The organism is Phyllobacterium sp. 21LDTY02-6, assembly GCF_023554255.2.
Classification (GTDB): domain Bacteria; phylum Pseudomonadota; class Alphaproteobacteria; order Rhizobiales; family Rhizobiaceae; genus Phyllobacterium.
On the sequence record NZ_JAMJWD020000001.1, the window covers coordinates 905,497 to 1,134,053 of the forward strand.

The 228,557-nt window shown below is 61.3% G+C and carries 213 protein-coding genes, 2 tRNA genes and 1 pseudogene (2 of these 216 only partly in view); 136 read left to right on the top strand and 80 right to left on the bottom strand.

All coding sequences use genetic code 11. The features are described from left to right. The 3 genes in view from M8997_RS04420 to M8997_RS04430 are tightly spaced (at most 12 nt apart) and all read left to right on the top strand, a layout consistent with a single transcriptional unit that may run on beyond the window. Window positions 1-685, top strand: the final stretch of a protein-coding gene (locus M8997_RS04420) for a DUF4422 domain-containing protein (RefSeq protein ID WP_250014092.1). 1,175 nt of this gene lie to the left of the window's left edge; the window shows 685 of its 1,860 coding nt (coding positions 1,176-1,860); its start codon lies beyond the left edge, outside the window; it ends in the stop codon at window positions 683-685. Window positions 686-687: 2 nt separating this feature from the next. Continuing rightward, window positions 688-1,833 carry a UDP-galactopyranose mutase gene (glf, locus tag M8997_RS04425; protein ID WP_256473145.1) on the top strand — a complete coding sequence of 382 codons (1,146 nt, stop codon included), beginning with the start codon at window positions 688-690 and terminating at the stop codon, window positions 1,831-1,833. Between the two features lie 12 nt (window positions 1,834-1,845). Then, entirely contained in the window at window positions 1,846-2,838 is a 993-nt protein-coding gene (locus tag M8997_RS04430) for an NAD-dependent epimerase/dehydratase family protein (protein WP_250014093.1), read from the top strand. A 75-nt stretch (window positions 2,839-2,913) separates the two neighbouring features. On the opposite strand, the gene M8997_RS04435 is transcribed toward M8997_RS04430, so the two are convergent. Both M8997_RS04435 and M8997_RS04440 read right to left on the bottom strand, forming a co-directional pair. Continuing rightward, window positions 2,914-4,956, bottom strand: a complete 2,043-nt coding sequence (locus M8997_RS04435; RefSeq protein ID WP_250014094.1) for a hypothetical protein — start codon at window positions 4,954-4,956, stop codon at window positions 2,914-2,916. Beyond that, window positions 4,953-5,150, bottom strand: coding sequence for a hypothetical protein (locus tag M8997_RS04440; RefSeq protein ID WP_250014095.1), 198 nt, complete (start codon window positions 5,148-5,150; stop codon window positions 4,953-4,955). The genes M8997_RS04435 and M8997_RS04440 overlap by 4 nt, the downstream gene beginning before the upstream one ends. Before the next feature lie 47 nt (window positions 5,151-5,197). Between M8997_RS04440 and M8997_RS04445 the strand changes: the two genes are divergently transcribed. Then, complete coding sequence (locus M8997_RS04445) at window positions 5,198-6,214, top strand: glycosyltransferase (RefSeq protein WP_250014096.1); 1,017 nt, start codon at window positions 5,198-5,200, stop codon at window positions 6,212-6,214. A 91-nt stretch (window positions 6,215-6,305) separates the two neighbouring features. On the opposite strand, the gene M8997_RS04450 is transcribed toward M8997_RS04445, so the two are convergent. Both M8997_RS04450 and M8997_RS04455 read right to left on the bottom strand, forming a co-directional pair. Beyond that, window positions 6,306-7,709, bottom strand: a complete 1,404-nt coding sequence (locus M8997_RS04450) for a glucosyltransferase domain-containing protein (protein ID WP_250014098.1) — start codon at window positions 7,707-7,709, stop codon at window positions 6,306-6,308. Between the two features lie 787 nt (window positions 7,710-8,496). Then, the gene (locus M8997_RS04455) at window positions 8,497-9,246 is read right to left on the bottom strand and encodes an SDR family NAD(P)-dependent oxidoreductase (protein WP_250014100.1); all 750 of its coding nucleotides are present in this window, start codon (window positions 9,244-9,246) and stop codon (window positions 8,497-8,499) included. Between the two features lie 205 nt (window positions 9,247-9,451). On the opposite strand from M8997_RS04455, the gene M8997_RS04460 reads away from it, so the two are divergent. Beyond that, window positions 9,452-9,811, top strand: coding sequence for a helix-turn-helix domain-containing protein (locus tag M8997_RS04460; protein ID WP_250014102.1), 360 nt, complete (start codon window positions 9,452-9,454; stop codon window positions 9,809-9,811). A gap of 366 nt (window positions 9,812-10,177) precedes the next feature. Here M8997_RS04460 and M8997_RS04465 read toward each other — a convergent pair whose 3' ends face one another. Beyond that, window positions 10,178-13,969 (bottom strand): autotransporter outer membrane beta-barrel domain-containing protein, encoded by a 3,792-nt coding sequence (locus tag M8997_RS04465; protein WP_250014104.1) that lies wholly within the window; start codon window positions 13,967-13,969, stop codon window positions 10,178-10,180. 457 nt (window positions 13,970-14,426) lie between these two features. Between M8997_RS04465 and M8997_RS04470 the strand changes: the two genes are divergently transcribed. Beyond that, the gene (locus M8997_RS04470; RefSeq protein ID WP_250014106.1) at window positions 14,427-17,429 is read left to right on the top strand and encodes a glycosyltransferase; all 3,003 of its coding nucleotides are present in this window, start codon (window positions 14,427-14,429) and stop codon (window positions 17,427-17,429) included. Between the two features lie 35 nt (window positions 17,430-17,464). Here M8997_RS04470 and M8997_RS04475 read toward each other — a convergent pair whose 3' ends face one another. The 3 genes from M8997_RS04475 to M8997_RS04485 all read right to left on the bottom strand — a co-directional run bounded on the left by M8997_RS04475 (window position 17,465) and on the right by M8997_RS04485 (window position 18,726). Continuing rightward, window positions 17,465-17,887 carry a DUF1801 domain-containing protein gene (locus tag M8997_RS04475; RefSeq protein WP_250014109.1) on the bottom strand — a complete coding sequence of 141 codons (423 nt, stop codon included), beginning with the start codon at window positions 17,885-17,887 and terminating at the stop codon, window positions 17,465-17,467. A 290-nt stretch (window positions 17,888-18,177) separates the two neighbouring features. Further along, window positions 18,178-18,411 carry a hypothetical protein gene (locus tag M8997_RS04480; RefSeq protein WP_250014112.1) on the bottom strand — a complete coding sequence of 78 codons (234 nt, stop codon included), beginning with the start codon at window positions 18,409-18,411 and terminating at the stop codon, window positions 18,178-18,180. Between the two features lie 105 nt (window positions 18,412-18,516). Then, window positions 18,517-18,726 carry a cold-shock protein gene (locus M8997_RS04485; RefSeq protein ID WP_250014114.1) on the bottom strand — a complete coding sequence of 70 codons (210 nt, stop codon included), beginning with the start codon at window positions 18,724-18,726 and terminating at the stop codon, window positions 18,517-18,519. Window positions 18,727-19,048: 322 nt separating this feature from the next. Between M8997_RS04485 and M8997_RS04490 the strand changes: the two genes are divergently transcribed. Further along, entirely contained in the window at window positions 19,049-21,091 is a 2,043-nt protein-coding gene (locus M8997_RS04490) for an NADH:flavin oxidoreductase (protein ID WP_250014116.1), read from the top strand. 39 nt (window positions 21,092-21,130) lie between these two features. Here the strand turns inward: M8997_RS04490 and M8997_RS04495 are convergent, their stop codons facing one another. Next, window positions 21,131-22,132 (bottom strand): ABC transporter substrate-binding protein, encoded by a 1,002-nt coding sequence (locus M8997_RS04495; protein ID WP_250014119.1) that lies wholly within the window; start codon window positions 22,130-22,132, stop codon window positions 21,131-21,133. Window positions 22,133-22,455: 323 nt separating this feature from the next. On the opposite strand from M8997_RS04495, the gene M8997_RS04500 reads away from it, so the two are divergent. Next, a complete protein-coding gene (locus M8997_RS04500; protein WP_250014121.1) occupies window positions 22,456-23,880 on the top strand; it encodes an aldehyde dehydrogenase family protein in 1,425 nt (474 codons plus the stop codon). Window positions 23,881-23,910: 30 nt separating this feature from the next. On the opposite strand, the gene M8997_RS04505 is transcribed toward M8997_RS04500, so the two are convergent. Genes M8997_RS04505 through M8997_RS04520 form a run of 4 tightly spaced genes read right to left on the bottom strand, consistent with a single transcriptional unit; the run spans window position 23,911 to window position 28,230 of the window. After that, entirely contained in the window at window positions 23,911-25,524 is a 1,614-nt protein-coding gene (locus tag M8997_RS04505) for a 5-guanidino-2-oxopentanoate decarboxylase (RefSeq protein ID WP_250014123.1), read from the bottom strand. Then, entirely contained in the window at window positions 25,521-26,708 is a 1,188-nt protein-coding gene (locus M8997_RS04510) for a pyridoxal phosphate-dependent aminotransferase (RefSeq protein ID WP_250014399.1), read from the bottom strand. Before M8997_RS04510 ends, M8997_RS04505 begins: the two co-directional genes overlap by 4 nt. Next, window positions 26,708-27,361, bottom strand: a complete 654-nt coding sequence (locus M8997_RS04515; RefSeq protein WP_250014125.1) for a TetR family transcriptional regulator C-terminal domain-containing protein — start codon at window positions 27,359-27,361, stop codon at window positions 26,708-26,710. The genes M8997_RS04510 and M8997_RS04515 overlap by 1 nt, the downstream gene beginning before the upstream one ends. Next, on the bottom strand, window positions 27,358-28,230 hold the full coding sequence (locus tag M8997_RS04520; protein ID WP_250014127.1) for a dimethylarginine dimethylaminohydrolase family protein: 873 nt from the start codon (window positions 28,228-28,230) through the stop codon (window positions 27,358-27,360). Before M8997_RS04520 ends, M8997_RS04515 begins: the two co-directional genes overlap by 4 nt. Before the next feature lie 191 nt (window positions 28,231-28,421). Here M8997_RS04520 and M8997_RS04525 point away from each other — a divergent pair, with 191 nt between their 5' ends. From M8997_RS04525 to M8997_RS04565, 9 genes are all read left to right on the top strand, one after another. Beyond that, on the top strand, window positions 28,422-29,231 hold the full coding sequence (locus M8997_RS04525) for an ABC transporter ATP-binding protein (RefSeq protein ID WP_250014129.1): 810 nt from the start codon (window positions 28,422-28,424) through the stop codon (window positions 29,229-29,231). Window positions 29,232-29,284: 53 nt separating this feature from the next. Next, on the top strand, window positions 29,285-30,082 hold the full coding sequence (locus tag M8997_RS04530) for a transporter substrate-binding domain-containing protein (protein WP_250014131.1): 798 nt from the start codon (window positions 29,285-29,287) through the stop codon (window positions 30,080-30,082). A 96-nt stretch (window positions 30,083-30,178) separates the two neighbouring features. Next, on the top strand, window positions 30,179-30,901 hold the full coding sequence (locus M8997_RS04535) for an ABC transporter permease (RefSeq protein ID WP_371929510.1): 723 nt from the start codon (window positions 30,179-30,181) through the stop codon (window positions 30,899-30,901). 86 nt (window positions 30,902-30,987) lie between these two features. Further along, on the top strand, window positions 30,988-31,746 hold the full coding sequence (locus tag M8997_RS04540; RefSeq protein ID WP_250014401.1) for an ABC transporter permease: 759 nt from the start codon (window positions 30,988-30,990) through the stop codon (window positions 31,744-31,746). Window positions 31,747-31,926: 180 nt separating this feature from the next. Further along, window positions 31,927-33,930: a CocE/NonD family hydrolase gene (locus tag M8997_RS04545; RefSeq protein ID WP_250014134.1), complete on the top strand. Its 2,004-nt coding sequence runs from the start codon at window positions 31,927-31,929 to the stop codon at window positions 33,928-33,930. A gap of 110 nt (window positions 33,931-34,040) precedes the next feature. Beyond that, the gene (locus tag M8997_RS04550; protein ID WP_250014135.1) at window positions 34,041-35,630 is read left to right on the top strand and encodes an ABC transporter substrate-binding protein; all 1,590 of its coding nucleotides are present in this window, start codon (window positions 34,041-34,043) and stop codon (window positions 35,628-35,630) included. 13 nt (window positions 35,631-35,643) lie between these two features. Continuing rightward, window positions 35,644-36,603 carry an ABC transporter permease gene (locus tag M8997_RS04555; protein WP_250014136.1) on the top strand — a complete coding sequence of 320 codons (960 nt, stop codon included), beginning with the start codon at window positions 35,644-35,646 and terminating at the stop codon, window positions 36,601-36,603. Window positions 36,604-36,611: 8 nt separating this feature from the next. Further along, window positions 36,612-37,436, top strand: coding sequence for an ABC transporter permease (locus M8997_RS04560; RefSeq protein WP_250014137.1), 825 nt, complete (start codon window positions 36,612-36,614; stop codon window positions 37,434-37,436). Continuing rightward, window positions 37,436-39,097, top strand: a complete 1,662-nt coding sequence (locus M8997_RS04565; RefSeq protein WP_250014138.1) for an ABC transporter ATP-binding protein — start codon at window positions 37,436-37,438, stop codon at window positions 39,095-39,097. Before M8997_RS04560 ends, M8997_RS04565 begins: the two co-directional genes overlap by 1 nt. Window positions 39,098-39,110: 13 nt before the next feature. Here the strand turns inward: M8997_RS04565 and M8997_RS04570 are convergent, their stop codons facing one another. The 6 genes from M8997_RS04570 to M8997_RS04595 are packed head-to-tail and all read right to left on the bottom strand — an operon-like array spanning window position 39,111 to window position 46,069. Continuing rightward, window positions 39,111-40,061 carry an alpha/beta hydrolase gene (locus M8997_RS04570; protein WP_250014139.1) on the bottom strand — a complete coding sequence of 317 codons (951 nt, stop codon included), beginning with the start codon at window positions 40,059-40,061 and terminating at the stop codon, window positions 39,111-39,113. Next, on the bottom strand, window positions 40,058-40,840 hold the full coding sequence (locus tag M8997_RS04575) for a carnitinyl-CoA dehydratase (protein WP_250014140.1): 783 nt from the start codon (window positions 40,838-40,840) through the stop codon (window positions 40,058-40,060). Before M8997_RS04575 ends, M8997_RS04570 begins: the two co-directional genes overlap by 4 nt. Continuing rightward, complete coding sequence (locus tag M8997_RS04580; protein ID WP_250014142.1) at window positions 40,837-42,909, bottom strand: acetate--CoA ligase family protein; 2,073 nt, start codon at window positions 42,907-42,909, stop codon at window positions 40,837-40,839. Before M8997_RS04580 ends, M8997_RS04575 begins: the two co-directional genes overlap by 4 nt. A gap of 18 nt (window positions 42,910-42,927) precedes the next feature. Then, window positions 42,928-44,091 (bottom strand): acyl-CoA dehydrogenase family protein, encoded by a 1,164-nt coding sequence (locus tag M8997_RS04585; protein ID WP_250014144.1) that lies wholly within the window; start codon window positions 44,089-44,091, stop codon window positions 42,928-42,930. A gap of 3 nt (window positions 44,092-44,094) precedes the next feature. Further along, a complete protein-coding gene (locus M8997_RS04590) occupies window positions 44,095-45,159 on the bottom strand; it encodes a carnitine 3-dehydrogenase (RefSeq protein ID WP_250014146.1) in 1,065 nt (354 codons plus the stop codon). 4 nt (window positions 45,160-45,163) lie between these two features. After that, window positions 45,164-46,069, bottom strand: coding sequence for a 3-keto-5-aminohexanoate cleavage protein (locus M8997_RS04595; RefSeq protein WP_250014148.1), 906 nt, complete (start codon window positions 46,067-46,069; stop codon window positions 45,164-45,166). A gap of 75 nt (window positions 46,070-46,144) precedes the next feature. Here M8997_RS04595 and M8997_RS04600 point away from each other — a divergent pair, with 75 nt between their 5' ends. Next, window positions 46,145-47,128 carry a GlxA family transcriptional regulator gene (locus M8997_RS04600; protein ID WP_250014150.1) on the top strand — a complete coding sequence of 328 codons (984 nt, stop codon included), beginning with the start codon at window positions 46,145-46,147 and terminating at the stop codon, window positions 47,126-47,128. A gap of 89 nt (window positions 47,129-47,217) precedes the next feature. Beyond that, window positions 47,218-47,697, top strand: coding sequence for a thioesterase family protein (locus tag M8997_RS04605; RefSeq protein WP_250014152.1), 480 nt, complete (start codon window positions 47,218-47,220; stop codon window positions 47,695-47,697). Window positions 47,698-48,168: 471 nt separating this feature from the next. Here M8997_RS04605 and M8997_RS04610 read toward each other — a convergent pair whose 3' ends face one another. Continuing rightward, the gene (locus M8997_RS04610; RefSeq protein ID WP_250014153.1) at window positions 48,169-49,071 is read right to left on the bottom strand and encodes a LysR substrate-binding domain-containing protein; all 903 of its coding nucleotides are present in this window, start codon (window positions 49,069-49,071) and stop codon (window positions 48,169-48,171) included. A gap of 163 nt (window positions 49,072-49,234) precedes the next feature. Between M8997_RS04610 and M8997_RS04615 the strand changes: the two genes are divergently transcribed. Genes M8997_RS04615 through M8997_RS04625 form a run of 3 tightly spaced genes read left to right on the top strand, consistent with a single transcriptional unit; the run spans window position 49,235 to window position 55,395 of the window. After that, complete coding sequence (locus tag M8997_RS04615) at window positions 49,235-50,467, top strand: aromatic ring-hydroxylating dioxygenase subunit alpha (RefSeq protein ID WP_250014154.1); 1,233 nt, start codon at window positions 49,235-49,237, stop codon at window positions 50,465-50,467. A 39-nt stretch (window positions 50,468-50,506) separates the two neighbouring features. Next, window positions 50,507-52,954, top strand: a complete 2,448-nt coding sequence (locus tag M8997_RS04620; RefSeq protein WP_250014155.1) for an FAD-dependent oxidoreductase — start codon at window positions 50,507-50,509, stop codon at window positions 52,952-52,954. Then, on the top strand, window positions 52,951-55,395 hold the full coding sequence (locus M8997_RS04625; protein ID WP_250014156.1) for an FAD-dependent oxidoreductase: 2,445 nt from the start codon (window positions 52,951-52,953) through the stop codon (window positions 55,393-55,395). Before M8997_RS04620 ends, M8997_RS04625 begins: the two co-directional genes overlap by 4 nt. Window positions 55,396-55,736: 341 nt before the next feature. Here M8997_RS04625 and M8997_RS04630 read toward each other — a convergent pair whose 3' ends face one another. From M8997_RS04630 to M8997_RS04650, 5 genes are all read right to left on the bottom strand, one after another. Next, a complete protein-coding gene (locus tag M8997_RS04630) occupies window positions 55,737-56,084 on the bottom strand; it encodes an antibiotic biosynthesis monooxygenase (RefSeq protein ID WP_250014157.1) in 348 nt (115 codons plus the stop codon). After that, complete coding sequence (locus M8997_RS04635; protein ID WP_250014158.1) at window positions 56,081-56,407, bottom strand: NIPSNAP family protein; 327 nt, start codon at window positions 56,405-56,407, stop codon at window positions 56,081-56,083. Before M8997_RS04635 ends, M8997_RS04630 begins: the two co-directional genes overlap by 4 nt. 76 nt (window positions 56,408-56,483) lie before the next feature. Further along, the gene (locus M8997_RS04640; protein WP_250014159.1) at window positions 56,484-56,849 is read right to left on the bottom strand and encodes a DUF1850 domain-containing protein; all 366 of its coding nucleotides are present in this window, start codon (window positions 56,847-56,849) and stop codon (window positions 56,484-56,486) included. Window positions 56,850-56,958: 109 nt separating this feature from the next. Beyond that, entirely contained in the window at window positions 56,959-59,058 is a 2,100-nt protein-coding gene (locus tag M8997_RS04645; RefSeq protein WP_250014160.1) for a TRAP transporter permease, read from the bottom strand. A gap of 80 nt (window positions 59,059-59,138) precedes the next feature. Further along, window positions 59,139-60,098, bottom strand: coding sequence for a TAXI family TRAP transporter solute-binding subunit (locus M8997_RS04650; protein WP_250014163.1), 960 nt, complete (start codon window positions 60,096-60,098; stop codon window positions 59,139-59,141). A gap of 209 nt (window positions 60,099-60,307) precedes the next feature. On the opposite strand from M8997_RS04650, the gene M8997_RS04655 reads away from it, so the two are divergent. Next, a complete protein-coding gene (locus tag M8997_RS04655) occupies window positions 60,308-61,012 on the top strand; it encodes a helix-turn-helix transcriptional regulator (RefSeq protein WP_250014165.1) in 705 nt (234 codons plus the stop codon). Between the two features lie 13 nt (window positions 61,013-61,025). Here the strand turns inward: M8997_RS04655 and M8997_RS04660 are convergent, their stop codons facing one another. Continuing rightward, a complete protein-coding gene (locus M8997_RS04660; protein WP_250014168.1) occupies window positions 61,026-61,601 on the bottom strand; it encodes a TetR/AcrR family transcriptional regulator in 576 nt (191 codons plus the stop codon). Between the two features lie 144 nt (window positions 61,602-61,745). Between M8997_RS04660 and M8997_RS04665 the strand changes: the two genes are divergently transcribed. After that, window positions 61,746-62,501, top strand: coding sequence for an SDR family NAD(P)-dependent oxidoreductase (locus tag M8997_RS04665; RefSeq protein WP_250014169.1), 756 nt, complete (start codon window positions 61,746-61,748; stop codon window positions 62,499-62,501). Window positions 62,502-62,575: 74 nt separating this feature from the next. Here M8997_RS04665 and M8997_RS04670 read toward each other — a convergent pair whose 3' ends face one another. Further along, window positions 62,576-63,289 carry an SDR family oxidoreductase gene (locus M8997_RS04670; protein ID WP_250014170.1) on the bottom strand — a complete coding sequence of 238 codons (714 nt, stop codon included), beginning with the start codon at window positions 63,287-63,289 and terminating at the stop codon, window positions 62,576-62,578. Between the two features lie 171 nt (window positions 63,290-63,460). Here M8997_RS04670 and M8997_RS04675 point away from each other — a divergent pair, with 171 nt between their 5' ends. Continuing rightward, a complete protein-coding gene (locus M8997_RS04675) occupies window positions 63,461-64,120 on the top strand; it encodes an OmpA family protein (protein ID WP_250014171.1) in 660 nt (219 codons plus the stop codon). A gap of 56 nt (window positions 64,121-64,176) precedes the next feature. Here the strand turns inward: M8997_RS04675 and M8997_RS04680 are convergent, their stop codons facing one another. Both M8997_RS04680 and M8997_RS04685 read right to left on the bottom strand, forming a co-directional pair. Next, window positions 64,177-65,097, bottom strand: a complete 921-nt coding sequence (locus M8997_RS04680) for a pseudouridine-5'-phosphate glycosidase (protein WP_250014172.1) — start codon at window positions 65,095-65,097, stop codon at window positions 64,177-64,179. Window positions 65,098-65,105: 8 nt separating this feature from the next. Continuing rightward, window positions 65,106-66,056, bottom strand: a complete 951-nt coding sequence (locus M8997_RS04685; RefSeq protein ID WP_250014173.1) for a carbohydrate kinase family protein — start codon at window positions 66,054-66,056, stop codon at window positions 65,106-65,108. A gap of 302 nt (window positions 66,057-66,358) precedes the next feature. Between M8997_RS04685 and recA the strand changes: the two genes are divergently transcribed. Together recA and alaS are read left to right on the top strand one after the other, a co-directional pair. Next, window positions 66,359-67,450 carry a recombinase RecA gene (recA, locus tag M8997_RS04690; protein ID WP_250014174.1) on the top strand — a complete coding sequence of 364 codons (1,092 nt, stop codon included), beginning with the start codon at window positions 66,359-66,361 and terminating at the stop codon, window positions 67,448-67,450. A 355-nt stretch (window positions 67,451-67,805) separates the two neighbouring features. Next, a complete protein-coding gene (alaS, locus tag M8997_RS04695; RefSeq protein WP_250014176.1) occupies window positions 67,806-70,460 on the top strand; it encodes an alanine--tRNA ligase in 2,655 nt (884 codons plus the stop codon). 82 nt (window positions 70,461-70,542) lie between these two features. Here alaS and M8997_RS04700 read toward each other — a convergent pair whose 3' ends face one another. Then, on the bottom strand, window positions 70,543-71,763 hold the full coding sequence (locus M8997_RS04700; RefSeq protein ID WP_250014178.1) for a PLP-dependent aminotransferase family protein: 1,221 nt from the start codon (window positions 71,761-71,763) through the stop codon (window positions 70,543-70,545). A gap of 187 nt (window positions 71,764-71,950) precedes the next feature. Then, on the bottom strand, window positions 71,951-73,165 hold the full coding sequence (locus M8997_RS04705; protein ID WP_250014180.1) for an NADP-dependent isocitrate dehydrogenase: 1,215 nt from the start codon (window positions 73,163-73,165) through the stop codon (window positions 71,951-71,953). A gap of 185 nt (window positions 73,166-73,350) precedes the next feature. On the opposite strand from M8997_RS04705, the gene M8997_RS04710 reads away from it, so the two are divergent. Beyond that, window positions 73,351-74,190, top strand: a complete 840-nt coding sequence (locus M8997_RS04710; protein ID WP_250014181.1) for an RNA methyltransferase — start codon at window positions 73,351-73,353, stop codon at window positions 74,188-74,190. Window positions 74,191-74,257: 67 nt separating this feature from the next. Further along, window positions 74,258-75,046, top strand: a complete 789-nt coding sequence (gene murI / locus M8997_RS04715) for a glutamate racemase (RefSeq protein ID WP_250014404.1) — start codon at window positions 74,258-74,260, stop codon at window positions 75,044-75,046. On the opposite strand, the gene M8997_RS04720 is transcribed toward murI, so the two are convergent. From M8997_RS04720 to rocF, 3 genes are all read right to left on the bottom strand, one after another. Continuing rightward, a complete protein-coding gene (locus M8997_RS04720; RefSeq protein WP_250014182.1) occupies window positions 75,014-76,075 on the bottom strand; it encodes an LLM class flavin-dependent oxidoreductase in 1,062 nt (353 codons plus the stop codon). The genes murI and M8997_RS04720 overlap by 33 nt on opposite strands. A 114-nt stretch (window positions 76,076-76,189) precedes the next feature. Further along, window positions 76,190-77,401, bottom strand: a complete 1,212-nt coding sequence (gene rocD, locus M8997_RS04725; protein ID WP_250014183.1) for an ornithine--oxo-acid transaminase — start codon at window positions 77,399-77,401, stop codon at window positions 76,190-76,192. A 14-nt stretch (window positions 77,402-77,415) separates the two neighbouring features. Next, window positions 77,416-78,414 carry an arginase gene (gene rocF / locus M8997_RS04730; RefSeq protein WP_250014184.1) on the bottom strand — a complete coding sequence of 333 codons (999 nt, stop codon included), beginning with the start codon at window positions 78,412-78,414 and terminating at the stop codon, window positions 77,416-77,418. Between the two features lie 138 nt (window positions 78,415-78,552). Between rocF and M8997_RS04735 the strand changes: the two genes are divergently transcribed. From M8997_RS04735 to M8997_RS04760, 6 genes are all read left to right on the top strand, one after another. Next, window positions 78,553-78,978: an Lrp/AsnC family transcriptional regulator gene (locus M8997_RS04735; protein ID WP_250014185.1), complete on the top strand. Its 426-nt coding sequence runs from the start codon at window positions 78,553-78,555 to the stop codon at window positions 78,976-78,978. A 36-nt stretch (window positions 78,979-79,014) separates the two neighbouring features. After that, the gene (gene pabB / locus M8997_RS04740) at window positions 79,015-80,403 is read left to right on the top strand and encodes an aminodeoxychorismate synthase component I (RefSeq protein ID WP_250014186.1); all 1,389 of its coding nucleotides are present in this window, start codon (window positions 79,015-79,017) and stop codon (window positions 80,401-80,403) included. Then, window positions 80,400-80,996, top strand: coding sequence for an aminodeoxychorismate/anthranilate synthase component II (locus M8997_RS04745; RefSeq protein WP_250014187.1), 597 nt, complete (start codon window positions 80,400-80,402; stop codon window positions 80,994-80,996). Before pabB ends, M8997_RS04745 begins: the two co-directional genes overlap by 4 nt. Before the next feature lie 124 nt (window positions 80,997-81,120). Then, window positions 81,121-82,584 carry an aldehyde dehydrogenase family protein gene (locus tag M8997_RS04750; RefSeq protein ID WP_250014406.1) on the top strand — a complete coding sequence of 488 codons (1,464 nt, stop codon included), beginning with the start codon at window positions 81,121-81,123 and terminating at the stop codon, window positions 82,582-82,584. A gap of 126 nt (window positions 82,585-82,710) precedes the next feature. Then, window positions 82,711-84,129, top strand: a complete 1,419-nt coding sequence (gene mgtE / locus M8997_RS04755) for a magnesium transporter (protein WP_250014191.1) — start codon at window positions 82,711-82,713, stop codon at window positions 84,127-84,129. A gap of 113 nt (window positions 84,130-84,242) precedes the next feature. After that, window positions 84,243-84,629 carry a MerR family DNA-binding transcriptional regulator gene (locus M8997_RS04760; RefSeq protein ID WP_250014408.1) on the top strand — a complete coding sequence of 129 codons (387 nt, stop codon included), beginning with the start codon at window positions 84,243-84,245 and terminating at the stop codon, window positions 84,627-84,629. 9 nt (window positions 84,630-84,638) lie between these two features. Here M8997_RS04760 and M8997_RS04765 read toward each other — a convergent pair whose 3' ends face one another. Beyond that, window positions 84,639-85,610, bottom strand: coding sequence for a heparan-alpha-glucosaminide N-acetyltransferase (locus tag M8997_RS04765; RefSeq protein ID WP_250014193.1), 972 nt, complete (start codon window positions 85,608-85,610; stop codon window positions 84,639-84,641). A 255-nt stretch (window positions 85,611-85,865) separates the two neighbouring features. Between M8997_RS04765 and M8997_RS04770 the strand changes: the two genes are divergently transcribed. Next, window positions 85,866-87,065, top strand: a complete 1,200-nt coding sequence (locus tag M8997_RS04770) for an MFS transporter (protein WP_250014196.1) — start codon at window positions 85,866-85,868, stop codon at window positions 87,063-87,065. On the opposite strand, the gene M8997_RS04775 is transcribed toward M8997_RS04770, so the two are convergent. Beyond that, window positions 87,060-87,773 carry a DUF599 domain-containing protein gene (locus M8997_RS04775; protein WP_250014198.1) on the bottom strand — a complete coding sequence of 238 codons (714 nt, stop codon included), beginning with the start codon at window positions 87,771-87,773 and terminating at the stop codon, window positions 87,060-87,062. The genes M8997_RS04770 and M8997_RS04775 overlap by 6 nt on opposite strands. 204 nt (window positions 87,774-87,977) lie before the next feature. Between M8997_RS04775 and M8997_RS04780 the strand changes: the two genes are divergently transcribed. Then, window positions 87,978-89,378, top strand: a complete 1,401-nt coding sequence (locus M8997_RS04780; RefSeq protein WP_250014199.1) for an L-serine ammonia-lyase — start codon at window positions 87,978-87,980, stop codon at window positions 89,376-89,378. Window positions 89,379-89,437: 59 nt separating this feature from the next. Beyond that, a complete protein-coding gene (locus M8997_RS04785) occupies window positions 89,438-89,875 on the top strand; it encodes a DUF1489 family protein (protein ID WP_250014200.1) in 438 nt (145 codons plus the stop codon). 2 nt (window positions 89,876-89,877) lie between these two features. Here M8997_RS04785 and M8997_RS04790 read toward each other — a convergent pair whose 3' ends face one another. Both M8997_RS04790 and M8997_RS04795 read right to left on the bottom strand, forming a co-directional pair. After that, entirely contained in the window at window positions 89,878-90,138 is a 261-nt protein-coding gene (locus M8997_RS04790; protein ID WP_250014201.1) for a hypothetical protein, read from the bottom strand. 42 nt (window positions 90,139-90,180) lie between these two features. Continuing rightward, window positions 90,181-91,491, bottom strand: a complete 1,311-nt coding sequence (locus M8997_RS04795; protein WP_250014202.1) for a D-alanyl-D-alanine carboxypeptidase — start codon at window positions 91,489-91,491, stop codon at window positions 90,181-90,183. A gap of 294 nt (window positions 91,492-91,785) precedes the next feature. Between M8997_RS04795 and M8997_RS04800 the strand changes: the two genes are divergently transcribed. The 5 genes from M8997_RS04800 (at window position 91,786) to M8997_RS04820 (ending at window position 96,307) form a co-directional block, all read left to right on the top strand. Then, window positions 91,786-92,118 (top strand): phasin family protein, encoded by a 333-nt coding sequence (locus M8997_RS04800; protein ID WP_250014203.1) that lies wholly within the window; start codon window positions 91,786-91,788, stop codon window positions 92,116-92,118. A gap of 204 nt (window positions 92,119-92,322) precedes the next feature. Beyond that, complete coding sequence (clpS, locus tag M8997_RS04805) at window positions 92,323-92,676, top strand: ATP-dependent Clp protease adapter ClpS (protein ID WP_250014410.1); 354 nt, start codon at window positions 92,323-92,325, stop codon at window positions 92,674-92,676. 6 nt (window positions 92,677-92,682) lie between these two features. After that, window positions 92,683-95,154, top strand: a complete 2,472-nt coding sequence (gene clpA / locus M8997_RS04810) for an ATP-dependent Clp protease ATP-binding subunit ClpA (protein WP_250014204.1) — start codon at window positions 92,683-92,685, stop codon at window positions 95,152-95,154. Window positions 95,155-95,219: 65 nt separating this feature from the next. Continuing rightward, complete coding sequence (locus M8997_RS04815) at window positions 95,220-95,966, top strand: AzlC family ABC transporter permease (RefSeq protein ID WP_250014205.1); 747 nt, start codon at window positions 95,220-95,222, stop codon at window positions 95,964-95,966. Next, a complete protein-coding gene (locus tag M8997_RS04820) occupies window positions 95,963-96,307 on the top strand; it encodes an AzlD domain-containing protein (RefSeq protein ID WP_250014207.1) in 345 nt (114 codons plus the stop codon). Before M8997_RS04815 ends, M8997_RS04820 begins: the two co-directional genes overlap by 4 nt. 16 nt (window positions 96,308-96,323) lie before the next feature. Here M8997_RS04820 and M8997_RS04825 read toward each other — a convergent pair whose 3' ends face one another. From M8997_RS04825 to M8997_RS04840, 4 genes are all read right to left on the bottom strand, one after another. Beyond that, window positions 96,324-96,758 carry an HIT family protein gene (locus tag M8997_RS04825; RefSeq protein ID WP_250014210.1) on the bottom strand — a complete coding sequence of 145 codons (435 nt, stop codon included), beginning with the start codon at window positions 96,756-96,758 and terminating at the stop codon, window positions 96,324-96,326. 69 nt (window positions 96,759-96,827) lie between these two features. Then, window positions 96,828-98,012, bottom strand: a complete 1,185-nt coding sequence (locus tag M8997_RS04830; protein WP_250014211.1) for a GNAT family N-acetyltransferase — start codon at window positions 98,010-98,012, stop codon at window positions 96,828-96,830. An 84-nt stretch (window positions 98,013-98,096) separates the two neighbouring features. Beyond that, complete coding sequence (locus M8997_RS04835) at window positions 98,097-98,813, bottom strand: glycerophosphodiester phosphodiesterase (protein ID WP_250014212.1); 717 nt, start codon at window positions 98,811-98,813, stop codon at window positions 98,097-98,099. Window position 98,814: 1 nt separating this feature from the next. Next, on the bottom strand, window positions 98,815-99,279 hold the full coding sequence (locus M8997_RS04840) for a RidA family protein (RefSeq protein WP_250014213.1): 465 nt from the start codon (window positions 99,277-99,279) through the stop codon (window positions 98,815-98,817). A gap of 114 nt (window positions 99,280-99,393) precedes the next feature. On the opposite strand from M8997_RS04840, the gene M8997_RS04845 reads away from it, so the two are divergent. The 14 genes from M8997_RS04845 (at window position 99,394) to lpxB (ending at window position 113,495) form a co-directional block, all read left to right on the top strand. After that, complete coding sequence (locus tag M8997_RS04845) at window positions 99,394-100,212, top strand: cell envelope integrity EipB family protein (protein ID WP_250014214.1); 819 nt, start codon at window positions 99,394-99,396, stop codon at window positions 100,210-100,212. Between the two features lie 188 nt (window positions 100,213-100,400). After that, entirely contained in the window at window positions 100,401-101,195 is a 795-nt protein-coding gene (gene rpsB / locus M8997_RS04850; RefSeq protein ID WP_250014215.1) for a 30S ribosomal protein S2, read from the top strand. Window positions 101,196-101,310: 115 nt separating this feature from the next. Further along, on the top strand, window positions 101,311-102,234 hold the full coding sequence (gene tsf, locus M8997_RS04855) for a translation elongation factor Ts (protein ID WP_250014216.1): 924 nt from the start codon (window positions 101,311-101,313) through the stop codon (window positions 102,232-102,234). Window positions 102,235-102,321: 87 nt separating this feature from the next. Next, window positions 102,322-103,047, top strand: coding sequence for a UMP kinase (gene pyrH, locus M8997_RS04860; RefSeq protein ID WP_250014217.1), 726 nt, complete (start codon window positions 102,322-102,324; stop codon window positions 103,045-103,047). Between the two features lie 46 nt (window positions 103,048-103,093). Next, the gene (frr, locus tag M8997_RS04865; protein ID WP_250014220.1) at window positions 103,094-103,654 is read left to right on the top strand and encodes a ribosome recycling factor; all 561 of its coding nucleotides are present in this window, start codon (window positions 103,094-103,096) and stop codon (window positions 103,652-103,654) included. Window positions 103,655-103,685: 31 nt separating this feature from the next. Then, window positions 103,686-104,405 (top strand): isoprenyl transferase, encoded by a 720-nt coding sequence (locus M8997_RS04870; RefSeq protein WP_250014222.1) that lies wholly within the window; start codon window positions 103,686-103,688, stop codon window positions 104,403-104,405. A gap of 17 nt (window positions 104,406-104,422) precedes the next feature. Continuing rightward, entirely contained in the window at window positions 104,423-105,229 is an 807-nt protein-coding gene (locus tag M8997_RS04875; protein ID WP_250014224.1) for a phosphatidate cytidylyltransferase, read from the top strand. Between the two features lie 43 nt (window positions 105,230-105,272). Continuing rightward, complete coding sequence (gene rseP / locus M8997_RS04880; protein WP_250014226.1) at window positions 105,273-106,409, top strand: RIP metalloprotease RseP; 1,137 nt, start codon at window positions 105,273-105,275, stop codon at window positions 106,407-106,409. Between the two features lie 229 nt (window positions 106,410-106,638). Beyond that, complete coding sequence (bamA, locus tag M8997_RS04885; RefSeq protein ID WP_250014228.1) at window positions 106,639-109,020, top strand: outer membrane protein assembly factor BamA; 2,382 nt, start codon at window positions 106,639-106,641, stop codon at window positions 109,018-109,020. A gap of 47 nt (window positions 109,021-109,067) precedes the next feature. Further along, complete coding sequence (gene lpxD / locus M8997_RS04890) at window positions 109,068-110,123, top strand: UDP-3-O-(3-hydroxymyristoyl)glucosamine N-acyltransferase (RefSeq protein WP_250014230.1); 1,056 nt, start codon at window positions 109,068-109,070, stop codon at window positions 110,121-110,123. Next, on the top strand, window positions 110,116-110,601 hold the full coding sequence (fabZ, locus tag M8997_RS04895; RefSeq protein WP_250014233.1) for a 3-hydroxyacyl-ACP dehydratase FabZ: 486 nt from the start codon (window positions 110,116-110,118) through the stop codon (window positions 110,599-110,601). The genes lpxD and fabZ overlap by 8 nt, the downstream gene beginning before the upstream one ends. Next, window positions 110,601-111,431, top strand: a complete 831-nt coding sequence (lpxA, locus tag M8997_RS04900) for an acyl-ACP--UDP-N-acetylglucosamine O-acyltransferase (protein ID WP_250014235.1) — start codon at window positions 110,601-110,603, stop codon at window positions 111,429-111,431. The genes fabZ and lpxA overlap by 1 nt, the downstream gene beginning before the upstream one ends. Further along, the gene (locus M8997_RS04905; protein ID WP_250014237.1) at window positions 111,412-112,305 is read left to right on the top strand and encodes a UDP-2,3-diacylglucosamine diphosphatase LpxI domain-containing protein; all 894 of its coding nucleotides are present in this window, start codon (window positions 111,412-111,414) and stop codon (window positions 112,303-112,305) included. The genes lpxA and M8997_RS04905 overlap by 20 nt, the downstream gene beginning before the upstream one ends. Next, window positions 112,302-113,495 carry a lipid-A-disaccharide synthase gene (gene lpxB, locus M8997_RS04910; protein ID WP_250014239.1) on the top strand — a complete coding sequence of 398 codons (1,194 nt, stop codon included), beginning with the start codon at window positions 112,302-112,304 and terminating at the stop codon, window positions 113,493-113,495. The genes M8997_RS04905 and lpxB overlap by 4 nt, the downstream gene beginning before the upstream one ends. A 45-nt stretch (window positions 113,496-113,540) precedes the next feature. Here lpxB and gltA read toward each other — a convergent pair whose 3' ends face one another. Together gltA and gltX are read right to left on the bottom strand one after the other, a co-directional pair. After that, window positions 113,541-114,833 (bottom strand): citrate synthase, encoded by a 1,293-nt coding sequence (gene gltA / locus M8997_RS04915; protein ID WP_250014241.1) that lies wholly within the window; start codon window positions 114,831-114,833, stop codon window positions 113,541-113,543. 145 nt (window positions 114,834-114,978) lie between these two features. Continuing rightward, entirely contained in the window at window positions 114,979-116,406 is a 1,428-nt protein-coding gene (gltX, locus tag M8997_RS04920) for a glutamate--tRNA ligase (protein WP_250014243.1), read from the bottom strand. A 110-nt stretch (window positions 116,407-116,516) separates the two neighbouring features. On the opposite strand from gltX, the gene M8997_RS04925 reads away from it, so the two are divergent. Next, window positions 116,517-118,967, top strand: a complete 2,451-nt coding sequence (locus tag M8997_RS04925; protein ID WP_250014245.1) for a ComEC/Rec2 family competence protein — start codon at window positions 116,517-116,519, stop codon at window positions 118,965-118,967. Here M8997_RS04925 and lexA read toward each other — a convergent pair. Further along, the gene (lexA, locus tag M8997_RS04930; protein WP_250014247.1) at window positions 118,951-119,664 is read right to left on the bottom strand and encodes a transcriptional repressor LexA; all 714 of its coding nucleotides are present in this window, start codon (window positions 119,662-119,664) and stop codon (window positions 118,951-118,953) included. The genes M8997_RS04925 and lexA overlap by 17 nt on opposite strands. Before the next feature lie 195 nt (window positions 119,665-119,859). Continuing rightward, window positions 119,860-120,879 carry a substrate-binding domain-containing protein gene (locus M8997_RS04935; protein ID WP_250014250.1) on the bottom strand — a complete coding sequence of 340 codons (1,020 nt, stop codon included), beginning with the start codon at window positions 120,877-120,879 and terminating at the stop codon, window positions 119,860-119,862. A gap of 254 nt (window positions 120,880-121,133) precedes the next feature. On the opposite strand from M8997_RS04935, the gene M8997_RS04940 reads away from it, so the two are divergent. From M8997_RS04940 to M8997_RS04965, 6 genes are all read left to right on the top strand, one after another. Next, complete coding sequence (locus M8997_RS04940; RefSeq protein WP_250014252.1) at window positions 121,134-122,396, top strand: ABC transporter substrate-binding protein; 1,263 nt, start codon at window positions 121,134-121,136, stop codon at window positions 122,394-122,396. A 99-nt stretch (window positions 122,397-122,495) separates the two neighbouring features. Next, window positions 122,496-123,461, top strand: a complete 966-nt coding sequence (locus tag M8997_RS04945; protein ID WP_250014255.1) for a carbohydrate ABC transporter permease — start codon at window positions 122,496-122,498, stop codon at window positions 123,459-123,461. Next, complete coding sequence (locus tag M8997_RS04950) at window positions 123,461-124,288, top strand: carbohydrate ABC transporter permease (protein ID WP_250014257.1); 828 nt, start codon at window positions 123,461-123,463, stop codon at window positions 124,286-124,288. The genes M8997_RS04945 and M8997_RS04950 overlap by 1 nt, the downstream gene beginning before the upstream one ends. A gap of 10 nt (window positions 124,289-124,298) precedes the next feature. Continuing rightward, complete coding sequence (locus M8997_RS04955; RefSeq protein WP_250014260.1) at window positions 124,299-125,300, top strand: ABC transporter ATP-binding protein; 1,002 nt, start codon at window positions 124,299-124,301, stop codon at window positions 125,298-125,300. Window positions 125,301-125,343: 43 nt separating this feature from the next. After that, window positions 125,344-126,126 carry a ThuA domain-containing protein gene (locus M8997_RS04960; protein ID WP_250014261.1) on the top strand — a complete coding sequence of 261 codons (783 nt, stop codon included), beginning with the start codon at window positions 125,344-125,346 and terminating at the stop codon, window positions 126,124-126,126. 72 nt (window positions 126,127-126,198) lie between these two features. Next, window positions 126,199-127,278 carry a Gfo/Idh/MocA family protein gene (locus M8997_RS04965; protein WP_250014262.1) on the top strand — a complete coding sequence of 360 codons (1,080 nt, stop codon included), beginning with the start codon at window positions 126,199-126,201 and terminating at the stop codon, window positions 127,276-127,278. On the opposite strand, the gene glp is transcribed toward M8997_RS04965, so the two are convergent. Genes glp through M8997_RS04990 form a run of 5 tightly spaced genes read right to left on the bottom strand, consistent with a single transcriptional unit; the run spans window position 127,250 to window position 132,686 of the window. Next, on the bottom strand, window positions 127,250-128,470 hold the full coding sequence (gene glp / locus M8997_RS04970) for a gephyrin-like molybdotransferase Glp (protein WP_250014263.1): 1,221 nt from the start codon (window positions 128,468-128,470) through the stop codon (window positions 127,250-127,252). The two genes, M8997_RS04965 and glp, sit on opposite strands and share 29 nt — an antisense overlap. Further along, the gene (gene moaC, locus M8997_RS04975) at window positions 128,467-128,970 is read right to left on the bottom strand and encodes a cyclic pyranopterin monophosphate synthase MoaC (protein WP_250014264.1); all 504 of its coding nucleotides are present in this window, start codon (window positions 128,968-128,970) and stop codon (window positions 128,467-128,469) included. The genes glp and moaC overlap by 4 nt, the downstream gene beginning before the upstream one ends. After that, a complete protein-coding gene (gene trpC, locus M8997_RS04980; protein ID WP_250014265.1) occupies window positions 128,967-129,767 on the bottom strand; it encodes an indole-3-glycerol phosphate synthase TrpC in 801 nt (266 codons plus the stop codon). Before trpC ends, moaC begins: the two co-directional genes overlap by 4 nt. Window position 129,768: 1 nt before the next feature. Next, window positions 129,769-130,788 carry an anthranilate phosphoribosyltransferase gene (gene trpD / locus M8997_RS04985; RefSeq protein ID WP_250014266.1) on the bottom strand — a complete coding sequence of 340 codons (1,020 nt, stop codon included), beginning with the start codon at window positions 130,786-130,788 and terminating at the stop codon, window positions 129,769-129,771. Window positions 130,789-130,796: 8 nt separating this feature from the next. Next, window positions 130,797-132,686 (bottom strand): peptidyl-prolyl cis-trans isomerase, encoded by a 1,890-nt coding sequence (locus M8997_RS04990; RefSeq protein ID WP_250014268.1) that lies wholly within the window; start codon window positions 132,684-132,686, stop codon window positions 130,797-130,799. 155 nt (window positions 132,687-132,841) lie between these two features. Here M8997_RS04990 and tpiA point away from each other — a divergent pair, with 155 nt between their 5' ends. The 18 genes from tpiA (at window position 132,842) to M8997_RS05080 (ending at window position 149,039) form a co-directional block, all read left to right on the top strand. Next, complete coding sequence (gene tpiA, locus M8997_RS04995; RefSeq protein ID WP_250014269.1) at window positions 132,842-133,606, top strand: triose-phosphate isomerase; 765 nt, start codon at window positions 132,842-132,844, stop codon at window positions 133,604-133,606. Between the two features lie 87 nt (window positions 133,607-133,693). Further along, a complete protein-coding gene (gene secG, locus M8997_RS05000) occupies window positions 133,694-134,212 on the top strand; it encodes a preprotein translocase subunit SecG (protein WP_250014270.1) in 519 nt (172 codons plus the stop codon). Window positions 134,213-134,420: 208 nt separating this feature from the next. After that, the gene (locus M8997_RS05005; protein WP_250014271.1) at window positions 134,421-135,080 is read left to right on the top strand and encodes a L,D-transpeptidase; all 660 of its coding nucleotides are present in this window, start codon (window positions 134,421-134,423) and stop codon (window positions 135,078-135,080) included. Window positions 135,081-135,226: 146 nt separating this feature from the next. Further along, the gene (locus M8997_RS05010; protein ID WP_250014272.1) at window positions 135,227-136,855 is read left to right on the top strand and encodes a CTP synthase; all 1,629 of its coding nucleotides are present in this window, start codon (window positions 135,227-135,229) and stop codon (window positions 136,853-136,855) included. Between the two features lie 27 nt (window positions 136,856-136,882). Further along, on the top strand, window positions 136,883-137,779 hold the full coding sequence (locus M8997_RS05015) for a VOC family protein (protein ID WP_250014273.1): 897 nt from the start codon (window positions 136,883-136,885) through the stop codon (window positions 137,777-137,779). A gap of 1 nt (window position 137,780) precedes the next feature. Next, entirely contained in the window at window positions 137,781-138,611 is an 831-nt protein-coding gene (kdsA, locus tag M8997_RS05020; protein WP_250014275.1) for a 3-deoxy-8-phosphooctulonate synthase, read from the top strand. Between the two features lie 137 nt (window positions 138,612-138,748). After that, window positions 138,749-140,026, top strand: a complete 1,278-nt coding sequence (gene eno / locus M8997_RS05025) for a phosphopyruvate hydratase (RefSeq protein WP_250014277.1) — start codon at window positions 138,749-138,751, stop codon at window positions 140,024-140,026. A gap of 157 nt (window positions 140,027-140,183) precedes the next feature. Further along, entirely contained in the window at window positions 140,184-140,516 is a 333-nt protein-coding gene (locus M8997_RS05030) for a septum formation initiator family protein (RefSeq protein ID WP_250014412.1), read from the top strand. Between the two features lie 129 nt (window positions 140,517-140,645). Continuing rightward, window positions 140,646-141,677: a pyruvate dehydrogenase (acetyl-transferring) E1 component subunit alpha gene (gene pdhA, locus M8997_RS05035; protein ID WP_250014279.1), complete on the top strand. Its 1,032-nt coding sequence runs from the start codon at window positions 140,646-140,648 to the stop codon at window positions 141,675-141,677. Between the two features lie 12 nt (window positions 141,678-141,689). Then, window positions 141,690-143,096: a pyruvate dehydrogenase complex E1 component subunit beta gene (locus tag M8997_RS05040; protein WP_250014282.1), complete on the top strand. Its 1,407-nt coding sequence runs from the start codon at window positions 141,690-141,692 to the stop codon at window positions 143,094-143,096. Window positions 143,097-143,110: 14 nt separating this feature from the next. Next, on the top strand, window positions 143,111-144,478 hold the full coding sequence (locus M8997_RS05045; RefSeq protein WP_250014284.1) for a pyruvate dehydrogenase complex dihydrolipoamide acetyltransferase: 1,368 nt from the start codon (window positions 143,111-143,113) through the stop codon (window positions 144,476-144,478). A gap of 7 nt (window positions 144,479-144,485) precedes the next feature. After that, complete coding sequence (locus tag M8997_RS05050; protein WP_250014286.1) at window positions 144,486-145,130, top strand: SGNH/GDSL hydrolase family protein; 645 nt, start codon at window positions 144,486-144,488, stop codon at window positions 145,128-145,130. A 12-nt stretch (window positions 145,131-145,142) separates the two neighbouring features. After that, on the top strand, window positions 145,143-146,588 hold the full coding sequence (gene lpdA / locus M8997_RS05055) for a dihydrolipoyl dehydrogenase (protein WP_250014289.1): 1,446 nt from the start codon (window positions 145,143-145,145) through the stop codon (window positions 146,586-146,588). A 21-nt stretch (window positions 146,589-146,609) separates the two neighbouring features. Then, the gene (locus M8997_RS05060; protein WP_256473205.1) at window positions 146,610-146,876 is read left to right on the top strand and encodes a hypothetical protein; all 267 of its coding nucleotides are present in this window, start codon (window positions 146,610-146,612) and stop codon (window positions 146,874-146,876) included. Window positions 146,877-146,885: 9 nt separating this feature from the next. Further along, window positions 146,886-147,167: a GlsB/YeaQ/YmgE family stress response membrane protein gene (locus tag M8997_RS05065; RefSeq protein WP_250014291.1), complete on the top strand. Its 282-nt coding sequence runs from the start codon at window positions 146,886-146,888 to the stop codon at window positions 147,165-147,167. Window positions 147,168-147,176: 9 nt separating this feature from the next. After that, a complete protein-coding gene (gene lipA, locus M8997_RS05070) occupies window positions 147,177-148,142 on the top strand; it encodes a lipoyl synthase (RefSeq protein ID WP_250014294.1) in 966 nt (321 codons plus the stop codon). A 7-nt stretch (window positions 148,143-148,149) separates the two neighbouring features. After that, entirely contained in the window at window positions 148,150-148,614 is a 465-nt protein-coding gene (locus tag M8997_RS05075; RefSeq protein ID WP_250014296.1) for a type II toxin-antitoxin system RatA family toxin, read from the top strand. Between the two features lie 2 nt (window positions 148,615-148,616). Next, window positions 148,617-149,039 carry a GNAT family N-acetyltransferase gene (locus M8997_RS05080; RefSeq protein WP_250014298.1) on the top strand — a complete coding sequence of 141 codons (423 nt, stop codon included), beginning with the start codon at window positions 148,617-148,619 and terminating at the stop codon, window positions 149,037-149,039. Here the strand turns inward: M8997_RS05080 and M8997_RS05085 are convergent, their stop codons facing one another. Then, window positions 149,040-149,540, bottom strand: a complete 501-nt coding sequence (locus M8997_RS05085; RefSeq protein ID WP_250014300.1) for a CinA family protein — start codon at window positions 149,538-149,540, stop codon at window positions 149,040-149,042. Continuing rightward, entirely contained in the window at window positions 149,537-150,757 is a 1,221-nt protein-coding gene (locus M8997_RS05090; RefSeq protein WP_250014301.1) for a bifunctional 2-C-methyl-D-erythritol 4-phosphate cytidylyltransferase/2-C-methyl-D-erythritol 2,4-cyclodiphosphate synthase, read from the bottom strand. Before M8997_RS05090 ends, M8997_RS05085 begins: the two co-directional genes overlap by 4 nt. A gap of 175 nt (window positions 150,758-150,932) precedes the next feature. Between M8997_RS05090 and dusB the strand changes: the two genes are divergently transcribed. From dusB to ntrC, 3 genes are read left to right on the top strand one after another with little or no spacing between them, the layout of a single operon-like run. After that, a complete protein-coding gene (gene dusB / locus M8997_RS05095) occupies window positions 150,933-151,925 on the top strand; it encodes a tRNA dihydrouridine synthase DusB (RefSeq protein WP_371929492.1) in 993 nt (330 codons plus the stop codon). After that, on the top strand, window positions 151,922-153,079 hold the full coding sequence (locus M8997_RS05100) for a nitrogen regulation protein NR(II) (protein ID WP_250014302.1): 1,158 nt from the start codon (window positions 151,922-151,924) through the stop codon (window positions 153,077-153,079). Before dusB ends, M8997_RS05100 begins: the two co-directional genes overlap by 4 nt. Window positions 153,080-153,081: 2 nt before the next feature. Next, window positions 153,082-154,533, top strand: a complete 1,452-nt coding sequence (gene ntrC, locus M8997_RS05105) for a nitrogen regulation protein NR(I) (protein ID WP_250014303.1) — start codon at window positions 153,082-153,084, stop codon at window positions 154,531-154,533. A gap of 42 nt (window positions 154,534-154,575) precedes the next feature. Here ntrC and M8997_RS05110 read toward each other — a convergent pair whose 3' ends face one another. Both M8997_RS05110 and M8997_RS05115 read right to left on the bottom strand, forming a co-directional pair. Further along, window positions 154,576-155,085, bottom strand: a complete 510-nt coding sequence (locus M8997_RS05110) for a DUF1993 family protein (RefSeq protein WP_250014304.1) — start codon at window positions 155,083-155,085, stop codon at window positions 154,576-154,578. Between the two features lie 61 nt (window positions 155,086-155,146). Next, the gene (locus M8997_RS05115) at window positions 155,147-155,950 is read right to left on the bottom strand and encodes a GGDEF domain-containing protein (RefSeq protein WP_250014305.1); all 804 of its coding nucleotides are present in this window, start codon (window positions 155,948-155,950) and stop codon (window positions 155,147-155,149) included. Between the two features lie 191 nt (window positions 155,951-156,141). Here M8997_RS05115 and M8997_RS05120 point away from each other — a divergent pair, with 191 nt between their 5' ends. The 7 genes from M8997_RS05120 (at window position 156,142) to hflX (ending at window position 165,070) form a co-directional block, all read left to right on the top strand. Continuing rightward, entirely contained in the window at window positions 156,142-158,400 is a 2,259-nt protein-coding gene (locus M8997_RS05120) for a PAS domain-containing sensor histidine kinase (RefSeq protein WP_250014306.1), read from the top strand. After that, window positions 158,390-159,751, top strand: a complete 1,362-nt coding sequence (locus M8997_RS05125; protein ID WP_250014308.1) for a sigma-54 dependent transcriptional regulator — start codon at window positions 158,390-158,392, stop codon at window positions 159,749-159,751. Before M8997_RS05120 ends, M8997_RS05125 begins: the two co-directional genes overlap by 11 nt. 147 nt (window positions 159,752-159,898) lie before the next feature. Then, the gene (gene trkA / locus M8997_RS05130; protein ID WP_250014311.1) at window positions 159,899-161,275 is read left to right on the top strand and encodes a Trk system potassium transporter TrkA; all 1,377 of its coding nucleotides are present in this window, start codon (window positions 159,899-159,901) and stop codon (window positions 161,273-161,275) included. A gap of 45 nt (window positions 161,276-161,320) precedes the next feature. After that, window positions 161,321-162,421 (top strand): lactonase family protein, encoded by a 1,101-nt coding sequence (locus tag M8997_RS05135; protein WP_250014313.1) that lies wholly within the window; start codon window positions 161,321-161,323, stop codon window positions 162,419-162,421. Between the two features lie 11 nt (window positions 162,422-162,432). Continuing rightward, window positions 162,433-163,299 (top strand): D-amino-acid transaminase, encoded by an 867-nt coding sequence (locus M8997_RS05140; RefSeq protein ID WP_250014316.1) that lies wholly within the window; start codon window positions 162,433-162,435, stop codon window positions 163,297-163,299. Window positions 163,300-163,421: 122 nt separating this feature from the next. Beyond that, window positions 163,422-163,661, top strand: a complete 240-nt coding sequence (gene hfq, locus M8997_RS05145; protein ID WP_008129219.1) for an RNA chaperone Hfq — start codon at window positions 163,422-163,424, stop codon at window positions 163,659-163,661. An 8-nt stretch (window positions 163,662-163,669) separates the two neighbouring features. Further along, window positions 163,670-165,070 (top strand): GTPase HflX, encoded by a 1,401-nt coding sequence (gene hflX, locus M8997_RS05150; RefSeq protein ID WP_250014318.1) that lies wholly within the window; start codon window positions 163,670-163,672, stop codon window positions 165,068-165,070. Between the two features lie 4 nt (window positions 165,071-165,074). Here hflX and mazG read toward each other — a convergent pair whose 3' ends face one another. Further along, window positions 165,075-165,896 (bottom strand): nucleoside triphosphate pyrophosphohydrolase, encoded by an 822-nt coding sequence (gene mazG, locus M8997_RS05155; RefSeq protein ID WP_250014320.1) that lies wholly within the window; start codon window positions 165,894-165,896, stop codon window positions 165,075-165,077. Window positions 165,897-166,087: 191 nt separating this feature from the next. Here mazG and M8997_RS05160 point away from each other — a divergent pair, with 191 nt between their 5' ends. Further along, window positions 166,088-168,151 carry an ATP-dependent helicase gene (locus tag M8997_RS05160; protein ID WP_250014322.1) on the top strand — a complete coding sequence of 688 codons (2,064 nt, stop codon included), beginning with the start codon at window positions 166,088-166,090 and terminating at the stop codon, window positions 168,149-168,151. Between the two features lie 10 nt (window positions 168,152-168,161). Here M8997_RS05160 and M8997_RS05165 read toward each other — a convergent pair whose 3' ends face one another. Beyond that, window positions 168,162-168,494, bottom strand: coding sequence for a hypothetical protein (locus M8997_RS05165; RefSeq protein ID WP_250014325.1), 333 nt, complete (start codon window positions 168,492-168,494; stop codon window positions 168,162-168,164). A 197-nt stretch (window positions 168,495-168,691) separates the two neighbouring features. Here M8997_RS05165 and M8997_RS05170 point away from each other — a divergent pair, with 197 nt between their 5' ends. Beyond that, the gene (locus tag M8997_RS05170; protein ID WP_250014327.1) at window positions 168,692-169,282 is read left to right on the top strand and encodes a hypothetical protein; all 591 of its coding nucleotides are present in this window, start codon (window positions 168,692-168,694) and stop codon (window positions 169,280-169,282) included. 22 nt (window positions 169,283-169,304) lie between these two features. Here the strand turns inward: M8997_RS05170 and M8997_RS05175 are convergent, their stop codons facing one another. Continuing rightward, window positions 169,305-170,189, bottom strand: coding sequence for a LysR family transcriptional regulator (locus M8997_RS05175; RefSeq protein WP_250014329.1), 885 nt, complete (start codon window positions 170,187-170,189; stop codon window positions 169,305-169,307). Window positions 170,190-170,354: 165 nt separating this feature from the next. On the opposite strand from M8997_RS05175, the gene M8997_RS05180 reads away from it, so the two are divergent. Beyond that, the gene (locus tag M8997_RS05180; protein WP_250014331.1) at window positions 170,355-171,875 is read left to right on the top strand and encodes an MFS transporter; all 1,521 of its coding nucleotides are present in this window, start codon (window positions 170,355-170,357) and stop codon (window positions 171,873-171,875) included. Between the two features lie 128 nt (window positions 171,876-172,003). Beyond that, window positions 172,004-172,342: a hypothetical protein gene (locus tag M8997_RS05185; RefSeq protein WP_250014333.1), complete on the top strand. Its 339-nt coding sequence runs from the start codon at window positions 172,004-172,006 to the stop codon at window positions 172,340-172,342. Between the two features lie 245 nt (window positions 172,343-172,587). Here M8997_RS05185 and M8997_RS05190 read toward each other — a convergent pair whose 3' ends face one another. Beyond that, entirely contained in the window at window positions 172,588-172,893 is a 306-nt protein-coding gene (locus tag M8997_RS05190) for a hypothetical protein (RefSeq protein WP_250014335.1), read from the bottom strand. Window positions 172,894-173,078: 185 nt separating this feature from the next. Here M8997_RS05190 and M8997_RS05195 point away from each other — a divergent pair, with 185 nt between their 5' ends. Continuing rightward, window positions 173,079-174,944, top strand: coding sequence for a tetratricopeptide repeat protein (locus M8997_RS05195; protein ID WP_250014336.1), 1,866 nt, complete (start codon window positions 173,079-173,081; stop codon window positions 174,942-174,944). 70 nt (window positions 174,945-175,014) lie between these two features. On the opposite strand, the gene M8997_RS22135 is transcribed toward M8997_RS05195, so the two are convergent. Beyond that, a complete protein-coding gene (locus M8997_RS22135) occupies window positions 175,015-175,137 on the bottom strand; it encodes a hypothetical protein (RefSeq protein ID WP_256473149.1) in 123 nt (40 codons plus the stop codon). Here M8997_RS22135 and msuE point away from each other — a divergent pair. Genes msuE through M8997_RS05230 form a run of 7 tightly spaced genes read left to right on the top strand, consistent with a single transcriptional unit; the run spans window position 175,136 to window position 181,464 of the window. Next, the gene (gene msuE, locus M8997_RS05200; RefSeq protein ID WP_250014337.1) at window positions 175,136-175,699 is read left to right on the top strand and encodes an FMN reductase; all 564 of its coding nucleotides are present in this window, start codon (window positions 175,136-175,138) and stop codon (window positions 175,697-175,699) included. The two genes, M8997_RS22135 and msuE, sit on opposite strands and share 2 nt — an antisense overlap. Before the next feature lie 4 nt (window positions 175,700-175,703). After that, window positions 175,704-176,843 (top strand): acyl-CoA dehydrogenase family protein, encoded by a 1,140-nt coding sequence (locus tag M8997_RS05205; RefSeq protein ID WP_250014338.1) that lies wholly within the window; start codon window positions 175,704-175,706, stop codon window positions 176,841-176,843. A gap of 29 nt (window positions 176,844-176,872) precedes the next feature. Continuing rightward, window positions 176,873-178,000, top strand: a complete 1,128-nt coding sequence (locus tag M8997_RS05210; RefSeq protein ID WP_250014339.1) for an LLM class flavin-dependent oxidoreductase — start codon at window positions 176,873-176,875, stop codon at window positions 177,998-178,000. Window positions 178,001-178,050: 50 nt separating this feature from the next. After that, window positions 178,051-179,082: an ABC transporter substrate-binding protein gene (locus tag M8997_RS05215; protein WP_250014340.1), complete on the top strand. Its 1,032-nt coding sequence runs from the start codon at window positions 178,051-178,053 to the stop codon at window positions 179,080-179,082. Window positions 179,083-179,097: 15 nt separating this feature from the next. Then, a complete protein-coding gene (locus M8997_RS05220; RefSeq protein WP_250014341.1) occupies window positions 179,098-180,114 on the top strand; it encodes an ABC transporter permease in 1,017 nt (338 codons plus the stop codon). Continuing rightward, on the top strand, window positions 180,108-180,908 hold the full coding sequence (locus tag M8997_RS05225; protein WP_250014344.1) for an ABC transporter ATP-binding protein: 801 nt from the start codon (window positions 180,108-180,110) through the stop codon (window positions 180,906-180,908). The genes M8997_RS05220 and M8997_RS05225 overlap by 7 nt, the downstream gene beginning before the upstream one ends. A gap of 4 nt (window positions 180,909-180,912) precedes the next feature. Beyond that, window positions 180,913-181,464, top strand: a complete 552-nt coding sequence (locus M8997_RS05230) for a hypothetical protein (protein ID WP_250014346.1) — start codon at window positions 180,913-180,915, stop codon at window positions 181,462-181,464. Window positions 181,465-181,492: 28 nt separating this feature from the next. Here M8997_RS05230 and M8997_RS05235 read toward each other — a convergent pair whose 3' ends face one another. After that, a complete protein-coding gene (locus M8997_RS05235) occupies window positions 181,493-182,005 on the bottom strand; it encodes a cupin domain-containing protein (protein WP_250014420.1) in 513 nt (170 codons plus the stop codon). A 305-nt stretch (window positions 182,006-182,310) separates the two neighbouring features. After that, window positions 182,311-182,568 (bottom strand): GlsB/YeaQ/YmgE family stress response membrane protein, encoded by a 258-nt coding sequence (locus M8997_RS05240; protein WP_250014348.1) that lies wholly within the window; start codon window positions 182,566-182,568, stop codon window positions 182,311-182,313. A gap of 195 nt (window positions 182,569-182,763) precedes the next feature. On the opposite strand from M8997_RS05240, the gene M8997_RS05245 reads away from it, so the two are divergent. Further along, window positions 182,764-183,186 (top strand): YidB family protein, encoded by a 423-nt coding sequence (locus M8997_RS05245; RefSeq protein WP_323748418.1) that lies wholly within the window; start codon window positions 182,764-182,766, stop codon window positions 183,184-183,186. Between the two features lie 131 nt (window positions 183,187-183,317). Here M8997_RS05245 and M8997_RS05250 read toward each other — a convergent pair. Continuing rightward, a tRNA-Ser gene (locus M8997_RS05250) sits at window positions 183,318-183,407 on the bottom strand. A gap of 1,231 nt (window positions 183,408-184,638) precedes the next feature. Here M8997_RS05250 and M8997_RS05255 point away from each other — a divergent pair. From M8997_RS05255 to M8997_RS05300, 10 genes and pseudogenes are all read left to right on the top strand, one after another. Beyond that, window positions 184,639-185,442 carry a DUF3658 domain-containing protein gene (locus tag M8997_RS05255; RefSeq protein WP_250018762.1) on the top strand — a complete coding sequence of 268 codons (804 nt, stop codon included), beginning with the start codon at window positions 184,639-184,641 and terminating at the stop codon, window positions 185,440-185,442. 179 nt (window positions 185,443-185,621) lie between these two features. Then, a complete protein-coding gene (locus tag M8997_RS05260; RefSeq protein WP_250018761.1) occupies window positions 185,622-185,846 on the top strand; it encodes a Flp family type IVb pilin in 225 nt (74 codons plus the stop codon). Window positions 185,847-186,101: 255 nt separating this feature from the next. Next, a pseudogene (locus M8997_RS22230) lies at window positions 186,102-186,726 on the top strand (septal ring lytic transglycosylase RlpA family protein); the annotation flags it as partial. 621 nt (window positions 186,727-187,347) lie between these two features. Further along, the gene (locus M8997_RS05270) at window positions 187,348-188,550 is read left to right on the top strand and encodes a D-alanyl-D-alanine carboxypeptidase family protein (protein ID WP_250018759.1); all 1,203 of its coding nucleotides are present in this window, start codon (window positions 187,348-187,350) and stop codon (window positions 188,548-188,550) included. A gap of 93 nt (window positions 188,551-188,643) precedes the next feature. Beyond that, window positions 188,644-189,312 (top strand): dTMP kinase, encoded by a 669-nt coding sequence (gene tmk / locus M8997_RS05275; RefSeq protein ID WP_250018758.1) that lies wholly within the window; start codon window positions 188,644-188,646, stop codon window positions 189,310-189,312. Then, the gene (locus M8997_RS05280; RefSeq protein ID WP_250018757.1) at window positions 189,309-190,358 is read left to right on the top strand and encodes a DNA polymerase III subunit delta'; all 1,050 of its coding nucleotides are present in this window, start codon (window positions 189,309-189,311) and stop codon (window positions 190,356-190,358) included. The genes tmk and M8997_RS05280 overlap by 4 nt, the downstream gene beginning before the upstream one ends. A 99-nt stretch (window positions 190,359-190,457) precedes the next feature. Further along, complete coding sequence (gene metG, locus M8997_RS05285; protein ID WP_250018756.1) at window positions 190,458-192,005, top strand: methionine--tRNA ligase; 1,548 nt, start codon at window positions 190,458-190,460, stop codon at window positions 192,003-192,005. A gap of 2 nt (window positions 192,006-192,007) precedes the next feature. After that, window positions 192,008-192,796, top strand: a complete 789-nt coding sequence (locus M8997_RS05290; RefSeq protein WP_250018755.1) for a TatD family hydrolase — start codon at window positions 192,008-192,010, stop codon at window positions 192,794-192,796. Beyond that, window positions 192,789-193,598, top strand: a complete 810-nt coding sequence (locus M8997_RS05295; protein WP_250018754.1) for an MBL fold metallo-hydrolase — start codon at window positions 192,789-192,791, stop codon at window positions 193,596-193,598. Before M8997_RS05290 ends, M8997_RS05295 begins: the two co-directional genes overlap by 8 nt. After that, complete coding sequence (locus tag M8997_RS05300; RefSeq protein WP_250018753.1) at window positions 193,595-194,065, top strand: YbaK/EbsC family protein; 471 nt, start codon at window positions 193,595-193,597, stop codon at window positions 194,063-194,065. Before M8997_RS05295 ends, M8997_RS05300 begins: the two co-directional genes overlap by 4 nt. 170 nt (window positions 194,066-194,235) lie before the next feature. On the opposite strand, the gene M8997_RS05305 is transcribed toward M8997_RS05300, so the two are convergent. Continuing rightward, window positions 194,236-194,736, bottom strand: coding sequence for a GNAT family N-acetyltransferase (locus tag M8997_RS05305; RefSeq protein ID WP_250018781.1), 501 nt, complete (start codon window positions 194,734-194,736; stop codon window positions 194,236-194,238). Between the two features lie 105 nt (window positions 194,737-194,841). Here M8997_RS05305 and M8997_RS05310 point away from each other — a divergent pair, with 105 nt between their 5' ends. Both M8997_RS05310 and M8997_RS05315 read left to right on the top strand, forming a co-directional pair. Next, window positions 194,842-195,714, top strand: coding sequence for a lipid kinase (locus M8997_RS05310; RefSeq protein WP_250018752.1), 873 nt, complete (start codon window positions 194,842-194,844; stop codon window positions 195,712-195,714). Between the two features lie 105 nt (window positions 195,715-195,819). After that, window positions 195,820-196,527, top strand: a complete 708-nt coding sequence (locus tag M8997_RS05315; RefSeq protein ID WP_250018751.1) for a glutathione S-transferase N-terminal domain-containing protein — start codon at window positions 195,820-195,822, stop codon at window positions 196,525-196,527. Window positions 196,528-196,537: 10 nt separating this feature from the next. On the opposite strand, the gene M8997_RS05320 is transcribed toward M8997_RS05315, so the two are convergent. Then, the gene (locus M8997_RS05320) at window positions 196,538-196,867 is read right to left on the bottom strand and encodes a hypothetical protein (protein ID WP_250018750.1); all 330 of its coding nucleotides are present in this window, start codon (window positions 196,865-196,867) and stop codon (window positions 196,538-196,540) included. A gap of 227 nt (window positions 196,868-197,094) precedes the next feature. Here M8997_RS05320 and M8997_RS05325 point away from each other — a divergent pair, with 227 nt between their 5' ends. The 3 genes from M8997_RS05325 to M8997_RS05335 all read left to right on the top strand — a co-directional run bounded on the left by M8997_RS05325 (window position 197,095) and on the right by M8997_RS05335 (window position 197,955). Next, complete coding sequence (locus M8997_RS05325) at window positions 197,095-197,340, top strand: hypothetical protein (protein ID WP_250018749.1); 246 nt, start codon at window positions 197,095-197,097, stop codon at window positions 197,338-197,340. 125 nt (window positions 197,341-197,465) lie between these two features. Further along, window positions 197,466-197,609, top strand: a complete 144-nt coding sequence (locus tag M8997_RS05330; RefSeq protein WP_250018748.1) for a hypothetical protein — start codon at window positions 197,466-197,468, stop codon at window positions 197,607-197,609. A 166-nt stretch (window positions 197,610-197,775) separates the two neighbouring features. Continuing rightward, window positions 197,776-197,955, top strand: a complete 180-nt coding sequence (locus M8997_RS05335; protein ID WP_250018747.1) for a hypothetical protein — start codon at window positions 197,776-197,778, stop codon at window positions 197,953-197,955. A 222-nt stretch (window positions 197,956-198,177) separates the two neighbouring features. Here the strand turns inward: M8997_RS05335 and M8997_RS05340 are convergent, their stop codons facing one another. Next, window positions 198,178-198,627, bottom strand: coding sequence for a host attachment protein (locus tag M8997_RS05340; protein WP_250018746.1), 450 nt, complete (start codon window positions 198,625-198,627; stop codon window positions 198,178-198,180). A gap of 233 nt (window positions 198,628-198,860) precedes the next feature. Between M8997_RS05340 and M8997_RS05345 the strand changes: the two genes are divergently transcribed. The 7 genes from M8997_RS05345 (at window position 198,861) to bfr (ending at window position 202,246) form a co-directional block, all read left to right on the top strand. After that, window positions 198,861-199,223, top strand: coding sequence for a putative quinol monooxygenase (locus M8997_RS05345; protein ID WP_250018745.1), 363 nt, complete (start codon window positions 198,861-198,863; stop codon window positions 199,221-199,223). A gap of 127 nt (window positions 199,224-199,350) precedes the next feature. Further along, complete coding sequence (locus tag M8997_RS05350; protein ID WP_250018744.1) at window positions 199,351-199,560, top strand: hypothetical protein; 210 nt, start codon at window positions 199,351-199,353, stop codon at window positions 199,558-199,560. Between the two features lie 86 nt (window positions 199,561-199,646). Continuing rightward, complete coding sequence (locus M8997_RS05355; protein WP_250018743.1) at window positions 199,647-199,955, top strand: hypothetical protein; 309 nt, start codon at window positions 199,647-199,649, stop codon at window positions 199,953-199,955. A gap of 164 nt (window positions 199,956-200,119) precedes the next feature. Next, window positions 200,120-200,365 carry a hypothetical protein gene (locus M8997_RS05360; RefSeq protein ID WP_250018742.1) on the top strand — a complete coding sequence of 82 codons (246 nt, stop codon included), beginning with the start codon at window positions 200,120-200,122 and terminating at the stop codon, window positions 200,363-200,365. Window positions 200,366-200,476: 111 nt separating this feature from the next. Beyond that, on the top strand, window positions 200,477-200,938 hold the full coding sequence (gene rirA, locus M8997_RS05365; RefSeq protein WP_250018741.1) for an iron-responsive transcriptional regulator RirA: 462 nt from the start codon (window positions 200,477-200,479) through the stop codon (window positions 200,936-200,938). Between the two features lie 545 nt (window positions 200,939-201,483). Continuing rightward, complete coding sequence (locus M8997_RS05370) at window positions 201,484-201,795, top strand: (2Fe-2S)-binding protein (protein ID WP_250018780.1); 312 nt, start codon at window positions 201,484-201,486, stop codon at window positions 201,793-201,795. Then, the gene (gene bfr, locus M8997_RS05375) at window positions 201,761-202,246 is read left to right on the top strand and encodes a bacterioferritin (protein WP_250018740.1); all 486 of its coding nucleotides are present in this window, start codon (window positions 201,761-201,763) and stop codon (window positions 202,244-202,246) included. Before M8997_RS05370 ends, bfr begins: the two co-directional genes overlap by 35 nt. Window positions 202,247-202,354: 108 nt before the next feature. On the opposite strand, the gene M8997_RS05380 is transcribed toward bfr, so the two are convergent. From M8997_RS05380 to pcsA, 6 genes are all read right to left on the bottom strand, one after another. Beyond that, window positions 202,355-203,428, bottom strand: a complete 1,074-nt coding sequence (locus M8997_RS05380; RefSeq protein ID WP_250018739.1) for a BMP family ABC transporter substrate-binding protein — start codon at window positions 203,426-203,428, stop codon at window positions 202,355-202,357. Window positions 203,429-203,466: 38 nt separating this feature from the next. Continuing rightward, entirely contained in the window at window positions 203,467-204,381 is a 915-nt protein-coding gene (locus M8997_RS05385) for an ABC transporter permease (protein WP_256473198.1), read from the bottom strand. A gap of 5 nt (window positions 204,382-204,386) precedes the next feature. Then, window positions 204,387-205,478, bottom strand: coding sequence for an ABC transporter permease (locus M8997_RS05390; protein WP_250018778.1), 1,092 nt, complete (start codon window positions 205,476-205,478; stop codon window positions 204,387-204,389). Continuing rightward, window positions 205,478-207,055: an ABC transporter ATP-binding protein gene (locus tag M8997_RS05395; protein WP_250018738.1), complete on the bottom strand. Its 1,578-nt coding sequence runs from the start codon at window positions 207,053-207,055 to the stop codon at window positions 205,478-205,480. The genes M8997_RS05390 and M8997_RS05395 overlap by 1 nt, the downstream gene beginning before the upstream one ends. A gap of 114 nt (window positions 207,056-207,169) precedes the next feature. Beyond that, complete coding sequence (locus M8997_RS05400; protein WP_250018737.1) at window positions 207,170-208,147, bottom strand: quinone oxidoreductase; 978 nt, start codon at window positions 208,145-208,147, stop codon at window positions 207,170-207,172. After that, the gene (gene pcsA, locus M8997_RS05405) at window positions 208,147-208,899 is read right to left on the bottom strand and encodes a phosphatidylcholine synthase (RefSeq protein ID WP_250018736.1); all 753 of its coding nucleotides are present in this window, start codon (window positions 208,897-208,899) and stop codon (window positions 208,147-208,149) included. Before pcsA ends, M8997_RS05400 begins: the two co-directional genes overlap by 1 nt. A 155-nt stretch (window positions 208,900-209,054) precedes the next feature. Between pcsA and M8997_RS05410 the strand changes: the two genes are divergently transcribed. Continuing rightward, window positions 209,055-210,245 carry a UbiH/UbiF family hydroxylase gene (locus tag M8997_RS05410; protein ID WP_250018735.1) on the top strand — a complete coding sequence of 397 codons (1,191 nt, stop codon included), beginning with the start codon at window positions 209,055-209,057 and terminating at the stop codon, window positions 210,243-210,245. Here the strand turns inward: M8997_RS05410 and M8997_RS05415 are convergent. Together M8997_RS05415 and M8997_RS05420 are read right to left on the bottom strand one after the other, a co-directional pair. Next, window positions 210,238-211,584 carry an Nramp family divalent metal transporter gene (locus M8997_RS05415; RefSeq protein ID WP_250018734.1) on the bottom strand — a complete coding sequence of 449 codons (1,347 nt, stop codon included), beginning with the start codon at window positions 211,582-211,584 and terminating at the stop codon, window positions 210,238-210,240. The genes M8997_RS05410 and M8997_RS05415 overlap by 8 nt on opposite strands. A 75-nt stretch (window positions 211,585-211,659) precedes the next feature. Next, entirely contained in the window at window positions 211,660-212,604 is a 945-nt protein-coding gene (locus M8997_RS05420; RefSeq protein ID WP_250018733.1) for an AEC family transporter, read from the bottom strand. 74 nt (window positions 212,605-212,678) lie between these two features. Between M8997_RS05420 and hspQ the strand changes: the two genes are divergently transcribed. Next, window positions 212,679-213,017, top strand: coding sequence for a heat shock protein HspQ (gene hspQ, locus M8997_RS05425; protein WP_250018777.1), 339 nt, complete (start codon window positions 212,679-212,681; stop codon window positions 213,015-213,017). 71 nt (window positions 213,018-213,088) lie between these two features. Here the strand turns inward: hspQ and M8997_RS05430 are convergent, their stop codons facing one another. Continuing rightward, the gene (locus M8997_RS05430) at window positions 213,089-213,721 is read right to left on the bottom strand and encodes an invasion associated locus B family protein (RefSeq protein WP_250018732.1); all 633 of its coding nucleotides are present in this window, start codon (window positions 213,719-213,721) and stop codon (window positions 213,089-213,091) included. Window positions 213,722-214,091: 370 nt separating this feature from the next. Here M8997_RS05430 and M8997_RS05435 point away from each other — a divergent pair, with 370 nt between their 5' ends. Beyond that, window positions 214,092-215,816 carry an extracellular solute-binding protein gene (locus tag M8997_RS05435; RefSeq protein WP_267228620.1) on the top strand — a complete coding sequence of 575 codons (1,725 nt, stop codon included), beginning with the start codon at window positions 214,092-214,094 and terminating at the stop codon, window positions 215,814-215,816. Window positions 215,817-215,822: 6 nt separating this feature from the next. Further along, window positions 215,823-216,488 (top strand): DsbA family oxidoreductase, encoded by a 666-nt coding sequence (locus M8997_RS05440; RefSeq protein ID WP_250018776.1) that lies wholly within the window; start codon window positions 215,823-215,825, stop codon window positions 216,486-216,488. Window positions 216,489-216,508: 20 nt separating this feature from the next. On the opposite strand, the gene mfd is transcribed toward M8997_RS05440, so the two are convergent. Beyond that, window positions 216,509-220,006, bottom strand: a complete 3,498-nt coding sequence (gene mfd / locus M8997_RS05445) for a transcription-repair coupling factor (protein WP_250018730.1) — start codon at window positions 220,004-220,006, stop codon at window positions 216,509-216,511. A 6-nt stretch (window positions 220,007-220,012) separates the two neighbouring features. Continuing rightward, a complete protein-coding gene (locus M8997_RS05450) occupies window positions 220,013-220,300 on the bottom strand; it encodes a succinate dehydrogenase assembly factor 2 (protein WP_250018729.1) in 288 nt (95 codons plus the stop codon). A 107-nt stretch (window positions 220,301-220,407) separates the two neighbouring features. Here M8997_RS05450 and recG point away from each other — a divergent pair, with 107 nt between their 5' ends. Further along, a complete protein-coding gene (gene recG, locus M8997_RS05455; protein WP_250018728.1) occupies window positions 220,408-222,516 on the top strand; it encodes an ATP-dependent DNA helicase RecG in 2,109 nt (702 codons plus the stop codon). A gap of 6 nt (window positions 222,517-222,522) precedes the next feature. Here the strand turns inward: recG and glmS are convergent, their stop codons facing one another. The 3 genes from glmS to M8997_RS05470 all read right to left on the bottom strand — a co-directional run bounded on the left by glmS (window position 222,523) and on the right by M8997_RS05470 (window position 226,670). Continuing rightward, entirely contained in the window at window positions 222,523-224,346 is a 1,824-nt protein-coding gene (glmS, locus tag M8997_RS05460; RefSeq protein ID WP_250018727.1) for a glutamine--fructose-6-phosphate transaminase (isomerizing), read from the bottom strand. A 131-nt stretch (window positions 224,347-224,477) separates the two neighbouring features. After that, window positions 224,478-225,842, bottom strand: a complete 1,365-nt coding sequence (glmU, locus tag M8997_RS05465; RefSeq protein ID WP_250018726.1) for a bifunctional UDP-N-acetylglucosamine diphosphorylase/glucosamine-1-phosphate N-acetyltransferase GlmU — start codon at window positions 225,840-225,842, stop codon at window positions 224,478-224,480. Between the two features lie 81 nt (window positions 225,843-225,923). Further along, window positions 225,924-226,670: a cytochrome c biogenesis CcdA family protein gene (locus tag M8997_RS05470; RefSeq protein WP_250018725.1), complete on the bottom strand. Its 747-nt coding sequence runs from the start codon at window positions 226,668-226,670 to the stop codon at window positions 225,924-225,926. Window positions 226,671-226,910: 240 nt separating this feature from the next. Between M8997_RS05470 and M8997_RS05475 the strand changes: the two genes are divergently transcribed. The 4 genes from M8997_RS05475 to M8997_RS05490 form a co-directional block, all read left to right on the top strand. Then, window positions 226,911-226,986: transfer RNA gene (locus M8997_RS05475), tRNA-Lys, on the top strand. A 224-nt stretch (window positions 226,987-227,210) separates the two neighbouring features. Beyond that, the gene (locus tag M8997_RS05480) at window positions 227,211-227,465 is read left to right on the top strand and encodes a hypothetical protein (RefSeq protein ID WP_250018724.1); all 255 of its coding nucleotides are present in this window, start codon (window positions 227,211-227,213) and stop codon (window positions 227,463-227,465) included. A gap of 266 nt (window positions 227,466-227,731) precedes the next feature. Beyond that, window positions 227,732-228,442: an ImuA family protein gene (locus M8997_RS05485; protein WP_250018723.1), complete on the top strand. Its 711-nt coding sequence runs from the start codon at window positions 227,732-227,734 to the stop codon at window positions 228,440-228,442. A 13-nt stretch (window positions 228,443-228,455) separates the two neighbouring features. Continuing rightward, on the top strand, window positions 228,456-228,557 hold the 5' portion of the coding sequence (locus tag M8997_RS05490; RefSeq protein WP_250018775.1) for a DNA polymerase Y family protein. It continues 1,356 nt past the right edge of the window; only the first 102 of its 1,458 coding nucleotides appear in the window; it begins with the start codon at window positions 228,456-228,458; its stop codon lies beyond the right edge, outside the window.

Here is a 228,557-nt window from a genome sequence, read left to right on the forward strand (position 1 = left end):
GTTCGATCTCGATTTAGGCGACAATTATGTTGCTGCCGTTCGGGACCTCATTATGAGCAGTTTCGTATCAATGGGAGTACGCCCGTTGGCGGAAACGGGCAGCAAGTCAGCCAAGCACTATCTGTCAGAGAACCTTGGCATGGGTGAAAAATCTGGTGACTATTTCCAGGCCGGCACCCTTGTGCTCAACCTCAAGGCGATCCGCGACGCTGGTGTCACCGATAAAATGCTTAAAGATCTCGCGGAACGCCGGTTTTGGTTCCTGGACCAGGATGTTCTGAACAAGCATTTATTTGGTCGCGTGATGTTCATCTCCCCATCCTGGAACACTGTTATCATAGACCAGCGGCACCTGTCGTATCTCAGCAAAGTCGAGAACGATGCGTACAAGAAATCTCACGACGATCCGAAAATTGTACACTTCGCGGGTGTAGGAAAGCCCTGGATAGATTCACAGAATCCACTGAGCCATTATTATTGGAACTACCTGCGTCGGACGCCCTGGTATGAGAAGGTGCTGTTTGGGGTCCTGGATCACAAGGTGCGTCAAATTGAAGGTCAAGCGCTAGCGAACAAGAGGCGTAGCTTCCGTTGGAGAATTGCAAGCCGGGTTTGGCGATCGCTGCCCAATAGGGTAAGATTGCCGCTGTTTGCATATGCCGACCGCTTATCCGGCAGGTTATAGACATGAAACGAATACTGGTGGTTGGCGCAGGTTTTAGTGGCGCCGTAATTGCAAGACAGTTAGCCGAACAGAACTACGCGGTCGACGTTATAGAGTCGCGCGCGCATGTCGCGGGGAATTGTTATACGGAAACAGATCGGCGAACAGGAATTACAGTTCACCGCCATGGGCCACATATTTTTCACACAGATGATCAACATGTGTGGGAGTACGTCCAGAAGTTCGGTTCTTTTCAGCCCTATACCTGCCAGGTAAAAGCCACGACTGGCAACAGGGTCTACAGCCTGCCCATCAATCTACTGACCATAAACCAGTTTTTTGGACAGACATTCTCTCCTGCAGAGGCGGAGCGGTTCATCAAGTCAAAATCCGAGAACATTCCGGAAGTTGTTTCCTTTGAGGACCAGGCACTGAATTTCCTGGGGCGGGAACTGTATGAAGCCTTCTTCAAGGGCTATCCGATCAAGCAGTGGGGCATTCACCCCCGGGAACTGCCGGCATCAGTGTTGAAGCGACTTCCTGTGAGATTCGACTACAACGACAACTACTTCAATCACCGTTACCAGGGAATTCCTGAAACGGGATACACGGAGATAGTCGCGTCGATTTTACGCCATGCGAATATTTCAGTGACACTCGATCGCGCCTTCAGCGCAGGGGATAGAACGGAATACGATCACGTCTTCTATTCTGGAACGTTGGACAGTTGGTTTGGACATAAGCTCGGTCGTCTCGGCTATCGAACGCTTTCGTTTGAAGCGAGCCACCACAGCGGAGATTTTCAGGGGTGCGCAGTTATGAGTTACCCCGAAGAACAGGTGCCCTTTACCAGAATTACGGAACACAAACATTTTGCGCCATGGCAAAAGTTCGACGAAACCGTTGTGTTTCACGAGTACAGCAGCTTGAGCAAGCCAGGGGATACCCCATACTACCCGATACGACTTGTTAACGATAAAGCAATGTTGTCGGAGTACGTTGAACTGGCCAAGCGCGAAGATAACGTCACTTTTGTAGGTCGGTTGGGGACCTACAGATACCTCGACATGGACGTTACGATACGAGAGGCATTGGAATGCGCGGATCGGTTCTTGGAACTAAACAGATCGGATCGTCCAGTTCCTGCCTTCTTCCACCCACCTCTGTGAGAATCTGGATTCATGTCTGAAAGATGCCTTCTGATCGGTGGTGCTGGATTTATTGGGAGAGCGTTAGCCGATGCTCTGGTCAGAGACGGAAAAAATGTCAGAATCTTCACGCGAAATGTTTCTCCGGATCTTCGCAAGAGCTTCAGTGGTTGGTCGACTGGCAAAGTAGAGTTGTTACAAGGTGACTTTCTGGTCACCGACGACCTGCGGCGGGCACTCGACGGGTGCGACTCGATAGTTCACCTGGTCACGACTACGCTGCCGGCAACGTCCAATGCAGACAAGGTATTGGACATAGAGACGAACTTGCTTGCTACGGTTCGCCTGTTGGAAGTGGCGAGATCGTACGGACCCAAAAGAATTGTGTTTCTTTCATCGGGTGGGACGGTCTACGGCAATCCGTTATATATTCCAATAGATGAGGTTCATCCGACGAACCCGCTATCGTCTTATGGAATAGGCAAACTTGCCATCGAGAAATATCTCAATCTCTATAGTCATCTTTACGGCTTCGATGCCGTTTCTCTCAGGCTATCCAATCCATATGGACCGGGGCAGCGAGGCGATCGCCAACAAGGCGCCGTAGCCGTTTTTCTGGAGCGGGCCTTGACGGGCAAGTCGATCGACATTTGGGGAGATGGAAAGGTAGTCCGTGACTATGTTTATATCGACGATGCGGTAAATGCCATTTGTACTGCTTTGCAGTACAAAGGCACCCAGAATGTTTTTAACATAGGCTCGGGTGAAGGGCACGATCTGAACGAGATCGTCAACGTTCTTGGAAGGCTGTTGAATAGAAAATTGGCCGTATCCTACCATGACCCCAGGGCCGTGGACGTTAAAGCGAGCATACTCGATATCTCGTTAGCGCAAAAACATCTCGGCTGGACACCCAGGTTCACATTTGACGAAGGAATTTCCAGGTTCCTGCAATCGCGGGCGAAACAACTGGACTATCTCCTGCCGGTGCGGCTCGCATTGGATGCCGAGCACACTGATGAATGATCGCTACCCGGCTGCTGCATTGTCTGAACGGACAGGCCTCTGCCGGCAGGGTCAGTAAGTCCTATAGCAGAAGCATCATCGGCGTTTTTTTTCGGTTATAAACATTCCATCGCAGGCAGCGTCGCCGGCATTGTCGATCACAAGTTCGTACCTCGCACCATGAAACACAGACGTGTCGAACTCGACCGAACTGTCATCGGTAGCAATGCGGATTTGATGGCTGCTTTTGCCGTCAGAAAAAGAAACGAGGACACCGTTTGAGCCGGGGCAGGCGCCACCGAGCTTGAAGGTCAATACGCCTTGATAATTCCACAAAACGACGGTCGGAGATCGCGCTCCGGGGTGGGCAAAGACGACATTCGAGTGGGGGGAGTATTCAAACCTGCCCCATATATCGCCCAGCCGCAACTCCGAGCCCAGCAAGGCTGTCGTGATGCTCCCTTGATATTTCTCTGCCCATTCCGGGTAGGAAGCAAAAAATGCTTTGAGCAACAGATCGACATCATCTTGCGAGAACGGCCTGGTTTTCTCATAGATATAAGCCTCAACACCGTCCAGGACATATGTCTGGGGCAGGCGCCTGTAGGCTTTGCCGATGCCGGTTCCATCCATGATCATCGAGGCGGGCAGGGTGATGACCAACTGTCCCGTGTCCCGATGAGTCTGGATCGGATTGGTGAGGACGACATATTTTGCCAGCAATGCGGGCGCCGAAATACCATCGATCCGATCGATTTGGGAAACCTGGGCAGCGAACGGAGCGAGCCTCTCCTTTGAGAGGGTCATGAGCATTGAATCATTCAATCGCTCGCTTGAGGCAAATATGGCAAATCGAGACGAGCTGCTTTCTGTCAGGCGCAACAAATCGTTCGTCAGGGCTTGGTAAGCGTCGATATTTGCGACTTTGACCGGTGGCGCGGCAAAGGGAAGGATGTTCTTCAGGACAGATATGCCGGCCGCAGATGCAGCGAACGAGACCACGAAGACCGCGGCAATTGCCGTCCCCGCCACCGCTGCCACAACCGATGCGTATTTCCGATCAAACTGTGACCGTATGAATGCTATGCCGAACACGGCGAGATAGGTGAACCAGAACGCCACGGGCAGATAATGATGGTCGGCGAATACCTGGACCGAGGTGAAGAGCCCATAGGTCAATAACAGATTCAGCCATCCGAGCATGATGAACGGCACCGCCCGTGGATTCTGCAATGCACAGCCTAGAGAGAGCAGCGACAGGCCGATTGAAAGGATGCCGAAACGCTCAAGCAGCATGCTCAGATGACGCAAGGCGGACACCTGATAGGCGCTGTTGGCCACGGTGTAATCAGTCGAGAGCGCCGTCATCATCGCATCGCGCTGAAACAGATACATCAAGAGCAGAGCGGCGGATCCTGCAATGAAGTAATTGACGACCGTGACCGCCAGAGCCTTGCTCCACGCGACCCGGGCCCGAAACACCGACAGGTAAAAGCTCAAAACTGGAGCCGTAAAGCACAGGGCGAGAACTGAATAGGCATACCAACGCCGGAAGAGGAAAGGCAGCCATATGAGGATGCCCATGAGCAACGCTCGCTTCAAGTTAAGTCGCGTCCCCGTGTCCGGCTTGGCAGAATAGTATATCAACGCGCAAATGGGTATCAGGCCAATAACATCGGGGCCGCCGCGAACGATCGGGTCCCATATCGGCACATTCAAAACGATTGTGGCAAAGAGCAGCCAGGCGGGCAGTGTGGGCGTTGCGCTGTCACGACCAATTCGGCTCATGAGGTGAGCAAACAAGATGCTCAACGGCAAAAGGTAGGCCAAGCTGATCGCACTGATGTAAATCGTTCTGCCGCCGCCGGCCAGCAGATAGAGAGGGGCGATCGGTGCTACCGATGACGCATTGTACTCCGCTGTCATGACGCTGTGGGAGAGATAGGCGATGAACGGCCGGAAGCCCTTTTCGAGCAGGCCGCCGAGTGCATTAAACTCGACCCAATAACCTCGGGCATCCCAGGAGTAGACGTTGTTTTCGAGGCTGACGTAGAGCGCGCAAAAGATCGGGGCTGCCAGTGCGGCACACAGGATGACCGAGGCGTATTGTTTGGAAATCATCCGGGTCAGAGGCTTCATCCGGGAGTCCTTGCAATTCGTTGCGCCGCAAATACCCCAGGTCCCATCGCCAGCAGAGGCAAGAACCCCATCTTCGTCATCGCAAAGATAGCGATCAATGAAATCAATGTGGTTATTATCGCCACCATCAGGAAAAACTGGCCGAATTGTGCATCGATGTTCGCTATCTTGCGGATGATTAATTGCCACTGCATTTGACAGCTGATATCGAGCGGCTCAATAGAAAAGTTGTGGTGTTGCTATGATTTCGATTTCCGTGGTGGTTCCTGTTTACTCTGGCGAGGCCTATCTGGAGCGTCTCGTTGACGCGGTTGCCGAGATCAGAGCCAAATGGATCGCGGATGACGCACCGTTCAAACTGCTCGAGCTGGTGTTCGTGGATGACGGAGCCAGGGACAATTCCCCATCCATCATTGATGCTCTCGGTTCCGGCCGGGAATGGGTCAAGCCCCATCATTTTTCCCGAAACTTTGGTCAACATCCCGCGACAATCGCGGGAATACTGAAAACCGAAGGTGATTGGGTCGTGACGATGGATGAAGACATGCAGCATCCTCCGAGCAGGATCGAGCAGCTGCTAGCCAAAGCCGCCCTGACGCAAAGTGACGTTGTCTATGCCAATGCGTCGGAGGCCGTCCATGAAAGCGCTTCACGCGACCTCACGTCCCGCCTCTACAAGAAAACAATTCGATACTTGAGCGGCAATCAGAACGTGCATTTGTTCAACAGTTTCCGCCTCATCCGTGGCTCTGTCGCGAGAGCAGCGTCAGCGGCTTGCGGCCATAGTACCTACTTTGACATGGCCTTGTCATGGTACACGCAGCGCATCACGGCGGTGCATATGCCTCTTAAAGACGACCGCTACATCCAGACGGGCAAAAGCGGCTATAAGTTGAAAACGCTGCTCAGCCACGCCCGCAAGATGCTGATTACCGGGCAGATCAAAGCGCTGAGACTGGGAAGCCTGTTTGGAATTGGCGCCCTTGGCGTCAGCATTGTTGGAGCTGCTGCGGTTCTGGGCGAGAAGCTGTTCTATCCCGAGCGGGTGGCTGCGAGCGGATGGGCCTCGTTGGCTCTGCTGATCTTGTTTTTCAGCGGTGCCATCATTTTCCTCGTCGGCATCGCCCTGGAATACATTTCAGTGCTGGTTCTGCACGCCCACGGCAAGCCATTGTATTTCATAGTAGATCGTCAGGGCGACAAGGTATTGGCTGAATATTTCTCTTCCAGCGCGGCACGAGAAGATCAGCCCACTTGAAGGTGATCGTCTCGATCGTCTTCGCGGTTATTGGCTCACACGGTGGCAGTTTTCATGAAACGGACAGCCGTGGTGCGAGCCCTGTCTCATTCTAGAGGCATACCACCGTGTGTGGATCGGCTACGTTCAGATATCCTGATTCTGGCCATTTGGGAGCGGTTGCGCATTTTTCGACATCGGCATTTGCCGGGTTGACGATGTTCAGCCTGCGTCCCGTGGCATTGTAGACCAATCCTCTAAAGGACCAGGATGGCATGCCGCCGTCACCCCGGGAATCTACAAAGCTTATTGTCTTGTCCAGTGCTTGAGCCTTGTTCAAGTCCAGGAATATTTGCCCGGCAATCCAGAGGTTGGTTTTATCCGCTCGGTTTATGTGGGCTAGATATCCATTTGTGGCAATGATGGACGACAAGCAAATTGCAAGCAAGAGAGCAGTCACTTTGCCCAATACTCCACGGAGCGTGGGTTCAATGATCACGAGGACAAAGCAGAAGATAAAAGCAAATGAATATAGGTTCCGCGTGTCCGGTGCCCATGTCGCCAGGATTGCTACAGGCAGCAACACGCCGGCCAGGCTGGCTCCTGCGAATCCCAGCGCGGTGACGGTCGTGCGAGCCGAAACAAAGGTGCCGACAACGGTGCAAAACAGAAGGGTTGCACAGATTAATTTCGCCAAAACTGGCGGCAACGCGTACCAGCCTTTCCATATCAAGGTCGGCAGTAGATTGAGCACCTCGAAAAGCCGTGTCGGTATGTCTCTGGCAGATATGAGGCTAGCTCTAGAATCCCAGCCGCCGCCATCTGTGTCTTTCGTCAATACATACAGCACTAGATAAGAAACCAGGGCGCAAACGATTGGAAGAAACGAGCGTGTAATTCTGGTCGTCAGCGTATTATTCTCCGAGCATATGGCTGCATACAATGTCCACATGGCAGCCAATGGCAAAATGGTTTGATAGCAGCCAAACGATAGCGTCAGGAGCACGACTGTGAGTAGGAAATGGGAAGGACTACCGCTTTCTATATAGTGCTTGTGGCAATAAATAGCGCCAGCAATAAAACTAAAGCAAAATGCGATATTCAATGCGGATACTCTGTAGACAAAAAAAGTCCCTAAAAATGGATGTGATACAGCGACCGCCGCAACCATCGCAGTAAATATAAGGGGCGTTCGAGGGCTGGTGAATGATGAGAACAGCAGCGCAACCAGTATAGATAATGAAGAAAATAGAAATAAGTCTGCCATGAAACTTATATCCGGCAGCTTAACTCCTAAATATAGCAATATTTCCGATTGAACTGCTGCTATGAATCGACCCTGACCGAAAAAAAATGCAGCAGGTAGCGAAACATCGCTAGTCGCGTGGTCATCTGGCGTATTGATACCCAGCAGCAATGGTCCGCACGAAAGTAGAATTGAGAAAAATGCGAACAGAGCGGAAACAATAATACGCTCTTCGATATTCGCTGGTTCGCGAGATATATACTTCCACATTAGGCTTCCCTCGCAAAAGACGATCACTCGTCTCGCAGTTCTCGATATAAATATCAAGGGTGTTCAGACGCAACGCTCTCTTTTTCCATCGTAAACTTCGCTAATACCCGAAAAGGATTAATGCGGCTTACAATGCAGCGATCACAGCTGCGGTGAACGAGGTAGCGCAACCAGTCCAAGTCTCCGTTCGCCAGCGGCTGCAAAAAGCGCGCAGCAAGGCAATCGCCATGATTCTAACGGCAGTCTTGCTGCGTCGGATCGCAGTGTCGACGCAAGCCGGACACATGCCGTAATCCTGTTTCAGGCACTGGAAAACTATGGCGAGGCGATGGAGCTCAACCGCCGCTGAAAAGGATCAAATGGACATAGTCCCGCGCAACTCCCAATAGAAGCATTGATACAAGGATCAGAATACTCATCAAGATCATGTTGTTCAGGGTCATGCATGCCACTAGTAATCAGAATTTCTAAAGTCTAGATGATGGACTCGTTTGGAGATTTAGTCCAGTGCCTCCAATTGGGTCAGTATCCTTTCACATGACAAAAGAACAGCTTGGTGGCAAAATCCTGGTTTCGAAATGATGGCCTTTCAGCACACTCTGGCAAACTGCCATGCGAAAGCGCCATCGCACTTTAAAGGGTGCGGTTCCTGTCGAAAACAAGGTTTACCTTGCGGGCAATGACAATATTGCTGGCCAGGATGTCGCTTCTCACGACGCAACCCAATTGCACGCGCGGCTGCCGGGAACCATGCTCAAGAGAGCGCCAATGACACCTCGTATCCGGCCTAGATCTGGCCCTGGCCGCCATCCACGAACAACTCGCTGCCGGTGACATAGCTGCTTTCGCTCGATGCGAGGAACAGGGCTGCAGCGGCGACCTCGGCGGGATCGCCGATACGGCCCAGCGGCGTAACCTGCCGCGCATAGTGTTGGAACGCCTCGAATTCTTCTTCGGTCTTGGATAATCCCCGCGCGCCCGGCGTTGCGATTGGACCACAAGCAAGGACGTTGACCCGGATCTGCCGCGGCGATAGTTCGATGATCCAGTTGCGCGCGAAGCTCCGGATGGCCGCCTTGCTGGCTGAGTACACGCTGAAAGCCGGCGCGCCCTTATGCGCTACGGTCGAGCCGGTCAGAATGACCGACGCGCCGTCGCTGAGTAGGGGTAGCGCTTTCTGCACCGTGAACAGCGTACCCTTGACGTTGATCGCGAAGGTGCTGTCGAAATGCTCCTCGGTCATGCCGTCAAGAGCCCCACGCTCACCTCCACCCGCATTGGCGAAGAGCACATCGATCCGGCCAGCCTCTTCCCGAACGATGCGATAAAGCCGGTCGAGATCTGCGAGATTGGATATGTCTCCCTGCACGCCGCGCGCGTCGCCGCCGATCTCGGCAACGGCCGCGTCCAGTTCGGCCTGCCTCCGTCCCGTCAGAAACACCCGTGCGCCTTCGCGTGCAAACTGTTTGGCGGCAGCCAGACCGATTCCACTGTTGGCGCCTGTCACCACCGCGACTTTACCGGCGAGTTTATCCATCTTCGTCTCCTGTGATTATCCAGGCGCCTATATGGGACAAGACTTTCAAAAAGGGTAGAACGCACTAATTTGTAAGTATCAATTTTCCTCCACGGGGTGCTTTGAGGTAGCGCGCGTAGCTCCGCGACTGGAAAACACGATCGTTCTCTGCTAGTCGTCCTATCTCTACATACCTTTTAGTAAGTGTTCGAAAGGACGTAAGCAAATGCCGGCTGCACCCTACGCATGTGGAATTGACGGCGTCGTAGACCTGATCGGGGGGAAGTGGAAAATAGTGATACTCCACCGTTTGACTTCGACCGATGGTCGTTTGCGCTTCAGCGAACTGCGGAAGCAGGTCGGCAAGGTCAGCGAAAAGATGCTCAGCCAGCAGATCAAGGAGATGGTGGCGGACGGCCTGGTGAGGAGAATTGATTACAAGGTGGTTCCGCCTCACGTTGCCTATGAGTTGACCGCCTTCGGCAAAGACCTTTGCTCTGCGCTTTATCCGATTTGCGACTGGGGCGAGCGCAACCTTGGCGAGCTCACGGCAATCTCCCGCGCGCGGCAGGACCGGCAAGCATGATCGATGATCGAGCAAGATGGGTCAGCTGGCTTCGACGATATCGGAAGCCTGTTCGATCTCGCTCCATGAGCAGATGAAGGCGCCGCATCGGGCGCAATGAACCGGGGATTCCTGGCTCTCCTCAATTGGAATGAGATCATAGCGGAAACTGCACTCCGGGCACTCAAGCGGAGTCTGCAGTGGATACAACTCGATTGACATTCGGGAACATTGAAACTGTACCCGTGATCCGAGCGTGACATAAATCTCTCAGGTCCGCCCTCTCAGCCATGACCGCTTCGCATTCCCACGTCGATCGTGAGGCGGTCAGACCGGCATGTTGGCTGGCAGGCCATGCGCCTGAGCGCATGGCCCGAAGCCCTTATGCTACCACTTCACGCGCAGGCCGATATTGCCCTCGATGACCTCGCGGTTGCCGCCATCCACGTCGAAAGTGTAGTCCGCGACGGCATAGGCGCTCAACGTCTCGTTGAAATTGTGCACAATGCCCGCGCCGAGTTCGACCGCCGTGGTTTCGCCCCTCGTGGTGATCGCATCGCCGCCAAAGCGCACGCTGTCTTCCGTCTCGAACACGTGCCAGAGATTTGCCTTCAGATAGGGCTCCAGCACGCCGCCGGATACTTCGTAGCGGCCCTGCAGCCGTGCGCCGATCCGGCCCGTCCAGCCATCATCCGTATCGAAACCGATGGTGGAGAACGCGTCTTCCGTATCGTCGAGCGAGATGTGCTGGTAGATGATCTGCGCCTGTGGCTCCAGCGTCCAGTTCTGGCCGAGGGCGAAGGGATAGCCGGTCTCCAGCGACAAGGTAACGCCGCTGCCGTCGAGATCGATGCCGATCGCCCGGTCCGAACGGGCCGTGCCGTCGAACCAGCTTCCCATCACAACGGCATCGACATACCAGTTCTGCGGGCCGATATGGGTCCAGTAGGCACCGACGCTATGCGTGTCGGACTCGATCTTGCCGGTCTTCAGATTGTTCCATCCGAGCGCCTGGCCGCGAATATCGGCGTCGAGCGAGGCATAGCCGTAAAACAGCCCCAGCGTATCCTTGTGTCCGCCGTCGCTCTCGTGGCGCAGGATGTCCAGTCCGAGCTGGGCGCCCCAGATCGTGCCGTCAATATTGGGCGATACCGTGCCGCCCCAGCTCTGTTCGACGCTTTCGCCGAAGACGCGCGCCCATGCGGCGGAAGCGAGTTCGCCTGGCCTCAGCACGTCCTGTGCGCCGCGCCGTTCATGGAAGGTGCTCAATGTCGCCAGCTGCGTTTCACGCAAGGCGGGGATCGCCGCCGAATAGGTCGGCACCTCGACGCGGTAGAGCGGAACGATGTCGCCTTCCACAGGCGTCGCTCCCTCCGTCGGCGGGACGACGCCCGGTCCCGGGACCGGCGCCGGCGTGGTCGGTATGGCTGGCGTAGCCGGTGGCGGCGTCGCTGCCTCGGCCTCTGCGGGATCTGGTGGCGCGACAGGTGGCGTATCCGTGGGCAGCGCCGGCACGTTCTCGTCGGGTGACGGCGGTGGCGGTGCGGGGGACGGTGGCGGTGCGGACGGCTCCGGCTCTTCCGGCTCGACTCCCGTGCCCGGGTCGGTCGGTGCCGGTGCGGGTGTCGTCGAGCCATTGATGAGCGTGGAGCGCAGGTACCAGTTCTCGGCGCTGCCGCCGCTGACACCGCCCTTGAACAGGTAATATTCGTAGGCGCCGGCTGCCACGGCATTGCTGAGGGCAAAGGTGCCAGACCCGGTGTTTGCTCCGTTCAGCGCCTGGACGAGCATGATGCCGTCGGCCGTCGTCGCGGCGCCCGCCCCACCATCGTTCTGGACGCTGATGCCCGTCGTTCCGCCGGCGCTGCCGCCATCGATGACCAGCCTGTCGGAGGCCGAGCTGTCGTCGCCGAGAACCGTGTCGAGGAACAGCAGGCCGCCATTACCGGTATAATTGCCGGCTATGCGGAAGGTGTCGCCCGTGCCGGTGCCATTGGTCAGGTCGATGCGACCTGCATTGGTGACATTGGCGAGTTGTCCGGCCACGGCCGACACGACCGCGGAATTGGTGCCGCCACCGAAAAGCGTGCTGGTGGAATCGACGCTGAGGCCGCCCGTGCCAGTGCCGGCATCGCCGAGCGTCAGGGTGCCGTCGAAGGTCAATTCCGTGTCGTTGGTAGCGGCGATCGATTCCCAGTTCTGGAACCGGGCGACGCCGGAAGTGGATACATTCGAGAGCGTGAGGCTGTCGGTGCCTTCTCCGCCAGTAAATTGCGGGCTGGCGCCGAGATTGGCCGCCGTCAGATTAGAGAATATCGCAGTGTCGTTGTCGGGCCCAAGATCGACGGAGCCATAAACGATGCCGCCACTGTCCCAGCGGAACGTATCGCTGCCGAAGCTCATCAGCACATTGCCGCCGACACTGCCGCCGGTGATCGTGACGCTGTCGGTGCCGCCGCTAACGCTGATATTGCCGCCAATGACGCCATCCGAAAGGATGATCGTGTCATTGCCGAAGCCGGTAACGAGATTGCGGTCGATCGTGCCGCCGGACATGTCGAAAATATTGTCGTCGAGCTTCATGTTGACGCGGCCGATGCGCCCACCGGTCATCTTGGCGCGATCGCCATCGTCGAAGGCGTCGATGATGTGCCCGCCGGACATGAAGAAATCGTCGAGAGCGTCGCCCTGGTTGAGCGAGCCGATCGTCCCGCCGACCATCTGGAAATTATCGATGCCGCCGCCTTGCTGCAGATTGCCGGTCAGCGTGCCGCCATTGATCTGGGCGAGATCGTTTCCATCTCCCTGATCGACCGCGCCGGTAACCGTGCCGTTGTTCAGGATGAAGGTGTCATCGTCGTCGCCGAGATTTATGGCGCCCGTGAGGTTGGCATTGACAACCACGGTCTGCTTGCCGGTCTGCCCGGTGATGGTGGCTGGTCCTCCGGCTGGACCTGTGAGCGTGCCGTCGAGCTGCAGCGTCGTCGCATTGCCCATCACCACTGCGGCGGTATTGAGCAAGCCGCTGCTCGCCATGACGAGCGTCCCTTCATTGAGCCGGGTGTTCCCAGCGATATTCGTATTGCCGCTCAGCGTCAGCGTGCCCGCGCCGGTCTTTTCGATCGCGCCGCCACCGGCGATCGTCCCGGCATAGGTGCCATTGTCGGGCTGGGCGAAGCGCACGAGCCCATCATTTGTGACTGTCGGCGGCAGGCTTTGAGCGCGCGCCTCAAGCGTTCCGGCGGGCTGGACCAGAATCTGGCCCGTATAATTCGTGTTGTCGCCAGTGAGCACCAGCGTGCCCTCCCGGACGTCGGAAACCGTGACGCCAGTGATCGTGCCGCTGAGCGTCCACGTGCCGGGGTCGTTCTTGATAAGCGATTCGAAACCGACGAAATTGCCGGGCAGGGTCGCTTGCCCGCCGCCACTCAGGTATATCTGGTCATTGCCCGCGCCGCCGCTAAAATTACCGGTCACGCTCGATCCGGTATACAGGCGCAGAATGTCATTGCCCCCGGCGAGACTGATGCTGCCTCTGATCGCGCCCCTGTTGGTGAAATCGAGAGCACCGCTGCCGGAGCCGCCAATCACGGTGTTCGTGGTGCCATTGCCGGCCTCGATGATGCCGGTTTCATTGTTGACGACGGTATTCAGGCCGCTGGTGTTCTGCGACCAGATGGCCACGGAATTGTTGGCGTCGATAAGACCATTATTGGTAACGGTGTTGCCGGTGCCCTGAAAATTGATCGCCTCTGCGCTGCCCTGTGTTCCAAGCGCCAGCACCTGGCCGCCTTGATCGACAGTCAGATTTCCATTGTTGCGAAACTCGACGGTATTGCCACCGGTACCGAAGTTGCCGCCAGTCGTGGTCGCTTGAGCGCTGACCACGGCCGTATTTGCAACCGTGACATTGGCACCGTCACGCAAGCTGATCGCATTGGCGTTGCCAACCGCGATCTGACTGCCGGCACCGACGTTGACTGTCCGATTGTCAGCGGCAGCGACATTGCCTTCGCCCACGGTGGTCGTCCAGGGGTTCTGACCTGCCGTGTCGCACGTCGTCACCCCGCCCAATGTGGTGCAAGCGGCGAACGAGGGGTCGACAAGCCCAAGTGGCGTGAGCACGATTGCCGTAGTGGCAAGCAACCGGGCCGTTCTCGTTCTTGATATATTCAGCACTGCAATGTCCCCGTATCGCTATGTTACGCTCAAGGAACTCGCGACAGCACCGCAGCCGCCCGTGTGGGACGTGAAGCCATGTGTCGATCGTCGCCCCGGACTTGCGTGTTGAAAAGTAAACGCAAATCACCCGCAATAAGCCACAACCTACAGTTTCACGGCAACCAAGATTGCCCAATTTTTGACGCAATGTCGGAACTTTAGGCAGCTAGAGTGACCTCAATGCAACATAGGGCGTTGTTCTGCTCACAGATAGCAAGAACTGTGCGCTTGCAGCGCAAGAGCACTGTCGGGCGGGCCATCGATCGGCCGGGCAACCTGAATTTTTGCCGGCACGACATTCAATGTTCAATCCAATGTTTTAGATATTGAACGTGCACGCCGTGAACCGGGCGGAGACCTGAAACAGATTCCGGTCAGGGACTGCCGGTACATTGGGTCGGATGAAGGAGTGCTTGTGGTGAAGGTAAAGGCGAATAAAGCGGCATTCGAGATGCCCGACGCAGAACCGGTCCACGAATGGTCTGGCCTCCGGGACAGAGATGCTCCGTCAGTATGGATCGCAACGCCGGACCGGAATTTCGGCTGCGCCGGACGGTCTCGGATCATCAATGAAATATTCGACGATGGTCCTCATACGCAAGTCGTGTGGCAGCCGGACATCTATCATGAGGCAGCCAAGGTCTTCAAATTGCGCAAGCATGCACGGGTCATTGACCTTGGCTGTGGCAACGCGATGAAGCTCAAATCATGTTTTGAGAACATTGCTGCAGAGGTAGTAGCCGTTGATTTCAAAGCGTCACTTGGTTCAGCAAAAGCCAATTTTCCTGAAGCGACGCTCGTGGATTGCGATCTGACGGATTGGGACGAAACGAGACGTACGGCAGCAAACCTTTCAGGAAGCCAGCCGGCTACTATAATTTGCAGCGATGTTATCGAACATTTGCCGGATCCTCGTCCACTTCTGGCATTGGCGCGATCGCTTCTGGCCGGAAACCCGGAAAGCAGGATATTCTTCTCAACGCCGGACAGGCACAGGCTCGCCTATGAGGTTCCAGATGACTACCCGTCGAACCGCTCGCATGTTCGCGAATGGACACTGGCCGAACTGTGCGATCTTTTGGCGGCGTGTGGCTTCGAGAATATACGTGCTGGCCATATCAGGCCCAACAAATTCGATTCAAGCCTGTCGACCAGCTTTGTCGAATGCGGTTTCAATCGCGGGAAATATGGCGAGTTCCTGTCTCGGATCGGCATTCCAGCGGGCTTGGCCACGAAAACGCTGCTTGTCACGACAGAATTTCCAGGCCTGAACAAGGCGGGCGGCATAGGCACGGTTGTCGTCAACCAGCACAAATTGAATCCGCATTCTGCAGTCTTGCTCGCGGATACTCGTATTGACGAGTCAAACGGCTCGGTGCTTACCCTGAACGCGTTGCTTGCCAAGGAGAGCCTGGAGTCGAGACCGATAGAGGACAACGTCCTCAAGTTCGTCGAACAGTTGCTCTTCTTTTTGCCGGACCTCGAAACCGTCGAGTACCAGGACTATGGTGGAATAGGCTTCCGTGTGGCGCAAGCGAAGCACAGTGGCATGTTTCCAGGCTCTCTCAAGACTGTGGTCCATTGCCACGGCAATCTTTTCTACGTCGAGAATGCCAGCGAACACTGGTTCGACATTGATCTGCAACCAATAGCGGAAAAAGAAAAAGTGGCGATCGAGCGATCGGACGAAGTCGTCTTTCCGACGAATTTTCTTCGCACGCTTTATGAATACAACGGGATGGAAATGCGAGATGAAGCGATCTCCATTGTGCCTTATCCATATGATGGCGCGTTGGTTGGTGCTGTCGAATATGAGACGATCGATACAATCGTGTTCGTGGGCAAGCGCACTCGCATGAAGGGCTTCGACCTGTTCTGCGATGCGTTCACACCCGAAGTCTGCCAGTCGCTTCGGAAGCGGGGGGTGACTCGAATTGTGCTAATCGGGCCGCGGATCGATCCTGAGGATCCATTCGATAAATCCGAGATCGGCGCTCATTTCGATGTGGAGGAATATGCCGATTTCGGCCATGAGCAACTGCTGGCATTCATTCTGGGCAGTAGGTCGCACTGCCTCTTCGTACAACCTTACCGTGCCGACAACTTTCCTCTGGCCGTTTACGACGTTGTGTCTTCGGGAGGCACGTTGATCGCGGCATCGGCAGGCGGGATACCGGAGATATTCCAGGCGAAAGAGTGGGATAAATGCTTGTTCAACACAACGCCAACCGCTCTGTCGTCAAGAATGCTGGAAGCCCTGGATTGGTCCGCCAACGACCGCGCACGGCTCAATGCGAGCCTCATCGGCAATCTGCGATCCAACAATGAGGTCGCAACATCCTTCATTCGAAAGGATCATGGGTCGAAAGAGAAAAAAAGCAAGGATCTATCGGTAACTGTGCTCATCCCGTTCTACAATACGTTTCTCGGCTATGTGGAAGAGCTGTTCTGGGCGTTGAACGAACAATCCCACACGCCGAATGAGGTCATTATAGTCGATGACGCATCGGAGAGTAGCAACGTCGAAGCCCTCAAGGAACTCGCTGGCAACGCACTTCGCGTTCCATTTCGGATCGTCAGCCATCAAACCAATCTGGGCTTGGCCGGCGCCCGAAATACCGGCTTGGCCGAGTGCAAGACTGACGTCCTGATCAATATCGATTCGGACGACATTCCGCTTACAAACTGGGTGAAAAACATCGTACGAGCGTTTGCTCGCGATGATAAAACGGTCGTAGCGGTCCCATATTTGCAGGCCTTCGAAGACGGCGATACCTTCAATTCATGGGGAGAGGGCGCTGGCATATATGTCTACCGTCCGATCGGGGAAGGCTATGTCATTTCGCAGACCGACAATCACCTCGGTCATGCCAATGGCGGCGTTAGGGTGGACTCGGCGAAGCAGTTGGGTGGATGGGATCAAAGCAGCAAGGCAAAGTGGGAAGATTGGACATTTTACCTCAGGGTAATCGCCAGCGGCGGGCGCATCGCAGTTATTCCGCGTGTCGATTGCCTGTACCGAGTGCGACCAAATTCGATGGTCAGAACCTATGGCGATTGGCCCGGGTACAAACGGGTCGCCGCCGCAAGCGATGTGCTTCCACGGTTTGAATCCATTCAATTGCAGCGCCAGCTCTGGCTGCAGGCGGAGAAGGCCAGGCGGCTGTCTGCCATGGAGCATGAACGGGCATTGCTGCTACACGACAAGGCCCTGCTGGAGCATGATCGGGCTCTGGTGGTACAGGACAGGGATCAAATTGCGCTTCAATTGCAGGCCCTGCGCTCCAGAAAGGTGGTCCGGCTCGTCGACGCTGCGTCTCGGCGCATGTCGCGGTATCCTCATCTCCATCACGCGACCGCGCGCCTGATCAGTTTTGCATGGCGATTCGGAGGCCGGCTCCGCGCCTGGAGGAAATAATCGACTGCTGCGAAGCGTGTATTTTCGCCCCGGGTTCAGGCGCGCTTCCGGCGGGCAGGGCGCGCGGTGCCGTTCAGCGCCACCGCGGCGCGGATGAGATCGATCAGCGCATCGTGGTTGATCGGCTCGCCCTCGCGAATATCGATCGCCCGCCGCGTATTGCCTTCAAGGCTCGAATTGAACAGGCCGGCGGGGTCGGGCAGCGAAGCACCCTTGGCGAAGGTCATCTTGACGACGCTCTTATAGGTCTCGCCCGTGCAGATGATGCCCGAATGCGACCATACGGGCACGCCGCGCCACTTCACTTCCTCGATGATGCCGGGATCGGCCTTTTGCATGAGCTGCCGGATCAGGGCGAGGGTCTCGCCGCGCCAATCGCCGAGTTCCCGGATCCTGGCGTCGATCAGTTGCGAGGCGGATGCTCCCCCGGCGCCATCATCGGCCGTGCTGGTTGTCATGATCGGATCGCCTCCCTCGAGCTGATGCAACGTCGCGCTCATCGGCAATCGCCGCTGAATCGCTGCCCGCATCATAGCCCCATATCATAGCCCCATGCGGCGTCAAATCCATATGCTTCGCCGGCAGGCAGGGCGCAGAATGGCCCATGCAGCGAGAATGGCAGCTCTGGTCTGGATAGGGGATCGGAAGGTGCAACGCGTCCTGTTCGCGCGAGGCAGATGGCTCGCAGCGTGGTATTCCAGCCTTGCCCGGATGGGCGCGCCAGCCTTGGCCCGGATGGGCCGTCGAACTATCGCGACGAGCGCTTGCCGGCCTTCTTGCTGGTCTTCGGAGCCTTGGCTTCGGCCAGGTCCGTCTTTATTTCCTGTTCCAGCCGAAGCAGGCGAAGCCGCTCGGTATTGGCTTCCCGCCGCCGCACTTCCTCGGCGATAATCTCATTGGCGATTTTCGTCGTCTGGGCGTAGCGTTCTTCGGAACTGGTGTTCTTTCTCTGCGCTATGACAGGGGCATTTAGCTTTTTCACGATAATTGTCCCTTAATTGAAAAAGGCCGGGTTCGACCCCGACCTTCGCATCAGCTGCTTTTTCTGCCAGTACATCCGTGGTCAGGCCGAGCCGCTGTAAGCGGATCAAGCCGCCTGTAGATTGTCGGCAGAATTCCGGCCGGACTTCTTGTCCTGCACGATGTCGAACGTGATCTGCTGACCATCCGTAAGAGTGCGCAGGCCAGCGCGCTCAACCGCGGAAACATGAACGAAAACGTCAGCTCCACCATTTTCGAGCTGGATGAAGCCGAAGCCCTTGGTTGTATTGTACCACTTTACGATACCACGATTCATAGCAATTACCTTTCAAATCGCATGGATAATCATACGGCAATGAGAATTTCCCAAATGCCATCAAGTCGATTTTGGAAGGAAAGATTATTACAACTGCCAGTAGGAGCGGCAAAAATAGTTCAATGACAAGATCGATATTTTCTTTTTATAGAAGGAATGTGCCAAGAACAAGGCTTATTATTTCTTTCGGACCGATGGCCGCGCGCCGCGGCCTGCACGCTGAGGGTGCATCCGGTGGCGGCGTGGCGTCAGAACACGTCGCGGGAAAGAAACTCGCGGCGGCGCGATTGGGCTAATCTTGCGGCAAAAGGGAACTTGCACATTGCCGACAGCCACCGATCCATTGCTGCAGCCATTCCAGCTCAAGCACTTGACCCTGAAAAACAGGATCATGTCCACCAGCCATGAGCCGGCCTATTCCGAGGACGGCATGCCGAAGGAGCGCTACCGGCTCTACCACCGCGAAAAGGCGAAGGGCGGCATCGCCCTCACCATGACTGCGGGCTCGGCGGTGGTGTCGCGGGAATCGCCGCCGGCCTTCGGCAATCTCCATGCCTATCGCGACGAGATCGTGCCATGGCTGCGCGAACTGGCCGATGATTGCCACGAACAGGGCGCCGCGGTCATGATCCAGCTCACCCATCTCGGGCGCCGGACGAGCTGGAACAAGGCGGATTGGCTGCCGGTCGTCTCTGCGTCGCCCATTCGCGAGCCGGCGCATCGCGCCTTTCCGAAGGAAGCGGAGGATTGGGATATCGAGCGCATCATCGCCGATTATGCCGCCGCCGCGCAGCGCATGCAGGCCGCCGGCCTCGACGGCATCGAGTTCGAAGCCTATGGGCATCTGATGGACGGCTTCTGGTCGCCAGCCACCAACCGGCGCGAGGACGAATATGGCGGTTCGCTCGACAATCGCCTGCGCTTCACCTGGATGGTGATCGACAGCGTCAGGAAGGCGGTCGGGCCGGATTTCATCGTCGGCATCCGCATGGTGGCCGACGAAGACTGGGAGCTTGGCCTCAGCCGGGAGGAGGGCGTCGAGATCGCCCGGCGCCTCGCCGCCTCGGGCAAATTCGACTTCCTCAACGTCATTCGCGGCCATATCGATACGGATGCGGCGCTGAACGAGGTCATCCCGATCCAGGGCATGCGGTCCTCGCCGCATCTCGATTTTGCCGGTGAAGTACGCCAGCTGACGAAGTTTCCGGTGTTTCACGCCGCGCGCATCGCCGATGTCGCCACCGCCCGCCATGCGGTCGCGGAGGGCAAGCTGGATATGGTCGGCATGACCCGCGCCCATATCGCCGATCCGCATATCGTGCGCAAGATCATGGCCGGCGAGGAGCATCGCATAAGGCCCTGCGTCGGCGCTACCTATTGCCTGGATCGCATCTACGAGGGCGGCGAGGCGCTGTGCATCCACAATGCGGCGACTGGGCGCGAACTGACCATGCCGCACGTCATCGCCAAAGCCTTGCGCCCGCGCAATGTGGTGGTCGTCGGCGCCGGGCCGGCGGGGCTGGAAGCCGCACGCGTCGCGGCGGAGGCCGGGCATGGCGTCAGCGTGCTCGAGGCGGCGGATCAGGCCGGCGGGCAGGTGCAGCTTGCGGCGAAGAACCCGCGCCGCAAGGAGATGATCGGCATCGTCGATTGGCGGCTCGACGAATTGGCGCGGCTGGGCGTCGGCATCCGTTACAATGTCTGGGCCGAGGCGAATGACGTACTCGAAATGTCGCCGGACATCGTGGTGGTCGCGACGGGCGGCATGCCGCAAAATCCGCGCCTCGAGGCCGGCGATGCCCTGGTCACGTCGAGTTGGGACATCATGGCGGGGGCGGTGAAACCGGGCGAAACAGTCCTGCTCTACGATGATAATGGCGGGCATCAGGGCATGGGCGCCGCGGAAATGATCGCCGAGGGCGGCTCGAAGCTGGAGCTTGTCAGCCCGGAGCGGTTCTTCGCTCCCGAAATGGGCGGAATGAACCACGTTCCCTATATGCGGGCATTTCATCGCAGGAATGTGCGGATCACCATCAATACGCGGCTCGTCGCCGTCAGCCGGAGCGGAAATCAATTATTGGCGGTGCTGGGCTCGGATTACGCCCCGGATCACCGGGAAGAACGGCTGGTCGATCAGGTGGTGGTCGAGCATGGCACCTTGCCCATCGACGAGCTCTATGCCGAGTTGAAGCCGCTATCGAGCAATCGCGGCGCCATCGATTACGGCGCGCTTGTCAATGGCGGGGATATATTTCCCGTGCGCGGCGAAGGTGGCTTCCAGCTGCTGCGCATCGGCGATGCGGTGCATTCGCGCAATATCCACGCCGCGATCTATGATGGGCTGCGCTACGCCATGCGGTTCTGAGAGCGGCCCGAAAGGCCGCTCTCGTTCCATGTGCAATGCTTATTGAACCTCGGCCTTCACCTTTTCGGCGACATCGGCGCTGACCCATTTCGTCCAGATATCCTCGTGGTTCTTGAGGAAATATTTGGCTCCGTCTTCGCCGGTGGCCTGATTTTCGGTCATCCAGGCAAGCAGCTGGTTGACGGTCTTGTTGTCCCAGGAGCGCGCCTTGAGATAGTCCATGACCGGACCGGCTTCGTCGGCGAATTTCTTGGTGACGACGGTGTTGACCTCGGCGATTTCCCAGTCGTTCTTCTTCGGATCGGGGCAATCGGCGACGGTGTTGCAGCGCTTCCACTCCGCCGCATCGAACTGCGCGCCATGATCGAGCTTGACCATCGCGTATTTGCCGAGCAGCGCCGTCGGCTCCCAGTAATAGCCGAGCCAGCCTTCCTTGCGCTCATAGGCCTTGGCCAGCGAGCCGTCGAGACCGGCAGCCGAGCCGGTGTCGACCAGCGTGAATCCCTGCTTCTGCGCGTCATAGGCCTTGAAGAATTGCGTGGTCGCGACAGTGCCGCCCCAGCCGGGAGGTCCGTTGAAGACAGCGCCCTTGGAAGAATCCTCCGGCGCCGGGAACAGTTCCGGATGTTTCAGCGCGTCGTCGATGGTCTTGATGTCGGGATGGGCATCGGCGAGGTATTTCGGTATCCACCAACCCTGGATGCCGCCATCCGACAAGGATTTGGACGCGTAGACGAGCTTGCCGTCGGCAACCGCCTTGTCCATGATGTCGCGCATGAAATCCACCCAGCCCTCAGGGGCGATGTCGGGCTGTCCTTTTTCGGTCATGGAGGTGAGGGTGGGGATCGTGTCTCCCTGAATGACTTCGGCACTGCAGCCATAGCCGGCATTGAGGATGATCTTGTCCAGATTGGCGAGAACGTCGGCCGATTGCCAGTTCATGCTGGCGATGGTGACATCGCCGCATTCCGCCGCCTGTGCGCCTCCAGCGGCTCCGAGCAGTGCAACTGCCATGACACCGCTCAATAATACTGCCTTCATGAATATACCCCTTGTTCTTATGTCGAATCGGATCGGAGAATCATGGCCGTCTTCGCTCTCCGGACACTATGGCCAGCGGCCGGTCCTATTGGCGAACGATCATCGAAGATGTGGGCCATGGCGAAAAGGATAGAGTGGTGGGCCAGTGGCGAGAAGCCCGAATGCGGCAAGTCATGTGCTGTGTGCGACATCGGCCGACATCGCCTTGCCGGCGGCGCCATGGATCAGACGCGGCCCTGTAATCCTTTCCCGTAATCCGTGCTTGTAATCCGTTTGGCCATCAGCAGAATGTTCTTTTCGCATATTGGCCAGGAGGAGGTTCCATGCTCGACAGGCGCAAGTTCTACATCAATGGCGAATGGGTCGATCCGCTGCAGCCGAACGATCTCGAAGTCATCAATCCGGCGACGGAGGAGCCCATTGCCGTCATCTCCATGGGAACGGCCGGCGATGTCGACAGGGCGGTCGCCGCGGCAAGGCAGGCCTTCCGTTCCTATAGCCGGACCTCGGTGGAAGAGAGGCTGGCGCTGCTCGAAAAACTGCTGGCGGTCTACAAGCGCCGCTATGACGAGGTGGCCCGCACCCTGACCCGGGAACTCGGCGCCCCGATCAGCATGAGCACCGAACAGCAGGCCGATGTCGGCGTCGGCCACCTATCGGGCTTCATCGACGGGCTGAAGACGCTGCACATGCGCGAGGAACTGGCCAATGGCGATATCGTCGTGCGCGAGCCGATCGGCGTCTGCGGGCTGATCACGCCGTGGAACTGGCCGATCAACCAGATCGCGCTGAAAGTCGTGCCGGCGCTGGCCACCGGCTCGACATGCGTGTTGAAACCCAGCGAATTCACGCCGCTGAATGCGTTGCTCTACGCGGAAATGATCGACGAGGCGGGCTTTCCGGCCGGAACGTTCAATCTCGTCAATGGCGACGGCCCGACCGTCGGCGCAGCGCTGTCGAAACACCGGGATGTCGACATGATGTCCTTCACCGGTTCGACGCGGGCCGGCATTGCCGTCAGCAAGGATGCGGCCGACACGGTCAAGCGGGTGACGCTGGAACTCGGCGGCAAGTCGCCCAACATCGTCTTCGACGACGCGGATCTCGGCGAGCGCATCCCTGCCAGCGTCGCCGAATGCTTCAACAATAGCGGCCAGTCCTGCGATGCGCCGACCCGCATGCTCGTGCAGAGGGGCGTCTATGACAAGGTGGTGGAGCTTGCCCGTGCGGCCGGCGCCAAGGCCCGCGTCGGCAATCCGGAGGAGGAGGGCGATCATATCGGGCCTCTCGTCAGCGACGTGCAGTTCGGCCGCGTGCAGAGCCTCATCAAGGCGGGCATCGACGAAGGCGCCCGCGTGCTCGTCGGCGGAGCCGGCAAGCCAGAAGGTTTCGAGACCGGCTATTTCGTCAAGCCGACAATATTCGCTGACGTCACCAACGACATGCGCATCGCGCGCGAGGAGGTTTTCGGGCCGGTGCTGGCGCTGATTCCCTTCGATAGCGAGGAGGAGGCCGTCGAGATTGCCAATGATACGCCCTATGGCCTTGCAGCCTATGTGCAGACCGGCGATCCGGAGCGGGCCGAACGGGTGGCGTCGCGGCTGAAGGCCGGCATGGTGCATATCAATGGTGGCCCGCATCGCTATGGCAGCCCGTTCGGCGGCTACAAGCAATCCGGCAATGGCCGCGAAGGCGGCGTGTTCGGGCTCGAGGATTTCCTGGAGATCAAGACGATCCACAGACCGTGATCACTACATTGCGCTTTGGTCGGCTGCCTGTCAGCCGACCAGTCTTTCCTCGATCTCGATGAGGCAGGGCTTGCCCGCAGCTCTTGCCTTCGACAGCGCTTCCGGCAACTCGTCGATGGAGGCGAGGCGGGTTGCCTCGATGCCATAGGCCTGCGCGATCAGCAGGTAGTCCGGCGGCGACGGACGCACGCCGACCGGCTCGATGTCCACCTCCACCATGGCGCGCTCGATCTCCTGATAGCCATTATTGTTCCAGACGATGAAGATGACGGGCACGTCCTCGTCGATTGCGGCGCCGAGTTCGCCCAGCACGAACTGGAAGCCGCCATCGCCGACAAGGCAGATGGTCGCGGCTTCGGGCCTGCCGAGCGCCGCGCCGATGGCAGCGGGCGGGCCGAAACCGAGGGCGCCGAAGCCGGTTGCGGCATTGAACCAGCCGCCGACCCTGTCATGGTCGAAATACATGTTGCCGGAATAGACGGTCTGGGTGGAGTCGCCGACGATCAGCGAACCGGGCAAGGTATCGCGCAGCATGTTGAGGAAGCCGACATGCGCCCGGGTGCGGGGGGCGAGTTCCGTCCAGGCCGCCTCGCGCACCTTCGCGGCGCGCTCTTCGCCCGTACCGGCATGGCGGCGATCGGGCATTGCGGCCGCATTGCGGCCAGGGGGCAGGGCGGCGACGAGGGCCGAGACCGCCTGTTGCGCCGAGGCCTCGATCGGCAGGAATGCCGGCCAGCGGTCCAGTTGCGCCGCATCGATGTCGATCCTGACGAAGCGCTTCATCGCCGGAAAGCCGCCATCGCCATACATGTCGTAATCGGTCGGGCCCATCTCGGTGCCGATGCCGATGACGAGATCGCTTTCGGCGATCAGGTTGCGCACCGCCTTCAGGCTGGCGCTGGCCGGCACGATCAGCGGATGTCCATACATGATGCCGCGCGCATTGGTGGTGGAAACGACCGGAGCGCCGAGCCTTTCGGCAAGCTGCGCGATTTCGGTCGCCGCCCCCTTCGCGCCGCCGCCGATCAGGATGAGCGGTTGTTCGGCCGTTGCGCAGAGGCGGGTGAGCTCGGCCATGGTTTCCGCCGACATCTGCGGCAGCGGCGCGTCGAAATCGAGCCGCCGGGCGCCATCGAGCGGCAGCGCCATGACGTCGAGCGGGATTTCGATATGCACAGGCCCCGGCCGCCTGGAGGCGAAGAGGGCGAAGGCGCGCGCAAGCACGATGGGCAGTTCGCCCGGCGTCTCGATACGGTGCGAAAACATCGCGACGGTCTGCAGCATGGCGCGCTGGTTGGGCAATTCATGCAGGAAACCCATGCCCTTGCCGAGGGAATCGCGCTGGTTGACGCCCGAAATGACCAGCATCGGCACGGAATCGGCGCGCGCCTGGCCCATGGCGGTGATCGTATTGGTTATTCCCGGTCCCGTGATGACGAAGGCGACGCCGGGCTTGCCGGTGGCGCGCGCATAGCCATCCGCCATGAAGCCGGCGCCCTGTTCATGGCGCGGGGTGATGTGGCGTATGCTGGAGCGCGCGAGGCCGCGATAGAGTTCGATCGTGTGGACGCCCGGAATGCCGAACACCGTATCGACATGATAGGCCTCGAGGAGTTGTACGAGTGCTTCGCCGACCGTCGTCATGCCGATTTCCGTTGCTGGAGGCGGGAGGCGAGGCGGACGATGCCGGCGCAGGCGGTATCGATCTGGTCGTCGGCAACGCTGAGGCTCAGTCTCAGATAGCCGGACAGGTTGGCGCCGAACGATTCGCCGGGCATGACGGCGACGTGTTCCTCCTCGAGGAGGCGCATGGCGAAATCCTGCCCGCTGAGGCCGCTCGCACGTATGTCGGCGAGGATGAACATGCCTGCCTGCGGCACTTTCGAGACGATGCCGGCAACGCCGTCGAGCCGTTCGGAGATGCGCTCGGCGCGGCGCAGGAAATTGGTCCGCATCGTTGCCGCCGCCGCCGCTGGCTGGCCCAGCGCATAGGCGGTCATGTCGGCTATGAAGGGCTGGACGCCGAAGAGCAGCGATTCCGACAGCGGCAGCAGCCGCCGGGTGAACTCCTTCGGCCCGACGCACCAGCCGCTGCGAAAGCCCGGCGCCGCGTGCGATTTGGAGATCGAAGCCACCGCAATCGCCCGGTCGGCCAGTTCCGCGCGGTCGACCGGCGAAGCGAACTTCCCGTCGAAGATGAGAAGTTCGTAGACCTCGTCCGACACGATCCAGAGATTGTGGCGCCGGCAGACCTCGCCGATCTCGCCGATCTCCCTGTCGCTGAGGACGGCGCCGGTCGGATTGTGCGGCGTATTCAGGAGCAGCACCTTCGAGCGCGGCGTGATGACCTTTTCGAGGTCCGCGGCCTGCATGCGGAAGCCGTTTTCCACATGCAGCGGAACCGATACGCGCGTTGCGCCCGTTGCCCTGATGACGCCGTCATAGGTGGCGTAGAGCGGATCGCCGGTGATGATCTCGTCGCCCGCCTCGGCAAGGCCGAGCATGACGAGCGAGAGCGCCGTCTGCGTGCCGGGGAAGCACATGATGTTGTCGGCATCGATCTGGCGGCCGGTCCGCAGCGTATATTTGCGGGCAAGCTCCGCCAGCACGGCCGGTTCGCCGCGCCCGTTCGAATAGCCGGTGCGGCCGGCGCGCATGGCCTTGTCGGCAATGTCGATCATGTCGGCCGGGGTCGGGATATCGGGCTCGCCAATGGTAAGCTCGACGATATCGATGCCCTCGCGCTTCATTTCGCGGGCGCGCATGTGCACCGCCCATTTGTCGGAGCCCAGTCCTGCAAGGCGATCGGTGACGGATGCAAAGCGCATCATTGGGCGCCTCCTTCGGTTAGTGAGATTCCAAGTATAGCCTCGATAGCGCCGATGCCGGTCGCGGCCAACTCCCCATCGCTGAAAATATCGCCGGCAAGGCAGCCTTCGAGCCAGAGGCCGTCGATGACGGCATTGATGGCGATGGCGTGGCGGCGGGTGATGGCTGGCGCTGCGGGCTTGCCCTCGGCCAGCAAGGCGGCGCGGATCAGCGCTTCCAGCTCGTCGCGAAAGCCGAGATAGCCGTCCCGGTGGGCGGCGGCCATGGCGGCGTCCGCATGAACGAGGCCGATGAAGCCGGCCCAGAGCGACAGATTGTGCGGGTCCATGATTGGCGCGCCGAGATTGGCGGTGACGAAGGCCGCGAGGCGGGAGCGGGGATTGTCATCGGCATTGAGCAAGGCAGCGCCGGCCTGGACGGTCATCCTGCCCATGACCGCCCGGTAGGCGGCGCCGATGAGATCGTCCTTGGCGGGGAAATAATAGCGGATGAGGCCGGGGGTCACATCGGCCCTCAGTGCAATTTCGCGCACGGTCGCCCCGGCGAGCCCGCGCTCCGCCACACATTGCAGCGTCGCGGCGATGAGATCCTCGCGGCGCTTGTCCTCGCCCTCGCGGCGGAAGCTCTTGCGTGTGGCGGGCTGCGGCTTCATTGGCGCCAGACGGGCCGCGTCAGGCAGGTCGGGCCGCCCTCGCAGGCGATGCACAGCGCGTCGGCCTCGAAAGTGGTCACCGTGCAGCCGGCGGCTTCCATCACCGCCCTCGTGCCATCGAAGCCGGCGACGGCGATCACCTCGAAGGGCGCGGTCGGCAGGACATTGAGGTTGAGGCCGTTGCTGGCGGCGAATTCCTGTTCCGGCGCCGCGATCAGGCGAATGCCGCGCTGCTTCAACAATTGGTAGAAGGCGGCGGGCAAGAGCGGCATGTGCACGAGCGCCAGATCTTCGGCGAGGGGCGAGATGATCGACATCAGGTGCAGGCAGGCCTCTTCGCCGTGCCAGAGCGGCAGGTCGAAGCCGAGAACGCTGATGCCGAAAGGCCTCAGGATCGCCGCCAGCTGCTCGATGCCGGCCTGGTTGGTGCGCACGCCGCGGCCGACGGCAAGCGTCGTCGCATCGACCCAGACGCAATCGCCGCCTTCGACGGTGCCCGGCGCCTCGATCCTGCCAAGCAAAGGCACGCCCATCTGCTGGTAGGTGTCGCCATGAAGGTCCGGCTCCTCCATGCGCAGGCGCTTGCCCATGCGCAGAAGCACCGCGCCATGGTCGGTCACAAGCGAAGGGTCGTGCGTGAAGATCGAATCCGAAAGTCCGTCATTGCCGTCCCTGATCCAGGTGATATCAGCGCCCGAGCGCGCAACGAGATCGGCGAAGACGCGATGCTGCTCCGAGGCGCGGATCGGGTCGAACTGCTCGCCATAGTGCCAGACATGGGGTTCCGCACCGGCCATGACCCTGTCGGGCATGCGCATGATGACGCGTTTGAGGGGCAGGGCCATGGATTGGGAACCGAATGCGGTCATCTTATGCTCTCGAAAAATTGTCGCGGACGATATTTATACGCTTGCATAATTAGAGCGCAAGTGGTGTGATGCGTTAAATTCAGGCAAGCAAGACCTGTGCTGACAAAAGAGGCGGATCAATATCGTTATGATGATTTCTGCAGTCCCAGCCCGGATGGGATCGTCCGAATGAGCCAGATGGAATCATCCGAATGACGATGAGCACCGCCAGCCCGCTCACCCATCCTTCGGCCTCGCAAGGCGAGGCGCTCCATGTCTCGAACCTGCACAAGCGCTTCGGCGCGCTGGAAGTGCTCAAGGGCGTCTCGCTGACGGCGAAGGATGGCGATGTCGTCGCGCTCATCGGCGGCAGCGGTTCGGGAAAATCGACCTTCCTGCGCTGCGTCAACTTCCTCGAAAACCCGACCAGCGGCGTCATTCGCATCAATGGCGAGGAGGTCGAGATGGTCAGCGACGGCGCGGGCGGGCAGGTGCCGGCCAACCGGCGCCAGATCGAGCGCATCAGAAGCCGTCTCGGTATGGTGTTCCAGAATTTCAACCTTTGGCAGCACATGACCTTGATGCAGAACGTGGTCGAGGTGCCGATCCACGTTCTCGGCATGAAGCGCGACGAGGCGGTGGCGATCGGCGAGCAATTGCTGGAACGCGTCGGCCTGTCGGCGAAGCGCGATGTCTATCCCGCCTTTCTGTCGGGCGGGCAGCAGCAACGCGCCGCCATTGCGCGGGCGCTGGCCATTCAGCCGCGCGTGATGCTGTTCGACGAGCCGACATCGGCGCTCGATCCGGAACTGGTGGGCGAGGTGCTCAAGGTCATCGCCGACCTGGCCGCCGAGGGCCGCACCATGCTGCTGGTGACGCATGAGATGAAGTTCGCCCGCGAGGTCGCGAGCCATGTCATCTACCTGCACAATGGGATCGTGGAGGAGGAAGGGCCGCCGGACGAGTTGTTCGGATCGCCAAAATCCGAGCGTTTGAAGCAGTTTATACGCACTGTCTCATGAATGAAATTAACAATGAACGGGAAAACCGGGGAACAACAAGCATGGAGACCAGAATGAAGATGCTCGTAAAATCAGCCATCGCCGCCGGTGTCGTGGCCGCCACGATGGGAATGGCCGCCACGATGGGCATGGCCAAGGCCGAGACCGTGAAAGTCGGCATTGCCGCGGAACCCTATCCGCCCTTCGCCTCGCCGGATGCTTCCGGCAAGTGGCAGGGCTGGGAAGTCGAGATCGCCATGGCGCTGTGCGAGGAGGCCAAGCTCGACTGCGAGATCACGCCGGTGTCGTGGGATGGCATCATTCCGGCGCTGACCACGAAGAAGATCGACATCATCACCGCCTCGATGTCGATCACCGCCGAGCGCGAGAAAACCATCGATTTTTCGGACAAGTACTATAATACGCCGACGGTCATTCTCGGCTCGAAGGACGTGAAGATGGAGCCGACGCCGGAGGGGCTGAAGGACAAGATCATCGGCGTCCAGGTCTCGACCGTGCACCAGGCCTATGTGAAGAAGCATTTCGGCGATACCGCAGCCGAGATCAAGGAATACCAGACGCAGGACGAGGCCAACCAGGATCTCGCGGCCGGACGCATTGACGCGACGCAGGCCGATGCGCTTGCGCTGGAGACTTTCGCCGCCACGGATACGGGCAAGGCCTGTTGCGAGATCAAGGGCAAGGTCGCCGACGATCTCGAAGTGCTGGGGCCGGGTGTCGGTGTCGGCATACGCAAGGGCGATACGGCGATGAAGGAAAAGATGAACGCCGCGATCAAGGGCATCCGCGCCAACGGCAAATATGACGAAATCTCGAAGAAGTACTTCAACTTCGATATTTTCGGCGGTTGAGCCTCGCTGGCCGGGGCCTGACGGTCCCGGCTTTCCCCTCCCGACAAGCGTTCAAGTGAGGCTGGATTGACCGACGCATCCCTCGTGCCGCAGGCTGTGCTCGACCTTCTGGCACTGCTGTCGCCCAGCCCGCCCGGCTGGGGCGGCAATCTCCTGCGCGGGCTGCTGCATTCGCTGCAGATCGCCTTCGGCTCCTTCGCCATGGGACTGATGATCGGCACGCTCGGCGCCTATGCCAAGCTCTATGGCGGGCCGATCGCCAGGGATCTCGCCGCGATCTATACCACCGTGGTGCGCGCGGTTCCCGAACTCGTGCTGATCCTTCTTCTCTATTATGCCGGTACCGATCTCATCAACCGCGTGCTCGAATCCGCCGGCTATGCCCGGGTCGACATCAATGGGCTGGTGGCGGGCATCGTCGTGCTCGGCTTCGTGCAGGGCGCCTATGCGACGGAAGTGCTGCGCGGCGCGATCAAGGCCATACCGCAAGGCGAGATCGAAGCGGCGCGCGCCTATGGCATGGGGCCGATGCTGATGATGCGGCGCATCACGCTGCCGGCGATGCTGCCCTATGCGTTGCCGGGATTGGCCAATCTCTGGCTCATTTCCACCAAGGACACCGCCTTGCTGGCCGTGGTGGGCTTCAGCGAACTGACGCTGGAGACGCGGCAGGCGGCCGGGGCCACCAAGGCCTATTTCCTGTTCTTCATGGCGGCGGGAGCGCTCTATCTCCTTGTCACGCTGTTTTCCAACGCCATCATCGGCCGGATCGAGAAATGGGCGCGCCGCGGCCTGCCATCGGCGAAAGGGGCGCGCTGATGAGCAATACCGCACCCAAGCTCGAAACGCCGCTGGATACCTTTTCCATCCACAAGGAGGGCGGGCCGCCATTCCGGCTGAGGGACATGCCGCCGCACCGGATCGTTCTGGTGCTGATCGGCCTGGCGCTGGTGGCCTCGGCAGCCATCTTCATGCGCTGGGACTGGCTGCCCTCCTATGGCGGGCTGATCCTGCAAGGCTTGTGGCGGACGATCTGGATTCTCGTCGTGACGGTGGTGCTGGGCTTTCTTCTGGCGGTGCCGCTCGGCCTTGCGCAGGCCGCCGGCCCCGCGATCTTCGCCATACCGGCCAGATGGTTCTGCACCGTCATTCGCGGCACGCCGCTGCTCTTGCAATTATGGCTGCTCTATTACGGCCTCGGCTCGCTTTTTCCACAATATCCCTGGATCAGGGGTTCCGAGCTCTGGCCCTATCTGCGCCAGGCCTGGCCCTATGCGGTGCTTGCGCTGACGCTGTCCTATGCCGGCTATGAGGGCGAGGTCATGCGCGGAGCCTTTGCCGGCGTGCCGAAGGGTCAGCTCGAGGCGGCACGCGCCTTCGGCATGCGGCGCTTCACTATCCTCAGGCGCATCTGGCTGCCGCAGGCGATCCACCGGGCGTTGCCGACGCTGGCGGGCGAGGCGGTCCTGCAGTTGAAATCGACGCCGCTTGTCGCAACCATCACGGTGGTCGATCTTTATTCGGTCGCCTCGCGCGTGCGGCAGGATACGTTCATCACCTATGAGCCGCTCCTGCTGCTGGCCGCCGGTTACCTGATCATCACCGGCATCATCGTTTTTCTGTTCCGCAAGCTGGAACGGCTGATCCCCTCGCGTCTCGGTTGAGGAAGAATGGGAAGGTGGCGCAAATGACGGCTCGAATGTCGCAAGTGTTTTATGCAGCGGTTGAGCAAGTGCGCATAGTGGCATAGGTAAACCTCGTAAAGACGGGAATCAGGAGCTCGACCGCCGGCGGCTGCAGGCGGTTCGTCCATTTCCATCGGGGCGAGGCAACAAGGGCGGGTAATGCGGACGGTAGACAGGTTTCCACGCAATATCATCGAACATGCCGACATGGGCATCGCAATGCCGGATGGCTGCCGGCTCTCGGCGCGGGTCTGGATGCCGGACGACGCTTCCGAACAGCCGGTGCCGGCGATCCTGGAATTTCTTCCCTACCGCAAGCGCGACGGCACCACTGCGCGGGACAATCTCACCCATCCCTATTTCGCCGGCCATGGCTATGCCTGCCTGCGCGTCGACATGCGCGGCAATGGCGATTCCGAAGGGCTGATGGAGGATGAATATTCCGAACAGGAGCTAGGCGACGCCTGCGATGTCATCGCCTGGATCGCCAGCCAGCCCTGGTGCAGCGGCACCGTCGGCATGATGGGGATTTCCTGGGGCGGGTTCAATTCGCTGCAGGTCGCGGCCCTGCAGCCGCCGGCACTCAAGGCGATCATCACGCTCTGTTCCACCGACGACCGCTATGCCGACGATATCCATTACAAGGGCGGGCTGCTGCTCAACGAGAATCTCGGCTGGGGCGCGACGATGCTGGCCTATTCCTCGCGCGCGCCGGACCCTGCCTTGCGCGGCGAGAAATGGCGCGACATGTGGCGCGAGCGGCTGGAGAACGAACCGTTCCTGCCGGCGGTCTGGCTGCGGCACCAGACGCGCGACGCCTATTGGAAGCGCGGTTCCGTCTGCGAGGATTTCGCTTCGATCAAGGCGGCGACCCTGGCCATCGGCGGCTGGGGCGATGCCTACAAGAACGCCGTGCCGCGGCTGATGCAGGGTATCGGCGCGCCGGTGAAGGGCATCATCGGCCCCTGGGTGCACAAATATCCGCATTTCGCCGTGCCGGCGCCGCGCATCGGCTTCCTGCAGGAGGCACTGCGCTGGTGGGATCGCTGGCTGAAGGATATCGACACCGGCGTCGAGGGCGATCCGGCCTATCGCGGCTACCTCATGGACAGCGTCCGGCCGAAGAGCTGGTACACGGAGCGCCCGGGGTGCTGGATCGCCGAGCCGCAATGGCCGTCCGCCACGATCGGCAGCCGCAGCTACCATCTCGGTTCCGGCATGGTGCTGGCCGACGAAGCCGGTGCGGCTTTCGCCCATCTCGTCTCCTCGCCGCAGGATTGCGGCATGATGGGCGGCGAATATTGCGCCATATGGCTGGGGCCGGAACTGCCGGGCGACCAGCGCCGCGACGATGCGCTGTCGCTATGCTACGACCGGGCGCTGGACGAGACGATCGACATTGTCGGCGCGCCGGAAATCAGCTTGACGCTGGCGAGCGACAGGCCGGTGGCGATGGTCGCCGTGCGGCTCTGCGACGTGCATCCGGACGGCGCCTCGACGCGCATCACCTATGGCGTCTTCAATCTTTGCCATCGCGGCGGCCACGACGCGCCGCAGCCGCTGGAACCGGGGCAGGAATACCGCATCAGCTTCAAGCTCGACGACATCGCCTATCGCATCCCGGCCGGGCACAGGCTGAGGGTGGCCGTTTCCTCGTCCTACTGGCCGATGGTCTGGCCCTCGCCGCAGCAGGCGAGCCTGACATTGAGCGCCGGCCGGATCGACATTCCCGCCCGAAAGCTGGCAGAGGGCGATGAATGGACCTTCGCCGAACCGGAAGCGGCCGCGCCATGGCAGCTCGACATCCTGCGGGAAGCCGCCAACAGGCGCCATATCGAGCATGACCAGGTCAGCGGCAGGATCGCGCTCGTCATCGAGGATGATTTCGGCGAGGCCCGCGACCGGGATCACGGGCTGATCCATGGCGGCACCGCCCGCGAGCGCTGGGAGATCGATCCGGGCGATCCGCTGTCGGCGCGCGGCGAGACGCACTGGACGGAAATATCCGGACGGGACGACTGGCGGATAAGGACGGAGACCTTCACGACGATGCGCTCGGACGCCGGGCATTTCTATCTCACGGGCCGCATCGAGGCCTATGAGAACGACGAACTCGCGTTCGAGCGGGACTTTGACGAAACGATCGAACGCCATTTCATTTGAGGCATTGCACCGCGACTGGAATGACGAGTTGAAATTTGCGACGATAGAGTTGAATATTTCACATAACCGGCTGGCGCCATGCGCCTCCATAAAAAGAAGGGGAAAGTAGAATGTCCAGAGAACTCGATTATCTGAGCCGCCGGGTAGCCCAGGGAAAACTGTCGCGCCGCGACTTCCTCGGCCGGGCCGCGGCCCTTGGCGTCACCAGCGTTTTCGCCAATTCCCTGCTCGGCAGCGCCGCGCTGGCCGAAGGGCCGGTCAAGGGCGGCACGCTCAAGGCCGGCATGCAGGGCGGCGCCTCGACGGACAGTCTCGACCCCGCCACCTGGCAGAGCCAGGTTCCCTACAAGTTCGGCCGCCAATGGGGCGAACAGCTGGTGGAGATCCAGCCGGACGGCACGCTCCAGGCCAAGCTCGCCGAGGAATGGGGCTCCTCGGACGACGCCAAGGTCTGGACCTTCAAGATCCGCAAGGATGTCGAGTTCCACGATGGCAAGACGATGACGCCCGACGACGTGGTCGCGACCATGGAGCGGCATTCGGACGCCAATTCGAAATCCGGCGCTCTCGGCGTCATGGGCGGCATCTCCAATGTCAAGCGCGATGGCGACACGGTCGTCTTCACGCTCAAGGAACCCAATGCCGACCTGCCGTTCCTGCTGGATGATTATCACCTGATGATCCAGCCCAATGGCGGCAAGGACAAGCCGACCGCCGGCATCGGCACCGGACCCTACAAGGTGGTGACGGAAGAGCCGGGCGTACGGCATATCGGCGCGAAATTCGCCAATTACTGGAACGGCGACAAGCGCGGCCATGCCGAGCAGATCGAGATCATCGTCATCAACGACGCCACGGCGCGCACATCCGCGCTGCAGTCGGGCCAGGTCCACATGATCAACCGCGTCGAGCCGAAGATCGTCGATCTCGTCAAGCGCGTGCCTGGCGTCACCATCCAGAACGTCGCCGGCAAGGGGCATTACGTGTTCATCGCCCATTGCAACACTGCGCCATTCGACAATAACGACCTGCGGCTGGCGCTGAAATATGCGATGAACCGCGAGGACATGGTGGAGAAGATCCTGCGCGGCTATGGCTCGGTCGGCAATGACTTCCCCATCAACAAGGCCTATCCGCTGTTCTCGGACGATATCGAGCAGCGCGCCTATGATCCCGACAAGGCTGCCTTCCATTTCAAGAAGTCCGGCCATGACGGTCCTGTCCTGCTGCGCACGTCGGATGTCGCCTTTCCGGGCGCGGTCGATGCGGCCCAGCTCTACCAGCAGAGCGCCGCGAAGGCCGGGATCACCATCGAGGTCAAGCGCGAGCCGGGCGACGGCTACTGGTCGGAGGTGTGGAACAAGCAGCCATTCTCCGAATCCTACTGGGGCGGACGCCCGACGCAGGACCAGATGTATTCGACCGCCTATCTGTCGACCGCGGACTGGAACGATACGCGCTTCTTCAACGAGAAGTTCGACAAGATGCTGATTACGGCGCGCGGCGAGCTGGACGAGACCAAGCGCAAGCAGATCTATCGCGACATGGGGACGATCGTGCGCGACGAGGGCGGCGTGATCGTGCCGATGTTCAACGATTTCATCGATGCGACCAGCGCCAAGGTCGGCGGCTGGGTGCCTGACGGCAATCAGGAGATGAGCGGGGGTTATGCGCTGTCGCGCTGCTGGCTGAACGCCTGACCGGGCCGTTCGGATGAGCCTCCCGGTACTCAAACTGGTTGCCCAGCGCATAGCGATGGGCATCCTGCTGCTCCTGGCGGTCTCGGTGCTGATCTTCGTCGGCACCCAGATCCTGCCCGGTGACGTTGCGCAATCCATATTGGGCCAGTCCGCCACGCCGCAGGCGCTCGAAAACCTGCGGCGGGACATGGGGCTGAACGATCCGGCCTATATCCGTTATTTCCGCTGGCTCGGCGGCGTGCTCACCGGCGATCTCGGCACCGCCTTGTCGAGCGGGCAGGACATAGCGTCGTCGTTGAAGGGCAGGCTGTGGAACACGCTGTTCCTGGCCTTCTGGGCGGCGATCGTCTCCATTCCGCTGGCGATCGGCCTCGGCCTGCTCGCGGTGCGCTATCGCAACGGTTTCGTCGACAGGCTCATTTCCGGCCTCGGGCTGGCATCGACCTCGCTGCCCGAATTCTTCACCGGCTACCTGTTGATCTATTTCGTCGCCGTGCGCCTGCAATGGTTTCCGAGCGTCTCCACCGTTTTCGACGGCATGACGCTCGGTGAGCGGCTCAGCGCCATCGCATTGCCGGTGACGGTGCTGACGCTGGTGGTGCTCGCCCACATGATGCGCATGACCCGCGCCGCCATCCTGAACGTGATGCAATCGGCCTATGTGGAAACGGCGGAGCTCAAGGGCCTGACGCCGTTGCAGATCATCACCCGGCACGCCTTTCCGAATGCCGTCGCGCCGATCGTCAATGTCGTCATGCTCAACCTTGCCTTCCTCGTCGTCGGCGTCGTCGTGGTCGAGGTCATCTTCGTCTATCCGGGCATGGGGCAATATCTGGTCGACCATGTGGCCAAGCGGGACGTGCCGGTGGTCCAGGCCTGCGGGCTGGTCTTCGCCGCCGTCTATGTGACGCTCAACATCGTCGCCGACATCGTGGCGATCGTCTCCAATCCTCGCCTCAGGCACCCGAAATGAGGCCGGCCATGTCAAGCATCAGGAACATTCCCGTCAGCGCCTGGATCGGCCTCGTTCTCACTGCGCTCTTCGTCTTCGCCGCCGTGTTCGCGCCATGGGTCGCGCCTTATCCCGTAGGCGAAACCGTCGGCGACGTCTGGGAGCCGATGTCGGCGAAATATCTGCTCGGCACCGACAATCTCGGGCGCGATCTCCTGTCGCGCCTGATCTATGGCGCACGCATCACCATCTTCATCGCCGCGCTCGCCACCGCCCTGTCGTTCATACTGGGTTCGGTCCTCGGCTTCGCGGCGGCGGTCATCGGCGGCTGGTTCGATCAGCTCATGTCGCGTTTCGTCGATCTGATCATGGCGATACCGACGCTGATCTTCGCGCTGGTGGTGCTTTCGGTGCTGCCGACCAATGTGGTCACGCTCATCCTGGTGATGGGTCTTCTCGACGCGACCCGTGTCTACCGCCTTGCCCGCGCCGTGGCGGTGGACATCAATGTCATGGATTTCGTCGAGGCGGCCAAGCTTCGCGGCGAGGGCAAGATGTGGGTCATCTTCCGCGAGATTTTGCCCAATGCGCTGACGCCGCTGGTGGCGGAACTCGGCCTGCGCTTCATCTTCGCGGTGCTCTTCCTCTCCGCGCTGTCCTTCCTCGGGCTCGGCGTGCAGCCGCCGGACGCGGATTGGGGCGGCATGGTCAAGGAAAACAAGGAGGGCATCGTCTTCGGCATTCCCGCGGCGCTCATTCCCGCGGCGGCGATCGCCGTCCTGGCGATATCGGTCAATCTCGTCGCCGACTGGATATTGAACCGCACCACAAGTTTGAAGGGAGGGCGCGGCTGATGGCGAGGCTTGCGGCAAAGGACAAGAGCGCGCGGCTGCTCGACATACGCGGCCTGCGCATCGAGGCGACGAGCTATCCGCCCGGAGAGCCGCCGCGCGACATCGTCATCGTCGATGGCGTATCGCTGGCGCTGGAGCGCGGCAAGGTGCTCGGGCTCATCGGCGAATCCGGCGCCGGCAAATCCACCGTCGGCCTTTCCAGCATGAGCTATGGCCGCGGCGGCGTGCGCATCACCGGCGGCGAAGTCGTGCTCAATGGCCGCGACATCACCAAGGGCGGGGCGCGGCTGCTGCGCCAGGTGCGGGGGCGGGAAGTGTGCTACGTGGCGCAATCGGCCGCCGCCGCGTTCAATCCGGCGCGCAAGCTGATGGACCAGGTGACGGAAGCGGCGCGCCAGCACAGGATTTGCTCCAGGGCCGAGGCGGAGAAGCGCGCCGTCGGCCTGTTCCGCAAGCTCGGCCTGCCCAATCCCGATACGTTCGGCGACCGTTTTCCGCATCAGGTATCCGGCGGGCAGCTGCAGCGGGCGATGACCGCCATGGCGCTGTGCTCGGAGCCCGATCTCATCGTCTTCGACGAGCCGACGACGGCGCTGGACGTGACGACGCAGATCGACGTTCTCGCCTCGATCAAGGATGCTATCCGCGACACCAATGTGGCGGCGCTCTACATCACCCATGATCTTGCCGTCGTTGCCCAGGTGGCGGACGACATCATGGTGCTGCGCCATGGCAAGACGGTGGAATATGGCGAAACCCGGCAGATCATCAAGGAGCCGCGCGAGGACTATACGCGCCAGCTCGTCTCGGTCCATCACATCCCGCACCGGCAGAAGCCCGCTTCCGGCGCGCCCATCCTCGCGGCGAGGGGCATCACCGCGGCCTATGGCGGCGGGCAGGTCAAGGTGTTGAAGAACGTCTCGCTCGACATCCATCTCGGGCAGACGGTGGCGGTGGTCGGCGAATCCGGTTCCGGCAAGTCGACGCTGGCGCGGGTGATCACCGGGCTGCTGCCGCCGATGGAAGGCAGCATCGAGTTCGACGGGCGGCAGCTTTCGCCGCGGCTCGCCAGCCGCAAGCGCGACGATCTGCGCGAATTGCAGATGATCTACCAGATGGCGGACACGGCGATGAATCCACGCCAGACGGTCGGCACGATCATCGGCCGGCCGCTGGAATTCTATTTCAACATGCGCGGCAGCGAGCGCGACAGGCGCGTCGCCGAGCTTCTGGACAAGATCGAGATGGGCAAGGGCTTCGCCGATCGCTATCCGGCGGAACTGTCGGGCGGGCAGAAGCAGCGCGTCTGCATCGCCCGTGCGCTCGCGGCCAAGCCCAAGCTGATCATCTGCGACGAGGTGACGAGCGCGCTCGATCCGCTGGTGGCCGACGGCATCCTGAAGCTGCTGCTCGCCCTGCAGCAGGAGGAGAACGTCGCCTATCTGTTCATCACCCACGACCTTGCCACGGTGAAATCGATCTCGGATTCCATCGCGGTCATGTATCGCGGCGAGGTGGTGCGCTACGGGCCGCGCGACGAGGTGCTGAAGCCGCCCTTCGACGCCTATACGGAACTGCTGCTGTCCTCCGTGCCGGAAATGGAGCTCGGCTGGCTGGAAAACGCGATGAAGACCCGCAAGATGGCCAGCGCCGGCAATTGAGGGCTGGTCGGTTTCAAAGCGAGCCGGGCCAGCGGTCTTGCCCGAGGAGGTGGATTGCCGTGAGGATGCGGCGGAAGCTGCGGCGGGCGCGATCGACCGAATGGCGGGCGCGCAGATAGCCGTGGACGAGGCCCGGCTCGTTGTTCCACAGCGCCATGCCGCCGGCCTGCACGATCCTGTCGCGATAATGGCGGCCATCATCGCTGAGCGGGTCGCATTCGGCCGAGATGACGACAGTCGGCGGCAGCGCGGAAAAATCCGTGTCGGCGAGCGGGGCGAAGCGCGGATCGGCCGACCAGTCGCGGCCGCCGCCACGCAGATCGGCATAGTAGATCGTATCGCGCGTCGTCAGCATGGGCGCATTGCCGTGTTCGACGTAGGAACCCTGTTCCATATTGCCGCCAAGCCCGGGATAGACCAGCACCTGGCCGGCGGGCTGGCGCGGGCCGCCGCGGACATGATGCGTGACGGCAGCGGCCAGATTGCCGCCGGCGCTGTCGCCGCAGAGGACGATCGGCAGCTCGGTCATGCCGGCAAGATGATGAAACGCCGCCAGTGCATCGTCGAACGATGCCGGGTGCAGGTGCTCGGGCGCCAGCCGGTAATCGACGGAAACCACGTCGAAGCCAGTGGCGTCGCAGATTTCGGCGCAGACATCGTCATGGCTGTCGAGCCCGCCGACGACGAAGCCGCCGCCATGGAAATAGAGGCAGAACGCTTCCGCTTCGCCGCCGCCCTTGCGGTAGTGACGGATGCCGACGGGTCCGGCTGCCGTATCGAACGTGTCGTCGCGGCTGGTGACGGAGGCGGGGTAGCCGGCGAAGAAGGCGCGGCACATTTCGTCATAGACCCTGCGCTGCTGCGCGACGCTGAAATCCACCGCATCCGGCGGATAGAAACTGTTGGTGCGCTCGATGAACGCCCAGGTCTCCGCGTCGATCAGCAGCGAATAATCGGCCGTCATCGTCCCTTCCACACCGGGTCGCGCTTTTCCGCGAAAGCCTTGAAACCCTCCTGGCCATCCTCGGAGGCATAGAGGATATCGACGGTGCGGAACTTGCGCTTGGTGATCATGTTCATCGCCTGCTGGAAGCCCATGCTCTCCGCCTCCCGCGCCACTTCCTTGATGGCGGCGAATACCAGGGGCGGGCCGCTTTCGAGCAGCCGCGCAATCTCCCAGACCCGCTCCATCAGCCTGTCCTTCGGCAGGACCTCGTTGACGAGACCCCAGCGCTGCGCCTCGGCCACGTCCATCCAGCGGCCGGTCAGGAGCAGGTCCATGGCGATGTGATAGGGGATGCGCTTCGGCAACTTCACCGTCGCCGCATCGGCAAGCGTCCCGGCACGGATCTCCGGCAGGGCGAAGCTCGAATGGTCGGAAGCATAGATGAGGTCGCAGGAGAGGGCGAGTTCGAAACCGCCGCCGACCGCCATGCCGTTGACCGCGGCGATCACCGGCTTGTTGAGGTCGCGCAGTTCCTGCAGGCCGCCAAAGCCGCCGACGCCGTAATCGCCGTCGACCGCGTCGCCGGCCGCCGCTGCCTTGAGGTCCCATCCGGCGCAGAAGAACTTGTCGCCCTCGGTCCGGACGATCGCCACCCGCAGTTCCGGATCGTCGCGGAAGGCCTGGAAGGTCTCGCCCATCAGCCGGCTGGTCGCAAGATCGATGGCGTTTGCCTTCGGCCGGTCAAGCGTTACCTCGAGAATGCCGCCCTCGCGGCGTGTCCTGATCACACTCATCAAAGTTCTCCCCTGGCCGAAATCAGTGCATCCGCGATGCCGACGCCCTTGCCGCTGGCGCGGACGAGCAGCGGGTTGATGTCGAGTTCGGCAATGCTGTCCTTGTTGGCGACGGCGAAATCGGCAATGCCGGCAATCGCCTCGATGGCGGCGGCGACATCCCCCCTGGCGCGGCCGCGATAGCCGTCCAGCAAGGGAAACATCCGCAATTTGCGCAGCGCCGCCTCGATCTCCCCGCGCGTTGCGGGCAAGAGCAGCGTCTGCGTGTCCTGCAGCAATTCGACCAGCACGCCGCCGCTGCCGATCGTCAGGGCAGGCCCGAATTGCGGATCGTCGGTGATGCCGACGATCAGCTCGGCGACGACGCCCGTCACCATCTGTTCCACATAAAGGCCGCTGCCGAGCCGCGCCAATGCGCCTGCCGCCGCGCGAACCTCGTGCGCATTGCCAAGGTTCAGCCGCACGGCATCATGCTCCGACTTATGCGCGATCCCCAGCGCCTTCACCGTGACCGGATAGCCGATGGCATTGGCCGCAAGCACGGCCTCGTCTTCACCGGAGCAGCGCCGCCCGTCCGGAACCGGCAGGCCCCAGCTCCTGAGGATGGCCTTGGCCTGCGCCTCGTCCAGCACATGCGGCTCTGTCGTTGCTTTGGCGGCGGGCCCGGCGACCGGGGCAGCCGGCGGCTCGCTCCACGCCGCGCCGATGAAGGCGGCAGCTTCGGCTGCATCCATGGCTTCGGTGATGCCGCAGAGCGGCGCGATGCCGGCCCGCATCAGCCCGTCCATATATTCCTCGGGGAGATTTTCCGGCAGCGAGGCGATGATGGCGCCGCGGGCGGCATTGGTTTTCAACGCGTTCTCGAAGCCGCGGACGGTCGACCACCAATCGACGTCGGAGCAGCGATCCTTTCTCGGGAAGTCCAGGACGAGGCAGCTCAAGGCGAATCCTCCCGCGACCATGGCTGTGAAGGTTTCGGTCAGCGCCGGCTCATTGTTCCAGATGAACGTATGATAGTCGAGCGGGTTCGCCACCGCCACCAGCGGGCCGAGGGTCGATTTGACGCTTTCCCGGTGGCGTGGATCGAGCGGCGGGAAATGCACGCTGCGGCCCTCGGCTGCATCGGCCATGACGGAAGCCTCGCCGCCGGAACAGCTCATCGAACAGAGCGTATTGCCGGAAAGCGGGCCATGCACATGCAGCAGCTTCAGCGTCTCCAGGAACGAGGCGATGGAATTGACCCGCGCGATGCCGAGCCGCCTCAGGAAGGCGTCGGAGGCGGCGTCAGAGCCGGCAAGCGAGGCCGTATGGGAGATGGTGGCGGCGCGCGCCTGCGCCGACCTGCCGACCTTCATCGCCACGATGGGCTTGTTGAGGGTACGGGCCCGGGCGGCGAGCGCCTCGAACTTGGCCGCCGACTGGAACGCCTCGATATGGAGCCCGAGGGCGGTGACGCGCTCGTCCTCGATCAAAGCCATGGCCATGTCGGGCAGGCCCGTCTGCGCCTGGTTGCCGGCCGTCATCACATGGGCGATGGGCAGGCCGCGCCGCTGCATGGTCATGTTGATCGCGATGTTGGACGATTGGGTGATGATCGCCACGCCGCGCTCGTCCGCGCCGAGCCGGCGGCCGCCATGCTGGTCGGGCCAGAGCAGGGCGCCATCGCAATAATTGATCAGGCCATAGCAATTCGGCCCGATGATCGGCATGTCGCCGGCGATCGCCACCAGTTCCTCCTGCAGCCGCGCGCCGTCGGCATCGTCCGCTCCGGCCTCGAGGAAGCCGGAAGCGTAGCAGACCGCGACGCCGGTGCCGATCTCGCGCAGCTGGCGCACGATGTCCAGCGTCAGGTAGCGGTTGACGCCGATGAAGGCCGCATCCGGCCCGGCGGGAAGATCGGCCACCGAGCGATAGGCCTTGAGGCCGAGGATCGTCTCATGCTTCGGATGCACCGGCCATATTTCGCCGGCAAAGCCCATCTGCTGGGATTGCCGGACGACTTCCGCCGCCTGGACGCCGCCGAACACGGCGATGGAGCGAGGCTTGAGCAGGCGATCGAGACTATTGGCCATCACGCACCATGGGGGTCATCACGCACCATGCGGGCGGAGCAGGGCGCGCGAAATGATGTGGCGCTGGATTTCCGAGGTGCCTTCCCAGATGCGCTCGACGCGCGCATCGCGCCAGATGCGCTCCAGCGGCAGATCGTCCATCAACCCCATGCCGCCATGGATCTGGATCGCCTCGTCGGCGACGAAAGCCAGCATTTCCGTGGCCTTCAGCTTGGCCATGGCCATGTCCTGGTCCGTCACGGTGCCCTGGTCGAACTTCCAGCCCGCCTCGAAGGTCAGAAGGTCGGCGGCCTTCAGCTCGGTCGCCATGTCGGCCAGCTTGAACGATACGCCCTGGAACTTGCCGATCTGCTGGCCGAACTGCCGGCGCTGCGCCGCATATTCGATCGCATGGGCTAGGGCGCGCTCGGCCCGGCCGAGACAGGTCGCCGCCACCTGCAGGCGGGTTGCGCCGAGCCATGTATTGGCGACATCGAAGCCCTTGTGCACCTCGCCGAGTATGGCATCCGCGGGCAGGCGGCAATCGTCGAATTCGATGATCGCATTGGTGTAGCCGCGATGGGAGACATTGCGGTAGCCTTCGCGGATCGTCATGCCCGGATGGCCCTTGTCGACGAAGAAAGCGGTGATCTTCTTCTTCTTGCCGCGCGCCGTCTCTTCCTCGCCTGAGGCAACGAAAAGGATGACGAAATCCGCCTCCAGCGCATGGCTGATGAAGTGCTTGGTGCCGTTGACGACCCAGTCGCCGCCCTTTTCGACGGCGGAGGCCGTCATGCCGCGCAGGTCGGAGCCGGCGCCGGGTTCGGTCATGGCGAGGCAGTCCGACTTTTCGCCGCGAATGCAGGGGTAGAGATATTTCTCCTTCTGCGCCTCGGTCCCGGCCAGGAGGATGTTGGACGGACGGCCGACGCAGGTCCAGTGCAACGCGTAATTGGCGCGGCCGAGTTCCTTCTCGTAGAGCAGCCAGGTCACCGTATCGAGCCCGGCGCCGCCGACCGTTTCCGGCATGTTGGCGGCGTACAGCCCGGCTTCGATCGCCTTCTGCTTCAGTTCCTGCGCCAGTTCCTTGCGCAGAATGCCGGTGCGCTCCACCTCGGCTTCATGCGGGTAAAGCTCGTTCTCGACAAAGGCGCGCGTCGTCTCGACGATCAGCTTCTGTTCTTCGGAAAGACCGAAATCCATGGCTCAGCCCTTCTTTCGGCGCGGCTTGGCGGCTTTCGCCTTTTCGGCCGATTTCGACAGTGGCGGCTTCCGGGCGAGCTTCGACAGGCGTTTGGTATAGTCCTTGTAGAGCGCGCCGGCGCCCCAGCCCTTGCCCTTGTTCTGGCGCGCGAGCGCATCCATGATCGCCACGAGATTGTCGTCGCGGATGCGTTCGAGCTCGCGGATCGAAAGCCCGTGCGCCTGCGCGTCGGACTGGTCGGCGATCTTGTCGACGAGCGTCTCGTCGAGGTCCGGCACGTCCATCAGCTTGGTCCATGGCCAGGAGAGGCAGGGGCCGAACTGGGCGATGAAGTGGCGCATGCCCGCTTCGCCGCCCGCCACGCGGTAGACCTGGAACATGCCCATCTGCGCCCAGCGAATGCCGAACGAATAGCGGATGATGTCGTCGAGTTCCTCGACCGTGCAGATATCGTCCTTGATCAGCCACAGCGATTCACGCCAGACCGCTTCGAGCAGGCGGTCGCCGACAAAGGCTTCGATCTCCTTGCGGATGACGACCGGCTTCATGCCGATCGACGCGTAGATCGCCTCGGCCTTCGCGACCGCTTGCGGCGAGGTCTGCTTGCCGCCGACGATCTCGACGAGGGGCAGGAGGTAGACGGGATTATAGGGGTGGCCGACGACCAGCCGCTCGGGACGGCTCATCGCGGTCTGCATTTCGGAGGGCAGGATGCCCGATGTCGACGAGCCGATGATGGCATCGGGCGCGGCATGCCTGTCGATCTCGGCCAGCACCCTGTGCTTGAGGTCGAGGCGTTCCGGAACGCTTTCCTGTATGAAATCAGCGCCTTCCACCGCTTCCTGGACGGTTTTGGCGAAGGTCAGCCGCCCTTCCTTCGGCAGTCCGTCCGGCAGCATGGTCTTATAGGCGCGGCGGGCATTCTTCATGACCTCGCTGACCTTGCGTTCCGCCTCCAGGTCCGGGTCGAAGATCGATACGTCGATGCCGTTGAGCAGCAGGCGCGCGACCCAGCCGGCGCCGATGACCCCGCCGCCGACCGCAGCAGCCTTGCGAATGATCGTCATGATGCTACCAGCCCTTCGTGAGTTTCAGGCGCTCGCGCACTTCCTGCGGGCCGAGGATCTTGGCGCCGATGCCCTCGGCGATCTTCACCGCGCGTTCCACCAGCGGTCCGTTGGTTGCCAGCACGCCCTTGTCGAGCCACAGATTGTCCTCCAGCCCGACGCGGATATTGCCGCCGGCAAGCATCGCCATGGCCGCATAGGCCATCTGGTTGCGGCCGATGGAGAAGGCGGAGAAGGTCCAGTTCGACGGCAGGTTGTTGACCAGCGCCATCAATGTGCCGATATCGTCCGGCGCGCCCCAGGGTATGCCCATGCAGAGCTGAACCATGACCGGATCGTCGAGCAGGCCCTGGTCGTAGAGCCATTTCGCCAGCAACAGGTGGCCGGTATCGAAAATCTCCACTTCCGGGCGCACGCCGAGCGCCTTGATCTGCGCTGCCATCGCCTTCAGCATGGCCGGCGTATTGGTCATCACATAGTCGCCTTCGCCGAAATTCATCGTGCCGCAGTCGAGCGTGCAGATTTCCGGGCGCAGCTTCGCCACATGTTCGAGCCGTTCGGTGGCGCCGGCCATGTCGGTGCCGTCGGCGGAAGGCGGCATCGGCTGCTCGACGCTGCCGAGCGTCAGGTCGCCGCCCATGCCGGCCGTCAGGTTGAGAATCATGTCGACGCCGGATGCCTTGATATGCTCCACCACTTCCGTATAGAGCGCGACGTCGCGCGAGCCCTTGCCGGTCTTCGGGTCGCGCACATGGATATGGGCGATGGCGGCGCCGGCATTGGCGGCGGCAATGCACTCGTCGGCGATCTGGCGCGGCGTCACCGGCACCTTGTCGGAACGGCCTGTCGTGTCGCCGGCGCCGGTCACTGCGCAAGTGATGAAAACTTCGCGGTTGGGGGTAAGTCCCATTCTTCTGCTCCCATTATTCATTGCCTTCATCATGGCGCGATTGCCAAAGTCTGCTTTGCGATATACGAATCAAAATTGATGAAAACCGAATTGTCCGCGATCTTTCGGCCAGACGCCGCGCCGCTCGCCGTCACGGTGCTGGTCTTCAGCGGGGCCTCGCTGATGTGCGTCGCCTCGACCATCGATCCGATGCGCGCGGCCAACCGGGTTTCGGGTTCGACGCTGTTTACCTGGCGCATCGTCACGCTCGACGGCACGCCGGCGATCACCACCTGCGGCCTGCCGATTGCCGCATCCGGTTGTTTCGATGCTTCAGAAAAAGCGGATATGCTATTGATAATCGGTGGTTTTGGCACTTCCGATATCGCCCGCACCACCTTTACCGCCAATCTGCGCCGCGCCGCGCATCATTACCGCCTGATCGGCGGCATCGAGGCGGGATCGTGGCTGCTCGGCCGCGCCGGCCTCCTGTCCGGGCGACAGGCGACGACCCATTGGGAGGACATGGAGGAGTTCACGCTGGAATTCCCGGAAGCGGACATACGGCCCGACCGCTATGTCATAGACGGTCCGGTCTTCACCAGCGGCGGTGCTTCGCCGACATTCGACCTGATGCTGCATCTCATCCGCTCGCGCTACGGCATGTCGGTGGCGCTCGATGTGGCCAGCGTCTTCATCTATGACGAGGCGCATGCCTCCAGCGATGCGCAACCGCTGGTCTCCCTCGGGCGACTGCACGGCGTGCATCCCAAGCTGGCATCGGCGATCCGGCTGATGGAAGGCCATATCGAAGCGCCATTGACGATCGACGCCATCGCCCGGCGCTGCGGGCTTGGTACAAGGGCGCTGGAGAAGATCTTCATCAAGGCGGTGGGCGAGGGTCCCGGGCGTTATTATCTTCGCCTGCGGCTGAAAGTGGCGCGGCGGCTGGTGATGGATACGCGCGCGCCGCTTGCCGATATCGCCACGCGCACCGGCTTTTCGTCGGCGGCGGCATTCACGCGCACATTCAGGAATTTCGAGGGCAGGCCGCCCAGCGCTTTCCGCCCGACACAATAGCCAGCCGTCACGGCCTGTCGCTTTTGGGGAAGCGCAAGGCCGCGGCGGCACGTTTCATGAAGCGACAACAGCCAGCAACGGAGCCCGACATGCCAGAGGCGCAGCCCTACCGCTCTCATCCGATCAGCATCGAGAAGGATTGGATCGACTATAATGGCCATCTCAACATGGCCTATTACAACGTCATTTTCGACCGCGGCGGCGATGAATTCCTGGCCGAGCTCGGCTTCGGCCCGGATTATGCGGCGGAGCGCCGGCTGACGATCTACACGGCCGAGGTGCATGTCTGCTACGTGCAGGAAATCCACCTCGACCACATCGTTACGGTGACGAGCCAGCTCATCGACTTCGACGGCAAGCGGCTGCATGTCTATCATGAGATCGTGCACCGGGATGGCTGGGTGGCTGCGACGGCGGAGGTGCTGTCGCTGCATGTCGACATGAACGGGCCGAGGGTGGTGCCGTTCCCGGACGATATCGTGCCGGGTCTCGATCGCTACAGGCAGGAGCACGCGCTGCTGCCGCGCCCCGAGCGGGTGGGCCGCTCGATTGGCATCAGGAGGAAATGAGGGGAAGCTTTCCGTGCGCTATCAACCCCTGTTGAATACGGAAAATCCGCACCACGCCCGCGAAAATCGCGTCTGGTCATTGAAAATGGGGGGGAGACGGGCGGTCTTCAGCGCGTCGTAGTGGTATCAGGGTCGAGGTCCGAAGACCGCCCGCGACGTCTTTGCCTGCCATTGTTACGCTTGTCAGACGCAACAACCCGGAAACATGAGCGCTACCTCCGTTTCCTTCTGCAGTTTGCCGGCCGATCGGGGTTGTCACTTCCGATCTTTCGGCAACGCCATCCTTTCCCAGCAATCGAAACAGCACCGGAAGCTGCTCCCCCACTGGAAAGGACCTGCACAGAATAACCCGGTTTCAAACAGGGGGGATAAGTCTGTGCAATTTATTTTGGTTGCCGGAAGAAAAAAGAGCAAGATCAGTGGCTTGCAGGGCGAAATATTTTTTGAGGCCGAAAATCTATCCCCCTGCCATCAGCGGCTGTGGGATGCGAATTGTTCGGTCAGCCACGTCTCGAATTTCCGGATGCGGGCCTCGCCGACGCGTTCCTTGCGGCAGATCAGGTACCAGGCGCCGGGCTGCGAAACACTGATATCGAAGGGCGCCACCAGCCGCCCGGCCGTAAGGTCGTCCCGGACGAGGAAATCGGGCGCCACCACCAGTCCCTGGCCGTCCAGCGCCGATTGCAGCGCCGTCAGATATGTATCGAACTTGAGGGTGACGGCCTGCGCATTGTCGGCCAGTCCCGCCGCCTCCAGCCAGATGCTCCAATCCTCCGGCGAGGTGAAAAGCGCAAGCCGCGGCACCCGCGACAGCGTCCTTGCATCGGCGGGATCGATTCGTGCCGCCACCGCCGGGCTGCAAACGGGAAACATCTGTGCCTTGGTGAGCAGGCGGTAATGCAGGTTCATGCGCTCGGGCCGCGTCGTATGGATGATGCCGATATCGCAATTGTCTATGTTCAATTCCCAGTCGAGCTGGCTCGTGCCGATCCTGATCGCCAGGCTCGGATTGACCTTGCGGAAGCCGGCTAGCCGCGGGATGAGCCAGCGCACGGCGAAGGTGGCGTAGGTTTCAAGCGCCAGGTCGTCGGCGGTGCCGATGCGGCTGATAAGCGCCGTGCCGCGCGCGATCTTCTCGAAGGCGTCGCGCATATAGGGATAATACAGCGTGCCGGCATCGGTGAGGCTGACGCCGCGCGGCTGCCGCTCGAACAGTTTTATCCCGAGCACCGATTCCAGCTCGGCGATGCGGTGGCTGATGGCCGATTGCGTCACGCCGAGCTCGTCCCCCGCCAGCCGGAAGCTCAGCAACCGCGCCGAGGCCTCGAAGGCGCGCAACGAGCCGAGGGGCGGAATTCTGGGCTTGGACATCATGTCGGCGGAACCTTCAAAAGGGGATGTGAGAATAACTGATGTGAGAATAACTCATGGCTGGATGAGCAACCATCGCTTGAATGCAAGCCCAATGCGGAATCATTCTAATCTGCGAAGCGCAATGCAGACAACAAGCGTGCGGGAACAATCTTTGGAGGCTAGGATGGGTGCTGAGCAGGCCCTTGCGGACGTCGCGCCGTCTCTGGACAGGATAGACCGGCTGATCGCCGAACATCGCCCGGGCCATGGCCTGGTGCGTGCCTTCTACCTCGATCCCGACATCTATGCGCGCGACATGGAGCGCGTGTTCCGCCGCCATTGGCACTGTATCGGCCATGCCAGCATCATCCCCGATCCGGGCGATTTCGAACGTTTCAAGATCGATGCGGAAGCCATCATCGTTGCGCGCGCCGAGGACGGTTCTATCCACGCTTTCCTCAATGTCTGCCGCCATCGCGGGGCGGAAGTGTGCACGAAAGACAAGGGCAATGCCCGCTTCTTCGTCTGCCCCTATCACGCATGGACCTATGCCAATGATGGCAGCCTGCGGGCGGCCCGGTTGATGCCGAAGGATTTCGACCGCTCGGCGCACGGCTTGAGGAAATTGCATGTGAGGGTGGCCGAGGGGCTGATCTTCATCTGCTTCGCCGATGAGCCGCTGGATTTCTCGCTGGTCGAGCAATCGCTGCGCACCACCTGCGGCCAATATGGCTGGGCCGAGGCCAAGGTGGCGCATCGCGAGACCTATGCGGTCGATGCGAACTGGAAGCTCGCCGTCGAGAACTACGTCGAATGCTATCATTGCGGTCCGGCCCATCCGGAATATTCGCAGACGCATGCCCTGGAACAGCCGGCGGAAAAGATCGTCGAGCTCAATGCCCGCATGGAGCAGCGCACCTGCTCGCTCGGCATCGACATCGCCACCGGCGATCACTGGCAGAATTCCGGCGAGCGGCGCGAGGCGATCCATACGTTCCGCTATGCGCTCTATGACGGCGTTTCGAGCGGAAGCGAGGATGGCTCGCCGGTCGCGCCGCTGATGGGGCGCTTTACCGAATTCGACGGCGGCGTGACCTCGATTCATCTCGGCGGCACGAGCTTCCTCGTCTGTTATCCGGACCATGGCATGATCTACCGCTTCATTCCGAAAACGGTCGACAGCTGCGAGATGGAGCTGATCTGGCTCGTGCGCGGCGATGCGGAGGCAGGCAGGGACTATGATCTCGACAAGCTCACCTGGCTGTGGAAGGTGACGACCGCCGAGGACAAGGCCATCATCGAACACACGGCGCGCGGCGTGCGCTCGCATTATTTCGTTCCGGGGCCCGTCGCGCCGATGGAATATAACGAACTCAGATACATCCAGTGGTATCTGGACGAGATCGCGCGGGCATGAACAGCATCGGAACAGGCATGAAATCCGGGGAGACACTGAATGGCTGATTTTCCAACGTCGGCGCGCGTCGTCATCATCGGTGGCGGCGCGGTGGGCGTTTCGTCGCTTTACCATCTGGCCAAGGCGGGATGGACGGATTGCGTGCTGCTTGAGAAGAACGAGCTGACATCCGGCTCCACCTGGCATGCCGCCGGCAATGTGCCGACATTTTCCGCGTCCTGGTCGGTCATGAACATGCAGCGCTATTCCGCCGGGCTTTATCGCGGCCTTGCGGACGAAGTCGGCTATCCGATGAACTACCATGTGACCGGCTCGCTGCGCCTTGCCCACGGCAAGGAGAGGATGCGCGAGTTCCAGCGCGTCAGGAGCATGGGCCGCTACCAGGGCATGGATATCGACGTGCTGGGGGTGAGCGAGATCGGCGGCCGCTATCCCTTCATCGCCACCCATGAGCTGGAGGGCGCGCTCTACGATCCGAACGACGGCGATATCGATCCCGCCCAGCTGACGCAGGCGCTGGCCAAGGGGGCGCGCGATCTCGGCGCTAAGATCATCCGCTTCTGCCCGGTGGAAGGCGCGCGGCGCGAGGCGGGCGAATGGGTGCTGTCCACCCCGCAAGGCGAGATCCGCTGCGAATATGTGGTGAACGCCGCCGGCTACCGCGCCCAGGAAATCGGCCGGCTCTTCGGTCGCGAGGTGCCGATGATGGTGATGAGCCATCAATATCTGCTGTTCGAGGAAATTCCGGAGATCGCCGCCTGGAGCCGGGAGCAGGGGCGCAAGCTGCCGCTGCTGCGCGACGTCGATTCGTCCTATTATCTGCGCCAGGAGAAGAACGGCATGAATCTCGGGCCCTATGAGCGCAATTGCCGCGCTCATTGGGCGACGCCGGACGATCCTATGCCGGACGATTTCTCGTTCCAGCTGTTTCCCGACGATCTGGAGCGGCTTGACTGGTATCTCAACGATGCGATTGCGCGGGTGCCGATCCTCGGCACCGCCGGCCTGTCGAAGATCATCAATGGGCCGATACCCTATGCGCCGGACGGCAATCCGCTGATCGGGCCGATGCCGGGCGTTCCGAACGCCTTCGAGGCCTGCGTCTTCACCTTCGGCATCGCCCAGGCCGGCGGCGCGGGCAAGGTGCTGGCCGAATGGGTGACGGAAGGGGCGACGGAATGGGACATGTGGTCATGCGATCCGCGCCGCTTCACCGGTTTCACCGATCATGATTATTGCGTGGCCAAGGGGCTGGAAGTCTACGGCCATGAATATGCCATTCATTTCCCGCGCCACAGCTGGCCCGCCGGGCGCAATCGCAAATTGTCGCCGGTCCATGACCGCATCGCGGCGCTCGGGGCGCAGTTTGGCGCCTATAATGGCTGGGAGCGCGCCAATTGGTATGCGCAGCCCGGCGACGATACGTCGGAGGCGTCAACCCAGACCTATGCGCGCAACGGACCATGGCAGCAGCGCATTAGGGAGGAATGCCACGCGGTGCGCGACGCCGTCGGCATACTCGACCTGCCGGGCTTCTCGCGCTTCAGGGTCAGCGGCGAGGGCGCGCGCGAATGGCTGTCGCGGCTCGTCACCGGCGCCGTGCCGAAGCCGGGGCGGATCGGCCTTGGCTATTTTGCCGACGAGAAGGGCCGCGTCGTCACGGAAATGTCGATCATGGCCATCGAGGAGAACCTGTTCTTCCTCATCACCGCGGCCGTCGCCGAGTGGCATGACCGGGACTGGCTGCTCGGCCACCTGCCGGCCGGCAGCGCCATCAGCATCGACAATGTCACCGACAAATTCTCCTGCCAGATCGTCACCGGGCCGAAATCGCGGGCGCTCTTCGCCGACATCTGCGCGGCCGACCTTGCCGCGCCATGGCTGTCGCACCAGACGACGCAGATCGCCGGGCGCCATTGCCAGCTCGTGCGCGTCTCCTTTGCCGGCGAGCTCGGCTGGGAGATCCACAGCAAGATCGAGGATACTGCCGCCATTTTCGATGCGGTCTGGGAGGCTGGAAAGACATTCGGCCTCAAGCCGTTCGGGATGTTCGCGCTCGATTCGCTGCGGCTGGAAAAGGGCTACCGGGCCTGGAAGGGCGATCTTTCCACCGACTATACGCCGCTGCAGAGCGGGCTGGAGCGGTTCGTCAAATGGGAGAAGCCGGATTTCATCGGCAAGGCGGCGCTGGAGAACGAGCGCCAGCAGGGCAGCAGCAAGCGCTTCGTGACGCTGACCGTCGAGGCGGATGATTGCGACGCGCCCTATATGTCGACGCTGTGGCACGATGGCGCCATCGTCGGCGAGACGACATCCGGCGGCTGGGGCCACCGCGTCGACAAATCCATCGCGCTCGGCATGCTGAAGCCGGAACTGGCGCAGCCCGGGACCATCGTCGAAGTCGATATATTCGGCGTGCGCTACAAGGCGACCGTGCATCCGGACCAGCCCCTTTGGGACCCCAGGAACGAAAGAATCCGCGCATGAGCTCACTTCCGGCCAAGGCCCGCGCCGTCATCATCGGCGGCGGCGTATCGGGCTGTTCCGTCGCCTATCATCTCGCCAGGCTCGGCTGGACCGATATCGTCCTGCTCGAGCGCAAGCAACTGACATCCGGCACGACATGGCACGCGGCGGGGCTGATCGGCCAGCTGCGCGCATCGCAGAACATGACGCGGCTCGCCAAATATTCGGCCGATCTCTATGTGCGGCTGGAGGAGGAGACGGGCGTTGCCACGGGCATGCGCCAGGTCGGTTCGATCACGGTGGCGCTGACGGAGGAACGCAAGCACGAGATCTACCGCCAGGCCTCGTTGGCGCGGGCCTTCGACGTGGATGTGCGCGAGATTTCACCGAGCGAAGTCAAGGAGATGTATCCGCATCTTAATATAGAGGATGTGGTTGGCGCGGTGCATCTGCCGCTCGACGGCCAATGCGACCCGGCCAATATAGCCATGGCGCTGGCAAAGGGGGCGAGGCAGCGCGGCGCCCGCATCGTCGAAGGCGTCAAGGTAACGGAGGTGCACAAGGCCAATGGCCGCGTGACCGGCGTTTCCTGGCTGAAGGATGGCGAGCAGGGCAGGATCGACGCCGATATCGTCATCAATTGCGCCGGCATGTGGGCGCGCGACCTTGCGGCCATGTCCGGCGTGACGGTCCCGCTGCATGCCTGCGAACATTTCTACCTGGTGACGGAGGCGATCGAGGGGCTGGGGCGCCTGCCGGTGCTGCGCGTGCCGGACGAGTGCGCCTATTACAAGGAGGATGCCGGCAAGATGATGCTGGGCGCCTTCGAGCCGGTCGCCAAGCCATGGGGCATGGACGGCATTTCGGACGATTTCTGCTTCGACCAGCTGCCGGAGGATTTCGAGCATTTCGAACCTATACTCGAAATGGGCGTCAACCGCATGCCGATGCTCGGCACGGCCGGCATCCACACTTTCTTCAACGGTCCGGAGAGTTTCACGCCGGATGATCGCTATTATCTCGGCGAGGCGCCGGAACTCGGCGGCTATTGGGTCGCGGCGGGGTATAATTCCATCGGCATCGTCTCTTCCGGCGGTGCCGGCATGGCGCTGGCGCAGTGGATCAATGATGGCGAGGCGCCGTTCGACCTGTGGGAGGTCGACATAAGGCGCGCGCAGCCGTTCCAGAAGAACAGGCGCTACCTGAAGGAGCGCGTATCGGAGACGCTGGGCCTGCTCTATGCCGATCATTTTCCCTACAGGCAGATGGCGACATCGCGCAATGTGCGCCGTTCGCCGCTGCATGAGCACCTGAAGCAGCGCGGCGCCGTCTTCGGCGAGGTGGCCGGATGGGAGCGGGCGAACTGGTTCGCCGACGAAGGGCAGGAGCCGGCATACCGATATTCCTGGCAGCGGCAGAACTGGTTTCCCAACCAGCGCCAGGAACATCTGGCGGTGCGCAACGCGGCCGGTCTTTTCGACATGACCTCCTTCGGCAAGATCCGCATCGAGGGGCGGGACGCGATGGCGTTTCTGCAGCGTCTCTGCGCCAATGACATCGATGTCGAGCCGGGCCGCATCGTCTATACGCAGATGCTGAACAATCGCGGCGGCATCGAGAGCGACCTGACCATAACCCGGCTGGGCGAAACCGTGTTCTTCGCCGTGGTGCCGGGCGCGACGCTGCAGCGCGATCTTGCCTGGCTGCGCAAGCACCTGCGCGACGAATTCGTCGTCGTCACCGATGTGACCGCAGCGGAGGCGGTGCTTTGCCTGATGGGCCCGAATGCGCGCGATATCATGCGCAAGGTCAGTCCCGACGATTTCTCCAATGCCGGCCATCCCTTCGGGACCGCGCGCGAGATCGAGATCGGCATGGGAATCGCCCGCGCCCACCGGGTGACCTATGTCGGCGAACTTGGCTGGGAGATCTACGTTTCCAGCGACCAGGCGGCGCATGTCTTCGAAACCATCGAGGAGGCGGGGCGCGAGGAGGGCCTGCGCCTCTGCGGGCTGCATACGCTGGATTCCTGCCGCATCGAAAAGGCTTTCCGCCATTTCGGCCATGACATCACCGACGAGGACCATGTGCTGGAGGCGGGGCTTGGCTTCGCGGTGAAGACCGGCAAGGGCGAGTTCATCGGCCGCGACGCCGTGCTGCGCAAGCGCGAGGCTGGTCTCGATCGCCGGCTGGTCCAGTTCAGGCTGGCCGAGGCGGAACCGCTGCTTTTCCACAACGAGGCGATCGTACGCGACGGCAGGATCGTCGGCACGATCACGTCCGGCAATTACGGCCATCATCTCGGTGGCGCTATCGGCCTCGGCTATGTGCCGGCGAAGGGCGAGACGGCCGACGAGCTGCTTGCGTCCGCCTACGAGATCGAGATCGCCGGCAGCCGCGTGCGGGCCGAGGCCTCGCTGCGGCCGATGTACGATCCGAAGGCGGAGCGGGTGCGCCTGTAGCGCACTCGCCAAAGGAAAATCGCGCCGTTGCGACGACGTGAACAGCCGCGCCGCCGGCCGGGAAATGCCGCCGCAAAGCCCTAATTTTTTATGAATTCAAAGGTCATTAACCAAGCGTATTCAGGAGACGTTCATCTTTTTTTGTTAAGTTTTAACCAATTGATCGTAACGGCTCCGGCCGGCGCCCAATGTACCAAGGTGAATGAAATGACTGTAATCTTCCAGCTGCGCGATACGCTTCGTATCGTCCGTGAATTCGTAGTGCCGTCCTACCGTCCCGAACGCCACTATATGCGGGGCCCGGGACCGGCTTGTGCCCAACGCAACCATGGCGGTCACGTTCAGGCATAATGAATTGTCCGCGAATCGAGCGGCGCTTCATCGCGCGCACGCAGGCCGTAATCGCGCATGACGGCCGCAACCCGAAGCCGATAGTCGGCAAATATGCCGGCGCGGCCCTCGGCCTGGGCGGCCCGGTGCGCCTCCGTGCTGCGCCAGGCCGCGACTGAGGCCTCGTCCCGCCAGAAGGAGAGCGACAGATAGCGCCCTTCATTGGCCAGGCTTCGAAACCTTTCCATTGAAATGAAACCATCCATCTTTTCCAGAATCGGCCGCAGTTCGGCGGCCGTCTCGAAATAGCTCGGGCCTTGCCCCTCGGCGGGTTCGACTTCGAATATCACGGCGATCATCGCTTCGCCTCCCGGCCCTGGCCTTCGACCCGGCGCAGGAAGATGCGGTCTTCCCGGCGGATGAAGCGGCGCTCCCGCGAAAACTCGTAATTGGCGCGGCCGAGCGGATCGGCCAGCAGGCGCAGGCGATATCGCTCATAGGCCGCGAGATCGTCGATATCGTAAAGACCATAGGCCGTGGTCGCCGAGCCCTCATGCGGGGCGAAATAGCCGATCAGGTCGGCGCCGCACCGCGGGATGGCCTCGTTCCAATTCTGTGCATATTGCTCGAACGCCTCCTTCTGGAAGGGGTCGATCTCATAGCGGATGAAGCAGGTAATCATCGGGTCACTCCGTTTGTGGAACGACCTCACTCCTAGACCGCCGGCAGGGCCGGATGCTTCGACCATGGCCGAAGTGTCACCCCTCGCGGCAGACCTTGATGCTGACCGGATCGTCGGAGACGGCCGCGATCTCGCGGCAGTCGCCGGCGGCGCAGAATTCCCAGCCGGCGGAGGTGGTGCCGGACGAGGCGAGGACGAGCTTCTTCTGCGGCGGCACGTCGGGCTTGAATATCCACCAGCCATCCTTCAGCTCGGAGCCGGGCGGCGGTTCCATGCCGGCGCCCGAACCCTTGACGCGCGCCTCGACGATCTGCAGCGCTTCCTCGCCGACGGTCCAGCTCTCCTGCCAGCGGGTCTTTTCCACCGAATGGGTCCAGGAGAGCGTGAAGGCAGTCGCCGCAATGGTGATTGTTTTGCCGGCGGCAAGAAGGCAAAGGCTCATCAGGCGATACTCCATTCGCTCGGCAGGGACGGCACATCATGAACCGCTGCCGGACGGATATTCGTCCAGCTTGCGCAAGGTTTCAACCCCATGGCCGAGGCGGGGGCCGTCAGGCGGGATGCAGCGTGTCGCGGGTGGAGCGTGCGCGCCAGAGATGCTGGCCGATCAACAGCGCCGCGAGCGCGAAGCCGGCCTCGTCGGTGAGCGGCAGCGCCAGCACCAGCAGCCCGGCGGCTGCGGCGGCGACGATCCGCTCCCAGATGGCGAGATGGGTCTTGAGGAAGCCGACGACCGCCGCGCCGAACAGGACGATGCCGAGGCAGGCCTTGATCAGGATATAGACGACCTCCACCGGATAGCCGAACGTCGCCGCCATCGGCCCGGCATCCTGCAGCATGAGCGCCGGCGTATAGACGGCCATGAACGGCACCACGAAGCCGGCGATGGCGAGCTTGGACGCCTGGATGGCGATCTTCATGCCCGAAGTCTTGGCCATGGGCGCGGCGGCGAAGGCGGCGAGGGCCACCGGCGGCGTCAGGTCGGCCATGATGCCGAAATAGAACACGAACATGTGGCTGACGAGCAGCGGCACGCCGAGTTCCAGCAGCGCCGGGCCGGCCAGCGAGGAGGTGATGATGTAATTGGGGATCGTCGGGATGCCCATGCCGAGAACGAGGCAGGTCAGCATGGTCAGGACCAGCGAAAGGAACAGATTGTCCTTGCCGATGCTGATGATCGCGCCGATGAAGGTGGAGGCGATGCCTGTCAGCGTCAGCGTGCCGATGACGATGCCGACAATGGCGCAGGCTATGCCGACGGGCAGGGCGTTCTTCGCGCCCTCGGCCAGCGAATCGCGGCAGATCACCAGGGTCTCGCGCCCGCCCTTGAAGAGCAGGCAGGCGAGAATCAGCCCGCCGAGCACCAGCACGAGAATATTGACGCCATATTTGAGGAAGGCCGCGGCCCCGAGGCCGAGCGCGATCCAGAACACGATGCGGAACGCCATCGGCCCGATCAGCGCCGCGAGCGGCGTGCCGAGGATGAGGACGATCGTCAGCGCCAGTCCCATCGTGCCGGCGAAGATCGGCGTATAGCCCGCAAAGAGCAGGTAGACGAGCGCCGCGAGTGGCAGGACCAGCGGCCAGTGTTCGCGCACCGCCGCCCACGGATTGGGCAGGCTCGCCTTGTCCATGCCCTTGAGGCCGCTTTTGCCGGATTCGAGATAGACCATCCAGAAACAGGCGCCGAAATAGAGAAAGGCGGGAATGAGCGCGGCCTTGACCACTTCGGCATAGGGCACGTTCAGCGTTTCGGCCATGATGAAGGCCACGGCGCCCATGACCGGCGGCATGATCTGGCCGCCCATGGACGAGGTGGCTTCGACGCCGCCGGCAAAGGCCGAACGGAAGCCGAAGCGCTTCATCAGCGGAATGGTGAACTGGCCGCTGGCGACGACATTGGCGACGCCGGAGCCGGAAATCGTTCCCATCAGCGCCGACGAGAGCACGCAGACCTGAGCCGGGCCGCCGCGAACGCCGCCGACGAGGCCGAGGGCGAAATCGTTGAACAGGGCGATCATGCCCGCCCGCTCGAGAAAGGCGGCGAAGACGACGAAGATGAAGATATAGGCGGCCGAGACATAGACCGGCGTGCCGTAGATACCTTCTGTGCCGAAGGCGAAATGGTCGATGATCTGCTCGACCGTATAGCCGCGATGCACGAAGGGATCAGGCAGATATTGCCCGGTGAGGGAATAGAGCAGGAAGAGCCCGGCGATGATGGCGAGCGGCAGGCCCATCAGCCGCCGCGCCGCTTCGAACACCAGAACGATGAGAATGGCGCCGACGGTCAGGTCGACCGGATTGAGAAAGCCGGAGCGCTGGATCAGTGGAAAATAGAATATCCAGTTATAGAGGCCGGTGCCGAAGCCGATGATGCCGAGGAGCCACAGCACCGCCTTGCCCCAGCTGGTCTGCGCCCGCAGGTTTCCGAGCAGCACGAAGCCGAGCAGCAACAGGAAGCCGACATGCATGGCGCGCTGCACCTGGCTCGGCAGATTGCCATAGGCGGCAAGATAGAGCTGGAACAGCGAGAAGCAGATCGCGATACCATAGGCGATCCTTCCCGAAAGCCCGCTGCCGAAACCTTCGGGCAGGCCCTCGATGATTTCCTCTTCGTGCTGTGCCTGCTGCTCTGCCTTCTGTACCATCTTGCTCCCCCGCACCGGTATTTACGAATGGCTTCCGCCGCCTGCCCGATGGAAAGCGGCGGAAATCCCGAATATTCTGCTTATTTCAGGATGCCTTTTTCCTTGTAGTAGCGTTCGGCACCCGGATGCAGCGGTATCGGCAGGCCGGCGGTGGCGTTCTCGAGCTTGATCGCCTTCGCCGCCGCATGGGACGAGGCGAGCTTTTCGACGTTTTCGAACAGCAGCTTGGTCATCTGGTAGGCGGTCTCCTCGGAAACGCCGTCATGCGAGACGAGGATATTGCCGACGGCGGCGGTCGGCACGTCTTCCGTCTGGCCGTCATAGGTGCCGGCCGGGATGACTACCGAAAGATAGGGCGCGCCGATCTTGGCAACGGTTTCGGCCGGCACTGCGACCACGTTGATCGGCAGCGAGGTGGCGAGATCGCGGATCGAGGCGACGCCGAGGCCCGCCGATTGCAATGTCGCGTCCAATTGCCGGTTCTTGATCAGCTCGACCGATTCGGCGAAGGGAAGATATTCGATCTTGCCCAGATCCTTGTAGGTCATGCCCAACGCATCGAAGATCGAGCGGGCATTGAGCTCGGTGCCGGAAGCCGGGGCGCCGACGGAGAGCGACTTGCCCTTGAGGTCGGCAATGGTCTTGACGCCCGAATCCTTGCTCGCGACGATCTGGATGTAGTTCGGATAGATGGCCGCGATGGCGCGGAGCTTGTCGAGCTTGGCGGGGAAGCCGGCTTCCTGGTTGCCTTCCCAGCCGAGCTTGACCGAATCCGCCAGCGCGAAGCCGATCTCGCCCTTGCCCTGCTGCAGCAGATTGAGGTTCTCGACCGATGCCTTGGTCGCCTGCACCTGCGTGCGGGCGCCCTCGATGCCCTGGCCGTAGATTTCCGACAGCGCGACGCCGAGCGGATAATAGACGCCGGAGGTCCCGCCGGTGAGGACATTGATGAATTCCGCCGCATTCGCGGTCAATGTGGACATTCCCATCGACAGCACGACCGCGCCTGCGGCAAGCAATCTGGACTTGATCTGCAACATGAGGCCTCCCAACCTTATATGCGGCGCCGGCCATTCCGGCCCCCGCTTTGGACGGGCATTGTTAGTGGCAGATGAAAATTTGCCAACCTTTTATTTGCCTCACCGCACAGATTGCCCCAGCATCCGGTGCTGTGGATAGTTCGGCGGGCTTCGAAGCATTTCGAACCGGGCCGTTGCATGATCCAGCGACAATCGAAGGAACCGACCCCATGGCCAACACTGCGCGCTTCGCCGAAATCGCCGCCCTTGCCGGAGATCCCGGCCGGGCCAGCATGCTCTACGGCCTGATGGACGGCCGCGCCCTGACCGCATCCGAACTGGCGCAACTGGCCGGGATAACCGCGCAAACCGCCAGCAGCCATCTGACCCGGATGACCGATGCCGGGCTTCTCACCGTCGAGAAGCAGGGCCGGCACCGCTATCACCGGCTCGCTTCGGCCGCCGTCGCGCAGATGATCGAGAGCATCATGCAGCTGGCGGCGCCGCCGGCCCCGGCGAGGAGCGTCAGGACCGGGCCGCGCGATGCGGCGCTGCGGGCAGGGCGCACCTGCTACGATCACCTGGCCGGGCATCTCGGCGTTTCCATCGCCGATTCGCTGGCGCGCGACGGGCATCTGGAGTTCAATGGCGATGCGGCCGAGATCACCGCGAGCGGGCTTGCCCTGCTGCGCAATGCCGGGCTCGACGCCGATGCGATGGCGAAACGCGGCCGCATCCTCTGCCGGCCGTGCCTCGACTGGAGCGAGCGCCGCCCGCACCTCGCCGGCGCGCTGGGCGCAGCGCTTTGCAGCCATTGTTTCGACCGGGGCTGGGTCCGGCGGATCGAAGGCACGCGCGCGGTTTCGGTCACGCCGAACGGACGGCGCCAGCTGCGCGAGACATTCGGCGTGACACTGGATGCGGTGGAGATGTGAGTGCGGGGGAGCGTTAAAGACTGGAGAGCGCCTGCTCGGCCACTGCCTCCAGCATTTCGCGGCTGAAACCGGCCTTGGCCTGCACTGCGATGCCGTGGGAAACAGCCAGGATGAACGCGGCAAGAGCCGCGGGCCTCGCGGTTTCCGGCAGGTCTCCCTCGGCCCTGGCGCGTTCGAAACGCTCGCGCAATTGCACCTCGCCGACCGCGCGGGCGTCGATCAGCGCCTGCCGGATAGGCTCCGCCTCGTCCGATCCCGCCAGCGCGCCATTGATGCCGAGGCAGCCGCGATGCGCGGGGTAGCGCGTATTGAGATCCACCGCATTATAAAGGACATGCGCCGCCACTGAGCGGGCCGTGGGCATCTGCAGCGCTGCCGGGATGAAATCGAGGTAGCGCTCGTAATAACGGTCCAGCGCCTTGCGAAACAGCGCTTCCTTGTTGCCGAAGGCCGAATAGAGCGCAGGCCGTTCCACGCCGGTCGCTTCCGTGAGATCGGCATAGGAGGCGCCCTCATAGCCCTTGCGCCAGAAGACGCACAGCGCTGCCTCCAGTGCTTTTTCCACGTCGAATTCGCGATGCCGGCCCATCAGCCCAATCCAGCCTTTTTCATAACGACCGTTAATAAACCACTTGACAGCACTTGTCCATATTTCATACCAGTCGTTACAATAACGGTCGTTATGAAACCCATCAGCTGTTCCGGAGACGCTGATCCAACAAGGAAATCCATCATGTCGAATCTATTGAAGGGCAAGGTTGCACTGGTCACCGGCGGTTCGCGCGGGCTTGGCGCAGCCATTGCCGAAGCGCTTGCCGATGAGGGTGCGGACGTTGCGATCAGCTACGTCGCGTCGGCGGAAAAGGCCGAGGCCGTGGTTGAAAGGCTGAAGGCGAAAGGTGTGCGGGCCCTGGCGGTCCGCAGCGACCAGGCCGATACGGCCGCCGCGAGGCCGCTGGTCGAAAAGGTGGTTGCGCATTTCGGCAAGCTCGACATCCTCGTCAACAATGCCGCGATCGCGGTGCAGGGCAGGACGGTCGACGATCCGGAGCTCGATACGGTCAATCTCGATCACCAATGGCAGGTCAACGTCATGGGCGCCGTGGCGACGACGCGCGCGGCGGCGGCGGTATTGCCGGATGGCGGCCGCATCATCTTCATCGGCTCGCTCCTCGGCAGCCGCATTCCGTTCGCCGGCGTTGCCGATTATGCCGGCACCAAGTCGGCGATCGCCGGCTATGCCAAGGGCGTCGCGCGCGATCTTGGCGGGCGCAACATCACCGTCAACATAGTGCAGCCCGGCATCATGCCGACGGACATGGCCGCCGAGGTGCGCGACAAGCTCCCGGACGCCATCATGGACCTGCATCCGATCCGCCGGATCGCCACGCTCGAGGAAGTATCCGCCCTCGTCACATTCCTCGCCGGGCCGAACGGCGGCTATATCACCGGCGGAGTGATCGACGTGGCCGGCGGCCTGCAGGTCTGAGCGCTTCTGGCGATTCGTGGAGGGGGTGGGGCACCACTCCCTCCATCTCGGGGTTCAGTGGAGCGAAGTGGCCCTCACACGTGCTTGGTGAGGCCGCCATCGACGCGGATGTTCTGGCCGGTGATATAGCCGGCATCGTCCGAAAGCAGGAAAGCGGCGGTCCTGGCGATCTCCTGCGTCGAGCCGAGGCGTTTCATCGGCACTGCGTTTTCCGTGCCGGGCTTGTGGTCGAGGCTGTCGACGAAACCCGGCAGGAGCGCGTTCATGCGGATATTGTCCGCGCCGTAGCGATCGGCGTAGAGCTTGGTATAGGCGCCGATCGCCGCGCGGTAGACGCAGGATACCGGAAAGACGAGGCTCGGCTCGAAAGCGGCAAAAGTGGTGATGTTCACCCAGGCGCCCTTGCCCTGCCTCAGCATGTAGGGCGTGACCAGCCGCGCCATGCGCACGACGCTCGTCACCATCAGATCATTGCCGAGCGCCCAGTTTTCGTCGGTGATATCGACGAGATCGCCTTTTGGCGGATGGCCCGTATGGTTGACGACCGCATCGATGCGGCCATAGGCCTCGGCCGTCTTCGCCACCAGTGCCTCGAGGTCGGCTGCCTCGCCGGCCGAACCCTTGATGCCGACGCCGCCAAGCTCGCCGGCAAGCTCCACGGCGCTGCCCGATGGCGACATCAGGCCGAGCCGATAGCCGCGCGCATGCAATTCCCGCGCTATGGCCGCGCCCATGCCGCGTCCGCCGCCCGTGATGATCGCTACCGGTGCCTGATTTTCGTCGTTCATGTCACTGCTCTCCATTGATGTCGGATGGCCATGATGTTTCAGACTGGCTCGCTGCCGCAAACGAATTCGATTTGTGCAACGGTCAATCAAATTGAATGCTTGTCGAATGCCATCCATTTTTTGCCCGAATCCGTTGTATAACTCGGCCACCATCGAACGGGGACTGATTCCATGTTGAAAAGATTTGCCATTGGCTGCCTGGCGGCGACGTTTCTCGCGGGCTGCACGACCACCGATCCCTATACGGGCCAGCAGAAGATGTCGAACACGGCCGGCGGTGCGCTGATCGGCGCCGGCGTTGGCGCTCTCGGTGGTCTCGCGGTCGGCGGTGGCGGAAAATCCGGCAGGAACGCCGCGCTGATCGGCGCGGGCATCGGTGCGCTCAGCGGCGGCGCGATCGGCAATTACATGGATCGCCAGGAAGCAGAACTGCGCGCCCAGCTGCAGGGAACCGGCGTTTCGGTGACGCGCGAGGGCGACCGCATCATCCTGAACATGCCGTCCAACATCACGTTCAACACCGATGAGGACCGGGTGAAGCCGGAATTCTACGGCACGCTCGGCTCCGTTGCAGCCGTGCTGCGCAAGTTCGACCGCACCATCGTGGATGTCGCCGGTCATACGGATTCGACCGGCAGCATGCAGCACAACCAGCTGCTTTCCGAGCGCCGCGCGCTCTCCGTTTCCAATTACCTGACGCAGCAGGGCATCGACAATCGCCGCTTCGACGTTCGCGGCTACGGCCCGACCGAGCCCGTGGCCACCAACGCGACGGAAGCGGGCAAGGCTCAGAACCGCCGCGTGGAAATCCAGATCTCGCCGCTCACCTAGTATAGCGGAACGAATTTGACATCGGCCGCCATGGCTGATGTCAGGTTTTTCGAGCGCTAGCCGGCGAGGGACAGCGCTATCTTCGCGCCGAGGCGGGCATTGTTCTCGACGAGCGCAATGTTCGCCACCAGGCTTTCGCCCTTGGTGATGTCCAGCATTGCAGCCAGCAGATAGGGCGTGACCGCCTTGCCGGAAATCCCGTCCCGTTCGGCGCGGGCCAGCGCCTCGCGGATGTGACCGGCCATGATTTCCGCCGGAATCTCGCTCGCCTCGGGAATCGGATTGGCGATCAGCATGCCGCCGACAATGCCGATGGCTTCGCGCGCCTGCTGGAACGCGGCTATCTCCGCCGCATCGTCAAGGCGCAGGGGTGCCTTCAGCGGTGACTGGCGCGACCAGAAGGCAGGGAAGGTGTCAGACCCGTAGACCACGACGGGAACGCCTTTTGTTTCAAGCACTTCCAGCGTTTTCTCAACATCCAGGATTGCCTTGGCGCCGGCCGAGACCACGATGACGGGCGTGCGCCCCAGCTCCTCGAGATCGGCCGAGATGTCGAAGCTCGTCTCGGCGCCCTTGTGGACGCCGCCAATGCCGCCGGTGGCGAAAACCTTGATGCCGGCGAGCTGCGCCGCCAGCATGGTGGCGGCCACGGTGGTGCCGCCCGTCCGCTTCTGCGACAGGGCGAAGGCGAGATCGGCGCGGGAAAGCTTCATCGCGCCCTTGACCTGCGCCAGGGCCTCGCGCTCGGCGTCGGTCAGGCCGATCTTGATGCGACCGTCGATGATGGCGATGGTTGCGGGCACGGCGCCTTCCTCGCGGATGATCGCCTCCACATTGGCGGCCATGCGGCTGTTTTCCGGGTAGGGCATGCCATGGGTGATGATCGTGCTTTCGAGGGCAACGACGGCGCGGCCGGTGGCGAGGGCGGATTTCACCTCCTCGGCAATGTCTATGAATGGATTGAGGGCGTTCATCATGTCTTTCCTTATGCAAGAGGTTCCGCCGGCGGCACTGCGGCGATCGCGGCGGCGAATTGTGATGGGGAGAAGCTTGGGCTGGCGGAGTGGGTCTGCACCGTCAGCATCGATGCGGCGAGGCCCTCCCGGCAGGCGGCGGAAAACGCCGCGCCGCGCAGCAGTGCCGCGATCGTCGCCCCCGCAAGGGCGTCGCCGGCGCCGGTGACATCGGCAATCGCGTCGACTTCCGGCGGCTGGATCGTAAAGGCGCCCCCGGCCGAATAGCCAAGTGCCGCCGCCCCGCCATCGGAAACGAAGGCGCATCGGAGGCCCTTGCCGGCGAGGCTGCGGTGAAGTTCGGCAGGCGGCGCATCGCCGGGCAGGCCGGTCAATGCCAGCGCCTCGCGCCGGTTCATGAACAGGCAGGAGAGGTGCGGGAATACGGGCAGCATGCGCTGGATCTTGGCCGGCGATATGGCAAGCGCATAGAGCGCCTTGCCGGCGCAGAGGCCGGCGAGATATTGCAGCGCCTCGGAGGGAAGGTTGGCGTCGCAGAACACCGCCTGCGCCCGTCCGATCGCATCGCGCACCTTGCGGCGCCGCAATTGCCGGGGCAGCGCCAATTCATAGAGCGCCATATCGGCAATGGCGGCGACGACATCTCCGCGCTCGTCCAGTATGGCGGTATAGCTCGGCGTCGCGCGGTCCATGAAGATCGCGGAACTGTCGATGATCCCGGCTGCGTCGATCGCTGCGGCCACCATCGCACCGGCGGGATCGCCGCCACGAATCGACAGGAGTTCCGCCGCCACGCCGCGCTGGACCGTGAGCCGCAGCGCATTGAACACGCCGCCGCCGGCCTCTTCGCGCATCGTTCCGGGATTCGACGCGCCTGGAATGAAGGGAACGCTGCTTTGCCCGCGGCGATCGAGATGGGCGCCGCCAACTGCAAACAGCAGCGGTTTGGGAGATTTTGCCATGGTGGGTTGATGGTCCGGTGAAAAATGGTGCGCTGCGCAGTTCCTCTACCGTGCCGCGACGCGCCGCGCAATCGAGGGCGATTCGGAAACCCGTTCGCAATTCCCTGCGAGCGAGCCGGTTGCACGCCGCGGCATTTGATCGTAGGCGGTGCAGGCGAAAACTGGAACATTAATAGAACAAAATTCAGTTATCGTTTTATATCAATGGTTTGGTACCCTTGTCATTTGAGAACAAAACAGATACAAATAAGTTCACAGATCGGAACATCCGGACTTCATCGAACTCACAGGGGTGGTGTAACATGGCTCAAAATTCTTTGCGGTTGGTTGAGGGTAATTCGGTGGATAAAACGAAAGCGCTGGATGCGGCTTTGTCGCAGATTGAACGGTCCTTTGGTAAGGGCTCGATCATGCGGCTTGGACGCAATGAGCAGGTGGTCGAGATCGAGACGGTGCCGACGGGTTCGCTGTCGCTCGATATTGCTCTCGGCGTCGGTGGATTGCCCAAGGGGCGCATTGTCGAGATCTACGGGCCTGAAAGCTCGGGCAAGACGACGCTCGCGCTGCATACGATTGCCGAGGCACAGAAGAAGGGCGGCATCTGCGCCTTCGTCGATGCCGAGCACGCGCTTGATCCGGTCTATGCCCGCAAGCTTGGCGTCGATCTCGAAAACCTCTTGATTTCGCAGCCGGATACGGGCGAGCAGGCGCTTGAGATCACCGACACGCTGGTTCGCTCCGGCGCCATCGATGTCCTGGTGGTGGATTCGGTCGCCGCCCTGACGCCGCGCGCCGAAATCGAGGGCGAGATGGGCGATTCGCTGCCCGGCCTCCAGGCACGCCTGATGAGCCAGGCGCTGCGCAAGCTGACGGCCTCGATCTCGCGTTCGAACTGCATGGTCATCTTCATCAATCAGATCCGCATGAAGATCGGCGTCATGTTCGGCTCGCCCGAAACGACGACAGGCGGCAATGCGCTGAAGTTCTACGCCTCGGTGCGCCTCGACATTCGCCGCATCGGCTCGCTGAAGGAGCGCGACGAGGTCGTCGGCAACCAGACCCGCGTCAAGGTCGTGAAGAACAAGCTTGCGCCGCCCTTCAAGCAGGTCGAGTTCGACATCATGTATGGCGAGGGCGTCTCCAAGACGGGTGAACTCGTCGATCTTGGCGTCAAGGCCGGCATCGTCGAGAAGTCCGGCTCCTGGTTCTCCTATAATTCGCAGCGTCTCGGCCAGGGCCGTGACAATGCCAAGCTGTTCCTCAAGGAAAATCCCGAGATCGCCAATGAGATCGAGCTGGCGCTGCGCCAGAATGCCGGCCTCATCGCCGAGCAGATGCTCGACAAGGGACCCGGCGATGTGGAGGATGACGGCCCGGATGTTGCCGAGGCCTGATCGGTCGTAGTGGATTCACTGAAAGGCCCGCTGTACCGCAGCGGGCCTTTTTTGTGGTGTTCCTGTATCCCTGCGATCCCCGATTTCCCCCACGCTGAGCCAACCTCCCTCATACTGAGCTTGGCGAGCCTGCCGAACCACGAAGCACGCACTATCATGGTGCAGCCCTATTTCGAGGGCTGCATTCGACATGATGTGTGGTTCGACGGGCTCTCAGGCTTGAAGGTTTTACCCCGCTGCTCGGGATTTTCTGGACAGGTCGTGGACCTGTCGCTACAAGCGGATCGTTATTTCTCCCGCCGTTTCGGGTCGGGAGCATGGTTTCACGTCGAAGAAGAGTCAGAAGGCAGCGGGCATGAGTGGCGTCAATGAGATACGGTCGATATTTCTGAATTATTTCAAGAAGAACGGCCATGAAATCGTGGCGTCGAGCCCGCTTGTCCCGCGCAATGACCCGACCTTGATGTTCACCAATTCCGGCATGGTGCAGTTCAAGAATGTCTTCACCGGCATGGAGCAGCGGCCCTATAGCCGCGCCACCACGTCACAGAAATGCGTCCGTGCCGGCGGCAAGCACAATGACCTCGACAATGTCGGCTATACGGCGCGGCATCACACTTTCTTCGAGATGCTCGGAAATTTCTCCTTCGGCGATTATTTCAAGGAAGAGGCCATTCATCTCGCATGGAACCTCATCACCAGGGAATATGGGCTGGCGAGCGAGAAGCTGCTCGTCACCGTCTACCACACCGATCATGCCGCGGCCGATCTGTGGAAGAAGATCGCCGGCCTGCCGGACGAGCGCATCATCAGGATCGCGACCAGCGACAATTTCTGGGCGATGGGCGATACCGGTCCCTGCGGCCCCTGTTCGGAGATATTCTACGATCATGGCGAGGATATCTGGGGTGGTCCGCCCGGCAGCGCCGATGAGGATGGCGACCGTTTCATCGAGATATGGAACCTGGTCTTCATGCAGTTCGAGCAGGTGACGAAGGAGCAGCGCATCGATCTGCCGCGTCCGTCGATCGATACCGGCATGGGCCTCGAGCGGGTGGCCGCGGTGCTGCAGGGCGTGCACGACAATTACGATATCGATCTGTTCCGCAGCCTGATCCGGGCGTCGGAGGACGAGACGGGCGTCAAGGCGGAAGGCAAGTTCCGCGCCAGCCATCGCGTCATCGCCGATCATCTGCGTTCGGCAAGCTTCCTGATCGCCGACGGTGTCCTGCCGTCCAATGAGGGGCGCGGCTATGTGCTGCGCCGCATCATGCGTCGCGCCATGCGCCATGCCCAGCTTCTGGGCGCGCGCGACCCGTTGATGTGGCGGCTGCTGCCGACGCTGGTGCGCGAGATGGGGCAGGCCTATCCGGAACTCATCCGCGCCGAAGCGCTGATCTCGGAGACGCTGAAGCTCGAGGAGACGCGGTTCCGCAAGACGCTGGAACGCGGCCTCGGCCTGCTTGGCGAGGCGACGGACAATCTGGGCGAGGGCGACCGGCTCGACGGCGAGACCGCCTTCAAGCTCTATGACACCTATGGTTTTCCGCTCGACCTGACGCAGGATGCCCTGCGCCAGCGCGGCATTGGCGTCGATACCGAAGCGTTCGATGCGGCCATGCAGCGACAGAAGGCGGAGGCGCGCGCCAATTGGGCCGGTTCCGGCGAAACAGCGACGGAAACCGTGTGGTTCTCGGTTCGCGACAAGGCGGGGGCGACCGAATTTCTCGGTTACGAGACGGAGAAGGCCGAGGGCATCATCCAGGCCATCGTCCAGAACGGCTCGATCGTGGAAAGCGCAAACGAGGGCGAACCGGTCTCGATCGTGGTCAACCAGACGCCGTTCTATGGCGAATCGGGCGGCCAGCAGGGCGATACCGGCGTGATTTCGGGCGAGGGCTTCAGCATTCGCATATCGGACACGCAGAAGAAGAATGATGGCGTGTTCGTGCATATCGGCACCGTAGAGAAGGGCAGCGTCAGGAATGGCGCGACTGTCGAACTCGCGGTCGATCATCAGCGCCGCACCCGCATCCGCTCCAACCATTCGGCCACCCATCTCCTGCATGAGGCGCTGCGCGAGACGCTCGGCACGCATGTGGCGCAGAAGGGTTCACTCGTCGCGCCCGATCGCCTGCGGTTCGATTTCTCGCATCCGAAGCCGATCACCGACGGGGAACTCGCGGCCATCGAAGACCTGGCCAATGAGATCGTGTTGCAGAATGCGCCGGTGACGACGCGCCTGATGGCGGTGGACGACGCCATTGCCGAGGGAGCCATGGCGCTCTTCGGCGAAAAGTATGGCGATGAGGTGCGCGTGGTTTCGATGGGAACGGCGCTGCACGGCGAAAAGGCCGGCAAGATCTATTCGACCGAGCTCTGCGGCGGCACCCATGTGCGCGCCACCGGTGATATCGGGCTTATCCGGGTGGTCTCGGAAGGTGCGGTCGCGTCCGGCGTGCGGCGCCTCGAAGCGCTGACCGGCGAGGCGGCCCGCCGCTATCTCGAAGAGCAGGATGATCGCCTCAAATCGATCGCGGGCGCATTGAAATCGACTCCGGCCGAGGCCTTGAACCGCGTCAATGCCCTGATCGAGGAGCGGCGCAAGCTGGAGCGGGAATTGACCGAGGCCCGCCGGCAATTGGCGCTTGGCGGCTCCGGTGGCGGAAGCGCCGCCGAAGAGGTCAATGGCGTCGGCTTCATCGGCAAGGTGGTTACCGGCGTCAGTCCACGCGACCTGAAGCCGCTCGCGGACGAAGCCAAGTCATCGGTCGGCTCCGGCGTGGTGGTCTTCATCGGCGTCTCGGAAGATGGCAAGGCCAGCGCGGTGGTCGGCGTCACCGACGATCTCGTCGGCAAATACAGCGCCGTCGATCTCGTGCGCGTCGCTTCTGCCACGCTTGGCGGTGCCGGCGGCGGCGGTCGTCCCGATATGGCACAGGCCGGCGGACCGGATGGCAGCAAGGCGGAAGAGGCGGTTGCCGCCGTTCGCTCGGCGCTCGCTGCCTGATCTGAACGCGCGGCGGCTCGCGGCGGGAGGCGTCCTGCCGCCGCCGGAGTCCCGGCCAGACAGGACGATCCGGGACGGGCGATCAGGCCGCTTCGGAACGCAGTTGCCGGCCGATCAGTTCTCCGAGACGCGCCATGCCGGTGTCGATGGCCTCGGCACCGGGCAATGAAAAGTTCAGCCTTATGGTGTTGCGCCCGCTGCCATCCGCATGGAACGCCGCGCCCGGCACGAAAGCGACGCGGATCTCCTCGATCGATTGCGCCAGCAGCGCCGCCCCGTCCAGTGCTTCCGGCAAGGTCAGCCAGACGAACATGCCGCCCTCGGGCCGGGTCCAGCTCACGCCGGCGGGCATATATCTCTCAAGCGCCGCCAGCAGCAGGTCCCGGCGGTTTCGATAGGCGGTGCAGGCCTTCTCGACCTGCTCGTCGAAATGCTTCTCAGCCACCCGGTGAATGACCATCTGGTTGATCGTCGGGCTATGAAGATCGGCCGCCTGCTTGATCAGGACCAGCTTGCCGATGATCGGCTTTGCCGCGCACACCCAGCCGACGCGCATTCCCGGCGTCAGCGTCTTGGAGAAACTGCCGGAATAGATCACGCGGCTGTTTTCGATGCCGCCATGCTTCTCGATGTCGAGCGCCAGCATCGGGGCGATCCTCTCGCCGTCGAAGCGCAAGGCCTGATAGGCGGCGTCCTCGATCAGCGGAATGTCCAGTTCGTGAGCCAGATCGACCAGCCGCAGACGCTCCTCCCTGCCAAGCGTTTCGCCGGTCGGATTGCAGAAATCGGCGGTGAGATAGGCAAGCTTGACCTCGCCGCCGAGCGTCGTGGCGTGCTGGCGATAGATATCCGGCGTCATGTTGCCATGCGGGCTGAGCCGGTCGTAATGCGGCTCATAGGCATTGAATGCCTGCAGCGCGCCGAGATAGGTCGGCCAGGTGGTGAGGATCGTATCGCCCGGCGAAATGAACAGCTTGCCGAGATAGTCGAGTGCCTGCTGCGAACCCGTTGTGATGACGATATTGTCGATGCTGCAGGCGACGCCGAGCGAGGCCATGTGCGCCGCCAGCCATTCGCGCAGCGGGCGATAGCCCTCGCTCACGGAATATTGCAGCGCGGCGCCGGCATTTTCGTCGAGCAGGGCGCTGTAGGCTTCCTTGATGGCGTCCTTCGGGAAGAGGGCCGGGTCCGGAATGCCGCCGGCAAACGAGATGATGTCCGGCTGATCGAGCAGCTTGAGCAGCTCGCGAACCTCCGATGCCTTCATTTTGTTGACGCGCGTGGAATATCTGTCATTGCGCATTCGCAATCCTCCCGATGAATGACAGCACTCGACCGTAAAGCCGAGAATAAGTCAATATTGCTGACGTATTTTATGACGGGAGTATGATTCGATGCGCGTCGCGGCGACGCGGCAGGGCTGCAATTGCCCCGGGCAGTATGGAAAGGGATGGTCGAGCATCGGGCCCGACCATCCTTCATTTCGCTGATCAGGCTGCCATGGCCTTGGAAAGGTTGGCGTTGATCTTGTCGAGGAAGCCAGTGGTCGAGAGCCAGGGCTGGTCCGGACCGATGAGGAGCGCCAGATCCTTGGTCATGAAGCCTGCCTCGACCGTATCGACGCAGACCTTTTCCAGCGTCTGGGCGAACCGTGCGAGTTCCGCATTGTCGTCGAGCTTGGCGCGATGGGCGAGGCCGCGGGTCCAGGCGAAGATGGAAGCGATGGAGTTGGTGGAGGTCTCCTCGCCCTTCTGGTGCTGGCGGTAATGGCGGGTCACGGTGCCGTGGGCAGCTTCCGCCTCGACAGTCTGGCCATCCGGCGTCATCAGCACCGAGGTCATCAGGCCGAGCGAGCCGAAGCCCTGCGCCACGATGTCGGACTGCACGTCGCCGTCGTAGTTCTTGCAGGCCCAGACATAGCCGCCGGACCATTTCAGCGCGGAGGCAACCATGTCGTCGATCAGGCGGTGCTCGTAATGAATCTTCTTGGCGGCGAACTTGTCCTTGAACTCCGCGTCGAAAATCTCCTGGAAGATATCCTTGAAGCGGCCGTCATAGGCCTTGAGGATCGTGTTCTTGGTCGACAGATAGCAGGGAACGCCGCGATTATAGGCGTAGTTGAACGATGCGCGGGCGAAATCGCGGATCGAATCGTCCAGATTGTACATCGCCATCGCGACACCGGCGCCGGGTGCATCGAAGACGTCATGTTCGATGGTCTGGCCGTCTTCGCCCACGAACTTGATGGTGAGCTTGCCCTTGCCGGGGAACCTGAAATCCGTCGCGCGGTACTGGTCGCCGAAGGCATGGCGGCCGACGATGATCGGCTGCGTCCAGCCCGGAACCAGGCGGGGAACGTTCTTGGCGATGATCGGCTCGCGGAAGATGACGCCGCCGAGGATGTTGCGGATGGTGCCGTTCGGCGACTTCCACATCTTCTTCAGCTTGAATTCCTCGACGCGCTGCTCATCCGGCGTGATCGTGGCGCATTTGACGCCGACGCCATATTGCTTGATGGCATTGGCCGCATCGATGGTCACCTGGTCGTCGGTTGCATCCCGGTGTTCGATGCCAAGATCGAAATATTTCAGGTCGATATCGAGGTAAGGATGGATCAGCTTTTCCTTGATATATTGCCAGATGATGCGGGTCATCTCATCGCCGTCGAGTTCGACGACAGGATTTGCAACCTTGATCTTTGCCATGGATAGTCAGCCTCTGTTTTGCTGGGGAGTGGTATGTCAGCATCGGTTTTTAATGAGGGTTCGCGCCCCTATAGCACTGCCTTCGCCGAACGCAAAGGCGCAGTCTGCGCCTTTCGCGCAAAGAGCAAGATTGCCCGCCGAAAAAACGCGGGTTATGAGGGCGCCGATCAATGCAGGAAATGAAAATGGCCGGAACAGACAGACATCGCACGCTCATAGCCGAAGGCCCGGCCATCATTCTGGTCGAGCCGCAGCTGCCCGAAAATATCGGCATGGTGGCGCGGGCGATGGCGAATTTCGGATTGGCGGAGCTGCGGCTCGTCAAGCCGCGCGAGGCCTTCCCGAACGAGAAGGCGCGCGCCGCCGCCAGCCGCGCCGACCACATCATCGATGCGGCGCAGGTCTTCGACGATCTGGCGACGGCGGTGGCAGACCTCAATTTCGTCTACGCCACCACTGCGCGCGAGCGCGATGCCTACAAGCAGGTGCGTGGGCCGGTGGAAGCGGGCGAGGCGCTGCGCAAGCGCTTCGACAGCGGGCAGAAGACCGGAATTCTCTTTGGCCGCGAACGCTTCGGACTTAATAATGACGAGATCAGCCTCGCAGATGAACTCGTCACCTTTCCGGTCAATCCGGCATTCTCGTCGCTGAACATCGCGCAGGCTGTACTGCTTATGTCGTATGAATGGATGAAGTCCGGACTGGAGAAAGCCACGGACACCGCATTCCGCGGGCCGGAGCTGGAGCCGGCGCCGAAGGAGCAATTGCAGGGATTCTTCGACCATCTCGAAGAGGCATTGCAGGCGCGGGGCTATTTCCGGCCCATGGCGCGCAAGGAAATCATGGTCAACAATCTGCGTGGCGTCCTGACCCGCGCCGGCTTTTCGGAATCCGAACTGAAGCTCCTGCGCGGCGTGCTCGTCTCGCTCGATCATTTCAGCCCGAAGACGCCGCGGGGCGCTGGAGCACCGGAAGGACGCAAGCGCCAGCCACGCATCGAGACGGCGGAGAACGAGGATGAATAGGACGATCGATGCCGAAGGGAGCGGAGCTGCTGCCTCGCTCGAGCGCGATGATCTTCCCGGCCAGCGCATGGAGCGCCCGATCATTGCATTCGACAGCGGCGTGGGCGGCCTGACCGTGCTGCGGGAGGCGCGGGTGCTGATGCCCGACCGCCGGTTCGTCTATATCGCCGACGATGCGGGGTTTCCCTATGGCGACTGGGAGGAAGAGGGGTTGCGCCAGCGCATCCTCGCGCTGTTCGAGGGTTTCATCGAAACCTATGATCCGGAGCTGGTCATCATCCCCTGCAATACGGCCTCGACGCTGGTGCTGGACGATCTGCGCAAGGCCTTTCCCGCCGTGCCTTTCGTCGGCACCGTACCCGCCATCAAGCCGGCGGCGGAGCGCACTTCGTCGGGCCTGATAAGCGTGCTGGCGACGCCCGGTACGGTGAAACGCGCCTATACGCGCGATCTGATCCAATCCTTTGCCGCAAAGTGCCATGTGCGGCTGGTCGGCAGCCAGAACCTTGCGCGGATGGCGGAATTGCACATGCGCGGCGAACTCGTCGACGACGAGGCGGTGCGGGCGGAAATCGCTCCCTGCTTCTACAGCAATGACGGACGGCGCACCGATATCGTCGTGCTCGCCTGCACCCATTATCCGTTTCTGGTCAATGTCTTCCGACGCCTCGCGCCCTGGCCGGTCGATTGGCTCGATCCGGCAGAGGCGATAGCGCGGCGTGCGCTGTCGCTGCTGAAGCCGAGGGAAGGCGGCGGCGAGCCGGAACATGGCGACGATATCGCCGTTTTCACCTCCGGCAAGCCGGATTTCGCGGTTCGCCGCCTATTGCACGGGTTCGGCCTTAACAACGTCTGATTTCAGCGCCTTGCGGATTTCCGGCGCAACCCTCGTGCCGTAGAGTTCGATGGCCTTCAGCGTCTCCTTGTGCGGCAGGCTGCCAAGATCGATCTGCAGCATGAAGCGGTCATGGCGGAAATAGCTGTGCTGGAGCAGGATCTTGTCGATCACTTCCTGCGGCGAGCCGACCAGCAGCGCACCGCGCGGCGAGCGGCCGGCTTCATAGTGCTGGCGATTGCTGGGCGGCCAGCCGCGCTCGCGGCCTATCTTGTTCATCACGACCTCATATGAGGGCCAATATTGGTCGGCGGCGCCCTTCGACGTCTCGCCGACATAGCCATGCGAATTGATGCTGACCTTCAACGTCTCGGCGGCATGTCCCGCCTTGGCTCCAGCCTCGCGGTAGAGTTCGACCAGCGGCGAGAAACGGTGCGGTTCGCCGCCGATGATGGCAATGGCGAGCGGGAGACCGAGCGTACCCGCGCGGATGACCGATGCCGGCGTGCCGCCAACGGCGATCCAGACGGGCAGGGGATTTTGCAGCGGCCGGGGATAGACGCCGAGATTGTCGATCGGCGCCCGCAGGCGGCCGCGCCAGCTCACATGCTCGCTTTCGCGCAGCTTGAGCAGAAGATCGAGCTTTTCGGCGAAAAGCTCGTCATAATCATTGAGGTCATGGCCGAAAAGCGGGAAGGATTCGATGAACGAACCGCGTCCGGCCATGATCTCGGCCCGGCCGGAGGAAATCAGGTCCAGCGTCGCATATTCCTGGAACACGCGCACCGGATCGTCCGAGCTCAGCACCGTGACTGCGCTGGTGAGGCGGATATTCTTCGTGCGGGCGGCCCCGGCGGCAAGGGCGACCGCAGGCGTCGAGATCACGAAATCCGGCCGATGATGCTCGCCGATGCCGAAGACGTCGAGACCGACCTGGTCGGCCAGTTCCATTTCCTCGATGAGGTTCTGCATGCGCTGGTGCGCGTCGATCGCCACGCCGCTGGTGGGATCGGGAGCCATTCCCGCAAATGTATAGATGCCGAGTTCCATGCTGGCGTTCTTCCTGCCTGACTGCTTTGCCCTAAGGTAGGGGCAGTTGCGCAAAGAATGAAGAACGCACGCATTGGTGGCTGAGGCACCCGGAAGTTACTGCCCCGGCGGCGGTCAGTTCATGCGGGTCAGCACCGCCTCGAACTGTTCCAGCGCCCAGTCCACCTGATCCCGCTCGATGATCAGCGGCGGCGCGATGCGGATCGTATCGCGATGCGTATCCTTGGCGAGGATGCCGCGCTCCTTCAGGGCGTAGCAGAACTGGTTGGCGCCGCCGGCCTCCGGATGAAGCTCGATCGCCAGCATGAGACCGCGGCCGCGCACTTCGCGCACGACATTGCTGCGGATGGTCTTCAACTGCTCGAGGAAATAGGCGCCCTCGCGGCGGGAATTCTCGATCATGCCTTGCTCGGTGAGCACCCGCAGGGCGGCGCGGGCGATGGCGCAGGCCAGCGGATTGCCGCCAAAGGTGCTGCCATGCTGGCCGGGTTTCAGAACACCGAGCACGTCGCTGTTGGAAAGTACCGCCGAGACCGGATAGAAGCCGCCGGAAAGCGCCTTGCCGATCAGCGTGACATCGGCCTCGATGCCCTCATGTTCTTCGGCGAGCAGGGCCCCCGTCCGGCCAAGGCCGGTCTGGATCTCGTCGAGGATGAGGGTGACATTGTTCCGGGTGCACAATTCGCGCACCTTCTGGAAATAGCCTGCCGGCGGAATGATCACGCCGGCTTCGCCCTGGATCGGTTCAACGAGAAACGCTACCGTATTCGGGGTTATCGCCGCTTCGAAGGCGGCGAGATCGCCGAAGGGCACCACGCGGAAGCCGGGCGCGAAGGGGCCGAAATTCTCGCGGGCCGAAGGATCGGTGCTGAAGCCGACGATGCCCATGGTGCGGCCGTGGAAATTGTCGGAACAGACAATGATCTCGGCAGCGTTTTCGGCAATGCCCTTCACTTCATAGCCCCATTTGCGCACGGCCTTTATCGCCGTTTCCACCGCTTCCGCGCCGCTGTTCATGGGCAATATCTTGTGGGAGCCGGTCAGGCTGGCGACTTCCTCGTAGAACAGCGCCAGCTGGTCGTTGCGGAAGGCACGGGAGGTCAGCGTCAGCTTTCCGGCCTGTTCCACCATCGCTTTCAGGATTTTCGGGTGGCAATGGCCCTGATTGACCGCCGAATAGGCGGAAAGGCAGTCGAGATATCGCTTCCCATCCATATCCCAGACATGGACGCCTTCGCCCCGTTCGAGAACGACGTCGAGCGGCTTGTAATTGTGCGCGCCGAGGCGGGCTTCCGTGGAAATGAGATGGGCGGCGGTGTGTAGCAAGATGTCCTCCAGTCCTAGTTGGTCAATGCGCCTGCCGCTCGGCCGGGCAGTGTCGGGCGGTCGAATATGGAGCGTCCGAACATGCTGGCGACGAGATCGACGAGCAGCAGGGCGCTCTTTCCGCGTTCGTCGAGAAACGGGTTCAGTTCGACCACATCGAGCGAACAGACGAGGCCGGAATCATGCAGCATTTCCATTGCCAGATGCGCCTCGCGATAGGTCGCGCCGCCCGGAACGGTGGTGCCTACGCCCGGCGCGAGCGAGGGGTCGACGAAATCCACGTCGAGGCTGACGTGAAGCACGCCATTGGCGCGTTCGACCCGCTCGATGATCTTGCGCAGGAGCGTCGGCAGGCCGACCTCGTCGATCCGGCGCATGTCGATCACGTCTATGCCGCGATCCCGCAGCAGCACGCGCTCGCTGGCATCGATCGAACGGATGCCGAAGAGGTGCAGATTGCCCGGCTTTATCAAGCCGTGCGGCGTGTCGCCATGGACGAATTCCAGGCCGGGTTCGCCGCAAAGCAGCGCGGCGGACATGCCGTGCATGTTGCCGGACGGCGAGGTGAGCGGCGTATTGAAATCCGAATGGGCATCAAGCCATAGAACGAACAATTCGCGCCCCGCTTCGGCGCAGTGGCGGGCGACGCCGCTGATCGAACCCATGGAAAGGCTGTGGTCGCCGCCGAGTATGATCGGAAGCGCTCCCGCCTGCATGGCGGCATGGGTTTCAACCGCCAGAAGCCGCGACCAGGCCGAAATCCGCTCCCTGTAATGGGCAAGACCTTCGATCGGCGGCAGTTGCGGCAATTGTTGCGGCAGGCGCAGATCGCCGCGATCGTCGACCGGATGGCCAAGTTCCTTCAATGTGTGGATGAGACCGGCAGTACGGAGGGCGGCGGGGCCCATCAACGCGCCGGGCCGGCCGGCGCCCTCGTCGATCGGCGCCCCGATGATGGTGAGGAGCTGTTTGTGGTGCTCTTCGAAAGTCCCGCGTGAATCCCGTGAATCCATTGAATGCCGCTTTCCCCGTCAATGCCGATGCTGCCGGGATTGTGGCATGTTGGGCTGCTGACAAAAAGGCGGCATCCTGATAGAAATGACAGGCATACTATGCAATTTGCTCAATCATTTTAGCCAAAGTGACAGATCATGGACGATACGGACCGTAGAATACTGGCTCTGATGCGGGACGATTGCCGCGTGCCGTTGTCGTCGATGGCGACGATTCTCGGCATATCGCGTGCCACGGTTCGCAGCCGTATCGACAGGATGGTGGATGACGGCACGATCCAGGGCTTCACCGTCAATCTGCGGGCTGGAGCCGGCCTTTACGGCGTCCGGGCGATTGCAATGGTCGAAGTTGCGGGTCAGGCGGCCGAAAAGGTCGTGCGCCGCCTCCAGGGTTTCCCGGAGATCAAGGCGCTGCACACCACCAATGGCCGCTGGGATATCGTCGCGGAGATCGAGGTGGAGACGCTCGAGGCATTCGACAAGACCCTGCGCGACATCCGGCATATTGACGGAATCACCTCAACGGAGACAAGTATTCTCCTGTCGACACGCAAAAGCGGCTAGAATTGCGGCCGGCGCGGTATTCGAGGAGAACCCGGCTTGCGCATTCATGAAATTCCCTGGCTCGAACCCGTCGACGCTGCGGCCCGGTTGCGCAAGCTCGGCGGGCTGAGCTTTCTCGACAGTGCCATGAAGCATCCGTCGCTCGGCCGCTATTCCTATGTCTGCGCCGATCCTTTCGGCAGGTTCGAAGTGCGGGACCGGCGCTCGTTCTGGAACGGCGAAGAACTGAGCGAGCCGCCGCTGCGGGCCTTGATGGGTTTCGTCGATCGCTACGGGCTGGAGGATGTGCCGGGCGTGCCACCGTTCCAGGGTGGGGCCATCGGTTATTTCGCCTATGAGTTCGGCCGCCTGCTGGAAGAATTGCCGCAGCCGCTTGCGCCCGACGAAGGCTCCATTGCCGATGCCGCCTGGCATTTCCACGATGTCGTCATCGCTTTCGACCACCAGGAAGACAAGGCGTGGCTGCTGTCGTCGGGCCTGCCGGCGGAAAGCGGGCAGCGCAGCGGGCGGGCGGAGGAGCGGGCGCGGCAATTCCTGGATTGCCTGGCGCAGCCCGGGGCGCCGGAGACCGCCATTCCGCCGATTGCCAAGGAGGCGTGGCGATCGAATTTCGAGCGCCGGGACTATATGGATGCCGTCGGCAGGGTCGTCGAATACATCCTCGCAGGCGACATCTTCCAGGCCAACATCGCGCAACGGTTCGTGGCGGACCTGCCCGATTTCTATGACAGCTGGGCGTTCTACCGGCAGTTGCGCCAGGGCAACCCGGCTACATTCGCGGCCTTTCTCGACCATGGCGACAGCGTGATCGCCTCGAGTTCGCCCGAACGGTTCCTCAAGGTGCGGGGGCGGGCGGTGGAAACCCGGCCGATCAAGGGCACGGCGCCGCGCTCCGACGATCCCGTGGAAGACGCCGCCTCGGCGGAACTGTTGCTCAATTCCGAGAAGGATCGCGCCGAGAACCTGATGATCGTCGATCTGATGCGAAACGATCTGTCGCGGGTGTGCCGGCCTCATTCCGTGCTGACGCCCACCCTTTGCGGGTTGGAATCCTATGCGGTCCATCATCTCGTTTCGGTCGTGACGGGCGAGCTTGCCAGCGGCAAGGGCCTGGGCGATCTTATCGCCGCGTCATTGCCGGGAGGCTCGATCACCGGCGCGCCGAAGGTCCGGGCGATGGAGATCATCACCGAAATCGAGAAGGTTGCGCGCGGCATCTATTGCGGATCGATCGGCTATATCGGTTTCAATGGCAGTTTCGACAGCAATATCGCCATCCGCACCGTATCCTTCAAAGCGGGCAGGGCTGTATTGCAGGCGGGCGGCGGCATCACGGCTTTGTCCGATCCCGCGGCCGAATATCAGGAGACGCTGGACAAGGCCGCGCGCATCTTCGCCGTGTTCGCGCAAGGGTCCGGCTCATGATCCTTATCGTCGACAATTACGACTCCTTCGTTTTCACCGTTGCCCGGTACTTTGCCGAACTCGGCAAGGAAACCCGCGTCATCCGCAATGACAGGCTGACGGTGGCGGAGGTCGCGGCCATGGCGCCCGAAGCCATCATCCTGTCGCCGGGGCCGTGCGGGCCGTTCGAGGCGGGGCAGTCCATGCCGATCATCCGATCCCTGAGCGGCGAAGTACCGATCCTTGGAATATGTCTTGGCCACCAATGTATCGGCGAGGTCTTCGGCGGCCGCGTGGTCCGCGCCAAGGAGCCGGTACATGGGCGCTCGTCGCCGATCCATCATGATGGCGAAGGCCTGTTCAGGGGGCTGCCGAGCCCGCTGAAGGCCGGCAGGTATCACTCGCTGATCGTCGAGGCACCGGAGGCGGAGGGGCTGCTGCGCATAACGGCGCGGTCCGAGGCAGGCGAGGTGATGGCGGTGTCGCATGCGACGCACCCGACCCATGGCGTGCAGTTCCATCCGGAATCCGTGCTCACCGAATATGGCCATGCCATGCTCGGCAATTTCCTGCGTCTGGCGCAGGCGTTCAATTCCGCGCGATCAGGTCGATAACGCCGCAATTTTCGCTTGTTTGTTCGATATTCCTGTTGGCCGCACAAGCCGTGATCCGCTACACAGGATCAAGTGCCCGTTTCATTTCCCTGCAACCCGGCATCTCATTCCATTCGAAATTCCCATCCAGGAGGCCAATATGCTGCGCAAGACCGATTTCTACATCGATGGCAAGTGGATAGCGCCCGCTGTCGCCAAGGAACTCGAAGTCATCAATCCGGCGGACGAACAGGCGTTCGCGGTGATCTCGCTCGGCTCGGCGGAGGATGTGGACAAGGCGGTGACCGCGGCACGGCGCGCCTTCTCGACCTGGAGCCTCACGACGCGCGAGGAGCGCCTTGCCTGGCTCGAGCGTCTGCTGAAGGCCTATGAAACGCGCATGTCGGACATGGCCAAGGCCATCTCGCAGGAGATGGGCGCGCCGATCAAGATGGCTCTCGAGGAGCAGGCGGCCTCCGGCATGTCGCACATGAAGGCGTTTCAGCGCGCCCTCAAGGACTTCAAGTTCGAGCGGCCGCTGGATGAGCGCAACACGACAACGCGGATTGCCTATGAACCCATTGGCGTGTGCGGCCTCATCACGCCGTGGAACTGGCCGATGAACCAGGTGGTGCTCAAGGTCGTTCCGGCCATTGCGGCCGGGTGCACGGTCATCCTGAAGCCTTCCGAGGTCGCGCCGATCTCGTCGGTCGTGTTTGCCGAGATCATCGATGCCTCCGGCCTGCCGGCGGGCGTTTTCAACCTGGTCAATGGCGACGGCCCGACGGTGGGCGAGGCCATGTCGCGGCATCCCGGCATCGACATGATGTCATTCACCGGTTCGACGCGTGCCGGTATCGCCGTGACCAAGGCGGCGGCCGAAACGGTCAAGCGGGTTTCGCTGGAACTCGGCGGCAAGTCGCCCAACATCGTCTTTGCCGACAGCGACGTGGACGAAGCCGTGAGGCGCGGCGTCGCTCATGTGTTCAACAATACGGGCCAGTCCTGCAATGCGCCGACGCGGATGCTCGTCGAGCGCTCGGTCTATGAGCGGGCGACCGAAGTGGCCGCCGCGACCGCCAATGCCACCAGCGTCGGCGATCCGGCGCAGGATGGCGATCACATGGGGCCGCTGGTGTCGGAGATACAGTTCAACAAGGTGCAGGGCCTGATCGAGAAGGGCATCAAGGAAGGCGCGCGGCTGATCGCCGGCGGCATGGGGCGGCCCGAGGGCTTCAATCGGGGCTATTATGTGCGGCCGACCATATTCGCCGATGTGACCAACGACATGACGATCGCACGGGAGGAGATATTCGGCCCGGTCCTCGCCATCATCCCGTTCGATACGGAGGAGGAAGCCGTCGAGATCGCCAATGACACGCCCTATGGCCTCGCCGCCTATGTCCAGTCCGGCGATCCGCAGCGCATCCGCCGTGTTTCGCGGCAGTTGCGGGCGGGCATGGTGCGCATCAATGGCGCTTCCCATGCGGCGGATGCTCCCTTCGGCGGCTACAAGCAGTCTGGCATCGGCCGCGAGGGCGGGCATTGGGGCCTTGAGGATTTCCTCGAGGTCAAGGCGATAAGCGGCTGGCAGGACACTGCGGCCTGAGGCAGAACCGATCTGCCTTCGATAGTCGCAGAAGTCGGGGCGCGCACGCGGAATTTCGTTTGTTTCTTCGCAGTCCGTATTGTACGCCTCGCCTGACAGCATGCCAGCAAGACGGGTGCGGACAGCATGGACGAGACGGAACACCTATCGCAAACCCCGCCCCAGGATGAGGAAGCCGACATCTATGGCGATGACGGCGCCGTCCGGTCGTCCTATCTGGCGCGGGTTGGCGCGGCGATCGCCGATCGCGACGTGCTGTTCCTGCGCTCCCATGTCGCCAAGCTCCACCAGTCGGAGCTGGGCGATGTGCTCGAGGCGCTGCAATCGGACCAGCGCCGCGCGCTGATCGAACTTCTCGGCGACGAGTTCGATTTTGCCGCACTGACCGAGGTGGACGAGGCCGTGCGCCTCGAAATCGTCGATGCCATGCCGAACCGCCAGATTGCCGAGGCGGTCCAGGACCTGGATTCGGACGATGCGGTCTACATTCTGGAGGACCTCGACCAGGAGGATCGCGACGAGATCCTGGCGCAGCTTCCCTTTACCGAACGTGTTCGCCTGCGCCGCTCCCTTGGCTATCCGGAAGAGACGGCCGGCCGGCGCATGCAGACGGAGTTCGTCGCCGTGCCGCCATTCTGGACGGTCGGCCAGACCATCGACTACATGCGCGAGAATGCCGACCTGCCGGATTCCTTCTCGCAGATATTCGTCATCGATCCCATGTTCCGCCTGCTCGGCGCGATAGATCTCGACCGCATCCTGCGCACGCGGCGCGAGATCAAGATCGAAGACATCATGCACGAGACGCGCCATGCCATTCCGGCCACCATGGACCAGGAAGAGGCGGCGCAGATATTCGAACAATATGATCTGCTTTCCGCCGCCGTGGTGGATGAGAACGAGCGCCTCGTCGGCGTCCTGACGATCGAGAACATCGTCGACGTCATCCAGGAAGAGGCCGAGGAGGACATCTTGCGGCTCGGCGGCGTCGGCGACGAGGAATTGTCGGACTCCGTGCTTTCGACCTCGCGTTCGCGCACGCCCTGGCTGGTGATCAATCTCTTCACCGCCTTCATCTCGGCTTCGGTGATCGGCCTTTTCGACGGGACGATCCAGCAGATGGTGGCGCTGGCGGTGCTGATGCCGATCGTCGCTTCCATGGGAGGCAATGCCGCCACGCAGACCATGACCGTCACCGTGCGCGCCCTCGCTACCCGCGACATGGATATCTACAATGCCGGCCGCATCATTCGGCGCGAGGCGCTCGTCGGCATCATCAATGGCGCGATCTTCGCCATCCTGATCGGCGCCGTCGCATCGTTCTGGTTCGGTAATGTCAATCTCGGCGGCATCATTGCTACCGCCATGATCATCAACATGCTGGCCGCCGCCATGGGCGGCATTCTCATTCCGCTGTTGCTGCACCGCTTCGGCGCCGATCCCGCCATCGCCTCCGCGGTCTTCGTCACCACCGTGACCGATGTGGTCGGATTCTTCTCCTTCCTCGGCCTTGCCACCTGGTGGTTCGGTTTCGGCTTCGGCTGACCGCGCCGTCGTGCACGGAAGTTCACAGTTCAAAACAATCGTACAATTGACTTTTACGTAAATTCGTGGACAAACGTCAGACCGGTCTAAAAAGGAATGAATCTTTGTCGGCGATCCGCGAATACTACTCCATTACCGAATTGACCCGCGAGTTCGGCGTCTCGACCAGAACCTTGCGGTTCTATGAGGACGAGGGGCTTATCCATCCGGTGCGGCGCGGGCGCACGCGGTTGTTCAGGCCATCGGACCGGCATCTGCTGAAACAGATCCTGCGCGGCAAGCGGCTGGGCTTCTCGATCTCCGAAATCCAGGAGATCATCCAGATGTACAAGGCACCGCCCGGGGAGGTCGGCCAGATCCACCTCATGATGAAGCGCGTGGAAGAGAAGCGCGCGGAACTGAGGCAGAAGCGGCGCGACATCGAGGAGACGCTGGCCGAGCTCGACCAGGTCGAAGAAGGCTGCATCGAGCGGCTGGCGGAACTCGGCGTCAATACCTAGGCAGTTGACCTAGGGCTGGCTGCTGCCCTGCGTGCAGATCTGCGCGATTTCGGCCATTTGAGGATCGCTCTGGTCGCGTTTGCCGGCAAAAAGCTCATCGAATATTCCGGCGGTTTCGGTCTCGCCGATCACGCAATCGCAGAAGCGCTGGCAGAACGCCGTTTCATTGTCGGCGGCGCAGCTTTGCACGCAGGCCTGCGAAAAGACCTCATGCGGCGTGGCGACAGCCGGCGGATATATCTGCGAGAGCAGGAATACGCAGCTGATGAGGACCGGCTGGTGTATCAGGTAAAAGGCCAGGCTGTGCCGGCCGATGAATTGCAGCGGACGCTCGGCCGCATGCGGCAGGATTGGCCCGGCAAGCGCAGCCATGACGCCGTATTGCCGCATCAGGCGCGCCGTGGCGATGCCGGCGAGAACGGCGCCGAACCATGGGAAGATCGGCACGTAATCATTGGATCGGACAGCTGTCTGCGACAGGCCGAGCGGCCAGTACCAGGCTGCATCGAAGACCGGCGAGGCGAGATAGAGCGGCGCGGCGATGGTCGCGGCGGCGCACAGGACGATGACAATCACCGGCAGGCGGATGAAGGCCAGCCCGAGGATGGTGGCAATCGCGATCTGATGGAGGATGCCGAAGAAGACGAAGCTCTCCGGCGTGAAGAAATAGGTGGCTGCCGTAATGGCGAGCGCGGCGGCAATGATCTGCGCCAGGCGAATGCCATATGAGCGCCAGCGAATGCCGTTGCCATGGGCAAGCACGAGGCTGAAGCCCACCAGGAACAGGAAGCTCGAAGCGATGCAGCGCGCGAAGAGCTTCCAGCCGCCATGGCCGGTGGTGCCCGGCTCCATATAGCCGAAGAATTCCAGATCCCAGCCGGTGTGGTAGATGGCCATGGCGATCAGCGCCAGACCACGCAGCAGGTCGAGCCTTGTCAGGCGTATGCGCGAGGGGGGCGAGGGCAAATCTGCTTGCGTCATGAAGGAACCTGTATCAGTCGAAGGGCGCAAGCACGGCAAACTGCTTTTGAGGGACTCGTTCTGCCGGCCGATCTTGGACAAGGCGCGCCGGTTTTGCAAGGCCGGTGCCGCCGGCTCGCAAGCCCCGGCACGAATTGCTGCGAAAGCCCGCCATAGGCAATAAATAGACATAGGATGTCGTGCAATTGACTGCTATGGAGCGCGCAAGCGTCCAGTATTTCCCGGTCGCCCGACTCCAATGTTCAAAGTCCTCCCGTGATCAACCAGGTTCGCCATCCTATCTGGATCGATGCTGCCAAGCGCCCGACGGCGCGGGTATTCGCTATCCTGTTCGGCATCGAATCGATGGCCCGGGCGATCATCACCAGCGTGGTGCCGATCCAGACCTATGATTTGATGCAGAGCGAGCGCGGCGTCAGCATCCTTTATACCTGCATGTCGCTGCTCGGCCTGATTTCCACATTGTCGATCCCGATGCTCATCGTGCGCATTCCGCGGCGCTGGGTCTACACATCCGGCGCGGCGGCGCTGATCCTCGGCTGCTGCGCCTTTGCGCTCGATACGCTGCCGGGGCAGGCGCTGGGCCTGTTCCTGCGCACCTTCGGCGCCGGGACGCTGTCGATCACGCTCAGCCTCTACATCATGGACCATATAAAGAAGGGCGAACTGGTGCGGGCGGAATCGGTACGCATGGCAACGGCGACGCTGGCCTGGACCGGCGGCCCGTTCGTCGGCGTGTTTCTCTATACGAAAGTCGGGATGATCGCGCCCTTCCTCGCCTCCATCTGCTTCTCGCTGCTCCTGCTCGGGCTGTTCTGGTACTTCCGGCTCAGCGACAATCCGGCCCTGCAGAAGGGACCGAGCCGGCCCGCAAATCCGATCGCCAACATAAGGCGCTTCGTGGTGCAGCCCCGGTTGCGGCTTGCCTGGCTCATCGCCTTTGCGCGTTCCTGCTACTGGAGTACGTTTTTCGTCTATGGTCCCATCCTCATGGTAGCGACCGGGCAGGGTTCGCTGGCCGGCGGGCTTTTGGTCTCGCTCGGCAATCTGTTCCTGCTCGCCTCCATCCTGTGGGGCAAGATCGGCATGATCCAGGGACTGACGCGCACGATTTCCGGCGTTTTCGTGCTCATCGCCGCGGCACTCATCGGCGCCGGCATCGCCGGGGCGGGTTTCCCCATGGTCGCGGCGCTCATGCTGCTCGTCGGAGCGTTCTTCTGTGTCGCGCTCGATACGCTGGCCTCCACCACCTTCATCCGCGCGGTCCATCCGCATGAGCGGGCGCAGATGACGGCCGTCTACCGGACATATCTCGATTTCTCGGAGATTGTTCCGGCTTTCGTCTATTCGATCATCCTGAGCTTCTTCAATATCGGGGCGATCTTCATCGCTCTCGCGGGGTTGATGGTTTTCACCGCCGTTTTCGTCTGGCGCTACCTGCCGCGCCGCCTATAGGCCGGCGGGATTTCGCATCAGGACTTCGCGCGCCTTGGAGAAGAATTGCCGCCGCAGCAGCACGATTGCGACGAGGGTGGTCGTCAGCATGAACAGCAGCGGGTGGAGGAACCATCCAAGATAGCCGATGGAAAAGAATATGCCGCGCAGGCCCGCGTTGAAATGCGTGCCGGCCTGCACGTTGATGCCGGTGGCGCGGTTGATGCTGGCGATGACTGCCGGATCGTCCGGCCCCTTGTCGCGCGCCATCGGGACGGTGCCGATCAGGATCGAGCAGTAATTGAACAGGCGGTAGGACCAGGCGAATTTGAAGAAGGCATAGGCGAAGAGGACGAGCAGGCCGAGGATCTTGGTTTCGAAGAGCTGCTGCGTCGTTTCGCCGAGGAAGGGAAGGTCGTGAAAAAGGGTCAGGACACGGCCGGACGAGTTCAACAGGCCGAAGCAGCCGCCAATGGCAAAAATGCAGGTGGAGGCGAAGAATGCCGTGCCCTGCTGCAACCCGATCATGATGCTGGTGTCGATCATGCGCAGTTCGCGCGACGCCATGGTGGTCATCCACTGGCCGCGCGCATGGTTCATCTCCGACGTCAGCGACCGGCGATTGGCAAAGCCTCGCGCCGTCGTGCGGGAATAGAGCCCCCAGACGAAGAAGAAATAGATCATGGCCAGGATGTCCATCCAGTAGGTCATGATTGGGGCAGATGCCATATCACCACTCGCAATGCGGAATTGTCGATGTCATCTATTCGGAGAGTCCGCCGCCGTGTCAACAATGCGCGGCTGCATGCGCTGTGCCCTTGGTTTTTGGCATCCGGCACTCTATGTCGTATTAACGCAAGGCAAAGTCGCCGCTGCTCCGCGATGAAACATGTCCGGCGGCCATGATGTCCGAGAAATTGGGCGAGGTAGTGAATGTTTTTGTCGGTTTTTGACCTCTATAAGATCGGCATCGGCCCATCGAGCTCCCATACGATGGGGCCGATGACTGCGGCAGGCCTGTTCCTGGACGAGCTGAAAAGCGGCCAGTGGCCGCGCCCGACCGGCGTCAAGGTCGCCCGGCTGCGCGCCCGGCTGCATGGTTCGCTCGCTTTCACCGGTGTCGGGCACGCCACGGACCGCGCGGTCATCCTCGGTCTTTGCGGCCTGCTACCGGCGACGATCGATCCCAACAGGATGGATGCGCTGCTCGAAGAGGTGCGGCGAACGAAGAAACTCACGCCCGACGGCCATCCGCAGTATGATTTCGATCCGGCTGCCGATCTTGTCATGGACAAGCGCACGCCCCTGCCGGGCCATGCGAACGGCATGGCTTTCGAGGCCTATGATGCCGACGACCGGCTGCTGCTGCGCCGGGTGTTCTATTCCATCGGCGGCGGCTTCGTCGTGACGGAGGAAGAACTCGAGGCCGCCAGGACGCGCACGGCGCCAAAAGCCGAGCAGCCGGTGCCGTTTCCCTTCAGGAATGCGCAGCAGATGCTGAACATGGCGCGCGAAAGCGGCTTGTCCATCGCCGAAATGAAGCGCCGCAACGAAGAAATGTTCATGAGCCGTGCCGAACTCGATGCCGGGCTGGACCGGATCTGGGGCGCTATGCGCTCCTGCATCGACCGCGGGCTGGAGCAGGAGGGCATCATGCCGGGCGGCCTGAACGTGAAGCGCCGCGCAAGATACCTGCATGATCGCCTGCAGGAGGAATGGCGGCAGAACCGCATCAATCCGCTCCTCGCCAATGACTGGCTTTCGGTCTACGCCATGGCGGTCAACGAGGAGAATGCTGCGGGCGGACGCGTCGTCACCGCCCCGACCAACGGCGCTGCCGGCGTCGTCCCGGCCGTGCTGCGCTATTATCTGCATTTCCACGAGGATGCCGACGTGCATGGTATCCGCGACTTTCTGCTTACCTCCGCGGCCATTGGCGGCGTGATCAAGACGAATGCCTCCATCTCCGGCGCCGAAGTCGGCTGCCAGGGGGAGGTCGGTTCCGCCTCGGCCATGGCGGCGGCCGGCCTCGCCGCCGTGCTTGGCGGGACGCCGGAGCAAATCGAGAATGCCGCGGAGATCGCCCTCGAACATCATCTCGGCATGACATGCGACCCTGTCGCCGGGCTGGTGCAGGTGCCGTGCATCGAGCGCAACGCGCTTGGTGCGGTGAAGGCAGTGACCGCCGCATCCCTGGCCGTGAAAGGCGACGGCACGCATTTCGTGCCGCTCGACGCCTGTATCGAGACGATGCGCCAGACCGGAGTCGACATGAGCGAGCGCTACAAGGAAACCAGTCTCGGCGGGCTGGCGGTCAACGTCGTCGAATGCTGAGCCTGTGGAGAACCTCGGCCGGTCGTTGACGACGGCCCGCGAAATGCGAATGCTTAATCATGGCTCTCAATCTGGTAAAACTGTGCGTTGGCTGCAATGCCATCGAGGAACTGGCGGCATGGATCGATTTCCGGCTCGATGAACGTCGCCGGACGGGTCTTTCCGCCGAGCAGTTCCATACGACACGGATGGTGCCCAAGCGCGTCGACGAACTCCTGGACGGCGGCTCGCTCTACTGGGTGATAAAGGGCAATATCCAGTGCCGGCAGATGCTGACCGATATTCGCACGTTCACGGATGATGAGGGCATATCCCGCTGCCATCTGGTGCTCGACCCGCGCATCATCGCCACCGAGTGGCAACCGCGCCGGGCGTTTCAGGGCTGGCGCTATCTCTCCGCCGACGATGCACCGCTCGATGAGGGCAAGGGCGGCTCCGGCCGGGCCAAACTGCCGCCCGAATTGCGCAATGAGCTGGCCGCGCTCGGCCTGCTGTAGGCTCAGGATAATTTCAGGCGGACGGCCACGACGCCGTTGCGCGGGTCCGAATTCAGGCGCAGCCGCACGGCGGGCTGGGCCACGCGCCGCGAGCGGGCCGCCTGGCACAGCAGGACGTTGACTAGGTCCATGGTCTTGAACGGAGCATCGCTCCGCCGCAGATCGGCAATGCGCTGCGCCGCCTGTTGCAGGGCGCCAAGGCCCGGAAACGACCTTGCGGACCTCGTTGCATGAGCGTCGAAACTGTCTGTAATGATCGACATCGCTAAACCCCTTACGCTTTACCTACCGGGTCATTCGTAAAATCAACCGCCCGACTGCGGCGCGATTGCAAAGCAATTGTATTTCTGGCGTTTCAGTGCCGCACAGGCATTGCTCGCCGCCTTGGCGGAAGAGATGCCGGCGAAACGGGCGCGGTGATAGGTGGTGGCGCCCTTCTGGAACTGTTCCGTATAGGGCGAGAGGCCTGCCAGCGGGCCGCCGACCTGCGTCGCAGCCTTGGAAAGCAGCGCCTTTGCTTCGTCCGGGCTGCCGACGGAGGCAATCTGCACCATCCAGCCGCCGGGCGTCGCCGATGCCGTGGTGACCGGATCGACTTCGGATACGTCGCCTTCGCCGACTTCTTCGCGCGGCGTCGGCACTGCGAGAATGCGCGCTGCTGGCGATGCAGGCTGGGCTGGTTCGGCATAGGCGGTGATTACCTCCGGCACCGATGTTGCAGCCACTGTCTCGCGGCGAACCGGCACTGGCGCATCGCCGTCCTCGGGCAGTTCAAGCGCGGCAACGCTCAGGCGGCTGTTCTTGCGCGAGGCGAGCAGGTTGCCGCCGTCGCGTGCCGATGCCTTGGGCAGGTAGGCTGCGATGAGCTTGGCCATCTGCGCGTCGCGCGAACCGCCGCTCGTACCGCCCATGACGACCGCGACCAGCTTCTTGCCGCCGGTATTGACCGAGGAGACGAGGTTGAAGCCGGACATGCGCGTATAGCCGGTCTTGATGCCGTCCACGCCCTCGATCTTGCCGAGCAGGCGATTGTGCCCGACGATGCGGCGGCCGCGATAGCTGAAGCTGCGCGTCGAGAAATAGCTGTAATATTGCGGGAAATGTTCGCGGAGCGCGATGCCGAGAACGGCGAGATCGCGCGCGGTCGAATATTGCTTCACGTCCGGAAGGCCGTTGGCGTTGCGAAACTGCGTGTGGTTCATTCCGAGCTGGCGGGCCTTGTTGGTCATCATGACGGCAAAGCGCTGCTCGCTGCCGCCGAGATATTCGCCGATGGCGGTGGCCGCATCATTGGCGGACTTGGTGATCAATGAAAGGATGGCCGCCTCGGCGCTGATCGTCTGGCCGGGCTTGATGCCGACTTTTGTCGGAGGCTGCGAAGCCGCATAGGCGGAGACAGGGATGGGCGTCGATTTCGAGACCTTGCCCGCCGCCATCGCCTCGAAAAGCATATAGAGGGTCATCATCTTCGTCAGCGAAGCCGGATAACGCTTGGCATCTGCATTGGACGAATAGAGCGTCTTGCCCGTATTGGCGTCTACCACGACCGCGGCTGCCTTGCTGTTGGCCGCGGCGCCGGATGTCTGGACCGAAGCCAACCCCGAGGCCAAAGCCAACGCGAACACCAGGCGGGCCACTCTTCTGCTGAACGGGGATTTTTGGCGGGCCGGATAAAGCAATTTCAACACCTGCTCGATATGCGGTCGGGATTCATCGACCATCAAATGCAACGAAAACGGAGTTTTGACTTTAGCGGCATCAGCGTTACCAAACTGTTTATGGTAACCGGATCGTTCATCTTTTTCCGCGAAGTTCGGTTAATTTTTAACAGCGGCGAGAGTGCGGCGGTTTGACAATTTGTGCGGTGCACACTACCTTTTTCCGCATGAACACTTGCAAGAGGTATGGAAATGGCCGCTCCATTTGACGCATTGAACCAGAAGGGCCGGGACGTCCTCGATACGGCGATGACCAGCCTCGGCGCGGTGTCGCAGGGGCTCCAGACCATTGCCAGCGAAGCCGCCGACTATTCGCGGAAATCCGTCGAGGAAAGCTCCGCCCTGATGCAGAAGCTGGCTTCGATCAAATCGCCGGAGCAGGCGCTGGAGACCCAGCACGATTTTGCCCGCCGCGCCTACGAATCCTTTGTCGGGCAGGCCACCCGTTTCAGCGAACTCTATGCTGAGTTGGCCAGGGAAGCCTACCGGCCCTACGAGGTTGCAGTTGCACGCGTGCCGAAATAGCTTTCGCCTTAAGGGCGGAAGGGCGCGAGGGGCCGGCTTGCACCAGCAAGCGGGCCCTTTTTTACGTTGCAGGTATCAATTTGCCGCCGGGACGCCAACTTGATCTTGCAAGCTTGAAGATAGGGCTTAAAATTTGGTTGTTGCGACCTACATAGATTGCATGGAGCGACACAAAGGCACAATTCATATGCGGGCATGGAAGAGATGACTACGTTTTCACCCAGAATGCAGGATGAGGACAAGAGCGGGGGTAACGGACCGGGCAGGGGCACTGCCGTTATCACGCGAACCAAACCCAAGCTCAAGAAGCCCAGCCTTTATCGAGTGTTGATCCTGAATGACGATTACACACCCATGGAATTCGTCATTCATGTGCTGGAACGCTTCTTCCAGAAGAACAAGGAGGATGCCACGCGGATTATGCTTCATGTGCATAATCACGGGGTCGGGGAGTGCGGTGTCTTTACCTATGAGGTTGCGGAGTCCAAGATGACGCAAGTCATGGACTATTCGCGGCAAAACCAACATCCGCTGCAATGCGTGATGGAGAAAAAGTGAGGTTTCATGCCATCTTTCTCACCCAGTCTTGAGCGGGCCCTTCACCAGGCATTGACGATCGCCAATGAGCATCACCACGAATATGCAACGCTGGAACACCTCCTGCTTGCATTGATCGATGATCAGGATGCGAGCAGCGTCATGCGTGCCTGCAATGTCGATCTCGTGCAACTGACCCGCACGGTGACCGACTATGTCGATCATGAGCTCGACAATCTGGTGACGGGCTATGACGAGGACTCCAAGCCTACCGCCGCGTTTCAGCGCGTTATCCAGCGCGCCGTCATTCACGTCCAGTCCTCCAACCGCGAGGAAGTGACGGGCGCCAATGTTCTCGTGGCGATCTTTGCCGAACGGGAGAGCCATGCCGCGTTCTTCCTGCAGGAACAGCAGATGACGCGCTATGATGCGGTCAACTACATTTCGCACGGGATTTCCAAGCGTCCCGGCATGTCGGAGCCGCGCACGCCGCTCGGCGCTGCCGAAAACGGCAATGACGACAGCCATTCCGCGGATAGCGAAGAGGCCACGAAAAAGAAGCAGGACGCGCTGTCGGCCTATTGCATCAATCTGAACGACCGCGCGCGCAATGGCCGGATCGATCCGCTGATCGGCCGCGACCAGGAAATCAGCCGTACGATTCAGATCCTTTGCCGCCGTTCCAAGAACAACCCGCTCTATGTGGGGGATCCGGGCGTCGGCAAGACCGCGATCGCCGAGGGATTGGCAAAGCGCATCGTCGAGCGCAAGGTGCCTGCCGTGTTGCAGGATGCGACCGTGTTTTCGCTCGACATGGGCACGCTTCTGGCCGGAACCCGCTATCGCGGCGATTTCGAAGAGCGCCTGAAACAGGTCATCAAGGAGCTCGAGGAATATCCGGGCGCGATCCTGTTCATCGACGAGATCCACACCATCATCGGCGCGGGCGCAACGTCCGGCGGCGCGATGGATGCCTCGAACCTCTTGAAGCCGGCGCTTTCATCAGGTGCAATTCGTTGCATTGGATCAACGACTTACAAGGAGTTCCGCCAGTTCTTCGAGAAGGACAGGGCGCTTGTTCGCCGCTTCCAGAAAATCGATGTCAACGAGCCTTCGATCCCGGATACGATCGAGATCATGAAGGGGCTGCGGCCTTATTTCGAGGACTTCCACAAGGTGAAATACACGGTGGAAGCGATCAAATCGGCCGTCGAGCTTTCGGCGCGCTACATCAATGACCGGAAGCTGCCCGACAAGGCTATCGACGTGATCGACGAGACCGGCGCAAGCCAGATGCTGCTGCCGGAGTCCAAGCGCAAGAAGTCGATCGGCGTGAAGGAGATCGAAGCGACCATCGCCACCATGGCGCGGATTCCGCCGAAGACGGTTTCCAAGGATGACGAGGCGGTGCTTTCCAATCTCGAGGCCGAGCTGAAGCGCGTGGTCTATGGACAGGATCTCGCCATCGAGGCGCTGTCGTCCTCGATCAAGCTTGCCCGTGCCGGCCTGCGCGAGCCCGAAAAGCCGATCGGTTCCTACCTGTTCTCCGGCCCCACGGGCGTCGGCAAGACGGAGGTTGCCAAGCAGCTTGCGGCCTCGCTCGGGGTCGAACTGCTGCGGTTCGACATGTCGGAATATATGGAGCGTCACACCGTTTCGCGGTTGCTCGGCGCGCCTCCCGGCTATGTCGGCTTCGACCAGGGCGGACTTCTGACCGATGGCGTCGACCAGCATCCGCATTGCGTGCTGCTGCTGGACGAGATCGAAAAGGCCCATCCGGACCTGTTCAACATCCTGTTGCAGGTCATGGATCATGGCAAGCTGACCGACCATAACGGCAAGCAGATCGATTTCCGCAACGTCATCCTGATCATGACGACCAATGCGGGCGCGTCCGACATGGCCCGCTCCGCCATAGGTTTTGGTTCGTCGCGGCGCGAAGGCGATGACATGGAGGCGATCAACCGCCTGTTCACGCCGGAGTTCCGCAACCGTCTCGACGCGATCATTCCGTTCGGCCCGCTGCCGGTTCCTGTCATCCACCAGGTGGTGCAGAAGTTCGTCATCCAGCTCGAAGCGCAACTGGCGGATCGCGGCGTCACCTTCGACCTGCAGCCCGAGGCGATCGCATGGCTGGCCGAGAAGGGCTATGATGACCGGATGGGTGCGCGGCCGCTGGCCCGCGTCATCCAGGAACACATCAAGAAGCCGCTTGCGGACGAGGTCCTGTTCGGCAAGCTGCGCAAGGGCGGAACGGTACGGGTTTCCGTCGCCGGGAAGGCGGATGGTGCTCGCGGTCTCGTCCTCGACTATGTCGCCGACGAGGTGGTGGTAAAGCCGAAGAAGGAAATCCCCGCCGACAAGAAGCCATTGGCGCGCAAGAAGCCGGTGGCGAAAAAGCCGGTGCTGGAAAAGGCTTCGGCCGGCGGTGATGGAGGCGAGAGCATCTCTGCTCCCGCACCCAAGGCCTCGGTTCCAAAGGTGCCACGCAAGAAATGATGAAAAGGCCGCCTCCGGGCGGCCTTTTTCTTGAAGGGCGGTCGTCTTGGGTCTATCGATTGTGCATGGCTGATTCCGGACCATCCCTTCCAGTCGAGTCGCGAACAAAGCTCTCCTGGTTTCTTTCAGGCGCCGCACTTACCGGCAGTATCCCCGCTCTCATTCTGATGACGGCCCATGTCGGCTTTGCGGGGTTTGCCAGCGAGAACGGCCTGCCCATGATCCAGGCTGCTTTCATGGTGGCGGCGATCTGGGCCCTGCCGGCCAATATCGTTCTCATCGGCGCGATCGCGGGCGATTATTCCATTGTCGCGGCGGCGATCGCGGTCGGCCTGTCCTCGATCCGGCTCATGCCCATGGTGGCCGCGTTCGTGCCGGAGATTCGCGGCCCGAATACGCGCCGGATTTCCCTGCTGCTCCTGTCGCATTTCATCGCGATCACCGCCTGGGTGATAGGAATGGAACGCTTGAAGAACGTGCCGGCAGAGATGCGCGTGGTGTTCTTCGCCGGTATCGGCATCACGCTCACCACGGCCAATACGCTTGTGGTGGCGCTGGTCTACCTGCTTTCGGCGAGCTTCCCGCCGCTCGTCTTCGCCTGCCTCTTCTTTCTTACGCCGATGTATTTCCTCGCCTCGCTCTGGGGCTCGGCGCGCGACCGTTCCATCCATGTGGCGATGGTGTCGGGCCTCATCCTGTTTCCGGCAATCCATGCCGTTGCGCCGGCCTACGACCTGCTTTTGACCGGGGCGATCGGCGGGCTCGTGACCATGGCTTATGTGCGCTGGTCAAAGGGAAGGGCGGCGACGTGACCTGGCATAGTCTTACCACCTGGTGGTGGCCCTATCTCTTCATTCTTCTGGCGGGGTGGCTGCCGACCGATATATGGCGCTTTCTCGGCGTGCTCATCGGCGGCCGCGTCAGCGAAGATTCGGAGGCGCTGGTGGCGGTGCGTGCCGTGGCGACGGCGCTGGTGGCCGGCGTGATCGCACAGCTCGTCCTCTATCCAAGTGGCGCCCTGGCGGAATCGGCTCTGTCATTGCGACTGGCGGCCGCAGCCGCCGGCTTCTGCGGCTATCTCTATCTCGGGCGGCGCGTCATTGTCGGCGTCCTCATCGGCGAGGCCATTCTGGTGGCCGGGCTGCTGCTTTAAGGTCGCTTGCCCCCGGTCAGCCGGCCGCGCCAAGTGCGTCGCGGATCTTCTGCGCATTGTCGGCAAGGATCGCCGGATCTTCCATCTTGTCCGAATGGCGCTTGAGCTCGACATTCTCGAAGCGCGGGATGACGTGGAAATGGAGATGGAATACGGTCTGGCCGGCCGGCGCTTCGTTGAACTGCATGATCACCACGCCATCGGCATCGAAGGCCTTGACCACCGCTCTGGCGAGCTTCTGCGTCGTCGCCATGATGGCGGCAAGATCGCCGGGATTTGCATCGAGAAGATTGCGGCTCGGGGCCTTGGGCAGCACGAGGCAATGGCCCTTGCCCTGGGGCATGACGTCCATGATGGCGACCGTCTTGTCATCCTCATAAAGCTTGTGGGACGAAATCTCGCCTTTCAGTATCTTCGCGAAGATATTGCTGTCGTCATAGGGCTTTGTCATGCGATTTCCTCATTTCGGTCGAGGCAGGAATTTGCCGTCCGGCGCCAGGCCAGTCAACAGCCGTCACGCTCATTGTTCCTGTTTTCTGAAGGGCGAATGCTCGTTCAGCAACTCGCTCATATGGGCGACGTCGGCACGTTCATGCTCGAGATAGTCGCTCACGGCGCGCCGCAAGCCTTCATGTTCGATGTAATGCACCGAATGGGTGGTGACGGGCAGGTAGCCGCGCGCGAGCTTGTGTTCGCCCTGTGCTCCGGCCTCGACCACGCGCAGCCTGCGCTCGAGGGCGAAATCGATCGCCTGGTGGTAGCAGACCTCGAAATGCAGGAAGCGATGATCTTCGATGCACCCCCAGTTCCTGCCGAAGAGCCGGTCGGAACCGATGAAATTGATGGCTCCGGCTATGTAGCGGCCGTTGCGGCGGGCCATGACGAGGAGGATGTCGTCCGGCATCCGCTCGCCGATAAGCGCGTAGAACCGCCGGTTCAGGTAGGGGCGGCCCCATTTCCGGCTGCCCGTATCCATGTAGAAGGCATAGAAATCGTCCCAGACCTTCTCCGTCAGGTCGGCGCCGGTGAGGCGATCGATCTCGATGTCGTCGGCAAGCGCTTCGCGCCGTTCGCGCCTGAGCGCCTTGCGTTTGCGTGACGCCAGTCCTTCGAGGAACTCCTCGTAGTCGGCATAGCCCTCGTTGAAGAAGTGGAACTGCTGGTCGGTCCGGTGCAGGAAGCCCTGGTCGGTGAAGGCGGGCAGGTCGGCATCATTGACGAATGTGGCGTGGGCCGACGAGACGCCGAGGCGCCGCGTCAATTGCTGAAGCCCGTTCACCAGGGCATAGCGCACTGCCGGCGCATCGACGCTCCTGTCGACAAGCAGGCGCGGACCGGTCGCGGGGGTGAAAGGGATGCTCGCCTGCAATTTCGGATAATAGCGGCCGCCGGCGCGCTCGAACGCATCGGCCCAGCCATGGTCGAATACATATTCGCCCTGGCTGTGGCTCTTCAGATAGCACGGCATCGCGCCCAGCAAACTGCCGTCGGGCGATTCGAGGCGCAGGAACTGCGGCAACCAGCCGGCCTTTGCCGCCACGCAGCCCGAATCCTCGAGAGAGGAGAGGAAGGCGTGCGACAGGAAAGGATTGTAATCCGCCGCCTGCCGGGAGGTTCCGGTGAGCTTCGACCATTCATCCCTCGTGAATGCGCCGACGCCTTCGCAGACCCGCAAAGTAAATTCGCCACGATCATTATGGGGCATGTGCATCAACTTCCCGGCTGGGTCCGCGATTGGATCATCTGTCTCCAGTTAGGCCATTCCGCCGGCGATACAAGAGGCTGGGCCTCAGCCGCGCGGATCGAATCCCTCGAAGGTGATCTGATCGACCACGGCATCGCTTTTTCTCTTGTCTTCCGCACTTCTGACCGTCCAGGAAATGACCGGCAGGCCGAGCTTCTTCCTGACAGTATCGACAAAGCGATTTTCCAGATGATGCACATTATAGGAGACGAAGTCGATATTGTACGCGAGCATGGAAAAATGGGCTTCCATATCCGCATCCTTTACGCCTTCCGCCGTCAATCCGGCGGCAATTCCGGGCGCATCGCCGGCAAAGCGCCGTATCAGGTGATGATCGAAGGACATGATCGCCGCCTCGCCGGCATAGGCGGAAAGCGCATCCGCCACAGCGCGCACGAGGCCATCGTCGCGCCCCTCGATGCCCTTCAGTTCGATGACGACGGGGACGCGCCCGGCGACGAGACCGAGCATTTCCGGCAGCGTCGGTATGTGATCGTCCGTGCCGCCGATCTTGGTCTCCCGCGCTGTCTCGGCCGATAGATGGTCTATGTCGCCATCCTGGCCGGTTAGGCGCTTCAGGCTGCCATCGTGGAAGACCAGCACGCTGCCGTCGCTGCCGAGATGAACGTCGCACTCGATGGCGAAGCCGGCGCTCGCCGCAGCCTCGAAGGCGGACAGCGTGTTTTCCCACCGCATCCTGTTCAGGTCGTGCAGGCCGCGATGGGCGATCGGTCTTTCTGTCAGCCAGGCTGCGGATGGCATCTCAGCGGACCTCTATGATGGCTTCGATTTCGACCGGGGCATTGAGCGGCAGCGCGGCCGTGCCGACGGCGGAGCGGGCATGGCGCCCGGCATCGCCGAGCACCTCGACAAGGAAATCCGAAGCGCCGTTGGTGACGAGGTGCTGCTGGGTGAAATCGGGCTTCGAGGCGACGAACGAGGTCAGCTTGACGATACGCACGATGCGTTCGAGATCGCCGAGGGCAGCCTTGGCCTGTGCCAGGATGTTGATCGCGCAGGCCCGGGCGCATTCCTGGCCCTGTTCCACCGTCACTTCGCCGCCGAGCAGGCCGGTGTGCACCAGCTTGCCGTCCAGGAGCGGCAATTGGCCCGAAGTGACAAGCAGCGATCCGCTCTGGACGAAAGGCACGTAATTGGCGGCCGGCGCGGCGGCGACCGGCAGGGTGACGCCCATCTGCTGCAGGCGTGTCTCGATATTGTTGCTCATGCTGAAGGTCCTTCTTTCGGAATCGCAAGGGATTGTGAACGAAGTTGCGATTTTTGCCTCGCTTCCGCCAAGAGTTTTTTTAATATGACCGCTCGAATATGGAGAATCTTGCCGATGCGTCTAATATCAGTGGTTGTTTTGGGGTTTGGCGTCATCGGTTTGACGGGCGGGGCAGAGGCGGCGAGCACCGCCATGCTGACGCCGCATCGGGCGATCTACGATCTGAAGCTCGACAATGCGCTGGACAGCAGCGGCATCACCGCCCTGACCGGCCGCATGGTCTATGAGTTCAACGGCTCCGATTGCGAGGGCTATACGACCAATTTCCGCTTTGTCACCCGCGTCGACATGGAAGAGCAGCCGCAAAGGGTGACCGACCAGCAGACGACGACCTTCGAGACGGCCAATGGCGAGAAGTTCCGTTTCGTCAACAAGACCTTCGTCGACCAGAACCTGACCAAGGAAGTGCGCGGCGACGCGGCGCTGCTGAAGGACAAGACCGAGGTGAAGCTGACCAAGCCGACGGAGAGCAAGGAAGATCTCGACCTTTCGCAGTTTCCGACGCGCCATATGCAGCAATTGATCGAAAAGGCCATGGCCGGGGAAGTTCTCTACCAGACCAAGCTTTTCGACGGTTCGGAGGATGCCAACAAGATCATGGCGACCACTGTCGTCATCGGCAAATCCGGCATCACCAAGGATGATGACGAACTGAAGAATATGGGGCCCCTGGCCAAGGAAGCGACCTGGCCCGTGTCGATCGCTTATTTCGACGACAAGGAAAGGGGCGAGGGCCTGCCGAGCTATCGCATCAATTTCAAGATGTATGGCAATGGCGTCACGCGCGACCTGAAAATGGACTATGGCGATTTCTCCATGACGGGAAAACTCGTCAATCTGCAGCTGTTCGACATGCCGAAGTGCAAGAAATAGGCCCGCTTACGATGAAAGGGCTGGCTTTATGCCGCTGCAGGCTTGCCTTTGTCCGGATAATCCATTAACAGGCGCAACATTCCACACACGGGATTTGGGTTGGTATCGGGAGAAATCCGATACGGCCTCCGGTGGCGGGTTCGCCCGCCTCTTTCCTGTGGAGGTTAAACCGGAAAAGGAAAATAAAGATGGCATTGCCTGATTTCAGCATGCGTCAGCTCCTCGAGGCTGGCGTTCACTTCGGACACCAGACACATCGCTGGAACCCGAAAATGGCTCCATACATCTATGGTGACCGCAACAATATCCACATTCTCGACCTGGCCCAGACCGTTCCTCTGCTGCATGTGGCATTGAAGAAGGTATCGGACACGGTTGCCCGCGGCGGCCGCGTTCTCTTCGTCGGCACCAAGCGCCAGGCTTCCGACATCATCGCCGATGCGGCCACGCGTTCGGCCCAGTATTACGTCAATGCCCGCTGGCTCGGCGGCATGATGACCAACTGGAAGACGATCTCGAACTCGATCCAGCGTCTGCGCAAGCTCGACGAGCTTCTTGCCGGCGATGCACAGGGCTTCACCAAGAAGGAGCGCCTGAACCTCGACCGCGAGCGCGAGAAGCTCAACCGCGCCCTTGGTGGCATCAAGAACATGGGTTCCACGCCGGACCTGATCTTCATCATCGACACCAACAAGGAAGCAATCGCGATCCAGGAAGCCAAGCGTCTCGGCATTCCGGTCGTCGCCGTGATCGATTCGAACTGCGATCCGGACGAGATCGATTTCCCGATCCCCGGCAATGACGATGCTTCGCGTGCGATTTCGCTCTATTGCGATCTCATTGCCAAGGCTGCGCTTGACGGTATCCTGCGCCAGCAGGGCTCGCTCGGCGTTGACGTCGGCGCCCAGGAAGAAGCGCCTGTCGAACCGGCACTCGAAGAAGCGCCGGCTGCCGAAGCACAGGAGGGTGAAGCCTCCGCATGAGGCTTCATACACCCGTCGTGAACGGGTGATCTAAGGATTCCATTGGCGCGCAATGCGCCGCAAAGTTGGCATGCTGGTCCGCCAGTGTGCCTTCGCTTTGAGAAGAGGCGACACAATGAGCATTTCTGCATCACAGGTAAAAGAACTCCGCGACCTTACCGGCGCGGGCATGATGGACTGCAAGGCGGCCCTTGCCGAAACCAATGGCGACATGGAAGCCGCCGTCGACTGGCTGCGCGCCAAGGGCATTGCCAAGGCCGACAAGAAGGCCGGCCGCACCGCAGCTGAAGGCCTCGTCGGCGTTGCATCCAGCGGCACGAAGGCCGTTGTCGTGGAAGTCAATTCCGAGACCGATTTCGTTGCCCGCAACGATGCCTTCCAGGACATCGTGCGCAATGTTGCAACGATCGCTCTCGGTACGGACGGCTCCACTGCCGCCGTATCCGCAGCCGTCGATCCCGCCAGCGGCAAGTCCGTCGTCGACACGATCAAGGACGCCGTCGGCACGATTGGCGAAAACCTCGCCTTCCGCCGCTCGACCGCGCTCACGGTCAGCGAAGGTGTCGTTGCGACCTATATCCACAATGGCGTGGCCGATGGCCTCGGCAAGCTTGGTGTTCTGGTGGCGATCGAGACTGCCGGCAATGCCGATGCAGCCAATGCGTTCGGCCGCCAGGTCGCCATGCATGTTGCAGCGACCAACCCGCTTGCCCTGACGGCGGCGGAAGTCGATGCGGCTGCCGTCGAGCGTGAAAAGGCGATCTTCGCCGATCAGGCCCGTCAGTCCGGCAAGCCTGAAAACATCATCGAAAAGATGGTGGATGGCCGCATGCGCAAGTTCTTCGAGGAAGTCGTTCTTCTGTCGCAGGCTTTCGTCATCAACCCCGACCTCAGCGTCGAGGCAGCGCTCAAGGATGCCGAGAAGGCAATCGGCGCTCCGGCCAAGATCACCGGCTTCGTCCGCTTCGCCCTCGGCGAAGGCATCGAGAAGGAAGAGTCGGATTTTGCCGCCGAAGTGGCTGCCGCTGTGAAGAAATAAGCCTATCGGGCTGAAATCGAAGGGCATCGCGTGACAACGCGATGCCCTTCGTGTATCCGGAATTCAAGTCAAGTTGAGGGAGGCCCCATGGCTGCTGGTACGGCTCTGTACAAACGCGTTCTTCTGAAAGCCTCCGGTGAAGCACTGATGGGCGATCAGGGCTTCGGCATCGACGTTGCGGTGGCAGACCGTATCGCGGCGGATATCGCCGAGGCGAGGGCGCTTGGAGTCGAGGTCGGCGTTGTCATTGGCGGCGGCAACATCTTCCGCGGCGTGGCAGTCGCGTCCAAGGGCGGCGACCGCGTTACCGGCGACCATATGGGCATGCTTGCCACCGTCATCAATTCGCTGGCGCTTCGTACCTCGCTGGTCAAGATCGGTATCGATACGGTGGTGCTTTCGGCGGTCGCGATGCCGGAACTTTGCGAGACCTTCTCGCAGCGACAGGCCACGGCCTATATGGATATGGGCAAGGTGGTGATCTTCGCAGGCGGTACCGGCAATCCCTTCTTCACCACGGACTCCGCCGCCGCCCTGCGCGCCGCCGAGATCGGCGCCGATGCCCTGTTCAAGGGCACGCAGGTCGACGGGATCTACACGGCCGATCCGAAAAAATACCCCGATGCCGTAAGGTTCGACCGGCTCACCCACAAGGATGTGCTGGATCGCGGGCTCACCGTCATGGACACGACCGCTGTCGCCCTTGCGCGCGAGAACAATATCCCAATAATCGTCTATTCAATCCACGAAAAGGGCGGCTTCGCCGAAGTGCTGCAGGGAGCAGGGCGCGCGACAATCGTTTCGGACCTTTGATCCGGTTCCGCCGACTGTTTCTGCCGAGAATATAGGAGCATTGAGTATGAGTGATGCACTCGATTTTAACGATTTGAAACGCCGTATGGATGGCGCGGTGCAGGCGCTGAAACATGATCTCGGCGGGCTCAGGACGGGGCGCGCTTCGGTAAGCCTGCTGGAACCCATCACGGTTGAGGCCTATGGATCGCAGATGCCGCTCAACCAGGTCGCCAATATCACCGTGCCCGAATCCCGCATGCTCGCGGTCTCCGTCTGGGACAAGTCGATGGTCGGCAAGGTGGAACGCGCCATCCGTGAATCCGGCCTTGGCCTCAATCCCATCACCGATGGCAACAATCTGCGCATCCCGCTGCCGGAGCTCAACGAGCAGCGCCGCAAGGAACTCGTGAAGATCGCGCATCAATATGTGGAGCAGGCCAAGGTGGCCGCCCGCCACGTGCGCCGCGACGGCATGGACGAGCTGAAGAAGCTCGAAAAGGACGGCGCGATCAGCCAGGACGACAACCGGATCCAGTCGGAACGGGTGCAGAAGTTGACGGACGAGACCATTGCCGAGATGGACAAGGTAGTCGCCGTTAAAGAAGCCGAAATTATGCAAGTCTAACTTCAGCCGACCTATCGAGGAGAATCGCCCCATGTCCAAACCGCGCCACATCGCCATCATCATGGATGGAAATGGCCGTTGGGCAAAGGCGAGGGGCCTGCCGAGGGCGGCGGGCCACAAGGCGGGCGTCGAGTCCCTGCGCGAGATCATCCGCGCGGCGGGCAAGATGGAAATTCCGTTCCTGACGCTGTTTGCCTTTTCGTCGGAGAACTGGTCGCGTCCGCGCTCGGAAGTCTCCGACCTGATGGGTTTGCTCAAATTGTTCATCCGCCGCGACCTGGCGGAACTCCACCGCGAGAATGTACGCGTCAGGATCATCGGCGAGCGGGACAATCTCGCCAAGGATATCGGCTCGCTGCTGGACGAGGCGGAAGCGCTGACGGCCGGGAATGCCGGCCTTACGCTTGTCATTGCCTTCAACTATGGCTCGCGCAACGAAATCGTCCGCGCGGTTCAGCGTCTGGTCGACGATGCGGGCAACGGGCTGATCAGCCGCGCCGATATCACCCCGGAGGCCATTTCGGCGCGTCTCGATACCTCCGACATGCCGGATCCCGACATGATCATCCGCACGAGCGGCGAGATGCGGCTGTCGAATTTCCTGCTCTGGCAGGCGGCCTATTCCGAATTCGTCTTTCTTCCGTGCTACTGGCCGGATTTTCGGCCGTCGCACCTGGCGGAGGCCATCGATACATTCCAGCTGCGGGAGCGCCGGTTTGGCGGCGTGACGGCCCAGGACATAGCCCTGTGACCCTTTGGGGAGAAGGCATGTCGAACCTGCAGAAGCGCATTCTCAGCGCAATTGTCCTGATCATCATCGCCATCGTGGCGACCTGGCTCGGCGGCTTCTTTTTCGGCCTTCTGGCCTGCGCCATCGGCCTCGGCGCGCATTATGAATGGCAGGGCATATCCCGCGGCCGCTCGTCGCCGCTGACGCGCGGGCTTGCCTGGACATTTCTCCTCGCAACGTTTCTCGTCCTGTTGTTCACCCAGAACGTCGTGGTGATGCTCGCGCTCATATTCGCCGGCGCGCTGCTCACCGCCTTTGCCGGCGGACGGTCGGAGGGCTTCTGGCCTGCGGCAGGCCTGGTCTATGCGGGCTTCCCGACCGTAGCGCTCGCCATGCTTCGCGGCGACAGCGGCGATGGGTTCGCGGCGATCCTGTTCCTGTTCGCCGTCGTCTGGGCGACCGATATCTTTGCCTATTTCAATGGCCGCGCCCTTGGCGGGCCCAAGCTCGCGCCGCGTTTCTCGCCGAACAAGACCTGGAGCGGCGCCATTGGCGGTGCGGCGGCGGGCGTTGCGGCGGGCGTGCTGTGCGCCTCCTTCATCACGCCGAGCGGCGGCCTGCCCATACCGCTGGTTGCGCTCGTCCTGTCGATCTTCGCGCAATTGGGCGATCTCGGCGAATCGTGGATGAAGCGGAAGTTCGGCGTAAAGGATTCCGGCGCACTCATTCCCGGTCACGGTGGCGTGATGGACCGCGTGGATGGGCTTGTCGCTGCTGCTGCATTGCTATACGTGATCGGTGCAATTCTGGTCTCGCCGGAAACGCCTTACGATATTCTTTTTTGACGGCCTCTATCCCATGGCACCGGGATAGTGCTGGGAGGATGATTTGACGGAACTGCTTCATACTCTGTTCGGTAGCCAGAGCCTCCTGGTCGGAACGATAGTACCATTCCTGATCGTGCTGACAGTCGTCGTCTTCGTGCATGAAATGGGGCATTATCTCGTCGGCCGCTGGTGCGGCATAGGCGTCAAGGCGTTTTCCATCGGCTTTGGGCCCGAGTTGATCGGCTTCAATGACCGCAGCGGCACGCGCTGGAAGCTGTCCGCCATTCCACTCGGCGGCTATGTCAAATTCGCCGGCGATGACGACGTTACCAGTTCCACCAGCAAGGATATCGGCGCGATGAGCGAGGCGGAGCGCAAGGTGGCCTTCCATACCCAGCCGGTATGGAAACGCGCCGCGACCGTCTTTGCCGGTCCCGCATTCAACATTTTGCTCACCGTCCTCATCTTCTCCGTGTTCTTTTCGCTCTATGGCAAGCGCGTGTCGGACCCGACCGTCGGCGAAGTGCGTCCGGGCGGACCGGCGGCAATGGCCGGTTTCCAGCCGGGCGACCGTTTCGTCAGTGTCGATGGCGCGCGGATCGAAACCTTTGCCGATGTGCAGCGGATCGTATCCGGCCGCGCCGGCGATCCCCTCGACTTCGTCGTGAACCGCAACGGCCAGGATGTGCGCCTGACGGCGACGCCGCAATTGACGGACCAGCAGGATGCGCTCGGCAATACCGTCAAGGTCGCCATTATCGGCGTTGCCACCAATGAAGCGGTCGGGAATTTCCGGCGCATCGAATACGGCCCTGTCGAATCGGTGGGGCAGGCGGTGCGCGAAAGCGGGTTCATCATCGCGCGCACCGGCCAGTTCTTCAGCCGGTTTTTCGCCGGGCGGGAAGATAAATGCCAGCTCGGCGGTCCGGTGAAGATCGCCACCATGGCCGGGCAGGCCGCCAGCCAGGGCATCGACTGGCTTATCCAGCTCACGGCGATGCTGTCGATCGGCATCGGCCTGCTGAACCTGTTTCCCCTGCCGCCTCTCGACGGAGGCCACCTCGTATTCTATGCTGCCGAGGCCGTGATCGGCCGTCCCGTAAAGCCCGTGGTGCAGGAAGTTTTCTTCCGGGCGGGCTTTTTCCTGGTGCTGGGATTCATGGGATTCGTGCTGTTCAACGACCTTTTCGCATGCTGACGTAGAATTTAATCATTAATGAAAATAAGGGCATTTCGGGGAATTTGGACAGGATCTGTTTACTATATGTGCCGATTGGCGTGGCACGGATGCCACTGTTTTGTGTGAAGTAAATAGATTTTAACCGTAAGCCTTGCGTGTATGTAAAAACCGGCTATGACGGTGTACGAGTAATGCTTAGTCCGGGATCTCGCCCGGGTACAACGAGAAACGAAGGTTCAGAAGGCCTATGGCGGCAAGTTCAAAATTCGTTGGTGCAGCGTCGGCGCTCGCCATTTCAGCGGCTCTGGTGAGTTCAGGCACAATCGTAACGACTGTCGCAGGCGTCACCGCCGCGCATGCAGCAACCGTCAGCCGCATCGAAGTGCGCGGCAATACGCGTGTGGATGCCCAGACCGTGCGGGACAATGTCGGCATCACGCCGGGCAAGCCCTTCTCCAATGCCGATATCGATGCCGCGACCAAGCGCCTGTTCGGTACGGGCCTGTTCAGCGACGTGCGCATCAGCCAGGCCGGCGGAGCGCTTATCGTCCAGGTTTCCGAGAACCAGGTCGTCAACCAGGTCATTTTCCAGGGCAACAAGAAGATCAAGGACCCGCAGCTTCAGAACGCCGTCCAGCTGAAGCCGCGCGCCGCCTTCGATCAGACGACGCTCGAAGCCGACACCGAAGCAGTCCGCGCCGCCTATCGCAATGTCGGCCGCAGCGATGCCACGGTCAATTCCCGCATCATGGATCTCGGCGAGGGCCGGGTTAATGTCGTCTTCGAGATCAATGAAGGCGACCGTACCAAGATTTCGAACATCACCTTTGTCGGCAACCAGGCCTTTGGCAGCCGTCGCCTGCGCGACGTGATCTCGACGAAGAAGTCCAATCCGCTGTCCTGGCTGACGCGCAATGACGTATATAGCGAAGACCGCCTTCGTGCCGACGAGGAATCGCTGCGTCGCTTCTACTACAATCGCGGCTATGCGGATTTCCGCGTTGTATCCTCCACGGCCGAGCTCGATCCCGCGACGAATGAGTATACGATCACCATCACGGTCGAAGAGGGTGATAAATATGCCTTCGGCGGCGTGAATATCGAAAGCTCGGTAGAGGGCGTCGATACGGCCCAGCTTCAAGGTCTGGTCGAGACCCGCGAGGGCGACACCTACAGCGCCAAGGAGATCGAGGATTCGATCCTCAAGGTTTCCGAGAAGGTTGCCGGCCAGGGTTATGCCTTCGCCAAGGTCGAGCCGCGCGGCGATCGCAATTTCGAGAATCGCACGATTTCGGTTACCTATGCCATCGATCAGGGCCCGCGCGCCTATGTGGAGCGCATCGAGATTCGCGGCAATGAAAAGACCCGCGACTTCGTCATCCGACGTGAGTTCGACGTCAGCGAAGGCGATGCCTTCAATCAGGTTCTGATCCAGCGCGCCAAGCGCCGTCTCGAGCGTCTTGAATTCTTCCAGACCGTCAATATCTCGACCGCTCCCGGCTCGCAGCCGGATCAGGTGGTCCTGGTCGTCGACGTCGTCGAGAAGGCAACGGGCGAGTTCTCCATCGGTGGCGGTTATACGACCGGTGGCGAGAATCCCGGCCCGACGGTTGAAGCCTCGATTACCGAGCGCAACTTCCTTGGCCGTGGCCAGTTTGTTCGCATCGGTGCCGGTGGCGGCCTCGACAACAACCGTACCTATTCGCTGTCGTTCACCGAACCTTACTTCCTCGGCCAGCGTATTTCCGCCGGCTTCGACATCTACAAGCGCCAGTCCGGCGTTCGCGACAAGTACGAGACCGATGTAACCGGCGCAACCATCCGCTTCGGCCTGCCGATCACGGAAGAGTTGACGGCTGGTCTGGCCTACAACATCACGCGCGAAGAATATGAGATCGACGAGGATGCGCTGAACGATGACGGCACGCCCGATCTCGACGAAATTTCACGTGCCTTCGCCGATGCGGCCGAAGACAGCCCGTGGGTCAAATCGTCGGTAAGCTGGTCGCTCACCTATAATTCCATCGACGATGTGAAGAACCCGCGCGACGGTATCTATGCCAAGTTCTACCAGGAATATGCTGGTATCGGCGGCGATGCCAACTTCCTGAAGACGACCTTCACCGGCAGCTACTACAAGACGCTGATGGATGAACTCGACGTGGTGGGCCTCGTTCGCATTGGCGGCGGTCACATTCAGGGCTTCGGCGACGATCTGCGCGTGTTCGATACGTTCAAGAACACCACGGATATGATCCGCGGCTTCAAGTATAATGGTATCGGTCCGCGCGATGCGAGCGTGCGTGACGACAAGGGCAGTTTCCTCGGTGGTAACACCTATTTCAATGCCACGGTCGAAACCCAGTTCCCGATGCCGGTCATTCCGGAGAGCATCGGCATTCGCGGTGCGCTCTTTGCCGACGCTGCCACGCTGTTCGGCAGCGATCTTGACGACGCCAAGAACAATGGCGACGACACCACCAAGATGGAATGGCGTGCTTCCGTCGGCGCCAGCATCATGTGGGCATCGCCTTTCGGACCACTTCGCTTCGACTATGCGGTGCCAGTCAAGAAGGTTGACGGCGATCAGGAGCAGAACTTCAATTTCGGCATGTCGAGCAAGTTCTGATAGATTGCTGACCTCCCGGGGTTCTCCCCGGGAGAGAAAGTTCGTCGATGGCCGATCCGATCTTTTATGATCCATTGCTGAATGTAACTGTTGGTCAGATCGCCGATCTGACCAATGGCGTTCTTGTGGACAGTTCCCTTGCCGAAAGGCCCGTTACGCGCCTGGCCTCGCTGTCACAATCGGGGCCGGATGCGGTCGTTTTCGTCGAAAGCAAGAAGCATGCGCAGGAACTCGGCAAGCTGAATGCCGCATGTGTGCTGTGTACCGAGGAAATCCGGCCGCTGATCCCCAAGAAGGTGGCGATCATCGTGACGCGTCATCCGCAGCAGGATTTCGCCGCTATCGGCCGGGCGCTTTATCCCAACGCCGTCAAGGCGCATTTGTGGACGGGCCAGACCGGCGTCTCGACCCATGCGATCATTCATGAATCGGCCGAAATCGAAGACGACGTCACGATAGAAGCCGGGGTCGTCATCGGCTCCAATGTTTCGATCGGCGCTGGAACGGTGATTGCGGCAAACGTGGTCATCGGCAATGGCTGCAAGATCGGCCGGGATTGCTACATCGGGCCGGGTAGCTCGATACAATATGCGTTTCTCGGCAACAGGGTGCTGCTTCACCCAGGGGTGAGGATCGGGCAGGACGGTTTCGGCTATGTCGCCGGACGGACGGGCCTTGCGAAGATGCCGCAGCTCGGCCGCGCCGTCGTGCAGGACGATGTGGAGATTGGCGCCAATACGACGATCGATCGGGGCGCTCTGGCCGATACGGTGATTGGCGAAGGCACCAAGATCGACAATCTCGTGCAGATTGCCCACAATGTGACGATCGGCCGGCATTGTGTCATTGCCGCGCAGTGCGGAATATCCGGCAGCGTCGTGCTTGGCGACTTGACGCGGCTTGGCGGCAGCGTGGGCATCAAGGATCATGTGAATATCGGTACGGGCGTGGAGATTGCCGCGGCCAGCGGTGTTATGAGCGACATTCCAGATGGCGAGCGTTGGGCCGGAGCCCCAGCGCAGCCACTCAAGCAGTGGTTCCGTGAAATCGCCAGCGTGCGCGCGATGACCCGGACCAAGAAGGAGAATAATTCAGATGAGTGAAAAAGAAAACGCAGATAGCCTCGGTGTAGCTGACATCCAGAAGCTGCTGGCGAATCTGCCTCATCGTTATCCGTTTCTCCTGATCGATCGCATCGTCGATATCGATGGCGATACTTCCGCCACCGGTATCAAGAATGTGAGCATCAACGAGCCGCATTTCGCCGGGCATTTTCCCGAACTGCCGATCATGCCGGGTGTGCTGATCATCGAGGCCATGGCGCAGACGGCTGGTGCAATCGTGCTTTTCCACAATGGCAGCGGCAAGCCCGGCAAGGTCTTCTTCATGACGATCGACAATGCCAAGTTTCGCAAGCCCGTCGTGCCGGGTGACCAGCTGAAGCTGCGCGTGACGAAGATGAAGCAGCGCGGCAGCATCCATAAATATGCCTGCGTCGCCGAAGTGGATGGCGTCAAGGTCGCCGAGGCGGAAGTCGCGGCGATGGTCGGGTTCCCCGAAGAAGACGAGACGTCTTCCTGATGTCGGAAATCACTATTCATCCCTCCGCCATCATCGAAAAGGGGGCGGAGATTGGCGCTGGCGTCAGTATCGGCCCGTTCTGCCACGTCGGTGCGGATGCCGTCATCGGTGAAGGCTCGCGCCTCTTGAGCCATGTCGTCGTCATGGGCGCTACCAGCCTCGGCAGGAATGCGGTGGTCTATCCGAATGCCGTCCTTGGCGGCGAGCCGCAGAACACCAAGCACAAGGGTGGCCGCACGACGCTTGTCATCGGCGACAATTGCGTCATTCGCGAAGGCGTAACCATGCACCGCGGCACCGATGGCAGCCGTGGAGTGACGAGCGTCGGCGACAATTGCATGTTTCTCGCCTATTCCCATGTGGCGCATGATTGCATCATCGGCGATCATGTGACCTTCTCGAACAATGTCATGATCGGCGGCCATGTCACCGTCGGCAACAATGTGATCATCGGCGGCGGTGCCGGCATTCACCAGTTCGTCCGCATCGGCCACCATGCCTTCATCGGCGGTCTGGCGGCGCTGGCGAGCGATCTGGTGCCCTATGGCATGGCGATCGGCAATCACGCCTATCTCGGCGGGCTGAACATCATCGGCATGAAGCGCTCGGGAATGGCGCGCCCCGAAATCCACAATCTGCGCCACGCCGTGCGCATGTTGTTCGACCGCAGCAAGGCCATCAAGAGCCGGGCCGAGGATGTTCGTGCGGCGTTCCCTGGCTCCGCGGCCGTTGCCGATCTGATCGATTTCATTACCACTGACACCAAGCGCGCCTATTGTACGCCGCCGCTCGATTCGGGAATCGAGATCAGTGACAGCGAAGAGCGATAAAGCCCGGCCGACGCCAGCACCGCCCGTCATCACGGGCCGAACCGCGATCATTGCCGGAAATGGCTCGCTGCCGCTGGCGGTGGCTGACGGTTTGCGCCAGCGTGGCCAGAGCCCGTTCCTCATTGCCATCAAGGGCGAGGCCGATCCGGAGCTTCTGGCCCGGAAAGACGCTGAAATCTCCATTGTCGAACTCGGCGGCCTCATCCGGATATTGAAGGCGCATGATATCGCCAATGTGGTGCTGGCAGGCGGCGTGCGTCATCGCCCGGAATTCAGCGCGGCCCTGAAGCCCGGCAACGGCAATCTCTCGGCGCTTTTCCGGTTCTTGCGTGCGTTTCGGCTTGGCGATGACGGGTTGCTGCGTGCTGTCATCGCGACCATCGAGTCCTACGGGTTCCGCGTTGTCGGCGCGCATGAGATCGTTCCGGACATTCTGGCGCCCGCTGCCGGCGTTCTGACGCGCAAGAAGCCGGACCGCGAAGGCGGGGCGAATATCGCAGCGGCAAAAGTCGCGGCGCGGGCGATAGGGGCACTTGATATCGGCCAGGGCGCGGTGGCGATCGGCGGGCGCGTCGTTGCGCTCGAAGGCGTCGAGGGCACGGATGCGATGCTGCAGCGCGTGGCGGACCTGCGTTCCGCCCGGCGCATCAACCGGCAGGGCGGGGCGTTGGTGAAATGCGCCAAGCCGCAGCAGGAAGTGCGGGCCGATCTGCCCGCCATCGGTGTCAGCACGGTCGAGAACGCCGCGAAGGCCGGATTGTCGGGCATTGCCGTGGAGGCGGGCCGGACGCTCATTCTCGGCTACAGGGAGACGATTGCCGCGGCGAACGCTGCGGGGCTGTTCATTGAAACCTTCGACCAGGAGGCTGGATGATGAAGGCGGCACGTCCGTTGCGCATCGCCATTGTCGCGGGCGAGGAGTCGGGTGACCAGCTCGGCGCCGACCTTGTACGGGCGCTTCGCACGCAGCATGGCGGCGCCGTCGAACTGATGGGCGTCGGCGGCGATCATCTGCGCGAGCTTGGCCTCGACAGCCTGTTCGACCAGCAGGACATAGCACTGGTGGGACTGACCGCCGTCGTCAAGAAACTGCCGCAGCTGATCAGGCGTATCGGCCTCGTGGCAAACGCTATCGTTTCATGGAAACCTGATTGCCTCATCATCATCGACAGTCCGGATTTCACCCACCGCGTCGCCCGCAAGGTGCGTGCCGCGCACCCATCCATACCGATCGTCAATTACATCAGCCCCTCCGTCTGGGCGTGGCGGCCGGAGCGTGCCAAGGCGATGCGCGAATATATCGACCATGTTCTGGTCATCCTGCCTTTCGAGGTCGATGCTCTCAAGGAACTGGGCGGTCCGCCGGCGACCTATGTCGGGCACCGCCTCGTCTCCTACGCTCCATTGATGGAAGCCGCTGCCCATAATCGCGACCGGGAAGCCGGCATCGATAATCAGGACGCGCGGAACATCGTCGTCCTTCCGGGCTCGCGGCGTTCGGAAATCACCACGCTGGCGGCACCGTTCGGCGAGGCGGTGGACCTGCTGGCCGAGCGCGGCAACAATATCCGCGTCACCATACCCACGCTGCCAAAGGTGGAGCCCCTGGTACGGGAGTTGACGGCCAGCTGGAAGGTCCGCCCGGAAATCGTCGTTGGCGAGGCGGCGCGCCTCAAGGCGTTCAGCACTGCGGACGCGGCACTTGCCGCCTCGGGCACGGTTTCGCTCGAACTGGCGCTTGCACGCGTGCCGACCGTGCTGTCCTACAAGCCGGATTGGCTGGCGCGGACCTTCATCGCGCCGCGCATCAAGATCTGGAGCGCTGCGCTGCCCAATATCATCGCCGACGCACCTGTGGTCCCCGAATATTTCAACCAGTTCGTCCGTGCCGGCGTGCTGGCGCGCCAGATCGAGCAACTTATCAAGCCAGGGCTTCGGCGCAGGGCTCAATTGGAAAGTTTTGATGAGATCGCCCGGCTCATGCGCACCGAACGGCCGTCAGGCGAGCTGGCGGCCGGGAGAGTGCTGCAGCTGGTCCGGCGCTCCCCTGAAACGGATCAATAAAAAAGGCGCCTTTCGGCGCCTTTTTCCATCTGGAACGAGAACCGCTTATTTGCGGTCTTCGACATTCACATAATCGCGCTGCGTGGCGCCGGTATAGAGCTGACGCGGACGGCCGATCTTCTGCAGCGGGTCTTCGATCATCTCCTTCCACTGGGCGATCCAGCCGACGGTGCGTGCTACCGCGAAGAGAACGGTGAACATCGTGGTGGGGAAGCCGAGGGCCTTCAATGTGATGCCCGAATAGAAATCCACGTTCGGGTAAAGCTTCTTTTCGATGAAATATTCATCAGTTAGCGCAATGCGCTCAAGCTCCATGGCAACGTCAAGCAGCGGATCGTCCTTGATGCCCAGTTCGGCGAGGACTTCCTTCGTCGTCTGCTGCATGATCTTGGCGCGCGGATCGTAGTTCTTGTAGACGCGGTGACCAAAGCCCATGAGACGGAACGGATCGTTCTTGTCCTTGGCACGGGCGATATATTCCGGAATACGATCGACGGTGCCGATTTCGCCAAGCATGTTGAGCGCGGCTTCATTGGCGCCGCCATGCGCGGGACCCCACAGGCAGGCAATGCCGGCGGCAATACATGCGAAGGGGTTGGCGCCGGAGGAACCGGCGAGGCGGACAGTCGACGTCGAAGCGTTCTGCTCGTGATCGGCATGCAGGATGAAAATACGATCCATCGCCCGCGCGAGAACGGGGTTTGGAACATAATCCTCGCACGGCACGGCAAAGCACATGTGCAGGAAGTTGGTGGCGAAGTCGAGATTGTTCTTCGGGTAAACGAAGGGCTGGCCGATGTGGTATTTGTAGGCCATCGCGGCCAGGGTCGGGATCTTCGCGATCATGCGGATCGAAGCCACCATCCGCTGGTGCGGGTCGGAAATATCGGTGGAATCATGATAGAAGGCCGACAATGCGCCGACGCAGCCGACCATGACGGCCATGGGATGCGCATCGCGACGGAAACCGCTGAAGAAGCGCGTCATCTGCTCGTGCACCATGGTGTGGCGGGTGACGCGGAAGTCGAAATCGGCCTTCTGGCTCTTGGTCGGCAGTTCGCCGTAAAGCAGCAGATAGCAGGCTTCGAGGAAGTCGCCATGCTCGGCGAGCTGTTCGATCGGGTAGCCCCGATGCAACAACATGCCTTCATCGCCGTCGATATAGGTGATCTGGGATTCGCAGGACGCCGTCGATGTGAAACCGGGGTCGTAGGTGAAGGCTCCGGTGTTCTTGTACAATGTCCCAATGTCGACCACATCCGGCCCGATCGTACCCTTTTTTATGGGTAGCGCGAATTCGTGACCATTGAGGTCGATGTTGACGCTGTTTTCAGACATTGCCCTTCCTTTCTTGCTTCCAACTTGCGCTTGTTAAGCGCAAAAGCATTCATCCTCATTCGAGGTTCCAACATGATTTTTTCTGGCATTGCACCGTAACCGAAAGGTGCGATGTTGCAATGCAAAAATGTGCTGCTCGACCCCGCTATCCGGCTTTTATTTGATCATCGATTCGGCCAAGCGACTCCTCGCGCCCAAGCACGGCGAGAACGTCGAATACACCCGGCGACGTTGAGCGGCCGGTGAGGGCGGCCCGCAATGGCTGGGCGATCTTGCCGAGCTTCAAACCCGTTGCCTCGGCATGGACGCGTATGGCGGCATCGAGGGATTCGGCGTTCCAGTCATCCACCGACTGCAGCACCGGCAGCACGCCGGCGAGCACGGCGATACCATCGGCATTGAGCAGGCCGGATGCCTTTTCATCCATCCCGAGCGGCCGCTGCACGAACAGATAGCGAGCGCTGTCGGCGAGTTCCACAAGGGTCTTCGCCCTTTCCTTGAGACCCGGCATTGCGGCGACCAGCTGCTTGCGCGTCGTCTCGTTCAGGCGGGCCAGAATGTCCGCTCCGCCTTCCATTTCCGGCAGGATGTCGATCATGGCCTGGACCAGATATTCGTCGTCCGAGCTGCGCATATAATGACCGTTGATCGCCTCCAGCTTCTGGAAATCGAAGCGCGAGGCGCTGCGGTTGATGTCGGAGATCTCGAACCAGTCGATCATCTCCTGGTCGGACATGATCTCGTCATCGCCATGGCTCCAGCCGAGCCGCACCAGGTAATTGCGCAGCGCAGCCGGCAGATAGCCCATGGCCCGATAGGCCTCGACCCCGAGCGCGCCGTGGCGCTTCGAAAGTTTCGCGCCATCGGCCCCATGGATCATCGGAACGTGGCCCATGACGGGGATCGTCCATTCCATCGCATTGTAGATCACGGTCTGCCGTGCCGCATTGGTCAGGTGATCGTCGCCGCGGATGATATGCGTCACCCCCATGTCGTGATCGTCAACGACCACCGCGTGCATATAGGTGGGGCTCCCGTCGGAGCGCAGGATGATGAAATCATCGAGGTCCTTGTTCGGGAAACGCACTTCGCCCTGCACCTGGTCCTGGACGATGGTCTCGCCATCCTGGGGCGACTTGATACGGATCACCGGTTTGACGCCGGCAGGGGCCTCGCTCGGGTCGCGATCGCGCCAACGCCCGTCATAGCGGGGCGGACGACCTTCCGCGCGTGCCTTTTCGCGCATCTCTTCCAGTTCCTGCTGCGAAGCGTAGCAATAATAGGCCTTGCCGCGGGCGACCAGTTCTTCCGCCACCTCGCGGTGACGCGGCGCCCGCTCGAACTGCGATATGGCTTCGCCGTCCCAATCGAGGCCGAACCATTTCAGCCCGTCGAGGATCGCCGTGACTGCGGCCTCGGACGACCGTTCCCGATCGGTATCTTCAATGCGCAGGAGCATTTTACCGCCCGTATGCTTGGCATAGAGCCAGTTGAAGAGAGCCGTGCGAGCGCCGCCAATATGAAGAAAGCCCGTGGGAGAAGGGGCGAAACGGGTGACAACAGAAGATGACATAGGGTCTCCAGATACGCCCGGCTATTAGCCGAACGTCCAATCGATTTGATTTGGCGTTGATGTACCATAGCAGCGCCGTGGTGCAAGTGTATTGGCAGAATTGGCGCTAAATGGACAAGCTGGCAGACCTCATCCGTAGCCGGCACGAATCAGGGCTGGCGCCGCCGTCATCTGGAAACCTCCCGGTCCCGGATACCGAACGCAGGGCGGCGAGGCCAGCCATTGCGCGCGGCATGGCCGCCGGCCTCGCCCTGGCGGCTGAACGCGGCCGCCACGCTGCATCAGTCGCCTTGCGCCACGAGGCAGCGCGCGGCACGACATTCCTGCTGCTTCCGGTTTTCGCGGGCACGGGATCGGTGCTTTATTTCACGGCAGCGGCAGAACCGCGATTGAGTTCGGCGATCTTCGGACTGGTGCTGCTCGGCGCGCTGAGATGGATGGCTGCCGATCGGCCGCTGCTCAGGCTTGCGGTGACATTCGCCCTTGCGCTCGTTGCCGGCATGGCGTTCGCCAAGATCGAAACCATACTCGCCAATACGCCGATGCTTGGATCCGACGTGACGACGGAGGTGACCGGCCGAGTATTGACTATGGCGAGGAACGCCAAGGGCGGCGTGAGGGTCGTGCTCGACGTGATCGATACGGCCAAGCCAAAATTGCGTTTTCCGCCATCCCGTATCGCCGTCTCGGCCAGAAAGCTTCCGGCCGGTCTCGGTGTTGGCGATGGCCTTGGGGCGCGCATCCATCTGCGCTCGCCTTCGGGGCCATCCCGCCCCGACAATTACGATTTCGCGTTCAACAACTATTATCGTGGTATCGGCGCCAACGGTTTCGTGCTCGGCATGGCGCATCGGCGCATCTTGCCGCCGAAACCCGGCCTCGTGGCCTGGGCTCTGAGCAGCATCGAGTCGATGCGGCAGCGGCTGACCCAGCATATCCAGCACCGCATCCCAGGCGAGGCAGGGGATATCGCCGCCTCGCTGATAACCGGCCAGCGCGACGGCATCAGCGACAAGACCAACAATGCGCTTCGCCTCAGCGGCCTGTCGCATATCCTGTCGATATCCGGCTTCCACATGGCGCTTGTCGCCGTGACCATCATGGCGACGCTGAGGGCCAGCCTGGCGCTGTTTCCGGGGGTGGCAGCCCGCTATCCGGTGAAGAAATTCGCGGCCGCCACTGCGCTCGCCGGCAGCGCCTTCTATCTGCTCCTGTCGGGCGCCGACGTCGCGGCACAGCGCAGTTTCATCATGCTCTCGATCATGCTGCTGGCGGTGCTTGTCGACCGTGCCGCGCTGTCGATGCGCAATCTCGCCCTGGCCGCCATGGTCACGATCGCGCTGGCGCCGCACGAAATCATGGGACCGAGCTTCCAGATGTCCTATTCGGCGACGGCGGCGCTGATTGCCTTCTACGGCTGGTGGGGAAGCCGCAGGGCAAAGCGCCGGGGGCGTCCGGCGGGGGCGGCGGGGCGCGCACTGGAAGCGGTGGCGCAGTATGTCATTGGGATCGCGTTGACCTCGCTGGTCGCTGGGGCGGCGAGTTCGATCTTCGCCGCCTATCACTTCAACAATACGGCGCCGCTCGGGCTCATCGGCAACGCGCTGGCGCTGCCGGTGATTTCAACGCTCGTCATTCCATTCGGCGTCATCGGTCTCATGGCAATGCCATTCGATCTCGACGGGTTTTTCTTCGGCATCATGGAGCGCGGCATCGATATGGTCATCATGGTCGCCGAAATGGTCTCAGGCCACTCTCCGCCGGGCAATTTCGGTCTCGTCCCCCGCCAAAGCCTGATCCTCGCCTGCCTCGGCCTGATCATATTGCTGTTTCCGGCGACGCGTCTGCGCCTGTTCGCCTTGCCGCTCTTTGCAGCGGCCGCAGCCCTGGCAGTCTGGACGCCGCCGCCGGAGATCATGATCTCCGAGAATGCGAGCCTTGTGGCGCTGCGCGCGACCGACGGCCGCCTTGCCGTCAACAGGGCAGGCGCGGAAAGCTTTACGCTCAAGAACTGGCAACAGGCCCATGCCGCATCGGCCGTGATCGTTCCGGCCAAACCAGCCGTGGCAGCGGAGGACACGCAGTTCGAGTGCAACGCAGAGTTATGCCTCGCAAGGGAGCCGCGATATGGCGCCGTGGTGGCGCATGTCCGTTCGGCCGAGGCCATGGCGGCCGCTTGCATGGAAAGCGATATCATGGTGCTGGCCTTCGCCGGCCCCTATCGCTCTTGCGAGGTGAAGAATGCGCCCATCACCGTAACGCGGCAGCAATTGGCGCTCTTTGGCGCAGCGACCATCAAGCTTCGGCCAGCGCCCGAGTTTCAGCCAATGCCGGCAATCAAACGATCGACGGAAGATCGTCGCCAATCGACCGAACCCACCCGGGGAGCGATCGCCGCAGCAGCGCCGGGTTTTTTCGCATCGATAGAGTATGCGATAGGGCGGCCCATCCGGCCATGGAACAATTATCGAATTCATTCGCGGGCGGCACGCAATATCGCGGAGCGTCCGCGCCCGCCGAAACGCCCGCCTGTACAGGCTGTGGTCAGTACCGCCGAATGAGCCCGACGAGCTTGCCCTGAACCTGAACCCGATCAGGGCCGAAAATTCGCGTCTCATAGGCAGGATTCGCAGCTTCGAGTGCAATCGACGCGCCCTTGCGACGGAAGCGCTTCAGCGTTGCCTCCTCATCATCGACGAGGGCCACGACGATCTCGCCGGGATTTGCGGTGTTGCCGCGCCGTATGACGACGGTATCGCCGTCGAAAATCCCCGCCTCGATCATCGAGTCACCCTTGACCTCAAGGGCATAATGCTCGCCATTGCCGATCATGTCGGGCGGCAGCGTCAGCATGCTCGTCTGGTTCTGGATGGCCGCGATCGGCACACCGGCCGCGATGCGTCCCATGACCGGAATGCTGACCATATTGGCCGCGATATTGCCGATGTCCGGCGCGGGTTGCGGCGCAGGGGCGGTGCGGCCAAGGCTGCCCTCGATCACGCTCGGCGAGAATTTGCGCTGGGCGTTCAGTCCCGGAGCGATCGAATCAGGAAGGCGGATCACTTCGAGCGCCCGCGCCCTGTTGGCAAGGCGGCGAATGAAGCCGCGCTCCTCGAGCGCCGAGATCAGCCGATGAATCCCGGATTTCGACGCAAGGTCGAGCGCATCCTTCATTTCATCGAAGGAAGGGGGGATGCCCGTTTCCTTCAGACGATCATGTATGAACAGCAGTAGTTCATGTTGCTTGCGCGTGAGCATTTGGCGATCCTCCACCAGGGAATCGGAAAAACAAAACCAGAACAAACACTATATGTTCCAGTTGTGTTCCACAAGGATTAATATGTGGTTGAAAAAGCCCAGGTGGCGGAAATTTAAATGGAACGCCATGGCGATAGGACATTTTTCGCTACTTTTGGCGAAGCATCATACCTTCGCAGCATGTTCCATAGCCTGCTAACGGACGGGTGGCCCGCTCGATTGGCGCAGGATCAGCTCGACCGGCCAGACTTCCTGCATCGCTGTCACGGCGGCGCCGTCGAGCTGCAACATCAGCATCTCGGCGATCCTCGTTCCGGCAGCGCGGATCGATGAGCGGGTCGTCGTCATGGATGGCACCATGTTGCTGGCATTGAGATAGGGGAAGACGTCATCATGGGCGATGAGGGAAACCTGCTTTCCGACCTGGTAGCCCTTGGCGCGTATGGCGCGTGAAACGCCCAGCGCAGTCATCATCGATCCTGCGATAATGCCGGTCGGCTGCGGTTCACAGGAGAGGAGGCGCAGCGTTTCGGCGAAACCGATGTCGTCGGAAAACCTGTCATGAATGATGAGGCGTTCATCGATGGGCAGGCCGCGCTCCAGATGCGCCTGCCGGTATCCGAGTTCGCGATGTTCGGAGAAGGTGAAGCCCTTGAGGCCATCGATCATGGCAATGTGGCGGTGGCCGAGATCGAGCAGATGCGAGGCCGCCTGGTAGAAAGCGCCCTGATTGTCGATGTCGAGCCAGGAATGGGGAACGTCTGCTTCCGTCCTGCCGTGCAGCACGAAGGGAAAGCCGGCCTTGGCCAGCATGGTTATCCGCTCGTCCACGAGTGCGGGGTGCGAAACGATGATGGCATCGACGCGTTTGCTCGAAATCAGGCGCTTATAGACCGAGATCTCGTCATTGTTGATCAGCGGGCTGATCAGGAAATCGATCTCATGGGCGGAGAGGCGTTCGGCCAGGCCGGCCAGGAATTCGGCGGTGTGCGGTCCGAATCTCTGGCTGGAATCGGCCGGAATGATGATTCCGATGGCGCCGACCCGGCCCATCGCCAGCCGGCGCGCATTGGCGTTGGCGGTGTATCCGTGCTGCAGGGCAGCCCTCGTCACGCGCTCGCGCGTCGCCTCGCTGACTTCCGGGTAGCCGTTCAATGCGCGGCTGACGGTGGTCTGGGACAGTCCCAGCCGTTCAGCCAATTCCTTGAGGTTCATATGATCGTTCCGACATTTCCATTGCGACGACTGGCCATTGCGACGACTGGCATACAACGCCAGATTGAATAAAATCCAAAGCGCTATAAAGCAATTATGTTGACAAATTCTCTGTTGCACAAGGTGATTTTGCGGTATCTTGACATTGTGGACCTTATTTGACACTTATTTTCCAAAGCGCTTTGGGAGGGATCCGGGCGCTACTGGAGGAGGGGCGCCGCTGATGTGGCGCCATTGAACGAGGAGGAGGAATTATGAAGCTTGGATCATTTCTCGCCGGGGCGCTGGTGACGGCTCTTTTGAGTTCGGGCGCCTATGCGGCCAATCTGTCCATCGTGTCCGGCGATACGGGTAATGGGCGCGAGTTCCTGCGCAGCCAGCTCGACCGCTTCGAAAAGGAGACGGGCAACAAGGTCCAGATCGTCGCGATGCCCGCCAATAGTTCCGATCAGTTCGGCCAGTATCGGCTGTGGCTGGCGGCCGGCAATACCGATATCGACGTCTATCGCACCGACGTCATCTGGGCGCCGCAGCTGGCAGAGCAGTTTCTCGACCTGACCGACGCCTTCAAGGACGTGATCGGACAGCACTTCCCATCCGTCATCGAGAGCCAGACCGTCGATGGCAAGCTGGTGGCCATGCCGATGTATACGGATGCGCCGGCGCTCTATTACCGCAAGGACCTCCTCGAAAAGTACAAGAAGCCGGTGCCGAAGACCTGGGACGAGATGGCTGCGACCGCCAAGGAAATACAGGATGGCGAGCGGGCCGCCGGCAACAAGGGAATGTTCGGCTATGTATTCCAGGGCAATGCCTATGAGGGGCTGACCTGCAATGCGCTTGAATGGATCAAGTCTTCGGGTGGCGGTCAGATCATCGAGACCGATGGCACCATCTCGATCAACAATCCGGACGCAGCGGCAGCCGTCGACCGCGCCAAGGGCTGGATCGATACGATCAGTCCGCGTGGCGCGCTCGCCTATACCGAGGAAGAAAGTCGCGGTGTCTGGCAGACCGGCAATTCCGTGTTCATGCGCAACTGGCCCTATGCCTATGCGCTGGGCAATGGCCCGGACAGCGCAATCAAGGGCAAGTTCGACGTGGCGCCCCTGCCGGCCGGCAAGGAAGGAGCGTCGTCCGCAGCCGCGCTTGGCGGCTGGAACATAGCAGTTTCCAAGTACAGCAAGTCGCCGGAAGAGGCGATCAAGCTGGTGAAGTTCCTTTCGGCGCCCGAGCAGCAGAAGGAGCGGGCCATAGCGCTCTCAAATCTTCCCACCATCAAGGCGCTCTATGACGACAAGGAAATCATCGCCGCGCAGCCATTGATCAGCAATTGGAAGCCGGTGTTCGAAACGGCCGTGCCGCGTCCGTCGGCTCCAACCAAGGTCAAATATAACGAGGTCTCGTCGATGTTCTGGAGCGCGGTCCACGACACGCTGTCGGGCAATGGTACCGCAGCCGAAAACCTCGAACTGCTCGAGGCAAAACTGGCGGAACTTCAGGGCGGTAGCTGGTAGTCGTGCCAGCAAAGGGCGTGGCGCGAATGATTTCACAACCTCCTGAAAATCATTCGCGCCGACGCCTGACGATATGTCGATCAACCGGGGACTGCGCATATGACTGCACCGACCATGCGCTCTGAATTGGCCATGCGCTCCGAACTATTGCGGCAACGCGCGCGGGCCGCACAATTATTCCTGATACCGATGATCGTCGCGCTGATCGTGGTCGCAGGCTGGCCTCTCATCCGCACCATCTATTTCTCCTTTACCGACGCCTCCCTCACCAATATGGGCGCCGCCAAATGGGTCGGCTTCAAGAACTATTTTTCGTGGATTCAGCTGAAGAGCGGGCGCACCATCTATTCCGGCCTGCTGGTCGATCCGGCCTGGTGGAATGCCGTCTGGAATACGGTGCGATTCAGCATTCTTTCGGTGGCGCTGGAGGCATTTTTCGGGATGGTCATCGCCCTCGTGCTCAACGCCGATTTCAAGGGCAGGGGCCTCGTCCGTGCCGCGATACTGATACCTTGGGCGATACCGACCATCGTTTCCGCCCGCATGTGGGGCTGGATGCTGAACGACCAGTTCGGCATTCTCAACGATCTCTTCATCCGCCTCGGCCTGATCAGCGCGCCGATCGCCTGGACCGCCAGCGCGGACACGGCGATGATCGCGGTGCTGATCGTCGATGTGTGGAAGACCACGCCATTCATGGCGCTGCTGATCCTCGCCGGCCTGCAGATGATCCCGCAGGACATATATGAGGCGGCGCGCATCGATGGCGTTCATCCGGTGAAGCAGTTCTTCCGCATCACCCTGCCGCTGGTCAGGCCGGCGCTGATGGTCGCCATCATCTTCCGCCTGCTCGACGCGATGCGGATATTCGACCTGATCTATGTCCTGACGCCGAACAGTGCGCAGACCAAGACCATGTCGGTACTCGCGCGCGAAAATCTGATCGAGTTCGACAAATTCGCCTATGGCTCGGCCCAATCGACATTGCTGTTCGTCATCATTGCCTTGATGACGATCGCTGCGATCTGGCTCGGCCGTGTGCGCCTCGATGGAGGGGAACGCTGATGCCAGCACTCGTCAAGCAAACGGCATTCTACGCTCTGGTGGCGATCATCGTGCTGTTTTCGGTGTTCCCGTTCTACTATGCGATCATAACGAGCTTCAAAACCGGGAATTCGTTGTTCACTATCTCCTATCTGCCCACGAGCTTCTCCCTGGCCAATTATGTCTCGGTGATCGAGGCCGGCAGTTTCACCCGCAACCTGTTGAATTCGGTCATCGTTTCGAGCCTCGTCGTGATGCTGTCGCTGCTGATCGCCATAACGGCGTCATTCGCGCTGGCGAGGGTAAGGTTTCGCGGGCGCTCGCTGCTGCTCCTGACCATCCTTTCGGTTTCGATGTTCCCGCAGATCGCCGTTCTCGCCGGCCTGTTCGAAGTCATCCGGCTGCTCGGCCTCTATAATACGCTGTGGGGCCTGATCTTCTCCTATACGATCTTCACGCTGCCCTTTACCGTCTGGGTACTCACCACCTTCATGAGAGACCTTCCGGTCGAGATCGAAGAGGCGGCGATCGTCGATGGGGCCACGCCCTGGGTGATCATCACGAAAGTGTTCCTGCCGCTGATGTGGCCCGCAATGGTGACCACGGGCCTGCTGGCATTCATTGCCGCCTGGAACGAGTTCCTGTTCGCGCTGACATTCACCTCGTCGACCGAGACGCGGACGGTGCCGGTGATCATAGCGCTTCTGACCGGAAACAGCGCCCATGAAGTGCCCTGGGGTGCGATCATGGCGGCCTCGGTCATCGTGACCGTACCGCTGGTCGTTCTCGTTCTCATTTTTCAACGCAAGATCATTTCCGGTCTTACCGCCGGCGGCGTCAAAGGCTGAGGAGTTTCAAATGACGACAATACGATTGAAAGAGCTTCGCAAGTCCTTCGGCAATTTCGATGTCATCAAGGGTGTCAATCTCGAGATAAACCCTTGCGAATTCATGGTGTTCGTTGGTCCATCCGGGTGCGGCAAGTCCACATTGCTGCGCCTGATCTCCGGGCTGGAGGACATTACTTCCGGCACGCTGTCATTCGACGACAAGGTCGTGAACAGCCTCACGCCGTCCCAGCGCGGCATCGCAATGGTGTTCCAGTCCTACGCGCTCTATCCGCATATGACCGTCTACGACAACATGGCGTTCGGGCTGAAACTCGCCAAGGGCGGCGCGGACGAGATCAGGAAGCGTGTCAACGAAGCGGCCGAAATGCTGCAGATCACCGAATATCTGGACCGCCTGCCCAAGCAGCTTTCCGGCGGCCAGCGCCAGCGCGTCGCAATCGGACGCGCCATCGTCCGAGATCCCAAGGTGTTCCTTTTCGACGAGCCGCTGTCCAATCTCGATGCGGCGCTTCGTGTCGCGACCCGTCTTGAAATCGCCAAGCTCCACGCCAAAATGCACGAGACGACCATGATCTATGTGACGCATGATCAGGTGGAGGCCATGACGTTGGCCGATCGGATCTGTGTGTTGCGGGATGGCAATGTGGAGCAGGTCGGCACGCCGCTGGAGCTGTATGAAAAGCCCCAGTCTACTTTCGTCGCCGGATTCATAGGGTCCCCAAAGATGAACTTTCTGACCGGGAAATTCGCTGAAGCCTACAAGGCCGATACGCTGGGCGTTCGCCCGGAGCACCTGCAGATCGTGGAGAAGGCGGGCCGATGGCAGGGCAAGCTGCTGCTTTCGGAGAATCTCGGCTCGGAAAGCTATCTCTACATCGATATCGGAGCACAGGAGCCACTTGTCGTTCGCCAGGACGGCACCGCGCGGCACCAGCCGGGCGAAGCGCTCCATGTTTCGCCGATAAATGACAATGTTCACCGTTTCGACAAGGCGGGAAAACCCGCCTGAGACCGAAGCTAGATTGAAAACAGCCTGAGACAAGGAAACAGCCATGCCTATTCGTACGCTCGTTTGGGGCGAGAACGTTCACGAGCACATCAACAAGACCGTCGCCGACATCTATCCGGAGGGCATGCACAATCAGATCGCCAAGCTGCTGCGTTCCGACACGAACATCGAGGTCCGGACGGCGACGCTTCAGGAGCCGGAGCATGGTTTGACCGAAAAGGCCCTGGAAGAGACCGACGTGCTGGTCTGGTGGGGTCACCGGGCGCATGGCGATGTGGCCGACGAAGTCGTCGAGCGCGTGGCAAAGCGGGTCTGGGAAGGCATGGGACTCATCGTCCTCCATTCGGGGCATTTCTCCAAGATATTCAAGCGGCTGATGGGATCGCCCTGCGCCTTGAACTGGCGCGAGGCCGGCGAGCGGGAGCGACTTTGGGTGGTCAATCCGGGACACCCGATCGCGCGCGGCCTGCCGGCTTTCTTCGAGCTCGAGAACGAGGAAATGTATGGCGAGCCGTTTTCGGTGCCGGAACCGCTAGAGACCGTATTCGTTTCATGGTTTCAGGGCGGCGAGGTTTTCCGCTCGGGTTTGACCTACCGCAAGGGCGCGGGGAATGTCTTCTACTTCCGTCCCGGCCACGAGACCTACCCGACCTATCACGACGAGACGGTGGGTCTGGTGCTGAGAAATGCGGTGAACTGGGCCTATTCTCCGGCGCGATTCCCGAATATCACCACCGCGCCGAACGTGCCCGTCGAGAAGGCGCTGGAGCCCATAGAGCTACGGGGGGAAAGCTTGCACAAACAGGGCGAGGAGGGCTTCCGCTAAGGAGCACTGAAGAATGCGATATGTTTTCGTGCAGCCGGCCGCTGGCCGCGATATCTTTGAAGGACGACGCGCATGCGCTTATTGATCCTGGGAACCGGTCACATGGCCAATACCCACGCCCGGAATTTCGTTGCGATCGAGGGCGTTACGCTCGCCGGCGCGGTCGATGTCGATCGTGCCCGGGCGGAAGCATTCCGCGACAAATATGGCTTCGAACATGCCTTCACGTCGCTGGAGGATGCGCTGGAGTGGAATGATTTCGATGCGGTCGCCAATGTCACTCCCGACAGTGCGCATCATCCGACGACCATTGCCTGTCTTCGCGCCGGCAAGCACGTGTTCTGCGAAAAGCCGCTTGCGACGAATTTCATGGATGCGATGGAAATGGCCGAGATGGCCGAGCGCAACAACCTCGTCGGCATGGTCAACCTGACCTACAGGAACGTTGCCCAGCTGCAGGCGGCGCGAATGCTGGTGACGAGCGGTCAGATCGGCAATATTCGCCATATCGAGGCGTCCTATCTGCAGAGCTGGCTCGTTTCGAAGGTCTGGGGCGATTGGCGGACGGAGAGCCAATGGCTGTGGCGCCTGTCGAAGCAGCACGGGTCCAATGGGACGCTGGGGGATGTCGGCGTCCATATTCTCGACTTTGTCGTCTACGCGACCGATACGGAGATCGATGAGGTCTTCTGCCGGCTGAAGGCCTTCGACAAGGCGGATGGCAATCGCATCGGCGAATATGTGCTGGATGCCAATGACAGTTTCACCATGTCGGTGAGCTTCACCAATGGCGCCCTCGGCGTCGTTCACTCAAGCCGCTGGGCGACGGGCCATGTCAATGAGCTGCGCCTGCGTGTCTATGGCGACAAGGGCTCGATGGAAATCCAGCATCGCCATGACGGTTCCAAGCTCTTCGTCTGCCTGGGCGAAGACATCGAAACCGCGACCTGGAAGGAAATCGAGGTAGAAGCCGTATCCACCAACTACCAGCGCTTCGTCGAGGCCGTAGGGCAGGGGCGTACGCTGGAACCGTCCTTCAGGCATGCCGCCAAGCTGCAGAAGGCGATCGACCTCGCCACGATCACCGAGATCGACCGCAGGGAGCACAAGCTCGAGGAAAACCTCATTCAACCTCGGAGCGTAGCATCATAACCCGGCATTGATCGCCCGCCTGCAAGGCGGGCGCCGCCGGCGCGCGCACGATAACGCCATTGGCGTCGGCGAGGAATTTGAGCATCGACGAATCCTGCACGGCAAAGGGCGTTGCCGTCAGGGTGCCGTGTGGCCCCCGCGCTATCCGCGCGCGAACGTAATCCTGGCGCTGGTCGTTGGCCGGCATGTCGCTTGCCACGATAGCTGGGCGCAATTCTGGCTCGTATGGCAGGCCCAGCATCTTCCGCAGCAGCGGCACGAGAAAAACATGCGCGCAGATGAGGCTCGACACCGGGTTGCCCGGCAGGCCGAGCACATTCATCGGTCCAAGCCGGCCGAACATCAGCGGCTTGCCCGGCCGCAGCGCGATCTTCCAGAAATCGAGTTCCAGCCCCTTGGATGCCAGGGCTGGCTGCACGAGGTCATGATCGCCTACCGAAGCGCCGCCGAGCGTGATCAGGATATCGGCCCGCGCAGCCACGGCGCGATCGATCGCATTGCTGAGCGCATCGAGATTGTCCTCGGCAATGCCGAGATCGATGGTGACCGCGCCGGCCAAGCGGGCGATTTCCGCCACGCCGAAGCTGTTCGAGGCAATGATCTGGTCCGCGCGCGGCGCCTGGCCGGGTTCGACCAACTCGTCCCCGGTCGCAAGTATCGCAACAATGGGTCGGCGCCGAACGGCCAGTTGCGCATGGTTCGCCGATGCGGCCAGCGCGAGGGCCGCCGGGTCGAGCAAGCGGCCGGCGGCAAGCAGCAGGTCGCCTTCATTGAAGTCCAGGCCGGCGCGGCGGATGTTCTTTCCGGTGAGGATCGGCTGCAATATCTCGACTTCGCCGGCGCGGGCGACGGTATTCTCCTGGATGACGACGCTATCGGCGCCGATGGGTACGGGCGCGCCGGTAAATATCCGTACGGCTTCGCCAGCCACCAATTCGCCTGAAAAACCATGGCCGGCGGCGGATTGTCCCGCCAGCTTGAGTTTGACCGGCGCATTTTCGACATCGGCGGCGCGCACGGCATAGCCATCCATGGCGGAAGCTGCGAAGGGTGGTTGCTGGCGTTGAGCGTAGAGGTTGTCGGCCAGAACCCGACCGCCGGCCTCGGCAAGCGCGACCAGTTCAGTCCCGGCCTCGGCGGCCGCTTCCATGATCCGCCGCAGGGCTTCGTCTACGGGAAGGAGCCCGCTCATGGCGTCCCGGAATTGCCGGTTTCGGCGTTCCAGTCGCCCGATTTGCCGCCGCTCTTGTGCAAAAGGCGAACATTCTCGATCACCATGGCCTTATCGACTGCCTTGGCCATGTCGTAGAGGGTGAGGCAGGCGATGGAGACGGCCGTCAGCGCTTCCATCTCGACGCCAGTCTTGCCGTTGAGCTTCACGGTAGCAACGACGCGGAGACCCGGGAGATTTTCATCGGCATCGATCTCGACCGCGATCTTGCTCAACAGCAGCGGATGGCAGAGCGGAATGAGGTCATGCGTCTTCTTGGCCGCCATGATGCCGGCGATTCGCGCCGTTCCGATCACGTCGCCCTTGGCGGCATTTCCCTTGCGGATGAGATCGAGCGTCTCAGCCTGCATCCGCACGAAACCTTCGGCGATGGCGGTGCGGCTGGTTTCGGATTTGTCACCGACATCCACCATATTGGCGCTGCCCTCAGCGCCGAGATGGGTGAGCCCGGTGCCGGTCATGGCGTGTCGCCAAAAAGCAGCGCCCGGGTGGCGGCGGCGACGTCCTGCTGCCGCATGAGGCTTTCGCCGACGAGGAAGGTGCCGATATTGGATCGGGCGAGGCGCTGGCAGTCGTCATGGGTAAAAATCCCGCTCTCGCCAACGAGAAGCCTGCTTTCCGGCACCATGCGCGAAAGCCGCTCGGAAACGGCAAGGTTTACCTCGAAAGTGCGCAAATTGCGGTTGTTTATGCCCAGAAGCGGCGATTCGAGCTTCAGGGCGCGCTCCATTTCCGCTTCGTCGTGAACTTCGACGAGCGCATCCATGCCGAGCGAAAATGCGGTCTGTTCCAGTTCGGCGGCAAGCGCATCATCCACGCAGGCCATGATGATCAGGATGCAATCCGCTCCCCAGGCGCGCGCCTCGTGGACCTGGTAGGGGTCGAACAGGAAGTCCTTGCGCAGCGCCGGCAGGTTCGTGGCGGCGCGGGCGTCATGAAGAAATTCGGGAGCTCCCTGAAACGATGGCTGGTCGGTCAGCACCGACAGGCAGGCGGCACCGCCAAGCTCATAGGCCTTCGCCAAGCTCGGCGGATCGAAATCCGGACGGATCAGCCCCTTGGAAGGACTTGCCTTCTTGATTTCGGCGATAAGCGCGAATTGGCCGTTCTCGCGCTTGCGGCGCAAGGCGTCGAGAAATCCGCGCGGGGCGTCATTCTGCGCAATCTGCGCCTGCAGCATCTCCAGGCTTGTCGCGGCCTTCGCGGCGGCGATCTCTTCGCGCTTGTAAGCTTCGATCTTGCGCAGGATATCGGCCATGTCAGATGTCCGTCTCATTGGAAATGTGGACGAGCTTCCGCAAAACGCTGCGCGCCGCGCCGCTGTCGATGGAATGGGCCGCCTGCTCGATGCCGGCTTTAAGGTCCGGTGCAGCGCCGGCGATGACAAGGCCGGCGGCGGCGTTGAACAGGGTGATGTCGCGATAGGCGCCGTGGGCGCCATCCAGTACGGAAAGCAGCGACACGGCATTCTCGTCCGCCGAGCCGCCTTTCAGGTCCTGGGGCTCGACGCGTCGAAGCCCGAACGCTTCCGGCTCGATTTCGAAGCTGCGGACTTCACCGTTTTCGAGTGCGGCAACCTTGGTGATACCTGCCGTGGTGATCTCGTCGAGACCGTCGCCATGCACCACCCAGACCGATTCCGATCCGATTTTCTTGAGCACATGGGCAATGGGTTCGACCCATTCCGGCGCAAAAACGCCGACCAATTGCCGCTTTACACCGGCCGGATTGGTCAGAGGGCCGAGAAGATTGAAGATGGTCCGCGTACCAAGCTCGACGCGCGCGGGGCCGACATGCTTCATCGCAGGATGATGGACCGGAGCAAACATGAAGCCGATGCCGGCCTGATCCACGCAACGGGCGATGTGGTCGGGGCCGATCTCGATGTTGATCCCGAGAGCCGCGAGCGTGTCCGCGGCGCCGGATCTGGACGAGAGCGCGCGATTGCCATGTTTCGCCACGGGAACGCCGGCGCCCGCGGCCACGAAGGCAGCACAGGTCGACACATTGTAGGAGCCGGACTGGTCGCCGCCCGTGCCGACGATATCGATCGCATCGACGCCGATATTGACCGGCAGCATCTTCGATCGCATGGCCGAAACCGCGCCGGTGATCTCGTCGATGTTCTCGCCCCGCACGCGCAATGCCATCAGCAGGCCGCCGATCTGCGCCGGCGTGGCCTCTCCCGACATCATGATGTCGAAAGCCTGCACGGCTTCATCCTGCGACAATGCTTTGCCGGACGCTGCGATCCCGATGAAACGCTTCAGCTCAGCCATGTCATATCCTAACGGGAAAGCGCCTGGTTGATGACGGTCGGGTTGACTGTCACGGGGTAAACGGTCTGCAACTGGGCGACCAGCTGGTCGAGGAGATCGTCGGCGAGGCGGTTGCCGGAGGAATCGCGTTCAGCCGTCGAAAGTGTCTCCGGACCCGTATTGGCGGGCTCGATCACCTCGGTGACCTTGAATATGAGCTTCGAACCATCCGAGGCGGATTCCGTCAGTCCAACCAGACCCTGCGGCCCGTCGAATACGGAATCGACGCCGCCAAGGCCAAGATCGGTATCCTGGCTGCCGCGCGTGATACCGCGCTTGGTCTCCTTGGTGAACTTGAACTCGCCGGCAATTGCATCGAGCGTGGTTCCCTCGGCGACGCGCTTGCGCACTTCCTCGGCCTTCTGGTTCAGCTGCTTTTCCTGCTCTGCGATCTTCCAATTGGCGATCACGCGGTCCTTCACTTCTTCCAGCGGCCGCTCGCGGGCAGGGATGACGCTATCGACATCATACCAGAGATAGCTGTTCGAACCGAGGCTGAGCGGTTCATTGTCAAACCCGACATCGGCCTGAAATACCGCCGCCAGCTGGGCTTCGTTGAAGGGGAGATTGGCAACCGGCTTCTCGTCGAGGCCCTGGCCGGTGGCGTCGACGGCATCGATCGTCACCATCTTGAGGTTTGCCTTGGCCGCAGCTTCGGCCATGCTCAGGCCATCAGCCCGTGCATTTTCGTAGGCGTCGTGCACATCCGTGATGGAATTTACGGCCTGAGCCTGCGCAAGCGACTCGCGGATGTCCGCTTCCACCTCGGCAAGCGGCTTGGTATGGCCCGGCGTCATTTCCGCAACGCGGATTATGACCGGTCCGAACGTGCCCTTCAGCACGTCGCTGACGCCGTTGGCGGGCAGGGCGAAAATGGCATCGGCGAGGCTCTCGTCAGGAAGGCCGTTCTTCGGAAAGCTGCCAAGCCGCACGTCGTCGGCGGTCTTGTTCTCCTGCTTGACGATATCGTCGAAGCTGGTGCCTGCGGCAATCTTTTCGCGCGCTGCCTTTGCTGCTTCCTCATTGGCGAAGGTCAGCTGGTCGATCGTGCGCATTTCCGGTGTCGAAAAGCGGCCGATATCGCGATCATATTCAGCCTTGATTTCCTCGGGCGTGATGCTTGCCGGATCGGCAATGTCCTTTGGCTCCAGCTTCACATAGCTGACCTTGCGGTATTGCGGGGCGCCATAGGTTTCCTTGTGCGCTTCGAAATAGGTCTTCAGGTCGGCATCGCTCGGGTCGGCGACATTCGAAATGAAGCTCTTGGGCATCGAGACATATTCGATCGTGCGCGATTCACCCTTGTACAGAGCCATGGCCTTCAGCAGCGTGTCCGGAGCCTTGATGCCGTCGGCGACGGCCTCGATGATCTGCTGGCGGCGGGCCACCTGTTCGCGATTGTCGAGATAGGCCTGCGGCGTCATGCCGGCATTGCGCAGCACGATATCGAACTGCTGCTGGCTGAACTGGCCATTGGCGCCGCGGAAGGCCGGATCTTCGGCCGCAAGCATGGCGAGCCTGTCCTTGGAAAGGCCAAGCGACATCTGGCGCGCCTGTTCGTCGAGTACGACGCCGGCGACGAGCTGCCCCTGAACCCGCTGGGTCAAGCCGACGGCTTCCGCCTGTTCGCGCGAAAGCCGCTGGCCCACCTGTTGCGACAACATTGCGAGTTGCCGGTCATAGGCCAGCCGGTAATCTACCGCCGAGACTGTCGATTGGCCGGCTTGCATGGCCGAACTGCCGCCCATGGTGCCGAGTACCGTGCTGGATACACCCCATCCGGCAAAGCTGACAACGAGAAGGCCCATCATCACTTTTACCACCCAGGTACGGGCAACGTTGCGGAGGGAGTCGAGCATATAAAGTTACCTTATCAGACAGGAGGCGTATTGGATTTCCCTGCGGGAATAGCGCGCCGAATGCTTTGTGTCGATTGCTTTATCAAGCGAATTTGCTAGTCAAGCAATCAAATGATCGAGAAAATCGCCCCAGGCAAGTCCGTAAGGAAGTGAAAATGACCCCTGACATCCGTCCTCTCGTCGCTGGAAACTGGAAAATGAATGGTGTGGCGGATTCGCTCGATGAGCTGCGCACCATTGTCAACCGGCCCAACTCGGCCATCGGCCAGAAGATCGACGCGCTGATCTGCGTGCCGTCCACGCTTCTCGCCCGCGCGGTCCAGACGGTGGACGGCGAAGCGCTCGATATTGGCGGCCAGGATTGCCATGCCAAGGATTCCGGTGCGCACACGGGAGATATTTCCGCCGAAATGCTCAAGGATGCCGGCGCTTCGCACGTCATCGTCGGCCATTCCGAGCGCCGCGTCGATCACGCGGAGACCAATGAGATCGTGAACGCCAAGGCAGTAGCGGCCTGGCGGGCCGGTCTGATCGCGATCATCTGCATCGGCGAGACCGAACAGCAGCGCAAGGCGGGCGAGACGCTCGACGTCATCACCGCGCAGCTGGCCGGATCGATTCCGGCGGGGGCGACCTCGGCCAACACGATCATCGCCTACGAACCCGTCTGGGCCATAGGGACCGGGCTGACGCCGACGCCGGGAGACGTCGCAGAGGTCCATGATGCGATTCGCGCCAGGCTCAGGGATGATTTCGGTAGCGAAGGTGCACGGATGCGCATCCTTTATGGCGGGTCTGTAAAACCGTCCAATGCACTCGAACTTCTGGCCATCTCCAATGTCGACGGCGCCCTTGTCGGCGGTGCGAGCTTGAAAGCGGCCGATTTCCTCTCCATCTGTGAGGCCTATCATTCGCTCTAGCCGCAATTCCGGGCCGGGTGGGCTTGGTTTATTGCCGCATACGGTGTAAAGAGCCGCGTCCAATACGAAGAAAGCAGACTATTTCCTATGCAAACCGTCGTTATCGTCATTCATCTGTTGATTGTACTTGCTCTTGTCGGGGTTGTTCTCGTGCAACGTTCCGAGGGCGGCGGTCTCGGCATTGGCGGCGGGTCCGGATTCATGACCGCACGCGGCGCGGCGAATGTGCTGACGCGCGCGACTGCGATCCTCGCAACCGGCTTCTTCATCACATCGCTGGTTCTCGGCCTCATAGCCCGCTACGGCGAAAACCCGACGGATATTCTCAACCGTATTCCGGCAACGACCGGGACGCAGCCCGCTGGCCAGCAGCCTCCGACGAGTGGCGGCATCCTCAACCAGCTGGGCGGACCGTCTTCCAACCAGGCGCCCGCGCAGAACGGCGCACCGGCGCAGCCCGAAACGCCGGCCGCTCTGCCGCAGGCGCCGACCGGATCGGCCGCACCTGGCACCGAGACACCGGCCGCGCCCGGTACCGAGGCACCGGCAGCGCCCGAATCTCCCGCGACCACGCCGGCACAGCCGACGAGCCCGGTACCGAATTAAGCCCTGTATCGGATCATTCCGAGGTGAGCGGAAGCGCAGCAAAGTGTTGCGCTTCCGCAACTTTTTAGACGCATCATAATCGGCATCATCCACTTCACGGCGATTTGCGTTGAGAAGAGAAAATTCTTCCGTTATCGCCATATCAGTTGGCCTGGGGGCCGGGCTGGTGCTGAAGGATCGCGCCAAGCTCATTTGCGGGAAAAGAACTATGCTATCACGTCGGTCGTTACTTATTGGCCTGTCTGCCATTGCCCTTGCCGGGCCGGCATCGGCAGAGCCGCTGCTCCAGAAGATCATGAAGCCGTTCAACGGCGATGAGGCGGTTGCAGCGACTGAGCCGCAGCCAGTCCAGGTTGCCGAGGTTCGCCAGCCGGCAAAGCCGAAGAAATCCAGGTACGGCATCGATCCCAAATATGAGCCGCAGGAAGTGGCGTTCTCGGGCTACAAGCCGGGGACGATCGTCATCGATACGAAAGCCAAGTTCCTTTACTACGTAGAGAGCGCCTACAGTGCGCGTCGGTACGGCATAGCCGTGGGCAAGGAAGGTCTTGAGTTCAAGGGAACGGCCGTCGTCCAGACGAAGCGCGAGTGGCCGCGCTGGATACCGACGAAGGACATGATCAAGCGCGAGCCGGCGCATTATGCCAAGTATGAAAACGGCATGGATGGCGGCCCGGGCAATCCGCTTGGCGCCCGCGCGCTCTACCTGTCGCAGGGCAACAAGGATACCCACATCCGCATCCATGGCACGGTTCAGCCGTGGAGCATCGGCAGCTCGGCCTCCAATGGCTGCTTCCGCATGGTCAATGATCATGTGATCGATCTTTACGATCGCGTGAGTGTCGGCACGGAAGTGGTTGTTCTCTAAGTTCTATTTACCCATTCGCTGAAACGGCCAGACATCGCGTCTGGCCGTTTTGTTTGAGCTTGCAATAATCTTGGCACTGGAAAACGGCGCTTGCGCCGAATTTTTTTGTGGCCAAATCACTCACAAAGGACTAACGAGATAAGCCCATGGCCCGATATGTTTTCATCACTGGCGGCGTGGTTTCTTCCCTCGGAAAAGGCATCGCTGCTGCCGCTTTGGCGGCACTTCTCCAGGCTCGTGGATACCGTGTTCGTATCCGCAAGCTCGATCCTTATCTCAACGTCGATCCCGGCACGATGTCGCCCTATCAGCACGGCGAAGTGTTCGTAACGGATGACGGCGCGGAAACCGACCTCGATCTCGGTCACTACGAAAGATTCACCGGCAGGCCTGCCAACAAGCAGGACAACATCACGACCGGCCGGATCTACCGCAATATCATCGAGAAGGAGCGTCGCGGCGACTATCTCGGAGCGACGGTGCAGGTCATTCCGCACGTCACCGACGAAATCAAGAACTTCATCGTCGAAGGCAATGAGGATTATGATTTCGTGCTGTGCGAAATCGGCGGCACGGTGGGCGATATCGAAGCCATGCCGTTCCTCGAGGCAATCCGCCAATTGGGCAATGATCTGCCGCGCGGCAGCTCGGTTTTCATCCATCTGACGCTGATGCCCTACATTCCGGCAGCGGGCGAACTGAAGACCAAGCCGACCCAGCATTCGGTCAAGGAACTTCGTTCCATCGGCATTGCGCCGGACATTCTCTTGATCCGTGCCGATCGGGAAATCCCCGAATCGGAGCGGCGCAAGCTGTCGCTGTTCTGTAACGTCCGTGCATCCGCCGTCATCCAGGCTCTCGACGTCGACACGATCTATGACGTGCCGATGGCCTACCACAAGGAAGGCCTCGATTCGGAAGTTCTCGCTGCATTCGGTATCGATCCGGCGCCGAAGCCGCGCATGGAACGCTGGGACGAGGTCAGCCAGCGGATACACAATCCGGAAGGCGAGGTGACGATCGCCGTCGTCGGTAAATATACCGGCCTCAAGGACGCCTATAAATCGTTGATCGAGGCGCTTCATCATGGCGGCATGGCCAACAAGGTGAAGGTGAACCTCGACTGGATCGAATCGGAGATATTCGAACAGGAAGATCCGGCGCCCTATCTCCAGAAGGTGCATGGCATCCTGGTGCCGGGTGGTTTCGGCGAACGTGGTTCCGAGGGCAAGATACTGGCCGCCAAGTTCGCGCGGGAGCGCAAAGTGCCGTATTTCGGCATCTGCTTCGGCATGCAGATGGCGGTGATCGAGGCTGCGCGTTCGCTCGCAGGTGTCGAGGAAGCCTCGTCCACCGAGTTCGGACCGGCAAGCGAGCCTGTCGTCGGCCTGATGACCGAATGGCTGCGCGGCAATATGCTTGAGAAGCGGGCGCAAAGCGGCGACCTGGGCGGCACGATGCGGCTCGGCGCTTATGAAGCCATGCTGAAGGCCGGCACCCGTATCGCGGATATCTACGGATCGACCGATATTTCCGAGCGGCACCGGCATCGCTATGAAGTGAACATCGAATACAAGGACCGGCTCGAGGAATGCGGCCTGGTGTTCTCGGGCATGTCGCCGGATGGCGTATTGCCGGAGACGGTCGAATATCCCGACCATCCATGGTTCATCGGCGTCCAGTATCATCCGGAGCTGAAGTCACGGCCGTTCGAACCGCATCCGCTGTTCGCGTCCTTCATCAGCGCGGCGATGGCCCAGAGCAGGCTGGTTTGACGTTGGAAGCACAGGGGGCGCCGACCAATGAGTGACATGCTCCCCTGGACGGCGCGACCCGTGGACCATCTGGTTCTGCCGACGGCAAGCCTCGATGTCGCCCGCGAGCGATGGGAGCGTCTGGGCTTTGTCGTCGCTCCGGCGGCCGCACATCCGTTCGGAACCGAGAATGTCTGCATATTTCTCGCGGATGGTTGCTATATCGAGATGCTGGCGATCGGGCAGCGGGAAACCTGCGAGGAACAGGCTCGGGCCGGCAACGTCTTCGTGGCGCGCGACCAGACTTACCGGTTCCGCAACGGCCAGGAGGGTTTTTCCGCCCTGGTTTTCGCCAGCGACGATGCGCATTCGGACCACAGCAACTTCGTCGAAGCGGGCATCTCCGCCGGCAAGACCCTGGATTTCTCGCGCACGTTCGAAACGCCCGGCGGCGAAAAGGGCGTTGCAAGCTTCCGTCTGGCCTTTGCGGCGGACCTGCGCTCGCCGGATGCTTTCGTTTTTGCGTGCCAGCGTATCGGCGCACCGCCCGTCGACCGTTCGGCCCTGCTCAACCATGCGAATGGCCGTGTTTCCTTGCGTGAAGTGGTCCTGTCCGAGGAAAATCCGACCGATTTTCAGTATTTCCTCCAGCAGACGGCCAATCAGCGCGAAGTGAATGCCCATTCCTTCGGCATGGATATACGCGCCGCCAACTGCAATGTTTCGGTTCTGACGCCCGAGGGTCTGGCGGCATTCTATGGCGTAGCAGCGCCTATTCGCGAACGGGGTTTGCGGCTGCAGGGGTTCGTCCTGGCGGTCAGCGATCTTGCCGGTGTTGAATCAAGGCTGGCCGCGAACAATATTTCCTTTGAACAGCGCGGTCCGCGACTCGTGGTGCCGCCGGCACCCGGGCAGGGCGCCGCCATTGCTTTTGAGGCTTTCTGACATGTCCATCAATTCCACCGTATCCGCAGGCCAGGTCGATTTCTCCAATACCGGCAAGCTTTCGATCATTGCCGGCCCGTGCCAGATGGAGAGCCGCCAGCACGCTTTCGACATGGCGGGCGCGTTGAAGGAAATAACCACGAAGCTCGGCGTCGGCCTCGTCTACAAGTCGAGCTTCGACAAGGCGAACCGCACGTCGCTTGGCGGCAAGCGCGGATTTGGCCTCGAGAACTCGTTGCCGGTGTTCGCGGATATCAAGAAGGAGTTTGGCCTGCCGACCCTGACGGACGTCCATACGGAAGAGCAGTGCGCGGTCCTGGCCGAAGTCGTGGATATCTTGCAGATCCCGGCCTTTCTCTGCCGCCAGACGGACCTTCTGATCGCAGCCGCCAAGACTGGCAGGATCGTCAATATCAAGAAGGGGCAGTTCCTGGCGCCTTGGGACATGAAGAACGTCGTCGCCAAGGTTACCGAGAGCGGCAATCCGAACGTGCTTGTGACCGAGCGCGGTGCCTCCTTCGGCTATAATACGCTGGTTTCGGACATGCGCGCCTTGCCGATCATGGCGTCGCTCGGTGCCCCGGTCATATTCGATGCCACGCATTCGGTGCAGCAGCCGGGCGGGCAGGGTGGTTCGACCGGAGGACAGCGCGAATTCGTCGAGACATTGGCAAGGGCCGCCGTTGCAGTCGGCGTCGCCGGCGTTTTCATCGAGACGCATCAGGATCCGGACAATGCACCGTCCGACGGCCCGAACATGGTGCCGCTGGACCAGATGCCCCGGCTTCTCGAGAAACTCCTCGAATTCGATCGCATCGCCAAAGCCGACTAATCGGGCGGCCTGGGGCTCGGCGCGGGCTTTTTGCGATTTTAGGCCGGTTTCGGCAGAGGCAGGGTTTTCCTTGTCATGTTCATTCGCTATTCAGTGGCCAGCAACATGCTGTACCACCTTCATCAAAGGGAAGTTAAATGACTGCGATTGTCGATATTATTGGCCGTGAAATCCTGGATAGTCGTGGAAACCCGACTGTTGAAGTTGATGTCGTGCTGGAAGACGGTTCCAAGGGACGTGCGGCTGTTCCCTCCGGTGCCTCCACGGGCGCCCATGAGGCGGTCGAACTGCGCGATGGCGGTTCCCGCTATCTCGGCAAGGGCGTGCAGAAGGCCGTGGATGCGGTCAATGGCGAGCTTTTCGATGCAGTCGGCGGTCTCGACGCGGAGAACCAGATCCATATCGACCAGACGATGATCGACCTGGACGGCACGCCGAACAAGGGCCGTCTCGGTGCGAATGCGATCCTCGGCGTGTCGCTGGCCGTTGCCAAGGCGGCCGCGGAATCGTCCGGCCTGCCGCTCTACCGCTATCTCGGCGGCCCGAATGCGCACGTCCTGCCGGTGCCGATGATGAACATCATCAATGGCGGCGCCCATGCCGACAATCCGATCGATTTCCAGGAATTCATGATCCTGCCCGTCGGCGCATCCTCGCTGGCCGAAGCCGTGCGCTATGGTTCGGAAGTGTTCCACACGCTCAAGAAGCGCCTGAAAGAAGCCGGCCACAACACCAATGTCGGCGATGAAGGCGGTTTCGCACCCAATCTCAGCTCGGCGCAGGACGCGCTGGACTTCATCATGCAGTCGATCGAAAAGGCCGGCTTCAAGCCGGGCGAGGAGATCGCGATCGGTCTCGATTGCGCGGCAACGGAATTCTTCAAGGATGGCAATTACGTCTATGAGGGCGAGGGCCAGACGAGGAACCCCAATGCGCAGGCCGAATATCTGGCGCAGCTGATCGGCAATTATCCGATCATCACGGTCGAGGACGGCATGGCCGAAGACGATTGGGACGGCTGGAAATATCTGACCGAACTCGTCGGCAAGAAGTGCCAGCTCGTCGGCGACGATCTCTTCGTCACCAACTCCGCCCGCCTGCGCGATGGCATCAAGATGGGCGTCGGTAACTCGATCCTCGTCAAGGTCAACCAGATCGGAACGCTGTCGGAGACTTTCGATGCCGTCGATACGGCGCATCGCGCCGGCTATACCGCCGTGATGTCGCATCGTTCCGGCGAGACTGAGGATGCAACGATTGCCGATCTCGCCGTTGCCACCAATTGCGGTCAGATCAAGACCGGCTCGCTTGCCCGTTCCGATCGGGTGGCAAAATACAATCAGCTGATCCGGATCGAAGAAGAGCTCGGTCCGCAGGCGCGCTATGCGGGCCGCGGGATTTTCCGCAGCATCTGATCCCCGGTAACTGACATGCTTTGTGCGATGGCGGGCTGTGCCCGCCATCTTGCTTTTGGGCCGTATGGTAATCGGCTGTTAAGCAAAACAATGTTCTATGGTTGACGTGAATCGGGCCATTCTGGCTCGACTGTCGAGCCTGTTCGGATCAAAACGCATGTGGACAAAACAGAGACGCAAAACCAGGCGGGGCCGCCTGATCGTTCCGCTTCTTGCCGTGCTCTTCTTTGCCTATTTCGGGTTCCACGCCTATCACGGCGAATATGGCCTCTACTCGACCATCAAGCTGCAGGAGCGCACGCATCTCCTCGAGGCTCAACTGGCCGCGGTTCGCCAGACCCGCGCCGAGCTTGAACAGCAGGTGAAACTTATGCATGATGGTACAATCGAGAAGGACATGCTCGACGAGCAGGCCCGCAGAGCACTGAATCTGTCTAGGTCGGACGAAGTCACGATTATGCGCGGCTCCGGCGATTTAGCAATTAACTAGGTTGCGGTTAATCGCCATTTTAGTGTGTGTTTTGAACGTCTTATTTGCATAGCACTTATTCGATTCTGCGTATTGTAACTTCGTGCCGGGCTGTTTATTCTCGCTCAACCAATTCACAGGGAGTGAGATATGGCCACGAGGGCGAAAAAAAGCCCTGCGCGCTCCGCGCAGACCTCTGCTGTCAAAGCACCGAAACCCGCAGAATTCACCAAAGACCAGGAGCTTGAAGCCTATCGGCATATGCTGTTGATCCGCCGATTCGAAGAAAAGGCCGGCCAGCTCTATGGCATGGGCTTCATCGGTGGCTTCTGCCATCTCTATATCGGCCAGGAGGCCGTCGTCACCGGCATGCAGATGTCGCTGAAGGATGGCGACCAGGTCATCACCGGTTACCGCGATCATGGGCACATGCTCGCCTGTGGAATGAGCGCCCGGGGCGTCATGGCCGAATTGACCGGCCGCCGTGGAGGCCTTTCAAAGGGCAAGGGCGGCTCCATGCACATGTTCTCCAAGGAAAAGCACTTCTATGGCGGCCATGGTATCGTCGGGGCGCAGGTTTCCCTCGGCACCGGCCTGGCTTTTGCCAATCGCTATCGCGGCAACGACAATGTTTCGCTCGCCTATTTCGGCGACGGCGCTGCCAATCAGGGCCAGGTCTATGAGAGCTTCAACATGGCGGCTCTGTGGAAGTTGCCGGTGATCTACATCATCGAGAACAATCGCTATGCGATGGGCACTTCCGTATCGCGCGCATCCGCCGAAACCGATTTCTCGCGCCGCGGCATCTCGTTCAATATCCCCGGTTTCCAGGTGGATGGCATGGATGTGCGCGCGGTCAATGCCGCTGGCGACGAGGCCGTCGCCTGGGCCCGCGCCGGCAAGGGGCCAATCATCCTCGAAATGCAGACCTACCGCTATCGCGGCCATTCCATGTCCGATCCGGCGAAGTACCGGACAAAGGACGAGGTTCAGAAGATGCGTTCGGACCATGATCCGATCGAGCAGGTGAAGAACCGCCTGGTGGAAAAGGGCTGGTCCACCGAGGACGACCTCAAGAAGATCGACAAGGAAGTGCGTGATGTCGTTGCCGATGCGGCCGATTTCGCCCAGTCCGATCCGGAGCCGGATGCATCCGAGCTCTACACCGACATTCTTCTTTGAGGAGGCGCGACCATGCCTATTGATATTCTTATGCCTGCGCTCTCCCCGACGATGGAAGAGGGCAAACTGTCGAAATGGCTGAAAAAGGAAGGCGATACCGTCACTTCCGGTGATGTCCTGGCCGAAATCGAGACCGACAAGGCGACGATGGAAGTCGAAGCCGTGGACGAGGGCACGATCGGCAAGATCGTTGTTCCCGAAGGCACGGAAGGCGTCAAGGTGAACAGCGTCATCGCTGTCCTGTTGGGCGAGGGCGAGAGCGCCGACGCGGCTGCCGCTGCGCCTGCCAAGGCCGAGGAACCGGCCAAGGCCGAAGAACCCGCAAAGGCGGAGGATGCCAGGTCCGAGCAGGAGCAACCGGCTGCAAAGCAGACCGTTCCAGCAGCGCCGAAGGCTGAAATCGCAGCCGATCCCGATATTCCGGCTGGCACCGAGATGGTGACCATGACCGTGCGCGAGGCCTTGCGCGATGCGATGGCCGAAGAAATGCGCCGCAGCCCGGACGTCTTCGTCATGGGTGAGGAAGTCGCCGAATATCAGGGCGCCTACAAGGTGACGCAGGGCCTGCTCGAGGAATTCGGGCCGCGGCGGGTCGTGGATACGCCGATTACCGAACATGGTTTTGCCGGCGTCGGTGTCGGTGCGGCGATGACTGGCCTGCGTCCGATCGTCGAGTTCATGACGTTCAACTTTGCCATGCAGGCGATCGACCAGATACTCAATTCGGCGGCCAAGACGCTCTATATGTCCGGCGGCCAGATGGGCGCTCCCATGGTGTTCCGCGGGCCGAGCGGTGCTGCGTCCCGCGTGGCCGCACAGCACTCCCAGTGCTATGCCGCATGGTACAGCCATATTCCCGGCCTGAAGGTGGTGATGCCCTATACGGCCGCCGATGCCAAGGGCCTCTTGAAGGCCGCGATCCGCGACCCGAATCCGGTGATCTTCCTCGAGAACGAAATCCTCTATGGTCACACGTTCGAGGTTCCGAAGCTTGAGGACTTCTTGCTGCCGATCGGCAAGGCGCGGGTCCACAAGAAGGGCAAGGACGTCACGCTCGTGTCTTTCGGCATTGGTATGAACTACACGGTGAAGGCCGAGGCGGAACTGGCCAAGCTGGGGATCGACGCGGAAATCATCGATCTGCGGACAATCCGGCCGATGGACATCCCGACGGTCGTCGAATCGGTGAAGAAGACCGGCCGTTGCGTGACCATCGAGGAAGGCTATCCGCAATCCTCCGTCGGAACGGAGATCGCGACGCGTGTGATGCAGGAAGCATTCGATTACCTCGATGCACCCATACTCACCATTGCTGGCAAGGATGTGCCGATGCCATATGCGGCCAATCTCGAAAAGCTGGCCCTGCCGAGCGTTCAGGAGATCGTTGATGCCGTCAAGGCCGTGACCTACACGGCATAAGGGAGGATATCGAGATGCCGATAAATATCACCATGCCGGCGCTTTCTCCCACGATGGAGGAAGGCAATCTGGCTAAATGGCTCGTCAAGGAAGGCGACAAGGTCGGCCCCGGCGATGTGATTGCCGAGATCGAAACCGACAAGGCGACGATGGAAGTCGAAGCTGTCGATGAAGGCACGGTCGCCCGGATCGTCGTCCCGGCCGGCACCGAGGGCGTGAAGGTAAACGCCCTTATCGCCGTGCTCGCCGAAGAGGGCGAGGACGTTTCTGCTGCCGCCGGTGCGGGTGATGCGCCGGCAAAGGCCGAGGCGCCAGAAGCCGAGAAGAAGGAAGCTGCGGCTCCCGAGGCACCGAAGCCCGAGGCAGTGAAGCCAGAAGTCGCCAAGCCGAGCCCGGCTTCAGCCGCTTCCGTTGCCGAAGCTGCTTCTTCGTCTGCTTCCGAACGGCCGTTCTCCTCGCCTCTGGCGCGGCGGATCGCCAAGGAAGCGGGCATCGAGCTCAGCGCCGTCAAGGGCACCGGGCCGCATGGCCGCGTGGTGAAGAAGGACGTAGAGGCCGCCATCTCGAGCGGTGGCAAGACCGCTGCCGCGGAAAAGGCAGCGCCTTCCGCCGCCACGCCGGCGCCGAAGCCCGTTTCGGACGATGCCGTGCTGAAATTGTTCGAGGAAGGTTCCTACGAACTCGTGCCGCATGACGGCATGCGCAAGACCATCGCCAAGCGCCTGCTGGAAGCCAAATCCACGGTTCCGCACTTCTACCTCACGGTCGATTGCGAGCTCGACGCTCTGCTGGCGCTGCGCGCGCAGATCAACAGTGCTTCGCCGATGCGGAAAACGGAAAAGGGCGACGTCCCGGCCTACAAGCTTTCCGTCAATGACATGATCATAAAGGCCATGGCCCTGGCGCTGCGCGATGTTCCGGAAGCGAATGTTTCCTGGACCGAGGCCAATATGGTCAAGCACAAGCATTCGGATGTCGGCGTGGCGGTTTCCATACCGGGCGGGCTGATCACTCCGATCATCCGCAAGGCGGAACAGAAGACGCTGTCGACCATCTCCAACGAGATGAAGGACCTGGCGAGACGCGCTCGCGACCGCAAGCTCAAGCCCGAGGAATATCAGGGCGGCACGACTGCGGTGTCGAATCTCGGCATGTTCGGCGTCAAGGACTTCGCCGCCATCATCAATCCTCCGCATGCGACGATCCTTGCGATCGGTGCCGGCGAGCAGCGTGCGGTGGTGAAGAACGGCGAGATCAAGATTGCCACCGTCATGTCCGTGACCTTGTCCACCGACCACCGCGCCGTCGATGGCGCACTTGGGGCGGAACTCGCCCAGGCGTTCAAACGGCACATCGAAAATCCGATGGGCATGCTGGTCTGAGGCTGGCATGAAAACGGTCCTGTGCTATGGCGATTCGCTGACATGGGGGTTTATTCCCGATGGCACGGGACGCCATGCCTTGCAGGACCGTTGGCCTCAGGTGCTGCAGGCTGAACTTGGCGACGCGGTGCATGTGGTCAGCGAGGCCCTGAACGGCAGAACCACGGCGTTCGACGATCATCTCTCGGGTTTCGAGCGCAATGGTGCAAAGACGCTTGGCACGACGCTTGGATCGCATTTCCCGCTGGACCTGATCGTCATCATGCTTGGCACGAATGACATGAAATCATTCGTCTGCGGCAATGCCCAGGGCGCCAAGCGCGGCATTCAGCGCCTGATCGAGATCGTGCGCACGACACAATACCAGTTCAGGGCGGGCACCCCGCAGATCCTGATCATGGCGCCGCCGCCCTTGCGACGGGTGGAGATAGCGGAATATGTCGAGATCTTTGCCGGCGGCATCCAGCAGTCGCAGCTGCTTGCAGGGCTTTATTTCGAGGCGGCCCAGCTTGCGGGTTGCGGCTTCTTCGATGCCGGCTCGGTGGCGACGGCCTCGCCATTGGATGGTATCCATCTCGATGCGGAAAATACCAGGGCGATAGGCAAGGCCGTCGCTCCAATCGTTCGACAAATGCTCGACAGTTCAGTCTAGGAGGACCGAGACGTGGCCAATAATTACGACGTGATCATCATCGGTTCGGGACCGGGCGGCTACATCGCCGCCATCCGTTCGGCGCAGCTGGGCTTGAAGACGGCCATTGTCGAGCGCGAGCATCTGGCCGGCATCTGCTCCAACTGGGGCTGTATTCCCACCAAGGCGCTGCTGCGGTCGGCCGAGATCTTCCACTATGCCGAACATGCAAAGAATTATGGCCTCAAGGTCGAGGGCACCGTTACGGCCGACCTGAAGGCGATCGTTGCGCGCTCGCGCGGTATTGCCGAACGGATGAATGGCGGCGTCGGCTTCCTGATGAAGAAGAACAAGGTCGATGTCATCTGGGGCGAGGCGAAGCTGACCAAGCCGGGCGAGATCGTCGTTTCCAAAACCACGAAGAAGCCGGTCGAGCCGCAGGCGCCATTGCCGAAGAATACGCTCGGCGAGGGCACGTACACCGCCAAGCATATCATCGTGGCGACGGGCGCCCGTCCGCGCGCTCTCCCCGGTATCGAGCCGGATGGCAAGTTGATCTGGACCTATTTCGAGGCGATGAAGCCGGCGGAGATGCCGAAATCATTGCTGGTCATGGGATCGGGCGCCATTGGTATCGAATTTGCCTCCTTCTACCGCACGATGGGCGTGGACGTCACCGTCGTCGAGGTCATGTCCCAGGTCATGCCGGTAGAGGACGCCGAGATCTCGGCTTTCGCGCGCAAGCAGTTCGAAAAGCAGGGCATGAAGATCATCCTCGACGCCAAGGTCGCCAAGGTTGACAAGGCCGCAAATTCCGTCACCGCCCATGTGGAAATGAAGGACGGCAAGGTCGAGAAGATTACGGCCGACCGACTGATTTCCGCGGTCGGCGTTCAGGGCAATATCGAGAATATCGGTCTTGAGGCCCTCGGCGTGAAGACCGAGCGCGGCGTCATCGTCATTGATGGCTATGGCAAGACCAACGTGCCGGGCATTTACGCGATCGGCGACGTGGCCGGCCCACCCATGCTGGCGCACAAGGCGGAGCACGAGGCGGTTATCTGCGTCGAGAAGATCGCCGGCCTGCCCAATGTCCACCCGATGGACAAGGCCAAGATCCCGGGTTGCACCTATTGCAACCCGCAGGTCGCGTCGGTCGGGTTGACCGAAGCCAGGGCCAAGGCCGACGGCTATGATGTAAGGGTCGGCCGGTTTCCCTTCGTGGCCAATGGCAAGGCCATTGCGCTCGGAGAAGACCAGGGCATGGTGAAGACGGTGTTCGACAAGAAGACCGGCCAGCTTCTCGGTGCGCATCTTGTCGGAGCCGAGGTGACGGAGCTGATCCAGGGATTTGTCGTTGCGATGAATCTGGAGACGACCGAAGAAGAACTCATGCACACGATATTCCCACATCCGACCTTGTCGGAAACGATGAAGGAGAGCGTGCTCGACGCCTATGGTCGCGCATTGAATGCCTGATGCGGAAAGGACACCACGAGGTTGGTGACGATAAAAGACGGCAAGCCGTGGGTTGCCCTGTCGTGGGCGGTGCTGAAATGGTCCACGATCGGGGGGATCGTGATCGGCTTCGTCCCGTCGGCCTTGAGCGTCGCCTCGGGCAACACCATATCCATCAATGGTGTTGCTCTTGACGGGTGGTACGGCGTCTGGGTCTTCACCCTGGCCTTCGGCTTGGGCGGATTGTTATTCGGTGCTATATGGGCCTTGGTGTTTCGTGCAATAGCCATCGCTTCGGAACGAAAGTAAGGGAAACCTATGAACGAGCCAGTGGTTGGATTCATGAGCATGCCCGGCGTGGGTTTCTTTGGCATGCTCATTGTCGGGTTCATAGCGGGCTATGTGGCGGAGAAGGCACTGGATCGCAGCCATGGCCTTTTCACGAATATCCTCGTCGGCATTGCCGGGTCCTTTGTCGGCGGCACGCTCGCAGGCGTCTTGAACATCAATTTTTACGGTTTCTTCGGAAATCTGATCGTTGCGACAGTCGGCGCAATTCTCATCCTTTGGGTTTTCGGTAAGACCCGCGCAGGAAACTAGGAAGGTTCAATGGTAACCGTACTCGATACGATCGATCAGAAACGCCGGCTTCGCCATCCGGAGAAGGCACACAGGCCGGATTCCGAGATACTGAAAAAGCCGGACTGGATCCGCGTGAAGGCGCCGGTATCGAAAGGATATTCGGAGACGCGGGACATCGTGCGTTCGCACAATCTCGTCACGGTCTGCGAAGAGGCGGGCTGCCCGAATATCGGCGAGTGCTGGGACAAGAAGCACGCGACATTCATGATCATGGGCGAAATCTGCACCCGCGCCTGTGCCTTCTGCAACGTCGCGACCGGGCTGCCCACAGCCCTCGATCCGGAAGAGCCCGAGAATGTCGGCAAGGCCGTGAAGAAGATGGGCCTGCAGCATGTCGTCATCACCTCCGTCGATCGCGACGATCTGGCCGATGGCGGTGCGCAGCATTTTGCCGACGTCATCCATGCCATCCGCCGCATATCGCCGGGCACGACCATCGAGATTCTGACGCCCGATTTCCTGCGCAAGCCGGGGGCGCTGGAGATCGTGGTTGCGGCGCGCCCTGACGTCTTCAACCATAATCTGGAAACGGTTCCGTCGAACTACCTCAAGGTTCGGCCGGGCGCTCGTTATTTCCATTCCATCCGCCTGCTGCAGCGCGTGAAGGAACTGGATTCGACCATCTTCACCAAATCCGGGATCATGGTCGGCCTTGGTGAAGAGCGCAACGAGGTCCTGCAATTGATGGACGACCTGCGCTCGGCGGATGTCGACTTCATGACCATCGGCCAGTATTTGCAGCCGACGCGCAAGCACCATCCGGTGCTGAACTATGTCACGCCCGAAGAATTCAAGTCCTACGCGACGATCGCCAAGACGAAGGGCTTCCTCGTGGTCGCCTCAAGTCCGCTTACGCGCTCTTCCCACCATGCCGGGGAGGATTTTGCCCGCTTGAAGGCTGCGCGCGAAGCACAACACGCAGCGCGCAGCTAACAGCTACATGCCGAAGTTCGAGACGACCCGACCCGTATCGCATCGCGCAGACCAGATGTTCGATCTCGTTGCGGATGTGGAGCGCTATCCCGAATTCCTGCCGATGTGCGAGGGCCTGAAAGTGCGTTCGCGCAAGGAACGCGATGGCAAGACGCTGCTCATCGCGGATATGACCGTCGGTTACAAGCTGATACGCGAGACATTCACCAGCCAGGTTCTGCTGAAGCCGGCGGAGAGCCTGATCGAGACGAAATATATCGACGGGCCGTTCCGTTACCTCGACAATCGCTGGAAATTCGTTCCGGCCGAGAACCCGGGACATTCATCGGTGAACTTCTATATCGACTATGAGTTCAAGAGCCGCACGCTCGGCTTTCTCATGGGATCGATGTTCGACATCGCGTTTCGCAAGTTCACCGAAGCATTCGAGAAGCGGGCCGACGCAATCTATGGCCGTCCGGCGGAGGGTTGAGCATGGATGATGACAGCTACGAGCTTCATTGCGAGACGCCGTCCGTTGAAGATTATCGGCGGCTTCGTGAATTGTCCGGGCTTTCGCCGAAGAGCCTCGAAGCCGCGGAGAAGGGCCTGCCCAACACCATTCATGCCGCTATCGTCCGCCACAATGGCGCAACGGTGGCGATGGGGCGCATTGTCGGCGATGATGGCTGCTTCTACCAGATCGTCGATATAGCGGTCGATCCGGAGCATCAGGGCAAGGGGTTGGGCAAGAGGATCGTGTCCAACCTGGTAGATCATATTCAGGCCCGGGCGCCAGAGGGCGCCTATTGCAGCCTCATCGCCGATGGTCCGGCAAGATATCTCTATGAAAAGTTCGGTTTCGAGCCGGTCACGCCGGAATCCATCGGCATGGCATTGCGGGTCGATCGCGACTGATCATTGCGTCTTCTTCAGCCCGTGGAGAATGAGTTCCAGCGCTGCATCGACGGCGGCTCTGCGAATGGATTCGCGGCCGTCATCCTTGAACAGATGTTTGGCCGCGATGGGTTCGGAACCGTGTCGTGCAAGGCCAAACCATACGAGCCCGACCGGCTTTTCAGGCGAGCCGCCGCCCGGGCCGGCAATGCCCGTGACGGAGACGGCAATGCCCGCCCTGGAATTTTGCAGCGCACCGGTGGCCATCGCCCGGGCAACCTCTGCCGATACCGCCCCGTGCTCGGCGATGAGTGCCCGCGGAATGCCAAGCATCTGTTCCTTTGCTTCGTTGGAATAGGTGACGAAGCCGCGGTCGAACACATCGGATGAGCCGCCAATATCCGTGATCGATGCTGCGATCATTCCGCCCGTGCAGGATTCGGCCGTGGCCAGCATCAATCCGGCGGCGCGGCAGGCTTCGAGCACCTCAATGGCTTTCTTCTCTGCTATCAGCCCGCTCATTCCGGCAGCCCGCCCGGATAGATCACCGACGCGGTGGCGATGGCCGCGATGCCTTCTTCGCGGCCAATGAATCCAAGTTTCTCATTGGTCGTCGCCTTGATCGAAATGCGGTCAGCCGAGATTCCGAGCATGGAGGACAGTTCGCGCGTCATTGCCTCACGATGCGGTCCGACCTTCGGAGCCTCGCAGATCAGGGTAATGTCGGCATTGGCGATGCGCCCGCCGGCTTCCCTGACGATGCCCACCGCATGCTCGACGAATATGCGTGAGGCGGCGCCTTTCCACTTGGCCTCCGAGGGAGGAAAGTGCGTGCCGATATCGCCGGCGCCGCGTGTGGCCAGGAGTGCATCGGTGAGTGCATGGAGGGCGACGTCGGCGTCGGAATGGCCGGAAAGCTTCTTGTCATGGGCGATGAAGACACCAGCCAGCGTCACCCCGTCGCCGGGTTCGAAAGCGTGGACGTCATAGCCGTTTCCAGTCCGGACATCGGGAAATGCCATGTTATTCTTGGAAAAGCGGTCATCGGCCATCTCGATATCCTTAGCCCAGGTGAGTTTGGTGTTGTCCGCCGAACCTTCGACGATGCGAACTGGCAGGCCCGTCCATTCCGCAATGGCGGAATCATCGGTGAAATCGGAGCGCCCGGCGGCAAAGGCGGCGTCATGCGCTGCGAGGATCGGCACAAACGGGAAGGCTTGCGGCGTCTGCGCAGCATAGAGCCCGGCCCGGGGCACGGTGCCGCTGACCATCGCATCATGTCCCGCCGCCTTCAACGTATCCGAGACGGCGAGTACGGGCAGCACGCCCATGTGCGGCGTCAGGTTGAATATGACCCGTTCGAGCAGGTCCGGCGCTATGAAGGGGCGAACGCCGTCATGGATCAGAACATGGTCGGGCGCGGCCTCCCTCAGCGCCAACAGGCCGAGACGGGTCGATTCCTGCCGGGTCGGTCCTCCGGTGACAACCGTGACGCCTGCGGCAAGCTCGCCCAGCGCCTGCGCAAACAGGGCATCGTCTTCGCGGTGGATGACCACCACGATATCGTCGAGGAGCGGGCAATCGAGGAATGCGCGCACGGTATGGGCGAGTACGGCTTCGCCACCGATCCTGCGATACTGCTTCGGCCCCTCGATGCTTTGACCGGCGCGCTCGCCGCGCCCGGCCGCCACAATGACGGCCGCTACCCGCGGTTTGCTATCGTCAATCGTCCCCGGCACACAATCTCTCCATGACCGCAAATGCGTTAACCTCTGCACGGCAGAAAGGCCAGAGCTTTCCGCACAATGGAAGTTGAAAACGCACACTTGCCGCACGCAGTCTACCTTGCGGACGGGCGTGATCCTGTCTAAAGGATAGGCTGATGAAAAATTGCATACGAAACAGGCAATCTCTGTGATCGATCTGGCAAGCCCCCTGAATGTCGGCGGCGTCGAACTGCGCAATCGCGTATTGCTCGCGCCGATGTCCGGCGTTTCCGACCTGCCGTTCCGCCGCCTGGCCTGGCAGGCCGGCGCGGGAATGGTCGTATCGGAAATGGTTGCCAGCGCCGAACTCTGCACCCGTGAACGCTGCAATCTGCTGCGCCTGAAGGGCGAGGGCCTTGGCACGCATGTCGTGCAGATCGCCGGGCGCGAAAGCCGCTGGATGGCCGAAGCCGCGCGCATCGCCGAGGGCGAGGGCGCTCATATCGTGGACATCAATATGGGGTGCCCCGCCAAGAAGGTGACGGGCGGGCTCTCCGGCTCGGCGCTGATGCGCGACCTGGATCACGCGATCAGCCTGGTGGAGGCGACGCTTGGGGCAGTCAAGGTTCCGGTGACGCTGAAGATGCGTCTCGGCTGGGACGGCGACAGCATCAATGCTCCCGAACTCGCCGCGCGCGCCGAGGCCGCCGGAGTGCGGATGGTGACCGTCCACGGCCGCACCCGCTGCCAATTCTATGAGGGCAAAGCGGATTGGGGTGCGATTCGCGCCGTGCGCGATGCCATCTCCATTCCGCTCGTGGCGAATGGCGACGTTCTCGACCGAAACGATGCGCTGGCGATTCTCGATGCTTCCGGGGCGGACGCCGTTATGGTGGGACGCGGCTCCTATGGGCAGCCCTGGCTGCCGGGCGCGATAGTGGACGATAGCCGCGCGGAAGTCGGTCCGATTGCCGACTATGCCGTGGTGCATTACGAGGCGATGCTTGCCCATTATGGCGAACTGACCGGTACGCGCCACGCGCGCAAACATATCGGCTGGTATCTCGACAGGTTTGCGCCGGCGATAACTCCGGCCGAGCGCGGCTGCCTGTTGACCGACAAGGACCCGCGCAACGTCGCGCGCAGCCTGCATGCGGCGCTGTCGGTCGCGCATACGGGCGAATTCAAGAAGGTGGCATGATGGGGGAAATCAACAGGGCTGCACTTGACGAGGGCGTGGCGACCATGGTGCTCAATTCATTGCGGCACCCGGTCATCATGCTGGACGAGGCGGGATTCATCTCCTTCGCCAATGCCGATGCCGAAGCGTTCTTTCGCTCCAGCGCCAGCATTCTCAGCCGCAACACGCTGGAAACCTTGCTGCCATTCGGAAGCCCCCTGCTTGCGCTGGTCAAGCAGGTTCGGGAAAATCCGTCACCGGTCAATGAATACCGCGTGGATGTATCGTCGCCGCGCCTCGGGAACGACAGGATCGTCGATCTCTACGTTACACCCGTCAGTGAAGCGCCCGGTTCGATCGTCATCCTTTTCAAGGAGCGGTCGATGGCGGAGAAGCTCGATCGGCAGATGACGCATCGCGGTGCAGCGCGCTCCGTTACCGGGCTTGCATCCATGCTCGCGCATGAGATCAAGAACCCTCTGTCGGGAATTCGCGGCGCCGCCCAGCTTCTGGAGACTGGCCTGAACGATGATGATCGCGCACTTACGCGGTTGATCACCGACGAAACCGACCGGATCGTCTCGCTGGTCGACCGGATGGAAGTGTTTTCCGATGAACGGCCGATCGAACGCGAGGCGGTGAATATCCATGTCGTGCTGGACCATGTCAAAGCCATTGCGAAGAATGGTTTTGCCAGCCACATCAAGTTCCATGAAGATTACGATCCGTCATTGCCCTATGTGTTCGCCAATCGCGACCAGCTCGTGCAGGTGTTCCTCAACCTCGTGAAGAACGCCGCCGAATCCATCGGCCAAGGCGAGTCGGGCGAGATAACGCTGTCCACCGCCTTCCGACCCGGCATCCGCCTTTCGATTCCCGGCATGCGGAACCGCGTTTCGCTGCCGCTCGAATTCTGCGTGTCCGATACGGGCGCCGGGGTCGCACCCGATATCATGCCGCATCTGTTCGATCCGTTCGTGACCACCAAGCCCAATGGTTCGGGGCTTGGGCTTGCCCTTGTTGCCAAGATCGTCGGCGATCATGGCGGGGTCATAGAATGCGATTCCGTTCCGCGGAAGACGACGTTCCGCATTCTGATGCCCGCATGGCAGAGCGATCCGCTTGATGACGGGCAGGGCGATGCGGTTTCAACTAGCAAGAAGACAGGATTCTGATCATGAGTCTCGGCAGTATTCTCGTCGCTGACGACGACGCCGCAATCCGGACGGTGCTGAATCAGGCCCTGTCCCGCGCCGGCTACGACGTGCGCATCACATCGAATGCCGCCACGCTCTGGCGCTGGATATCCGCCGGCGATGGCGACCTCGTGATCACCGACGTGGTCATGCCTGACGAGAATGCTTTCGATCTCCTGCCTCGTATCAAGAAGTCGCGGCCGGACCTGCCGGTCATCGTCATGAGTGCGCAGAATACCTTCATGACCGCCATTCGCGCTTCCGAGGCTGGCGCCTATGAATATCTGCCGAAACCGTTCGATCTGACGGAACTCGTCAGCATTGTCGGCCGGGCGCTGGCGGAACCCAAGAAGAAACCGGAAAAATGGGTGGCGGACGAGCAGCCCGACACAATGCCGCTCGTCGGGCGCTCGCCGGCGATGCAGGAGATCTATCGCGTCCTGGCGCGCATGATGCAGACGGACCTCACCGTGATGATTTCAGGCGAATCCGGCACGGGCAAGGAGCTGGTCGCGCGGGCGCTGCATGAATATGGCCGGCGGCGCAAAGGCCCGTTCGTCGCGATCAACATGGCGGCAATCCCGAGGGATCTGATCGAATCGGAACTCTTCGGGCACGAGCGCGGTGCCTTCACGGGCGCGCAGAACCGCTCCAGCGGGCGGTTCGAGCAGGCGGATGGCGGAACGCTGTTTCTGGACGAGATCGGCGACATGCCGATGGAGGCGCAGACCCGGCTGCTTCGCGTGCTGCAGCAGGGCGAATATATGACTGTGGGCGGGCGCACGCCGATCAAGACCGATGTGCGGATCGTCGCCGCCAGCAACAAGGATCTGCGGACCCTCATCAATCAGGGGCTGTTCCGCGAGGATTTGTACTACCGCCTGAACGTGGTGCCGCTCAGACTTCCGCCCCTGCGCGAGCGCGGCGAGGATATTCCCGATCTCGTGCGCCATTTCTTCAAGCTGGCGGTGAAGGACGGTCTGCCGGAGAAGCGCATCACTTCGGCTGGACTGGACCTGATGCGCCGCTACCCCTGGGCGGGCAATGTACGCGAACTCGAAAACCTCGTCCGGCGGCTGGCGGCCCTCTATCCTCAGGAAGAAATCAACGCGGATGTCATCGAGGCCGAGCTGAAGGCAGACCTGCGTCCGGCGGAGCCTGCTTCGGCGGTCATGGCCAGTGATGACGTGACGATAGGCCAGGCCGTCGAAAACAACATGCAGCGGTATTTCATGTCCTATGGCGACGATCTTCCGCCGCCCGGGCTCTATCAACGCGTGCTCGAGGAGGTGGAATATCCACTTATCCTCTCCTGTCTCACGGCGACCCATGGGAACCAGATCAAGGCGGCGGAGCTTCTTGGTCTCAACCGCAACACGCTGCGCAAGAAAATCCGCGAGCTCGGCGTGAATATATACAAGAACAACCGTTAGCGAAGGCGGCGCGGCCGGGCAATCCAGCCACGCCTGCGGCAATCAGTCGAGCAAGCCGATATAATCGAGCTTGCCGACGGGAGCGCCATTGTGGCGCAGTATGTTCTGCGCGGTCGTGACGTGGAAATAGAAGTTCGGCAGGACGAATTTGAGAACGTAGTCCTGGCCGCTGAGCGCTACTTTCATCTTGCCGAAGTTCAGCATCACCTCGCGCGCGGCCGAATCGGCAAGGTCCGCCTCGTCGACGCTTTCGAGGAACGCCGCCGTCTTGGCCAGACGTTGTTTCAGTTCGTCGAAATTGGTCTCATTGTCGGGGAAGCTCGGCGCGGCAATATCCGTGAGGCGGCCGATCATGTTCTTCGACGTGTCGCTCATGCGCTGGACCTGGCCCGAAAATGGCAACATGTCGGGAGCGAGACGGGCATTGAAGAGGATAAGCGGGTCGATCTTCTTCTCGGCGGCATAGTGTTCCGCCTTGTCGATGAGCGAGGAGGCGATGGAAAGACCACGCAGCAGTGCGGGCACGGCTACGGAATATAGGGACAGGGACATTATTGCTCCTTCAGAGCGTTCAGATTCACGTCCCTAGCAGTTACGACCCGGAACGACATTTTCAAGTGGCGATTTCGTTCTGGCCATGCGCTGCTGCCAAAATCAGCTCGTTCGGGTCGCTGCTGGCGTGAACAATGCGATTGCGCCCCTGGGTCTTGGCCGCGTAAAGGCATTTGTCCGCCGCGATCAAAGCCTCTTCCAGCGACTGCTGCGGCAGGTGGATCGATATGCCGACGCTAACGGTTACGTCGAGGTTCTCCACGCGCAATTGTTTCGGAATGTCGCGCACCCCCGTCAAGAGCCGGTGGGCGAGCCAGTCGGCCTTGCCGACATCGGCATTGGCCAGGAAAACCGCAAACTCTTCCCCACCGAACCTTGCGGCGTAATCCCACTCCGTGGTGATGGCGCGCAGCAGCAATCCTATTTCCTGCAGGACCGCATCGCCGATGGCGTGGCCGAAGCGATCATTGATCGATTTGAAATGGTCGGCATCGATATAGAGGATGGCGCCGGCACTCTTGTCGGGGTCGCACAGATTGATATGGCGCTGCGCCTGGAGATAAAAATCGTTGCGGTTGGACAAGCCCGTGAGATCGTCGCGGCGGGAAGCCTCGTCGAGAAGTATCGCAGTCTGCTTCAGCCTTTGGTTCAGGTCGATCAGAAAAGCACCGAGCGGCGCACTGACGATGACGACGATGCAGGTCGTAACCGCAAGCAGGCCAACGGTATCGTTCAGATCGACGAAGAAGGAAAACACGACTGCAAGGGTGTTGGCCGCCGTCGTAGCCATCACGACCATGACAACGACTTGCCGCGGCGGTGACAGATTGCCGAATTTCGTGACCCAAAAATCGTAGGTGCTCATGGTTCTCGCCGGATTCCCCAGTCATTCCTACACCACGGCGGTGAAAAACTTGACAACAAAACGCATAAATTTGCCGAACGTCTACGTGGCAGTGATGCTTTGGTACAATTTTTCAGAGGATGTCGAACGAGACCGTTGCATTTCCGCCACAATGTGTTGCATGAGTGCCACTTGTTTCGGATTGCGTGGCGATGGTCTTGTCTGATTCTGTCAATTTGGCCAGTGGTGGCCCAACCCGTGGCGCAGCCGGAGGCAGCAGCCAGCGCTTCTTTTCGCGCGCCGGCATCCTGACTGTCGCGCTTGCGCTTCTGACGACGGGCGTCACCTTCGTCATTCTCACCGACATGACGCCGATCCGGCCGGAAAGTGGCGTCACGCTGGTGTTGACGGCCGTCAATGCAGTTCTCATCCTCGTCCTGATCGGCTTGATCGGCCGGGAAATATACAGGGTTGCCCAGGCACGCAGCCGCGGGAAGGCGGCGTCCCGCCTTCATGTCCGCCTCGTGGTGCTGTTTTCCCTCGTTGCCGCGGTGCCTGCGATGATCGTGGCTATCGTTGCGTCGATCACGCTTGATATGGGGCTTGATCGATGGTTCGAGATGCGCACCTCGATGATCGTGCGATCTTCGATCAGCCTCGCCGAATCCTACATTCAGGAAAGCGCGCGCAACCTGCAGAACAGTTCGCTGGAGATGGTCGAATATCTCGATGCGCAGCGGACGCTCTACAATGTCGATCGTAGCGGCTTCCTTCGAATGATGACGCAGCAGGCCGTCAGCCGGAACATGGTGGCCGCTTCCCTGATCAAGGAGAATGGCGAAACCGTCGCCCGCGCCGACATCCGCACGAACATCGATATTCCCACCGTCGCCCGCGGCGTGCTCAATACCGCCTCCGACGGGAAGCCCGTGCTTATCCCGCCGGAGCAGACCAATCTTCTGAGCGCGGTGATAAAATTGCGCGAGATGCCCGGGCTCTACCTTTATGCGGTTCGCCCGGTCGATGCGGACATTCTCAATGCCAGCCGCGCCGTCACGCAGCAGAATGCCGGCAGCATGAGCAGCCCGAACCAAGGCATACCGACGCAGCTGCTTTTTGCACTGCTCTATTTCGGCCTCACGCTGACGCTGCTTCTGTCGGCCATCTGGACCGGTATTGCCGTCGCCGACCGTCTGGTCAGGCCGATCCGGCTGCTTATCGGCGCCGCGGGCGATGTTGCTACGGGCAATCTGGACGTTTCCGTGCCGGTGCATCGATCCGATGGCGATGTCGGCTCCCTGTCGCAGACCTTCAACACGATGGTTCGCCAGATCGGCACGCAGCGCAACGATCTCGTCAGTGCCAAGGATCAGATCGACGAGAGGCGGCGTTTCTCCGAGGCCGTGCTGTCGGGAGTGACGGCGGGGGTCGTCAGCGTCAATGGCGATGGCATCGTCGAGATCATCAATCGTTCGGCACAGTCGATGCTCGGGCTCGATCCGGCGACTGCAGGTGGCAAGAACCTTTCCGCGCTGGTTCCCGAGATCGGCCTGGTCTTCGAAGTGGCCCGGGCGACGAACCGCTCGGTCTACCGGGAGCAGGTCGCCATATCGAGGCATGGCAGCGCGCGGACGTTCAACGTTCAGATAACGATGGAAGATGCTGATGCCGCAGAACATTCCTATGTCGTGACCGTCGACGACATCACGGATCTCGTCGAGGCGCAGCGCTCCTCGGCCTGGGCCGACGTGGCACGACGGATCGCCCATGAAATCAAGAATCCGCTGACGCCAATCCAGCTTTCCGCCGAAAGGCTGCGCCGTCGCTTCGGAAAAGCCATCACGCAGGATCGCGAAGTCTTCGACCAGTGCACGGAAACCATTATCCGGCAGGTCGGCGATATCGGGCGGATGGTCGACGAGTTTTCATCCTTCGCTCGCATGCCGAAGCCGGAGATGCGCCTCGTAGACCTGCGCGAGGCTTTGAAGGAAGCATCCTTCCTCGTGGAAGTCAGCAGAAGCGACATCCGTTTCGAGCGCGATTTCGCTGATGAGCCGCTGATGGGGATGTTCGATCCCCGGCTCATGGGGCAAGCCTTCGGCAATGTGATCAAGAATGCCGCCGAGGCGGTCGAATCCGTCGTCAAGGAGGGGCATCTCGATGGCCATATCCTCGTGCGCTGCAGGGCCGTCGGCGAGGAAATGCTCATCGAGATCCTCGACAATGGCAAGGGCCTGCCGCGCGAGCATCGCCAGCGCCTGCTCGAACCCTATATGACGACGCGCGAAAAGGGCACCGGCCTCGGCCTTGCTATCGTCAAGAAGATAGTCGAGGACCACGCGGGGCAACTCGAATTACACGACGCACCGGAAGAATTCTATGGGGGACGCGGGGCGATGATCCGCATGGTCTTTCCCCGTGTCCGGCCGGACAATCATCCAGAAGAACAGGTGAATTCAAATGGCATCTGACATCCTTGTCGTTGACGATGAAGTGGATATTCGCGAGCTCGTTGCGGGCATCTTGAGTGACGAGGGCTATGACACGCGCATGGCCTCGGATGCCGACAGTGCCCTGGCGGCGATCGATGATCGTATTCCACGGCTGATATTCCTCGACATATGGATGCAGGGCAGCCGGCTCGACGGCCTCGCATTGCTCGACGAGATCAAGCAGCGCCACCCGGAAGTACCGGTGGTGATGATTTCCGGCCACGGCAATATCGAAACCGCCGTCTCGGCGATCCGCCGCGGCGCCTATGATTTCATCGAGAAGCCGTTCAAGGCGGACAGGCTGATCCTCGTCGCCGAACGCGCGCTGGAAACGTCGAAACTGCGCCGCGAGGTTTCGGATCTGCGCCGGCGCTCGGCCGAAAGCTTCGAGCTGCTGGGCAATTCGCTGGCGATGAACCATCTGCGCCAGACGATCGAACGCGTTGCGCCCACCAATAGCCGCATCATGATCACCGGCCCGTCCGGTGCCGGCAAGGAATTGACGGCGCGGGCGATCCACGCGCTTTCCACCCGGGCAAAGGGACCGTTCGTCAATCTGAACGCTGCGACAATCACTCCGGAACGCATGGAGATAGAGCTGTTCGGCACCGAATCCGATGGCGGCGAGCGCAAGGTTGGCGCGCTGGAGGAGGCGCATGGCGGCATCCTCTACCTGAACGAGATCGCGGACATGCCGCGCGAGACGCAGAACAAGATCCTGCGCGTCCTCGTGGACCAGCAGTTCGAACGTGTCGGCGGCACCAAGCGCATCAAGGTCGATGTGCGCATCATCTCGTCCACCGCACAGAATCTTGAGGCGATGATCGCCGAGGGGCGGTTCCGTGAAGATCTGTTTCATCGGCTGGCCGTCGTGCCGGTCATCGTTCCGCCGCTGGCCGATCGTCGCGACGATATTCCCGCGCTTGTCGATTTCTTCATGGCGCAGATCGCGGAACAGGCCGGCATCAAGCCGCGCAAGATCGGTCCCGACGCAATGGCGGTTCTGCAATCGCATTCATGGCCGGGCAATATCCGGCAATTGCGCAACAATATCGAACGCCTGATCATTCTCGCGCGCGGCGACGATCCGGAGGCTGTCATCACCGCGGACCTGCTGCCGGCGGAGATCGGCGATACCTTGCCGAAGGCACCGACCGAATCGGATCAGCACATCATGGCGCTGCCGCTGCGCGAGGCGCGCGAGCGCTTCGAGAAGGAATATCTTATCGCCCAGATCAACCGTTTTGGCGGAAACATCTCGCGCACCGCCGAATTCGTTGGTATGGAACGTTCAGCACTGCATAGAAAGCTGAAATCCCTCGGGGTTTGAAGCATTCGGGATGCGATGACCGGAGTAGCTCATGCCTGGCACTATCAATCGAGAGCCGCGCGTCCTATCGGCTGGGGCCAAGGGAAACCGGGTCGGACAATGGTCGCCGCTGCATTCGATCTTCCTCGTGGAAGGCATGTCTAGCTGATGCGCGTGATCATATGCGGCGCCGGTCAGGTCGGCTACGGCATTGCAGAGCGTCTCGCAGCCGAGGACAATGACATATCCGTCATCGATACGTCGGCCGAACTCATCCAGGTGGTTCGGGATACGCTCGATGTGCGCGGCTTTGTCGGGCATGGCGCCCATCCGGACGTTCTCGCGGCGGCGGGTGCGGACCAGGCCGACATGATCATCGCGGCGACGCTCTATGACGAAGTGAACATAGTCGCCTGCGAGGTGGCCCACGCGCTGTTCAACGTGCCGACGAAAATAGCGCGCATCAGGGCGCAGGCCTATCTGGCGTCGCACTACCAGGACCTGTTCTCGCGCGATCACATGCCGATCGACGTGATCATCTCGCCGGAACTCGAGGTGGGCGAGATGGTCCTGCGGCGCATTGCGCTGCCGGGGGTGAGCGACGTGGTGCGCTTCGCCGACGAGCATATCGCCGTTCTGGCAATCGAATGTCTCGAGGATTGCCCGGTCATCAACACGCCGCTGTTCCAGCTGACCGAGCTCTTTCCCGATCTCGAAGCGACCGTGATGGGCATCATGCGGGGCGACAGCCTGTTCATCCCGCGCTCGACCGACCAGATGTTCAGCGGAGACATCGCCTATGTCGCCGCCACCAAGGATCAAATACATCGCACGCTTGCCCTGTTCGGGCATGAGGAGCCGGAAGCGACCCGGATCGTCATAGCCGGCGGCGGCAATATCGGGCTCCATGTCGCCCAGACCATCGAAGCTAGGCAGCCGAAGACCAGGATCAAGCTGATCGAGCCCAATCTGAAGCGTGCCCATGCCATCGCGGATGAGCTGCGCCGCTCGCTGGTGCTACATGGCAGTGCGCTCGACCAGAAATTGCTGCATGAAGCCGAAATTCAGGATGCGGACCTCATGGTGACGCTGACCAATGACGATCAGGTCAACATGTTGGCGGGGGTGATGGCGAAACGCCTTGGCTGCAAGTCCAATCTGGTCCTGATCAACAATCCCGATTTTCTCGACCTCGGCAAAAGCCTGGGGATCGATGCCCATATCAGCCCGCGAAGCGTCACGATTTCGCGGGTTCTTCAACATGTAAGGCGCGGGCGTATCCGCGCCGTTCACAGCGTGCAGAAGGGCCGGGCCGAGGTCATCGAGGCGGAGGCGCTGGAGACTTCACCCATGGTCGGCGCGCCATTGCGTGATCTCGACCTGCCGGTCGGCTTGCGGATCGGAGCCATCTACCGCAATGGCGAAGTCATCAAGCCGAATGGAAGCGTCCGCATCAAGCCCAAGGATCGCGTCGTCCTGTTCGCGACCGCGGACACGGTCAAGCAGGTCGAACAGATGTTCCGCGTCAGCCTCGAATTCTTCTGATAAGTCCTGTTACACGTCAAAAACCGTCCATCTTGTGAGAAACAAATGACCAAGACCCTCGCCTTTGCCGGCAACCTGAACCGCAATGCGCTTCCCGGGAAGGGCGATGGTATAAATGTCTATGAATTCAACGAACAAACGGGCGATCTTTCACTAGTGAGTGAATACAAGTCCATCGACAATCCCGGCTATCTCGCCATCGACGAGAAGCGCAAGCGGCTTTATGCGGCGTCGGAAGTGCCCGAATGGAACGAGAATCTCGTCGTCGCCTTCGACATCGACCCCGCGCGCGGCGAACTCTCCTACATCAACATGCAATCGGCACTCGGCAATGCGACCTGTCACCTGAGCTTCGACATTGCGCGCGAGACCATATTCGCCTCCAACTACACGGTAGCGCCCTTGGGCGCCCGACCGGGCAATGCCATCGCGGCACTCGCCATTCGCGGTGATGGCGGGCTTGATCCGGCGTTCGCGGCCTCGATTCACGAGGGTCCGAAGGCGATATTGCCGACGCAGAAGCGCCAGCACGGCCATTGCTCCGTTACAAGTCCGGACAATCGCACGCTCTATGTGTGCGACCTCGGTCTCGATCAGATCATTGCCTATGACATGCCGCACAAAGGGGAGGAGCTTCGCCTTTCGGCCGAACCGGTGACGCAATTGCCGGAGGGGGCGGGGCCTCGCCATATGGTTTTCCATCCCAATGCCCGGAATGCCTATGTCATAAACGAGCTGAACTCGACGATTTCGGCGCTGGAGCATGATGCCGCTTCGGGGCGCCTGCGGATCATCCAGACGGTTCCTGCCATTCCGGAGGATTTCACGCAGACCAATACCTGCGCTGAAATCGCCGTAAGCGAAGATGGGCGCTTCCTTTATGGCTCGAATCGCGGCCATAACAGCATCGTCATCTACCGGATCGAGGCGAACGGCGAACTGTCGCTGGTCGGCTGGCAGCCGTCGCAGGGCATCGGGCCGCGAAACTTCGTCATCGATCCCTCCGGCCGCTTCATGCTGGTCAGCAATCAGAAGGGCGGCGGTATCGCTGTATTCCGGCGGGATGCGGAGACCGGAAAACTGGAAGACACGGGCAAGCGTGTCGAACTTGCGACGCCCATGCGCATCGTATTCGGAAGATTCTGAGGAGTAGTGAAATGTCGCGCATAGCCTATGTGAATGGCCAATATGTCAGGCATGCCGATGCCGGCATCCATATCGAGGATCGCGGCTATCAGTTCGCCGATGGCGTCTATGAAGTGTGCGAGGTGGCGCGCGGCAATATCATGGACATGACCCGCCATCTCGATCGACTCGACAGGTCGATGTCCGAACTGAAAATCGGCTGGCCGATGGCTCGGAAAGCGCTGGTGACGGTCATCAAGGAAGTGGTGCGCCGCAACAGGGTCCATAATGGCCTGGTCTATCTTCAGGTGACGCGCGGCGTGGCGCGGCGCGACCATGTATTTCCTTCGGCGACCACCACGCCTGCCATCGTCGTGACGGCGAAGCGGACGGACCCGGCGGCCAGTGCCGCGCGGGCGGCGAAGGGCATAAAGGTCATCACCGTGCCGGAAAACCGCTGGGAACGCGTCGATATCAAGTCGATAGGGCTGCTTCCCAATGTCATGGCGCGCCAGCAGGCCAAGGAGCAGGGCGCACAGGAAGCGTGGTTCGTCGATCCGGACGGGACGGTCAAGGAGGGTGCCGCCACCAATGCCTGGATCGTGACCAAAGACGGCACGCTGGTGACGAGGCCGGCCGAGACGGGCATCTTGCGCGGCATCACCCGCACGACGATATTCGATGTGGCGAAGAAACTAGGACTGACCATCGAGGAACGCGGATTCTCGGTCGAGGAAGCCAGGAATGCGAAGGAAGCCTTCATGACTGCGGCCACGACGGTCATCATGCCTATCGTTGAAATCGATGGCCATGTAGTCGCCAATGGACATCCCGGCGCCACGACACTTTCCTTGCGGGAGGCGTTTTTTGACATTGCGGAAAAAACGCCATCCTGTTAACCCGTGGATGAGGGGACTAAACGACGCTATATCTCCACCTCCTGCCGGTGCGGATAATATCCGCGCCTGCTGCCGACATCTGCATGGGACACGTTTGCTGATCGCATAAAAGGACAAAAACAATGGCTGAACGATCGCAGAATCTTCAGGACCTTTTTCTGAATTCCGTCAGGAAACAGAAGATTTCTCTGACAATTTTCCTCATTAATGGCGTGAAGCTGACGGGGATCGTCACTTCTTTCGATAATTTCTGCGTGCTCTTGCGCCGCGACGGGCATTCGCAGCTCGTGTATAAACATGCCATCTCGACCATCATGCCAAGCCAGCCGGTGCAGATGTTCGAGGTCGAAGAAAGCGACTGAGACCAGGATTGGCTAAATCTTCAGGGCGTAACTCAAGAAAAACAGACGTAAACGCCGCGGCCGGCACGACGGCTGAAGAACCCACACGGGCTCTCGTCATCGTGCCGGTATTGCCCTTGCGGTTCAGCGAGGGCGCCAGGAACGACGATTCAGGCGGATATAGCCGCGAATTCCAGCGCAGCGACGAGGCTCGGCTGGAAGAAGCCATCGGCCTCGCCAAGGCGATCGATCTCGACATCGTATTTTCCGACATCGTCCAGGTCGCCGCGCCCCGGCCGGCGACCCTGCTCGGCACGGGCAAGGTGGAGACCATTGCCGAGATCGTGAAAGGCAATCACGCGGAACTCGTCATCGTCGATCACGCGCTTACGCCCGTTCAGCAACGGAACCTCGAAAAGGAATGGAACGCCAAGGTGCTGGATCGCACCGGGCTGATCCTCGAGATTTTCGGCCGTCGAGCCCAGACCAAGGAGGGCGCGCTGCAGGTGGAGCTTGCCCACCTTACCTACCAGAAGGGGCGTCTCGTTCGAAGCTGGACCCATCTTGAGCGCCAGCGCGGCGGTGGCGGCTTCCTCGGCGGTCCCGGTGAAACCCAGATCGAGGCCGATCGGCGGGCGCTGCAGGAAAAGATCCTGCGCATCAAGCGCGAGCTCGAAACCGTGGTGCGGACGCGCAGCCTGCATCGAAGCAAGCGCAAGAAGGTGCCGCATCCGGTCGTCGCCCTCGTCGGCTATACCAATGCCGGCAAATCGACCCTGTTCAATCGCATGACCGGCGCGGGCGTGGTGGCCGAGGACATGCTGTTTGCGACCCTCGACCCGACGCTGCGCCGCATCAGGCTGGAACATGGCGAGACGATCATCCTGTCCGATACGGTCGGATTCATCTCCAACCTGCCGACGCATCTTGTCGCCGCTTTCCGCGCGACATTGGAAGAAGTGGTCGAGGCGGACCTGATCCTGCACATCCGCGATATCTCCGATCCGGATACGGCCGCCCAGGCCGAGGACGTCCACGCGATCATGGCGAGCCTCGGCATCGAGAGGGGCGATACGCGCCGCATCATCGAGGTCTGGAACAAGATCGATCTTCTGGACGATGCGGGCAGGGAGGCGGCTCATCGCTTGAGCGCGGCATCGGTCGGCGACGAACATCCGCTGCCGGTTTCGGCCGTCACCGGCGAAGGCGTCGACGTGCTCCTGCGGGAGATCGAGAACCGCATCGCCGGGAAGCTGCAGCGCATCACCATCACGCTGAACCAGCATCAATTGCGGCTGGTGGACTGGGTTTATCAGCACGCGAGCAATGTGGATCGGACAGATCTGGAGGATGGCTCCGTCAAGATCAGCATGGACATGACCGCGACGTCGAAACAGGGGCTGGAAGAAAAGCTCGGCCAGCCGATATAGGCGATCAGGTCCGGCCTTTTGCCGCGATCCAGAGTTCCTCCATTTCGTCGAGCGTCGCATCTTCCAGCGGCTGGCCGCGCTCGCTCAGCTTCCGCTCGATGAAATGAAACCTCGACCGGAATTTCTCGTTGGTCCCGCGCAGGGCGCTTTCCGGCTCCAGGTCGAGATGCCGGCCAAGATTGACCATGGCAAAAAGCAGATCGCCATATTCGTCCTTGGCCCGTTCCGTATCGCCGCTGGCGATCTCGTGCCGCAACTCGGCGATTTCTTCTTCGATCTTGTCGAGTATGGGGGCGGCTTCAGACCAGTCGAAACCCACTTTCGCCGCCTTCTGCTGAAGTTTCAGCGCCCGCATCAGGGCAGGAAAGCCATGCGGCACATCATCCAGATATCCAGCCGCTTCATGCGACGTCAGGCCAAGCTCGCTGCGGCGTTCGCGGCGCTCGCGTTTTTCCTCCGCCTTGATCTTGTCCCACATGCCCTTGGCCATGCCGGCGCCGCGCGCCTGCTCGTCGCCGAAGACATGCGGATGGCGGCGGATCATCTTGTTCGTGATGGCCTGGACGACGTCGCCGAAATCGAAAGCGTCGATCTCTTCCGCCATGCGCGCATGAAAAACCACCTGCAGCAGGAGGTCGCCCAGTTCTTCGCGAAGATCGTCGAGATCGTCCCGTTCGATGGCGTCAGCCACCTCGAACGCCTCTTCGAGCGTATAGGGCGCGATGGAGCGGAACGTCTGCTCGATGTCCCACGGGCAGCCGGTGACGGGAGTGCGAAGCGCAGCCATGATGTCGAGCAGGCGCGCAATGTCTCGAGATGGTTTCATTGAACAGTGATAGGCCAGCCGGGGGCAGGGCACCATAAAAGCCCTTGTCGCCGATCGGCTTGTCCACAGCTCTTGCTGCGCCTCCCGTTGCCGCAAGTTGAGGATCTGCTTTTCAATGCACACCGGACGATGTTACGTTCGTGCTATGTTCCAGGTGATTCTCCGCAGGGGATCCGTGTGCCGGAGATCCAATGGCCGCATATCTTGAAAAGCTGAATGAAGCGCAGCGCAGCGCCGTCGAGTTCGGCGTCGCAGAGGGAGCCATCGCGGGTCCCTTGCTCATCATCGCGGGCGCAGGGTCGGGGAAGACCAACACGCTCGCGCATCGCGTCGCCCATCTCATCGTCAATGGCGTCGATCCCTCGCGCATACTGCTGATGACGTTCTCCCGGCGCGCGGCGACGGAAATGGCGCGGCGGGTGGAGCATATCTGCCGCCAGGTGCTGGGCGCAAATGGCAGCCTCTATAGCGATGCACTGGAATGGTCCGGCACGTTCCACGGCATTGGCGCCCGGATATTGCGGGATTATGCCGAGCAGTTGTCGCTCGACCGCGACTTCACGATCCACGACCGCGAGGATTCGGCCGATCTGATGAACCTCGTCCGGCATGAGCTCGGCTTTTCGAAGACCGAAAGCCGGTTCCCGACGAAATCGACATGCCTGGCGATCTATTCGCGCGTCGTCAATTCGGAGCGGCAGCTCGCGGAGGTGCTCAAGGAGCATTATCCCTGGTGCGGCAACTGGAACGATCAGCTGCGGGAGCTCTTCGGCGGCTATGTGGCCGCCAAACAGGCGCAGAATGTGCTCGATTACGACGATCTTCTGCTCTACTGGGCGCAAATGGTCGGCGATCCTCTGCTGGCCGAGGATGTCGGCTCGAGGTTCGACCACATACTGGTCGATGAATACCAGGATACGAACCGGTTGCAGGCCTCCATCCTGCTGGCGCTCAAGCCGGGCGGCAAGGGTATTACCGTCGTCGGCGACGATGCCCAGTCCATCTACTCGTTCCGGTCGGCGGAAGTGCGCAATATTCTGGACTTTCCAGCCGCCTTCTCCCCGAGCGCCGAGGTCATCACGCTCGACCGCAATTATCGCTCGACCGAACCGATCCTCAAGGCCGCCAATGCGGTGATCGACCTTGCATCGGAGCGGTTCACCAAGAACCTGTGGACGGAGCGCCAGTCAGCGGCGCGGCCACGGCTCGTTACGGTACGCGACGAGACCGAACAGGCCCGCTACATCGTCGAAGAAGTGCTGGAAAATCGGGAGACGGGGGCGCTGCTGAAGGAGCAGGCGGTGCTCTTCCGCACCTCCCATCACAGCGGAACGCTGGAGATCGAGCTGACGCGGCGCAATATTCCCTTCGTGAAATTCGGCGGGTTGAAATTTCTCGACAGCAGCCATGTCAAGGATACGCTCGCGGCGCTTCGCTTCGTCCAGAACCCGCGTGACCGGGTGGCCGGGTTTCGGCTGATGCAGCTCATTCCCGGCATCGGTCCGGGCTCGGCGCAGCGGGTACTCGACCAGATGGCGGAAGCAGCGGATCCGCTCGCGGCGCTTTCGGCCATTTCGGGTCCGCCCCGCGCCAGCGGTGAGGACTGGCAGCAATTCGTCGAGTTGCTGCAGTCCCTGCATGGCAGCAACACGCCCTGGCCGACGGAGATAGACCGGATCCGTGCCTGGTACGAGCCTCATCTGGAACGGCGCTACGAGGACGCCTCCATGCGCCTTGCGGATATATTGCAGCTAGAGCAGATCGCGGCGGGATACAATTCCCGCCAACGTTTCCTGACCGAACTGACGCTCGATCCGCCCGACGCCACCAGCGACCAGTCGGGGGTGCCATCGCGCGACGAGGACTATCTGATCCTCTCGACGATCCACTCCGCCAAGGGGCAGGAATGGAAGTCGGTCTATCTTCTCAACGTCGTCGATGGCTGCATGCCTTCGGATCTCGGCGCCGGCTCCCGCCCGGAACTGGAGGAGGAGCGGCGCCTGCTCTATGTTGCGATGACGCGAGCCCGGGACGATCTGCACCTCGTCGTGCCGCAGCGGTTTTTCACCCACGGCCAGAATGCGCAAGGCGACAGGCACGTCTACGCATCGCGCACGCGGTTCATTCCGGCGACATTGCTGCAGTATTTCGAATGTTCAAGCTGGCCGAAGGTTCGCGCATCCAGCGAGCGGGAGCAGGCGGCGCGCAGCGTGCGGGTCGATATCGGCGCCCGAATGCGCGGTATGTGGTCCTGATACCGGACCTCTAGTGGCGTTCCGTCGGCCTCTTCTGCTCGGTTGGCTTCTGCTTGCCCGCAGGGGCCGAACCATGGTCCAGCAGGGTGATGCTGTCGAATTTCGAATAGAGTTCGTTGGCCAGGTGCTCATTGGCCAATTCCCGGCGAATGGCCATCCTCACCAGTATATCCTTGTTCTTGATGCCCTGGTCGAACAGCATCATGACGGTGCGGGCGAGCCGATTGGCGTTTTCGTGCTCGCGGTGATCCCGTCCCAGCTTGAGGGAGGCGGTCTTGTGAGCCTCGCTCATGATCTGCCAGTCTTCGTCCGTATATTGCTCGAAATGAGGCTGCTTCGGCATGGTGTTACCGCTCCGCGCGTCAGGACTGCCATCCATGCTAACAGACGGAAGGCGCTTTGGTAAATAACGAAGGGGTGTAGACCGTTCCGCGTGATTGCCGGGCCGGGCGACGAAATGCTATCGGCATCTGCGCGCCGCCTGTAAGCTCTGGCGAGGGCCGGCCGACGGCACATAGCGAATGAGGAGAAGACCGGATCGTGGCGGGAAATACAACAGGATGGGGCAGGGCGGCCGGCCTGGTCGTCGGGGCACTGGCGGCAATGATTGCTGCGAGCAACGGCGCGCGAGCCGAACGGATCGCGATCTGTCATGGCTATGGCTGCCACTTTCGTACATCGCTCACATTGTCGAATGCGGATCGGGCGCGCATAGCCGCGATCATGGCCGGTGGAAAGGCTTCACCGGCCGCCGAGCGCAATGCCACGCGCCGGGCGGTGCAATATTTCGAACGGCGCGGCACGGCGGCAATAGGCATCCGGGACAGGCCGAAGATGGAGTTCGGCAAGGGCCGGGAGAAGGGCCAGATGGATTGCGTCGATGAATCGACAAATACCGGCCGGTTCCTGAAATATCTCAAGCAGAATGGCATGCTGCGGTTTCACGTTCCCGCCAATCGCGCATCGCGGGGCAATTTCATCGATGGACGTTACCCGCATTTCACCGCCGTCATGGTCGATCGCGCCGGATCGTCCTGGGCCGTCGATTCCTGGTACGAGCCCGGCGGCGGACTGCCGGATATCATGCCGCTCAGCCGCTGGAAGCAGCGAGGCTATGGCGGGCAGCGCTGACCGGCCGCGAATTCCCGGCTAGCTAGCCGGTCGTCTGCAGCACGCAGGTCGGCTTGATGCTGGCCTTGCGGTGCTCCCTGAAGGCTGCGGTGATGGCGCGCAACGTCTCCTTCGTTCGCGGGTCGGAAAGGGAGGAGTGGAGCACGATCTCGAGCGATGGCAGCGGCGGCAGGGAAAGCACGTCGCCGATATCGACAGCCTCGGGCGGAGCAAGGCGATAGGGATAGGCAGCGACCGCCAGGCCGGCGGATACCGCGGCGGCGATGGCAGACGTGCCGCCGACGAAGACTTCGACCCAGGGAATGCAGGCGCGGTCGAGCAGGCGCGTGGCGACATCCCTCACCGCGCAGTGGGGCGAAAGCGTCGCCAGCGGCAGGGGTTCGCCGAGCCGGTGCTCGAAATCCGGTGAGGCGAACCAGCCGAAATGTTCGGGCCCGAGAATTTCCCCGTCGCGGCGGTCGTCGTCACTGCGAATGATGACGGCGTCGAGCGTGCCTTCCTCGAAGGAATCCAGCAGCGCACGCGAATTATCCAGCAACACTTCGATCGTCAGCGCCGGGTCGAGCGATTTCAGCCGCGCCAGCAATGTCGGAACCTCGGGCCCCATGACGTGGCTGGCGATCCCGAGCCTGAAGCGACGCCGGGTGGCAGTCAATCCGGCAATGGCCCGCTCATGCGCCGCCAGGAATTCGCGCGCCGACTGGATGAATATCTGGCCCTGCGCAGAGAGGCGCACCTGGCGCGGCGTCCTCTCGATCAGCTTTTGCGAGAGCCGGTCCTCCAACCGCTTGAGCTTCACGCTGATGGCGCCTTGCGTGGTTCCTAGAGCCTCGGCCGCGCGGGTGAAGCTGCGGTGCTCGGCTATCATCACAAAGGCCCGAACAGCATCGACTTCCAGTATGGTCACACTGCTATCCATTCAATTTTGTTGTCACTGAAATAGTCTGACATTCGATTGTCTTATGGTCAATGCGCGACCATCTTGCGTCCAGACTGCTGACTGAAGGGTGCCGTTGGGATCGGCACGATACGCCGCAGTCTCGATTCGCAATGAAAACAGCAAGGTAAAATCATGAGCTCCAATGTCTCATCAACAAATCTCGTGGCCTTGGCCGCCGTGTGTCTCTCGGCGCTCATGCTTGGCCTTGAGATTTCCAGCATTCCCTCCATACTGCCGACGCTTGAACACGTCCTGCCCGCGAACTTCAAGCAGCTTCAATGGATCATGAATGCCTATACGATAGCCATGACGACCTGGCTCATGGCCATGGGCGCGCTTGCGGACCGGTATGGCCGCAAGCGCATCTTCATGGTGGGAATAGTGGTTTTCGGTATTGCCTCGCTTGTCTGCGGCCTGGCAGAAACGGCGCCGGTGCTGATCGCGGCGCGGTTTCTGCAGGGAACGAGCGGCGCGGCAATGCTGGCCTGCCAGGTCGCGGTGCTCTCGCACCAGTTCCGCAATGGTCGCGAGAGAGGCACCGCCTTCGGTTGGTGGGGCATCATATTCGGCATCGGCCTCGGGTTCGGTCCGATCGTCGGCGGTCTCATCGTCACGCTTGCCAGCTGGGAATGGGTGTTTCTAGTCCATGTGGTCCTCGCTGCGGCGACGCTGGGTCTCGCCCATGCGGGTGTCGAGGAATCGTCCGATCCGCATGCAGTCCGGATCGATCTCGCCGGCATGGTCAGCCTTTCGGTCGCCGTTTTCTGCCTGGTCTATCTGATCACGCAGGGTGAAGGCGTTGGAACCGGCAATCCGCCTGGCCTCGCCATGGCCGCCATCGGCCTTGTCAGCCTCGTCATCTTCATCATGGTCGAGAACAGGGTTGTGCGGCCGATGTTCGATTTCCGCACCTTTCGGACACGCAGCTTTTCGGGCGCGCTCATCGGTTCCGGCGGCATGAACTTCAGTTTCTGGCCATTCGTGATCTACCTGCCGATCTATTTCCAGGCGGTGCTCGGGCTCAACAGCGTCACCGCAGGGCTCACCCTTCTAGCCTATACGCTGCCGACGCTCGTGGTTCCGCCTTTTGCAGAAAGACTGTTGCTGCGTCAGGGACCAAGGGTGGTCATCCCGCTCGGTCTGTTCCTCATCGGCATCGGCTTCATCCTCATGCGACTTGCGGCCGTCAGCGATCAGGCGAGTTGGCTGACCATCTTGCCGGGCTGCATCCTCGCCGGCATCGGGCTTGGGATGACGAATACACCGGTCACCAATACCGCCACGGCTGCCGTTCCGGTCGAACGCGCGGGCATGGCTTCAGGCATGGATATGAGCGCGCGCATGATCTCGCTCGCCATCAATATCGCGTTGATGGGCTTCATCCTCCTGCTCGGCATTCATTCGCACCTCGAAAGCCTGGCGGGGGGAGGTCAGGTCGCCGACTTCAGGTCGCTTGCCGAGGCGATTGCCGCCGGCAATCTCGGCGCCGGGATCGGAGGCGACATCGGGCTCGAGGCTGCACGATCCGCACTGATCCAGGGTTTCAGCTGGGTCATGCTCTATGGCGCGCTGTCGGCACTGGGCTTTGCCGCGATCAGCTTCGTCATCTTCGGTGCCCGCAACGCCAAGCCGCTGCAAGCCGGCGGGCTCTAGTGGATGGGCCGGGCGGTGCGCGCCGGCATCAGCGACGCTGCCCTGTTTTTGCCTTGATTTACCGGGGAACATTACGATGCAAGTGCGGTTACGTCTTCATCGAGTTATCAACCTATGGAGGAAAACTCATGATCTACAAGACACTGGCCGCAGCATTCTTTTCCGTTGCCATGGCGACGTCAGCCTTTGCTCAAACCGCGGCGCCGGCCGACCCTGCCACCAGCAAGCCGACCGGGACTTCGGAAGGGGCGATGCCGGAAAACAAACCCGCCGACGAAGCCGACAAGACGCCGGGCGCCGATCAGTCCGGCGCCACCACCGGCAGCACGGCAACGGGCACAACGTCCGATTCGGAGGGCAACAAGGGCGGCCTGAACTGCCCCGACATCAAGTCCGGTCAAACCACGGCAATGAGCAACGACTCGACCAAGCCGCCAACGCGGCCGCAGGACTGCCCGACCAATTAGTGACCCGAATCTGAAGTTCACGACATTGTTGCAGCAGCACCAGATGAACTTCAGATTCGACAGGGTCACTAGCAACCAGATGTTTCCAGTGTGGTTTCGGAATTGAAATACGCTCCGGCCCTGCCGTCATAATCAGGCGTATTTCAATTCCACCACACTAGCGCGGCCTACATGGCGAATAGCCCCGGTTTCCATGGATGCCGGGGCTGTTTTCGCGGGCGCAAATGGCTCGCGGCAGAGGCGGCTCAGATGCCGGACCCGTCGAGTTGTTCCGAATCTTCGCCTTCCCAGGGCTGGGGCGCCGAAGCGCGGCTGAAATCGGCTGACGGCATCGGCATCCAGCACTTCAACTCTGGCTCGGCATATTCGATGATGCGGCCGGGGGAGGAATCCGAGGCGCGCCAGCCTTCCGCACCATACTGGTCGCCATTCGACCAGTAGGCGAGGTCCACTTCCGCCGGTCCCTGTTCGGACGAGCGGACCGTGACGAGAATCCGGCTACCGTCTTTTGGGGCGCTTGCCATGTGACGCCACCGCTCAGGTTCGACCATCGTTCTTCCTCCTGCCTCTCGGTGGAAGTGTCGCCTCGGCATCGAAAACGGTCAAGCCAAACCTCGCATGCCTGAAGCTCGACAGGCTCCCGCAGGCGTGCATTTCGTCAATCGAATGATGGACGCGACACGAGAACGAAAGCGACTATAGTACCCGCTTGTTCATTCTACATCCCGGGGGCCATTTGGAACGCCGACTGAGCGCTATATTTGCTGCTGACATCGTCGGCTACAGCCGCCTGATGGGGATCGATGAGGCGGGCACGCTCAACGGCTTCAAGCGTCATCGCAGCGAACTCATGGACCCGTTGATCGGCGACCATCAGGGCAGGATATTCAAGCTGACCGGCGACGGAATGCTCGTCGAGTTTTCCAGCGTGGTCAATGCCGTTGCCTGTGCGGCCGATATCCAGCGCGGGATGAAGGAGCGCAACCGGGAAGTGGAGGCGGACCGCCGCATCGAGTTCCGCATCGGCATAAACCTCGGCGACATCATCGTCGAGGATGGCGATATTTTCGGCGACGGCGTGAATGTGGCGGCGCGCCTCGAAAGCATCGCGGACCCGGGCGGCATCGCCGTGGCGGCATCCGTGCGCGACCAGATCGGCTCGAGGCTCAATCTGCCTTTCGTCGACCGGGGCGAACAGTCCCTCAAGAACATCAAGCAGAACATCCGCGTCTATACGATCGGCTTCGACGATGCGCCCGGCCCGGATTCCTCCGCACCGACGCCACCAGCCATGCTCGACCAGACACAGAAACTCATCGCTGTCCTGCCATTCACCAATATGAGCCGCGACCCGGAACAGGAGTATTTTTCCGACGGCATCACCGAAGACATCATCACCGACCTGTCGAAGGTTTCCAGCCTGCATGTCGTGGCGCGCAATACGATGTTCACCTACAAGAACAAATCCGTGAAGATCAAGCAGGTGGGGCAGGAGCTCGGCGTGCGCTATGTGCTGGAGGGCAGCGTCCGCAAGGTCGGGGAGCGCGTGCGGGTCACCGGGCAACTCATCGATGCGACGTATGGCGGCCATGTGTGGGCAGAGCGCTACGACCGCGAACTGACCGACATTTTCGCGATACAGGACGAGATAACCCAGTCGATCGTCAACCAGCTGAAGATAAAGCTGCTGCCGGATGAGCGGAGGGCAATCGTGGCGGCGCCGACGGGCAATGTCGAGGCCTATACCTATTATCTTCGCGGCCGGCAGTTCTCGCATGCCTGGACCAAGTCCTACCTCCATCTGGCGCGGCGAATGTTCTGCAAGGCAGTGGAACTCGATCCGGATTATGCGCGGGCCTATGCGGGCATAGCCGATTGCGAGGCGGCCCTGCGGGACTGGCAGCCGCAGGATTTTCCGCTGGAAAGAATATTGGCCATGGCGGGCAAGGCATTGGAGCTGGACCCCGACCTGGCCGAGGCCCACGCCTCGCGCGGCCTGGCAATGCACCAGGCTGGCCGGGACGAGGAGGCCGCGGCATCGTTCCAGCGCGCACTCGCGATCGATCAGGGGCTCCATGAGGCGAATTTCCACTATGGCCGCTTCTTTTACATGCGCGGCGAGTTCGAGCCTGCGGTGGAGTATTTCAGGCGTGCTGCGGAGTTGAAGCCCGATGACTACCTGTCGCCCATCCACCTGATGAGCGCATATCGGTCGCTCGGCAAGGCGGCGGATACCGAAAGCTGGGCGCGCGTCGGTGCCTGGCGAGCGGAACAGGCATTGGCCCGGAATCCGGAGAATTCGGGACCGGCGCATCGGGGAGCGCTCGCCTGGGCCCATATGGGCGACAAACAGCGTGCGATCGAATGGGCCGACCGGGCATTGGCGATCGATCCTGACGATGTCGTGGCGCAGTATAATGTCGCTTGCGTCTATTCGATCATCGGCGAGACGGAAAAAGCCATCCAGCTGCTGCAAACCGTCCTGCCGAAAAGCTCCTATTACCAGACCATGTGGTTCAGGAACGATTCCGATCTCGACGCCATCAGGGGCGATGTCCGGTTTACCGACATGTTCAAGGTGATCAAGGAACGAACGGCGTGATCGGGCGGCGGCGGGGAGGTTCTGCGCGCAATCCCGCGAGGCGGCGATAAGTTCATCGTCCGGCGACGATTCAGAAAAATATACCAGGAACGCGGCGCAGTTCAGCGCCTGCTTTCTTTTTAATCTCTATAACTTTGGTAGTCTTTACCTGAGCCGTGTCAGCGGCAATAACAGTTAAAGGGATATCGCTCATGTCCAATCCGACTGTCGTTGGTCTCTCCGGCAATGTCCGCAGCCCTTCAAAGACAAAATCGCTCGTCACCAGCGTGGTCACGAGCATCAGCCGGCAATATGGGCTGACAGCGGAAGTCTACGATCTCATCGACGTTGGCGCATCGCTCGGCACTGCCCATCACGCCAGCGAACTCAGTCCCGCCGCCACCGCCATTCTCGACAAGGTCGTGGCAGCGGATATTCTGGTGGTGGGTACGGCAACCTATAAGGGCAGCTATACCGGGCTGTTCAAGCATTTCATCGATCTGCTCGAGCCGCGCGCGCTGCAAGGCAAGCCGATCGTGCTTACGGCGACGGGCGGAAACAACAGCCACGCATTGATCATCGAGCACCAGCTGCGGCCATTGTTCGGGTTCTTCGCGGCGCATACGCTCCCGACCGGGATATTTGGCGTCGATCGCGACTTTGCCGATAACGAGATCGCGTCAGAGCCGGTCAGGCTCAAGATCGCGCAGATTGTCGAAGAAGTCCGTCCATTCGTCGCTCAACTGGCGTTTCCGGCCGCCAGCGCAGCGGAGTAAGACGATGACGCGCGCACTGACCCTTGGCGAGACGGCCCGAACGGTTGCGATAGAACTTGCCGCGACGGCCGGCGATCATGATGAAAGCGGTGCGTTTCCGCACGAGAATTTCCGCAAGTTGCAGGAATACGGATTGCTGGCGCTGACTGCGCCGGTGGCCTATGGCGGCCGAGGGGCAGGGCTTGCCGATGCTGCGACCGTGATCGGTGAAATTGCCAAGGGCGAGCCATCGACCGCGCTGATCCTCGTCATGCAGTACATCAACCTTGCGACACTGCCCGGTGAGCGCTGGCCGGAACATCTGGTGCGGAGGGTGCTGGCCGACGCGGCAACGAACGGCGCCCTGATCAACGCGTTGCGGGTGGAGCCGGAACTCGGGACGCCGGTCCGCGGTGGCCTTCCGGCGACGACCGCGCGCCGGACCGGGGACGGCTGGTCGCTGAGCGGCCGCAAGATCTACTCGACGGGCATTGCCGGCCTCACCTGGTGCATCGTCTGGGGACGAACGGACGGGGAAGAGCCGCGCGTGGGCGCCTTTCTGGTGCCCGCCAAGGCGGATGGGCTGCGGATTGAACAGACATGGAATCCGCTCGGCATGCGCGCGACGGCGAGCCACGACGCCATTCTCGACAATGTCCGGATTCCCCTCGACCATGCGGTCGATATTCGCCGGCCGGAGGAATGGAAAGAGCGCGACGGCAGCCAGACGGCGTGGATGGCGGTGCTGTTCGGCGCCCTTTACGACGGCGTGGCGCGGGCGGCGCGCGATTGGCTCGTTCAATTCCTCCATGATCGGAAACCCGCCAATCTTGGCGCTGCATTGGCAACGGTGCCTCGCATCCAGCAGGCATTCGGCGAAATCGAGGAACTGCTCGTTACGAATGCGCGCCTGCTCCGTTCGGCTGCGCGCGATGCGGATGCCGGCGAAGCGCCATCATCGACCGAGAGCAGCCTTCTCAAATTGACCGTGACCGAGAATGCGATCCTGGCGGTCGAAAAAGCACTCAGGCTGACCGGAAACCACGGCATCAGCCGCAATAATCCGCTGGAGCGCCACTATCGCAACGTTCTTTGCGGCCGCATCCATTCACCCCAGGAAGACACCGTGCGGATCGCCGCGGGGCGCGCAGCCCTCGGCATCTGACACGGCTTACCCCATTCAAGGAGGCCACCATGCCAGTCGAATTCATTGGTTATGTCGGAAACGCCAACGGTTCCGAGACAATCCGCGCCACGGGCAAGGCGCTGGATCTGAATTATATCGAGGCGCTTGCCAAGGTGCAGGAAAGCGGCGGTTTCGACCGCGTGCTTCTGGCCTTCAGTTCGACGTCCCCCGAAAGCATCCTCGTCGGCCAGCACGTCACCAGCGTGACGAGAAACCTCAACGTCATGATCGCCCATCGCCCGGGCTTCACGGCGCCGACGATTGCGGCGCGCCAGCTGGCGACCCTCGATCACATCAGCGGAGGTCGTGTCGGTGTCCATATCATCACCGGCGGCAACGACGTCGAACTGGCGCAGGACGGCGATCACCTGACCAAGGACGAGCGCTATGCGCGCACGTCGGAATATCTCGACATCGTACGCCAGGAATGGACGAGCGCGGAACCGTTCGACTATGACGGCCGGTATTACAAGGTCGACAAGGGCTTCGGCGGCATCAAGCCGGTGCAGCAGAACGGCATTCCGGTCTATTTCGGCGGCGCTTCCGATGCGGCCCTGCAAGTGGCCGGCAAACATGCGGATATCTACGCGCTCTGGGGCGAGACGCATGCGCAGGTGAAGGAACTGCTGCAGCGCGTTCGCGAGGCCGCCGCTCCCTATGGCCGATCGCCGCGCTTCAGCCTTTCGCTGCGCCCGATCCTGGCAGAGACGGAAGACGCGGCCTGGGCCAAGGCCAACACCATTCTTGAGAAGGCGAAAGCCCTGATCGATGCCGGCCGCGTGCGCGATGCCAACAATCAGCGCTTCAACCAGATCGGCGGACGCAACCCGGCCAATGAAGGCTCGAAGCGCCTGCTGGCCGCGGCAGAACAGGGAACCGTGCTCGACAAGCGCCTGTGGACAGGGATTGCCGGGCTGACGGGCGCGCAAGGCAATACGACCTCGCTCGTCGGGACGCCCGATCAGGTGGCTGAGGCATTCCTCGACTATTACGACCTTGGCATCACCACGTTCCTCATTCGCGGCTTCGATCCGATCGAGGATGCCTTCCACTACGGCCGCGACCTGCTGCCGCGCGTGCGCGAGCTCGTGGCACAGCGGGATCGGGCAGCAAAGCAGGCGCACGCGGCGGAGTAGTGCCGGCGGCCAGAGTCACAGTCGAAAACCAAAATCGAAGGAGTTGGGAAATGGGGAATTTCATGCTTGACCGCCGCACGCTCCTGCGTGGCGCCGGTGCATTGGGTCTGGCGGCGCCGCTCGGCTCCATGGCGCTGACCGGCCTCGCAGGCGCACAGAATGCAGCGGCACCCGCCAAGGAACTGAAGAAGATCAAATTCGCCACCAATGCTTCGGCGATCTGTCTTGCCCCGGTCTTCGTCGCCAAGGAGCAGGGGATATTCGCCAAATACGGGCTCGACGTCGAGCTGGTGAATTTTGGCGCATCCACCGAAGCGCTTCTGGAGGCGATCGCGACGGGCAAGGCCGATGGCGGCGTCGGCATGGCGCTGAGGTGGCTGAAAGCGCTGGAGCAGGGCTTCGACGTCAAGATTACAGCGGGCACACACGGAGGCTGTTCGCGGCTGGTCACGCCGGCAAGCACCGGCCTGAAGACACTCGCGGACCTCAAGGGCAAATCCATCGGCGTCTCGGATCTGGCGAGCCCGGGCAAGAATTTCTTCTCGATCCTTCTGAACAAGGAAGGCATAAACCCCATCAGCGATGTGGAATGGCGGCAATATCCCGGCGAACTGTTGCAGGTTGCGGCGGAAAAGGGAGAAATCCACGCCATCGCCGACGGCGATCCCAAGGCCTTCTTCTGGCTGCGCGATAATGATTATGTCCAGATAGCCTCCAATCTGGACCATGGTTTCGAACAGCGCGTCTGCTGCATCGTCGGGCTGCGCGGCAGCCTGATCCGCGATGACCTGCCGACCGCCACCGCCCTCACGCGCGCATTGCTGGAGGCCCAGGACTGGACCGTTGCCAAGCCCGAGGACGCCGCGAAAGCCTTCCTGCCGAATGCGCCGAAGGACAAATCGACCGACGACCTGATCGCCGTGCTTCTGGCCCAGACGCATAATCACAATCCGACCGGCGCCGACCTGAAAAAGGAAATCGCCCTCTACGCCGGCGAATTGCGCGATGTGCAGGTATTCAAGCAATCGACCGATCCGGACGCATTTGCCGACAAGGTCTATGCAGACGTCCTGACAGCCTGACGAAAGGGGGGTGACATGACCGCCATAGAGTCGAACGACACGCGGTTTTCCACCGCAGCCAGCCCGGCCGCCTCGGCCAGACCGGCCGGCCGGACCTGGTGGACGGGAGCGTTTGCCGCGCTGCTCTGGCTGGCCGCCGCAGCCGTCATCGAATTCTGGCCGGAGATCATACCCGCCCCCTATGGCCGGGAACTGGCAATACTGGCGGTGCTGGTTGCGGCGCTGCTTGGCCTGGTGCTGGCGACAGGACCCTTCCTCGGGAAGACCGCAGCCTGGATCCGCTATTATGGTCCGTGGTTTGCCGTTGCTGCGGTGGGGCTTGGCATCTGGGAGGTGCTGACGGCCAAGCTCGCCCTGCTTCCGGTGCCGTTCTTCGCGTCGCCGCAGGGTATTCTGGAAGTCTATATCGACGATTGGGCGCGCCTCGGCGAGAGCGTCCTTCATTCGGTCCTGCTGCTCGCCAAGGGCTATTTCTTCGGCGCCGTCATCGGCTTTACCACCGGCGTCACGATAGGCTGGTCGCGGGCGGCCGGCTACTGGGTCCATCCCATATTGCGGTTGATCGGACCGCTTCCCGCAACGGCATGGCTCCCGCTTTCCTTCTTCATCTTCCCCTCGAGCGGCTCGGCGAGCGTCTTTCTCATTGCACTGGCGACGGCCTTTCCGGTGACGATCCTCACCTGGTCCGGCATCGCCAGCGTCAACCGCGATTACTACGACATCGCCCGCACGCTCGGCGCCAGCCGCTGGTTCCTCATCTTCAAGGTCGCCATTCCCGCCGCCTTGCCGCATGTCTTCGTCGGCCTGTTCATGGGCCTCGGCACATCCTTTGCGGTCCTCGTCGTCGCCGAGATGCTGGGCGTCAAGGCAGGGCTCGGCTGGTATCTGCAATGGGCGCAGGGCTGGGCCGCCTACGCCAACATGTATGCCGCGCTGATCGTCATGGCCCTGATGTGCTCGAGCCTCATCACCATTCTTTTCCGTATCCGCGACCGGGTACTTTCATGGCAGAAGGGACTTGTCCGATGGTAGCGCTTGCGCAGTCCGATTTTCGCGAACCCGCGCACCGCACCGGTGTGCAGGTGGATATCAACGCCGTCTCGCACCAGTTCGAGCTCGAGGGAGAGCCGCTGCCCGTCCTCGATCGGGTCAGCTTTGCCGTCGAGCCCGGACAGTTCGTGGCACTGCTCGGCCCCTCCGGCTGCGGCAAGTCGACTCTACTGCGGCTGCTGGCGGGACTCGATCACCCCACCGCCGGCTCCCTGCGGGTGAATGGTGAGACCATCGCCGACCCCGATCCCTCGCGCATACTGGTGTTCCAGGACCCGACGCTCTTCCCCTGGCGGACCGTCCGCGACAATGTCGCGCTCGGCCTCGAAGCGCAGGGCATCATCAGGACCAGTGGCGATCGTGTCGATGCCGCACTCCGGCTTGTCGGCCTTGCCGGGTTCGAGAAGGCCTATCCGCACCAGCTTTCGGGCGGAATGGCGCAGCGCGTGGCGCTCGCACGGGCATTGGTCAACGATCCGCGCCTGCTCCTCCTCGACGAGCCGCTGGGCAAGCTTGACTCCCTGACACGGCTGACGATGCAGGCCGAACTGGTGGCGCTGTGGCAGAAGGCTGCGATGACGGCCGTTCTCGTCACGCATGATGTCGAGGAGGCGCTGTTCCTGACGCAGCGCGTTCTCGTCTTCGGGCCGCGTCCGGCAAGGATTGTCGCCGATATCCCGGTCGACCTGCCGTATCCGCGGCACCGGGGCGATCCACGCCTTGGCGAGCTGCGCCGTGAGGCGCTTCAGCACCTTGGCCTTGCGGCAAGCTGGTAGAACGATGGCAGCGGCGCCGGCCACGGGCTCCCGAGTGCCGATCATCATCGGCGGCGCGATCGGCCTCCTGATCGGCTACGGGCTGGATACGAGAGCGGGCCTGGCCGGTCTGAAGGATCGTTCGATCGCCATACCATTGGTATCGAGCGACCTCGCGGCTACCTGCGTGGCGGCGGCAAAAGACGGCGACCCGCGCGCCGCGGCGCGGCTGTTTCGACTGATCGCGGAAGGCGGCGACCCCGGTCTCCTGCCGCCGCCTCGGCTGCGGGCGACGATCCTCGTCGATCCGCCGCATGTCGGCGACGTCTCGGTGACCATAATCGACGTCGAGCGAGACGGAATTCCCGCCGTCGATACGACGGAGATCGTCTTCGAGCTCGCCAAGCCTTCGTTCGGTCTCGGACCCTTTAGGCACAGGGTCAGCCGCCAGGGTGACGGGACGTTCGAAGTCCCGCCGCTGAAGATCGGCATGAATGGGTATTGGGTGGCGAAACTCGTCGTCACCGACAGTTTCGGCGCGAATATCGAGGCGACGACCGCGCTTGAGATAGGCTGAGCATCGCCGCCCGGCATGAATGCCGCGTCTATCTGTGGATAGGGTCCTTCCACAGGACGCCTTCCGGCTTTTCAACCGGCTCGATATCGAGATTGACCACGACCGGGTCCTGGCCGGAGCGAACGAGCACGCATTCCAGCGTTTCGTCTTCGCTTGCATTGATCTCCTGATGCGGCACATAGGGCGGAACGTAGATGAAATCGCCCGGGCCGGCTTCGGCCGTGAATTCGAGGTTGTTGCCCCAGCGCATGCGCGCCTTGCCCTTTACGACGTAGATGATGCTTTCGAGATCGCCATGGTGATGGGCGCCGGTCTTGGCATTGGCATGGATCGTCACCGTGCCGGCCCAGATCTTCTCCGCGCCGGCCCGCGCATTGTTAATGGCTGTCGCGCGGTTCATGCCGGGCGTCTGGGCCGTATTGGGGTCGAGCTGGTTGCCGGGAATGACCTTCACACCATTGTTGCGCCAGTCGATCTCCTGATGGTCGTGATCGTGTGCGTGGTCATGATGATGGTGCTGGTGATCGTGATCTTTCGACAATGCTATATCCTCGATGATGCCGATGCGGGCAGGGTGCTTCGTCACGCGGTCCGCACCAGCTCGTCGAAGCCGGTATCAGCCAGGTGAACGCGCCTGTCCGATCCAATATGATGATCGCAGGCCGTTCGCTCGAACTTCCTGCCGCTTTGACGTTCTGTCAGCGCTCAAATTACGTTTTTTGCAGCAGCGGCCACAGGCAGAATGTTGTCTATGCCCGGAGTTGATGGAACATATCTCCCACCGATCCCATGCCCGGCAGCAAAAGCATTCCAGAATGTGCCGGGCAGGGTGGCGGGCGCCAAATTCTACGCCGAGCGTCTACCCGAGACTGCGTGATAGAGCCAGAGGACCACGATCGAGCCGATTATCGCGACTATCAAACTATAGATATTCAGGCCGGTAACTCCGGCTGCACCAAAGAAGCTGAAAATAACGCCACCAACAACAGCACCGACGATTCCAAGAATGATGTCCAGAATAAGCCCCTGGCCACTGCGATTGATAATTTTGCTTCCAATAAAACCTGCAACCAGTCCCAAGATTATCCAACTAAGAATAGACATCGGTCACCTCTGAGTTTGCGGTACAATGCAGACATATTTTCCCATAGACTGGACAAATGCAAGTTATGGTTGCTTAGTTTGACATGTGTTTCACCAAAAGGAGCGACGTTTATGGGAATTTTCGACAATGCAGTACCTGAGGGTAACATCACAAAGCCCTTGCTGATCGCGTTGGGGGCACTGATCGTCGGGAAAATGGTCAGCGGCGGCGGCAGCGAGCCGCAATCGGCGGAACCAGCGGCAAACGCACCGGAACCAACAGCAAGCGCGCCAGAGCCGACGGCAAGCGCGCCAGAGGCTCCAACGCAATCAACCGGCGATGGTGGCCTGTTAGGCGGGCTGGGCGGCTTGATCGAAAGCCTCACCAAGAACGGTCATGGCGAGACGGTGGATTCCTGGGTGAAGCCAGGTGAAAACAAACCCATCGCCCCCGGTGACCTTGGCTCCGCACTTGGCAAGACAGCGGTCAGCGAAATCTCCAAGCGCACCGGTATCAGCGAGGAAGAACTGCTTGCCCAGCTTTCGAAGGTGTTGCCCGGTATCGTCGACAAGCTTACGGCCGACGGCAAAGTTCCGACGACGAATGAGGTCGCTTCGCTGCTCGGGACCAAGGTTTAACTTTTCGGACCAGTCCGGGCGAGGACGCAGGAAACCTGCTCGCCCTTCACTACGATCAGGCCACCTTGCTTCGGCAGGGTGGTTTTTTCGTTCATGCAGCGCAGCGAAAATACAATAAAAACAAATAGATATGGCGGAGGGGGTGGGATTCGAACCCACGGTAGGCTCTCACCTACGCCGGTTTTCAAGACCGGTGCCTTAAACCGCTCGGCCACCCCTCCAACCCATGAAAACCTGTCGGCCGGCTTGGCGATCGACATGGCGGCGCGCGGTTGCCGCCAGCGGGTTTCGCGGCCTTTATAGTCGTTCGGATTGCAGCGTCAACCTGTTCCGCGAATATGGGTGGGGGCGATGGGGCTGACCTGTTCCGCATGCTGAGCCAAGCTCCATCATGGTGTGGCACCCTCCATCATGCCAAGCCCCTCATGGTGAGCTAGTCGAACCACGAAGCACGCACTGTTTTGATGCGGTGCTCTGAAAAGCGATTGCACAAACGTTGCTGCGCCCTTCGTGGTTCGACTAGCTCACCATGAGGGCTCAGGATGAGGGGATGGGGTGGATGGCAGGGGATAGTTCTGCCCGGCCTTCAGTTCTGGCTCCCTACTTTTCTGCAAATCCCCGACCTCCCTCATGCAGAGCTTGTCGAAGCACGCGGGACATCATTGCCATCTCTCGTTTCCGGGCCGTGAACAGGGGCACAACGGGCCCACGCGGTGGGATAGATTTCCGGCCTCAAAAAATATTTAGCCCTGCAAGTCACTGATTTCGCTCATTCTTCCTTCCGGCACGCAAAAAAACTTATCCCCCCTGTTTGAAGCCGGGGTATTCTGCACAAATCCTTTCCAGTGGGGGAGCAGCTTCCGGAGCTGTTTCGACAAGCTGGGAAAGGGTGGCGTTGCCGGACGATCGGAAGTGACAACCCCGACTGGCCAGCAAACTGCAGAAGGAAACGGAGGTGGCGCTTCGTTTCCGGGTTGTTGCGTCTGACAAACGCAGGAACAGCAGGCAAAGACGTCGCGGGCGGTCTTCGGACCTCGACCCTGATACCACTACTGACGCGCTGAAGACCGCCCGTCTCCCCCCATTTCAATGACCAGACGCGATTTTCGCGGGCGTGGTGAGGGTTTTCCGTATCCAGCCTCTCCAACAAGAGACTGCACAAACGTTGCTGCGCCCTTCGACAAGCTCAGGATGAGGGAGAGTAGAGTTTTGCAGGGTGGTGGTTCTGTGAGGTTTCAAATCATGGCTCCCTCCGCTTCCGCCATCAATAATTTTCCCTCATGCTGAGCCTGTCGAAGCACGCGGTACATCACTGCAATCAACCGGGACAGGCTCGGCATGAAGAAGGTTGGGATTTGCATGAAGGAGGTTGGGCATGAGAAACAGGAACATTGGCAATTGTCATTTTAGAAGCGTCGGTTGCTTGCGCAATCTTCGATGGAGGGGATCGCCATGAATGATATACATCTCGTCGCATCGTCGAGCGCCGCCGGAAGCCTTCGTGTTGCGACACTCGAACTTGGCCTGCCGGGCGAGCCGTTCTGTATAAGGGATGACCTCTCGCTCGGTCCCCTGACCGACGGACACGAACGCGCTGCGTTCTGGCACGCACTCGCGGCCGGGGCGAGGGAGCCTGAACTGCACGGGGTCTTCGGCGATTCCGATGAGCATGGCTTCGATCCCGGCGATGCCTTTGCGCCGTGGCGGCATCTGGTGCGGCGGCTTGGTCACGGCGCGCTCAGCCGCATTTTGATCTGGACGAGCGGAAGCGGGGCGGATCATGTGCTGCTGCGCATGGCATGTCACTGGCTGGGCGACGCTGGCGTGCAACTGGCGCAGGTTCATGTGCCAGCCCGCGAGGACCATCATTCCGTGTCGGTGCATCCACCGGAGGCGCTCGTCGGCTTTGTTTCAAGCACGACACCGATCGAGGCGGCACAGGTGCGCGTGCTGGCCAATCAATATGAGGCCATCGCACGAAGACCGGAAATGCGCCGGGAGGTCGACGCGCAAGGACGACTGGAGTTCAAGGACATTTCTGCGCATGACGAATTCATTGTTGAATGTTCTCCGCCCGAATGGACACGCGCCGCGCGCGTCGTCGGAGACGTCATGTCGCGATGCGATCCGCGCAATGGCCTCGGCGATCTCCTGGTCATATCGCGGCTGCGCCATCTGATCGCTGCCGGACGGATCGAGGCGGACCAGGTCGACCGCTCCATTCGAAGCTTCAATATACGCAAGGCTGAGGATTAGAGTGCAGCCGGCGATCGTTCCAGTTTGATCCGCATTTTAAGCAAGTTCACAAGCGAAAATTATCCAGTTATTTCAGAGAGCTTTTGCTAACCATTACAATTAAGAAGCCCGCAATTCGCGTCGCCTTATGTTCGGGGCAATTCAACAAGACCCAAAACAACTGACAGGCAGGCAATCAGATGAAAAATCTCTTCGGGCGTTTTCTGAAGGACGAATCGGGCGCAACGGCTATCGAATATGGCCTGATCGCAGCCCTCATTTCCGTCGGCATCATCACCGCCATCTCGTCGCTCGGCGACAATATATCGAGCACGTTCGGAACATCCGGAACGACCGGTGCTGAAACCGGGCCCGCAACCGGCCCTGAAACCGGCCCCGCAACCGGTAATGGCGTGAACAAGTAAATATCGGCTCCAGGGCCGATTGGCATGGTCGCGGCACGCCGGCTCCAGCGCGCGGCGGCCGTTGCCGCGGTTAACGCGGCATCAACCAATCGATGCCATCTATAGGCCTGATAACCCGCGGTCACGGGTTTGCGCAGATGTTTCCATCTGTTATCGTATCCGAGTCTGACTTGTGTGGGGACGGCATCCGCCGTGTTGAGTTTGCTGAAAGCCAAAGCTTTTCGAATAGCAGGGGTGGTGGCAATGGGCGCCCTTATGGCTGCCTGCGCTTCGCCGAAGCCGAAATCCGCCAGGAAATCCCACGGCAAGGAATATTTCGCCGAATCGAAATATGGCGTGAAGGCCAGTCCCAGAATCGTGGGCGAGGGGCGGAAAATCCCGCGTGGCGGCGGCCGCTATCAGGTCGGCAAGCCCTATCAGGTGGCGGGCAGGTGGTATTATCCCAAGGAAGAGCCGGGCTATGTGCGCAAGGGCAAGGCGTCCTGGTATGGCGCGGCCTTCCACGGCCGGCTGACGGCCAATGGCGAGGTCTACGATACCAATCATCTGACGGCGGCGCATCCGACCATGCCGCTGCCGAGCTATGCGCGCGTCACCAACATGGCGAATGGCAGTTCGGTCGTCGTGCGGGTCAATGATCGCGGGCCCTATCATGGCAATCGGGTGATCGACCTCTCGCAGCGGGCGGCGTCGATGCTGGACTACCAGCATACGGGCACCGCCGATGTGAAAGTCGAATATGTGGGGCGTGCGCCGCTGGACGGCGCGGATGAAAGCTTCCTCATGGCTTCCTATCGCGGCCCCGGCGCCGGCGATCCCTATGGCCAGCCGGCATCGGGAGTCATGATCGCCATGAACGGCGCTACGCCGACGAGCAAGGCGGCGGTTGCCATTCCCGGAATGGCGCCGCAGCCCGCAGCGGGCGTGCAGGTCGCCAGCCTCGACGCGGCGGCGCCTTCGCTGGATTACCAGGCAAGCAGTCTTGCAGGCACGGCGCAGTCGCAGCCGGCGGTCGACAGCAGCGGTCTCAATTTCACCGACGCCGATCCGGTCCTGCCGCTGATCGGCCCCTTTGTTGCCGACAAGCCGGCGATCATGATCGGTACATACAAGGAGCAGCGCCGCGCTTCGGCTCTGGTCAGTTCCTATGCGGACGAGCGGATTGCCGCCGCCAATTCGGCCAGCGCCGCGCTCGAAGCTGCCATAGACCCCGCCATCGACCCCGCTGTCGAATCCGCTACCTGGAAGCGCCTTGCGCGCCTGTCGAACCTGCCGGCGCCGGAAGGCGAATATGTGGATCTCGGCCTGTTCGAGGATCGGGCCGAGGCGCTTCGATTGTCGAAACTGTTGCAGGGTCTTGGCAATGTCAGCCTGTCGGAGGTGGCAAGCCCGCAAGGCATGCGGACCGCGCTCGTGGCCAGGGCCAGGGATGCGGCCGGCAATGATGCCTTGCTCCGTGCTGCCTGGAACGCCGGTGCGGAAGATGCCTTTGTCGTGCGCGATGACAGGTGAAGAGGGCAGGACCCGTCCGTTCGCGCATCGCCTGCTGCCGCTGCTGTTCGTCGGGCTCTCTCTGGTTTCACAAGCCTATGCGCAAACGCAGGATACTCTGTTCGAGAGCAAGGCCAAGCACGCCTTGATGATCGAGGACCGGACGGGGACGGTTCTCTACTCCAAGACACCCGATGCGCTCATCGAGCCGGCCGCGCTCGCCAAGCTCATGACCATGGAAGTCGTGTTCCATGAATTGAAGCAGGGCCGGATCCAGCCATCGACGCAATATCCGGTTTCCGAGAATGCCTGGCGGACCGGCGGCGCCCCGTCGGGCGGCTCCACCATGTTCGCCAAGCTGAAATCCTCGGTCGCCGTCGGCGACCTCATTCAGGGCGTCATCGTGCAATCGGCCAATGATGGCTGCATCGTCCTTGCCGAGGGAATCGCCGGCTCGGAGGCCAAGTTCGCCGAATTGATGAATGCAAGAGCGAAGGAGATCGGCCTCCAGCACTCGAATTTCGTCAATTCCACCGGCCTGCCCGATCCTGCGCAGCGGGTTTCGCTCACCGATCTCGTGACGCTGGCGCGGCATATAAGGCGGGAATATCCCGATCAATACCGCCTTTATGCGCAGGAAAGCTTCACCTGGAACAATATTTTCCAGCGCAACCGCAATCCGCTTCTCAGGCTGAGCATCGGCGCGGACGGTATGGGCACCGGCTATACGGAACAGTCCGGCTACGGGATCGTCGGCATGACCGAACATGAAGGTCGGCGCTATGTGGCGGCCCTCAGCGGGCTGGCGAGCGACAAAGAGCGGGCGGACGAGGCGCGGCGCATCTTCGAGTGGGCCTATGGCGCCTTCGACGAACTCGATATTTTCGCCAAGGACGAAACCGTCGGCGAAGCCAGCGTCTATGGCGGCGTGGTCTCGAGCGTGCCGCTGAAGGCGCATGACAAGGTGAGCCTGCTCGTGCCGGTGGCCAGGCGCGACCGCCTCAAGGCCCATATCGTCTATAACGGGCCCTTGATCGCGCCGCTCGCCGCAGACCAGCCGGTCGGTACGCTGAAAATCTGGATGGGCGAGGCCCTTGTGCAGGAAACGCCGGTCTATACCGCGCAGCCGGTGGAATCGGCGGGGCTGAAAAAGAAGGCGCTCGATGCTGTCGTCGAGCTGACGACCGGCTGGATGCGCCGGCTGCGATTCTGATCCGTGCCGATGTGCATTTGCCTCGACCTTTGCCCTCGCTGAGGCTAAACATGCCACTCAATGACGATAGACGATTACCGGAAGAAGGCAGGCGTGCGCGGTTTGTTCATAACCTTCGAGGGCGGCGAGGGCGCGGGTAAATCCACCCAGATCGGCCTGCTTGCCACGCATCTGCGCGAGCGGGGGCGGACAGTCGTGGTCACCCGCGAACCCGGCGGCACGCCCGGGGCGGAGGCGGCGCGCCATGTCATTCTGAGCGGCGCGGTCGAATCGTTCGGTCCGGCGATGGAGGCGTTGCTGTTCGCCGCCGCCCGCAACGATCACGTCGAACAGGTCATTCGTCCCGCGCTGGCAGCCGGCAAGGTCGTCCTCTGCGATCGCTACATAGATTCCAGCCGGGTCTACCAGGGCGTTACCGGCAACCTCGATCCGAGGCTGATGCGCGCAGTGGAAAACGCCGCGATCAACGGGCTTATGCCGGACCTCACGGTCATACTGGACCTTCCCGCCGAAGCCGGATTGCAACGCGCCAACAAAAGACGCGGGGAGGGCGCCGCCGATCGATTCGAGAAGGAAACGCTGGACCTGCATGTCAGGCGCAGGGAGGCCTATCTCGATATCGCCAGGATGGAGCCCGGGCGCTGCAAGGTGGTGCCGGCCGACCGTCCCGTGGATGAGATCGCGAGCGAGATCGCCGCGCTGGTGGACGGGCTCGAGCAGGCGGCCGGCGGCCCGGCGGTCAACAAGGAGGTGGCGCTATGAGCGAAGTCGAGCTCGAGGTTCCGCTGAACCATGATTCCATTGATGGCATCGTTGCGCCCTCCGCCAATCCGGCGCTTGTCGGCCATGCGGGCGCGGCATCCTTCCTGGCAAGATCGTACCAGAGCGGCCAGCTGCATCACGCGCTGCTGCTCGAAGGGCCCCAGGGCATCGGCAAGGCGACGCTCGCCTTCCACCTTGCCGGCCATATGTTGAAACACGCGCGCGCCGGCGAGGCGCCGCTGGTGCTGGCGCAGCCGGATTTCAGCGTTGCGCCCTATCGGCAGATCGCCACCGGCACGCATCCCTCGGTGCTGCACATCACGCGGCCGGTCGACGCGAAGACCGGCAAGTTCAAGACCGCCATCACCATAGACGAAGTTCGCCGCGTCACGCATTTCCTCAACCGCACGGCGCATGACGGCGCGTGGCGGATCGTCATCGTCGATCCGGCTGACGACATGAATCGCAATGCTGCCAATGCCTTGTTGAAGACGCTTGAGGAACCACCTAAGAAAACCCTGTTCATTCTGGTGTCGCATTCCTCCGGCCGGCTATTGCCGACGATCCGCTCGCGCTGCCAGTCGGTGCGCCTCGATCCATTGTCGCAGCAGGAGCTTCCGGCAGCGCTTGCGGCCATCAGCCTCGACGTCGACGCCGCGCAGATGGATGGGCTTGTGGCGCAGGCCAATGGCAGCGTCAGGAAAGCCGCCTTGCTGCTGGCATTCGGCGGGCTGGAAATCGCGCGGGCAACCGAGGAGATCATCGGTTCGGGCCGGTTCGACGTGCCGAAGGCGCAGGCGCTGGCCGGTGTCCTGTCCGGGCGCGATTCGGAGATCCAGTACGAACTCTTCCTCGAAGACATTTTCGCCCGCCTGAGCAACAGGGCGCGCCTTGCGGCGGAGCAGGGCGACCTTGCGCAGGCCAATCGCTGGTCGCAGCTGTGGCAGGAAATGCAGGCAGAGGCCGACGAGGCCGCGGCCTTCAACCTTGACCGCAAGCAGACAGTGCTCATATTTCTGGAGCGAATGCACGGCGCGCAGTCATAGCCCTTCCATGGACCGCGCCGCTATGGCATTCCCACCCAAGTTGGGTTATGTCAGCCTGACCATTTCCCCGATTGTCCAACAAAGACGAAATCACACACGATGAGCCGCGAAACATTCTACACCTCGACTGCGATCGCCTATCCCAATGGCAGCCCCCATATCGGCCATGCCTATGAGGTCATAGCGACGGACGCCATTGCCCGCTTCAACCGGCACGATGGCAAGGATGTGATGTTTCTGAGCGGCACCGACGAACACGGCATCAAGATGCTGCAGACGGCGCGCAAGGAGGGTATTCCGGTTCGCGAGCTTGCAGATCGAAACGCCAAGCTTTTCCGTGAGATGGGCACGCTTCTGAATGCGTCCTTCGACGATTACATCCGCACCACCGAAGAGCGTCACTACAAGGCGTGCCAGGCGATCTGGAAGCGGATGGAAGCCGCCGGCGACATCTACAAGGATTCCTATGCCGGATGGTACTCCGTCCGCGACGAAGCCTATTTCCAGGAGGATGAGACGGAGCTGCGCGACGGCGTTCGCTATGCCCCGACCGGTGCTCCGGTGGAATGGCTCGAGGAAGAAAGCTATTTCTTCCGGCTGTCGGCCTATCAGGACCGCCTGCTTGCGCTCTATGAAGGCAATCCGGAGTTCATCGGCCCTGACGAGCGGCGCAATGAAATCGTTTCCTTCGTCAAATCCGGCCTGAAGGACCTTTCGATATCGCGCACGACCTTCGACTGGGGCGTGCCGGTGCCGGGCGACGAAAAGCACGTCATGTATGTGTGGGTCGATGCGCTGACCAATTATCTGACTGGCATCGGCTATCCGGACGAAAGCGCGGAACGCTGGCGCTTCTGGCCGTGCGACGTTCACGTCATTGGCAAGGACATCATCCGTTTCCATGCGGTGTACTGGCCGGCTTTCCTGCTTTCGGCCAGGATCGAGCTGCCGAAGCGCATTTTCGGCCATGGCTTCGTGTTCAACCGCGGCGAGAAAATGTCGAAATCGGTCGGCAATGTCATCGATCCGGCGGCCCTGGTGGAACATTACGGCCTCGACCAGCTGCGCTATTTCCTGCTGCGCGAAATTCCGTTCGGCCAGGACGGCAATTACAGCCATGAGGCTATCGTCAATCGCACCAATGCCGATCTGGCCAATGATCTCGGCAATCTGGCGCAGCGCTCGCTGTCGATGATCGCCAAGAACTGCGAGGCGAAGGTGCCGCAGCGCGGCGAGCTGACAGCGGCCGACCAGGCTATCCTCGGACAGGCCGTGGCGGCGCTCGATACGGCGCGCAAGGCGGTGGCGACACAGGCATTGCACCAGGCGCTGGCGGCGATCTTCGCGGTCGTGGCGGAAGCCAATCGCTATTTCGCCGCGCAGGAACCCTGGGCGCTCAAGAAGACCGATCCGGCGCGCATGGAGACCGTGCTTTATGTGACGGCCGAGGTCATCCGCCGCGTCGCGATCATGAGCCAGCCCTTCATCCCGGGTTCCGCGGCCAAGCTGCTGGACATCCTCGCCGTTGCGCCGGACAAGCGCAATTTCTCGGATATTGGAGACGCGGGTGCGCTCGTCGTGGGGACGGACCTGCCGCCACCCCAGCCGGTTTTCCCGCGCTACGTAGAGGCCGATAAGTCGAATTGACCATGCTAGTCGACAGTCACTGCCATCTGGATTTCGCCGACTTCGCCGAGGAACGCGATGCGATCGTGCAGCGCGCCCTGGACCAGGGCATCAAGCGCCTCGTCACGATTTCGACGCGGGTCCGGCGGTTTGCATCGATCCTCGAGATCGCCGAAGCCTATGACAGCGTCTACGCATCGGTCGGAACGCATCCGAACAATGCGCATGAAGAGCTGGATGTCACGGCGGACGAACTCGTCCGGCTGGCTGAACATCCGAAAGTCGTAGCCATAGGCGAGGCTGGTCTCGACTATCATTACGACTATGCGCCGCCCGCGGCGCAGGCCGAGGGGCTGCGAAACCATGTCGCCGCCGCGCGGCTGACGCAGCTTCCGCTCGTCATCCACGCCCGCAGCGCCGATGAGGACATGATTTCCATCCTGCGCGAAGAGATGGGGAAGGGGGCCTTCCCTTTCATCCTCCATTGCTTCTCGTCCGGTCCCGAACTGGCGCGTGTCGGCGTGGAGCTGGGCGGATATATCTCCTTCTCGGGAATATTGACGTTCAAGAACTCGGCCGAGATCCGCGACATCGCCCGCACGGTGCCGCGCGAGCGGCTGCTGGTAGAGACGGACGCGCCTTATCTGGCGCCCGCGCCGCATCGGGGCAAACGCAACGAGCCGAGTTTCGTCCGCCATACGGCAGCTGTCCTGGCCGAGACGATCGGCGTCAGCGACGAAGAGATCGCGCGGATAACCACCGACAATTTCTTCCGCCTGTTCACCAAGATGCCAAGGCCTGCCGATGCCTGATCGCATGCGCTTCACCATTCTCGGCTGTGGATCGTCGCCCGGCGTTCCACGCCTGAATGGCGATTGGGGCAATTGCGATCCGGCGGAGCCGAAGAACCGGCGCATGCGGGCTTCCATGCTTGTCGAAAGGATCGCAGCCGGCGGCGCGACCACCACCGTCATCATCGATACCGGCCCGGATTTTCGCACGCAGATGATCAATTTCGGCCATGGACGGCTGGATGCGGTGGTCTATACGCACGCCCATGCCGACCATATACACGGGCTTGACGACCTGCGCACCTTCGTCATCGATCGCCGCGACCTGATGGACATCTATGCGGACGCAACGACCCAGCGGCGGCTGGTCGAGGGCTTTGCCTATTGTTTCAGGACGCCGGCCGGTTCCAGCTATCCGCCGATCCTTCGCCCGCACGAGATCGTCCACCACGAGGCCTTCGAAATTACCGGCCCCGGCGGGCCGATCCGCTTCCTGCCTTTGCCGCAGGTGCATGGCGATATCCTGTCGCTGGGGTTCAGGATCGGCGATGTGGCTTATTGTTCCGACGTCAGCGAGTTTCCCGACACGACGGTCAACCAGCTTGGCGATCTCGATGTCCTGATCATCGACGCGCTTCAATACCGTACGCATCCAAGCCATTTTTCCATCGATGAAACAATGACATGGATCGAGAAGCTCAAGCCGCGTCGAGCCATCCTGACCCATATGCACATTCCCCTGGATTATGGAACTGTCATGCGCGACACGCCGGAGCATGTGGAGCCGGCCTTTGACGGGCTGGCATTCGAGGTCGAACTGTGAGCAAGAGCGTCGAGCGCGTACGGCAGGCTGCCCGGTCGGCAGGCCTCGACATAGAGATCCGCCAGATGCCGGACTCGACCCATACGGCCGAGGACGCCGCCATACAGTGCGGCGTGACGGTCGGCCAGATCGTCAAGTCGCTTGTGTTCCAGGGCAGCACGAGCGGCAAACTCTACCTGTTCCTGATATCCGGTCCACGCAGGCTCGATCCGGCCAAAGCTGCGGCGCTGATCGGCGAGGAATTGCACAGGGCCGATCCGAAGTTCGTGCGCAAGCAGACGGGCTTCGCCATTGGCGGCGTTTCACCGCTGGGCCATCAGATCGAGATCGACGCTTATGCGGATGAGACATTGATGCAGTATGACGTCGTCTGGGCGGCGGCAGGTGGCGTGAACTTCGTTTTTCCGTGCGAGCCTCGGGCTTTGGCGAAGGCGGCAAAGGCGCGTATCGCCGATATAACCGGCTGAGTACGGCATTCGCGCCATGCCCGTTGGTTCCATAATCTGTCTTATGCGACTTTGATGCCCGACGGGGCACATTCTATTTTCAAGTGCGACTTGCATCTCCTCCGTGGAGCCCGAATCTCGATCTGCAACTGATACGGTGCACTCGCCTTTTGCCTGGTCAGACTGGCGTATCAAGCCGACACGTCGAACGCAGGATGAAATGCAACGATGCCGCTGGGTATCTTGTCTTTGAACGCAAGCGTCAGAAAATATTCGGGCGGAACGTCCGGAAGTCGAAGCTCCGGCACTGCCTCAAAGCCGAAACGGCCGTAATATGCCGGATTGCCCAGCAGCACGATGCCCCCGGCGCCGCGCCCGCGCATATGATCCAGGCCGTCCCGGATCAATTCGGCCCCGACGGCACGTCCCTGGCAATCCGGCCGGACGGCGACGGGACCGAGCCCGTACCAGCCAAGGTCGGCACCATTGATCGTGACCGGCGAAAATGCGATCTGGCCGATGACCTGGTCGTCTTCGACGGCGACGCGCGACAGGCTCAATGCTCCGGCAGCGCGCAGAGCCCGGACGATTGCCGCCTCGGTGCCGCTGGCATAGGCGACTTCCCGAAAGGCATCGTCGATGAGCTGGCCGATCGCTCCGGCATCCGTGGCGGTCTCGCTGCGAATGATCATCATAACGTCCCAATGCTTCAATATATGGTGCTTGAATATATCGCACCAGCGGCACATATGCGGCTGACATTTCTTCATAGATCGTTGCCTTGTACGGAGTAAAGCGTGCCGAGAAAAACTGCCCTGGTTCTCATCAATCCCTATGCCAGACGGGGCAAGAACGGGCTGCAACAGGCCCGTACCCTGCTGGAGCAGATCGACATCGACGTATTGGAGGATTTTCCCGAGCGCGGCAAGACGCTGTCGGACACGATCCGGGCCAATGGCGGGAAGATCGATCTCGTGATCGTCGGCGGCGGCGACGGCAGCCTCAACGATGCCGCGCAGGGCCTGCTGGAGACGGGACTTCCGCTCGGCGTGCTGCCGCTCGGCACGGCAAATGATTTCGCCCGCACGATCGGCATACCGCTCGACCTGCCCTCCGCCGTCAAGACCATCGCCGCCGGCAAGACCACGCCCGTCGATCTCGGCATGGCCAATGACTTCCCGTTCTTCAACGTCGCCAGCATTGGCTTCAGCGCCGATCTCGCCATGGCGCTGACCGAGAAAGCCAAGAAATACTGGGGCAAGCTCGGCTACGCCATTGTTGCCGCCCGGCTTCTGGCAGCCTCGCGGCTGTTCACGGCCACGCTGGAACATGACGGCACCAGCGAGGAATTGAGGACATTGCAGGTTTCCGTCGGCAATGGCCGCCATTATGGCGGCGGCATGACCGTGCATGAGGATGCGACCGCCACGGACGGGCTGCTCGACTTCTACAGTCTCGAAGTCGATCACTGGTGGCGCCTGCTGGGCCTGCTGCCGAGCCTGCGCAAGGGCACGCATGGGCAATGGGACGATGTGCGCGCCTTTTCGACCAAGGAACTCGTCATCCGGACCCGGCGCCCGCGGGCGGTCAATCTTGACGGCGAACTGAAGACGCACACGCCCGTTCACTTCACCATCCGCGAAAAGGCGATCGACGTATTCGTGCCGTGAACCCGGAGCTCCCGGGAACACGATTTCTCCCTTCATGCCGCTTCCGGTCGCGGCTCGTCCCGGCTAAAACCGTATGAGCCTCCCCGAATCCATCTGGAGAATTCGATGACCGATCTTTCGTCCTTTCCCATTGCAGAGCGCTGGCCGGCACAGCATCCCGACCGCCTGCAGCTCTATTCCTTTCCGACGCCGAACGGCGTGAAGGTGTCGATCGCGCTCGAGGAAATCGGGCTGCCCTATGAGGCGCATGCGATCAATATCGGCAAGGACGAGACCTGGACGCCGCCATTCCTGTCGCTCAATCCGAACGGCAAGATCCCGGCTATCATCGATCCGGACGGGCCGGATGGAAAGCCCCTCGCCCTGTTCGAATCCGGCGCGATCCTGCTGTATCTCGCCGAGAAGACGGGCAAGCTGCTGCCCGCCAGCGCATCGCGGCGCTACGAGACCATCCAATGGGTGTTCTTCCAGATGGCCGGCATAGGTCCGATCTTCGGCCAGGTCGGCTTCTTCCATAAATTCGCCGGCCGGGAGATCGAGGACAAGCGGCCGCTGGAACGCTACAGCAAGGAATCGAAGCGCCTGCTCGGCGTGCTGGAAAGCCGCCTCGCCGGCAGGCAGTGGATCATGGATGACGAGTATACCATCGCCGATATCTCGATGCTCGGCTGGGTGCGCAATCTTGTCGGTTTCTATGGCGCGGGCGAACTTGTCGACTATGCCGGCCTGACGCATGTTCCGGCGTGGCTGGAGCGTGGGCTGGCCCGCCCCGCCGTGCAACGCGGGCTCGAAATTCCGGCCCGCCCGGCCTAGAAGGCCGAGTTCATTCCTCGCCGCCGCGCCCTGCCTCGGCACGCGCCCTTTCCAGGGCGCGCATGGCGGCGAAGAGGATTTCGCGATCGTTCTGGTGCTTTTCGAACAGCGTCACAAATAGCGGGTTGCCGATTTCATGCGGCGGCGGCGCGGACTTGGCTTTCAACAGGCTGGAATCCGCGGCGGCACGCGCCTTGGCAACACGTTGCTTGGCCGCTTCGAGCACGGCGAGCGCCGATTGCGCCTGATCCTCACCGTAGATCGCCGGCACGGGCAACGGCGAACGAGCGGCCTGGGCGCGGCCGCTTCCGTTGCTGGCGATGGTGGTTCTGGCATTCATTGGCGGTCATCTGTCCTGAAATTGCTTCGTTTGCGGCGATTTTAGCGGACAGGCCCTCGCTCCATAACGCAAATCCGATCAAAAACCCGGTGCTTGTGAGCAGGCTTTGCCCGTTTGGAACCATATTATGGAATTGATTTGCCATGCAGCCGCGGCGCAATGCGATTTGACTGTGGGCGATTAATCCGTTTTATTTGCCGCGCCGTACCGAGTTGCAGGAGCATTGAATGGACCGCTTTGAAACGTTTGCCACCTGGATATTCATTGTCTTCGGTGCATTGATCATCGCCGGTTTGATGGCGTTCGGCATCGCCGCCGACGACAAACCCGTGTTCCTCTTTGCCTTCGCCGCCGCCTGCAGCGCATTCTTTCTCGGCTTCGCCGTCATATTCGACCAGCCGCGGCTCTACGGCCTTATCCTGTTCGTCTCGTTCGTCCTCATCGCCGGATCGGTGACGGCCATCGTCACCTAGTCAGAAAATCCAACAATCGGCGCTGACGCGCAAAATCATTCCCCGATTGCGCCACAAGGCGTAAACACGACCGTTCCAATCGGGTAAGCAAGCCCCTATTCTTCGCCGGCAACGGGAAGAACATGATGCTGAATGAAGAAATCCGTCTTTCGAGAGCCATTCCGCGCCGGGCAAATCCGCTGCGCGCCGACAGGATCGGCGGCTTCGCCCTCTTCCTCAGCGCGGTGATATTCCACCTCGCCATTCTTTTTGACCTTCTGCCGAAATAACTTCCAAAAAAGCAAAAAAATCTGCAACTCGCCGGAACCTATTTTCAGGCGCGTCGTTATAGAGGCACTGGTTCCCCCAGACCAGTATGGCTAAAACCCACAAGCCAAACAGCCCAATCCTCTTGCCCCTGAGGATTGGGCTTTATTCTTTGCGATGGAGGGATCGATGTCGCTCGAAAATGCCAGACAGGCAATAGAAGCTGCAATTCATTCCGGCGATTTCAAGAGCATGGGTATCGCCGTGTTCAAGGCGATCAATGCCCTCGAGGAAAGGATCAAGGAACTCGAGCGGGAAACGGCGCAGCTGAAAGCAAAGTTGAACGGCTCGGGCCCAGCTGATTCTTGAATATCCCGCCGATCATGGTACTATGTCCATAGTTGAGTGTCGCGGTATCTTGAGCCTGTGCCACACTGAAACGATGCGTGATAGATTTATCCAGAGTCCAGTCTGTTAGAGCCAAATCAAGCCTCAACGCGCAAAGCCCCTACCCGTCCGGCAGGGGTTTTGCTTGTGATGCTTCCGCCTGATATTTCCGCCTGACATTGCCATCTGTCATTACCCGGGGCGTCAGCTCGCCTCGACAATAGCCTTTATATCGTCCGTGGAATGGTTGGTGAGCGTCTTCGGGATCTCGCTTACGATCCTGTCCGTCACTTCCTTATGGAATTCCTGCCGCATCTCGCCGAGAACCAGAGGCGGCGCGACGATGATCAGCCGCTCGAATTCTCCCTTGTGGGCGTAAGCGTAGAGCGCCTCGGCAATATCCCTGGCAAAGCGGCGCTTGGAGATCTCGTGCCAGTCGGTTTCTTCCGTTGCGCTGCGGTGGGCGCTCGGGCCATCGGCAAAGCGCCCGGGCTTGTCGGTGCCCTGCTCGCGCGTTGCCGGGTTGGACTGGGTCATCTGATGGATCGTTTCGAGATGGACGTTCTTGACGTCCTTGCCGTTGCGAAGAAACAGCGCCTTCTCGCCATCCGCAACGATGATCCACGTCTTGCGATTGAGTGGCAGGTCGACCATATCATTCCGCTCCCGTGCCGAGGGTATCGAGATGATTGCATGTCATGGGGGTCTCCTTCCGAATGGCGGTCATCGAGCCGGGCGTGCGTTTCCCGCTCATGAATTTAACGCCTGCCCAATCGAGATGTTCCCGCCCTCCGGCCGCTGTTCGGCACTCAGCCCCGCCGCGCTGGATTTGTCGGCCACGCGCTGTTAGAGCTAGGTTCGTGCAGCGTGCAGACCGGGAGACATGAATGACTGCTTTGACCATTATCGTCGAGTTCGAGACCAATGAGGGCCGCGAGGAAGAATTCATCGCCAGCATCAGGGAACATGCCCGCAAGACGCTGGAAGAGGAGCCGGGCTGCCTGCGTTTCGAGGTGATCAAGCCGATCAATCGCGACGGCACTCCCATTCCCAACAAGGTGATGGTCAATGAACTCTACGCCAACGAGGCGGCAGTCACCGCGCATGAGAACAACCCGCGAATGCCGAAGCTGCGCGCCACGAACGCCCCGCTGCTGAAATCCAGCCGTCTCATTCTCGCGCAATCGCTCAGCCCGCGCGCGGCCGAAGGCATGCCGCCGCAGGAACTCAATGCCAGCAATGATGATTGACGCCAGCAATGATGATTGACCCAAAGACATATGTTTGCGACGGGAATTGTGGCATCATGCAGCGGAACCCCTGGCGGGGTTGGTGAGGTCGGAAGTGAACTGCATTTTCAAGAGAGTGGTGACATTCATGCTCGTTCCGGGCGCGGTCGGAATGTCCGGCTGCGGCAGTACCCGCTGGGCGACCGAGCGGCCCCAGGTCGCATCGGCCTGCGCCGGCTGGAACAAGATCAGGATCAAGCCCGAAACGGCGCTTTATCTTGCCAGGAACGACTTTGCCGCCGGCATCGACATCGACGCGCATAATCTGAACGGGCAGAACAATGGCTGCTGGAAATAACGCCGTTCCGCGCTGAACCCCGCAGGCCGGAACAAAGATGGCGATTGCCACGTTTCCTTTGTGTTGCAACATAGAGGATAAGTGGAATGGCTACCAATATGGAGAAGGTTCGAGCGGCTACCGAGGAAGATCTGGAGAGCCAGATCGCGTCGCTGCGCAAAGAGCTTTCATCAATAACGCAATCCTTGTCCGAACAGGGCTATGAGATCGGCGACCAGGCGGCCACCGCCTATGACGCCGTCAAGCGAAGCGGCCGAAAAGCCGTGAAATATGTTGGCGAAGAGGCACATTTCGTTGCCGACAAGGCTCGGGAGAATCCGTTGACTGCCGTTGCCATCGTATCTGCGGTCGCCGCTATCGGGCTATTGGCTGGTTTGAGTGCTTATCGCCGATGATGCAGCGTTGTCCTGCAGAAAGAGGCCGGGATTCTCCTCCCGGCCTTTTTCATGTGACGGGCCCGCCGGACGCCCTCCCCCTTGTTGCGTTGTAGCGGCCGAACGGGGTATGAACATCCTGGCGGCGCGCGGTTGCATGCCGTGGAGTCTCAATGGAGTCACCGGTGGACAAATTCGAAAACTACGCCCTGGCCTTGATGGTCGTGTTCGGTGCCCTCGTCATCGGCGGTCTCATGGCCATTCATATCGCCTGGATGCACAAGGCCGGCTTCCTCTTCGCCCTCGGATCGGCAGTCGTCGTCTGGGGCGCGGGATTTGCCGTCCTCTTCGACAAGCCGCGCCTGTACGGGCTGCTGCTCCTGTGCGCGATCCTTCTCATCGCAGCTTCGATCACGGTGCTCGTCCGCTGATGTAAATATGATAATGTCGTTCATATTTTTCCCATTTACTTTGTCGAGAATAATTCTAAACTAGGCGCGAGTTAATGGCCTCGCCATTTAAGGTTGAGAAAGACATTTGACATGCGACTGACACGCCAGACCAATTACGCCATCCGTATCCTGATGTACTGCGCCGCCAATGAAGGCAGGCTCAGCCGCATCGGTGAAATCGCGCAGGCCTACACCGTTTCCGAACTGTTTCTGTTCAAGATTCTCCAGCCATTGGTTGAGAATGGTTTTATCGAAACCGTTCGCGGCCGTAATGGCGGTGTCCGCCTCGGCAAGCCGGCCAATGCCATCACCCTGTTCGACGTCGTCCGCGTCACCGAAGAGAATTTCGCCATGGCGGAATGCTTCGAGGCGGATGGCGCGGATTGTCCCCTCATCGACAGTTGTGGCCTGAACGCCGCATTGCGCAAGGCGCTCAATGCCTTCTTCGAAGTGCTGGCGCAGTACTCGATCGACGATATTGTCGACAAGAGGGACGTTCGTGCGCTTCTCGGCATCGATTCCCTCGGACCCCAGCTCGCGACCGCGAGCTGAGTTTCACGCCTTTCCCCGAATCGGCCCGCGATTGACGCTGCCCCGCGATTGATGCTGCAAGGAAGCGGCTCGGCGTCTTCTCGCGCCGCAATGGCGTGGCCCATGCGCCGGATTGACCTCGGATTCCGCCCTGACCGTGCTGGATGAGACGTTTTGACACAGTGCGATCCGCGGCCGAAATCAGGCGCCGCGCGGGTGCTTCCTTGGTCAAACATGATTGATTTGGTTATATTATTTCCTAGTTTAGAACTGTTCTAACTTATTGAATTCACAACGTTATTATTGTCGGCGATTTGACATAATCCTCTGAAAGTCTTTTGATGGAAGCCGCGCTGTACAAGCGCTTGACCTTTAATGTTAGGGCCTTGAACCCTTGCGATTGGAGGAACCTTTGACTGGTTCAACAGTATTCCACTCCGGTGGACGTGTATTTTCGGCCTGCAGTTCGGCCAGGATGACGACCAACATAGTACCGCGTTCGCATTTCAGCAGTTATCGCGCCATCAATTCCGGGCGTGACTGCGGAACAACTGTTTCATAACGCGATGCTGGTCTGTCACTGCAATATCATCACCCAGAAAGAGATCGAGGATACTATCGTTGAACTCCTCGATGCTGACCCGTGGCAACTCGTAGTCCCGGCGAAGGTCTATCATGCCCTGAAGAAGCGCGGCAGGTGCTGTGGCTGCTTCCCAAACGTCGTTGAAACCATCATAAAGGTGACCGAGGATTATCATCTTCGCCACGGTTCCAACGATTCTGATTCGGTTTCGTTTATTGACCGTGTGCGGTCATTGCGTCACGAATACAGGAGTTTAAGGCATGAAAGGCGACACACGGGTCATCGAGCGGCTTAACGAGGCATTGTTTCTCGAGCTTGGAGCCGTCAACCAGTATTGGCTCCATTATCGTCTTCTCGATGATTGGGGTTACAAGCTCCTGGCCAAGAAAGAGCGCGCCGAGTCGATCGAGGAGATGCATCATGCCGATCGCATCATCGAGCGCATCATTTTCCTTGAAGGCCACCCCAACCTCCAGTCCATTGGCGCGCTGCGCATCGGGCAGGACATCAAGGAAGTGCTCGAGGCCGATCTGGCCGGCGAGTATGACGCCATCGCTTCCTACAAGAAGTCGCGCGAGATTTGCGCCGAGGTTGGCGACTATGTCTCCAAGGAGCTCTTCGACGAGCTGCTGAAGGACGAGGAAGGCCATGTCGATTTCCTCGAGACACAGCTTGACCTGTTGAACCGCATTGGCGTCGAGCGCTACGGACAGTTGAACGCCGCACCGGCCAACGACGCGGAATGATCTGATTTCGGAACGGGCGGCCCTTTATCGCCGGCCGCTTCGCCAAATCAGCCGATAAAAAGAAAGGGCACCCGAAGGCGCCCTTTTTGTTTGCTCGCGATGCGCTTCTTATTGCGGCAGCTTGTCGTCCACGCCGGCGACATAGAAGTTCATGCTGAGGATCGTCTTGTCGTCGGCGGTCTCGCCGGCCTTCAGCCAATCGGAACCGTCCTGCTTCTTGACCGGGCCGGTAAAGGGCTTGAGCTCGCCGGATGCGATCTTCGCCTGGGTCTCCTCGGCCAGCTTCTTCACGTCGTCAGGCATGTTGGTGTAGGGAGCCATGACGACCAGCCCTTCCTTCATGCCTTCGAAGACGTTGTGCGACTTCCAGCTCCCATCGATGACGGCCTTGGCGCGCTCGATATAATACGGGCCCCAATTGTCGACGATCGAGGTGAGCTGCGTTTCCGGTCCGAACTTGATCATGTCGGAGGCCTGCCCGAAGGCCTTGATCTTGCGCTCGGCGGCGACCTGCATCGGAGCCGTCGAATCGGTGTGCTGCGTTATGATATCGACGCCCTGATCCACCAGCGCCTTCGCGGCATCGGCTTCCTTGCCCGGGTCGAACCAGGAATTGGCCCAGATCACCTTGACCTTGAAATCCGGATTGACCGACTGCGCGCCCAGCATGAAGGCGTTGATCCCCTGCACCACTTCGGGAATCGGGAAAGAGCCGATGTAACCGGCGACGCCGACCTTCGACATTTTCGCGGCGATCACGCCCTGGACATAGCGCCCTTCATAGAAGCGCGAATTGTAGACGGAGACATTCTCGGCGGTCTTGTAGCCCGTGGCGTGTTCGAACTTCACGTCGGGGAATTTCTGGGCGACCTTGACCGTCGGGTCCATATAGCCGAACGAGGTTGTGAAGATCAGCTTGTGGCCGGCGCGCGCCAGCCGCTCGATCGAACGTTCGGCGTCGGCTCCTTCCGGAACGCTCTCGAGAAACGTCGTCTCGACCTGATCGCCGAGCGCCTTCTCCATCTCTTTGCGGCCCTGATCGTGCTGGTAGGTCCAGCCAAAATCACCGGGTGGTCCGATATAGATGAAACCGACCTTCAGCTTGTCGGCGGCAAAGGCGCCGGTGACGGCAAGGCTGGCGAGGCCAAGACCTGCCGCAAGTCCCAGAATGTATTTTTTCATTTGCGTGTTCACCTCTCTGTTAATTCAGTTTGTAAGCGCTACCGGTCCGGCACGAAGGCCTTGCCGAGCGATGCTGGTGTATTCATGAGCGTCAGCCGCTTGTTCCGCGATATCAGGACGAGGACGATGATCGTCGCCAGATAGGGCAAGGACGACATGAACTGCGATGGAATGCCGATCCCGAGCGCCTGCGCATGCAGCTGGCCGATGGTGACGGCGCCGAAGAGATAGGCTCCCGCAAGCACCCGCCACGGGCGCCATGACGCGAAGACCACCAGCGCCAGCGCGATCCAGCCGCGGCCGGAGGTCATGTTCTCGACCCATTGCGGCACATAAACCAGCGAAAGCTGCGCGCCGGCAAGACCTGCACAGGCACCGCCGAAGAGGACGGCGAGATAGCGGTACCGCAGCACCGGCACGCCGAGCGCATGCGCCGATGTGTGATTGTCGCCGATGGCGCGCAATGTCAGCCCGGCCTTGGTTCGAAACAGAAACCAGGCGACGGCTGCCGTCAGGGCGATGGAAATATAGAAGATGGGGTCCTGCCCGAAGAGGAACTTGCCGATAAAGGGAATTTCCGTCAGGCCGGGAATGCTGATCGACTGCATGCGCACGCCCGGCATGCCGACAAAGCTTTCGCCGATCATCGCCGAAGCTCCGAGCCCGAGCAAGGTCAGCGCCAGGCCCGTGGCGTATTGATTGGTCGCCAGCGTCAGGCTGAGGAAACCGAAGAGCAGCGAGAACGCCGCGCCGGCGCAGATGGCAGCGATGAGGCCGATCCAGGCCGATCCCGTCATCTGGGCGGCGGCAAAACCGCAGACGGCGCCCATGATCATCATGCCCTCGACGCCGAGATTGAGGACGCCCGACCGTTCGACCACGAGCTCGCCGAGGGCCGCTATCAGAAGCGGCGTCGCCGCCGTGGCAACTGTCAGCAGGATTGCTTCAAACATCATGATCAAGCGCCCTTTGCCGCGGTCTCGACGGAGCGCGACACGATCCGGATGCGGTAATAGATCAATGTATCGCTGGCGAGGATGAAGAACAGCACCATTCCCTGGAAAATACGCGCCGATTTCTCGGATATTCCGAGCGATATCTGCGCCGCCTCGCCGCCGAGATAAGTCAGGGCGAGAACCAGTCCGGCGGCTATGATGCCGAGCGGATTGAGCCGGCCGAGAAATGCGACGATGATGGCCGTGAACCCGTATCCCGGCGAAATGCTGGGACGCAGCTGCCCGACAGCGCCGGAAACCTCGCTGATGCCGGCCAGTCCCGCCAGGGCGCCGGAGATGAGGAAGGCGAAGAATGTCAGTCGTCCGGCGCTGAACCCGGCAAAGCGCCCTGCCCGCGCGCTGCGTCCGAGCACCTTGATCTCATAGCCGCTCAACATGCGCGACAGCATGAACCAGACGAGGAGCGCGGCGAGCAGCGCCAGCACGAAACCCCAATGGGCGCGGCCGGATGCCGTCCAGATCTCGGGAAGTATGGCGCTGGAGTTGAACTGGATCGTCTCGGGGAAATTATAGCCCTGCGGATTGCGCCATGGGCCGCGCACCAGCCAGTCGAGAAACAATTGCGCCACATAGACCAGCATGAGGCTGGTGAGAATTTCATTGGTGTTGAACCGGGTCTTCAACAGAGCGGGGATCGCGGCATAGGCCATGCCGCCAGCCATGCCAAGGACGAGCATGACCGGCAGGACGTACCAGCCCTGGAAATCCGGAAACACGACCGGGAGAATGGAACCCGCTACGCCGCCGGCAATGAACTGCCCCTCGGCGCCGATATTCCAGTTATTCGACAGGAAGCAGACGGAAAGCCCGACGGCAATGAGGATCAGCGGCGCCGCCTTGATCAGCAATTCGTGGATCGACCAGATTTCGGTCAGGGGCTCGACGAAATAGGAATAGAGCGCGGCGACCGGGTTCTTGCCCAGTATCGCAAACAGCACCGCGCCAGCCAGAAGCGTCAGCAGCAGCGCGATGAAAGGCGAAAGCGCACTGAAAAGCGCCGAATGCTGGGGCCGCCTGATGATTTCTATGCGCATCATGCCGCCTCCGGCGCGCTATGGTCGGCGCCGCCCATCATCATGCCCACTCGCTCCATGTTCATCTCTTCGATCGGCACCGAATCCGACAGCCGGCCATGCACCATGGCGGCGATCCGGTCGGAGATCTCGAAGAGTTCGTCGAGGTCCTGGCTGATGACGATGACGGCGGAGCCGCCGCGTGCGAGATCGACCAGCGCCTGGCGGATATGGGCAGCGGCGCCGGCATCGACGCCCCATGTCGGCTGATTGACGACGAGGACGGAAGGGTTCCGATCGAGTTCGCGGCCGATCAGGAATTTCTGCAGATTGCCGCCCGAAAGCGCCGAAGCATCCGGATTTTCCGCGCTCTTGCGCACATCCATGCGGCTGATGATGCGCCTGGCGGCGGAAGTCAGGCTCGAAGCCGAAATCAGCTTGAGCACGCCGCCCGAAGTGAAGACCTTGCGGTCGGTGGCGTGGCGCGAGAGGAGAAGATTGTCGCTGAGCGACATGTCCGGCACGGCGCCATGGCCGAGCCGTTCCTCCGGCACGAAGGCCGCGCCAAGCTTGCGGCGCGCCGATATGCCTTGCCTGCCCGCATCGTTATCCCTGATACGGATGATATCCGGGCGCTCCTGCAATCGCTCGCCCGAAACGGCCTCGAACAGCTCGCTTTGGCCATTGCCGGCCACACCGGCTATGCCGAGGATCTCGCCGGCATGAACCGTGAAGCCGATATCGTGCAAGGCGACCGAGAACGGCCCGGTGGGACGCTGCGACAGTCCCTTGACCTCGATCAGCGCCGCCTTGGCCGCAGCCGCATCGGCAGCGAGCGGTTCGCGCTCCACCCGGTGGATGTCGCCGCCGACCATCATGCGCGCCAGTGAATTCGCCGTCTGCTCGCGGGGATTGCACTCGCCGACCACTTTCCCGTGACGAAGCACGGTCGCCCTGTCGCAAAGCTGGCGCACCTCTTCGAGGCGGTGGCTGATATAGAGGATCGACTTGCCCTCGGACCGTAGCCGCTCCAGGGTGACGAAAAGCAGCTCCGCTTCCTGCGGGGTAAGGACGGAAGTCGGCTCATCGAGGATGATCAGATCGGGGTTCTGCAGCAGGCAGCGGATGATCTCGATGCGCTGGCGCTCGCCCACCGAAAGGTCGCCGACGAGCGCATCCGGATCGACCGGCAGGCCATAGGCCTTGCCGATTTGCCGCGCCTTTTCAGCGATCATGCCGATGGGCGTCGCCTCATCGATCGACAGGGCGATATTCTCGGCGGCGGTTAGCGCGTCGAACAGTGAAAAATGCTGGAAAACCATGCCGATACCGAGGGTTCTTCCCACGGAAGGACTGGGTATCGTCACCGCCTCGCCCTTCCAGGCAATGCTGCCCGACGTGGGCTGCAACGCGCCGAAAAGCATTTTTACCAGCGTCGACTTGCCTGCGCCGTTCTCGCCCAGCAGCGCGTGGATTTCCCCACGCGCGATGACGAGATCAACGTCGTCGCACGCCTTCAGTGTGCCGAAAATCTTCGTTAGCCCATTTGCTCGCAGCAGCACGGTGTCGGAGCTGTTTATTATTGTGTCGCCTGTCATAGTTCCCCGCGGCCAAGACCGTAATCAATCCTATGTCAGGCCCACCGAACTTGGGAAGGACAAATCTATGGTTGCGATCATTTCGCACACAAATAGTGCAAGCCTGCAATAGGCTCAAGGAATGAGCACAGTTGTCCCCGTCGTTTTCCGCGCTTCGAGATCCCGATGGGCCTGCTCAGCGTCTTTCAGCGCATAGGTCTGGTTGATCTCGATGCGGATGACACCTTTGAGCACCAGATCGAACAGTTCCGAAGCGGCCTGCACCAGCGCTTCGCGCGACGACACATAGGCGAAGAGCGACGGGCGCGTGAGGAAAAGCGAGCCCTTCCTGGCCAGTATGCCGAGATCGAACGGCGGTACGGGCCCCGAGGACTGGCCAAAGCCGACCATCATGCCGCGCGGCCGCAGGCAATCGAGCGAGCCATCGAACGTATCCTTGCCGACGGAGTCGTAGACGACGTCCACGCCCTTGCCGTTGGTCAGGCTCTTGACCCGCTCGACGAAGTCTTCGGTGCGGTAATTGATGACATGATCATAGCCATGTTTGAGGGCGAGTTCGATCTTCTCGGGCGAGCCGGCAGTGCCGAGCACCGTTGCGCCAAGATGCTTGGCCCATTGACCGGCGATCAGGCCGACGCCGCCGGCGGATGCGTGGAAGAGGATCGTATCGCCCGCCTTCACCGGAAAGGTCTGCCGCAGCAGATATTGCGCGGTCATGCCTTTCAGCATCATCGAGGCCGCCTGTTGCGCCGAAATGCCGTCCGGAATCCTGACGAGACGATCGGCGGGGATAAGGCGCTCCTGCGCATAGGCGCCGATCGGATCGGTATAGGCAACGCGATCGCCGGCCTTGAGGTCGGCGACCCCGCTTCCAACGGCAAGCACGACGCCGGCGCCTTCGTGGCCCGGTATGAGCGGCAGGCCCTTGGGCGCGGGATAGAGACCGGTCCGGTAATAGGCGTCGATGAAATTCAGGCCGATCGCCTCGTTGCGAATATGGACCTGCCCCTCGCCCGGCGCTGCAAGCTCCACGTCCTCATAGGACAGAACTTCCGGACCGCCTGTCTGGTGAACCCTTATCGCCTTGACCATTACGCTTTCTCCACACGTCCAAGATTGGGGAATGCCTGCATCACCGCGCCGATGCAGAAGAGATAGATGCCTGTCGCCGAGATGCCGATGCGCACCCAGAGCGGCGAATCCAGATGCTGGTACAGCGAGATGGCGCCAAACAGGCACCAGATGATGAAGATCGCCAGGTTGAGCGGCCTCAGCCTCTGCACGCGCACCGGATGCAGGAAATAGATGGGCAGGAAGGATACGATGGCGGCGACGAGCACGATGGCGAAGGCCACCCATTCCCCCGGCCGCACGACGAAGAGCGTGAAGACGATCATGTTCCATACCACCGGGAAGCCCTTGAAGAAGTTCTCCTTGGTCTTCATGCCCGTATCGGCATAGTAGATTGCGCTGGATACGACGATTATCGCCGCCGCGAGGAACGAAAGCCCCTCGCCCATGAAGCCGCGCTGGTAAAGCGCGAAAGCCGGTATCAGCACATAGGTCATGTAGTCGATGATATTGTCGAGCAGTTCTCCCGACCAATTGGGCAGGACATATTTCACGTCCAGCTTGCGCGCGATGGGCCCGTCGATGCCATCGACGAACAGCGCCAGTCCCAGCCACCAGAACATTGCGGTCCAGCTCTCCTCGCTGGCGGCGACGACCGACAGAAAGGCCAGGAACGAGCCCGATGCGGTCAGAAGATGCACGGAGAAGGCCTTGGCCTGCGGCGCCGTCACCTTCTTTGCCTTGATGCCCTTGGGTAAAGCTGGTTTTTTCACGGGACCGCGCCAATCTGCTGCATGATAATTGTCTCGCCGCCACTATATCCTTGTATGACATGCGCTTTGCGACCAGCTTTTCTTGAAATTGGCGGAAAGTGCAAGCAATGAGATTGATATAGCTGTTGAAAGCGGTAGCGAGGAGTGCGGTTGTCATGGGCAGAATCATCGTAGCAGGCGCAGGCCATGTCGGATTGCTCGCTGCATTCGCGTTGAAGCGGTCCGGCCATGATGTGCTTGCCATCGGCGCCCTGCCCGGCGCAGCGGACAAGCGGACCACGGCCCTGATGATGCCGGCCATCCGGTTTCTTCAATCCATGGGGCTTTGGGAGACGATCGAGCCGCACGCCGCGCCGATGACTTCCATGCGGATCATCGACGGAACCAGCCGGCTCATCCGGAGCTCTACCGTTACTTTCGATGCAGCGGAGATCGGCGAGCCGGCTTTTGGCTATAATATTCCGAACCAGGCGCTGAGCGAATGCCTGGGCACTGCCCTCGCCGCCTCGGGCGTCGATATCGTCGCCTCGCAGGCAAGCCGCTACGCATTGACCGCGGACGGGGTGGAGATCGAAACCGCCGACGGAAGCGTCCATGCCGGCGAGGTCGTCATTGCAGCGGACGGCCGTTCGTCGCTGGCGAGAGAAGCCGCCGGTATCGCGGTGCGGCAGTGGAGCTATCGCCAGACGGCGGTGGTGTTGAGCTTCCGCCACACCCGCGACCATCACGACATCTCGACCGAATTCCATACGGAACATGGGCCGTTCACGCAGGTGCCGCTGAGCGGGCGGCGGTCCAGCCTCGTCTGGGTGACAACGCCGGAGAACGCCGAGAGGCTGATGACGCTGGAGCCCAAGGACCTGGCGACGAGCGTCGAGGAGCGGATGCAATCGATGCTCGGCGCCGTCACTATCGAAACCGGACCGCAGAGCTGGCCGCTTTCGGGCCTCGTCCCGTCCGCCTTTGCCCGCAACCGCGTCTATCTCGCCGGAGAGGCCGCCCATGTGTTCCCGCCCATCGGTGCGCAGGGGCTCAATCTGGGCATAAGGGATGTCGAAGCGCTGCTGGAAACCTTGCCGCTGGACGGTTCAGACCTTGGCGCGGATGGCCTGATTGCCGCCTATAATCGCGCCCGGCGCCCCGATATTCTGGCGCGCACAGGCGCGGTCGACGCATTGAACCGTTCGCTGCTGTCGGATTTTCTGCCGATGCAGATCGTGCGCAGCGGCGGGCTGGAACTGTTGCGGGCGTTCTCGCCGCTGCGCAGTTTCATCATGCGCGAGGGTCTGCGCCCCGGCAGCGGCTGGCGCGCGGCGGCGAGCCGGCGCACCAAGCCGATCAGCTGAGCACGTAGTCCAGCAGCAGTTTCACGTTCAGCGCCGCGATGATGATGGCGATGACGACGGCGATGGCGGTCAGCCAGCGCGGCGCCACCAGCGCGCCCATCTTGCTGCGGCTTGCCGTGAACATCACCAATGGGAAGACCGCGAAGGAAAGCTGCAGGCTCAGCACCACCTGGGTCAGGATGAGCAGGCGGGCCGTGCCGTCATCGCCATACCAGATCGTCACGGCGGCCGCCGGAACGATCGCTATGGCGCGGGTGATGAGCCTGCGCATCCAGGGCGCAAGTTTCAGATGCAGGAACCCCTCCATGACGATCTGGCCGGCGAGCGTCGCGGTCACGGTGGAATTGATGCCGCAGCAGAGGAGCGCAATGCCGAACAGCGTCGGCGCTATCGACCAGCCGAGTAGCGGGGCCAGCAGCGAATGGGCATCGCCGAGCTCGGCGATCTCGGTCTGGCCTGTCTTGTGGAAGGTTGCCGCCGCAAGGATCAGGATCGAGGCATTGATCAACAGGGCGAACATCAGCGCAACGGTCGAGTCGATCGTCGCAAACTTCAAGGCGTGGCGCTTTTCCTCTGTCGTATGGCCATAGGCGCGGGTCTGGACTATGCCCGAATGCAGATAGAGATTGTGCGGCATGACGGTGGCGCCAAGAATGCCAAGCGCCAGATAGAGCATTTCCGGATTGCGCACGATCTCGGTCGTCGGGGCGAAGCCGAGCACGACGGCGCCCCATTCGGGGTCCGCCAGCATGATCTGGATGCCGAAGCAGATCGCGATGACGCCCAGCAGCGTGATGACCAGCGCTTCCACCCAGCGGAAGCCGAGTTTTTGCAGGTAGAGAATGAGGAAAACGTCGAGCGCGGTAATCAGCACGCCGATTTCCAGCGGTATGCCGAAAATGAGATTGAGGCCGATGGCCGTTCCGATAACCTCGGCGATATCGGTGGCGATGATGGCGATCTCCGCGAGGAGCCACAGGACATAGGCCACCGGACGGGGGAAGGCATCGCGGCAAGCCTGGGCAAGATCCCGCCCCGAACCGATGGCGAGGCGTGCGCAAAGCGCCTGCAGCACGATCGCCATGATGTTCGATACAAGCGCGACGACGAGCAGCGAATAGCCGAATTTCGATCCGCCGGCGAGCGATGTCGCCCAATTGCCGGGGTCCATATAGCCAACGGCCACGAGATAGCCCGGGCCGACAAATGCAGCGGCGCGGCGCCAGCCCGGGCCTGTCTTCCGTACCGCTATGGAGCGGTGGACGTCCGACAGCGACGCCTCACCCCTACCGCGGAGCCAGCCTTCCGGCTGCTCCCCTGTCCGACCCAATTGATCCATGCTGATTATCCGCAACTGCAAATCATTTGCAAATATATACATTCGCGGACGGCCGCCGCAAGTGGGCGCTGATCATCAGCCTATCCAGCCATGCGTCATGGCATAGAGCCAAAGGGTCAATGTCGCGATGGAGATCAGCGTCGTGGCGAGAATGCTGCTCGAAGCCCGCTCGACCCAGACGCCATATTGCTGGGCAATGACGAAGACATTGGTTGCCGTCGGCAGGGCCGCCGTCAGCATGGCGGTGAATATCCACACCTTGGGGAATGTGCCGATCCATGTCAGGACCAGATAGATGAGCAAGGGCTGCAGCAACAGTTTCAGCGGAACGATGACGTAGAGTTCGCGCGGAACGCGCTTCAAGGGACGCAATGCCAGGGTCGCGCCCATTGCGAACAATGCGCAAGGCGCGGCTGCGCGCGCCAGAAGATCGATCAGGCGCTCGAGCGCCAGCGGCGGTTCCGCACCCAGAATGGCGGCGCCGATACCGAAAATCGTCGCAATGATGAAAGGATGGAGGAATATCCGCTTGAGGACGTTGAGTGCGACGAGACCTGCCGGGCGCTGCTCCCTCCCCGACAGGGCCATCAAGGTCGGCGCCATGACGAAATGCAGGATGTTGTCGAAGCAGAAGATCAGCGCGACAGGTACCGCCGCCGGTGCGCCGAATGCGAGAACCGCCAATGCCGGACCCATATAGCCGATATTGCCATAGGCGGCTGCCAGTCCCTGGATCGTGCTTTCGTCAACCCGGCGCGTGCGGGCGAAGCCGATGGCGAACATTGCCGCGAACACCAGAAACGTCGTGCCGGTCGTGCCGACGATGAACGACCATTGGGTAAGTTCCGCTACGGGAGTTTTCGAAAGTATCTGGAAAAACATGGCGGGCAACGCCACATATATGATGAAGGTGTTCATCCAGCCCAGCGCTTCCAGGGGCTGCCGGTTCACTCGCGCCACGAAAAAGCCGAGAAAGATAAGTCCAAAGAACGGTAGTACGAGATTGAAGACGTCAAGCATGATGAACTTTTAGATTTTAGCGCGCGAGAATCGAGAATTCCCGGGTATTACGGAAACACCATCCAAAGCAAACGATATCGATGACACAGATAACACATGCCAAGTTCCAGATCGGCCAGGTCGTAAGCCATCGCATTTTCGACTTTCGGGGCGTGATCTTCGATGTCGACCCGGAATTCAGCAATACCGAGGAATGGTACCAGTCGATACCCGAGAACATCCGGCCGCGGCGGGACCAGCCGTTTTACCATCTCTTCGCCGAAAACGCCGACAGCGAGTATGTCGCCTATGTTTCGGAACAGAACCTCGTGCCCGATACGACCGGGGTGCCGCTGCGGCACCCGCAGGTAGGCGCCTTGTTCGAAAAGGTGAATGATGGCTTCTACCGGGTGAAAACGCCCCATGTGAACTGAGGCCGCCAAGGAAAAGGCGCCCAAGAAAAAGGGCCGAAGAAAAAGGGCGCCCGAGGCGCCCTTAAATCAGGTCAATTTGCGGTCTTGGCCTTTTCCTGTTCGGCCTTCATCTTGTCCTGGAATTCCTTCTGGCGCTTCTGGACTTCTTCCTGAAGCGTCTTCTGGCGCTGTTCAAGCTCGTTCTGCTGCATGCCGGGGCCGTCATAGGCCTGCGTGAACCCGGTCAGCGCGACATTGATCGGATTGGGCTTGTTCTGGAAATTGACGGATGTCAGCGTCAGCTGGTTGCCCTTCTTGAACGAATTCACGAGATCGTCCGAAAGCGCCACTTCGGCGATGCAGCGGTCCGGGAAGCAGATTGCGTATTCGACCTTGACGGTCTTGCCGCCATTGATCTGCAGTCCGACGCCCGGGGTAATGAGACGGCCGGTCGGGACGGAAACCTGGAAGATCTTCCGGTTTACCTTGCCCTTGATCTCAAGCAGGCTCAACGCGGTCAGCAGCTGGCCGCTGTCGGCGGTAACGATGTTCTGCGTGTTGCAGATGTCGTTCTCATCCTGCTTCGTGCAAACCTTGTACCAACCCTGTGGCGCTCTCTGCTGTTGCTGCTGCTGCTGGGCTGATGCTGGTAGCGCTGCGCCGACGAGCAGGGCGATGGCACCCGCCAAAGACGTGGTGGCAGCGATTATCTTTGGGTTGGACATGGTCAACTGGTTCCTTTCAGCGCACTTATCCCAAGTGTGTCACTCTCGATCACTTAATTTGCTCGTCTGGCTTTGATTGCCAAATGCGGCAACAGAGTGACCCTGATTACCGAACGCCGTGTTACACTGCATGTGCCAGCAAATCCAGACCAGTTTTTGAGAGTTTTTCGCGTTTGACGCCGAGTTTCAACATGATCCGCCGCATAATTGTCGCCAAATGATATTCTGTGGTTCGAATCAGGATATGTGCCTGGTCGAGTTCAAGGTTTGATTGATGTTGAAAAATTGCTTGCAGATTGTGACGCTGGTACTGGCGACCTCGCTGGTGCCGTGGAGTCAGGCATCCGCCGAGCCCGCTCATGGCCTTGCCATGCGGGGGGAGCCTGCCCTGCCCGCGAATTTCGAGCATTTCCCCTATGCCAATCCCGATGCCCCGAAGAGCGGCCAGATCACCTATGGCGTCGTCGGCACGTTCGACAGCCTCAATCCCTTTCTGGTGAAGAGCCTTCGCACGACGGCGCGCGGCATCTTCAACGATCTCCAGTTCGGCAATCTCGTCTATGAAACGCTGATGCAGCGCAGCGCGGACGAGCCGTTCACGGTTTACAGCCTCCTCGCGGAAAAGGTCGAGACGAATGACGAGCGAACCTGGGTGGAGTTCACGCTCGATCCGCGCGCCAGGTTTTCCGACGGGATGCCGGTTACGCCGGACGACGTCATTTTCAGCGTGCATCTCCTCGCCGAAAAGGGCCTTCCGCAATATAAGCAGCGCCTCGACCGCATCGAGAAGATCGACAAGGTCGGGGAACGGGGCATCCGCTTTACCTTCAACGAGCAGGCAGACCGCGAACTGCCCCTGATCCTCGCGCTGACGCCCGTCCTGCCCAGGCATGCCGTCGATGCGGAAAACTTCGATGCCTCGCCGCTGAAAGTCCCGGTCGGAACCGGCCCTTATCTCGTATCGCAGGTCCGTCCCGGACAGCGCATCATATACAAGCGCAACCCCGATTACTGGGCCAAGGACATTCCGAGCCGGCGCGGATTCAACAATTTCGACCAGATCACCGTCGAATATTTCCGCAACGAGCAATCGCAGTTCGAAGCCTTCAAGAAGGGCGTGTTCGACATCTTCATGGAAGGCGATCCGAACAAATGGGCGGCCTCCTATAATTTCCCCGCCTTCAAGGAGGGGCGTGTCGTCCAGGAGACGTTCAAGACCAAGGCGCCGTCGAACATGTTCGGGTTCGTATTCAATACGCGCCGCGAAAAATTCGCCGATCGCGATGTCAGGCGGGCGCTTTCCGCCATGTTCGATTTCGAATGGACCAACCGCAATCTTTATGCGGGACGTTATGAACGCCTCGCAAGTTATTGGCAGGGCTCAGAACTTTCTTCTCTTGGGAAACCAGCGGACAGTACCGAACGTGCGCTGCTTGCCGCCTTTCCCGCCGCGGTTGCGCCCGACGTCATGGACGGCACTTACGCGCCGCCGAAAACCGATGGCTCCGGCCGCGACCGAACGGCGATGAAACAGGCCTATGACATCCTGATGGGCAAAGGCTTTGCGATCAGGGACGAGACCATGCTCGATCCGGCGGGCAATCCGCTGACCTTCGAGATACTGACCCGCTCGGTGGCGGAGGAGCGTCTCGGCCTCGCCTACAGGCGCACCCTGTCTCGCCTCGGGATCAACGTTTCCATTCGCACCGTGGATGACGCCCAGTACCAGAAGCGGCTCGAGACTTTCGATTACGACATGATCCTCGGCGCCTATACGGGTTCGCTCTCGCCGGGCTTCGAACAGTTCCGGCGGTGGAGCAGCGAGGCGCGCGATACGGACGGCAGCTTCAACTATGCCGGGGTAGCCGATCCGGCGGTCGATACGCTGATCGGCAAGATGCTCGCCGCGCGCCGGCAGGACGAATTCGTCAGCGCGGTTCGCGCCCTCGATCGGGTGTTGATATCGGGCAATTATTTCATACCTATCTACTATCAGCCTGCGCAATGGGTTGCCCGCTGGACCCATATCAAGCACCCGGACGCAACCGCACTCATAGGCTACCAGTTACCCACCTGGTGGTCGGAAAGGCGCTAGATGGACATGATTGCCAAGAAAATTACGATCGACGTCGTCTCCGACGTGGTGTGCCCGTGGTGTTTCGTCGGCCGCAAGCGCCTCGAACAGGCATTGGCGCTCAATCCCGACCTCGATGCCACCGTGAACTGGCGGCCGTTCCAGCTCGATCCGACCATCCCGGCCAAGGGCAAGGACCGGCAGCGCTACATGCAGGAGAAATTCGGCAGTTCCGACCGGATTTTCGAGATACACCAGCAACTGACCGAACTCGGCGGCGAAGTCGGGATCGAGTTCGACTTCGAGGCCATCCAGGTCAGTCCCAATACGCTTGACGCGCACAGACTCATCCGCTGGGCCGCCCAGGCAACGCCGAACGTTCAGGACGAGCTCGTCGGCATCCTGTTTTCGTACTATTTCGAGCAGGGCAAGGATATTGGCGACCGGCAGATATTGCTCGAAGCCGCCGCCGAAGCGGGGCTGGATGCTGCGATCGTCGAAAGCCTGCTGCCGACCGATGCGGATGTTGTCGGCGTCCGGCAGGAAATCGATATGGCCAGCCAGGTCGGTGTTCGCGGCGTTCCCTGCTTCATCCTCGACCAGAAATACGCGATCATGGGCGCGCAATCGGCGGACGTGCTCGCCGATGCGATCCGCCAGACCGCCGATGGCTATGAACCGCGCCCTGCCTGAGCGCGGCGCGGCGGCATGGCTCAGTCCGTTACGAGCTTGGCAAGCTGGGTCATGATGACCGCGGCGCCGTTCAGGCGTTTTTCGGGCGTCGGCCAGTCGCGCACGAATACGATGCTCTGATCGGGCCGGATCTTCGCCATGGCGCCCTGCTCTCCGATCAGCTTCACCAGCGCGGCGGGATTGTCGAAGGTCTTGTTGCGGAACTGGATCACCGCGCCCTTCGGGCCTGCATCGACCTTCTCGACATTGGCGCGGCGGCACAATGCCTTGATATAGACGATCTTCAACAGGTGCTGCACTTCTTCCGGCAGCGGGCCGAAACGGTCGATCAGTTCCGCGCCGAAGCCATCGATATCCTGAAGATCGTCGAGATCGGCAAGGCGCCGATAGAGGCCGAGGCGCAGCTGCAGATCCGGCACGTAGCTTTCCGGGATCATGACGGCGGTGCCGACGGATATCTGCGGCGACCATTGGTCGGACCCGGTGTCGCCCGTTCCCTTGAGTTCCGCCACCGCTTCTTCCAGCATCTGCTGGTAAAGCTCGAACCCGACTTCCTTGATATGGCCGGATTGCTCCTCGCCGAGCAGATTGCCAGCGCCACGGATATCCATGTCATGGCTCGCCAGCTGGAACCCCGCGCCGAGCGTATCGAGCGATTGCAGCACCTTGAGCCTGCGATCGGCCATCTGGGTCAGGACCTTGTTCGCCGGAAGCGTGAACAGGGCATAGGCGCGCTGTTTCGACCGCCCTACCCGGCCGCGCAGCTGGTAGAGCTGCGACAGGCCGAACATGTCGGCGCGATGGATGATCAGCGTATTGGCGGTCGGGATATCGAGGCCGGATTCGACGATCGTGGTCGAGAGCAGCACATCATATTGGCCGTCATAAAAGGCGTTCATGATGTCGTCGAGCTCACCCGGCGCCATCTGGCCGTGCGCGACCGCCACTTTCAGCTCCGGCACATTCGCATCGAGGAAATCCTTGATCTCGCCAAGATCCGATATGCGCGGGCAGACATAGAAGCTCTGCCCGCCGCGATAGCGTTCGCGCAGCAGCGTCTCACGGATCACGAGCGCATCGAACGGGGAAACGAATGTACGCACGGCCATGCGGTCGACCGGCGGCGTGGTGATCAACGACAGCTCCCGAACGCCGGTCAGCGCAAGCTGCAGCGTGCGTGGTATGGGCGTGGCCGACAGGGTCAGGACATGCACGTCCGACTTCAGCTCCTTGAGCCGTTCCTTGTGCTTGACGCCGAAATGCTGCTCCTCGTCGATGATCAGCAGCCCGAGGTTCTTGAACTTGATGCCCTGCCCCAGCAAGGCATGGGTGCCGACGACGATATCGGCATGGCCTTCCGCCAGCGCCTTCTTGTTTTCGGCAAGCTCCTTGGCCCCCACCAGGCGCGATGCCTGTACGACATTGACCGGCAGCCCCTGGAAACGCGAGGCGAAGGTCTTGAAGTGCTGCCGCGACAGCAATGTCGTCGGCACGACCACCGCGACCTGCACGCCGTTCAGCGCGGCAATGAAAGCCGCCCGCAGCGCCACTTCGGTCTTGCCGAAGCCGACATCGCCGCAAATGAGGCGGTCCATGGGCTTGCCCTGCGAGAGATCGTCGATCACCGCGTCGATTGCCCGATCCTGGTCCTCGGTTTCATCATAGGGGAAACGGGCGGCGAATTCGCCATAAAGCCCCTCTGGCGGCGCCAGCACGGGCGCGCCGCGCATCTGGCGTTCGGCCGCGATGCGGATGAGATGGCCGGCAATGTCGAGCAGCCGCTTCTTCAGCTTGGCCTTGCGCGCCTGCCAGGCGCCGCCACCGAGCTTGTCGAGGACCGCCGTGGAACTCTCCGAGCCGAACCTCGACAATAGTTCGATGTTCTCGACCGGGAGAAACAGCCTGTCGTCGCCGGCATAATGCAATTCCAGGCAGTCATGCGGCGCGCCGGCGGCCGTTATGGTGCGCAGGCCGACGAACCGGCCAATGCCGTGATCGATATGCACGACGATGTCGCCCGCGTTCAGCGCCGCGATCTCGCTGATAAAGTCCTTGTCGCGCTTGCGGCGGCGCGAATGGCGGATAAGCCGGTCGCCAAGTATATCCTGCTCCGCGACCACGACGAGGTCGCCCGCATCGAAACCGGTCTCGAGCGAAAGGATGCTCGCCGTGATCTTGTCGCGCCCGAGTGCCTTGACGGTGCGCAGATTCTCGACGAACTCGATTTTTTCGAGCCCGTGTTCGGCAAGAACCTGAACGAGCCGGTCGCGGCTGCCCTCGCTCCAGGCGGCCAGAAGGACCTTCTTGCCGCCAGCGCGCTCATCGCCGATATATTTGACCACGCTGTCGAAGACGTTGACATCCTTCGCCGATCGCTCCTCGACGAAGCTTCGGCCCTTGCGGACACCGGCGTGAATGGTGGCCCGGCCGGAGACGAATGGCGCATCGAACGGCGTGAAGTCGATGCGCATGCCGGAATCGAGCGCAGCCTTCTCCACCTGCTCTGAAGACAGGTACAGCGCATCGGGTTCGACCGGCTTGTATGGTATCGCATCACCCGGTTCCTTGCCGTCCGACTGGCGGCTGCGGGCTTCGTAATGGTCCAGCACCAGCTTGTGCCGCTCGGCCATCGATTCATGGGCGAGATGATCGAAGATGACCGGCATCCTGCCCGCATAATGGAACACGGTTTCAAGATGGTCGTAGAAGAGCGGCAGCCAATGTTCCATGCCGGCAAAGCGACGGCCTTCCGATATGGAATGATAAAGCGCATCGTCACGCGAGGCAGCGCCGAATTTCTGCACATATTGCGAGCGGAAACGGCTGACCGTCTCGGGCGAAAGCGTGATTTCGCTCATGGGCTGCATGGCGAATTCGGATTTCTGACTTAAAGTCCGCTGCGTTGCCGGATCGAACGCCCGTATGGTTTCGAGCGTATCTCCGAAGAAATCGAGACGCAGCGGTTCTTCCTCCCCCGGTGCGAACAGGTCCAGTATACCGCCCCGCACGGCGTATTCGCCGACCTCGCGTACAGTCGAAACGCGTTCGAATCCATTGTTTTCAAGGCGTTGAACAAGTTCGTTCATGTCAATTCTGTTGCCGGGCTTCGCGCGGAACAATTGTTTCTCAAGCGCATCGCGCGGCGGCAGCTTCTGCAGGACGGCGTTGGCCGTCACCAGGATGACCGCCGGGTGCGTCTGTTCCCGCAGCGCCAGCAGCCCGGTCAGCGCCGCCAGCCGGCGCGCCGATGTGGTCGCACCCGGCGAAACGCGGTCATAGGGCAGGCAATCCCATGCGGGCAATTGCAACACCGGCAGGTCCGGCTGGACAAAGCTCAACACCTGCTCGATGTCGGCGACGCGCTGGCCATCGCGGGCGATGAAGAGCACCGGACCGCCGGCGCCCGCCTCGGCGACGATCTTCGCCAGAGCAAAGGCTTCATAGCCGTCCACGACGCCATCGATGACGACATGGGAGCCGATACCGGAATTCAGTCCGAGCTTGTTGAATGCGTTCATTGTCTTCTAGAACTTCATCTGGCTTCGCGAGGTCACGATCCTGCGGAAGATTGGAGTGTCGAGCCTGGTGGGCACCTCGGCCTCGCCCGTGAACCATTTCAACAGATCGCGGTCGAGTTCATCCATGAGTGTTTCGAGTTGGTCGAGTTCCTCATCGGTCAGGCGATCGATATGCTCATCCGCGAACTGGCCGAGAAGCAAATCCACCTCGCGCATGCCGCGATGCCAGCAGCGAAACAGGATTTTTCGCTGCCTTGGCGACAGATCCGCAGTGGTGCGACTGCTTCCGGACATTTGGGAACTCCATGGGTAGGCTACAAGAGGCGGGTGGCGGTGGGTATAACCTGCCTTGCCGCGTCTGTCAGCCTTGCAACGTATATTGAACGCGCTAAACCTTATTTATGCGTCCATCCCAACTCGACCCACTTTTCGCATCCGTCCGCTCGCTGCCAGGCATCGGCCCCAAGGTCTCCGGTCTGCTTGGCACCTTATTGGGCGCGCAGCCGCCCGGCAGCGATCCGCGCGTGGTGAACCTGCTCTTCCTGCCGCCGCACAGCATCATCGACAGGCGCAACAGGCCTGGTATCGCCTTTGCTCCCGAAGGTGCGATCGTGACGCTCGAAGTGCGTATCGACCGGCACCAGCCGCCGCCGGCGGGGAGAAACAACGTGCCGCACCGCGTCTACGCCCATGACGATACGGGTGAAGTCGGACTGACCTTCTTTCATGCGAAACAGGCATGGCTCGAGAAGATGATGCCTGTCGGCGAGACGGTGATCGTTTCTGGGAAGATGGAGTGGTTCAACGGCCGCCCGACAATGGTTCATCCCGATCACATAACGCCGATCGAGAATGCCGCGTCGTTGCCGCTGATCGAGCCGGTATATCCGCTGACGGCCGGGCTTTCGCCGAAGGTGCTGGTACGCGGCGTGCAGGAGGCGCTGGCAAAGTCGCCCGATCTCGCCGAATGGATAGAACGCCCGCTTCTCGATAAATATGCGCTTCCATCGCACCGGGAAGCCCTGGATATCCTGCACAATCCTCGCGAACCGCAGGATATCGCGCTCGACCGGCCGGCCCGCCAGCGCCTTGCCTATGACGAGTTCCTCGCGGGGCAGCTCGCTCTTGCGCTGGTGCGGATGAAGACACGCAAGCTTTCTGGCAGGCGCCTCGAAGGCAATGGCGACATCAGCTCCAGGATCGTCGCCGCCCTGCCCTATACGCTGACGAACAGCCAGCGGCAGGCGCTTCAGGAGATCATCGCCGATCTGCGCCAGCCCGAACGCATGCTGCGGCTGCTGCAGGGCGATGTCGGCTCGGGAAAGACCGTCGTCGCGCTGCTGGCGATGGCGCATGTGGCGGAAGCCGGCGGACAATCCGCGCTCATGGTTCCAACGGAGGTGCTGGCGCGCCAGCACCACGCCACCATCGCACCGCTGGCAGCAAGGGCCGGATTGAACGTCGCGCTGCTGACGGGACGTGAAAAAGGCAGGGAGCGCGACCAGATCCTTGAGGGGCTGGCCAATGGTTCGATCCATATCATCGTCGGCACCCATGCGTTGTTCCAGGAGAAGGTGAACTACCGCGATCTGGCCTTCGTCATCATCGACGAGCAGCATCGGTTCGGCGTGCACCAGCGCCTTTTGCTCACGTCGAAAGGCGGGGCGCCGGACATGCTGGTCATGACGGCGACGCCCATTCCGCGCACCCTCGTCCTGACGGCATTTGGCGACATGGACGTTTCGAAGCTGACGGAGAAGCCGGCGGGCCGGCGGCCGATCACCACGGCCATCCTGCCCATGGAACGTCTCGGCGAACTGGTGGACCGGATCCGCAAGGCCATCGCCGAGGGGCAGAAGGTCTACTGGATATGCCCGCTGGTCGAGGAATCCGAAGCCGTCGAACTCGTCTCCGCCGAAGAGCGGTTCGAAAGTCTGCGGCCGATATTCGGCGAGCGTGTCGGTCTCGTGCACGGGCGCATGAGCGGACCCGAGAAGGACGCGGCCATGGGCGCGTTCAAGCGAAGCGATACGCGGCTGCTGATCGCAACCACCGTCATCGAGGTGGGCGTCGACGTGCCGGATGCCACGATCATCGTCATCGAACATGCGGAACGTTTCGGCCTTGCACAGTTGCATCAGTTGCGCGGGCGCGTCGGGCGCGGCGACAAGCCATCGACCTGCCTCCTGCTCTACAAGGCGCCGCTCGGCGAGGTCGCCCAGGCGCGGCTCAAGATCATGCGCGAGACGGAAGACGGCTTCCGGATCGCAGAAGAGGACCTGAAACTGCGCGGCGAAGGCGAGTTGCTGGGGACGAGGCAATCGGGAACGCCCGGTTTCCGGCTTGCCAATCTCGAAGCCCACCAGGACTTGCTGGAGATCGCCCGCAAGGACGCGCGCTATATATTGACGCGCGATCCGGAATTGCAGACGACGCGCGGCGAGGCGCTGCGCGTCCTGCTTTATCTCTTCGAGCGCGACGAGGCCATCCGCCTGCTCCGCGCCGGCTAGCGCGACCTACTCGACCGTGACGGACTTGGCGAGATTGCGCGGCTGATCCACATCCGTCCCCATGAAGACGGCGGTGTAATAGGCCAGCATCTGGATCGGCAAGGTGTAGATGATCGGCGCGATGAGCTCCGGCATGTCCGGCAGCACGATGGTGTGCAGCGTCTTCAACGTGCTTGCCGCAGCGCCTTTCTCGTCGGTGATGAGAATTATCTTGCCGCCGCGGGCAGCCGATTCCTGCATGTTGGATATGGTCTTTTCGAACCAGGAATCGTGCGGTGCGATGACGATGACCGGCATGGCTTCGTCGATCAGGGCAATCGGCCCGTGCTTCAACTCGCCGGCGGCATAGCCCTCCGCATGGATATAGGAAATCTCCTTCAGCTTCAGCGCGCCTTCGAGGGCAAGCGGATAGCTGGTGCCGCGGCCGAGATAGAGGACGTGCTTGACCTGGCTGAGTTCGCGGCTGATCGCCTCGATCTGCTCCTCAAGCTTCAGAACCTGCGTGGCGAAACGCGGTATCTCGGACAGTTCGCGCACAAGCCGCTTCTCGTCTTCCGCATCGATCGTGCCGCGCGCCTTTCCGGCAGCAACGGCCAACGAGGCGAGGACCGCCAGCTGGCAGGTAAAGGCCTTGGTCGAGGCAACACCCACTTCCGGGCCGGCAAGGGTCGGGAAAATCACGTCGGACTCCCGCGCCATCGTCGATTCCCTGACGTTGACGATGGTGCCGATCTTCAGGCCCTGCTGCTTGCAGTAGCGCAACGATGCCAGCGTATCCGCCGTCTCGCCCGACTGGGTGACGAACAGCGCCAGACTATCCTTGGACAATGGCATTTCACGATAGCGGAACTCCGAAGCCACATCGATGTCGACTGGCAGGCGGGCGATACGCTCGAACCAGTATTTGCCGACGAGTCCGGCGTAATAGGCGGTGCCGCAGGCCGAGGCGGCGATACGGTCGATCTTGCTGAAATCGATGGCGCTCGCCTCGCTTCGGATCGTTCCCTTGGCGAAATCGAGATAATTGGCGAGTGTGTGCGAAATCACCTCCGGCTGCTCATGAATCTCCTTTTCCATGAAGTGCCGGTGATTGCCCTTGCTGACGAGGAAGGCGCTGCCGGCGGACTTCTGCACCGGGCGCTTCACTTCGGCTCCGCTCTCGTCATAGATGACGACGCCTCGGCGTGTCAGTACGGCCCAGTCGCCATCATCGAGATAGGACAATCGGTCGGTGAAAGGTGCCAGCGCTATGGCGTCGGAGCCGAGATACATCTCGCCATCGCCATAGCCGACGGCCAGCGGCGGGCCGTTTCTGGCGGCGATCAGCAAATCCTCTTCGCCGTTGAACATGATCGCTATGGCGAAGGCGCCGCGCAGCAGCGGCAGGGATTCGCGCACTGCCTCGACCGGGGAACGCCCGCGATCCATGGCGCGGGTGACGAGATGGGCAACGGTTTCGGTGTCCGTCTCGGTTTCGAACACATAGCCATCGGCTTCGAGCGTCGCGCGAAGCTCGGCGAAGTTTTCGATGATGCCATTATGGATGACGGCCAGGCGCGGCGTCATGTGAGGGTGGGCATTGCGGATGACCGGCGCTCCGTGCGTCGCCCACCGTGTATGGCCGAGGCCGATCGTGCCGCTGAGCGGCTCGGCCTTCAGGGCGTTTTCCAGATTGCCGAGTTTTCCCTCGGCGCGGCGGCGATCGAGCGTACCATTATTGAGCGTTGCAACACCGGCGGAATCATATCCCCTGTATTCGAGCCGCTTCAAGGCATCGACCAGAAGCGGCGCGACCTGTTCCTGTCCGATAATTCCAACAATTCCGCACATTTATCACCTCAACGCTTCGCCAATACCGTTCTGCCGTCTAGTTGCCGGACTGCGGCATGCAAAGTCAATTTTCCTTACCTAATTAAATGGAGATAGACAGGACTAGTCCGGTGGAACTGAAATACGCCTGACTATGCTTTCGGCTTGCCGGCGCGCTTGCGGGCTTCGTATTTCGCCCGGAGCTCGATGGCCCTGCCTTGCTTGATCTCCTGCCTCGCCCGCCCGAAAGCCAGCGAGTCCGCCGGAACGTCGCTGGTTATGACGCTGCCGGAGGCCACATAGGCATTGTCTCCGATCGAAACAGGCGCCACCAGCGATGAATTGGAGCCGACGAAGGCACCCGCGCCGATTTCCGTATGGGACTTGTTATAGCCATCATAGTTGCAGGTTATCGTGCCGGCGCCGATATTGGCCGCTGCGCCGACCGCGGCATCGCCGATATAGGACAGATGATTGACCTTGGCCCCGGCGGCGATCCGGGCATTCTTGACTTCGACGAAGTTTCCGACCTTTGCCTTTTCGGCAAGGTCCGCACCGGGGCGCAGTCGGCCGTAGGGCCCGACCGTGGCGTCGCGCCCGACCCTTGCACCTTCAAGATGCGAGAATGAATGGATGATCGCGCCACTCTCGATGAATACGCCGGGACCGAACACGATATTGGGCTCCAGTGTCACATCCGCCTCGATCAGGGTGTCATGGGCGAAAAACACGGTTTCGGGCGCCTGGATGGAGACGCCGGCCAGCATCATCGCGCGCCTTTTGCGTTCCTGCCAGATGGCTTCGGCCGCCGCGAGCTCGACACGCGTATTGATGCCGATGACATTATCGACCGCCACTTCGATCGCAACCGCGTTGCGGCCCGTTGCATTGGCGATCTCGACGACGTCGGTGAGATAATATTCGCCCTTGGCGTTCTCGTTGGAGATACGTTCCAGGAGATCGAGCGCAGTCTCGCCGCTGAGGGCCATCAGGCCGCCGTTGCAGAAGCCGATGCGCCGTTCCGCATCGCTCGCATCCTTCTCCTCGCGAATGGCGAGAAGGCGGCCCTCTTCCTCGATCAGCCGTCCATAGCCGTGCGGATCGCCGGGACGGAACCCCATGACGACGACATGGGCACCATCGGCCAGTTTCTGCCGCGCACGTTCCAGCGCTTCAGTCTCGATCAGCGGCGTGTCGGCGAAAACCACGAGAATATCGTCATAGCCCTTGGCGATGGCGTCGCGCGCGGCAAGGACCGCATGGCCTGTCCCAAGCCGTTCGGTCTGCTCGTGGACGCTCAGCGCCGGCACGAGCTTGCGAACCGCCTGCTCGACGGCCTCCGCGCCCCGGCCGACGACCAGCGCCATATCCATGCCGCCTGCCGCCTGAACCGCCTTGGCGACATGGCCGACAATGGGCAGGCCGGCAATCGGATGCAGCACCTTCGGCAGTGCCGATTTCATGCGGGTACCCTCGCCCGCGGCAAGTATGATTGTGAGACAGGAACGTTGGGCCATCTTGAACCTTCAGATCGACGGGAAAACCATGTGCCGGCAGGCGTAGCACGGCGCAGGTTTCCAATAGGTAATTTCGTCCCTTTAGCCGAGTTGGCCGAGAATGGGAAATGTTTCGAGCAACCAGAAGGAAAAGGATTGCAATCCGCCGGTGAGGAACAGAATTCCGGTAATGACGAGAAGCCCGCCCATGATCTTTTCGACCTTGCCGAGATGCATTCTGAAACGGCCGAGAAAGCGCATGAACATGCCGGAAAACATGGCGGCAATGATGAAAGGCACGCCGAGGCCGAGCGAATAGACGGCAAGGAGCGTCGCGCCATCGGCGACCGTATCGCGCGCACCCGCCAAAGCCAGGATGGGCCCGAGTACCGGCCCGATGCAGGGTGTCCAGCCAAAGGCGAAGGCAAGGCCCATTATATAGGCGGCGATCGGGCTGGCCGGAGCCCCCTTGCTCTGGAAGCGGGCCTCGCGGGAGAGAAATGCAAGGCGGAAGACGCCGAGGAAGTTCAGTCCCATGAGGATGATGACGATGCCCGCGGCAATGGCGATTTCCTGCTGCCACATGCGCAGGAAGCCGCCAATCGTCGAGGCACCGGCGCCCAGCAGGACGAAGACCGTGGAAAAGCCGAGCACGAAACTGAATGACGAGATGAGCAGGGCCTTGCGGACCGGCGACATGGCGGCTGCTGCGCGGTCGGCCCTGAAATCCTCGACCGTGACGCCGGCCATGTAGCAGAGATAGGGGGGAACCAGGGGAAGCACGCAAGGGGAGAGAAAGGACAATGCGCCCGCCCCCGCGGCCGTGAGATAGGAAACATCCAGCGCCATGTGCGCTCCTTCAAGCTAGATTGGCCGTGGATTAGGCCGAATCCGGGTGAAACTCCAATCACCTTTTCGCCATTCTGCCTTGCGGCAAACCGATATGAGAGCAAAATCCGCTTGAGGGCGGGATAAACGAGGCTCGAAAAGTCCTTTTGTCGCAAAATCGTATAATAATAGCTGTTGACCGATCGGCATCCCGCACATATGTTCCGCCGCACTTCCCGAGGGCTTGAAACGCCTCGCTGGGAGCGCGTAGCTCAGCCGGTAGAGCAACTGACTTTTAATCAGTAGGTCCAGGGTTCGAATCCCTGCGCGCTCACCACATCAAAATCATGAATTTACATAGAATTACAATTTGGTCCGCATGTCTTCTATCGAGGTGCTGCTCGACACTGCATGTGCCACCTCTAACTCGCTGAGCTTCTCGCGCTCGGTGATTGAGTTGCCGGTACCGTAGCCGCCATTTCTACTCCAATCGAGAGCGGACTTGCCGACACGTGCGCGGCAAGCTAACTATTTGAGATCAGGTGATTGGGGGAAGATCGAATGTCTGATGCAGAACCAAGCAAAGGTCCGGCGACTTGGCGTATCATCACGGCCGCAGTGCTGGATTTCTTCACCGCCTTCTTTGTGCTCGGATTTCTAGTTGCAACAATCGTTGGCGGGCGCACATCGAATGGCTTTGAGCTTACTGGCTGGCGAGCGCTGTTGCTATTTGCTTTGATCGTTGTCTACTTCGTCATCTTTAATCGATATTTGGGCGGGACGATCTGGAAGCGTATTCTACGCGCACAGCGCTGAGCTCGGCGGTTTCCCGCCGGGCTCAGCGATCAAGGCTGAGTTGCAGGCGCTTCCAATGAAGCAGTTCTGGAGCCGGAGCAAAGGTGCTCGTCGCATCGAGGGCCCTGATGATGGTTCACACACAAAGCGAAACTTGACTGGCCTGTCGATTGGTCACATAATAGAACATATCATGAACATTCTTGAGAAGAACCGTGACAGCCGCCAACCTCGAAGCGCTAAGGCGCGATATAATTTTTCTTGGAAAGACTTTTCAAAGCAATAGTTTGCGGTCGTTTTTTCATTTTGGGGAAAAGGCCGTCGACAGCGTTTTTCGCGAAGGTCTGCAGCGGGGAGCAATCCATGAAGTCTTTGCATCGCAGGCGGGCGATGCAGGCGCCGCAACGGGCTTCATCATTGCCCTGGCCTTGCGCGCTGCGGCATCGCACAGCCCCATCATCTGGGTCGAAGAGGATTTTGCCGAACGGGAGAACGGGGTTCCCTATGCTGCGGGTCTTCATGATTTCGGCCTCGCCCCCGAGCGTTTGATCATTGTTCGTTGTTCGACATCGCAGGATGTCCTGAAGGCAGCCTGCGACAGTCTCGGCACGGCGGGAATGGGTGCGGTCATCATCGCCCCCTGGAGCAATCCGAAATGCCTGGACCTGACCGCCTCGCGCAAGCTGCTCCTGACTGCGCAGCAAGCCGATACACCGGCATTTCTGCTGCGTCTCGGAGCGGCGCCGGCCGACAATGCTGCCGTTACGCGCTGGATGATCCGTGCCGCGCCGTCCCGCTCGAGCGGAGCCAATGCGCCGGGGCATCCGGTTTTCGATGCAAGCTTGATCCGCAACAGAATGGGAATGACGGGGCGCTGGCTATTGGAATGGGAAAGTGACGATCATGTTTTCAAACTCGGAAAGCCGGTTTCTGGCCCTTTGGTTTCCATACCTTCCTACCGATCGCCTCAAGAGAGAAGATCGGCAACGGGGAACTAATGGGCATCTGGTCATCGTCGAAAAGGCGGCGAATGTGCTGCGCTTGATGGCGGTGGACGAAAAGGCTGCCGCGGCGGGACTGTACAGGGGCATGGCCTTGACCGATGCCCGTGCG

What these genes read in the sequence shown, in the direction of transcription:
- tpiA (WP_250014269.1), top strand. Translation starts at nt 132,842, where the DNA reads ATGACCCCTGACATCCGTCCTCTCGTCGCTGGAAACTGGAAAATGAAT.
- M8997_RS04785 (WP_250014200.1), top strand. Translation starts at nt 89,438, where the DNA reads ATGGCTCTCAATCTGGTAAAACTGTGCGTTGGCTGCAATGCCATCGAG.
- M8997_RS05065 (WP_250014291.1), top strand. Translation starts at nt 146,886, where the DNA reads ATGAACGAGCCAGTGGTTGGATTCATGAGCATGCCCGGCGTGGGTTTC.
- bfr (WP_250018740.1), top strand. Translation starts at nt 201,761, where the DNA reads ATGAAAGGCGACACACGGGTCATCGAGCGGCTTAACGAGGCATTGTTT.
- M8997_RS04580 (WP_250014142.1), bottom strand. Translation starts at nt 42,909, where the DNA reads ATGGCCAATAGTCTCGATCGCCTGCTCAAGCCTCGCTCCATCGCCGTG.
- lipA (WP_250014294.1), top strand. Translation starts at nt 147,177, where the DNA reads ATGGTAACCGTACTCGATACGATCGATCAGAAACGCCGGCTTCGCCAT.
- M8997_RS04590 (WP_250014146.1), bottom strand. Translation starts at nt 45,159, where the DNA reads ATGACGATCATTCGCAAGGCTGCTGCGGTCGGCGGCGGGGTCATCGGC.
- M8997_RS05370 (WP_250018780.1), top strand. Translation starts at nt 201,484, where the DNA reads ATGCTGGTCTGTCACTGCAATATCATCACCCAGAAAGAGATCGAGGAT.
- M8997_RS05005 (WP_250014271.1), top strand. Translation starts at nt 134,421, where the DNA reads ATGCTATCACGTCGGTCGTTACTTATTGGCCTGTCTGCCATTGCCCTT.
- M8997_RS04640 (WP_250014159.1), bottom strand. Translation starts at nt 56,849, where the DNA reads ATGAGCCTTTGCCTTCTTGCCGCCGGCAAAACAATCACCATTGCGGCG.
- glp (WP_250014263.1), bottom strand. Translation starts at nt 128,470, where the DNA reads ATGAGCGGGCTCCTTCCCGTAGACGAAGCCCTGCGGCGGATCATGGAA.
- eno (WP_250014277.1), top strand. Translation starts at nt 138,749, where the DNA reads ATGACTGCGATTGTCGATATTATTGGCCGTGAAATCCTGGATAGTCGT.
- M8997_RS05330 (WP_250018748.1), top strand. Translation starts at nt 197,466, where the DNA reads ATGCTGAATGAAGAAATCCGTCTTTCGAGAGCCATTCCGCGCCGGGCA.
- M8997_RS04545 (WP_250014134.1), top strand. Translation starts at nt 31,927, where the DNA reads ATGCGGACGGTAGACAGGTTTCCACGCAATATCATCGAACATGCCGAC.
- M8997_RS04960 (WP_250014261.1), top strand. Translation starts at nt 125,344, where the DNA reads ATGCCTATTCGTACGCTCGTTTGGGGCGAGAACGTTCACGAGCACATC.
- M8997_RS04635 (WP_250014158.1), bottom strand. Translation starts at nt 56,407, where the DNA reads ATGATTACCTGCTTCATCCGCTATGAGATCGACCCCTTCCAGAAGGAG.
- M8997_RS04700 (WP_250014178.1), bottom strand. Translation starts at nt 71,763, where the DNA reads ATGCGCAATGACAGATATTCCACGCGCGTCAACAAAATGAAGGCATCG.
- rpsB (WP_250014215.1), top strand. Translation starts at nt 100,401, where the DNA reads ATGGCATTGCCTGATTTCAGCATGCGTCAGCTCCTCGAGGCTGGCGTT.
- gltA (WP_250014241.1), bottom strand. Translation starts at nt 114,833, where the DNA reads ATGTCTGAAAACAGCGTCAACATCGACCTCAATGGTCACGAATTCGCG.
- M8997_RS05420 (WP_250018733.1), bottom strand. Translation starts at nt 212,604, where the DNA reads ATGCTTGACGTCTTCAATCTCGTACTACCGTTCTTTGGACTTATCTTT.
- M8997_RS04990 (WP_250014268.1), bottom strand. Translation starts at nt 132,686, where the DNA reads ATGCTCGACTCCCTCCGCAACGTTGCCCGTACCTGGGTGGTAAAAGTG.
- M8997_RS05125 (WP_250014308.1), top strand. Translation starts at nt 158,390, where the DNA reads ATGGCATCTGACATCCTTGTCGTTGACGATGAAGTGGATATTCGCGAG.
- M8997_RS05040 (WP_250014282.1), top strand. Translation starts at nt 141,690, where the DNA reads ATGCCTATTGATATTCTTATGCCTGCGCTCTCCCCGACGATGGAAGAG.
- M8997_RS05100 (WP_250014302.1), top strand. Translation starts at nt 151,922, where the DNA reads ATGATGGGGGAAATCAACAGGGCTGCACTTGACGAGGGCGTGGCGACC.
- pdhA (WP_250014279.1), top strand. Translation starts at nt 140,646, where the DNA reads ATGGCCACGAGGGCGAAAAAAAGCCCTGCGCGCTCCGCGCAGACCTCT.
- M8997_RS04530 (WP_250014131.1), top strand. Translation starts at nt 29,285, where the DNA reads ATGAAGATGCTCGTAAAATCAGCCATCGCCGCCGGTGTCGTGGCCGCC.
- M8997_RS05345 (WP_250018745.1), top strand. Translation starts at nt 198,861, where the DNA reads ATGACTGCTTTGACCATTATCGTCGAGTTCGAGACCAATGAGGGCCGC.
- recG (WP_250018728.1), top strand. Translation starts at nt 220,408, where the DNA reads ATGCGTCCATCCCAACTCGACCCACTTTTCGCATCCGTCCGCTCGCTG.
- lpxB (WP_250014239.1), top strand. Translation starts at nt 112,302, where the DNA reads ATGATGAAGGCGGCACGTCCGTTGCGCATCGCCATTGTCGCGGGCGAG.
- M8997_RS04780 (WP_250014199.1), top strand. Translation starts at nt 87,978, where the DNA reads ATGTTTTTGTCGGTTTTTGACCTCTATAAGATCGGCATCGGCCCATCG.
- M8997_RS05225 (WP_250014344.1), top strand. Translation starts at nt 180,108, where the DNA reads ATGGTAGCGCTTGCGCAGTCCGATTTTCGCGAACCCGCGCACCGCACC.
- trpD (WP_250014266.1), bottom strand. Translation starts at nt 130,788, where the DNA reads ATGGCTGAGCTGAAGCGTTTCATCGGGATCGCAGCGTCCGGCAAAGCA.
- M8997_RS05185 (WP_250014333.1), top strand. Translation starts at nt 172,004, where the DNA reads ATGATCTACAAGACACTGGCCGCAGCATTCTTTTCCGTTGCCATGGCG.
- recA (WP_250014174.1), top strand. Translation starts at nt 66,359, where the DNA reads ATGGCTCAAAATTCTTTGCGGTTGGTTGAGGGTAATTCGGTGGATAAA.
- M8997_RS04515 (WP_250014125.1), bottom strand. Translation starts at nt 27,361, where the DNA reads ATGAAGCCGCAGCCCGCCACACGCAAGAGCTTCCGCCGCGAGGGCGAG.
- M8997_RS05165 (WP_250014325.1), bottom strand. Translation starts at nt 168,494, where the DNA reads ATGCCGAAGCAGCCTCATTTCGAGCAATATACGGACGAAGACTGGCAG.
- lexA (WP_250014247.1), bottom strand. Translation starts at nt 119,664, where the DNA reads ATGCTCACGCGCAAGCAACATGAACTACTGCTGTTCATACATGATCGT.
- M8997_RS04835 (WP_250014212.1), bottom strand. Translation starts at nt 98,813, where the DNA reads ATGCCATCCGCAGCCTGGCTGACAGAAAGACCGATCGCCCATCGCGGC.
- M8997_RS04520 (WP_250014127.1), bottom strand. Translation starts at nt 28,230, where the DNA reads ATGACCGCATTCGGTTCCCAATCCATGGCCCTGCCCCTCAAACGCGTC.
- M8997_RS04950 (WP_250014257.1), top strand. Translation starts at nt 123,461, where the DNA reads ATGCCAGCACTCGTCAAGCAAACGGCATTCTACGCTCTGGTGGCGATC.
- M8997_RS05160 (WP_250014322.1), top strand. Translation starts at nt 166,088, where the DNA reads ATGGCCGCATATCTTGAAAAGCTGAATGAAGCGCAGCGCAGCGCCGTC.
- M8997_RS04965 (WP_250014262.1), top strand. Translation starts at nt 126,199, where the DNA reads ATGCGCTTATTGATCCTGGGAACCGGTCACATGGCCAATACCCACGCC.
- murI (WP_250014404.1), top strand. Translation starts at nt 74,258, where the DNA reads ATGGAGCGCCCGATCATTGCATTCGACAGCGGCGTGGGCGGCCTGACC.
- M8997_RS05050 (WP_250014286.1), top strand. Translation starts at nt 144,486, where the DNA reads ATGAAAACGGTCCTGTGCTATGGCGATTCGCTGACATGGGGGTTTATT.
- M8997_RS04585 (WP_250014144.1), bottom strand. Translation starts at nt 44,091, where the DNA reads ATGGATTTCGGTCTTTCCGAAGAACAGAAGCTGATCGTCGAGACGACG.
- M8997_RS04645 (WP_250014160.1), bottom strand. Translation starts at nt 59,058, where the DNA reads ATGGTACAGAAGGCAGAGCAGCAGGCACAGCACGAAGAGGAAATCATC.
- M8997_RS22135 (WP_256473149.1), bottom strand. Translation starts at nt 175,137, where the DNA reads ATGAGCGATATCCCTTTAACTGTTATTGCCGCTGACACGGCTCAGGTA.
- M8997_RS05430 (WP_250018732.1), bottom strand. Translation starts at nt 213,721, where the DNA reads ATGTCCAACCCAAAGATAATCGCTGCCACCACGTCTTTGGCGGGTGCC.
- M8997_RS04705 (WP_250014180.1), bottom strand. Translation starts at nt 73,165, where the DNA reads ATGGCAAAGATCAAGGTTGCAAATCCTGTCGTCGAACTCGACGGCGAT.
- glmU (WP_250018726.1), bottom strand. Translation starts at nt 225,842, where the DNA reads ATGGCCCAACGTTCCTGTCTCACAATCATACTTGCCGCGGGCGAGGGT.
- M8997_RS05470 (WP_250018725.1), bottom strand. Translation starts at nt 226,670, where the DNA reads ATGGCGCTGGATGTTTCCTATCTCACGGCCGCGGGGGCGGGCGCATTG.
- M8997_RS04570 (WP_250014139.1), bottom strand. Translation starts at nt 40,061, where the DNA reads ATGACGGCCGATTATTCGCTGCTGATCGACGCGGAGACCTGGGCGTTC.
- M8997_RS04510 (WP_250014399.1), bottom strand. Translation starts at nt 26,708, where the DNA reads ATGCGCTTTGCATCCGTCACCGATCGCCTTGCAGGACTGGGCTCCGAC.
- hfq (WP_008129219.1), top strand. Translation starts at nt 163,422, where the DNA reads ATGGCTGAACGATCGCAGAATCTTCAGGACCTTTTTCTGAATTCCGTC.
- M8997_RS05280 (WP_250018757.1), top strand. Translation starts at nt 189,309, where the DNA reads ATGAGCGAAGTCGAGCTCGAGGTTCCGCTGAACCATGATTCCATTGAT.
- M8997_RS05440 (WP_250018776.1), top strand. Translation starts at nt 215,823, where the DNA reads ATGATTGCCAAGAAAATTACGATCGACGTCGTCTCCGACGTGGTGTGC.
- M8997_RS05135 (WP_250014313.1), top strand. Translation starts at nt 161,321, where the DNA reads ATGACCAAGACCCTCGCCTTTGCCGGCAACCTGAACCGCAATGCGCTT.
- M8997_RS04680 (WP_250014172.1), bottom strand. Translation starts at nt 65,097, where the DNA reads ATGATGAACGCCCTCAATCCATTCATAGACATTGCCGAGGAGGTGAAA.
- bamA (WP_250014228.1), top strand. Translation starts at nt 106,639, where the DNA reads ATGGCGGCAAGTTCAAAATTCGTTGGTGCAGCGTCGGCGCTCGCCATT.
- mfd (WP_250018730.1), bottom strand. Translation starts at nt 220,006, where the DNA reads ATGAACGCATTCAACAAGCTCGGACTGAATTCCGGTATCGGCTCCCAT.
- M8997_RS05075 (WP_250014296.1), top strand. Translation starts at nt 148,150, where the DNA reads ATGCCGAAGTTCGAGACGACCCGACCCGTATCGCATCGCGCAGACCAG.
- rirA (WP_250018741.1), top strand. Translation starts at nt 200,477, where the DNA reads ATGCGACTGACACGCCAGACCAATTACGCCATCCGTATCCTGATGTAC.
- M8997_RS04430 (WP_250014093.1), top strand. Translation starts at nt 1,846, where the DNA reads ATGTCTGAAAGATGCCTTCTGATCGGTGGTGCTGGATTTATTGGGAGA.
- M8997_RS05320 (WP_250018750.1), bottom strand. Translation starts at nt 196,867, where the DNA reads ATGAATGCCAGAACCACCATCGCCAGCAACGGAAGCGGCCGCGCCCAG.
- M8997_RS04615 (WP_250014154.1), top strand. Translation starts at nt 49,235, where the DNA reads ATGGGTGCTGAGCAGGCCCTTGCGGACGTCGCGCCGTCTCTGGACAGG.
- M8997_RS05355 (WP_250018743.1), top strand. Translation starts at nt 199,647, where the DNA reads ATGGCTACCAATATGGAGAAGGTTCGAGCGGCTACCGAGGAAGATCTG.
- M8997_RS04875 (WP_250014224.1), top strand. Translation starts at nt 104,423, where the DNA reads ATGTCGAACCTGCAGAAGCGCATTCTCAGCGCAATTGTCCTGATCATC.
- M8997_RS05290 (WP_250018755.1), top strand. Translation starts at nt 192,008, where the DNA reads ATGCTAGTCGACAGTCACTGCCATCTGGATTTCGCCGACTTCGCCGAG.
- M8997_RS05315 (WP_250018751.1), top strand. Translation starts at nt 195,820, where the DNA reads ATGACCGATCTTTCGTCCTTTCCCATTGCAGAGCGCTGGCCGGCACAG.
- M8997_RS04815 (WP_250014205.1), top strand. Translation starts at nt 95,220, where the DNA reads ATGGCTGATTCCGGACCATCCCTTCCAGTCGAGTCGCGAACAAAGCTC.
- M8997_RS04550 (WP_250014135.1), top strand. Translation starts at nt 34,041, where the DNA reads ATGTCCAGAGAACTCGATTATCTGAGCCGCCGGGTAGCCCAGGGAAAA.
- M8997_RS04845 (WP_250014214.1), top strand. Translation starts at nt 99,394, where the DNA reads ATGCGTCTAATATCAGTGGTTGTTTTGGGGTTTGGCGTCATCGGTTTG.
- M8997_RS05015 (WP_250014273.1), top strand. Translation starts at nt 136,883, where the DNA reads ATGAGTGACATGCTCCCCTGGACGGCGCGACCCGTGGACCATCTGGTT.
- M8997_RS04660 (WP_250014168.1), bottom strand. Translation starts at nt 61,601, where the DNA reads ATGGGCCGGCATCGCGAATTCGACGTGGAAAAAGCACTGGAGGCAGCG.
- M8997_RS04555 (WP_250014136.1), top strand. Translation starts at nt 35,644, where the DNA reads ATGAGCCTCCCGGTACTCAAACTGGTTGCCCAGCGCATAGCGATGGGC.
- glf (WP_256473145.1), top strand. Translation starts at nt 688, where the DNA reads ATGAAACGAATACTGGTGGTTGGCGCAGGTTTTAGTGGCGCCGTAATT.
- frr (WP_250014220.1), top strand. Translation starts at nt 103,094, where the DNA reads ATGAGTGATGCACTCGATTTTAACGATTTGAAACGCCGTATGGATGGC.
- M8997_RS05180 (WP_250014331.1), top strand. Translation starts at nt 170,355, where the DNA reads ATGAGCTCCAATGTCTCATCAACAAATCTCGTGGCCTTGGCCGCCGTG.
- M8997_RS04925 (WP_250014245.1), top strand. Translation starts at nt 116,517, where the DNA reads ATGGACAAGCTGGCAGACCTCATCCGTAGCCGGCACGAATCAGGGCTG.
- M8997_RS04945 (WP_250014255.1), top strand. Translation starts at nt 122,496, where the DNA reads ATGACTGCACCGACCATGCGCTCTGAATTGGCCATGCGCTCCGAACTA.
- mazG (WP_250014320.1), bottom strand. Translation starts at nt 165,896, where the DNA reads ATGAAACCATCTCGAGACATTGCGCGCCTGCTCGACATCATGGCTGCG.
- M8997_RS04675 (WP_250014171.1), top strand. Translation starts at nt 63,461, where the DNA reads ATGTTGAAAAGATTTGCCATTGGCTGCCTGGCGGCGACGTTTCTCGCG.
- M8997_RS05205 (WP_250014338.1), top strand. Translation starts at nt 175,704, where the DNA reads ATGACGCGCGCACTGACCCTTGGCGAGACGGCCCGAACGGTTGCGATA.
- glmS (WP_250018727.1), bottom strand. Translation starts at nt 224,346, where the DNA reads ATGTGCGGAATTGTTGGAATTATCGGACAGGAACAGGTCGCGCCGCTT.
- M8997_RS05410 (WP_250018735.1), top strand. Translation starts at nt 209,055, where the DNA reads ATGGGCAGAATCATCGTAGCAGGCGCAGGCCATGTCGGATTGCTCGCT.
- M8997_RS04485 (WP_250014114.1), bottom strand. Translation starts at nt 18,726, where the DNA reads ATGAATCGTGGTATCGTAAAGTGGTACAATACAACCAAGGGCTTCGGC.
- M8997_RS04830 (WP_250014211.1), bottom strand. Translation starts at nt 98,012, where the DNA reads ATGCCCCATAATGATCGTGGCGAATTTACTTTGCGGGTCTGCGAAGGC.
- M8997_RS05295 (WP_250018754.1), top strand. Translation starts at nt 192,789, where the DNA reads ATGCCTGATCGCATGCGCTTCACCATTCTCGGCTGTGGATCGTCGCCC.
- M8997_RS04610 (WP_250014153.1), bottom strand. Translation starts at nt 49,071, where the DNA reads ATGATGTCCAAGCCCAGAATTCCGCCCCTCGGCTCGTTGCGCGCCTTC.
- M8997_RS04540 (WP_250014401.1), top strand. Translation starts at nt 30,988, where the DNA reads ATGCCGCCGCACCGGATCGTTCTGGTGCTGATCGGCCTGGCGCTGGTG.
- M8997_RS04605 (WP_250014152.1), top strand. Translation starts at nt 47,218, where the DNA reads ATGCCAGAGGCGCAGCCCTACCGCTCTCATCCGATCAGCATCGAGAAG.
- pyrH (WP_250014217.1), top strand. Translation starts at nt 102,322, where the DNA reads ATGGCTGCTGGTACGGCTCTGTACAAACGCGTTCTTCTGAAAGCCTCC.
- M8997_RS05140 (WP_250014316.1), top strand. Translation starts at nt 162,433, where the DNA reads ATGTCGCGCATAGCCTATGTGAATGGCCAATATGTCAGGCATGCCGAT.
- M8997_RS04505 (WP_250014123.1), bottom strand. Translation starts at nt 25,524, where the DNA reads ATGACGACGGTCGGCGAAGCACTCGTACAACTCCTCGAGGCCTATCAT.
- M8997_RS04455 (WP_250014100.1), bottom strand. Translation starts at nt 9,246, where the DNA reads ATGGATAAACTCGCCGGTAAAGTCGCGGTGGTGACAGGCGCCAACAGT.
- M8997_RS04720 (WP_250014182.1), bottom strand. Translation starts at nt 76,075, where the DNA reads ATGGAACTCGGCATCTATACATTTGCGGGAATGGCTCCCGATCCCACC.
- M8997_RS05255 (WP_250018762.1), top strand. Translation starts at nt 184,639, where the DNA reads ATGAATGATATACATCTCGTCGCATCGTCGAGCGCCGCCGGAAGCCTT.
- M8997_RS04870 (WP_250014222.1), top strand. Translation starts at nt 103,686, where the DNA reads ATGTCCAAACCGCGCCACATCGCCATCATCATGGATGGAAATGGCCGT.
- M8997_RS05030 (WP_250014412.1), top strand. Translation starts at nt 140,184, where the DNA reads ATGTGGACAAAACAGAGACGCAAAACCAGGCGGGGCCGCCTGATCGTT.
- M8997_RS05085 (WP_250014300.1), bottom strand. Translation starts at nt 149,540, where the DNA reads ATGAGCGGGCTGATAGCAGAGAAGAAAGCCATTGAGGTGCTCGAAGCC.
- M8997_RS04620 (WP_250014155.1), top strand. Translation starts at nt 50,507, where the DNA reads ATGGCTGATTTTCCAACGTCGGCGCGCGTCGTCATCATCGGTGGCGGC.
- M8997_RS05260 (WP_250018761.1), top strand. Translation starts at nt 185,622, where the DNA reads ATGAAAAATCTCTTCGGGCGTTTTCTGAAGGACGAATCGGGCGCAACG.
- M8997_RS04790 (WP_250014201.1), bottom strand. Translation starts at nt 90,138, where the DNA reads ATGTCGATCATTACAGACAGTTTCGACGCTCATGCAACGAGGTCCGCA.
- M8997_RS04670 (WP_250014170.1), bottom strand. Translation starts at nt 63,289, where the DNA reads ATGAACGACGAAAATCAGGCACCGGTAGCGATCATCACGGGCGGCGGA.
- M8997_RS05385 (WP_256473198.1), bottom strand. Translation starts at nt 204,381, where the DNA reads ATGTTTGAAGCAATCCTGCTGACAGTTGCCACGGCGGCGACGCCGCTT.
- M8997_RS04435 (WP_250014094.1), bottom strand. Translation starts at nt 4,956, where the DNA reads ATGAAGCCTCTGACCCGGATGATTTCCAAACAATACGCCTCGGTCATC.
- M8997_RS05435 (WP_267228620.1), top strand. Translation starts at nt 214,092, where the DNA reads ATGCGGGGGGAGCCTGCCCTGCCCGCGAATTTCGAGCATTTCCCCTAT.
- M8997_RS05080 (WP_250014298.1), top strand. Translation starts at nt 148,617, where the DNA reads ATGGATGATGACAGCTACGAGCTTCATTGCGAGACGCCGTCCGTTGAA.
- secG (WP_250014270.1), top strand. Translation starts at nt 133,694, where the DNA reads ATGCAAACCGTCGTTATCGTCATTCATCTGTTGATTGTACTTGCTCTT.
- M8997_RS05305 (WP_250018781.1), bottom strand. Translation starts at nt 194,736, where the DNA reads ATGATCATTCGCAGCGAGACCGCCACGGATGCCGGAGCGATCGGCCAG.
- lpxD (WP_250014230.1), top strand. Translation starts at nt 109,068, where the DNA reads ATGGCCGATCCGATCTTTTATGATCCATTGCTGAATGTAACTGTTGGT.
- M8997_RS05220 (WP_250014341.1), top strand. Translation starts at nt 179,098, where the DNA reads ATGACCGCCATAGAGTCGAACGACACGCGGTTTTCCACCGCAGCCAGC.
- M8997_RS04745 (WP_250014187.1), top strand. Translation starts at nt 80,400, where the DNA reads ATGATCCTTATCGTCGACAATTACGACTCCTTCGTTTTCACCGTTGCC.
- M8997_RS05400 (WP_250018737.1), bottom strand. Translation starts at nt 208,147, where the DNA reads ATGGTCAAGGCGATAAGGGTTCACCAGACAGGCGGTCCGGAAGTTCTG.
- M8997_RS05415 (WP_250018734.1), bottom strand. Translation starts at nt 211,584, where the DNA reads ATGGATCAATTGGGTCGGACAGGGGAGCAGCCGGAAGGCTGGCTCCGC.
- M8997_RS04825 (WP_250014210.1), bottom strand. Translation starts at nt 96,758, where the DNA reads ATGACAAAGCCCTATGACGACAGCAATATCTTCGCGAAGATACTGAAA.
- trpC (WP_250014265.1), bottom strand. Translation starts at nt 129,767, where the DNA reads ATGGCCGATATCCTGCGCAAGATCGAAGCTTACAAGCGCGAAGAGATC.
- M8997_RS04935 (WP_250014250.1), bottom strand. Translation starts at nt 120,879, where the DNA reads ATGAACCTCAAGGAATTGGCTGAACGGCTGGGACTGTCCCAGACCACC.
- M8997_RS04495 (WP_250014119.1), bottom strand. Translation starts at nt 22,132, where the DNA reads ATGAAGGCAGTATTATTGAGCGGTGTCATGGCAGTTGCACTGCTCGGA.
- M8997_RS05395 (WP_250018738.1), bottom strand. Translation starts at nt 207,055, where the DNA reads ATGACAGGCGACACAATAATAAACAGCTCCGACACCGTGCTGCTGCGA.
- M8997_RS04765 (WP_250014193.1), bottom strand. Translation starts at nt 85,610, where the DNA reads ATGACGCAAGCAGATTTGCCCTCGCCCCCCTCGCGCATACGCCTGACA.
- M8997_RS05240 (WP_250014348.1), bottom strand. Translation starts at nt 182,568, where the DNA reads ATGTCTATTCTTAGTTGGATAATCTTGGGACTGGTTGCAGGTTTTATT.
- M8997_RS04460 (WP_250014102.1), top strand. Translation starts at nt 9,452, where the DNA reads ATGCCGGCTGCACCCTACGCATGTGGAATTGACGGCGTCGTAGACCTG.
- M8997_RS04440 (WP_250014095.1), bottom strand. Translation starts at nt 5,150, where the DNA reads ATGCAGTGGCAATTAATCATCCGCAAGATAGCGAACATCGATGCACAA.
- M8997_RS05230 (WP_250014346.1), top strand. Translation starts at nt 180,913, where the DNA reads ATGGCAGCGGCGCCGGCCACGGGCTCCCGAGTGCCGATCATCATCGGC.
- M8997_RS04650 (WP_250014163.1), bottom strand. Translation starts at nt 60,098, where the DNA reads ATGTTGCAGATCAAGTCCAGATTGCTTGCCGCAGGCGCGGTCGTGCTG.
- M8997_RS05115 (WP_250014305.1), bottom strand. Translation starts at nt 155,950, where the DNA reads ATGAGCACCTACGATTTTTGGGTCACGAAATTCGGCAATCTGTCACCG.
- M8997_RS04655 (WP_250014165.1), top strand. Translation starts at nt 60,308, where the DNA reads ATGGCCAACACTGCGCGCTTCGCCGAAATCGCCGCCCTTGCCGGAGAT.
- M8997_RS04775 (WP_250014198.1), bottom strand. Translation starts at nt 87,773, where the DNA reads ATGGCATCTGCCCCAATCATGACCTACTGGATGGACATCCTGGCCATG.
- M8997_RS04560 (WP_250014137.1), top strand. Translation starts at nt 36,612, where the DNA reads ATGTCAAGCATCAGGAACATTCCCGTCAGCGCCTGGATCGGCCTCGTT.
- M8997_RS05120 (WP_250014306.1), top strand. Translation starts at nt 156,142, where the DNA reads ATGGTCTTGTCTGATTCTGTCAATTTGGCCAGTGGTGGCCCAACCCGT.
- M8997_RS04710 (WP_250014181.1), top strand. Translation starts at nt 73,351, where the DNA reads ATGGCCGGAACAGACAGACATCGCACGCTCATAGCCGAAGGCCCGGCC.
- M8997_RS05215 (WP_250014340.1), top strand. Translation starts at nt 178,051, where the DNA reads ATGGGGAATTTCATGCTTGACCGCCGCACGCTCCTGCGTGGCGCCGGT.
- M8997_RS05325 (WP_250018749.1), top strand. Translation starts at nt 197,095, where the DNA reads ATGGACCGCTTTGAAACGTTTGCCACCTGGATATTCATTGTCTTCGGT.
- M8997_RS04665 (WP_250014169.1), top strand. Translation starts at nt 61,746, where the DNA reads ATGTCGAATCTATTGAAGGGCAAGGTTGCACTGGTCACCGGCGGTTCG.
- M8997_RS05340 (WP_250018746.1), bottom strand. Translation starts at nt 198,627, where the DNA reads ATGGTCGACCTGCCACTCAATCGCAAGACGTGGATCATCGTTGCGGAT.
- clpS (WP_250014410.1), top strand. Translation starts at nt 92,323, where the DNA reads ATGACTACGTTTTCACCCAGAATGCAGGATGAGGACAAGAGCGGGGGT.
- rocF (WP_250014184.1), bottom strand. Translation starts at nt 78,414, where the DNA reads ATGGATTCACGGGATTCACGCGGGACTTTCGAAGAGCACCACAAACAG.
- fabZ (WP_250014233.1), top strand. Translation starts at nt 110,116, where the DNA reads ATGAGTGAAAAAGAAAACGCAGATAGCCTCGGTGTAGCTGACATCCAG.
- M8997_RS05110 (WP_250014304.1), bottom strand. Translation starts at nt 155,085, where the DNA reads ATGTCCCTGTCCCTATATTCCGTAGCCGTGCCCGCACTGCTGCGTGGT.
- M8997_RS05245 (WP_323748418.1), top strand. Translation starts at nt 182,764, where the DNA reads ATGGTCAGCGGCGGCGGCAGCGAGCCGCAATCGGCGGAACCAGCGGCA.
- M8997_RS05210 (WP_250014339.1), top strand. Translation starts at nt 176,873, where the DNA reads ATGCCAGTCGAATTCATTGGTTATGTCGGAAACGCCAACGGTTCCGAG.
- M8997_RS05010 (WP_250014272.1), top strand. Translation starts at nt 135,227, where the DNA reads ATGGCCCGATATGTTTTCATCACTGGCGGCGTGGTTTCTTCCCTCGGA.
- M8997_RS04840 (WP_250014213.1), bottom strand. Translation starts at nt 99,279, where the DNA reads ATGAGCAACAATATCGAGACACGCCTGCAGCAGATGGGCGTCACCCTG.
- M8997_RS05380 (WP_250018739.1), bottom strand. Translation starts at nt 203,428, where the DNA reads ATGAAAAAATACATTCTGGGACTTGCGGCAGGTCTTGGCCTCGCCAGC.
- M8997_RS05390 (WP_250018778.1), bottom strand. Translation starts at nt 205,478, where the DNA reads ATGCGCATAGAAATCATCAGGCGGCCCCAGCATTCGGCGCTTTTCAGT.
- M8997_RS05190 (WP_250014335.1), bottom strand. Translation starts at nt 172,893, where the DNA reads ATGGTCGAACCTGAGCGGTGGCGTCACATGGCAAGCGCCCCAAAAGAC.
- M8997_RS05045 (WP_250014284.1), top strand. Translation starts at nt 143,111, where the DNA reads ATGCCGATAAATATCACCATGCCGGCGCTTTCTCCCACGATGGAGGAA.
- metG (WP_250018756.1), top strand. Translation starts at nt 190,458, where the DNA reads ATGAGCCGCGAAACATTCTACACCTCGACTGCGATCGCCTATCCCAAT.
- M8997_RS05270 (WP_250018759.1), top strand. Translation starts at nt 187,348, where the DNA reads ATGACAGGTGAAGAGGGCAGGACCCGTCCGTTCGCGCATCGCCTGCTG.
- msuE (WP_250014337.1), top strand. Translation starts at nt 175,136, where the DNA reads ATGTCCAATCCGACTGTCGTTGGTCTCTCCGGCAATGTCCGCAGCCCT.
- M8997_RS05350 (WP_250018744.1), top strand. Translation starts at nt 199,351, where the DNA reads ATGCTCGTTCCGGGCGCGGTCGGAATGTCCGGCTGCGGCAGTACCCGC.
- kdsA (WP_250014275.1), top strand. Translation starts at nt 137,781, where the DNA reads ATGTCCATCAATTCCACCGTATCCGCAGGCCAGGTCGATTTCTCCAAT.
- M8997_RS04625 (WP_250014156.1), top strand. Translation starts at nt 52,951, where the DNA reads ATGAGCTCACTTCCGGCCAAGGCCCGCGCCGTCATCATCGGCGGCGGC.
- trkA (WP_250014311.1), top strand. Translation starts at nt 159,899, where the DNA reads ATGCGCGTGATCATATGCGGCGCCGGTCAGGTCGGCTACGGCATTGCA.
- M8997_RS04565 (WP_250014138.1), top strand. Translation starts at nt 37,436, where the DNA reads ATGGCGAGGCTTGCGGCAAAGGACAAGAGCGCGCGGCTGCTCGACATA.
- M8997_RS05335 (WP_250018747.1), top strand. Translation starts at nt 197,776, where the DNA reads ATGTCGCTCGAAAATGCCAGACAGGCAATAGAAGCTGCAATTCATTCC.
- M8997_RS04955 (WP_250014260.1), top strand. Translation starts at nt 124,299, where the DNA reads ATGACGACAATACGATTGAAAGAGCTTCGCAAGTCCTTCGGCAATTTC.
- alaS (WP_250014176.1), top strand. Translation starts at nt 67,806, where the DNA reads ATGAGTGGCGTCAATGAGATACGGTCGATATTTCTGAATTATTTCAAG.
- M8997_RS04475 (WP_250014109.1), bottom strand. Translation starts at nt 17,887, where the DNA reads ATGACAACCAGCACGGCCGATGATGGCGCCGGGGGAGCATCCGCCTCG.
- M8997_RS04525 (WP_250014129.1), top strand. Translation starts at nt 28,422, where the DNA reads ATGACGATGAGCACCGCCAGCCCGCTCACCCATCCTTCGGCCTCGCAA.
- moaC (WP_250014264.1), bottom strand. Translation starts at nt 128,970, where the DNA reads ATGACCGGCACCGGGCTCACCCATCTCGGCGCTGAGGGCAGCGCCAAT.
- M8997_RS04735 (WP_250014185.1), top strand. Translation starts at nt 78,553, where the DNA reads ATGGACGATACGGACCGTAGAATACTGGCTCTGATGCGGGACGATTGC.
- lpxA (WP_250014235.1), top strand. Translation starts at nt 110,601, where the DNA reads ATGTCGGAAATCACTATTCATCCCTCCGCCATCATCGAAAAGGGGGCG.
- gltX (WP_250014243.1), bottom strand. Translation starts at nt 116,406, where the DNA reads ATGTCATCTTCTGTTGTCACCCGTTTCGCCCCTTCTCCCACGGGCTTT.
- M8997_RS04450 (WP_250014098.1), bottom strand. Translation starts at nt 7,709, where the DNA reads ATGTGGAAGTATATATCTCGCGAACCAGCGAATATCGAAGAGCGTATT.
- tsf (WP_250014216.1), top strand. Translation starts at nt 101,311, where the DNA reads ATGAGCATTTCTGCATCACAGGTAAAAGAACTCCGCGACCTTACCGGC.
- M8997_RS04800 (WP_250014203.1), top strand. Translation starts at nt 91,786, where the DNA reads ATGGCCGCTCCATTTGACGCATTGAACCAGAAGGGCCGGGACGTCCTC.
- M8997_RS04500 (WP_250014121.1), top strand. Translation starts at nt 22,456, where the DNA reads ATGCTCGACAGGCGCAAGTTCTACATCAATGGCGAATGGGTCGATCCG.
- M8997_RS04940 (WP_250014252.1), top strand. Translation starts at nt 121,134, where the DNA reads ATGAAGCTTGGATCATTTCTCGCCGGGGCGCTGGTGACGGCTCTTTTG.
- mgtE (WP_250014191.1), top strand. Translation starts at nt 82,711, where the DNA reads ATGGACGAGACGGAACACCTATCGCAAACCCCGCCCCAGGATGAGGAA.
- ntrC (WP_250014303.1), top strand. Translation starts at nt 153,082, where the DNA reads ATGAGTCTCGGCAGTATTCTCGTCGCTGACGACGACGCCGCAATCCGG.
- M8997_RS05450 (WP_250018729.1), bottom strand. Translation starts at nt 220,300, where the DNA reads ATGTCCGGAAGCAGTCGCACCACTGCGGATCTGTCGCCAAGGCAGCGA.
- M8997_RS04630 (WP_250014157.1), bottom strand. Translation starts at nt 56,084, where the DNA reads ATGATCGCCGTGATATTCGAAGTCGAACCCGCCGAGGGGCAAGGCCCG.
- clpA (WP_250014204.1), top strand. Translation starts at nt 92,683, where the DNA reads ATGCCATCTTTCTCACCCAGTCTTGAGCGGGCCCTTCACCAGGCATTG.
- M8997_RS04595 (WP_250014148.1), bottom strand. Translation starts at nt 46,069, where the DNA reads ATGGGACTTACCCCCAACCGCGAAGTTTTCATCACTTGCGCAGTGACC.
- M8997_RS05480 (WP_250018724.1), top strand. Translation starts at nt 227,211, where the DNA reads ATGTCTGATGCAGAACCAAGCAAAGGTCCGGCGACTTGGCGTATCATC.
- M8997_RS04445 (WP_250014096.1), top strand. Translation starts at nt 5,198, where the DNA reads ATGATTTCGATTTCCGTGGTGGTTCCTGTTTACTCTGGCGAGGCCTAT.
- M8997_RS04685 (WP_250014173.1), bottom strand. Translation starts at nt 66,056, where the DNA reads ATGGCAAAATCTCCCAAACCGCTGCTGTTTGCAGTTGGCGGCGCCCAT.